At 28.0% G+C, this 230,686-nt stretch carries 214 protein-coding genes, 9 tRNA genes, 3 rRNA genes and 1 riboswitch (2 of these 227 running past the window's edge); of the genes, 27 read left to right on the plus strand and 199 right to left on the minus strand.

Features of this window, described 5'->3' with window-relative positions; all coding sequences use genetic code 4:
• On the plus strand, positions 1-1,195 hold the 3' portion of the coding sequence (locus SMONO_RS02695) for a MutH/Sau3AI family endonuclease (protein ID WP_101780821.1). It extends 137 nt beyond the left edge of the window; 1,195 of the gene's 1,332 nt are visible here — the last part of the coding sequence; the start codon falls outside the window, past its left edge; the stop codon is at positions 1,193-1,195.
• A gap of 46 nt (positions 1,196-1,241) precedes the next feature.
• Here the strand turns inward: SMONO_RS02695 and SMONO_RS02700 are convergent, their stop codons facing one another.
• The 3 genes from SMONO_RS02700 to SMONO_RS02710 all read right to left on the minus strand — a co-directional run bounded on the left by SMONO_RS02700 (position 1,242) and on the right by SMONO_RS02710 (position 3,383).
• On the minus strand, positions 1,242-2,126 hold the full coding sequence (locus SMONO_RS02700) for a lipoprotein (RefSeq protein ID WP_101780822.1): 885 nt from the start codon (positions 2,124-2,126) through the stop codon (positions 1,242-1,244).
• Positions 2,127-2,322: 196 nt separating this feature from the next.
• Positions 2,323-2,736, minus strand: a complete 414-nt coding sequence (locus tag SMONO_RS02705; protein WP_101780823.1) for a hypothetical protein — start codon at positions 2,734-2,736, stop codon at positions 2,323-2,325.
• Between the two features lie 155 nt (positions 2,737-2,891).
• The gene (locus SMONO_RS02710) at positions 2,892-3,383 is read right to left on the minus strand and encodes a SemiSWEET family sugar transporter (protein ID WP_101780824.1); all 492 of its coding nucleotides are present in this window, start codon (positions 3,381-3,383) and stop codon (positions 2,892-2,894) included.
• A gap of 113 nt (positions 3,384-3,496) precedes the next feature.
• Between SMONO_RS02710 and SMONO_RS02715 the strand changes: the two genes are divergently transcribed.
• Positions 3,497-4,114 (plus strand): hypothetical protein, encoded by a 618-nt coding sequence (locus SMONO_RS02715; protein ID WP_101780825.1) that lies wholly within the window; start codon positions 3,497-3,499, stop codon positions 4,112-4,114.
• 12 nt (positions 4,115-4,126) lie between these two features.
• On the opposite strand, the gene SMONO_RS02720 is transcribed toward SMONO_RS02715, so the two are convergent.
• The 17 genes from SMONO_RS02720 to SMONO_RS02800 form a co-directional block, all read right to left on the minus strand.
• Positions 4,127-5,257 (minus strand): MAG4270 family putative restriction endonuclease, encoded by a 1,131-nt coding sequence (locus tag SMONO_RS02720; protein ID WP_101780826.1) that lies wholly within the window; start codon positions 5,255-5,257, stop codon positions 4,127-4,129.
• Positions 5,258-5,260: 3 nt separating this feature from the next.
• Positions 5,261-6,421 (minus strand): DNA cytosine methyltransferase, encoded by a 1,161-nt coding sequence (locus tag SMONO_RS02725; protein ID WP_101780827.1) that lies wholly within the window; start codon positions 6,419-6,421, stop codon positions 5,261-5,263.
• Positions 6,422-6,480: 59 nt separating this feature from the next.
• Positions 6,481-7,335, minus strand: coding sequence for an ROK family protein (locus tag SMONO_RS02730; protein ID WP_101780828.1), 855 nt, complete (start codon positions 7,333-7,335; stop codon positions 6,481-6,483).
• An 18-nt stretch (positions 7,336-7,353) separates the two neighbouring features.
• Positions 7,354-8,088 (minus strand): class I SAM-dependent methyltransferase, encoded by a 735-nt coding sequence (locus SMONO_RS02735; protein ID WP_101780829.1) that lies wholly within the window; start codon positions 8,086-8,088, stop codon positions 7,354-7,356.
• Positions 8,089-8,174: 86 nt separating this feature from the next.
• On the minus strand, positions 8,175-9,335 hold the full coding sequence (gene dcm, locus SMONO_RS02740) for a DNA (cytosine-5-)-methyltransferase (protein ID WP_101780830.1): 1,161 nt from the start codon (positions 9,333-9,335) through the stop codon (positions 8,175-8,177).
• A 118-nt stretch (positions 9,336-9,453) separates the two neighbouring features.
• The gene (locus tag SMONO_RS02745; RefSeq protein WP_101780831.1) at positions 9,454-9,717 is read right to left on the minus strand and encodes a hypothetical protein; all 264 of its coding nucleotides are present in this window, start codon (positions 9,715-9,717) and stop codon (positions 9,454-9,456) included.
• Between the two features lie 55 nt (positions 9,718-9,772).
• Complete coding sequence (locus SMONO_RS02750) at positions 9,773-10,567, minus strand: HAD-IIB family hydrolase (RefSeq protein ID WP_158637904.1); 795 nt, start codon at positions 10,565-10,567, stop codon at positions 9,773-9,775.
• A gap of 283 nt (positions 10,568-10,850) precedes the next feature.
• Entirely contained in the window at positions 10,851-11,504 is a 654-nt protein-coding gene (locus tag SMONO_RS02755) for a 5'-methylthioadenosine/S-adenosylhomocysteine nucleosidase family protein (protein WP_101780833.1), read from the minus strand.
• A gap of 4 nt (positions 11,505-11,508) precedes the next feature.
• Complete coding sequence (locus SMONO_RS02760) at positions 11,509-12,609, minus strand: nicotinate-nucleotide adenylyltransferase (protein WP_101780834.1); 1,101 nt, start codon at positions 12,607-12,609, stop codon at positions 11,509-11,511.
• Between the two features lies 1 nt (position 12,610).
• Positions 12,611-13,471 carry an HAD family hydrolase gene (locus SMONO_RS02765; protein WP_158637905.1) on the minus strand — a complete coding sequence of 287 codons (861 nt, stop codon included), beginning with the start codon at positions 13,469-13,471 and terminating at the stop codon, positions 12,611-12,613.
• A gap of 69 nt (positions 13,472-13,540) precedes the next feature.
• Positions 13,541-15,277 (minus strand): hypothetical protein, encoded by a 1,737-nt coding sequence (locus tag SMONO_RS02770; protein WP_101780836.1) that lies wholly within the window; start codon positions 15,275-15,277, stop codon positions 13,541-13,543.
• 91 nt (positions 15,278-15,368) lie between these two features.
• Positions 15,369-15,614 (minus strand): hypothetical protein, encoded by a 246-nt coding sequence (locus tag SMONO_RS02775; protein ID WP_101780837.1) that lies wholly within the window; start codon positions 15,612-15,614, stop codon positions 15,369-15,371.
• Between the two features lie 378 nt (positions 15,615-15,992).
• The gene (locus SMONO_RS02780) at positions 15,993-16,607 is read right to left on the minus strand and encodes a hypothetical protein (RefSeq protein WP_101780838.1); all 615 of its coding nucleotides are present in this window, start codon (positions 16,605-16,607) and stop codon (positions 15,993-15,995) included.
• A 55-nt stretch (positions 16,608-16,662) separates the two neighbouring features.
• Entirely contained in the window at positions 16,663-19,368 is a 2,706-nt protein-coding gene (locus SMONO_RS02785) for an Ig-like domain-containing protein (RefSeq protein WP_101780839.1), read from the minus strand.
• Between the two features lie 144 nt (positions 19,369-19,512).
• Complete coding sequence (locus tag SMONO_RS02790; RefSeq protein WP_101780840.1) at positions 19,513-19,854, minus strand: hypothetical protein; 342 nt, start codon at positions 19,852-19,854, stop codon at positions 19,513-19,515.
• Positions 19,855-19,955: 101 nt separating this feature from the next.
• Positions 19,956-22,211 (minus strand): hypothetical protein, encoded by a 2,256-nt coding sequence (locus tag SMONO_RS02795; RefSeq protein ID WP_101780841.1) that lies wholly within the window; start codon positions 22,209-22,211, stop codon positions 19,956-19,958.
• A gap of 33 nt (positions 22,212-22,244) precedes the next feature.
• Positions 22,245-22,982 (minus strand): hypothetical protein, encoded by a 738-nt coding sequence (locus tag SMONO_RS02800; RefSeq protein ID WP_101780842.1) that lies wholly within the window; start codon positions 22,980-22,982, stop codon positions 22,245-22,247.
• 118 nt (positions 22,983-23,100) lie between these two features.
• Between SMONO_RS02800 and ispH the strand changes: the two genes are divergently transcribed.
• Complete coding sequence (gene ispH, locus SMONO_RS02805; protein ID WP_101780843.1) at positions 23,101-23,985, plus strand: 4-hydroxy-3-methylbut-2-enyl diphosphate reductase; 885 nt, start codon at positions 23,101-23,103, stop codon at positions 23,983-23,985.
• On the opposite strand, the gene SMONO_RS02810 is transcribed toward ispH, so the two are convergent.
• The 26 genes from SMONO_RS02810 to SMONO_RS02935 form a co-directional block, all read right to left on the minus strand.
• Positions 23,978-24,310: a hypothetical protein gene (locus SMONO_RS02810; protein ID WP_101780844.1), complete on the minus strand. Its 333-nt coding sequence runs from the start codon at positions 24,308-24,310 to the stop codon at positions 23,978-23,980. The two genes, ispH and SMONO_RS02810, sit on opposite strands and share 8 nt — an antisense overlap.
• 17 nt (positions 24,311-24,327) lie before the next feature.
• Positions 24,328-25,122: a Nif3-like dinuclear metal center hexameric protein gene (locus SMONO_RS02815; RefSeq protein WP_101780845.1), complete on the minus strand. Its 795-nt coding sequence runs from the start codon at positions 25,120-25,122 to the stop codon at positions 24,328-24,330.
• Entirely contained in the window at positions 25,115-25,810 is a 696-nt protein-coding gene (locus tag SMONO_RS02820; protein WP_101780846.1) for a tRNA (adenine(22)-N(1))-methyltransferase, read from the minus strand. The genes SMONO_RS02815 and SMONO_RS02820 overlap by 8 nt, the downstream gene beginning before the upstream one ends.
• Before the next feature lies 1 nt (position 25,811).
• Positions 25,812-27,206, minus strand: coding sequence for a sigma-70 family RNA polymerase sigma factor (locus SMONO_RS02825; protein ID WP_101780847.1), 1,395 nt, complete (start codon positions 27,204-27,206; stop codon positions 25,812-25,814).
• Positions 27,206-29,152, minus strand: coding sequence for a DNA primase (gene dnaG, locus SMONO_RS02830; protein ID WP_158637906.1), 1,947 nt, complete (start codon positions 29,150-29,152; stop codon positions 27,206-27,208). Before dnaG ends, SMONO_RS02825 begins: the two co-directional genes overlap by 1 nt.
• A gap of 16 nt (positions 29,153-29,168) precedes the next feature.
• Positions 29,169-30,536: a glycine--tRNA ligase gene (locus SMONO_RS02835; RefSeq protein WP_101780849.1), complete on the minus strand. Its 1,368-nt coding sequence runs from the start codon at positions 30,534-30,536 to the stop codon at positions 29,169-29,171.
• Positions 30,537-30,639: 103 nt separating this feature from the next.
• On the minus strand, positions 30,640-31,422 hold the full coding sequence (gene recO / locus SMONO_RS02840) for a DNA repair protein RecO (RefSeq protein ID WP_101780850.1): 783 nt from the start codon (positions 31,420-31,422) through the stop codon (positions 30,640-30,642).
• A 9-nt stretch (positions 31,423-31,431) separates the two neighbouring features.
• Positions 31,432-32,334: a GTPase Era gene (era, locus tag SMONO_RS02845; protein ID WP_101780851.1), complete on the minus strand. Its 903-nt coding sequence runs from the start codon at positions 32,332-32,334 to the stop codon at positions 31,432-31,434.
• A gap of 12 nt (positions 32,335-32,346) precedes the next feature.
• Entirely contained in the window at positions 32,347-33,495 is a 1,149-nt protein-coding gene (locus SMONO_RS02850) for a hypothetical protein (protein ID WP_101780852.1), read from the minus strand.
• Positions 33,496-33,523: 28 nt separating this feature from the next.
• Complete coding sequence (locus SMONO_RS02855; RefSeq protein ID WP_101780853.1) at positions 33,524-34,219, minus strand: hypothetical protein; 696 nt, start codon at positions 34,217-34,219, stop codon at positions 33,524-33,526.
• 60 nt (positions 34,220-34,279) lie between these two features.
• Complete coding sequence (locus tag SMONO_RS02860; protein WP_101780854.1) at positions 34,280-35,011, minus strand: hypothetical protein; 732 nt, start codon at positions 35,009-35,011, stop codon at positions 34,280-34,282.
• Between the two features lie 23 nt (positions 35,012-35,034).
• Positions 35,035-35,751 carry a hypothetical protein gene (locus SMONO_RS02865; protein WP_101780855.1) on the minus strand — a complete coding sequence of 239 codons (717 nt, stop codon included), beginning with the start codon at positions 35,749-35,751 and terminating at the stop codon, positions 35,035-35,037.
• A gap of 15 nt (positions 35,752-35,766) precedes the next feature.
• Complete coding sequence (gene cdd / locus SMONO_RS02870) at positions 35,767-36,177, minus strand: cytidine deaminase (protein WP_101780856.1); 411 nt, start codon at positions 36,175-36,177, stop codon at positions 35,767-35,769.
• A gap of 24 nt (positions 36,178-36,201) precedes the next feature.
• Entirely contained in the window at positions 36,202-36,612 is a 411-nt protein-coding gene (locus SMONO_RS02875; RefSeq protein ID WP_101780857.1) for a diacylglycerol kinase family protein, read from the minus strand.
• Positions 36,613-36,687: 75 nt separating this feature from the next.
• The gene (ybeY, locus tag SMONO_RS02880) at positions 36,688-37,158 is read right to left on the minus strand and encodes an rRNA maturation RNase YbeY (protein WP_101780858.1); all 471 of its coding nucleotides are present in this window, start codon (positions 37,156-37,158) and stop codon (positions 36,688-36,690) included.
• Between the two features lie 17 nt (positions 37,159-37,175).
• Entirely contained in the window at positions 37,176-37,553 is a 378-nt protein-coding gene (locus tag SMONO_RS02885; protein ID WP_101780859.1) for a hypothetical protein, read from the minus strand.
• Positions 37,553-39,577: an ATP-binding cassette domain-containing protein gene (locus tag SMONO_RS02890; RefSeq protein WP_101780860.1), complete on the minus strand. Its 2,025-nt coding sequence runs from the start codon at positions 39,575-39,577 to the stop codon at positions 37,553-37,555. The genes SMONO_RS02885 and SMONO_RS02890 overlap by 1 nt, the downstream gene beginning before the upstream one ends.
• A gap of 40 nt (positions 39,578-39,617) precedes the next feature.
• Positions 39,618-40,103 carry an LSm family protein gene (locus SMONO_RS02895; protein WP_101780861.1) on the minus strand — a complete coding sequence of 162 codons (486 nt, stop codon included), beginning with the start codon at positions 40,101-40,103 and terminating at the stop codon, positions 39,618-39,620.
• Between the two features lie 69 nt (positions 40,104-40,172).
• Positions 40,173-44,621 (minus strand): PolC-type DNA polymerase III, encoded by a 4,449-nt coding sequence (locus SMONO_RS02900; RefSeq protein WP_101780862.1) that lies wholly within the window; start codon positions 44,619-44,621, stop codon positions 40,173-40,175.
• A gap of 27 nt (positions 44,622-44,648) precedes the next feature.
• On the minus strand, positions 44,649-45,866 hold the full coding sequence (locus SMONO_RS02905; protein ID WP_101780863.1) for a M50 family metallopeptidase: 1,218 nt from the start codon (positions 45,864-45,866) through the stop codon (positions 44,649-44,651).
• A gap of 4 nt (positions 45,867-45,870) precedes the next feature.
• A complete protein-coding gene (gene dxr / locus SMONO_RS02910) occupies positions 45,871-46,995 on the minus strand; it encodes a 1-deoxy-D-xylulose-5-phosphate reductoisomerase (protein WP_101780864.1) in 1,125 nt (374 codons plus the stop codon).
• Between the two features lies 1 nt (position 46,996).
• Positions 46,997-48,088 carry a phosphatidate cytidylyltransferase gene (locus SMONO_RS02915; protein ID WP_101780865.1) on the minus strand — a complete coding sequence of 364 codons (1,092 nt, stop codon included), beginning with the start codon at positions 48,086-48,088 and terminating at the stop codon, positions 46,997-46,999.
• Positions 48,078-48,797, minus strand: a complete 720-nt coding sequence (uppS, locus tag SMONO_RS02920; protein ID WP_101780866.1) for a polyprenyl diphosphate synthase — start codon at positions 48,795-48,797, stop codon at positions 48,078-48,080. Before uppS ends, SMONO_RS02915 begins: the two co-directional genes overlap by 11 nt.
• Positions 48,798-48,806: 9 nt before the next feature.
• Complete coding sequence (locus tag SMONO_RS02925) at positions 48,807-49,871, minus strand: aminopeptidase P family protein (RefSeq protein WP_101780867.1); 1,065 nt, start codon at positions 49,869-49,871, stop codon at positions 48,807-48,809.
• Between the two features lie 72 nt (positions 49,872-49,943).
• The gene (gene rpmG / locus SMONO_RS02930; protein WP_041618302.1) at positions 49,944-50,087 is read right to left on the minus strand and encodes a 50S ribosomal protein L33; all 144 of its coding nucleotides are present in this window, start codon (positions 50,085-50,087) and stop codon (positions 49,944-49,946) included.
• Between the two features lie 296 nt (positions 50,088-50,383).
• A complete protein-coding gene (locus SMONO_RS02935; protein ID WP_101780868.1) occupies positions 50,384-50,701 on the minus strand; it encodes an ArsR/SmtB family transcription factor in 318 nt (105 codons plus the stop codon).
• Positions 50,702-50,843: 142 nt separating this feature from the next.
• On the opposite strand from SMONO_RS02935, the gene SMONO_RS02940 reads away from it, so the two are divergent.
• Entirely contained in the window at positions 50,844-51,665 is an 822-nt protein-coding gene (locus SMONO_RS02940) for a lipoprotein (protein WP_101780869.1), read from the plus strand.
• 85 nt (positions 51,666-51,750) lie between these two features.
• Here the strand turns inward: SMONO_RS02940 and SMONO_RS02945 are convergent.
• From SMONO_RS02945 to SMONO_RS03020, 16 genes are all read right to left on the minus strand, one after another.
• Positions 51,751-51,839, minus strand: a tRNA-Leu gene (locus SMONO_RS02945).
• A gap of 16 nt (positions 51,840-51,855) precedes the next feature.
• Positions 51,856-51,931 (minus strand) — tRNA-Lys (locus SMONO_RS02950).
• 9 nt (positions 51,932-51,940) lie between these two features.
• Positions 51,941-52,015 (minus strand) — tRNA-Gln (locus SMONO_RS02955).
• Between the two features lie 5 nt (positions 52,016-52,020).
• Positions 52,021-52,104 (minus strand) — tRNA-Tyr (locus tag SMONO_RS02960).
• A gap of 13 nt (positions 52,105-52,117) precedes the next feature.
• Positions 52,118-52,193: transfer RNA gene (locus SMONO_RS02965), tRNA-Thr, on the minus strand.
• 138 nt (positions 52,194-52,331) lie between these two features.
• Positions 52,332-53,519 carry a hypothetical protein gene (locus SMONO_RS02970; protein ID WP_101780870.1) on the minus strand — a complete coding sequence of 396 codons (1,188 nt, stop codon included), beginning with the start codon at positions 53,517-53,519 and terminating at the stop codon, positions 52,332-52,334.
• An 82-nt stretch (positions 53,520-53,601) separates the two neighbouring features.
• Entirely contained in the window at positions 53,602-54,741 is a 1,140-nt protein-coding gene (locus SMONO_RS02975) for a hypothetical protein (protein ID WP_101780871.1), read from the minus strand.
• Positions 54,742-55,064: 323 nt separating this feature from the next.
• Positions 55,065-56,375 carry a thymidine phosphorylase gene (locus tag SMONO_RS02980; protein WP_101780872.1) on the minus strand — a complete coding sequence of 437 codons (1,311 nt, stop codon included), beginning with the start codon at positions 56,373-56,375 and terminating at the stop codon, positions 55,065-55,067.
• Positions 56,376-56,399: 24 nt separating this feature from the next.
• Positions 56,400-57,266 carry a lysophospholipid acyltransferase family protein gene (locus SMONO_RS02985; protein WP_101780873.1) on the minus strand — a complete coding sequence of 289 codons (867 nt, stop codon included), beginning with the start codon at positions 57,264-57,266 and terminating at the stop codon, positions 56,400-56,402.
• 2 nt (positions 57,267-57,268) lie between these two features.
• The gene (locus tag SMONO_RS02990; protein WP_101780874.1) at positions 57,269-57,739 is read right to left on the minus strand and encodes a dihydrofolate reductase; all 471 of its coding nucleotides are present in this window, start codon (positions 57,737-57,739) and stop codon (positions 57,269-57,271) included.
• Positions 57,739-58,608 (minus strand): thymidylate synthase, encoded by an 870-nt coding sequence (locus SMONO_RS02995; protein ID WP_101780875.1) that lies wholly within the window; start codon positions 58,606-58,608, stop codon positions 57,739-57,741. The genes SMONO_RS02990 and SMONO_RS02995 overlap by 1 nt, the downstream gene beginning before the upstream one ends.
• A gap of 74 nt (positions 58,609-58,682) precedes the next feature.
• The gene (locus SMONO_RS03000) at positions 58,683-59,243 is read right to left on the minus strand and encodes a lipoprotein (RefSeq protein ID WP_101780876.1); all 561 of its coding nucleotides are present in this window, start codon (positions 59,241-59,243) and stop codon (positions 58,683-58,685) included.
• A 13-nt stretch (positions 59,244-59,256) separates the two neighbouring features.
• On the minus strand, positions 59,257-60,882 hold the full coding sequence (locus tag SMONO_RS03005; RefSeq protein WP_101780877.1) for a hypothetical protein: 1,626 nt from the start codon (positions 60,880-60,882) through the stop codon (positions 59,257-59,259).
• The gene (locus SMONO_RS03010; RefSeq protein WP_101780878.1) at positions 60,882-62,714 is read right to left on the minus strand and encodes a hypothetical protein; all 1,833 of its coding nucleotides are present in this window, start codon (positions 62,712-62,714) and stop codon (positions 60,882-60,884) included. The genes SMONO_RS03005 and SMONO_RS03010 overlap by 1 nt, the downstream gene beginning before the upstream one ends.
• Positions 62,715-62,807: 93 nt before the next feature.
• Positions 62,808-63,128, minus strand: coding sequence for a holo-ACP synthase (locus SMONO_RS03015; RefSeq protein WP_245857233.1), 321 nt, complete (start codon positions 63,126-63,128; stop codon positions 62,808-62,810).
• A gap of 2 nt (positions 63,129-63,130) precedes the next feature.
• Entirely contained in the window at positions 63,131-64,627 is a 1,497-nt protein-coding gene (locus SMONO_RS03020; RefSeq protein ID WP_101780880.1) for a hypothetical protein, read from the minus strand.
• Between the two features lie 102 nt (positions 64,628-64,729).
• On the opposite strand from SMONO_RS03020, the gene rnhC reads away from it, so the two are divergent.
• Positions 64,730-65,620, plus strand: a complete 891-nt coding sequence (gene rnhC, locus SMONO_RS03025; protein WP_101780881.1) for a ribonuclease HIII — start codon at positions 64,730-64,732, stop codon at positions 65,618-65,620.
• A gap of 180 nt (positions 65,621-65,800) precedes the next feature.
• Here the strand turns inward: rnhC and SMONO_RS03030 are convergent, their stop codons facing one another.
• From SMONO_RS03030 to oppB, 16 genes are all read right to left on the minus strand, one after another.
• A complete protein-coding gene (locus SMONO_RS03030; protein ID WP_101780882.1) occupies positions 65,801-66,271 on the minus strand; it encodes a deoxycytidylate deaminase in 471 nt (156 codons plus the stop codon).
• 3 nt (positions 66,272-66,274) lie between these two features.
• Positions 66,275-67,588, minus strand: a complete 1,314-nt coding sequence (locus SMONO_RS03035; protein ID WP_101780883.1) for a hypothetical protein — start codon at positions 67,586-67,588, stop codon at positions 66,275-66,277.
• An 11-nt stretch (positions 67,589-67,599) separates the two neighbouring features.
• Complete coding sequence (locus tag SMONO_RS03040; RefSeq protein ID WP_101780884.1) at positions 67,600-68,514, minus strand: RluA family pseudouridine synthase; 915 nt, start codon at positions 68,512-68,514, stop codon at positions 67,600-67,602.
• A 3-nt stretch (positions 68,515-68,517) separates the two neighbouring features.
• A complete protein-coding gene (locus SMONO_RS03045; protein WP_101780885.1) occupies positions 68,518-69,267 on the minus strand; it encodes a signal peptidase II in 750 nt (249 codons plus the stop codon).
• Between the two features lie 11 nt (positions 69,268-69,278).
• On the minus strand, positions 69,279-71,987 hold the full coding sequence (gene ileS / locus SMONO_RS03050) for an isoleucine--tRNA ligase (protein ID WP_101780886.1): 2,709 nt from the start codon (positions 71,985-71,987) through the stop codon (positions 69,279-69,281).
• Positions 71,988-72,221: 234 nt separating this feature from the next.
• Positions 72,222-73,886: a glycoside hydrolase family 18 protein gene (locus SMONO_RS03055; protein WP_101780887.1), complete on the minus strand. Its 1,665-nt coding sequence runs from the start codon at positions 73,884-73,886 to the stop codon at positions 72,222-72,224.
• Positions 73,887-73,948: 62 nt separating this feature from the next.
• Positions 73,949-74,287, minus strand: coding sequence for a hypothetical protein (locus tag SMONO_RS03060; RefSeq protein ID WP_101780888.1), 339 nt, complete (start codon positions 74,285-74,287; stop codon positions 73,949-73,951).
• 28 nt (positions 74,288-74,315) lie between these two features.
• Positions 74,316-75,338: a hypothetical protein gene (locus SMONO_RS03065; RefSeq protein ID WP_101780889.1), complete on the minus strand. Its 1,023-nt coding sequence runs from the start codon at positions 75,336-75,338 to the stop codon at positions 74,316-74,318.
• Entirely contained in the window at positions 75,338-76,306 is a 969-nt protein-coding gene (locus SMONO_RS03070) for an ABC transporter permease (protein ID WP_101780890.1), read from the minus strand. Before SMONO_RS03070 ends, SMONO_RS03065 begins: the two co-directional genes overlap by 1 nt.
• A 14-nt stretch (positions 76,307-76,320) precedes the next feature.
• Positions 76,321-77,601, minus strand: a complete 1,281-nt coding sequence (locus tag SMONO_RS03075) for an ATP-binding cassette domain-containing protein (RefSeq protein WP_101780891.1) — start codon at positions 77,599-77,601, stop codon at positions 76,321-76,323.
• 14 nt (positions 77,602-77,615) lie between these two features.
• The gene (locus SMONO_RS03080) at positions 77,616-78,551 is read right to left on the minus strand and encodes an alpha/beta hydrolase (protein WP_101780892.1); all 936 of its coding nucleotides are present in this window, start codon (positions 78,549-78,551) and stop codon (positions 77,616-77,618) included.
• Between the two features lie 75 nt (positions 78,552-78,626).
• Positions 78,627-80,894: an ABC transporter substrate-binding protein gene (locus SMONO_RS03085; protein ID WP_101780893.1), complete on the minus strand. Its 2,268-nt coding sequence runs from the start codon at positions 80,892-80,894 to the stop codon at positions 78,627-78,629.
• Positions 80,895-80,915: 21 nt separating this feature from the next.
• Positions 80,916-83,078, minus strand: a complete 2,163-nt coding sequence (gene oppF, locus SMONO_RS04375; RefSeq protein ID WP_101780894.1) for an oligopeptide ABC transporter ATP-binding protein OppF — start codon at positions 83,076-83,078, stop codon at positions 80,916-80,918.
• Positions 83,079-83,082: 4 nt separating this feature from the next.
• Complete coding sequence (gene oppD / locus SMONO_RS04380) at positions 83,083-84,972, minus strand: oligopeptide ABC transporter ATP-binding protein OppD (protein ID WP_211277579.1); 1,890 nt, start codon at positions 84,970-84,972, stop codon at positions 83,083-83,085.
• A gap of 13 nt (positions 84,973-84,985) precedes the next feature.
• Positions 84,986-85,948 (minus strand): oligopeptide ABC transporter permease OppC, encoded by a 963-nt coding sequence (gene oppC, locus SMONO_RS03105; protein ID WP_101780895.1) that lies wholly within the window; start codon positions 85,946-85,948, stop codon positions 84,986-84,988.
• A 13-nt stretch (positions 85,949-85,961) separates the two neighbouring features.
• On the minus strand, positions 85,962-87,188 hold the full coding sequence (oppB, locus tag SMONO_RS03110; protein WP_101780896.1) for an oligopeptide ABC transporter permease OppB: 1,227 nt from the start codon (positions 87,186-87,188) through the stop codon (positions 85,962-85,964).
• 71 nt (positions 87,189-87,259) lie between these two features.
• On the opposite strand from oppB, the gene SMONO_RS03115 reads away from it, so the two are divergent.
• The gene (locus SMONO_RS03115) at positions 87,260-87,736 is read left to right on the plus strand and encodes an SUR7/PalI family protein (protein ID WP_101780897.1); all 477 of its coding nucleotides are present in this window, start codon (positions 87,260-87,262) and stop codon (positions 87,734-87,736) included.
• A gap of 172 nt (positions 87,737-87,908) precedes the next feature.
• Here SMONO_RS03115 and SMONO_RS04280 read toward each other — a convergent pair whose 3' ends face one another.
• The 23 genes from SMONO_RS04280 to SMONO_RS03225 form a co-directional block, all read right to left on the minus strand.
• A complete protein-coding gene (locus SMONO_RS04280; RefSeq protein ID WP_158637907.1) occupies positions 87,909-88,064 on the minus strand; it encodes a hypothetical protein in 156 nt (51 codons plus the stop codon).
• Positions 88,065-88,155: 91 nt separating this feature from the next.
• Positions 88,156-88,485, minus strand: coding sequence for a cell division protein SepF (sepF, locus tag SMONO_RS03120; protein ID WP_101780898.1), 330 nt, complete (start codon positions 88,483-88,485; stop codon positions 88,156-88,158).
• 4 nt (positions 88,486-88,489) lie between these two features.
• On the minus strand, positions 88,490-89,764 hold the full coding sequence (gene ftsZ / locus SMONO_RS03125) for a cell division protein FtsZ (protein WP_101780899.1): 1,275 nt from the start codon (positions 89,762-89,764) through the stop codon (positions 88,490-88,492).
• A 20-nt stretch (positions 89,765-89,784) separates the two neighbouring features.
• Entirely contained in the window at positions 89,785-91,212 is a 1,428-nt protein-coding gene (locus SMONO_RS03130; protein WP_101780900.1) for a DUF1720 domain-containing protein, read from the minus strand.
• A 1-nt stretch (position 91,213) separates the two neighbouring features.
• The gene (rsmH, locus tag SMONO_RS03135; protein WP_101780901.1) at positions 91,214-92,158 is read right to left on the minus strand and encodes a 16S rRNA (cytosine(1402)-N(4))-methyltransferase RsmH; all 945 of its coding nucleotides are present in this window, start codon (positions 92,156-92,158) and stop codon (positions 91,214-91,216) included.
• Complete coding sequence (gene mraZ, locus SMONO_RS03140; protein WP_101780902.1) at positions 92,158-92,589, minus strand: division/cell wall cluster transcriptional repressor MraZ; 432 nt, start codon at positions 92,587-92,589, stop codon at positions 92,158-92,160. The genes rsmH and mraZ overlap by 1 nt, the downstream gene beginning before the upstream one ends.
• Positions 92,590-92,710: 121 nt before the next feature.
• The gene (locus tag SMONO_RS03145) at positions 92,711-93,037 is read right to left on the minus strand and encodes a hypothetical protein (RefSeq protein ID WP_101780903.1); all 327 of its coding nucleotides are present in this window, start codon (positions 93,035-93,037) and stop codon (positions 92,711-92,713) included.
• Between the two features lie 81 nt (positions 93,038-93,118).
• Positions 93,119-93,295, minus strand: a complete 177-nt coding sequence (gene rpmF / locus SMONO_RS03150; protein WP_020836573.1) for a 50S ribosomal protein L32 — start codon at positions 93,293-93,295, stop codon at positions 93,119-93,121.
• A gap of 17 nt (positions 93,296-93,312) precedes the next feature.
• Complete coding sequence (locus SMONO_RS03155; protein WP_101780904.1) at positions 93,313-93,813, minus strand: YceD family protein; 501 nt, start codon at positions 93,811-93,813, stop codon at positions 93,313-93,315.
• Positions 93,813-96,221, minus strand: a complete 2,409-nt coding sequence (gene pheT, locus SMONO_RS03160) for a phenylalanine--tRNA ligase subunit beta (protein WP_101780905.1) — start codon at positions 96,219-96,221, stop codon at positions 93,813-93,815. Before pheT ends, SMONO_RS03155 begins: the two co-directional genes overlap by 1 nt.
• Positions 96,222-96,235: 14 nt before the next feature.
• Complete coding sequence (gene pheS / locus SMONO_RS03165; RefSeq protein WP_101780906.1) at positions 96,236-97,282, minus strand: phenylalanine--tRNA ligase subunit alpha; 1,047 nt, start codon at positions 97,280-97,282, stop codon at positions 96,236-96,238.
• Positions 97,283-97,388: 106 nt separating this feature from the next.
• Positions 97,389-97,895 carry a hypothetical protein gene (locus SMONO_RS03170; protein WP_101780907.1) on the minus strand — a complete coding sequence of 169 codons (507 nt, stop codon included), beginning with the start codon at positions 97,893-97,895 and terminating at the stop codon, positions 97,389-97,391.
• Positions 97,896-97,961: 66 nt separating this feature from the next.
• Positions 97,962-98,067, minus strand: a 5S ribosomal RNA gene (rrf, locus tag SMONO_RS03175).
• A 114-nt stretch (positions 98,068-98,181) separates the two neighbouring features.
• Positions 98,182-101,095: ribosomal RNA gene (locus SMONO_RS03180) — 23S ribosomal RNA — on the minus strand.
• Between the two features lie 297 nt (positions 101,096-101,392).
• Positions 101,393-102,913: ribosomal RNA gene (locus SMONO_RS03185) — 16S ribosomal RNA — on the minus strand.
• Together the 16S, 23S and 5S rRNA genes form the textbook arrangement of a ribosomal RNA operon.
• 362 nt (positions 102,914-103,275) lie before the next feature.
• A complete protein-coding gene (locus SMONO_RS03190) occupies positions 103,276-104,529 on the minus strand; it encodes an APC family permease (protein WP_101780908.1) in 1,254 nt (417 codons plus the stop codon).
• Between the two features lie 104 nt (positions 104,530-104,633).
• Positions 104,634-105,773 carry a phosphatase PAP2 family protein gene (locus SMONO_RS04300; RefSeq protein WP_169918214.1) on the minus strand — a complete coding sequence of 380 codons (1,140 nt, stop codon included), beginning with the start codon at positions 105,771-105,773 and terminating at the stop codon, positions 104,634-104,636.
• A 60-nt stretch (positions 105,774-105,833) separates the two neighbouring features.
• Positions 105,834-107,249, minus strand: a complete 1,416-nt coding sequence (locus SMONO_RS03200) for an NADP-dependent glyceraldehyde-3-phosphate dehydrogenase (RefSeq protein WP_101780909.1) — start codon at positions 107,247-107,249, stop codon at positions 105,834-105,836.
• Between the two features lie 19 nt (positions 107,250-107,268).
• Entirely contained in the window at positions 107,269-108,039 is a 771-nt protein-coding gene (locus SMONO_RS03205; RefSeq protein ID WP_158637908.1) for a TrmH family RNA methyltransferase, read from the minus strand.
• Positions 108,011-109,129 carry a hypothetical protein gene (locus SMONO_RS03210; protein WP_101780911.1) on the minus strand — a complete coding sequence of 373 codons (1,119 nt, stop codon included), beginning with the start codon at positions 109,127-109,129 and terminating at the stop codon, positions 108,011-108,013. Before SMONO_RS03210 ends, SMONO_RS03205 begins: the two co-directional genes overlap by 29 nt.
• 31 nt (positions 109,130-109,160) lie before the next feature.
• Positions 109,161-109,664 (minus strand): dUTP diphosphatase, encoded by a 504-nt coding sequence (locus SMONO_RS03215; RefSeq protein ID WP_101780912.1) that lies wholly within the window; start codon positions 109,662-109,664, stop codon positions 109,161-109,163.
• Between the two features lie 67 nt (positions 109,665-109,731).
• A complete protein-coding gene (locus SMONO_RS03220) occupies positions 109,732-111,012 on the minus strand; it encodes a glucose-6-phosphate isomerase (protein ID WP_101780913.1) in 1,281 nt (426 codons plus the stop codon).
• Between the two features lie 21 nt (positions 111,013-111,033).
• Complete coding sequence (locus tag SMONO_RS03225; RefSeq protein ID WP_101780914.1) at positions 111,034-111,360, minus strand: S1 RNA-binding domain-containing protein; 327 nt, start codon at positions 111,358-111,360, stop codon at positions 111,034-111,036.
• Between the two features lie 89 nt (positions 111,361-111,449).
• Between SMONO_RS03225 and SMONO_RS03230 the strand changes: the two genes are divergently transcribed.
• Both SMONO_RS03230 and SMONO_RS03235 read left to right on the plus strand, forming a co-directional pair.
• On the plus strand, positions 111,450-111,689 hold the full coding sequence (locus SMONO_RS03230; RefSeq protein WP_245857234.1) for a NifU family protein: 240 nt from the start codon (positions 111,450-111,452) through the stop codon (positions 111,687-111,689).
• Positions 111,690-111,713: 24 nt separating this feature from the next.
• A complete protein-coding gene (locus tag SMONO_RS03235) occupies positions 111,714-112,163 on the plus strand; it encodes a hypothetical protein (protein ID WP_101780915.1) in 450 nt (149 codons plus the stop codon).
• 127 nt (positions 112,164-112,290) lie between these two features.
• On the opposite strand, the gene SMONO_RS03240 is transcribed toward SMONO_RS03235, so the two are convergent.
• The 6 genes from SMONO_RS03240 to sufC form a co-directional block, all read right to left on the minus strand.
• Positions 112,291-113,037, minus strand: coding sequence for a hypothetical protein (locus SMONO_RS03240; RefSeq protein WP_101780916.1), 747 nt, complete (start codon positions 113,035-113,037; stop codon positions 112,291-112,293).
• A 320-nt stretch (positions 113,038-113,357) separates the two neighbouring features.
• Complete coding sequence (gene sufB / locus SMONO_RS03245; protein ID WP_101780917.1) at positions 113,358-114,770, minus strand: Fe-S cluster assembly protein SufB; 1,413 nt, start codon at positions 114,768-114,770, stop codon at positions 113,358-113,360.
• Positions 114,771-114,773: 3 nt separating this feature from the next.
• Complete coding sequence (locus SMONO_RS03250) at positions 114,774-115,208, minus strand: iron-sulfur cluster assembly scaffold protein (RefSeq protein ID WP_211277580.1); 435 nt, start codon at positions 115,206-115,208, stop codon at positions 114,774-114,776.
• 13 nt (positions 115,209-115,221) lie between these two features.
• The gene (locus tag SMONO_RS03255; RefSeq protein WP_101780918.1) at positions 115,222-116,436 is read right to left on the minus strand and encodes an aminotransferase class V-fold PLP-dependent enzyme; all 1,215 of its coding nucleotides are present in this window, start codon (positions 116,434-116,436) and stop codon (positions 115,222-115,224) included.
• Complete coding sequence (locus SMONO_RS03260) at positions 116,437-117,207, minus strand: SufD family Fe-S cluster assembly protein (RefSeq protein WP_101780919.1); 771 nt, start codon at positions 117,205-117,207, stop codon at positions 116,437-116,439.
• Positions 117,207-117,950 (minus strand): Fe-S cluster assembly ATPase SufC, encoded by a 744-nt coding sequence (gene sufC, locus SMONO_RS03265; protein WP_101780920.1) that lies wholly within the window; start codon positions 117,948-117,950, stop codon positions 117,207-117,209. The genes SMONO_RS03260 and sufC overlap by 1 nt, the downstream gene beginning before the upstream one ends.
• Positions 117,951-118,131: 181 nt before the next feature.
• Here sufC and SMONO_RS03270 point away from each other — a divergent pair, with 181 nt between their 5' ends.
• The 3 genes from SMONO_RS03270 to SMONO_RS03280 all read left to right on the plus strand — a co-directional run bounded on the left by SMONO_RS03270 (position 118,132) and on the right by SMONO_RS03280 (position 122,590).
• Positions 118,132-120,366 (plus strand): lipoprotein, encoded by a 2,235-nt coding sequence (locus SMONO_RS03270; RefSeq protein WP_101780921.1) that lies wholly within the window; start codon positions 118,132-118,134, stop codon positions 120,364-120,366.
• On the plus strand, positions 120,366-122,129 hold the full coding sequence (locus SMONO_RS03275) for a hypothetical protein (protein ID WP_101780922.1): 1,764 nt from the start codon (positions 120,366-120,368) through the stop codon (positions 122,127-122,129). The genes SMONO_RS03270 and SMONO_RS03275 overlap by 1 nt, the downstream gene beginning before the upstream one ends.
• A 65-nt stretch (positions 122,130-122,194) precedes the next feature.
• Entirely contained in the window at positions 122,195-122,590 is a 396-nt protein-coding gene (locus tag SMONO_RS03280) for an HIT family protein (RefSeq protein WP_101780923.1), read from the plus strand.
• Positions 122,591-122,598: 8 nt separating this feature from the next.
• Here the strand turns inward: SMONO_RS03280 and SMONO_RS03285 are convergent, their stop codons facing one another.
• The 12 genes from SMONO_RS03285 to ftsY all read right to left on the minus strand — a co-directional run bounded on the left by SMONO_RS03285 (position 122,599) and on the right by ftsY (position 135,084).
• Entirely contained in the window at positions 122,599-123,567 is a 969-nt protein-coding gene (locus tag SMONO_RS03285; protein ID WP_101780924.1) for a 3'-5' exoribonuclease YhaM family protein, read from the minus strand.
• A gap of 67 nt (positions 123,568-123,634) precedes the next feature.
• Complete coding sequence (locus tag SMONO_RS03290) at positions 123,635-125,653, minus strand: biotin/lipoyl-containing protein (protein WP_101780925.1); 2,019 nt, start codon at positions 125,651-125,653, stop codon at positions 123,635-123,637.
• A gap of 81 nt (positions 125,654-125,734) precedes the next feature.
• A complete protein-coding gene (locus SMONO_RS03295) occupies positions 125,735-126,442 on the minus strand; it encodes a hypothetical protein (protein ID WP_101780926.1) in 708 nt (235 codons plus the stop codon).
• A 32-nt stretch (positions 126,443-126,474) separates the two neighbouring features.
• Complete coding sequence (gene trmFO, locus SMONO_RS03300) at positions 126,475-127,776, minus strand: methylenetetrahydrofolate--tRNA-(uracil(54)-C(5))-methyltransferase (FADH(2)-oxidizing) TrmFO (RefSeq protein ID WP_101780927.1); 1,302 nt, start codon at positions 127,774-127,776, stop codon at positions 126,475-126,477.
• Positions 127,772-128,431, minus strand: a complete 660-nt coding sequence (locus SMONO_RS03305; protein WP_101780928.1) for a copper homeostasis protein CutC — start codon at positions 128,429-128,431, stop codon at positions 127,772-127,774. The genes trmFO and SMONO_RS03305 overlap by 5 nt, the downstream gene beginning before the upstream one ends.
• A gap of 1 nt (position 128,432) precedes the next feature.
• Positions 128,433-129,566 (minus strand): methionine adenosyltransferase, encoded by a 1,134-nt coding sequence (metK, locus tag SMONO_RS03310; RefSeq protein WP_101780929.1) that lies wholly within the window; start codon positions 129,564-129,566, stop codon positions 128,433-128,435.
• 55 nt (positions 129,567-129,621) lie between these two features.
• Positions 129,622-129,716, minus strand: a riboswitch (SAM riboswitch).
• 34 nt (positions 129,717-129,750) lie between these two features.
• Positions 129,751-130,716, minus strand: coding sequence for a serine aminopeptidase domain-containing protein (locus SMONO_RS03315; RefSeq protein ID WP_101780930.1), 966 nt, complete (start codon positions 130,714-130,716; stop codon positions 129,751-129,753).
• Between the two features lie 69 nt (positions 130,717-130,785).
• Positions 130,786-131,151, minus strand: coding sequence for a hypothetical protein (locus SMONO_RS03320; RefSeq protein WP_101780931.1), 366 nt, complete (start codon positions 131,149-131,151; stop codon positions 130,786-130,788).
• A gap of 88 nt (positions 131,152-131,239) precedes the next feature.
• Positions 131,240-133,006, minus strand: a complete 1,767-nt coding sequence (locus tag SMONO_RS03325) for a Pr6Pr family membrane protein (protein WP_101780932.1) — start codon at positions 133,004-133,006, stop codon at positions 131,240-131,242.
• Positions 133,007-133,017: 11 nt separating this feature from the next.
• Complete coding sequence (locus SMONO_RS03330; protein WP_101780933.1) at positions 133,018-133,782, minus strand: TIGR00282 family metallophosphoesterase; 765 nt, start codon at positions 133,780-133,782, stop codon at positions 133,018-133,020.
• On the minus strand, positions 133,782-134,105 hold the full coding sequence (ylxM, locus tag SMONO_RS03335; RefSeq protein WP_158637909.1) for a YlxM family DNA-binding protein: 324 nt from the start codon (positions 134,103-134,105) through the stop codon (positions 133,782-133,784). The genes SMONO_RS03330 and ylxM overlap by 1 nt, the downstream gene beginning before the upstream one ends.
• On the minus strand, positions 134,098-135,084 hold the full coding sequence (ftsY, locus tag SMONO_RS03340; protein WP_101780935.1) for a signal recognition particle-docking protein FtsY: 987 nt from the start codon (positions 135,082-135,084) through the stop codon (positions 134,098-134,100). Before ftsY ends, ylxM begins: the two co-directional genes overlap by 8 nt.
• A 79-nt stretch (positions 135,085-135,163) precedes the next feature.
• On the opposite strand from ftsY, the gene SMONO_RS03345 reads away from it, so the two are divergent.
• Positions 135,164-136,048: a hypothetical protein gene (locus tag SMONO_RS03345; protein ID WP_101780936.1), complete on the plus strand. Its 885-nt coding sequence runs from the start codon at positions 135,164-135,166 to the stop codon at positions 136,046-136,048.
• Positions 136,049-136,069: 21 nt separating this feature from the next.
• On the opposite strand, the gene phoU is transcribed toward SMONO_RS03345, so the two are convergent.
• The 13 genes from phoU to SMONO_RS03410 all read right to left on the minus strand — a co-directional run bounded on the left by phoU (position 136,070) and on the right by SMONO_RS03410 (position 154,156).
• Positions 136,070-136,759, minus strand: a complete 690-nt coding sequence (gene phoU / locus SMONO_RS03350; RefSeq protein WP_101780937.1) for a phosphate signaling complex protein PhoU — start codon at positions 136,757-136,759, stop codon at positions 136,070-136,072.
• An 11-nt stretch (positions 136,760-136,770) separates the two neighbouring features.
• Positions 136,771-137,640: a phosphate ABC transporter ATP-binding protein PstB gene (pstB, locus tag SMONO_RS03355; protein ID WP_101780938.1), complete on the minus strand. Its 870-nt coding sequence runs from the start codon at positions 137,638-137,640 to the stop codon at positions 136,771-136,773.
• Between the two features lie 4 nt (positions 137,641-137,644).
• Positions 137,645-139,774, minus strand: a complete 2,130-nt coding sequence (gene pstA / locus SMONO_RS03360) for a phosphate ABC transporter permease PstA (RefSeq protein WP_158637910.1) — start codon at positions 139,772-139,774, stop codon at positions 137,645-137,647.
• Entirely contained in the window at positions 139,767-140,954 is a 1,188-nt protein-coding gene (ptsS, locus tag SMONO_RS03365) for a phosphate ABC transporter substrate-binding protein (RefSeq protein WP_158637911.1), read from the minus strand. Before ptsS ends, pstA begins: the two co-directional genes overlap by 8 nt.
• A 20-nt stretch (positions 140,955-140,974) precedes the next feature.
• On the minus strand, positions 140,975-143,926 hold the full coding sequence (locus SMONO_RS03370; RefSeq protein WP_101780941.1) for a chromosome segregation protein SMC: 2,952 nt from the start codon (positions 143,924-143,926) through the stop codon (positions 140,975-140,977).
• 135 nt (positions 143,927-144,061) lie between these two features.
• A complete protein-coding gene (gene rnc / locus SMONO_RS03375; RefSeq protein ID WP_101780942.1) occupies positions 144,062-144,754 on the minus strand; it encodes a ribonuclease III in 693 nt (230 codons plus the stop codon).
• The gene (gene plsX, locus SMONO_RS03380) at positions 144,754-145,758 is read right to left on the minus strand and encodes a phosphate acyltransferase PlsX (RefSeq protein ID WP_101780943.1); all 1,005 of its coding nucleotides are present in this window, start codon (positions 145,756-145,758) and stop codon (positions 144,754-144,756) included. The genes rnc and plsX overlap by 1 nt, the downstream gene beginning before the upstream one ends.
• Before the next feature lie 136 nt (positions 145,759-145,894).
• Positions 145,895-146,782 carry a hypothetical protein gene (locus tag SMONO_RS03385; RefSeq protein WP_101780944.1) on the minus strand — a complete coding sequence of 296 codons (888 nt, stop codon included), beginning with the start codon at positions 146,780-146,782 and terminating at the stop codon, positions 145,895-145,897.
• A gap of 462 nt (positions 146,783-147,244) precedes the next feature.
• Positions 147,245-147,463, minus strand: a complete 219-nt coding sequence (locus SMONO_RS03390) for a hypothetical protein (protein WP_101780945.1) — start codon at positions 147,461-147,463, stop codon at positions 147,245-147,247.
• Between the two features lie 40 nt (positions 147,464-147,503).
• Positions 147,504-151,232: an ABC transporter permease gene (locus tag SMONO_RS03395; RefSeq protein ID WP_101780946.1), complete on the minus strand. Its 3,729-nt coding sequence runs from the start codon at positions 151,230-151,232 to the stop codon at positions 147,504-147,506.
• A gap of 26 nt (positions 151,233-151,258) precedes the next feature.
• Positions 151,259-152,011, minus strand: a complete 753-nt coding sequence (locus tag SMONO_RS03400; protein WP_101780947.1) for a hypothetical protein — start codon at positions 152,009-152,011, stop codon at positions 151,259-151,261.
• 74 nt (positions 152,012-152,085) lie between these two features.
• Complete coding sequence (locus tag SMONO_RS03405; RefSeq protein WP_101780948.1) at positions 152,086-153,729, minus strand: DAK2 domain-containing protein; 1,644 nt, start codon at positions 153,727-153,729, stop codon at positions 152,086-152,088.
• Positions 153,730-153,844: 115 nt separating this feature from the next.
• Entirely contained in the window at positions 153,845-154,156 is a 312-nt protein-coding gene (locus SMONO_RS03410) for an Asp23/Gls24 family envelope stress response protein (RefSeq protein ID WP_101780949.1), read from the minus strand.
• Positions 154,157-154,377: 221 nt separating this feature from the next.
• On the opposite strand from SMONO_RS03410, the gene rpmB reads away from it, so the two are divergent.
• Together rpmB and SMONO_RS03420 are read left to right on the plus strand one after the other, a co-directional pair.
• Positions 154,378-154,578 (plus strand): 50S ribosomal protein L28, encoded by a 201-nt coding sequence (rpmB, locus tag SMONO_RS03415; protein WP_101780950.1) that lies wholly within the window; start codon positions 154,378-154,380, stop codon positions 154,576-154,578.
• Between the two features lie 63 nt (positions 154,579-154,641).
• Positions 154,642-154,724 (plus strand) — tRNA-Leu (locus SMONO_RS03420).
• Positions 154,725-154,764: 40 nt separating this feature from the next.
• Here SMONO_RS03420 and SMONO_RS03425 read toward each other — a convergent pair.
• From SMONO_RS03425 to rsmD, 10 genes are read right to left on the minus strand one after another with little or no spacing between them, the layout of a single operon-like run.
• Positions 154,765-155,382, minus strand: coding sequence for a thiamine diphosphokinase (locus SMONO_RS03425; protein WP_101780951.1), 618 nt, complete (start codon positions 155,380-155,382; stop codon positions 154,765-154,767).
• Complete coding sequence (rpe, locus tag SMONO_RS03430) at positions 155,372-156,046, minus strand: ribulose-phosphate 3-epimerase (RefSeq protein ID WP_101780952.1); 675 nt, start codon at positions 156,044-156,046, stop codon at positions 155,372-155,374. The genes SMONO_RS03425 and rpe overlap by 11 nt, the downstream gene beginning before the upstream one ends.
• Positions 156,046-156,936 (minus strand): ribosome small subunit-dependent GTPase A, encoded by an 891-nt coding sequence (gene rsgA / locus SMONO_RS03435; protein WP_101780953.1) that lies wholly within the window; start codon positions 156,934-156,936, stop codon positions 156,046-156,048. Before rsgA ends, rpe begins: the two co-directional genes overlap by 1 nt.
• A gap of 1 nt (position 156,937) precedes the next feature.
• Positions 156,938-157,948 carry a serine/threonine-protein kinase gene (locus SMONO_RS03440; protein WP_101780954.1) on the minus strand — a complete coding sequence of 337 codons (1,011 nt, stop codon included), beginning with the start codon at positions 157,946-157,948 and terminating at the stop codon, positions 156,938-156,940.
• A gap of 49 nt (positions 157,949-157,997) precedes the next feature.
• Positions 157,998-158,756: a PP2C family protein-serine/threonine phosphatase gene (locus tag SMONO_RS03445; protein ID WP_101780955.1), complete on the minus strand. Its 759-nt coding sequence runs from the start codon at positions 158,754-158,756 to the stop codon at positions 157,998-158,000.
• Positions 158,746-159,819 carry a dual-specificity RNA methyltransferase RlmN gene (gene rlmN, locus SMONO_RS03450; protein WP_101780956.1) on the minus strand — a complete coding sequence of 358 codons (1,074 nt, stop codon included), beginning with the start codon at positions 159,817-159,819 and terminating at the stop codon, positions 158,746-158,748. Before rlmN ends, SMONO_RS03445 begins: the two co-directional genes overlap by 11 nt.
• A 41-nt stretch (positions 159,820-159,860) precedes the next feature.
• Positions 159,861-162,311, minus strand: coding sequence for a hypothetical protein (locus SMONO_RS03455; RefSeq protein WP_101780957.1), 2,451 nt, complete (start codon positions 162,309-162,311; stop codon positions 159,861-159,863).
• A 50-nt stretch (positions 162,312-162,361) separates the two neighbouring features.
• Positions 162,362-163,615, minus strand: a complete 1,254-nt coding sequence (rsmB, locus tag SMONO_RS03460) for a 16S rRNA (cytosine(967)-C(5))-methyltransferase RsmB (protein ID WP_101780958.1) — start codon at positions 163,613-163,615, stop codon at positions 162,362-162,364.
• On the minus strand, positions 163,615-164,499 hold the full coding sequence (gene gmk / locus SMONO_RS03465) for a guanylate kinase (RefSeq protein ID WP_101780959.1): 885 nt from the start codon (positions 164,497-164,499) through the stop codon (positions 163,615-163,617). Before gmk ends, rsmB begins: the two co-directional genes overlap by 1 nt.
• A 3-nt stretch (positions 164,500-164,502) precedes the next feature.
• A complete protein-coding gene (gene rsmD, locus SMONO_RS03470) occupies positions 164,503-165,066 on the minus strand; it encodes a 16S rRNA (guanine(966)-N(2))-methyltransferase RsmD (RefSeq protein ID WP_101780960.1) in 564 nt (187 codons plus the stop codon).
• Between the two features lie 72 nt (positions 165,067-165,138).
• Here rsmD and def point away from each other — a divergent pair, with 72 nt between their 5' ends.
• The 6 genes from def to SMONO_RS03500 all read left to right on the plus strand — a co-directional run bounded on the left by def (position 165,139) and on the right by SMONO_RS03500 (position 171,361).
• On the plus strand, positions 165,139-165,747 hold the full coding sequence (gene def / locus SMONO_RS03475) for a peptide deformylase (RefSeq protein WP_101780961.1): 609 nt from the start codon (positions 165,139-165,141) through the stop codon (positions 165,745-165,747).
• 176 nt (positions 165,748-165,923) lie between these two features.
• Positions 165,924-167,723 (plus strand): ribonuclease J, encoded by a 1,800-nt coding sequence (locus SMONO_RS03480; protein ID WP_101780962.1) that lies wholly within the window; start codon positions 165,924-165,926, stop codon positions 167,721-167,723.
• Positions 167,724-167,727: 4 nt separating this feature from the next.
• Positions 167,728-169,344 carry an APC family permease gene (locus tag SMONO_RS03485; protein ID WP_101780963.1) on the plus strand — a complete coding sequence of 539 codons (1,617 nt, stop codon included), beginning with the start codon at positions 167,728-167,730 and terminating at the stop codon, positions 169,342-169,344.
• A 54-nt stretch (positions 169,345-169,398) separates the two neighbouring features.
• Positions 169,399-169,812: a hypothetical protein gene (locus tag SMONO_RS03490; RefSeq protein ID WP_101780964.1), complete on the plus strand. Its 414-nt coding sequence runs from the start codon at positions 169,399-169,401 to the stop codon at positions 169,810-169,812.
• Between the two features lie 162 nt (positions 169,813-169,974).
• Positions 169,975-170,370 (plus strand): hypothetical protein, encoded by a 396-nt coding sequence (locus tag SMONO_RS03495; protein WP_101780965.1) that lies wholly within the window; start codon positions 169,975-169,977, stop codon positions 170,368-170,370.
• Between the two features lie 55 nt (positions 170,371-170,425).
• Positions 170,426-171,361, plus strand: coding sequence for a hypothetical protein (locus SMONO_RS03500; protein ID WP_101780966.1), 936 nt, complete (start codon positions 170,426-170,428; stop codon positions 171,359-171,361).
• Positions 171,362-171,407: 46 nt separating this feature from the next.
• Here SMONO_RS03500 and SMONO_RS03505 read toward each other — a convergent pair whose 3' ends face one another.
• The 14 genes from SMONO_RS03505 to SMONO_RS03570 all read right to left on the minus strand — a co-directional run bounded on the left by SMONO_RS03505 (position 171,408) and on the right by SMONO_RS03570 (position 188,667).
• Complete coding sequence (locus tag SMONO_RS03505; RefSeq protein ID WP_101780967.1) at positions 171,408-172,205, minus strand: hypothetical protein; 798 nt, start codon at positions 172,203-172,205, stop codon at positions 171,408-171,410.
• Positions 172,206-172,243: 38 nt separating this feature from the next.
• Positions 172,244-173,038, minus strand: coding sequence for a hypothetical protein (locus tag SMONO_RS03510; protein WP_101780968.1), 795 nt, complete (start codon positions 173,036-173,038; stop codon positions 172,244-172,246).
• Positions 173,039-173,102: 64 nt separating this feature from the next.
• Entirely contained in the window at positions 173,103-174,299 is a 1,197-nt protein-coding gene (locus SMONO_RS03515; RefSeq protein ID WP_101780969.1) for a phosphoglycerate kinase, read from the minus strand.
• Positions 174,300-174,320: 21 nt separating this feature from the next.
• The gene (locus SMONO_RS03520; RefSeq protein WP_101780970.1) at positions 174,321-174,833 is read right to left on the minus strand and encodes a type II toxin-antitoxin system antitoxin SocA domain-containing protein; all 513 of its coding nucleotides are present in this window, start codon (positions 174,831-174,833) and stop codon (positions 174,321-174,323) included.
• A 59-nt stretch (positions 174,834-174,892) separates the two neighbouring features.
• Positions 174,893-175,909 carry a type I glyceraldehyde-3-phosphate dehydrogenase gene (gene gap, locus SMONO_RS03525; RefSeq protein ID WP_101780971.1) on the minus strand — a complete coding sequence of 339 codons (1,017 nt, stop codon included), beginning with the start codon at positions 175,907-175,909 and terminating at the stop codon, positions 174,893-174,895.
• A gap of 120 nt (positions 175,910-176,029) precedes the next feature.
• On the minus strand, positions 176,030-176,929 hold the full coding sequence (locus tag SMONO_RS03530) for an ATP-binding protein (protein ID WP_101780972.1): 900 nt from the start codon (positions 176,927-176,929) through the stop codon (positions 176,030-176,032).
• The gene (locus tag SMONO_RS03535; protein WP_101780973.1) at positions 176,930-178,204 is read right to left on the minus strand and encodes a DnaD domain protein; all 1,275 of its coding nucleotides are present in this window, start codon (positions 178,202-178,204) and stop codon (positions 176,930-176,932) included.
• 153 nt (positions 178,205-178,357) lie between these two features.
• Positions 178,358-179,185, minus strand: coding sequence for a DNA-formamidopyrimidine glycosylase (mutM, locus tag SMONO_RS03540; protein ID WP_101780974.1), 828 nt, complete (start codon positions 179,183-179,185; stop codon positions 178,358-178,360).
• 12 nt (positions 179,186-179,197) lie between these two features.
• Positions 179,198-181,894, minus strand: coding sequence for a DNA polymerase I (gene polA / locus SMONO_RS03545; RefSeq protein ID WP_101780975.1), 2,697 nt, complete (start codon positions 181,892-181,894; stop codon positions 179,198-179,200).
• A gap of 53 nt (positions 181,895-181,947) precedes the next feature.
• A complete protein-coding gene (dnaE, locus tag SMONO_RS03550) occupies positions 181,948-184,944 on the minus strand; it encodes a DNA polymerase III subunit alpha (protein WP_101780976.1) in 2,997 nt (998 codons plus the stop codon).
• Positions 184,945-185,009: 65 nt separating this feature from the next.
• Positions 185,010-185,417: a J domain-containing protein gene (locus SMONO_RS03555; RefSeq protein WP_101780977.1), complete on the minus strand. Its 408-nt coding sequence runs from the start codon at positions 185,415-185,417 to the stop codon at positions 185,010-185,012.
• Between the two features lie 15 nt (positions 185,418-185,432).
• Positions 185,433-185,729 carry a hypothetical protein gene (locus SMONO_RS03560; RefSeq protein WP_101780978.1) on the minus strand — a complete coding sequence of 99 codons (297 nt, stop codon included), beginning with the start codon at positions 185,727-185,729 and terminating at the stop codon, positions 185,433-185,435.
• Entirely contained in the window at positions 185,716-186,903 is a 1,188-nt protein-coding gene (thiI, locus tag SMONO_RS03565; protein ID WP_101780979.1) for a tRNA uracil 4-sulfurtransferase ThiI, read from the minus strand. The genes SMONO_RS03560 and thiI overlap by 14 nt, the downstream gene beginning before the upstream one ends.
• 9 nt (positions 186,904-186,912) lie before the next feature.
• Positions 186,913-188,667: a septation ring formation regulator EzrA gene (locus SMONO_RS03570; RefSeq protein ID WP_101780980.1), complete on the minus strand. Its 1,755-nt coding sequence runs from the start codon at positions 188,665-188,667 to the stop codon at positions 186,913-186,915.
• 261 nt (positions 188,668-188,928) lie between these two features.
• Between SMONO_RS03570 and rpsD the strand changes: the two genes are divergently transcribed.
• A complete protein-coding gene (rpsD, locus tag SMONO_RS03575) occupies positions 188,929-189,546 on the plus strand; it encodes a 30S ribosomal protein S4 (RefSeq protein WP_101781109.1) in 618 nt (205 codons plus the stop codon).
• A gap of 126 nt (positions 189,547-189,672) precedes the next feature.
• On the opposite strand, the gene SMONO_RS03580 is transcribed toward rpsD, so the two are convergent.
• From SMONO_RS03580 to pgsA, 3 genes are read right to left on the minus strand one after another with little or no spacing between them, the layout of a single operon-like run.
• Positions 189,673-190,179 carry a Sua5/YciO/YrdC/YwlC family protein gene (locus tag SMONO_RS03580; RefSeq protein WP_101780981.1) on the minus strand — a complete coding sequence of 169 codons (507 nt, stop codon included), beginning with the start codon at positions 190,177-190,179 and terminating at the stop codon, positions 189,673-189,675.
• Complete coding sequence (locus tag SMONO_RS03585; RefSeq protein ID WP_101780982.1) at positions 190,180-190,980, minus strand: SDR family NAD(P)-dependent oxidoreductase; 801 nt, start codon at positions 190,978-190,980, stop codon at positions 190,180-190,182.
• Positions 190,961-191,626, minus strand: a complete 666-nt coding sequence (gene pgsA / locus SMONO_RS03590) for a CDP-diacylglycerol--glycerol-3-phosphate 3-phosphatidyltransferase (RefSeq protein ID WP_101780983.1) — start codon at positions 191,624-191,626, stop codon at positions 190,961-190,963. The genes SMONO_RS03585 and pgsA overlap by 20 nt, the downstream gene beginning before the upstream one ends.
• Positions 191,627-191,728: 102 nt before the next feature.
• Here pgsA and SMONO_RS03595 point away from each other — a divergent pair, with 102 nt between their 5' ends.
• Entirely contained in the window at positions 191,729-192,469 is a 741-nt protein-coding gene (locus SMONO_RS03595; protein WP_101780984.1) for a DUF3800 domain-containing protein, read from the plus strand.
• A gap of 12 nt (positions 192,470-192,481) precedes the next feature.
• Here SMONO_RS03595 and SMONO_RS03600 read toward each other — a convergent pair whose 3' ends face one another.
• The 8 genes from SMONO_RS03600 to ytpR form a co-directional block, all read right to left on the minus strand.
• Complete coding sequence (locus SMONO_RS03600; protein ID WP_101780985.1) at positions 192,482-193,213, minus strand: hypothetical protein; 732 nt, start codon at positions 193,211-193,213, stop codon at positions 192,482-192,484.
• Positions 193,214-193,225: 12 nt separating this feature from the next.
• The gene (gene tyrS, locus SMONO_RS03605; protein ID WP_101780986.1) at positions 193,226-194,473 is read right to left on the minus strand and encodes a tyrosine--tRNA ligase; all 1,248 of its coding nucleotides are present in this window, start codon (positions 194,471-194,473) and stop codon (positions 193,226-193,228) included.
• Positions 194,473-194,973, minus strand: coding sequence for a hypothetical protein (locus SMONO_RS03610; protein ID WP_101780987.1), 501 nt, complete (start codon positions 194,971-194,973; stop codon positions 194,473-194,475). The genes tyrS and SMONO_RS03610 overlap by 1 nt, the downstream gene beginning before the upstream one ends.
• A 14-nt stretch (positions 194,974-194,987) precedes the next feature.
• A complete protein-coding gene (locus tag SMONO_RS03615) occupies positions 194,988-195,338 on the minus strand; it encodes a hypothetical protein (protein ID WP_101780988.1) in 351 nt (116 codons plus the stop codon).
• Positions 195,339-195,422: 84 nt separating this feature from the next.
• Positions 195,423-196,115, minus strand: a complete 693-nt coding sequence (locus SMONO_RS03620) for a hypothetical protein (RefSeq protein WP_101780989.1) — start codon at positions 196,113-196,115, stop codon at positions 195,423-195,425.
• An 11-nt stretch (positions 196,116-196,126) separates the two neighbouring features.
• Positions 196,127-197,053: a hypothetical protein gene (locus tag SMONO_RS03625; RefSeq protein ID WP_101780990.1), complete on the minus strand. Its 927-nt coding sequence runs from the start codon at positions 197,051-197,053 to the stop codon at positions 196,127-196,129.
• A 25-nt stretch (positions 197,054-197,078) separates the two neighbouring features.
• A complete protein-coding gene (locus SMONO_RS03630; RefSeq protein ID WP_101780991.1) occupies positions 197,079-198,122 on the minus strand; it encodes a nicotinate phosphoribosyltransferase in 1,044 nt (347 codons plus the stop codon).
• Positions 198,112-198,696, minus strand: a complete 585-nt coding sequence (gene ytpR, locus SMONO_RS03635) for a YtpR family tRNA-binding protein (protein ID WP_101780992.1) — start codon at positions 198,694-198,696, stop codon at positions 198,112-198,114. The genes SMONO_RS03630 and ytpR overlap by 11 nt, the downstream gene beginning before the upstream one ends.
• An 80-nt stretch (positions 198,697-198,776) precedes the next feature.
• On the opposite strand from ytpR, the gene SMONO_RS03640 reads away from it, so the two are divergent.
• From SMONO_RS03640 to SMONO_RS03655, 4 genes are read left to right on the plus strand one after another with little or no spacing between them, the layout of a single operon-like run.
• A complete protein-coding gene (locus SMONO_RS03640; RefSeq protein WP_101780993.1) occupies positions 198,777-199,628 on the plus strand; it encodes a DegV family protein in 852 nt (283 codons plus the stop codon).
• Complete coding sequence (locus SMONO_RS03645) at positions 199,619-200,470, plus strand: DegV family protein (RefSeq protein ID WP_101780994.1); 852 nt, start codon at positions 199,619-199,621, stop codon at positions 200,468-200,470. Before SMONO_RS03640 ends, SMONO_RS03645 begins: the two co-directional genes overlap by 10 nt.
• A complete protein-coding gene (locus tag SMONO_RS03650) occupies positions 200,461-201,288 on the plus strand; it encodes a DegV family protein (RefSeq protein WP_101780995.1) in 828 nt (275 codons plus the stop codon). The genes SMONO_RS03645 and SMONO_RS03650 overlap by 10 nt, the downstream gene beginning before the upstream one ends.
• 12 nt (positions 201,289-201,300) lie before the next feature.
• Entirely contained in the window at positions 201,301-202,161 is an 861-nt protein-coding gene (locus SMONO_RS03655) for a DegV family protein (protein WP_101780996.1), read from the plus strand.
• Between the two features lie 29 nt (positions 202,162-202,190).
• Here SMONO_RS03655 and SMONO_RS03660 read toward each other — a convergent pair.
• The 10 genes from SMONO_RS03660 to coaD form a co-directional block, all read right to left on the minus strand.
• A tRNA-Trp gene (locus SMONO_RS03660) sits at positions 202,191-202,266 on the minus strand.
• 36 nt (positions 202,267-202,302) lie between these two features.
• A tRNA-Trp gene (locus SMONO_RS03665) sits at positions 202,303-202,378 on the minus strand.
• Between the two features lie 56 nt (positions 202,379-202,434).
• Positions 202,435-202,863 (minus strand): Fur family transcriptional regulator, encoded by a 429-nt coding sequence (locus tag SMONO_RS03670; RefSeq protein ID WP_101780997.1) that lies wholly within the window; start codon positions 202,861-202,863, stop codon positions 202,435-202,437.
• A 3-nt stretch (positions 202,864-202,866) separates the two neighbouring features.
• Positions 202,867-203,091, minus strand: a complete 225-nt coding sequence (locus SMONO_RS03675) for an acyl carrier protein (protein WP_101780998.1) — start codon at positions 203,089-203,091, stop codon at positions 202,867-202,869.
• Positions 203,092-203,117: 26 nt separating this feature from the next.
• Positions 203,118-203,537, minus strand: a complete 420-nt coding sequence (locus SMONO_RS03680; RefSeq protein WP_101780999.1) for a hypothetical protein — start codon at positions 203,535-203,537, stop codon at positions 203,118-203,120.
• On the minus strand, positions 203,515-204,777 hold the full coding sequence (locus SMONO_RS03685) for a hypothetical protein (RefSeq protein WP_101781000.1): 1,263 nt from the start codon (positions 204,775-204,777) through the stop codon (positions 203,515-203,517). The genes SMONO_RS03680 and SMONO_RS03685 overlap by 23 nt, the downstream gene beginning before the upstream one ends.
• A 64-nt stretch (positions 204,778-204,841) precedes the next feature.
• A tRNA-His gene (locus tag SMONO_RS03690) sits at positions 204,842-204,917 on the minus strand.
• A gap of 85 nt (positions 204,918-205,002) precedes the next feature.
• Entirely contained in the window at positions 205,003-207,837 is a 2,835-nt protein-coding gene (locus SMONO_RS03695; protein ID WP_158637912.1) for a 2-oxo acid dehydrogenase subunit E2, read from the minus strand.
• Positions 207,838-207,910: 73 nt separating this feature from the next.
• A complete protein-coding gene (locus SMONO_RS03700; protein WP_101781002.1) occupies positions 207,911-209,203 on the minus strand; it encodes a Pr6Pr family membrane protein in 1,293 nt (430 codons plus the stop codon).
• Between the two features lie 103 nt (positions 209,204-209,306).
• Complete coding sequence (gene coaD / locus SMONO_RS03705; protein WP_101781003.1) at positions 209,307-209,735, minus strand: pantetheine-phosphate adenylyltransferase; 429 nt, start codon at positions 209,733-209,735, stop codon at positions 209,307-209,309.
• A gap of 103 nt (positions 209,736-209,838) precedes the next feature.
• Between coaD and SMONO_RS03710 the strand changes: the two genes are divergently transcribed.
• Positions 209,839-210,576 carry a type III pantothenate kinase gene (locus tag SMONO_RS03710; protein ID WP_101781004.1) on the plus strand — a complete coding sequence of 246 codons (738 nt, stop codon included), beginning with the start codon at positions 209,839-209,841 and terminating at the stop codon, positions 210,574-210,576.
• 21 nt (positions 210,577-210,597) lie between these two features.
• Here the strand turns inward: SMONO_RS03710 and SMONO_RS03715 are convergent, their stop codons facing one another.
• The 22 genes from SMONO_RS03715 to rpsE form a co-directional block, all read right to left on the minus strand.
• Positions 210,598-211,515 (minus strand): alpha/beta fold hydrolase, encoded by a 918-nt coding sequence (locus SMONO_RS03715; RefSeq protein WP_101781005.1) that lies wholly within the window; start codon positions 211,513-211,515, stop codon positions 210,598-210,600.
• Positions 211,516-211,591: 76 nt separating this feature from the next.
• A complete protein-coding gene (locus tag SMONO_RS03720) occupies positions 211,592-212,545 on the minus strand; it encodes an L-lactate dehydrogenase (protein ID WP_101781006.1) in 954 nt (317 codons plus the stop codon).
• Between the two features lie 134 nt (positions 212,546-212,679).
• Positions 212,680-213,084 carry a 30S ribosomal protein S9 gene (rpsI, locus tag SMONO_RS03725; protein WP_101781007.1) on the minus strand — a complete coding sequence of 135 codons (405 nt, stop codon included), beginning with the start codon at positions 213,082-213,084 and terminating at the stop codon, positions 212,680-212,682.
• Positions 213,084-213,539: a 50S ribosomal protein L13 gene (rplM, locus tag SMONO_RS03730; RefSeq protein WP_101781008.1), complete on the minus strand. Its 456-nt coding sequence runs from the start codon at positions 213,537-213,539 to the stop codon at positions 213,084-213,086. Before rplM ends, rpsI begins: the two co-directional genes overlap by 1 nt.
• A gap of 117 nt (positions 213,540-213,656) precedes the next feature.
• Entirely contained in the window at positions 213,657-218,069 is a 4,413-nt protein-coding gene (locus SMONO_RS03735) for an ABC transporter permease (protein ID WP_101781009.1), read from the minus strand.
• Positions 218,070-218,111: 42 nt separating this feature from the next.
• A complete protein-coding gene (locus SMONO_RS03740; RefSeq protein WP_101781010.1) occupies positions 218,112-218,822 on the minus strand; it encodes a hypothetical protein in 711 nt (236 codons plus the stop codon).
• 291 nt (positions 218,823-219,113) lie between these two features.
• Complete coding sequence (gene truA / locus SMONO_RS03745) at positions 219,114-219,851, minus strand: tRNA pseudouridine(38-40) synthase TruA (RefSeq protein WP_101781011.1); 738 nt, start codon at positions 219,849-219,851, stop codon at positions 219,114-219,116.
• Position 219,852: 1 nt separating this feature from the next.
• Positions 219,853-220,770, minus strand: a complete 918-nt coding sequence (locus tag SMONO_RS03750; protein ID WP_101781012.1) for an energy-coupling factor transporter transmembrane component T family protein — start codon at positions 220,768-220,770, stop codon at positions 219,853-219,855.
• Between the two features lie 18 nt (positions 220,771-220,788).
• Entirely contained in the window at positions 220,789-221,682 is an 894-nt protein-coding gene (locus tag SMONO_RS03755; RefSeq protein WP_101781110.1) for an energy-coupling factor transporter ATPase, read from the minus strand.
• Between the two features lie 311 nt (positions 221,683-221,993).
• Positions 221,994-223,193: an energy-coupling factor transporter ATPase gene (locus SMONO_RS03760; protein ID WP_245857237.1), complete on the minus strand. Its 1,200-nt coding sequence runs from the start codon at positions 223,191-223,193 to the stop codon at positions 221,994-221,996.
• A 113-nt stretch (positions 223,194-223,306) separates the two neighbouring features.
• Entirely contained in the window at positions 223,307-224,113 is an 807-nt protein-coding gene (locus SMONO_RS03765) for a pyrroline-5-carboxylate reductase family protein (protein WP_101781013.1), read from the minus strand.
• A 100-nt stretch (positions 224,114-224,213) separates the two neighbouring features.
• Positions 224,214-224,573 (minus strand): 50S ribosomal protein L17, encoded by a 360-nt coding sequence (gene rplQ, locus SMONO_RS03770; protein ID WP_101781014.1) that lies wholly within the window; start codon positions 224,571-224,573, stop codon positions 224,214-224,216.
• Positions 224,574-224,589: 16 nt separating this feature from the next.
• Positions 224,590-225,543, minus strand: coding sequence for a DNA-directed RNA polymerase subunit alpha (locus SMONO_RS03775; RefSeq protein WP_101781015.1), 954 nt, complete (start codon positions 225,541-225,543; stop codon positions 224,590-224,592).
• 8 nt (positions 225,544-225,551) lie between these two features.
• Positions 225,552-225,944: a 30S ribosomal protein S11 gene (gene rpsK / locus SMONO_RS03780; RefSeq protein WP_101781016.1), complete on the minus strand. Its 393-nt coding sequence runs from the start codon at positions 225,942-225,944 to the stop codon at positions 225,552-225,554.
• A gap of 17 nt (positions 225,945-225,961) precedes the next feature.
• Positions 225,962-226,327 (minus strand): 30S ribosomal protein S13, encoded by a 366-nt coding sequence (gene rpsM / locus SMONO_RS03785; RefSeq protein ID WP_100917025.1) that lies wholly within the window; start codon positions 226,325-226,327, stop codon positions 225,962-225,964.
• Positions 226,328-226,388: 61 nt separating this feature from the next.
• On the minus strand, positions 226,389-226,502 hold the full coding sequence (gene rpmJ / locus SMONO_RS03790) for a 50S ribosomal protein L36 (protein ID WP_020834730.1): 114 nt from the start codon (positions 226,500-226,502) through the stop codon (positions 226,389-226,391).
• 61 nt (positions 226,503-226,563) lie between these two features.
• Positions 226,564-226,791: a translation initiation factor IF-1 gene (gene infA / locus SMONO_RS03795; protein WP_053946570.1), complete on the minus strand. Its 228-nt coding sequence runs from the start codon at positions 226,789-226,791 to the stop codon at positions 226,564-226,566.
• A complete protein-coding gene (gene map / locus SMONO_RS03800; RefSeq protein WP_101781017.1) occupies positions 226,791-227,564 on the minus strand; it encodes a type I methionyl aminopeptidase in 774 nt (257 codons plus the stop codon). Before map ends, infA begins: the two co-directional genes overlap by 1 nt.
• Before the next feature lie 4 nt (positions 227,565-227,568).
• Complete coding sequence (locus SMONO_RS03805; RefSeq protein ID WP_101781018.1) at positions 227,569-228,204, minus strand: adenylate kinase; 636 nt, start codon at positions 228,202-228,204, stop codon at positions 227,569-227,571.
• An 18-nt stretch (positions 228,205-228,222) separates the two neighbouring features.
• Entirely contained in the window at positions 228,223-229,659 is a 1,437-nt protein-coding gene (secY, locus tag SMONO_RS03810) for a preprotein translocase subunit SecY (RefSeq protein WP_101781019.1), read from the minus strand.
• Positions 229,660-230,097, minus strand: coding sequence for a 50S ribosomal protein L15 (gene rplO / locus SMONO_RS03815; RefSeq protein WP_101781020.1), 438 nt, complete (start codon positions 230,095-230,097; stop codon positions 229,660-229,662).
• Positions 230,098-230,114: 17 nt separating this feature from the next.
• Positions 230,115-230,686: the 3' portion of a 30S ribosomal protein S5 gene (gene rpsE, locus SMONO_RS03820; RefSeq protein WP_101781021.1), read on the minus strand. The gene runs 85 nt beyond the window's last position; the window shows 572 of its 657 coding nt (coding positions 86-657); the start codon falls outside the window, past its right edge — the gene reads right to left on this strand; the stop codon is at positions 230,115-230,117.

A 230,686-nucleotide genomic window follows, 5' to 3' on the forward strand; every position in this document is an offset into this window, starting at 1 on the left:
GCATGTTCTTCAACAAGCGGTATTTGACATACCACTATTAAGTAAAGTTGAACATACTTTTGAAGATCTTCAATTAGAGTTAAAACCAGTTGCTTTAAAAAGAAATAAATATGATGAATTAATAGTAAAAGAGCGTTTAGTTTTAAATGATATTTACTATGATGAAATAGTAAATGAAACTTTTAAAGATTCAAAATTTATCAATAAAAACCAATTACTTTTAATCATGACCTATATTCATGATTATGAAAAAGACTTTTTAGATTATGAAATTCGCGATGCTTTTATAATAGATATTTCAAGACAAAAAGAATTCTTTTTAATAGTAAGTGATTGACTTGCAATACAAGAAAAAGTAAAACGTGGAAAAGCTGAAGAATTAAATGAAGGATTTACAAAAGTTCTTTCTGCATGCACTAAAAGCCAAAGTAGAATTGATGTAAAAAAACAACCCTACTCTAATGTTTTGGCAAGATTTAGAAGTTATTCGTTTAACACTAACTTCTTAAAAGAAATAATAACAAGACATAAAAACAAAGTAGAATACATTAATGAAATATTTGATGAAGTTGAAGTAAAAGACAATATAGACTTCAAAAACGAACAAATTGAAGAATATATGAAAAGTATCATAGGAACAGATATTACATCCTATACAGAGTCTAAAGCTAACCAAAAACACCAAATGGCATTTGAAAAATTCTTAAAAGAAAATAATTCAGATTTATATGATTTCTTAAAAGTTACAAACTTTAAATTAATGCATAAATTAACTGATAATTCTAACTTACAAGAACAAATAACTACAAACTACGAAATAGATCCATTTGAAATACTAAATGATGAATTTGAAGATAGTACCTTTTATCAAAACATCATTATCAAAAACTACTTGGTAATAATGATAGAAAAAGAAACTAATAAAATATTAAACTACAAGTTATTTAGTTTAAGTGATCAAGATATAAAAAATTCTCAATTAGTTTATTACAATACAAAAAAAGAAATTGAAAGATTAATTAAAGAAAACAAAGTAGGAAAAGAAGAACCTAACTTTACAAAAACAAAAGATAATCTTTCAATTAGTTTAAGAAAAAGTAAAAAAAATGAGTTTGCAACATATAAAGTTGAAGGAAAAGAATATACACTCCCAGCTTATGAATTTGTAATCAACAAAAATGTTATATTTAAATAATAAAAAAATCTCTTTAAGAGATTTTTTTATTATAAATTAGCAAATACTATTCTGTTAATTGTGCAATTGCTAAAACTATAGTACCTTCTACTAGAGTAGAACCACTTTTTGCTGTAATTGTAATACTTCCAGCTTCTGTTATTGTTGCATCTTTTTTAGTAATAGTTACATCATTTTCTTCTGTTAAAGTTAAGTCACTAGCTGTATTTAAAGCAGTAAGCACTTCTTCATTAGTTGAATTGTTTGTTGCAGTAAAACTTGACATATCAACAGTTGATAAATCTTTTTTAGCTTCTGCTTCTAACTTTGCAATAACTAAACTCATTTCACCTTTTACTAATTTAGAGTCTTTTGAAGCTGTGATTTTAATTGAACCTGCATTTTCACTAGTTGCATTAGTTTTAGTAATAACAACATCAGCTGCCACTAATTTTTCTAAACCTTCAACTTTAATTAATTCAGCAATAACTTGTTCATCTGTAGTATCGTTAGTTGCAGTAAATCCTTCTAAAGTAACTCCTGACAAGTCAACTAAAGTAATTTTTTTAGCTTCTACTTTAACACTTACTGAAGCAATTTGTGATGGTTCAACTTCTGCTTCAGCATCTTTTGCTTTGTACATAACTTGAACTGTTTCTGTTACATCTTTTTCTGTAATTTTTTCTTCAGTTGTAGAAATTTTAATTTTAACTTCTCCATCTTTTTGAGTTCCCTCAACAACTGTAGCAGTTAAAATTGAATTTTCTTCTAATTTTAAAGTTATAACACCATCTGATTTAATTGTTGCTGATGAAACAAGAAATTCTTGTTCAAGTGCTCCTGATTTTAAAGTAACATCTGAAACCTCTGTTTTTGGCCCACAAGCAACAACAGTTGCACTTGTAGTTGCAACTAATCCAGCTGCTCCTAATAATCCTAATAATTTCTTCATACTATCTCCTTCATATTTTTTATGAAGTACCCAACTCACATAATTCAAGCTTGTATATATTATAATTTTTAAAATTCTTTTTTATTAACTTTTATAAATACTAAAAACTTTTTCTAAACAGTAAAGAAGGTTGAATTTTAAAAAAAAAAAAAAAAATTATATTTTATATGTTAAAATATAATTTAGTTTTTTTAAATTATAAAAATATAATTTGACTGTTAAGCTTTTTACTACTCAATTTCATATTTTCTCCACAACCTTTTACACACAACTTAACTAAGTTTAATTTAACTCAATTCTTATTAGTTTGTGCGTTTATAGTAAAACAAACTATGTTATTAGAACCTATTCTAATATCTTTAGTTTCTTCAAATAAAACTTTTATTTTATCAAAATCTTGAATACCTAATTTATTAGTTACTAGCCATGATGGATCACTTTTAAGTATTTCTTGATCATTGCTTTTCTTTATGACTTTATTTTTTGAAATAAATCCCTTTTTTATTAGAGAATAAAAGTCTTTTACAGTTTTGGAATATACAAAAGTTAATCTTCCCCTTTTAAATCTTATCTTTTTAAAATCTAAAGGAGCAAACTTAGATACAGTCATGTATCATCACTTCCTTTAGTTAATCTAGAACAACAAAATTAGTTTTAAAAAAATTTACCTATATTTATTATAATTTCTTAAATAAAAATATTTTTAAATAAGAAAAATTGTAAAATGTCTTTTATAAACTAAAATAAGTTTAAAAAAATAGAAGATTAATCTTCTATTTTCTCTTCAAGAATTTCTACTTGTTCTTCTAGAACTTCAACATTCTCTTCTAATTTTTCAATTTCTTTTTGCATATTTATTATTTCTTCACTTAAAAGTTCATTTTCATTTTTAATTTCAACTACAGACATTTCATCTAAGCTTTCATTAAGTTTTTTATCTTTTTTAAGTCTATTTAAAGTAATTTTATCTTTTACTTTATTTACTATAATAAATATTAATATAAACAATGAAGCTACCATAGCAGCTAAGTTAGCACAACCAACTTGTCAATCCTTTTCACTTTTTGCAAGCAATGCATAACTTGTTCAAATACATGCATTTAAAAAAGTTAAGAAAAACATGATCGGAGAAAGTGCTTTTGTGTTTTTTGTGATACATACCTTAATAACTTGAGGTAGTAACATTGAGAAACTTGTTGCAAATCCAATTCACCCAAGAATTGTTTCTGCTAAGTTTACTTCTGATGCCATAAACATAATAAAACCCCCTAACTTTTTTATATTAACAAATAAGTTTTAGAGGGTCAAATGTATAACTAAATTCAAAAAAAATAATTTAGAGTTATAATATTAAAAATAAGGAAACCAACATGAATAATAAGAGCAATAAAATTGAAGAGAAATTAGAATTATTAAATTCAGAATTGGAAAATTTCAGAAATGATGTAAATATTTGAGCAATAAATATGGAAACCACATTAAAAAAAGTTGCATTCGCTGTGGACGACCAAGATAATAAAATTATAAAATTTGTAGAGGAAACAGATAAAAGGAATAGAAATGATACCAATATAGCTTTTCAAAAATTTTCAGAAAATCAAAATTTTAATATTAATAAATATTTATTCAATAATGAAAATAAGCAAAATTTTAAATTTTCAAAATTGGAAAATGATTTAAATTTGTTTAAAGAAAATCCTAATATAAGTCTAATATATCATGATGATCTTTATAAAGAAGTTGAGAATTTTATATTTAAAAAATTTAGTGATGAAAAATTAAATACCAAACATATAGATGATATTTTTTGTGAAGAATATCAAATACCTAAAAATAAAACAAGAATAATAAATGGCAAAAAAATAGATACTACTTTGCCTACTTACATAAGACATCATTTTCATCATATAAATGAATTTGATAACAAACCACCTTCTAAAATGGAAATTAAAGAATCTATTATTTTATTGTCTAAAATTAAAATATAAGTTCAAATGAACTTATATTTTAATTTGTTCTTTTCTTTTTTCTATATATCATGTCTTTCTTTTTGTGAGAAATTCTTTGTTAATATGATTAAATTTCAAATTTTCTTCTCTATTTAAGAAATATTTACCTTCCTCTCCCAAAGGAATAGCTACTCCATTTGTATCATAATAAAAAATATTGCTATCAAACTTTCTGTGAATTTCTTCTGGTAATGGTATGAAATTTTCCGGATCAGAAATCATATCTAAATAATCTTCTATATTAGCTTTATTATCAGAGAATAACAATTTAATAATATTATCTTTTATTATGTGATATTCAAGAATATGACATTTTTGATATTTAGAATTATCATTTATATCAAATCCGAAAGGTAGAGAGATTTTATTTTTTTTATAGTAAGTATCGACATTCATACTAAACCTTTTTCTTGCTCTTTTTGCTAATTCTTCTCCTTTTTTGGCAATACCATTATATTTATTGTAGTATTTTTTCATTTGTACTAAATAAACAAGAAAATCAGTATATTGTTTCTCTTTTTGCATAAATTCAAAGACACCTTTTAGTGCATCATTTAAGTTAACAAACTTTTCTAATGTTATTTCTTCAGCATTTATTTTATATAAATCAAAATAATCTAATTTATACAAACAAAGGTCATCAAATAGTATTATAAAGTTTCTAATACCAATATCTTCAAAGCCATCAATAATCATTTCTGCAGATGAAGGTTTGGCAGCTTCACCACCAGGATTGTTACCCTTAATAACTCCCACAATATTTTTTAATGTAGAACCATACTTTTCCTTACTATTTAAAAAATTATTAAATATTATTAATTCATTATCACTTAATTTATACAAATTAGAAGATCTTTTTGAAGGTCTGTGCTCCTGAATTAAATTTAATTCTTCAAAAAGCCTTTCCCTATATTTAAATAAGCTAGGCTTATCACTAAATCACCTTGGGGTTGTAAATATATCTATTCAAACTTCTTTGAATTCAATTTTTCAATCTTTTATTATTCCAAAATCATTTGAAATAATTTGCAAATTTCCCTTAAACTTAGCTGAATTAGTAGAAAAAAAATTTTTTCTTATTATAGGAACATTTACTAAATATGTTTTATCTTTTATTGACATGTATTAACCTCCAATTTTATCTATAATCGCTTCCAAAACTTCTACTGATATTGAATTTCCACAAACAAATATTTTTTGATTTTCAGTTAAAAATTCAATTTCATTTACTCTTTTTCCATCTTGTGAATCAAACCCCATATATAAGAAAGTTTCGTCTGAATTCATTTTTCTAATATTAGATCCATCTTTGATTTTTATTCTTGAATTTGCACCGCTTGCAGTTAAGGTTGGTCCTGTAAATTCAGGATCATAAACATAACCTTCTGAATTAAATTTACTGTAACCAATCAGTGAAGCTTTATTTATATTTGATTTTGTTTTTTTAAATTCAGTTAAATTATATTTCAATAAATTATTTAAAATATCTTTTTCAGAAACTATTTTATTTAAAACTTTTTTGATACTTTTAGGTTTTTTATCTCCCTTTGGTAGTTCAACAAATTCATTTAAAGTAGATATCATAAAAACTCTTCTTCTTGCTTGTGAGGAACCGAAGTCAGCGGCATTCAAAACTTCAATTGAGTTTTGATAGCCAAGACTTTCTAATTTTTGCTTTCATTGATTTAGTTCTTCTTCATTCTTCTTGTGAAGAAGAGCTCCTACATTTTCCATTAACAAGTATTTTGGTAAGTCATTTTTTTCAGTTGAATCCAAAGCTCTTTCAATTTCTCATAAGAGACCTGATCTAGTACCAGAACCTCTTTTCATACCCTTTTGAATACCCTGTTGAGATAAGTCTTGACAAGGAAATGAATATGTTAATAAATCTATATTTTTCAAAGTTCTTTTGTAAAGGTCTCTAATATCAAAAATATTACCCTCTTTTTCAGATAACTTAATTGCATTATATATAATTTTAAGTTCATCATCTTTTTTTCTCTTCCAATAACCATTAGATACTGGATTTTTTGAGTTTCAAGATAGTGTTTTATTTTCCAAATAGTCAATCATTTCTTCTCTAGAAACTGATTTATACTCCAACTTTGTATGAAAATTGTTGTGTATAGCTTGATACATAACAATTGCAGGAACATATCATTCAGCAAGCCCTACTATTTCATATTCATCTTTTCTGACTTTCTCCAAGGCTTTTCTTTGAGCACCAATTCCAGCAAAAGCTTCAAATACTCTAAGTTTTTTTGTTTTATTTTCTACTTTGCTCATTTTTAGCTCCTCTAAAAAAACAATCTAATAAGATTTTACAATAAAAAATGTAGATTTATCTACATTTCACAACATCCAAATAAAGTTGAATTATCAAGATCTCTTGCAAATTCAAACTTTGTTTTATAACCAATATCTTCGGTTGTTATTCAAACTCTTTCCATAATAGAATTTATAAAATCTTGATTATGCATTGCAACACTTCCACCAATTACAATTATTTCTGGATTTAAGAAACATATTGAAGTTGATATTAAACTAATCAATTTTTCTTCAATATCTTTAAAGAAGTTTTTTACAACCTCATTTTCTTTGGTTTTATATAATTCAAATGCTTGAGCAGTATCATTTACTTCAACTCCAAGTTTATTTAAATTTAAATAAATGTTCTTTCCGCTTGCTTGAAACTCTATTCCACTTCTTTTAACATTTTCACTATTTCATACTGGTAATGCATTTGCTATTTCAAATGCAGTTCCTGAAAATCCAGTAAATATTTTTCCCTCATTTATAAAACCCCCACCAATTCCTGTTGAAATTGTGAAATATAAAAGTGAGTGAACATTTTTTCTTATTGTGTATTGCCCTAAAGCAGCTACATTTCCATCATTGTTTATTTTTACATTATCCATATTAAACAGATCCTTAAAAGCTTGTAAGATACTTTTTTGGTTTCAATCAGGTAAATTATAAGTTATAAGTATTTTTCCTGTTTTTAAGTCTAAAGGACCAGGACAACAAATACCAATATAGTCAAAACTTTGATTTCAACTATCTACTTTTTCTTTTATTTCAAGTAAGTTTTTGTTCATATCATTTCCATTTGTATCAATAACATGCTTTTTAATTATTTTATTGTTTTCAATAAGAGCAAATCTTATTGAGGTTCCTCCGATATCAACTGCTAATTTCATAATCTTTTTATCCCTTCTTTATTTTTTAAAAATAAATGTAATTGTTTTAACATTTAAGTTAGTTTTATTTCCATAGTTTATTAGAAATAATCCATCTTTAAATCCCTTTGAAGATAATATATCACAAAACTCTTGTGTTCCATATCACGATAGCTTAAATTCTTGAGTTTCTTTTAATTCATAATTAATAAAGTAATCTATTTGATTAATAGTGTATTGTTCAACTCAATTAATTTCTTTAGATAAGTTTTTAACAACTATTTGTTGATCTTCAATAGTGTGAGTAAACTCATGAAAACTTCCTGCCTTAAATTCTATTGGAAGTATTAAATCAATTATAAGAGTTCCATTTTCTTTTAAAGATAAGTAAAAGTTATCTAATACTTTTAAAGCTTTTTCTCTTGATTCTAAAAGATTAAAACTTGCATTTGGCATTATTATGTATTCATAAGTATCTTTGCTTACATAATTTTCTAAATCATCACATATTAAGTTTGCAAGTAAGTTTTCTTTTTCTAGATTTTCTTTACAAATATCTATCATATCTTGAGATTTATCTATTCCAGTTATGTCAACTTTATATTTTAATAAAGGAATAAATAATCTTCCATTTCCAACCCCAGCTTCAAGAACTTTTCCTTCAATTTGAAGTAATTGAGATTTATAAAATTCTAAATCTTTATCAATACTGGTTCCTGGTGGTTTTGTAGAGTTGTATACTAAGCTACTTATCTTTTTATAATGATTTTCCATTTATTATTTCTCCATATTATTAATTATATTCTATACAAGATATAAAGTTTAAACTAATAATAAAACCACCTTAAAAGGTGGTTTTATTATTTATATTCAAATAATTTTTCTAATATTTTTTCAACAACTGTAACATTAACTGTTTGATTAAATTGTTTATAAGCTTGTTTAATATTTTTGTTAATTTCAAATTCTTCAGGAAGACTTAATAATCTTGCGCATTCTCTTAAAGTTAATCTTCTTTTTTCAGGACCATATATTGGAACTTCTGATATTGAAGAAATTGATTGAACAACTGTTGGCTCTTGTATTTTAATTCCAGATGCTTTAATTTGAATTAAACCACCATAAATATCTTTGATACCAGATTCATCTTTTCAATCTAATTTTCTATAAGATGATTTTGCTCTTAAAACATCATAGTTTTTTTGCAATCATGAATCAATAAACTTAACATTGTTAATATAAAGTTCTTTGTTTTTATTAACAACACTTTGCATTCATTCAGACATTTGATCTACAATTCTATTTGCAGTTTTAAAGTGATCAGTTCATATTGGAAAATCAAGATTTTCTACTTTAACATTTTTTCTAAACTCATTTCAAGCATCTAATATTCTTTTTTCTGTTGGTGTTATTTCATATATATTTGAATCAAATTTATCTTTTTTATTAAATATAGTTTCAATGTTATTTGATGATTTTTTAACTTTACCTCTAAAGTTTAATTCTAAATAATCTTCGTTAATAAATTCTTTTTTTATAGCAGTAACAAATGATCTTGTTTTAAAATGAGGAATACCAAATTGGTGTGGACTTAATAGAATTGGTTTTTTTGTTGTAACATAACCTAATCTTTTAAAAATCTCTTTTAGTTTTTTTCAAGTTTTACCCTTTTCATTTGTTCCAAGATTTTTAATGTTTTCAAATAAAACATATTTTGGATTTTTACTTTCAATAACTTTTGTCATTTCAAATACTAAATCAGTATCACTAAACTCATATCAACTTCTTTGTTCTGCTTTTGCAAAAGCTTTTTCTGGAAGAGAACATAAAAGAACTTCGTGATCTGGAATTTCTTTAACACTGATATTTCTAATATCTTTGCTAGCATTTAAATTAAAATTTACTTTGTATGTTTCTAAGCTGTAACTGTTTTTTTCACAACTTCATACACATTCACCATCAAATTTTTTCATAGCTTGGTTGTATGCACCAATACCTGAAAATAAATTTACATATTTCATAAAGTACCTCACTTGTATTTTTACATCTTTATTATTAAAACATTAAAATGCATTATTTTATTAAAAAAATAAAAAACCTAACACTTATTAGGTTCATATGTATTTCTCTTTTTAATCTCTATTTTTCAATGATTTTATTTTTTGACATTAAAATTAAAGTTTCGTTTTGTTCATCCAATTTTTTATAAAAAATTGGACCTGCAACTTTAATTTTCATCCCTAATCTGTCTGTTAACTCTTCAACATCCATTTCATCAAAGTTAGCAAAACTTTCATCAATATTTTCTACCAATAAGTAAGGATCTTGAAAAGCATCCAGCATTTTAATATCAACTATAACATCATTTTTAATTTTAATTTCAATTCTTTGGTATATATACATACTCATTCCTTCTTTCATAAATATTTTACTAAAAAATCCAACTTATGGTTGGATTTTATTTTATATATAAACTTATTTCACTTACATTGCTAATTAAATTTTTACCAGTATTTTTTGCTAGCTTTGTTCCAGATTTCATAGCAAATGAGTTTTCAACATTATTTAGCATTTCAAAGTCGTTGTCTCCATCACCACTTGCAATTATATCCCTAGGATCAATGTTGTATTTATCCATTAAATACTTAATACCACTATATTTAGAAACATCTTTGTGCATTATTTCTAAAACAAATGGAGCTGTATGCAATACCTTTATATCATTTAATTGTTCTAATAAACCCCTTATATAATCAAAGTCTTGAGGATGTGCATAAAGAGCTACATTGTTAAGTTTTTCATTTGTTAAAACAGAGTTTATATGTTCTTCAAATTTATCTTCTTTATTAAATCAATTATCCATAACTATTGTAGAGTCATATCTTGGAGTTTCTTCTTTTATTCCTGAAATTTCAATAGCATTGTAAGTATCAGATAATTTAATTCCACAAAAATTATGTAAAGTATTTAATATATCAAATATCTTTTCTCTTTCACCCATAGGAATTGAAAGTTCATATAAATTTTCTTTTCCCTTAAACATAGCAGCTCCATTGTTTGTTATTTTATAATCAACATCAAAACCATATGTTTCTATAATTTCATTTACATGATCGATATCCCTTCCAGTAGCTATAATGAACTTATTTTCTTTAGTTCATTCTTTTACAAAGTTAATATCTCTTTCTATCATTTGTCAGTTATTTTCTTTTAAAGTTAAAGTTCCATCAAAATCACTAATTCATCACTTCATTCTTTTTATCCTTTCTAGATAAATCATATTTAATAAATATGATATAAAGATTATATTTCATTAAAGTAACTTTAAGGCAACACTTTTCATACAAAAAAATAAAAAACCAACATAAGTTGGTTTATTATTAGCCATGATTTTTGTCGTTTGCACACATTTGACATTCACTACAATTATCGTCAAATGCACATCCACAGCCGCAATCTTTACAATCTTTATTACATTCCATGAAAAGTACTTCCTTTCATATTTATATTTTATATGAGTAATAGGTAAAATAATTTTATTTTAAGTGTTCCAATAAAATTTCACTTATTTTTAAACTTCCTTGTGAAAGTATTAAGTTAAATTGTTCTTCATTTGAACCATTATCAATATGATCACTTATAATCTTTAAAGATATTATAGGCTTTTTAAAGATATAAGCTGATTGAAAGAACCCAAAACATTCCATATCAAAAATTTTGATTGTTTCACTAATTGGGTTAATTATTTTATCAACTTTTTCATTTGAGTTAATAAACACATCACTAGAACAAATATCTACTTGTTCAAATTCTTTAAAACTTTCTAAAAGTTCTTTTTCACTACTATAAAATGAAGGCATTCCAGGAACTTGTCCTAAAGTATAACCAAATCCAGTAGCATCAGCATTACCCAAATAACTGTTTTTTACAACAACTGGTTGAAGTGGTTGTAATTCATTTGAAAAAGTTCCTACAAGTCCTGCATTTATAAATAAATCTATATTGAACTTTTGATTAACATATGCAAAACAACTTGATGCATTTATTATTCCTACTTTTGAAATGGCTATATAAATATTTTCTTTTTGATATATTTCAAAATAATCATTTTCAATTAATTGAGCATCTAACTCTTCAATTAAACTTTGAGCTTCTTGCTTCATAGCAAATAATATAGCGTATTTTTTCATTTTCTTATTTATCTCCTTTTATTCAAAAATTATAAGTTTCAATAAGAGACTTCCCTATTGAATCAATTGAGTGCTTTTGTATTGCAACTTCATATTGATTTTTTAATAGTTCTTTAAAACCAAGTTCTAAATCAGATTTTACTAGTGCTCTTAAGTTTTCTACACCTTCATAATTTCTTTCTGCTGAAATTTTATCAGCACAAAAAACTATCATATCAAGAGTTGTCATATCAGTTGAACCAACTGTGTGTTTGAATATTGAATCAATTATTTCTTTGTCAGAAAATAATCAATCATTTTTTAAATGATATGCTCCAACAAATGAATGTCACACAGGAGTTGGTTCATTTAATAAATCCTTATTATTTAGTTCTAAACATTTTCTCATATCTTGTTCGCTTCAATGCTTAGCAACATCATGAAGTGTTCCTGCAATTTGTGCTTTGTTTAAATCAACATTGTTTAATCTGGCAAGTTCCATTGCCATTTGTCCAACATTTAAAGAATGAAAATATCTTTTCTCATCCATTTTACTTTCAACTCTTTCAAGTAAATACATCAGATTATTATTTACATAATCATTAACTTCTTTTATTTGTAAATTTAAATTTTCTAAGTTTCTAATTTTTGTAGAACTTAAATGATTATTTTCAAATTCAAAAGTTTCTAAATTATATTTGTCAACAATAGTTTGATTGAAATCTTTTGTTCTTAAAAAAACTTTAAAATTAATTTCCTTAATTAACTGTTGAAAATTATCTCACTTTTCAAAATTATCTAACTGATCAGATCCCATAATAAATGAGAATTCAAATTCTGGATACTTTGATTTAAAGTACTTAACACTATCGTAAGTAAAACTTGATGTTTGTTTTGATATTTCATAAGTATCTATTTTTGCAAAGTCTAGATCTTTTAAAGCCAATTTGAGCATTTCTAATCTTTGAGTTACACTTGAAGTTGATAAGTTCTTAAAAGGATTAACGTAAGCTGGGACAACTCAAACTTCGTCGAAGTGAAGTTTGTCTTTACAACTTTTAATTATGTTTACATGATCTGTGTGAACAGGATCAAAACTTCCCCCAAACAAAGCTATTCTTTTCATTTTATTGTTCCTTACTAATTAGTTCTTTTAAATATTTTCCTACACCATTGTTATCAATGTGGTCAATTACTTTTCAAGCAATTTCTTTTAAATTTTCTACAGCATTACCAACAGCAATACCATATGGCAATTCACCTACCATTTCCATATCATTATTGTTATCCCCAATAACATGAATGTCATTTAAATCCACATTCATAATCTCAGCTCATTTTTTAATACCACTTGCTTTATTAACACCTTTTGGCATTGCATCAACTAAAATTCTTGATTGAATTATTGTTGAAGGATTATATAAACCTTTTTCTTCTAAATATAGTTTTAGTTTTTCCGCTTTTTCAACTTCTAATTCACTGTCAAGTGAATACATTAATTTAACTGTTCTGTGAATATCGTTTCTAACTTCTTCAATTAATTCATTATAGTCGTTATATAAAATAAATTGTGGTTGATCTTCATCTGCATAGTGTCCATAAAGTTCTTTATAAGCTTTAACTCTTTCTGCATTTTTCAAAGCACACAAAGTTGTTGCTGTATATAAAGAAACATCTAAGTCATTGTCAATTGAATATTGTAATAAATCTAATACAACTTCTTTATCCATTAATGCTTCATAATAGACTTCTCAAGTCACTGGGTCGGTAATAGCTCCCCCATTTGAACTAATAACAGGTAAAGTAACATTTAATTGTTTAACGTAGTACTTCATGTTTTGAAAAGCTCTTCCTGTAACAATAAAAAAATTATTGCTTGTTTGTTTTTGATAATCATTTATATCTTTAATTGTTTCATCTAATATTTTAAAGTCACTGTTTTTTACAACAGTACCATCTAAGTCACTTCCAATATAAGGTAATTTCATAGTCTTATATCCTCCAAAATTAATTTTACAAGATAATATAAAAAATAACCACCTCATAAGTGAAAATGGTTATTTTTTATATATATAACTTGTTGTAAAGTATTCCATTGTTGAAACACTTACAATATGAACTGGATATTTATCAACTTTCATTACAGGAATAGCATTTAAGATATCATTTATAAATAAAATACCTTCAATTTTTATTTCTGATTCATCACCATTTAATTCAATTCCAAGTTTTTTAATTTGTTTTTTTAGTTTCTTTAAATCTTTTGCAACTGTATTGAATGTTCTTGAAAACATCATTGATACAATTCTTGAGTTTAAACCATAAGTATCGATTGTTCTTTTAGCATTTATTCAATCAATATTTTCTGCTGAATAAAAGTTTGTAAGGACAAAAAATAATCTATTTAGTGCTTTATCATATAAAATACAATCTACCAAAGAACTATTTACTCCATTATTTTTTTCATCTATAAAGAACGGAAGCGTTTTAGGATCAATTGCTTTCATAACACCAAATCTTTTTTCAATTTTTTTAAGTTGTTCATTTATTGTAGGATTGTAATCTTTTCTCAACATTACATTAAATGTTTTTGAAAGTTTTTTGTCAAAGAAGTGATATTCTCTTTGCATATGATAGGCCATTCAAATAAATTCAGGAAAAGCTAATAAAATAGGATTTCCATTTGAATCTCTAAATTCTAAAATTGGTTTTTTATATATTAAATCATAGAAATTATCTAGCTTATAATTTCTATATTCTTCTGACTTTTTATCAAAAGTAACATATTTAATAATAAATTCTATTTCTTCCATTGTATATAATTTTTGACTTGCAGCAGAAGCTTCTGTGAAAAGAGTTTGTTCTAATTCAACTACACTATAGTATGGTTTGTTTAAATATATTTTTTTAATTTCATCAGCTACAACAAAGTAATCATTAAGATTAACATTTCCAACCAACATTAATTGTTTGTAATAATCTCTTACTTGATTTTCTATTGTTATATAGTAAGGTTCTAAACTTCAACCTCTAAAATCATTTACAATAGTTTTTCTCTTTTCGTTTTCTTCTTCAAATCCTTCTTCATCAAAAAAACGATCATAGTTCATTGGAACAAGTACATTACTATTTATTTTTGGATAACTTCTTTTTGAATCATTTATTTTAAAAGCATAGTCACTTAAATCACATGAGTATTTTATGTAAGTATACATTCACATAAATAAAAAAATATCTTTATAAGCTTTTAAAGAATATAAATCCTTTTCTATATACTCATCCATTCTTTGAAAAATATTAAATGTATCTATGTCAGTATCTAAATAACTCAATCCAAAAGTTGTTAAGGTCTCATAATATTCTTTTAAGCTTTTTTTGTAAATATTGTAATTAAATTTCTCGTTAAAAAATTTAAATACTCTCAAATCAACATTGTATATAAGTTTATTAATTGTTGATAGTAAAACATATTCTTGAGAAACTAGTCTTGCTCCTAAAAAAACTAAACTTGTAAAAAGAGATTTTACAATTTTTCTTTCCCCATCATTTTTTACTTTTACAAATTCCTTTTTTTCTTTTTTATAAGAATGTGTTATATAAAATTCATATCTTTCTTTTATTCTTTGTTCAATATTAACTTTTAATTCATGCATATTATTTTCATACTTTTTAAATAGTAAAAAAGCATTTTCCAAATCTTCACCTTTTATGTCAAAGTAGTCAAAATAATTTAATTTATCTTCAAAATCATAAAAGCCATTTTTACCAGCTATTTTATTAAAGTGTTTTTCCATAAGGCACCTCTTCAAAATGTTAAGTATATTATACCTTTTTTTCGCTTGCTTTAATAGAGGTCAAAAAGAAAAACACACTTGAGTGTGTTTTTTATATTTCCTTATAATCTTTTAATAAGCAATTTTCACATAAGTTCTTAATCCTATTTAATTGAGAAACTGTCATGTATTGAGAAGGCTTTCTGCAAGAATCACATTCAATATTATTATTTTCTGTGTGTTGTGCATTAAATTCTTTTATTGCACAATCTTTACAAAATACAATTATAGTATTTAATTGATTTATTTTTTTAAGTTCTGCTGGTTTAGAACAATTTGAACAAATATATTCTTTCATAATATCCTCTTTTTCTTATAATAATCTAATTATATTTAAAAATAAGGCGTTTATTTTTAAAAAAATAAATATTTTTTTAAAAAAATTGATTTTTTGATTAAATTTTGATATATTTAATTTGTCCTTTTGGACAACTATGACGATTAAACTATGTGGGCGCAGTTACATCACTTATCTGACGCATTCATTCTTTAATTCAATATAACATCCTTTCTTTCGATGAGGTCACTTGTATTGGTCATAGTTATAAGTGACCTTTCATTACTCATTCATATCTTTTTAATTATTAGCAAATCAATTACATATGCGAAAGCATGATTAATAATATAAAAAAAATACGCTGACCCTAAGGCGTATTTTTTTCGTTTATTTTGTTTTTTACTTGTTTCTTTTTCTGTAAAGCGGTGCTGTCATTCAAATATGAATGAACATAAACAATATTGGCATAATAATTTGCCCTATTATATAAATTCAAGCTTTTTGACCATCAGGATATAATAAAATATTTCCAGTTTTAGTTAAATACATCCCTTGTGCATAAACAGATCAACTTATTGCTAAAGAAACGAATGTAACTATTAATATTTTAGAAAGAATATCAATTGTTTTAGCCTTTTTAAAGCCTCTTCATATAAATAGGTTGATAAAACTTAAAAATATTAATAAGCATTGTATAGATAACATTGAAATTATAAATATATCTAAATTACCAGCTATGTAAGTGCTATTTGGAAAGTTTGTTGTTCCATTGCTTATTTCATTATTTAATAATTCAAAAAATCTAACCATTTGTCCGAAAGGAACAACTATATATGATCCAGTAATTGATAATTCATAATCACTTGAAAAGTTTAATCCTTTAAAAATAACTGTTAAACTGCCATCTTGTGTTTTATATTCAAAACCTAATAAACAAAAATATAAAAAGAAGTAAAGTATAACTAAAACATTTATTATGAGTAATGCATATTTTGCTGGTAACCTAAAATTCATATAATTTACCTCTTATTCTTAATATATTTTACTAAAAAAATAAACAAAAAACCAACTATTTAGTTGGTTTATAAGTATTAATAATATAGTTTATGAATATAGAGTCTTCCCCGCCTTCAGGAGCAGTTTCCTCTTCACCAACTTGAGTTTTTACACTAAATGATGAGTCATCACCTTCTTGTATTTTATAACCTTCTTTAGCTTTTACAGTAACTGTAAAAGTAACATCAGCAATTTCATATTCACTTGAAGTTGCTTCTTTAACAGAATCAATTTCTAATCCTTCAGTAAGTTCGGCTGCTTTTAGAGCATCAATTGCTTCATTATTTGTTTTAAAAGTTGTCTTTGCAATTTCATCAAGAACAGCTTGAACTCCAGAAGTTGAAACTTCTTTATCTTCAGGAGCAGTTTCCTCTTCAACAACTTGAGTTTTTACACTAAATGATGAGTCATCGCCTTCTTTAATTACATATCCTGTTTTAGCTTTTACAGTTACTGTAAAAGTAACATCAGCAATTTCATATTCACTTGAAGTTGCTTCTTTAACAGAATCAATTTCTAATCCTTCAGTAAGTTCGACCGCTTTTAGAGCATCAATTGCTTCATTATTTGTTTTAAAAGTTGTTTTTGCAATTTCATCAAGAACAGCTTGAACTCCAGAAGTTGAAACTTCTTTATCCTCGGGAGTTGTTTCTTCTTCACCCACTTTAGTTTTTACACTAAATGATGAGTCGTCACCTTCTTTAATTACATATCCTGTTTTAGCTTTTACAGTTACTGTAAAAGTAACATCAGCAAATTCATATTCACTTGAAGTTGCTTCTTCAACAGAATCAATTTCTAATCCTTCAGTAAGTTCGACCGCTTTTAGAGCATCAATTGCTTCATTATTTGTTTTAAAAGTTGTTTTTGCAATCTCATTAAGAGCAACTTGAACTCCAGAAGTTGAAACTTCTTTATCCTTAGGAGTTCCAGTACCCTTAACAATTAAAGTTATTTCAAAATCCATTGAATCTCCAGGAGCTAATTGGAATCCATTTTTTAATTTAAATTCTACTTTTACAGTTAATGGATAATTTTCACTTATATCTTCAGGAACTTGAGATACTATGGTTGCATTTTGACTTAAGATACCATATTTTTCTCCAGATACACCTAATAAATTATTTATAGCTTCTTTTTGATAGTATTGCCCAGCAAAAGCAGTTGCATGTTTTTCTAATTCATCTTTATACCCTTCAATATCTGCATAATTAACTGTTACCTTTATTTTGGCAATAACTCCAAATGATGTTTTATCATTTTCCTTAATTTTATAACCATTATCTGCTTTTACAGTAACTGTGAATTGTTTGTTTTCAGTTTCATCATCTCTAGTTGATTTTACTTCTACTTTATCTATAATCAAACCTTTATCTAACTCAATTTTTTTAATGAAATTAATTGCTGAAGAATTATCATCAAATGGATCTACATTTCCAGCCAAAGCTTCATCCAAAGTTTTTTGCACATTTTCTGTAGAAACAACTTCCAATCCTTTTGTGACAGTTACTTTAAATGTAACTTCTTTAGCATCTCCGTAAGTTAGTTTAATATTTGCAGTTCCCTCAGCAACAGCAACTACTGTTAATGTATCTTTACTTGTGTCTACAGTTACAGTTGCAACCGAGACTTTATCTGATTCCGCTTTTAAAACAGAATCATTTTTATTTTGAATAGTGACTTTTTGATCTTGTGTTTGACCTATTTCCAAACTCATATCTGAAACAGAACCGATAATTGGTGTGGGAACCGATACTTTTAATGCAACTTCATGAGGACCTTTTTGAGAATCTGTTAAACTATATCCACTTTTTGCCTTTAAATTAATTGAATAAGTAACATCGTAAGTATCTGCAGCTCTGAAAGAAACCTTAGTAACATTATTTACAGAGGCTTGATCATTAAAGTTCAATTTTTTAATTGCATCTTCTGCGGCTTTTTCATTAGCATAAGGTTCATTTTCTTTTAAACCATTTAAAACGGATTGAATATCAGAATCAGATAAAGTTGATGGTGTTTTTTCTCCAAAAAAATACTTGTAACCAAAGTAACCACCAACAGCAGCTCCACCAATCAATGTTATAGTTAACAATGCAATCATTAATTTCTTAAAACCTTTACCTTTTGGTTTTTCGCTAACTATCCTAACATTGTGATTTGAATTTTTATCTTCTCTTCTATTTCTTCTTTCATCTATATAGTCATCATCATATCTATCATCTCTTTTTGATCTTTTGTCTTCTCTGTGATTTTCATCTCTTCTATCATCATAGCTATCTTCGTATCTTGAATTTCTTCTTGATTCTTCTCTTCTTGAAGTTATGTTTCTACTATTTGTAAGGATTGACTTTAAAATGCCAATTTCTTCCATAACTTCTTTTTTATCCTCTAAAACTCAATCGATTTTTTTACTTAATTCTCTAATTTGTTTTTCTATAGATGAACTGTCAAAATTTGAAGAACCATTAAAATTATTACTATTTTGATTATTTGAGTAATCACGGTTGTGATTGTGATCATGACCACCACATGAACCACTGGCATTAGTTAATGGTAAACCAAAAAATTGCCCGTAGTTTTGAGGTGTTTGTGTAGGTATTCCTTGTGCTGTTTGAATATAATTTGTTGCATCAACTAAACGCGAGAATTTTGCAACAATAAGATTTGAAAATGTATTAACAACACAATACATTCCATCAACAATGTTTATAAAATACATTTGTTAGCCCTCCAGTAAATTAGCCTTTTTTACTTTAATTAGATAAATTATACCATAATATGATATTTTCTTAAAGACATATATTATAGACCAACAAAATAATAATTGCTAGTTTTTTTAAAAAAAATAAAGTTCAAAAACACTTTAAATAGTGACTTTTGAACCTTTTCTATTTTTTTTGCTATTTTTCATGATTAAAGATTTTTCTTGAGTTTCAATTTCTTCTATAAATTCTACAGGAGTATCATTTACATTTTCTATTTCAGGAACAATGTCTATAACTTCAATATTTAACCTTCTTTTTTCTTCGATTAAAAATTCTTCTTTATTAAACTTTGTTTTATCATTTTCATTAAGTATAACTATCCCATTTATTGAAGTTACATATGATCTTGCATCTTCAAAGCTATTAAATTTAGCTATTAAAAAACTATCTTCGAAATTATATACACAGTAAAGATCATCTAATAAATTTATATAGTACAAGTTATACCTCCAAAATTTCAAGAACGATTTATTTAAAATAATTATATCATAATTTGGCTATATTTTAATTCAAAGAAAAAACCCTTTAAATGAGGGTTTTTTTATCAAATATTAGCATTATAATCTGGATTATTTTTATTGTCTGAAACATGTTTTTTTCAATATTCTTCAATAAGTGGTTTTCATTCATCGCTTATTGCTAAACCATATGGGAAAGTACCCATAAATCTAGAACTGTCATTTCATCATTGACCAATATTGTTTAAATCCTCATCACTATCCAAACGTTTTCCGTATATGTTTACTTTTCCAACATACATTCTTTGACTTTGATCTTCTTTATCTCAAAGCTTTTTTAAACCTCTATCATATATATCGGTTCTAAGTTTATCCATATTTCTTGTAGTCATATTTATTTGACCTTCTTGAAGTAACTGAGCAAAAGCAATATCATCATCTGCTTTTGAATAATCTACATTTGAAGAAGTACTTTCTGAATAGTCTAAACTTACTTTCTTATTGTGTATTTCTAGATTATTTGAAGAGTCATAACCAAATATTTCAATTAGTTTTTCAGTTGCATACTTATTAAATAGTGCAATTACATGATAAATTCTTCATGAATCATGATCAACACCAGATATTTCTTGTTCACCATCAAGAGAAATAGCTTCATTTAATTTCTCTAGCATAATAGTTTCTAAATTACTTACACTTGCAGGCAATGAATGATTTTGTAAACCAAATATATCTAAATCAAGTCTTTTTTCTGGTAATTGATTAATATATTGAATAAGAGCATTATAACTTCCATTTTGAGGTGATAATCTTTGACCTAAAAACACATTTCTAAAGCCTTTATCAGAAATATATTCTTCTTGACTTCTATTTTCATCAGGTTTATATCATTGTTCTTCTTTTCCAGTGATTGGAGTAGAACCTGATCAATAATATATTTCAAATTTATATGATGAGTCATATCCAAAATCAAAGTATGAACTTTGATTTGTAAGTGTCATAGAGCTTCTACCATTATTTTTGTAAAGTATTGCATTTAATTGCCCTGAATAAAATGCAAATTGATTTGAATTTACATCAAATTTATTTCTCGAATCTTCAATAACTTCTTGAAATTTATTTGCAAATTGAGTTTTATTAATAGAACCAAACTCATTTCCATTATTTCTAATTGTGTTAATCATTGAACTAAATTCATCTAATAGAGTTTTGTTTGTTCATTCTTTACTTTTTAAATTATTCACAGCATTTGTTAAACTTCCCATCATTCCAGTAACAATTGCATCTGCATCAGCTTTTTCTGTTTCATCAAATAAAGGTCTTCCTTCTTTATCTTTTAAATTATGTCTATCGATTGCTTCACAAATCATTACAACATAGATTTGATTTTTAATTATGTTATCTATTTGTTTTGCATCCATGCCTTCAGAAATATAGAATGGATTTGCCAATATATATTCGTTTAAAGCTTGCTCTATTTTTTCTTTAGAGTTTTGTAATATCATATTTCCAAAATCTAAATTAATAATTTTATTATTTATAAAATCAGCAGCACTTGGAGAAAAGTTAAAAATACCTGATGGAACTTTTGCAGTTTTACCAGTTTGCATTCTGTTTAACTCAAATAATTTAGAAGATGTTGAATAACCTTGATATATAACACCTTTTGTATCCTGTTGGTCATTTATAACAGGATCTACAACATTTATTTCATCTGAACCTTGTTTGTGCACACCTTCTGGGTGTGATTCATCTAAAACAACAATTCCACTATTGTCTGCTACAAGTTTTCTATTTATATTAATTCTTGCATAAACAGGTTCTCTTACACCATTTCAACCAAGCAAATCTTCATCTAAAAAAGTAACTGAAAGAGATCAGTCATTTTTGTTTTTCATTCATCCACTAACATTATTAAATAATCCAGCTGATGTATTTCCACTAACTAAATCTTTAATTGTTCATTGTGATTGTCAAGTTAATTTATTTGCAATTCACCCATAACCAGGAACTTTTGAAGAAATTTCACTTAAAAATTGATTAGCCATTATATAAACACCTAAACTTTTTTTAATCATTCCTCCCATTGGATTATTTTGAATAGCTTCTGATAAACCAAGGCTTTCTAAAACTTTGTCGATATCTTCATTAGACATTAAAGAATTAACTTTAACTCCACTTTTCACTAATTGGTCTTCAGTCAAATTATAAATAGATAGTATCTTTTCTTGGTCAGTATAGTTCAAAGAAGTGTCAAGACCACCGTTACATGCAACAACTGTTGTCGAAGCAACAACAGTTAAAGTTAATGAACCTAAAATTGAACAAATTTTTTTCATATCTTAACATCCTTTCAATTCTAATTAATTATACTACTCATCTTCGTTTTTATTTTTTCTTTGAGCTTTTGCTTCAAGTTTTTGAAGTTTAGCTTCCCTTTTTGCTTCTTTCACTTGATCTCTTCAAGCTGTATACATATCAATAACTTTTTGAATTTGTCTTCCAACTCAAGCCAAAAACATACCGATTGTTCAAAAAATAATTATAGTTGCAAATACACATCCAACTCCATAGTATAAAAAGGCACTAACACCAGCAACTCTTTCGCCAAAATCATCAGAAAAAGCTCCTCCGATCGCATTAAATGCTTGATTTGGAAGAAGTCCACCTCCATCCATATAAGTTAATATTCCTGGAATAAAAATAAACACTACAGCAATACCTGAAAAATGTATAAATTTTGTTCAGTATAAATACTTTTCTTTTGGAACTTCTATATATTTATCACTTAGTTTTTCTTGAATAAATCAATTTGCAAAAGTAAAGTAAAGTACAGGTATTATTGGGATAATTGGGATATATCCAATAATTGTGGCTGCAAATATAAAACCTTGAGCAGAATTAGGTTCTTGTCTAGATTCTGCCAATAAAAATGATAAACCCTTAAATCAGTAGTAAAAACCACCTTGATTATGTGGAACTACATACGAAAAAGTTAGCATTACCATTTGAAATGCAAATAAACAAGTTATGATAAACACCATTCAAAACATTTTATAAAGTCTTCTGTATGGTTTTAATCTTATTAAAAACTTACTAAATCTTTTCATTTTATCGCTCCATAGTAATATTTTAAATGAAAATAAGCTTTATAAATTACTAAAAAGTAAAAAATAGATTCTTTATTTTATTAAATTAAATAGTATTATTAATAAAGCGAGGTGTTTTATGAATGTTTTGAAAGTAACTCCAAGGGGTTTTTGTCTTGGGGTTGTTAAATCTATTAAAATGGCAAAAGATGCAGTAAAAATGTATCCAGATAAAAAGATATTTATGATTGGTCTTTTAGTTCATAACAAAATAATTGTAAATGAACTTGAAGAGTTGGGAATAACTGCAATTGACGATTGAAAGAAATCTCGTTTAGATATCATTACAACAATTCCTAAAGGAAGTGTTGTAATATTTTCAGCTCACGGAACTGATCCAAAGGTCATTAAAAAAGCTGAAGAATTAGAATTAATTGTTGTTGATACTAAATGTGAATGAGTATTAGAAACAGAAGAAGTTATTGAAAAATATTTAAAATTAAGTTTTGATGTGATATTTATAGGTAAACACGATCACCCTGAAACTATTGCTCTAACTAGCTTGGATAAAAATAGAATTCACTTGGTAACAAATTTAGAAGAAGTAGATAATTTAAGTATAAATAATTCAGATGTATTTATAACAAACCAAACAACTCTTTCAATAATAGATACAGAAGAAATTTATAAAAAAGTTAAGGAAAAATATCCTAATGTAGTTTATAAAAATGATATTTGTGAAGCAACATTAGTAAGACAGCAAGCGGTTTTAGCACTAGACCCTAATGAAGTAGATTTACTTTATGTTGTTGGTGATGAGAGAAGCAATAACACATTGAAACTAGTGGAATTAGCACAAAACAAGGGAATTAAATCTATTAGAATAAATAGGAAAGAAGAAATTGACTTAAAAGATTTGGAAAATGTAAATACTGTTGCAGTTACAGCAGGAGCTTCAACATCAAGTATAATTCAAAATCAATTTATAAAATATTTAGAGGAATTAAAAAACGAAACTAAATAGTTTCGTTTTCTTTTTCTTTATTTTTTTTATAAATTGTTTTTGATATTAGAAATAAAACTCCAGAAGGAATATTCAATGTAACAAAAGACGCCACTATTGATAAATTAGAAACACATTTATTATTTAAAAATCTTGAAATAGAAATAATAAGTCCAATTATTTCTACCGATAATACATAAACAGTTGTATTACTTACAGATGTAAGGGTTATCACCTCTACATTATGCTCATTTATAAAAATAGTTACCAAACCAGATATAGCAAAAACTATATAAATTGCTTTGATGATTATTCCTGCTAAAAAATATTTCTTGTATTTTTGCATAAAATAAACTTAACCCATTAAAGAATTACAAAAGTATTTTTAATATCATATGCACTAACTTTTAATTCGTTTCCAAAAGTTTTTAATAATTTATTTTCTAAATCATCTATAAAATGGTTCTCCATGTAATGACCCAAAGTTAACATATCAACATTATTCTGATCAGCATATAATCATTCATTTCATTTAGCTTCTCCTGTTACAAAAAAAGTATTTTGTAACTGCAAATCCATCATTGTTGATGCTCCACTTCCGGGAGTTAAATAAAATCTATCTATTGCTTTTTCTAAATCAGAGTTTCTAGTCAATAGTGATTGTTGCTTTCCAAAAATAAATTTAAGTTTGTCAACAGCTTCTCTTAAAGTTACAGATCTCAACAATTTAATTTTATACCCTTCATTAAAGCTACCAACCTTATCAACACTTTTAACATTTAATTGCATTTCAATTAAATCAATAATATTTTGCTTTTCACTGTTGTCATAGTTTGTGTGTATGGAAAATATTTGTATTTCATTTTCAATACATAAATCATAAATTTCTTTTTTTGCCAAGTTTTTCATCTCTTCTTCTAAATCAGAAAAAAGAAATGGGTGTCTACTTATAATAAAGTTAGACTTATTTTCAATTGCATAGTGTACAACTTCTCTAGTTACATCAAGACAGACAACAACGTGTTCTACCTCATCTTGACTTTCTAAGTTGTAAACTTCTTCAATTTGTAAACCAACTTTATCTCATTCAGCTGCATTTTTTTGTGGAAATACATCATTTAGATAGTTGATTAAAGCGTTAGCTTTTATTTTATTCATTAATTAGATTTCTCCTTTTTAAAAGTTTACTAATTTCTTTTTTTCTTTTCAAAGTTTGCTTATAGTTTTTATCCTTTTTAGGAATTTGTTGTAGCAATTTGAAAAGTTTCTCTTCTTCTTCTAGTCACTTTTGTAAGAATAGTTTATTTTTTTCATCTTTAATTAGTAATGGCCCAAATAAAATATCATTTCTGTTTTTTATTTTGGTTCCTGCAAATTTATTTATTTTGATGATTTCATAAATAATTTTGTTGTCTTCTACGATAATTTCTTTTTCTACAAAGTATTTTTTGTCCTTTGTTCATTTTCTGATTGGTTCTAAACTTGTATTTGAAGCTATTATATAAGAATAAATATTTTCATTATCTTTCTTTAATATGTCTAAAATAGAAGTTGATCCCATTCCTGCAATGATACAAGAATCAAGTTTAATTTTATTCGGTATCGTTCATTCAATACCATCTGCCAATATTGTTTCAACTTTATCTGCAACACCAAATGATGCAAGATTATTTTTTGCAACATTAAGTGGTCCTAATGCCACATCAGTTGCATATATTTTTTTTGCTTTTCCGTCTTTAGCTAAATAAATTGGAAGGTAAGCATGATCTGTTCCAATATCTGCAACAACTTCACCTTCTGTTATTAAACTTGCTAAAGAAAATAAGCGCGGGGTTAAAAAACTCAAATTAACCTTTAAAGAAATCTCTTAAAGCTTTTGCTTTAGGATTTGATGCAGATGGCTTGAATTTTCTAATTGTCTTAGCCTCAATTTGTCTAATTCTTTCTCTTGTAACTTTTAATTCTTTACCAACTTCTTCTAAAGTTTTTGGTGAATCATATTTAGAAAGATGTAATTGAATCATAGGGTTTTTATATTTTTGAATTTTTTCAATTGATGTATCATAGTGAATATCTAAATCAGCAACTGCTTGTTTTAATTCTTCATAACTATCATCATCACACTCTTGTGCAAGTCTTACTAAAGTTCTTAGTTTAGTTGGTAAGATACCAAATCTCATTCTAACAACTTTTTCTTCTCTTGGAGCAAGTATGTCAGAGAAAACTTCATCGATAACTTCTCTTAAAGCCTCTTTTTCAGCATATTCATCTGGAGATGAAATATCTTTATCTTCAACAAAATCTCCGAAATGAGTATCATCTTCATCACCAAATGGTTTTTCTAAACTAACTGGTTCAATTGACAATTTTTTGATTTCAATAACTTTTTGTGGAGTAATTCCTTTTCCAAAAGTTTTTGCAATTTCTTTTGAAGTAGGTTCTCTACCCAACTCTTGAGTTAATTGTCTTTCAATTCTTGTAAGTTTGTTAATTGTTTCAACCATATGAACCGGAATACGAATTGTTCTTGCTTGGTCAGCAATAGCTCTTGTTATAGCTTGGCGAATTCATCATGTAGCATAAGTTGAAAATTTAAATCCTTTTTTGTAATCAAATTTATCAACAGCTTTCATTAAACCAATGTTTCCTTCTTCAATTAAATCTGCAAAATCCAATCCCCTGTTTAAATGCTTTCTAGCAACAGAAATAACAAGTTTTAAGTTAGAAGTAATTAATTTATCTCTACCTTCTTTTGCAATTTCTGGATCTGAATCTTCTAACATTTTTGCATATTCAACTTCTTCATCTTTAGTTAAGATTTTTGATGAACCAATTTGGTTAAAGTAAGATTTAATAATATCTTGAATTTTTGTTTCATTACTAATTCCACCAACTCTATATTTAACTGGTGTGTTGTTTTCGTTAGCTTTTTTTAAATCTTTTCTTTCTTTATCTCTTTTTCTGAATTCACCTTCAAGTTCATCAGCATCATCATCGTTTTCTTCATCTTCATCTTCGTCTTCATCTTCATCTTCGATAAAGTCATCAGTAAAGTTAACTTCTCTTTTTGCAAGTTCATCAAATAGTATGTTAATTTCTTCCTCATCAATATCTTGGAATTTCTTGAAAATAACTTCTTGAATTTCTTCTTGAGCTATTTCGTTATCGTTTTTATCTAAATAATTTCAAAGGTATTCTTTGAATTCTTCCATTGTTTCAAATTTTTTTAAATTTAATGCCATTATTGTTTTCTCCTTTTTTCGTAAATTTTGTTTCTATCTTTTAATAGTTCTTCGATTTGTTCAGCATAATGAATTTTTAATTCATTATCTTCAATAGAATTCATTTTCTCGTTATAAGTTCTAATTTCATCTTCTATTTTATAAAGTTCAATTATATTGAAGCAGTCTTCCATACCTTTTGAAGTTAATCTATTTTCTATAGAAGAAAAATGTCTATTGTTTATATCAAATATATATTCACAGTAAGCTTCATTTATTTCTCTAATATCATTTGCAATTTGTTCTCAATTGTTACCAACATATTTTTTTGTTTCATATTGTTCTATAACAAAATTAATTATTCTTTTTACTCCAACACTTTCAACTTGATTTATTCTTTTTTTCATTTCTTCTAATAAAGAATCATTTTCTAATATTGTTCATACAAGTGCTGCTTCTGCAAAATGTCTTGCACCTTCTATTTTATATTTTGGTTTTGGTGCTATAGTATTTTTATTAACTGTTTCAAAAATTTCTTCTGGAAAATCCATATCCTGATTTTCTGGTTCAACAAACGAATTCATCATTCTATTAATATAATCTTCGCTCATTTCATAATCTGGATTATTATTTTGAACTACACTTTTTTCTTGATGATTAACTTCAATAATTTTTACATTGCTTTTTGAGCTATTAAAATTATTTTTAATTGTTGCTCTTTCGAGTTTTGTAATTTCAGATAAGTTCATAATTATTGAATCAATTATGCTTTCGTTTCTTTCATATTTCAAAATTGAAATAACTTTTTCAACAAACTCACTTACCTTAATTGAATTTTTTGCATCTAGCTCTTTTGAAAAATATCTAACTGCAAAATCTGCTGGGTGAATTGAATTTTCAATCATTTGATTAATTAAATTCTTTTCACCCGCTTTTACTAATTCATCAGGATCTTTTCCAGATTGGTTCTCAATAATTGTTACATCAATATTCTTTCCTAATAGAAATTGAGAAATCTTTAATGCAGCATTAACTCCCGCTTTATCTCCATCAAGAAATAATTTATATCTTTTAGCAACTCTTGAGAAAAGTTTTGTATGATAATCACTCATACTTGTTCCCATGATAGCTACAGTATTCTTTATATCAATTGATTCTAAACTTATTACATCCATAAAGCCTTCTAGAATTATAATTTCATTTTTAATTCTAGCTTCTTTTTTTGCATGATCAAAGTTATATGCAAGTTGAGATTTTTTAAATATTAAATTCTCACTACTATTTTTATATTTAGGGGAATCTTTCTCATCAATAATTCTTCCTGAAAATCCAATTATATTTCCTTCTTCATCAGTTATTGGAAATATTAATCTATTTTCAAATGCACAATTGTAATCAACACCGCTTTTATAAACTATACCTGACTCAAAAATATTTTCTTTTGAAAAACCAAGTTTTGTTAGATAATCAAACACTTTTACTTTATTTGGACAAAAACCAATTTTAAATCTTTTGATTTCGTTTTCACTTATTTTTCTTGTTTTCAGATATTCTCTTGCCTTAACAGAAAGAGAAGATATTAATAGACCATTAAAAAATTCTGCACAAGCTTTATTTATTTCAAACAAAATACTTTCTTTAGAATTATATTTTGGTTTTTCTTCAAAGTTCTTTAAACCATCAATTTCAATTTTTAAATCTTTTGCAATTAGCGATAGCGCTTTAAAGAAAGTAATATTGTTAAACTCTTGTACAAATGTAATAACATTTCCACCTGTTCCACAAACAAAACATTTAAATATTTTTTTGTCTGGAGAAACATTCATCGAAGGGTCTGAATCATCATGGAAAGGACAAACAGAAACGTAGTTTCTACCTTTTTTTTGAAGATCAATATACTTGCCAATAACATCAACGATGTTGGCTTTACTTAAAACTAAATCAATTTGTTGTTGTGAGATTGCCAAGTTTATACCTCCTTACTTAAATTAGTTTTGTTAATAAATATTCTCTAAGTTTTGATATTTCAATTCTTTCTTGATCCATTGTATCTCTATTTCTTACAGTTACACATCTATCACTTTCAGTATCAAAATCAACAGTAACGCAGAAAGGTGTTCCAATTGCATCTTGTCTTCTGTAACGTTTACCAATATTTCCTGTTTCATCAAAAGTTGCATCAAAGTCTAACAACAATTCTTTGTAAAGTTCATTAGCCTTTTCTTTTTGTTGTTTTTGTAATGGCATAACAGCAACTGAATAAGGTGCAAGTTTGTAAGGTAACTTCATTACAACTCTTTCACCATTATCTAATTGTTCTTCTACATAACTTTGACAGAATATTGCCAACAACAATCTTTCAACTCCAACACTTGGTTCAATAACGTGAGCTAAGTATTTTTCATTTGTTTCAGGATCTAAATAAGTTAGGTCCTGACCTGAGTGATTTTGATGCTGAGTTAAATCAAAATCACTTCTATGAGCAATTCCTCACAATTCTCCTCTTCCAAATGGGAATTCAAATTCTATATCCACAGTTCTTTTCGCATAATGTGCAAGTTCATCTGCTTCATGCTCTCTTATTGAATAATTTTTTGTATCAATAAGTGCAATTTTTTCCAAAAAGAATTTAACTTTATCTAATCAGTATTCAAATCAATCATTTGAATCATTTGGAGAAAAGAAGAACTCTAATTCCATTTGTTCAAACTCTCTTGTTCTAAAAATGAAGTTACCTGGAGTAATTTCATTTCTAAATGATTTCCCAATTTGACCAATTCCGAAAGGTAGTTTTTTTCTTAAAGCTCTTTGTGAATTTTTATATTGAACAAAAATACCTTGAGCTGTTTCTGGTCTTAAATAAACAGTTGAAGCTTCATCTTCAACAACACCTTGATTTGTTTTGAACATTAAAGTAAATTGTCTAATGTTTGTAAAGTCATTTGCATCACATTTAGGACAATTGATGGCATTTTCCTTAATAAATTTTTCAATTTCTTCATTAGATCAACCACCAACATTCATGTCAGCAAATTTTTCTTCAACTAATTTATCAGCTCTAAAGCGTGATTTACACTTTTTACAGTCAATTAAAGGATCATTAAAGTTTCCTAAATGACCAGAAGCTTGTCACACTTTTGGATTTAATATAATTGATGAGTCCAATCCAATGTTATATTCATTTCTTCTAACAAAGAAGTCTCATCATAATTTTTTTAATTTGTTTTTAACTTCAGCACCTAATGGACCATAATCTCACGAATTAGCAAGTCCACCATATATTTCTGAACCTTGAAATACAAATCCTTGTGATTTCAAGTGAGAAATTAGTTTTTCTATTTCTACTTTCATAGTTTTCTCCTAGCAATAAAAAATGCAAACTTTTAGTTTGCATATATCGAGATACTTAGCGATTTTCCTACATTAGTTGGGTGTTGTCAATACACTATAAGTGTTATTTATATTTTTCAGATTCTTTTTCGTTTACACTTAGAGCTACTGTGTCTTTTAAGAGATTGATCGGGCCCATATAAAAACCTAATGTGTTTTCAAAGTGGTCCACAACAATGTTGTGTAGCACTATTAAATCAGTATAATGGTATTTTTGCTCAACACTAAAATAAATTGTCTTTCTATTAATGTTAGTAAAAACTTTAATAAAAGACTCTGGTTGAGGCTTTTCTCCTGGTCATAAACATCTTGCACATAATAATCCGTTTTCTGTATACTCAAATCTAACAATAGGAAATGTTGATTTTTTGCACCTTACACAACCCTTTATTCTAAAAGGTTGAATTGTTTCTTGAATTAAATAAACCAAGAAAAACAAATAATTAAGAAATGCATTTCTATTGTCATTTATATTTTCTAGACAGAATGTAAGCATTTTAAAAATTTTGTAATTATTACTACTAATTTGTTCTATTTGATCTAAAACCTTAAACATTATTGAGCCATAAACATAGTTGTTGTAGTTTTGAGCTATTTTAAAGTATTCTTTTTTAATAACTCCTGTTTTCAACTTGCTTAACTTATCTTCTCTTCTTGCTTTAAAAATTTCAAAGTCACTTAAAGTGAATGTTTGAATTGAATACTTATTTTTTGAATTTGATTTATTAACCCCAGGAGCTATAAAAGATGTTTTACCAAATTGTTTGCTAAATACTTTGACGATTTTTGCATAATCGTCAAAATCAGTTGATTCCATAACTACAGCATTTATTTTTGTTGCTCCCATTTATTTCACCTAATAACTATCTTTATCGTATCCTAATTGTTTAATTAATGAAGCAGATTGTCTTCATTTTTCTTTTGTTTTTACAAATAATTCTAAGTAGAATTTTTTGTCAAATAAAGCTTCTAATTTTTCTCTTGAATGAATTCCAATAGATTTAATTTTAGCTCCTTTATTTCCAATAATAATACCTTTTTGGCTTTGTCTTTCACAAATAATTGAAGCTATAACTTTAATAATATCTTTTTTCTCTTCAAATTTATCAATTAAGATTGCAACTGAGTGAGGTATTTCTTGTTCTGTTTGTAGAAGTATTTCTTCACGAATAACTTCTCTTATCAAGAAGCGTTCAGGTTGATCTGTAAAAGTGTCATCTGGATAAAACTTAATACCAGTTTCTGGCAATTTTCCTTTGATCTCATCTAAAAGTTCTTGAAGATTATTTCCCATCGTAGAAGAAATGGTTAAGACTTTTTCAAACTTAAAGTCTTGTTGTTTTCATTCTTTTATTTTTGTTTCAAGTCTATCTGTTTTTACCAAATCACTTTTAGTAATAACCAAAAATACAGGTACATCCCTTTCTTTTAAAGCATTTAAGATAAATTTATCGTTATCTCCAATGAACTCATCTGCTGGGGCTAAGAATAATATTATATCGACACCTTTTGTAGATGATAATGCAACTTTATTCATGAATCTTCCTAATTCATGTTGCGCTTTGTGAACTCCGGGAGTATCAACAAAAATATATTGAGCATCATCTTGAGTCAATATTCCATTTATTCTGTTTCTAGTTGTTTGTGCTTTATCAGTTACAATAGAAACTTTCTTTTTAAGTAAGGTATTTAATAATGTAGATTTACCTACATTAGGTCTTCCAATAATACTTACAAATCCTGATCTAATTTTTTCCAATTTTCTTTTCTCCTAAATAGTATCTTCTGATTCTTTTATTTTTTCTTCACTATCTCTATCTTCTAGATATTGTTCAAATTCGTCATTTGATTCAAACATATTTAATACAACAGCTTTTATTTCCTCTTTATCTTTTATTGTTCAAGTATAGCGAATTGCCGAATTTAAAGACAGTATTCAAGGTATTAGCATAATTACATATAAGTAAAAGTATCAAAGTTTTGGTTGTCATGCTACATTTTGTACCATATAAAGTCCATAAGCAATGAAACCAAATAAAAATGCTTGGTTTACTCAATAAAAGATTAAGCTTCAATTGTTATAAGGAACAACATATGCAGATAAAAATATTATATATCCCGCAACAAGTATTACATATTTTGCTGCATTAAAATCTGTTCTTGCAAATATATCCATAATATGAAACACACTTGCAGTTAATATTAAAAATCATCCCGTTGAAATCATTAATTTTCTTGCTTTAATTTCGCCAGTTGTAACTCAAGTTTTAAAAATAAATCCATTTTCTCTATCTTCTGTTTTTCTATAACGATCAACTCTCATCCATTCTCTATTTCACATATTAACATCATAAAAAATTGATTTTAATGGTAAGTAAGAAAATACTGCAACAACAATTGCAAATATTCATATTCATTGAGTTCTTAGAACCTCTAACATTTGACCAATATTTTCAAATTTATGTAATAATCCAACTCAATCTAAGACAAACAAGAAACTACCATAGAGTAACGCCTCTGATATATATAAAGTATTAAAGATTGCCGTGAATATTGTTGTGCCCTTGGACATTGTCATGTTTAACATAACAATTAAAACCGCAGACATTATAAATACGTGGTAGATTTGGATTGAAAGAAATGTATTCAAAACATTTATTTGATCTTGATACAATCAAATCCACTCTTCTCCAACCCAACCTGAACCACTGTTCATATGATTTTGAACCATAATTCTTGCATAAAGAAAAAATGCTATTCAAATAGCTTGGATTGGCATTGTGTAAACAACTTTACAACAAGCTCTTAATCTTGAAAGATAATCTCCTTCTGATACCATTTTTACATGTTGAGATTTTAAAAATCTTCTTGTAAAAATTTCTCCAAGTTTACCTTTTATAAGTAAATTTGTCTTCCTCATTGTTTTCACCACCTCTTTTTTAAATAAATTAAGCTCTAAAGAATATATTTATAAGTATTAAAAAAAATCCAGATACTTGCACAGCACAAGATATTCAATAGATTATTTTATAATCTTTTCAAACCTTCTCTTTTTTTGTTAAATTAATTTGCCTAACTTCATCATTAATAACAACTTTTACCTTTTTAAATTCCATTCATTTAGTTAGAACAGAAATTCCAGCTGCACAAATGAATAAAACTCAAATAGACACGAACCCGCTATCTGGTTTTGATGCAGAAGCTTGCATATCAAATAATCAAACCAAAAAGTCTGCATATGACCCACCAAATATTACAATTAAAGTTAAAATTCAAACTCACATTTGTAATCAAGCCTTTTTTAAAACAGCTGAATGAATGTGCTTTTTTGCAAATAATTCATTAAAATACCAAACAACTTCTCTAGAATTATATTCCATAGCACCTCTAAATATAGTTTTTGCATAATCTATATCTGAATAAAGTTTTCTTTTGTTAACACCAGTTAATTTTGATAATTTCAAATCGTATTTAAGTTTTTCAAACAACTTCTCTCCATCAACTCTAGTATGTAATCTTTGATTTAAAACTTTTCTTTGAATACTTGAAAATATCAAAGGAGAGAATATGATAATTGCTAAACCGATAGCTGCAAGAACATCAGTTACAATAGTTTTTACACTTATTATTTCACTGTAAAGCATCTTTATTCTCCTCTTAATCTATAAAATTATATAAAAAAACTAGGCAAAAACCTAGTTTTGTTACATATAATTTTCTTCTATAAATTCATAATAAGCTTTTGATTTGGTTATTCAAAAACTTGTTAAAATTTTAAAACTTTCTCCTTGGACTCACTCTTCATACTGTTTAATTTTAATTTCATCATGTAGTGAATCAGTTATTGGTTCCATTTCCAAAATTTCAAAATGTCTATTTGGGAAAGAAACTATTGGTGAGAAACCTTTATAAATAAGTGTAGTTTGTAAAAAGAATCAACAAAACAGTAGAGAATTTTCTCCAAAAGTAGATTCAACATGACTTTTGTGTAAGAAAATAGAAATTTCCGTTATTATTTCATCTACTGTATTTAATTCTTCCGATCTTTTTATCATTTTACCTAATTTTTCATAAACCAAATTATTTTCATCTTCATTTGTAAATTGATCGTATAAATTACCATCTTTATTTAGCAATAAGTAAATATCTTTAAAATCAGAAACTTTAAGTCCGGGATGGTTTCCATTATTTTCTTCAATAAATTTACCTTTTTCTAAAATAACCCTTCTCATTTCCATTCAAGTATCAGCTAACATTTCAGCATATTTATCAGGTAGTTTTGATACATGATCAAAATCAGAACCAACAATTCTTGTTTCAAGCGAATTAAAAATTTCTGCAAGAGAACATTTCCCATCTAACATCTTCATATAATTAAAAGTATGGTCAGCTCCAGCACAAATTCAAAACTCGTCATTTTTATAGTACTCTTTCATTTTAAACCCCTTATTTTTTATTTTTACTCATATTTTTTTCTATCATTAAAATTAAAATTTTCTACCTTATCCTTAAACATTGTAACTAAAGTTCTAAATTCTGGACATAAAGAGAAATTTTTAGCATTATTTTGTTTTGCAAATTTTAAAATCTCAAAATGTAATTTTCATATCTCTTCAAGTTCTATACCTTCTTGGAATATAGCTGGTCCAAAACCTCTTGATATTAGCGCTGTTTCGACTAATCAAAAGAAAAATCTAAAAGTTATATCCCCTAAACAATTATCCAAAGTTAAATCATAGGCCGCTGCTAATAGATACTCTAAAAGAGAATCAAAAGTTTCTACAATTGTCATTTTTGATATTATTCTTTCAATTTTTGACAAGAATTGCAAACTTTCTTGAGTTTCACCTTCAAACATATAAAGATATTTTTTACTTGGATCCATACAAGAATAAATACCTATAAACTCTTCTAATATTAATGTATCCATCCTACGTGCATATTTTTTTTCAAATGCTTTAATTTTTATTATTATTTCTCTTACAAAATTTCACGCTTTAATATAATTTATTACCACTTCTCCGAAATCATTTGCAATTTCTGGATCTAGATATTCCTTTTCTGCTATTAATTCAAAAATTTCATCCCTAGAAGCTTTGATTTTTAACATATTAAGATACGAACTTATAAAATCCGCACCCTTATCGTTTCAAAAGTCATCATTTCGATAAAACACTATGACACCCCTTAACTAGTTATCTATATTTTTCACTGTAAACGCATAGGGTAAAAAATCTTTTACCTCATATGAACCTACAAATTCATTTATATTGTAAACTCAAATATTTTGATTTTCTAAAAGTAATTCAAAAAGAGTTTGTCTACATGTACCACACGGAGAACCAAAACCACTTGAATCTGTATATAGAGCCACAGTTTCAACATCATTTTTGTTGAACCCCTGTGCTATCAATTGAGTTAACGCACTTCTTTCAGCGCAGATTGTTGGGCTATATGTTGCATTTTCAACATTTACACCCTTAATTTTTTGTCCATCTTTTAAATAAATTATGCAAGAAACTCTGAAATTTGAGTATGGAGCATAAGCTCTTTCTCTCAATTCTTTCAATTCCTCATAAACTTTGTTTTTATCTAAATTCATAATTTGCACCTTATCCAATTCTTATTATTGAGCAACTAACCCAAAATAGGCTAATATTGCTGGAATATATATCAAGAATCCAATCACAACAGACAGCAGCGCATTAATTATGCTTGCGGCTGCACAAATATCTTTGATTTTCTTGGCCTGAATGTTATATTCAAAACTTAATAAATCAACAAAGTTTTCAACTGAAGTATTAACAAATTCAAAACCAGTTAAAACCCCAATAGTCAGAATAACTATGGCTCATTCAGTTGTGGATAAACCTACCCATATACCCAAACCAATTGCTAATATAACAACAATTAAGTAGACAATTAAAGTTGATTCTTCTTTAAATGCTGTAAAAATACCTCTTGCTGCATTAGCAAATTTATTTTTTACACGAATACCAACCTTATTTTTCTTCTTAACGTCGCTTTTTTTCGCCATTTTCTTGCACCTTATTTCTGCTCTTTTATTATATTTAATAAAAGTTAAAATTGCAATACATAAAAAAATACCTTATTAAGGCATTGTGTAAAATATGTTTTGTTTTTCTAAAATCAAATCTGTTAAACCAAACATTTCATCAGCTTCTTTTTGATTATTTTCATGATCATAGCCAAGTATATGAAGCAATCCATGAATAAATAATCAAGCCATTTCTTCTTTGATTGAATGATTATATTTTTCAGCTTTATTTTTAGCTTCTTCAAAAGTTATAAAAATATCTCCGATTTCTTTAAACTCTAATTGACTATATATCCCAAAATCATCATCTATAGGAAAAGAAATAACATCTCCAACATAGTCTTTTTTTCTATATTCATTGTTTATTTCTCTTGATCTTTTTGAGTCAATAAAATTAACCGATAGACTTAATGATTGTTCTATTTTCATCACCTCTTTTGCAGAATTTAATAAAATAGAATAAAGCTCTTCATATTCTTTTAAGTTTTCATTTGTTTCATAATTAAATTCTAAAGAATCTTTCATAGAAATTCTCCTATTATCTAAAAAATATTTGATAGTAAATAAGATAATAAAGATATCTTTTCACCATATATTAGAACATTATTTGAAGGATACTTAACACTTCCAATATTATTAACTTTAATTTTTATTAAAGAGTTTGAATATTCAAGTTTTGAAGAATCAACAAACATATTTCCTTGATTTGTTTCTAAAATTATATAATCAATTAGACTTATATTCAAATTTTTATTGCTTAATAGATACAAATCTCTAATGATATCACCTTGACCATCAATATACTCTTGAATATAAATTGAACCAGAAAATATTTGTTGCTTTTGAATTAATAGAAGAATAATAAGAACAAAAACAATTATAAATAACATTAAATATAATGTTCTAATATCTTTTTTCATTAAAGTACCTCAACTTTCTTTTCAAAAAAGTTAGCATATGCTATATCATGATCACACATTATGATTAATGAGTTTTTTTTATAATTTATAAAAGCTTTAAACAAAAAATATGCAGTATGTTTATCAACATTACTTAATGGTTCATCTATTAAATATAATTCTTTATTTGTAAAAAACAAACTAATAAAGTTAACTATTTGTCTTTGCCCTTTACTTAGGTTTGAAGCATTATCAAATATTTCCTTGTCCAAACTTATATTGTTTCTATCTAAAATTTCTAATAAATGAAGTTTCTTTAAAATATCCAGATCAACTTTATTTTTGAACTGTTGAATATTTTTTCAAACACTTCCATTGAACAAATAATCGTATTGTCCTAAGTAAATTGATTTCTCTAAATAACTTTTATTTTCTACTTCTTTTAAATTATGCTTTTCATTTATAATTATTTCTCCCTCATATGATTTGAAGTTTCCTGAAAGTAATTTTAATAAAGTTGTTTTTCCACTACCACTTTTACCATGTACAAAGGTACTTTTATTAAAAGTAAAACTAAAATCTTTCAACAAGCAATTATCACTTTTATATTTATAAATGTTTTTAGCTTCTATTTTATCTATTGAACTTATTGATACAACACTATCATTTTTTCTATCTTCAAAAATAAATTTTAATGATCTATCTGCTATAAAAATCTCTTGTAGCTCTAATATAAAATTGGTTATGTTAGAAAAGAAATTGTTTATATAGTTGCTAAGTGATGTATAAAATAATAAATCTGCAACACTAAATTTATTATCATTTATATAGATAACAGATATATAAAAAATTAGGTAAAAAAATAATTTACTTACTAAATCGAAAGTCATTTCACTTTTGTTATTTAAATTAAATAAATTGTTATTGACTTCAATGTTTTCTTTATATGTTTTATGATTTGAATATTTAGTTTCCTCTTCTATACCCTTATATTTTATTTCTTCAAAGCCATCAATGATTTGTCTGTAATTTAATGAGAATTCTAAAATCTTTCTTTCTTTTCTCATCTTAAGCTCTTTCATCAAATAAAATAAACCAACAGATATAGTTATAGAAATAAGATTTTGAACCAAAACCAAAGAAAGAATAAATGGAGATATCAGTAATAAAAATATTGAAGACATTAAAAATAATATTGTACCCAAAGGAATGCTTATTGTAGTTTGCGTTATAAATTCACTCATGATATTTATATAAGTTAACTTTTTAATTCATTCTTCCTTTGAGAAAGAATTAAATTTTTCAATGTCTAATTTTAATAACTTATTTTTATAAAGATTATATATATTTTGACTAATTTTACTTTTTATTCTATAAATAATTTTATTCATAGAATAATTTATAGAAATTTGAATAGCAAATATTGATATAAAGGTTATGAAAATAATTTTCATTAATCTGCTATCTTTTATATTTATGTTATCCATATATATTTTTATAAAGTTATTACTTATTAGAAATAATATATTTAGTAAAAATGAAATTGAAAATATTAGTAAAACTTCTTTTTTAAATATTTTAATAAATGTAAACCAATTAAAAATACCTTTAGTTTTAAATTCTAGTTTTTGAATAGATTTAGTTGTTGAAAGATATCCTTGATATATCTTTTCCAAATTATTTAAAGAAATTCATTTTAAGTCATCGCAATTTGGATCTGCAATTAAAAACATATCCTTATTTCTTTTGTAAGCTACTATAAAGTGTTCTTGATTATTTTTATTTACCACATTTAAAACTATTGGGTTAGTAATTTCAATTTGGCACAATTCCTTAAAATTACAAGAATAAGAAACGAACTCAACTTTATATTTAAATAGCAATGACTCAATATCATATAAACTAAGCATTTCATCTCCCAAAGAGTTATCAAATTTTATTTCTTCAATACCAAAATTTTTATTTTGATAATAATTAATCAACATAGTTGAAACCGCTATGCCACAATCATTTTCTTCTCTTTGTTTTAAAAATTTATAACTCATTTGATCACCATTTAACTAATCGACACAAAAAAAAGTTAAATTAAAATTTAACTGCAAATCTTATAAAATCGATTTCGTCTCATTTCAATTTAACTTTTTTAGGTCTACCTTTGATAAAGAAATTGAATAAAAATTCTTCATCTTTAAATTCGCTTAAATTTCCTGAAAATTCATTAAATGTTTCAATTGGTTCTTTTACTTTTAAGAAGAAATAACTACCAACATTGTTTTTTAGAACTTCTTTAGTTTTAACAATCCTTTCGGCTCCAGCACTTGCAACTTCAAGAATGTATGGTTCTTTTAATTCTGAAATATCATCTAAGAATTCTGAAAGATTTTCATTTGCTTTAATTAATAAATCAAAGTCCATATTTTTTTTAGTTTCATCTTTATTTTCAACCAAAACTTGTAGGACAGTTGATTCGAAGTCATTTACTATATTTAATTCATATAGCAAAAAATCACACTTATTAAGAATATCTTTTATATTATCTAAATATTTACTTTTTACAATTTCTAATGACATAGTTACCTCTTTTATATAATTATTTTATATCATTTTAGCCTATAAATAAAAAAGATAATGATTTTCATTTTAGAAATTAAATGAAAGCTGTTCATCATCTTTTAAGTTATCTGTAATTTTCAATTTTGCAAAAATTTCAATTTGTGTTTGAGTAACTTGAGTTCTTTGCTTTAGATCATTTACACTATTGATTTGTCTCTCTTGACGAGCGTTAACAATAGAATTTGCCACCGCTTCTCCAAGTGAGTCAATAACGTTGAATGGAGGTATTAAAACTTTTTTATCTTCTTCTTTGAAGATAACAAATTTATTTCCTTCAGAGATATTAAAGTTAATATTTCTGATTTCAACTCCCCTTGCAAACATCTCCAATAAAACCTCATAAACAGTAATTAAACCATTTTCCTTTGCAGTAACTGGTAACTTATTATTTTGTCTATGTTTAATATCATCAATAGCTGCTTTAACTGCTTCTTTTCCTTTTAGAGCAGTTTCTAAATCAAAGAAGTCAGCTCTAGTTGAAAATCAAGTTGCATAATATTCTTCTGGATAATAAATTTTGTATCAAGCAACTCTATATGCCATTAAAACATACGCTGTTGCATGCGCTTTTGGAAACATATATTTTATTTTCAAACAACTGTTAATGTATCATTCAGGGACATTATTTTCCTTCATAAGAGCAATTCACTCTTTTGATAACCCTTTTCCTTTTCTTACACTTTCCATAATGTTGAAAGCATTTGAAGGATCCATTCCCATAGACATTAAGTAAACCATAATATCATCACGACAACCAATAACTGATGAAATATTTGCAATACCATCTTTAATTAAAGATTGTGCATTACCAACATATACGTCAGTACCATGACTTAATCCAGAAATTTGAACTAAGTCTGCAAATGTTTTTGGTTGTGTTTCTTTTAACATGTTTCGAACAAATTGAGTTCCAAATTCTGGAAGACCAATTGCTCCAGTTGTTTCTCCTAGAATTTCTTGTGAATCAATTTTTAATGCAGAAAGTTCTGAGAACAACGAATAAACTGCTTTATCATCTGTAGGAACTTTAATTGGATCAAATCCTGTCAAATCATAAAGCATTCTTAAAGCGGTTGGATCTACGTGGCCCAATATATCCATCTTTAATAAGTTATCGTGAATTGAATGGAAATCGAAGTGAGTTGTTTTTCAATCACTTGTTTCATCATCTGCAGGATAGTTAACTGGGGTAAAGTCTTCTATGTCGTATTCTTTTGGAAGAATGATAATTCCCCCTGGGTGTTGTCCAGTTGTTCTTTTAACTCCCGTAGAAAGAGATGATAATCTTTCAACTTCAGCTTTTCTTATTAAATCTAAATTCATATTTTGTTTTTCAAAATATCCCATTGTAAATCCATAAGCTGTTTTTTCAGCAACTGTTGAAATTGTTCCAGCTCTAAATACATTGTTCTCTCCAAATATTTCTTTTGTAAAGTTGTGAGCTATTGGTTGATATTCTCCTGAGAAATTTAAATCTATATCAGGAACTTTATCCCCATCAAAACCTAAAAATGTTTCAAAGGGAATATCATGTCCATCACCTATTAACTTTGTATTACAATTTGGACAATTTTTCTCTGGTAAGTCATAGCCACATTTATATTCTTCTGGCGTTTCAAAATCAGAATATTTACACTCAGCACATCTATAGTGAGCCTTAAGTGGATTAACTTCTGTAATTAAAGAAGTTGTTGCCACAAATGAACTTCCAACAGATCCACGACTTCCAACTAGATAACCATCATCATTTGATTTTTTAACTAACAAGTGACTAATTCAATAAACAACTGCAAAACCATGTTTTATAATTGAAGCTAATTCTTTTTCTAAACGAGCTTCAACTATTTGTGGAAGTTTTTCTCCATAAAGAAGTTTTGCATTTTTATAACATTCATCTGTTAAAAGTTTATCAACATTATCAATGTTGGGAGGATACGAACCTGACTTAATTGGTGTTACATCTAAATCAATCATGTCAGAAATTAATTTTGGATTTTCTATTACAATTTCATTTATTAATTCACTATCTTCCAACCACTTAAATTCTTCTAACATTTCATTTGTAGTTCTTAAATGTTGATCTGGATTATCTTTTACTCTTTGTTTGAAGTCGTAAAGTGGATGGTATGCTCCACCAAGTCCTTTTGTGTTTATATAAATATCTCTAATTTTTTTAATTTCTGGTTCAACATAGTGGGCATCACTTGTTGCTACAATTTTTTTACCAAATTTATTTGCAACTTCAATTATTTTTCTAATTAAATTTTTTAGTTCGTCCATTGTTAAATCTTCTGTTTGAATTAATTTCTTATATACACTTAGAGGTTGAATTTCTATGTAGTCAAATTTAAGAATAGCTTCTTCTAACATTTCAAAAGTTCCAGTTCTTGCATATTCAAAAACCATACCATTAACACAACCACTACCAATTAAAATATTATTCTTTTCTCTCATTTCTAAAAGTTTAGATTCAAATATTTTTGGAGATCCTAAAAAGTTTTCTGTGTGAGAATAAGAAATTAGTTTGTAAAGATCTTTTAGTCCTTGTTGATTTTTTGCAAGAACATTTACATGAAAACCTCTAGATCTTCTAAAGTTTTCATTTTCATATTTATCTTTATTAAATTTATTTCAATCAGAATCAACATCAATAGGAATAATTTTTTTAGCTTCACTTCACATATGTTCATACATGTTTGTAAGTACTTCAGCATCATAATCAGCACGGTGAGCAATTTTTTCATCATATAAAATTTGATATGCTTTAGCAACAGTTCCTAATCTGTGATTCTTTAATTTAGGTTGCAACACCCTTCCAAGAGATAAAGTATCAATTACAGTGTTTGTTAATTCACCATAACCAAGTTTCTTTGCATAAGACTGTAAAAAGTTAAAGTCGAAGTTTGCGTTGTGAGCAATTAAAATACCGTCTTGAATTATTTCCATTATTTGTTTAAATTCAATTTCAATTGAATTTTTATCTTCTAACATCTCATTTGTAATATGAGTAAGTTCTGTTGTAAATTTTTTTAGAGGTTTAGATGGTTTGATAAGAATATCATATTTCTTTGAAGTACCTTTTGCATAATCATATACATTCGCACCAAATTCAATTATTTCATCATGCTCTGGAGATAAACCAGTTGTTTCTAAGTCAAAAACTACAAATTTAGCTTCTCTAAGTTTTTGTTCTTTTGGATTTTTTACAAGTCAAACTTCATCTTGCAACATTACAAGTTCACTACCATAAATTAATTTAAGTTTATTTTCTGGTTCAACACCTTTGTTTACATTTGAAATCGCATAGTAAGCTTCAGGGAAAGCTTGTACATTTAAGTGATCTGTAATTGCAATTGAGTCTCAACCAAATCTTTTTGCAGCTTCAATATATTCTTTTGCAGTACTTACACCATCCATTACAGACATTTTTGTGTGAGTATGTAGTTCAATCCTCTTAACTTTTGCTTCATCTTTTCTATAAACTTTTTTAGATTCAATTTTCTTGTATTTATTTATATAAAAAATATAACTCTTATCAAATGCAGAAAAATTAAAGTTACCATTAAAAGAAACTCAATCACCTTTTCTTATTATTTGATTTTCAAAACCAACAAAACTTTCTTTTGTTTCTTCTGTTATTTCATCAAAGAAAGTGGGATCATTATTTCTTTGAAAGAAAATACAACTTACAGATGATGTTCCATCTGAAATTGCAATATTATAAATATTTCTTCCAGTTTTTGATTGACGAATGCTTTTTGAAATAACTTCACCATGTATTGTTACATTTTGTGCATCTTCTTCTAAGTCTAAGATTTTTTCATAAGTTGGATTATTTAATAGATCATCATTTGATCTATATTTAGGTTTCATTGTTGGAGACTTTACTTTATCTTCTACAAATTCTTTTTGAGCAGTTGGCACATATTGAGAAGCTTTTTGATATTGTTCTCTGATTGATTCTAAAACATCAGTTTCAAGATTTTCTTTTACTCTAATTTCTAAATCAACATTTCTAAAACCGTATTTTAATAACTTGTTTTTATAATAATCTTTATGATCTTCTAAAAGAATTTTTTCAGTTTCATTTGAAACATTAAAGAAAACCATTCTGTGGTCATTAAAGTAATCAACAGTTGAAGGTGAAAGTATTTTAATAGTTCCTGTTTTAACTTCAGCCTTTTGATCTTTCACATATTCAATATGTTCTCAAATTAATTCTTTTGAATAATTTTCATTTTCAACTTCCAAGTTTAACTTTGTAGGAACAAGTGTGTTTGTAGTTAAACTAGTTTCTACTTTATGTAATAAATGAATGGGTAAGAAGTCCTTAATTTTAATAAATACTCTTAATTTATTTGTGCTTTCACTAAATTCAGCTTCTTTATAAAAGTGAGCTTGATCAAAATAAACTTCTTCTGATTCTTCTAAAAAAACATTAAGTTTTTCAAACATTTCTTTAACTTCTCTGTTCATTTTGTCTACCCCTTTTTTTATTTCCTATTAGATTATAAAATCTTTTAATGTAATTATTACAAATAATAATAAAAATAAAATAGCACCAGCAGTATTTACAATTACTTTGTATTTTGTTGGTAATTCTTTTCTTATTATCATTTCTATAAAGTTTTCCAATAATCTATACCCATCTAATGGTGGTATAAATATTAGATTTAATATGAATAAGTTAGCACTAATTGTAGCAACATAAATAAAGAATTGATCTGCACTTTCTAGTAAGTTAGCAGTTTGTTTTGCAACACCAACTGGACCAACCAAGTTTGACAAATTACCAGTAAAAACATTGCCAATGGCTTCAAGAATTGATAATGATGCTTTGAAAGTTTCTCCTCAACCAGCACCATAAGCTTTTAATGTGGTTTCATATAATCTATTTGGTGAAGAAATACCAATTGATTGTCCATATTCTATATCGTGTTTTTCTGTAATTTTTGCATCTGTCAAAGCATATCCACTATACTTATCGACTTGTTTGTATGCAAATTGTATTTTTACATTTTCTTCATTTTTCGATAATCCCAAATTATCTATAAAACTATATACTGTTGTTTTGTAATCAACTGCTTTTTGATTATTTAAATCATTTATTTTTGGATCACATTTTGTTTCTTCTAATGAGTTTGTATTGCAAATATTATCAAATAAGATTTTTTCATTAGAAGTCATTTTTCAACCTCAAATAACATAATCTTGTCCAATATAATTAATGTCTAATTTATTTTCATTTTCCCTAATAGCTTTTGCTGCAATTCCGTCTTGACTATAATTCGCTCCAAAATAAGTCATATCATTTCTTTTTTCTCCAATTGCTGCAAAAATAGTTGTAAATAATAATAATGCTACAATCAAGTTCATTAATGGACCAGCTAAAATAAAGAACATTTTCTTTCATCTTGCAATATAGTCTAATTTTCTTTCATTTGGAACTTCTTCATCTTCTCTATCGCTTGGTGGATCTGATTTATCTGAAGCAATAGAACAATAACCTCCCAAAGGAAGCATTCTAATTGAAACTCAAGTTTCTTTTCCTTTAAATACAAATAATCTTGGACCAAATCCAATTGAAAATTCATATACATAAGCTTTGGCTATTTTTGCAACAACAAGATGTCCAACTTCATGAATAGTTATTAGCAATAGCATGACAATTATTCCAACAAAAAAAGCTAATACAATCATTCCGCTGCTAACTTCACTCATATTTTTATCCTCCAATTTTTAATATAGTAATATTTCTAATTTCTTTATCAAATTCTAGTATATCTCTATAGGTTTTTAATTCTTTATTTTCACAACTTTCAAAAATTTCTTCTACAATTTCTGTTATTTGTCAAAATTCTAATCTTGATTGCAAGAAATAATCTACACAAACTTCATTTGCAGCATTTAATGCTATTGATTTTGAATTATTGTAATCAATACATTGTAATGCTCATTTAATAGGTTTGAACCTTTCTTGATTTATTTCTTTTAACTCTAAAGTAATTAAATCATTAAAATTCATTTCTTTTTGTTTAGGATATGAAAATCTTTTTGGAAAATGTAAAAAATAATTTATCACTTGTTTCATGTCAGGCACTGATAATTGAGCTTTAATACTACCATCATCAAATCCGACCATTGAATGAATAATTGATTGAGGATGTAATAGAGTTTTAATATTCTTAATGTTAAATAAATGATAAGCTTCTAATATTTCAAATGCTTTATTAAACATTGTAGAACTATCAATAGTTATTTTTGACCCCATATCTCAATTAGGGTGTTTTAAAGCATCTTCTAATTTAACTTTTTTAGTCTCTTCTAAACTTATGTTTTTAAAACTTCCCCCAGAAGCAGTTATAAATAAAGTGTTTGCTTTATTTTCAACTTCTAAGCATTGAAAAATTGCACAATGTTCTGAATCTATTGGATAGATTTTAGATTCACTTGTTTTTAGCATACTATTTATTAACTTACCAGCTGTTACAAAAGATTCTTTATTAGCATTTAATATTATTAAGTTATTTTCAATTGCCTTTAAAGTTACTTGCAAACCATAAAAACCACTTAAAGCATTAATTACATGAGTTTCATTTTGACCAAATAAATCTAAAATATCGTCATTTATAAATTCAACATTTGGATACTTTATTTTTAATTGGCTCAATTCTTTTGTAGAATATATTTTTTTTAAATTTGGAAATGAAAGCAAAAAAGATTCAACTTGTGAATCATTTTTTCCTACACTAAGTGCTATTAAGTTATATTTATCTTTGTTTTCATTCAACAATTCAATACATTGTTGTCCGATATTACCTGAAGCACCAAATAGTATTATATTTTTCATATTAAATAAATGAAGTTACTCAAACAAAGATAAATAATATGAATAGAGAGAATAGAATTGAATCCATTCTATCTAATGCTCCACCGTGACCTGGTATTAAATTAGAATAATCTTTAACATTTACTCTTCTTTTTACTCAAGAGAATAATAAATCACCAAATAATCCTATTATTGGGAAAATTAATGCAAGTAGTATATAAATTATTACTTCTAAAGCAACGCTTTTACCTCTTAATGCAATCATCACTTCTTTTAACGGCATAAAGTTTTCTAATATTCCTACACTTCTAAAGATCATTACATACACAATACCAAATATAGCTGCAATACTTAAACCAATTAATGCACCTTCTCAAGTTTTTTTAGGACTGATGTTTGGACATAATTTAGTTTTTCCAAATCTCATACCACCAATATATTGGAATGAATCACTCAATATTATCATTACCCAAATTCAAAGAATTGTATTGAATGAGAATCTTGCTGTTTGATCAGAACTACTAGTCAATGTTAATGAAACTATTGAAAAACCTTTAAGAGCAAAAACTATAAGCATTGTCATTCCAAAGTTAATTAATGTATTTTTTCAATCAATTGATTTTTCAATAATTGAAATAACCATTAAAACTAAAAAGTAACAAGTAATTATAATAGGCATTTGTCATGACTCTAGTCATTTATCCATATTTATATGAATATAAAATGAGAAATTTGTTAAATCTTTGTTAACTGGGTATAGATAAACAAATACCGCTGCAACTATTATTATTAATTGGTAATATCATTTTTTAAACCCAAGTGTTTTGTTCATTTCAAAAACACAAAGTCCTGTTAATCCAGCAGTTAATGCTATTGAAAAGTATGAAGCCAATTCTGCATGTGGTACACCATTTTTTAAAAGAGAATTATAAGCAGCACCAGATCCAATGAATCCTAAAAGTAAAACTAATAAAACTAAAGTAGAAAAAACTCTTGTTCTGAAATTTCTTTTTGCAGAGTCAAGTTTAAAACGGTTTTGTCCTATATCGTCTCCAATTTCAGGAGCAACTTCAACAGTATCAGTTATTTCAAAGTCTTTGTCATTAGTTTTCATCTTTTATACCTCCAAATCTTCTATCTCTATTATTATAGTATTCTATTGCTAACTTTAAATTATTTTCTTTAAAGTCTGGTCAATATGTATCTATGAAATACAATTCAGCATAAGCTAATTGTAATAACATAAAATTACTTAATCTTTTTTCTCCACCAGTTCTTACAAGTAAGTCTACTTGTGGAGATTCTTTTGTGTAAAGGTTATCTAAAACATTTTCAATAGTAACTTCATTTAAATCAATTTTTTTACTATTAATATCATTAAACACTATTTTAAGAGAAGTTTCCACCTCTTCAAATGCGCCATAATCAAGAGCTATATTAACTATTACTTGATCACAATCTTTTGTATTTTTTTCAATTTCTTCAAGAGATTCTTTTGTTTTTAAAGGAACTCTAGTTCGTCTCCCTGCTCAAACAACTCTAATTCCTTCTTTAATGTACTTTTCTTGTTCTTTTTTTGAGAATATTTCTCCTGGAAAATCCATTAAGTACTTAACTTCATCTTTAGGTCTATTTCAATTTTCTGTTGAAAAACAAAACATTGTTAAATGCTTTATTCCTTCTTTTTTACAAAATAAAATAGTTGGTCAAATATTTTCCATACCTATTTTATGTCCATAAGTTCTTGGCTTATTTCTCTTTTTGGCTCATCTTCCATTACCATCAAGAATAAAAGCTATGTGTTCTAAACTTTTAATACAGATCCCTCTTTTTTATTTAACTGTTTGTAGTTCTCTAAATGGTGTTGTTAAATATTCATAGCCATCTTTTGTAACTAAAATGTCATCTTCAATTCTAACTCCACCAACTGTTGGTATGTAAATTCCTGGTTCAACTGTAACACACATTCCTTCTTGTAATGTTTTGTTTCCAGCTACAGAGTTGTATGGTTCTTCGTGAATTTCTATCCCTAAGCCATGACCAGTTCCATGAGTAAAGTATTTTCCATAACCTTTACTTTCAATGTAGTCATAACAAATTTTATGGACTTCATTTCCTTTAATTTCTGGCCTTACACTTTCAATACCTAATTGTTGTGATTGATATACAACTTCGTAAATTTCTTTTAATTTTTCATTATCAGTGTTTCCAATCGCAAATGTTCTTGTTTGATCTGAACAATAACCATTATAGTAACAACCCATATCTAAGGTTACAAAGTCACCTACTTCAATTTTTTTATCAGTTGGAACAGCATGAGGCATACTTCCATTTTCTCCGCTAGCAACAATTGTGTCAAAACTTAACTTTTCAGCTCCATTTTTTAAGAAAGAATCACTTACAAATCTTGCAAGTTCTTTTTCTGTCATTCCTGGTTTAACAAAATCTAATACTTCTAAGAAAACTTTGTGAGTAATATCACAAGCTTTTCTAATTTGTTCGATTTCTCATTGATCTTTTACCATTCTGATAGCTTCAAAGTTATAAGCTAATATTTCAGCATTTAATTTTTCTTCAAAAACTTGAGCATCTTTTACAAATACTCAATCACTTTCAAATACTACTTTTTTAATATTATTATTTGCAATTTCGTTATTTATTAATTCAAATAGTTTACCGAACTCTACAATTTCATCAATGTTTGTTAGTAACTTAGAGTTTCTAGCAGCAGTAATATATCTGCCATCAACAAATAGATAGGATTTATCTTTTGTATATAAAACATAACCTAAAGATGAGTGAAATCTTGAAAATCAGTATCTATTTTGTGGTGAATGAAGCAATATTGCATCTGCTTTTACTTCTTCTAAAACTTTATTTAATAAATTCTTTTTCATATTTTATTGACTCCTATATAGTTTATACATAAAAAAAGGAATAAAAAACCTCATAAAAGTATTTTATTTCCCTTATTTTTTTTGTTTGTGAACTTGATGTGAATTACATTTAAAACAGTGTTTTTTAACTTCGATTTTTTCTTTTCTTTTATCGTTTTTTGCTATGTAATTTTCTTCTTTACAAGTTGTGCAACGCAAGATAACTCCTTCACGCATACTTTTAAGCCTCCTTGATAATCATTTAAGATATTAAGCAAATTAATAATACCAAAAAATAATGTTAATTGTTTATTTTTTGACAGAAAATGTAAATATTTTTAAAAAACTATAAAATTATATTAATTATAGGTTATTATCTATATAGATAGTTATCAATATAGATAAATATCTCAAGGAGGAAGAATATGAAAAACATCTCAAATGCATGCAATAACAATGAATGTACTTGTGAAAACTGTACATGTGACAATTGTACTTGTAATAAATAAAAATAGAGCATAAAAGCTCTATTTTTATTTATTACAATTATTACACTTAAGTATTCCTTTTTCCATCTGTATTTCTGAAGTAAAATCTTTTAACTCAGCTATTGTTTCCAAATTTAAATTATATATTTTAGAGTTCTTATCTTTTGTAGAAGTTATAAGACCAACTTGTTCTAACATTTTCATGTGATAACTTAAAGTCGGTTGGCTTATATTTAAATTATCTAGTATATTTTGTGCACATTTATTGCACCCACAATCGCAAATTACATTTATTATCTTAAGACGAGTTGGATCACCAAGTGTCTTAAATATTTCTGCAAATCTTATGTATTTTTTTTCCATGTCCATCCTTTTTGGTTTTTAACCTTTAAAAATTATAACAATTTTATCTTAAATAATTTTTATTGTTATTTTTTTGAAATAAAAAAAGTAATAGTTAAATTAAATGTGTAAAATAATAATAGTTATATTAGGAGTGATTAGAGTGAGAAAATTACTTAGTGTAATTTCAGCCACAGCACTAGTTGGAACAGCAGCTATGAATGTTGTTTCATGTAGTTCAAATGCATATTATAAAGAATTTAAAGGATGAATAGACAATAAAGAGTCTTTCCTTTTATATATAGGAGCAGATGATTGTGATCATTGCAAAAATTTTGAAAGCACAATAGAATCAGAAAAAGATTATTTTAACGATAAAATAGATCAGTTAAATGCAAATTATGAAACAATTGCAGTTACAAAACATGGTAAATCAGATGAAAATTCATTAACAAATTATGGTCAATATCTAAATAATAAAGTCGATTATAGATACTTTAAAACTGCAGAAAAAGAAAATAATTTTAATGAAAAATGAAGCAAAAACATTTTAGATTGAATGATAGAAGAAGTTACAGAAATTATCAAACAAGAGATACTTCGTGTTACACCAGATTTTTCTGAAAAAATAGCTTACAATTTAGCAAAAAATTCTACAAAAACATATTTCAATAACAATAAAGGAACACCGATGTTCTTATTAGTAAGAAATGGTAAATTAGTTGGTTGACAAGCTGGTTTTGTTGAAGATACTCAAAAATGAGATAAAATAGCTATTGATAAATGATTTGAACCTTTAAATAAAATTTTTATGGAAGAAAACCAAGAAGCTGAAATAGTGAAATTAATTCGTAATGGACAAACAGAAAAAGAAGAAGAACCAGAAATTGTTGATCCAGAAATTGTTGATCCAGAAATTGAAGAAGTGTTAAATTACTCACTAAAAAATCAAGAAATTTTGTTAAGTTATCTTTTAAATAAATAAAAACTAGTTTTTAAACTAGTTTTTATTTTGTCTAAATTGAGTATAAAAAAAGCACCAATCAGTGCTGTTTAATAATTTTTCTAAATGGTCCCCAGGGCCGGAATTGAACCGGCACGACCGATAAAAGTCGCTGGATTTTAAGTCCAGTGCGTCTACCTATTCCGCCACCTGGGGTTAAAATATAAAAAAATGGTGTCCCGTATAAGACTTGAACTTATGACCCACTGGTTAAAAGCCAGTTGCTCTACCGACTGAGCTAACGAGACGAAAATAAATGGCTGGGCTAGCAGGATTCGAACCGGCGCATGAGGGAGTCAAAGTCCCTTGCCTTACCGCTTGGCTATAGCCCAATTACTGGTGGGGAGTGACGGATTCGAACCGCCGAACCGTAAGGAGATGGTTTACAGCCACCCGCGTTTAGCCACTTCGCTAACTCCCCTTATGTAAAAATGTGGTGCTGACTAAAGGACTCGAACCTTCGACCTATTGATTACTAGTCAATTGCTCTACCAACTGAGCTAAGTCAGCGTGTATCCTTTTCTTCTAAAAGTAAGAACCTTTTCAATTATACAAAAAAAGACTAGATAAAGTCAATATTTTTTTTAATATTTTTAAATTAATTAGTTAAATTGGGATAAAAAATAGCTTACAAAGCTATTTTTTGTTTTAACTAAATTTTATGTTTGAAACTCCCATTCTAGCTTCAGCTCTTGCTCATTGTGCGTTTCAAGCAGTTGATCAAGAATAAGTATTAACAGTTGCTCTAATTTCAAGTTTGAAATCATTTAATCAATTAACTGTAAGTGTTCCATAAGCTCTTTCTTGATTTACATTTTTATATAATAAATCAAAAGTACTAATAGAAGTATTTTCATTTAAATTGATTCTTTGATATCTAGGTTTATAATGACTTTTATCTTTATAAGTTTCTGCAGTTTTATCTACAGTTGGATGATCTTTATCGACAACATAATCAAATCTACCCATACCTTGTGCGTAATAATTTGTTGTTAATGTATAATCCATATAACTATAACTTTTTAAAAACTCTGTTTTTCCTAAATCAATATCAATAATAGTAGCCGCTGTTTTTTGAGATGTCTGTTCTGAATTGTAAGCATCAGTTCTTGCAGGATCTGTTTCTATATCTCCAATATTTGCAAAAACATCATTGAATGTAATCATAACAGAACCCTGATATTTTGAATTGGCAGAAGCTCTTAATACAGCTTTTTCATAACTAAGACTTTCAACATAGAAATCTTCTTTATCAATTTCATGACCATTAATTGATACGACAGCCTCAACAATTGCATCTTCATTTAATTTTTGAACTTTTCCAATATCACTGTTTTTAATTACTGTAGACAAGTGAGGCTTTTGAACTTTTGATTCATAGGTGAATTCCAAATCCTCAACAATTAAATATCCCTCAAAAGCGTTATCATCCCCCATGTACATCATTCATAAATCATCAACCACTTTTTCGCCTTCATTTTTAGGAAATTGTGGCAGCACAACAAATCAATCATCATAGTTCTTTTTAGTTGATTTAATAATTTGAGGTAATATTTTATTCTTTTTGTTAACAAGTGTTAATTCCTGTAGAATAAGCGATAACATGGCCTCTTCATCTTCTAATTTATCAGAGTGTTTTGAAACGTTTATTGAAGTAGTTTCTAATTCAACATCATTAAGATCCATAGTTGCATATTCAGAATTATTTTTCATATATATATCTGAATTAAACTCATCAATTATTACTTTAGAGTTGCTTTCTACAAAATTTATGATTGGAGATATTGAAGTCACACCAAAACTTAAAACACCAATCATAGATAATAATTTTTTCATATTTCTTCCTTTATGAATCAACTGATTCATATTTTTACTTTAATATATTTTTATATTAATTTATATTTTTTCAGAATTTTTTCTAATAAATATACTCATACTCATAAATTTCTTTATCTAGTCTATTAGTGATAGTTCCTAAATAAATGTTTAGATACTCATTTTCACCTTCTTTTAAAATAACTGTTTTATCTTTAATAAAATTAACTTTAACCACCACATCAATAGATTCATCTTCTTTTAAAAGACCTACCTTTTGATTTATTATTTCCAGTTGTCCGCAATAGTGGTTTGTGTCAATTTTTTCCTCTGGATCAATAACATTGCAATAACCATTGTTTTTTTCAGGTCTATTTCCACTTCAGTTTTTTCAATTATATCTTTTAGAAGTTGTTGATAAAACTGAGGTTGAGAGTTTTTTTGTCATATTTGTAAATAAATAACTATCTTGTTTTTCTTCTAATAAGTCTCAATAATTTTCACCATAGAAGTCACCAATAGACCCAATTATTTCTAACATATCATTTTCATCTCCAAAATTATTGTTAATACCACTTTGTTTAAAACTATTAAAAACATATAAATCAGGAGATCCATATATATTTGAAAAAGTTTTTTTATTAATATAATTATGATTATCAACAAGCTGACTTACACTTTTTTTATCATAATAAAAATTTAATATTGGTAGTTTAATATCTCTTAAGACTCTTTTGGAACTTTTATTACTAGATATAAAATAATTAAATCCCAAAAAAGAAGCTGTACCAACATTCTTAGTATTTATATTTTCAACAATAGCAGATTTGTTGGTCATTTTAATTCCATTTGAATCATAGAAATTTGTTTCAATTTCATCATTATAACTTTCTATTTTTAAGAAATCTTTAGTAATATTTTCTCTTTGTTTAATTATTTTTTCATTTTTTTGTATTAAACTAAAATATTCTGAATTAGCTCAATAAATAACACTATCTTTAATTCTTAAAAAACTAAAGTAATCCACTTGTGGATCTTCTATAGTTCCATATTTATCTATTAATTTTTGATTAAATTCATTATTTGATAATTCAATTATTTCATCAAGTAATTCTTGTTCTATATATTTATTTTCATTTCCAGTTATTGGTGGTTTTGGTGGTCCAAAACCACATGAAACAACTGAAGATCCCGATAGCACAAAAACTGACGCCAAAGAAAAAGCCTTTAGTGTTTTTTTCATATTATTTCCCCATTTTTTCTTTCTTTCGAATCATTGATTCTAATTTAATAATACTATATTTCAAAAAATATTTTTAATTTGTATTTAAAATTTGGAAATAAATTTAAATTGAGTATAAAAAAAGCACTCTGGGCGGAGCGCTGATTTAATAAATCTAGAACAGTCAATATTATATATATTATAAATCTAAATATTATGTTCATTTGATAGGGCTAAACAAACATTATGGGCTAATGATTTTTTAAAACTATTCCAGACAAAATTATTATATTTTAAAACCCTTTAAATTTCAACATCTATTGAATTATTTTTTAAAAATTCAATTAAACATCATCATTTGTTAGTAATTTCAAGATTAAATCTTCATCATGAGAATTTTCATTTAAAACTATTAGTTCATTTGCTTTTTGTTTAAATGATTCAATATCATCTCTATTTGTATATAAAGTCATAATAACTTCTCCAACTTTAACAAATTCATTTGTAGTTTTGTTTAAATAAATACCTGCCGAAAAGTCTATTTCTTCTTCTTTGGTAGCTCTTCCAGCTCCTAAGTGCATTGAAAGATAACCTAATTGATCTGCTGATGCAAAAGATACATAACCATCTTTTTGAGCAGTTATTTCAATTTTGTGTTTTGTAGTGAAGTTTTTATCATAGTCTAAAATAACTCCAAAATCACCATTTTGAGCTTCTATAAAGTCTTTTAATAGGTGTGCAGCACTTTTATCTTTCAATACATTTAAAAGTTCTTTTTTAGCTGTTTCAAGGTCGCTAAAGACTTTATTTTGTACTAATGTAAGTCCCGCTGCAGTTACACATAATTCAACTAAATCATCAGGACCATTTCCATTTAAAGTATCTCAAGCTTCTTTAACTTCTATTGCATTACCAATTGCTCTTCCCAATGGTTTGTCCATGTTTGTTATCATTACACTGACATTTCTTTTGTGTTCTTTTCCAATTGTTATCATTGCTTTAGAAAGTTTTATTGCACTATCTAAATCTTTCATAAAAGCACCACTACCCATTTTCACATCCAAAATGATGCTATCTGCAGGTATAACAAGTTTTTTTGACATAATACTTGAAGCTATTAAAGGAATTGAGTCCACAGTCCCTGTAACATCTCTTAGAGCATATATTTTTTTATCTGCAGGAACAACTTCACTTGATTGTCCCATAATTGATATACCAACTGTTTTTAGAATTTCTTTGAATCTATCTTCTGAGATTTCTCCAGTTCATCCCGGACAACTTTCAAGTTTGTCAATAGTTCCACCAGTTTGTCCTAAACCTCTTCCTGAAAGTTTGGCCACTTTCACTCCAAATTTAGCAACTAATGGTGAAAAGATTAGACTTGTCTTATCTCCCACACCACCAGTGGAGTGTTTATCTGCTTTTAAACCTTCAACGTCATCAAGATTATAGGTAATTCCCGAATCCATCATAGCTTGAGTAAAGGCTGCAATTTCTGTTGGTGTCATACCATTAAATCAAACAGCCATGTTAAAAGAAGACATTTGATAGTCTTTTAATGTATTGTTAACAAAAGAATTAACGACTCAATATATTTCTTGAGCAGTTAATTCTTGTTTGTTTTTCTTTTTTTCTATAATATTGGCAAAATTCATGTTTTGTCCTCCAATTTAAAAATACTAGTAATAGTTAACTCTATTTTTTTTATCAATTCTTTTTGGTTTTAATCCTAACTTTTTAGGATCTCAATCTTTATACTGATTAATATTTTTTTCAACTTCTTTTTGAACGTTTCTAGTTAACATTTCTGTTTTTAAAGAAATAAATTTTTCAGGCATCATTGGTTTTCCAAACACAACAGTAATATTGAATTTTCCACCTTTTCTTTTTTCAAACAATCTGTATGAATCAATAATTGAAACAGGAACAATTGGAACATATGCCATTTGAGCTATTTTCATGCTTGCCCCTTGGAATTCGTTAGGTTCTTGTTTAGCACTTCTAGTTCCTTCCGGGAAAATAACTAAACTTCTTTTGTATTCTGAAATTAATTCTTTTGCTTCTTTCATTGCACTTAGAGCACTTCTTGGATTTGTTCTATCCAAAGGAATATTATCTGTTAAGTTCATGAAGTGCTTAAATATTTTAGCTTTTCACAATTCTTGCTTTGCAATAAATGCAACTGGTTGTTGTAAAGAAAAGTCATTAATAGCAAACATCAAAATTGGATCTAAATTTGATTGGTGATTGGGAGCCAATACAAGTCCTCTATCTAATCAATTTTCAATACCAATAACATTAACTTGAATATTGGCTATTTTTAAAACTTTTCTAGTTTTCTTTTTAACTCAGTTATATCTTCATTCCTCTGAATATAAATTCGGGTCCTGTTTAATTTTTTTAGTTACCTTTTTAGCTTTTGCAGTAGCTCTTCAAACCCCTCATGCATTAGCTAAAAGTCTTGCTTTGCTAACATGAGCCATTTCTTTTTTGTCTTTTTTATTAGTTAATTTTTCAGCTTCTTGTGTTAATTCGTAACGTTCCATGTTTAGTACCTTTCGTAGTAATAAGTTGTGAATTCCTCAAAGTCTTCTTCTTTTGAAAGTTTAAAGACTGATGTATCAAATTTTGGAGCATAAGTGTCTCCATCATAATTTTGTTTAATAATACTAATAACTAATTTGTCAGCAAAATTTAATGCTGATTGATATATTTTAGAACCACCAATTACGATAAGTTCTTCATCAATATTTTTATATGCATCTAAAACTGTTTCAAGTTCCTTAGACAGTTCAAGATTATTATAACTCTTTTCTAATTCTCTTGAAGTAATTAATATATTTTTTCTATTAGGTAATGGTTTTAAGGAAAGAGATTCTCAAGTATTTCTCCCCATTAAAACAGTTTTACCTCTGGTGTAATTTATAAAATGTTGCATTTCTTCTTTTATGTTTCAAGGTAAACTATTGTTTTTACCAATGACCCCTTCTTTTGTTTGAGCTCAAATTAATGAAATCATTAAACTGCAACAACACCCTTAATTGCTGGGTGACTTTCATAGTTTTCTAAAGAAATGTCTTCAAATTTGATATCAAATATTGATTTATTTTCACTATTTACTTTTAAAGTAGGTAAAATTTTTGGTTCTCTTGATAATTGGAGATTTAATTGCTCAATATGATTTGAATAAATATGAGCATCTCCAATTGTGTGTACAAAATAACGAGCTTTTAAATTACATTCAATAGCAACTAGTTCTAAAAGCAATGAGTAACTTGCTATATTAAATGGAACCCCTAAAAATATATCTCCACTTCTTTGGTAAAGTTGCAGATCTATAAAACCATCTTTTGAAACATAAAATTGGAATAATGAGTGACATGGTGGTAAAGCCATTTGGTTTACTTCTGCTGGATTTCAAGCAGAAATTATGTGTCTTCTTGAATAAGGATTTACTTTAATACCATTGATTAAATTTTTAAATTGATCAACTCCATTGAAATCTCTTCATTGTTTTCCATAAACCGGACCTAATTCTCCATGTTTATTTGCAAAATCTTGATCCGTTTTAATTTTTTCAACAAATTCTTGTAAAGTTTCATTTTTAAAATCATTTGATTTTTTAAATATTTCATAAGGTCATTCATTTCAAATATTCACTTTGTTATCAACAAGATACTTGATGTTTGTATCTCCACTAATAAATCAAAGTATTTCATGAACTATACCTTTGAAAAATACTTTTTTAGTTGTAACAAGCGGAAAACCTTCTCTTAAATCATATCTTGATTGAGTTCCAAATTTAGAAACAGTTCCAGTATTGGTTCTGTCTTCTCTTTTTTCTCCATTTGCTAAAACTTCTTTTACCAAATCCAAATATTGTTTCATATTATCACCATTAAAGATTATATACTAGTTGATAAAAATAAAAAAACCCAAATATTAATTTGGATTTTGTTTTTTTATTTAATTATTTTTAGTTCTTTAATAGAAACAACTATTGTTCCTTCATCCATTTTTTCTGTAATTTGTTTTGAGGCAACCTCTCATTCTTTATCTTTATTTGCACTCATAATATCGGAATGATTAAAGATCATTTTAAATTTGAAATTTGAAATTAAATTTTCACCATCTTTAAGTCCTTCGCTTAATTCAGATAATTTTTCATAATTTTCATTATTTTTATTTTGTGAATAATAATTCGGTAAAGTATTTAAAGTATTTCTCATATCTTGTCTTTTTGCAACTTTACCAATCTTAGATTTGTTGTTATCGTAATTCATGTCTATAAGTCTATTATTCATTGAAACATATAGTGAGCGCATTCAAGAATCGTTGTGCGGGTTGTAATCAACACTAATTTCTTCAATTTCTCTCTCTATAAAAACTTCATCTACTTTATAGATATTTGTTGTTGGTGGTTCAATTGTTCCACCACCATCTCCGCCACCACAAGCAACTACGCTTGCAGATGCTGTTGCTGTTAATGACACAGCAGATAATAATGTTAATATTTTTTTCATAATTATTTCTCCTTTATATTTTTATTATCATACTATAATTATTGTTTGATAAATTGTTTTTAATTTCTAAATTTTTTAAAATACTATTGTTTTTTCCATTTTCATTTATTTTTTTAACTAATTGATTAAATTTTAAGTTTTTTTGCTTATTAATATCTTCAATACTTCTTGAGATTAACATTTTTGAATTTATGGGTTTAATATCTGAAATTATGTTCATTTGTCAATAATAATAATTATCAGAAAATATTCCCAAATTCATAGTGTCTATGAATTTTTGATTTAGACTATTGATATCAAATTTTAATTCATCTAGTTTTTTATTCTCTTCATTTACCTTAATTAAATTTTGCTCCATTTTTTTTCTTAATTTTTCCTGCTTATCATTATTTATTTTAAATTTTTTAGTAAGTTCCTTTTGTGTATTTAAAAGTTGAATGTAAGATTCTGCAATTGTTTTGTCATTAAGTTCTAATAAAGGTTTTATTTCTTCGTATTGAAAGCTTAACTTCTCATCAAATGTATCTGCTAGTTTTTTAGCTTGAAAACCAACACCAATAAAAACAAATATTGCCTCTAAAGCTTTTCCTACATACGGAATCTTACTAACACCTTCATCAACAAGTAACTGTATTCCCATGGTAAGTATTTCAGATTCTTTTTCACCTAAACCAGCATCTTCTAACAATTTTGTTATTCAATCATTACTTAAAGGATCGACATCCAGCATTTGTTTTCTTAAATTTTCCATGTTTTCTTTCATTTCTTGGAATTGTTCATATTCATCTGAACCCTCAGTTAAAAATACATCAACGTATGTTTGAATACCTCTTGCAGCATAATCCATATTGTTTTTAAAATTTATACTAAATGCAGTTCCATAAAATGGTATAAAAGCTAACCCTCAGTTTTTTGCATGTCATTCTGCAGAGTTGTAGTAAACATCGATATTAGTTCTACCATTACTATAAATTTCTTTAACATTTCCAGCTAATTGCAAAGTATAATCTAATAATTTAAATATACTATTTATTATTTCATTTTCTTTGGCTAAGCCTTTTAGTTTTTCATCAATTTCTGCATTTTCAACATTAATGTCATTAATGCTTTTTTGACTTGATTGTAATTCATAGTTTAAAGTTGTTATTTTTCTATCATAAATATCAAAGAATTTAATTGCTTCTTCTCTTTTTAGTTGTTCATATTCAATGAATAAGTTTTTAATTTCAGGATCTTCTGTTTTAGCTATAAAGTTAATACTTATTTCCTGACTTTTATTCATTAAATCTAAATAGAAATTAGATTGATTTGGTGTTTCCACTCGCTCTAATTGTTCTTTATAAATATTTAAAACTTGAGTTATTTTTGTACTAGTATTATAGAAAAATGTACTTGAATAGATTTCATCTAACATTATTGTAGATTGTAGTAATAAATTTTCTATAAATACTATGTCTTGATAACTTTGTGGATTTGATATTACTTTATCTAAAATTTTAGATGTTTCAATCATTTCATATGGAGTTTCAAATTTATCAATCGGATCAAATCTAGACGAATTATTTATAGAAACAATTGCACTAGATGTTGCTGTAATTCCTAAAGTTAAACTTCCTAACGATAATAATAATTTACGCATTATTTAAAATCCTCCTTGTGTTTTTCAATAAAACTATTTAGATTTTCTAACATTGCATTTTCATTTTTAATATTTTCAATTGATGTATTTTTTGTATTTCCATCAATTTTATTAATTATATTTTCGTATGTAAATCTTCTTTGTGTGACCATTTTTAAATAAACTTCAATTTGTGAATTGAAATATTTAATTGGATTTAAATTAATTGTTGCTTTTGTTTGACCCAAATTAATTATTTCTAGATATTCTGAATAATCTGAAAAGAAATTATTTCAAGTTTTTAAATTTTCGTCATAGTAATCATACTTACTACTTTCTAAAACTAATTCAGTTTCTCTAAAAATTTCCTCTTGTATTAAAAGTTCTTTTTGAGCTTCTTCTATTTCAGCAGCCACTCCACCTTCATCAACAATTAATTCATCTGGTATTTCAGAGTAGTTGTCTCTAATTTCTACAATTAGATCAATTGCTTTTTGAGAGTCCTTAGCAACAGATATAGTTTTATATCAATCTTTAACTTTATCTATAGTTGCAAAAGCAAGACCTCTAATTTGTCCGAAAATTGCATTTGATGGAGATAGAATATCAAGTATTTGGCTTGATAATGCGTCAGCCATTTCAATTGCTGTTTGAATTGCTTCATCAAATTTTGTTTCAACTTTTACACCATTTTTTTCAAATGATTCTTTAACTTCACTAGATAATCTTGGAATTTGGTTATTTACAAATTCAAAAAAGTTACTTGCACTTTTATGCAGCGAAGAAAAAAGAATATCATCTATTTTATAAATTTCCATTAATACATCAGAAACTATTCCGATAGTTTTTGCTAATTTCTCTTCTTCTGTATCTTCTGGAGTAACTTCCTCTTCCAATCTTTTAGCAACCTCTTCATCTGATAATACATAAAGATCATTTGGATCTATTTCTATAGGATTAAGCTCAGGATCTGAAGGATCTGAGTTTTGTCCTATTAAAATTCAATCTTCTACCATTTCATCTGGTTTTTGTTCTCTATTTTCTAATTTGCTTTGAATTAAATCAATGTAAAATTGTTCTCCAGGTAAGTATTTTTTAATAATTTGATCAAAGATAATTGTTTTTTTATTTAACATATTATTAAAGAATGCTTCAGGAGAAGCTAAAGTTGTATCAAAAAGATAAACAAATTGACTTTGTAATTCGGTTGCTCTATTTATCATATTGTCATAAATAGCAACTAATTCTTTTTGTCATTTTTGAGTATCTTCTCAAACACTTAATTTTGTCTTATATAAATCTATTTGGTTATTTAAAGATGCAATAGCAGCTGAAGCTCTTACATTTTTAATTTTATATTCTTGATACATTTCCAAGTCTTCAACCATCAGTTTAGAACTTGTTTGGTTATAGGCATAGAAAACTTTTGACAAAACTTCTTTTTCCTCAGAAACTTGTTTATCGTATAATTCTACAAGTTCATTTAAATCTTCACTATTCGACCATCCTTGAAAAGCCTTTTCAATAACATTTCTTTGCTCTTCTAGTTTATTTCTTTCATAGTCTCCCGAAGCAATTTTAGATAACTTGTTATAAAGCATATAAACTGTGTTCATATATTCATATAAATATTGTTCATCTATGATTTTGTAAATCATTTCGTCAACTTGACTATATAAATAATATCCATCAAAAAAACTTAAGTTTTCATTTTCTATTGCTTTTATCATTTCTTTTTGGTGATTTAATACACCAGAATTAATATCACTTTTTGAGTTAATATTATTAATAATCCCTAAAGTCGGTAATGTGCTTAACGAAACACCTGCCAACAATGCTAATAATATTTTCATTATTTAGTTTTACCTTTCTTCGACATTCTCATGTCTTAACAATATATTAACAAAAAAATCCAAAACTATAAAAATATTTTTATAGTTTTGGATTTAAATATTTAAAGCAACAGCTACAGAGTAGTTTTGTTCATGACTTATAGATAATTCTATATAACTAAAATCTTTATTTTCAACTACCGGTTTATCATTTTTATAACCAATATTGATTATGTTTGCAGCAAACTTTTCTTCTAAACACTTAATGATAGCTTCTTTTGCAGCTCATCTTCCAGCTGCAAATTGTATTTTTGCATCATCACTTTGTAAATTATTTAATAAAACCAGTTCTTTTTCATGTAAAAACTTTTTTAAAAAGCTTTCTTCTAAACTTATTCTTTTATTTTCTACAATATCAATTCCTATTTTAGCCATAATTAATTAAAGTATCCTTTCGCAAAATCAAAGTAATATTGAATTCAATAAGTATCATTATAATTGGCTTTTCATCACAATGGTTCATGATTTATTTGTGACTCATCCAATTCTCCAATTTTTAGTTCTCCAGAAGGCACTATTTCCATTCCGTTAACTAAATAAGTTGATGAATAAATAGAAGCTAGATAAGGCATTGTATCTAGATTACTTCTTGATGTTGCATTAACATAGTTAATGCTCTTAAAGAAGTTATAAGTAAGTTTAGGATCTCTTAAAACTTTTACAATATATCTTTGGGTTTTTTTACCTGCTTGAGTTCATTTGTTTTCAATTCTGTCAGCTATTTTTAAGAATGGATTTTTTTCTCTGTCATCTTCAGCTCATTTATAAAAGTTTATAAATTCTTTTTCATTTAATCATCCACCATGGATTTTTTCATCATTTTCATGTGTTGCAATATAATAATTGTCCAAAGCGTTTATTAATTCAGGACTTGTAACTGTAGTTTGCTCGCCAGGATTAACTCCATCAACAAATAACATTGTACCCATTAACATCATTTCAGAAAATAATCTGAAAATTGATTTAGAATCTTGAGGCATTATATCAATACATGCTGAAATAGGAAGTGAAAGTGGATTTGATGAAGAGTAACCTTCAGCAAGTAAATCTTCATAAATTACAAAAAAGTCTTTTAAATCAGAAATTTGTTTATTTGCTATTAATTGAGAAGCCATAACCATCATTGGATCTAATACATATTTTGAAAGACAAGCATTTGTATAAGTAAAACCAAAAACAGGAACAGATGGTAAAGGTGATGCTATTTTTCTTGATAAAGAGTATTTTTTATAAGCAGAACTGCCCAATCATTTTTCTCTTATCTCTTCTTCTGTCATATTCTCATCATCTTTTGAATAACTAATAAAACCTATTCTTTGATGTTCTGTTTGAAATAACGGGAAACTTGCCATAAAGCTAACTCCCATTGATAAGGTCATACCAATTGCAAGACCATTAAAAGCACCAATTAAAGTATCCACTTTTCCTATAACTCTCATTTTTTTCATTTTTCTTTTAAAAGATTTATATAAAAGCAAACCTATTAAGTTAACAATTATAAATACAAATCCACTAAAAAATAAATAAAGACCTAGAGCAGAAATGGTTTTTAAAACTTCATAACCAACTCCACCACCCTCTATTGGAAAACTTCCATTACCAGGCAATAATGAACTTATTGCTTGTGCTATTGAATCTCCCAAAAAAGAAAATACTTGGTCAACACCCAGAGAAACTCACAATTTCATAAAGAGTGGATTAATTGAATTTGTAAGTAAAGATGGTATGAACATTAAAAGAATAACTACAATTATTTGTAAAACCAATAAATAGAATGTTATAAAAAATCCCCTGGTCATACCTCAAACTGTACATCCAATAATAATAGCAAAAGCCATTATATCAAATAATCATCAAGGACCTATGTTTATCATCGGCTTTCACTCCATTCATTCTAAGAATAATTATACCAATATTATTATTTGAAACCAAAAGCATATTTTACTTTATAATTTATCTTGAAAGGTTCGATAGAAATGAATAGTTTAAGTTTTAAAAAAGTAGATGAAAATGAAATTAATAAAATTGTTGAAGATAATAAGAACTTTTTAACTACTTCAAAAAATCCATCAATTAAATACCTTTTTAGATTGCCAGAAGGCCTGGTTGTTAATATTTATAAGACAAATACAATACTACTTCAAGGAGAAAGTTGCTATGAATTTGCAAATAGATATGGATTAAAAGTAGTTCAAAAAGAAAGTATTTCAAAAAAAACAATAAAAAATATTGAATTGCCAAATATAGGATGTGATGAAGTTGGTGTTGGAGATTTTTTTGGTCCTCTAATAACATGTTGTGCTTTTGTTGATAAAGATTTTGAAATTAAATACCCTGAACTAATAAATAAAATAACAGATTCAAAAAAAATTAATGATTTAAAAATTATTACTTTATTTGAAGAATTGAAAGATAAAGTGATTTGAGAAGTGTATATATTAGAAAATTTTAAATATAATAAAGCATATGATATATATAAAAACACACACACTTTAAAGGCAATTTGTCATAACCAAGCTTTAAAAAGATTATTTAGAAATAATTCTGATTTAATAGGAAATAAAATAATAATGGATCAATTTGTAAATGAAAGAAGCTATTATAATTACTTAAAAGACCAAGAAACAGTTATTAATAAAATATACTTTGAAACAAAAGCTGAATCTAAATACATTTCTGTTGCTTGTGCAAGTATTATTGCTAGGTATCATTTCTTAAAAGAAATAGATCGTTTAGAGAAAGAGTATAGCGTTAATCTGCCTTTGGGTGCAAACAATAATGTTAAAGAAATTGTAAATAAATATAAATTAGAAAAATCTAATGAAATAGATAAGTTTACTAAGATGCATTTCAACAGTAAAATATAAAAAAATCCATTTTTCAATGGATTTTTTTTATTCTCAACGATGGACGCATTGAGAACTCAATGCATTAAAAAACTTTAATGCACGAAATACAGAGTGCTAGTAAACTAACACAATTTAATTATATTCTTAAAATATTTTTTTTGTAAAAAAAAAAAAAAAAAGTGAAAAAAAGTGGTAAAACTACTCAATTGTCACTTTAACTTCTCTTTTAAAAACTAATTCAACATTAGCTTCTTTAAGCATTTTTTTAGCAATTAAATTTTCAACACTTTGATCATACTTATCTGAAGAATAAGTTATTTTTTTTATTCCTGATTGAATAATACTTTTAGTGCATTCATTGCAAGGAAATAAATTAGTGTATATTTCACAACCCCTAACAGAATCTTTAGAAGAAAGAATGGCATTTAATTCAGCATGAACTATATAAGGATATTTGGTATTTTCAAATTCCCCTTCCCTATCTCAAGGATAGTTATCATCATCCAAACCTCTAGGCAAACCATTATAACCAGTTGAAACTACTTGCTTTAAATCGTTAATTATTACACAACCAACTTGAGTTGATGGATCTTTACTTCGCATAGCATTTAATTGAACCATTGCCAAAAAGTAAGTATCTCAATCAATATAATCATTTCTTTTTTTCATAAATTATCACCCTGTTATTATTGAACCATCTGGATTCATAAATCAGTCTAATCATCCGTTTCTAACAAATATTTTATTTACTTGATCGGCATTCATTCAACCCCTAATTTTATATTGATATAAAACATTTAAACTATACAAATCATGTGCAGGATAGTAATAATTTATTATAGAAGCAACTAAAGGGACAATAAATGCAAAAGATAATATAATTATTGGTAAAATAATCAACTTATCAATATTTTCTTTATTGTAAGTGGTTAATAAATATATACTTGAAGAAATTGCAGCAGATGCAATTATCATTATAAATAAATGACTTCCCCCCATAAATAATGGATAAACAACTAAACAAATTATAGGAAATACTAATCTATTTTTTGAAAACAATTGAATTGGTTCTCTTTTTTTGTCTCAAGTAGTTACACCCAAAACACCAACGACACTTGCCATAAATCCTAAAGGTCCTGCAAAAATTGCGCTTTGATCGGGAACCATTGCACTAACAAAAAAGCCAACCAAAGGATAAGTCAAGAAAATTGAGATGGCAAATTTAAATGAACCAACCAATCCCTCTGTATATCTTGACAGCTTAATTGTAGCTCCACTAATAAATAATATCTGAATTATAGCCATTAAAAAACCTTGTCCATTAACAGTAAATCCATAAGTGAATATTCTTCATCATTGACCACCATTAATAGTTAAATTTCTGTTTGTAGCTCCAAAAAATAAATCAATTATTGGACTTGCAGATCCACCAAATCACAAGAAACTTAAAACCAAAGTTATAATTGGCATTACAAAAAATATTGCCATTAACGTTATTGATATTGGACTGTTTCTATTCATTCTTTGAATAGCTTTTTTAAATTTCAAATTAGAAGATTTTGAAGGATCTTTTAAGATTTCAATCATTTCTTCATCTGAAATTGATTCTTCAAATTCTTCTTTTTCTTGTTCTTTTAAAGAATCTATTTTAGAAAAATAAGGTCTAATTTTTGTTTTAGCTTCTTCTAAAGTTGAAACACTTAAAGTTGTACCCTCAAAAGTTATATCGATTTCACTATCGCTTATTGCAATATTGAGCAATTCTACTTTTTCTCTTTTTTGTTCTTTTAAAGTTTGTTTTATTTCATCTAAGTTTTTATCGGTTGTAACAGGCGAACCCACCGTTAATCTAATAATTTTAAAATTAGCTTTTGGATTAACTAGGTAAGATACATAATCATTACTAAATTGCTCTAAAGCCTTATATTTTTCTACTTTCACAAAATAATGTACTAAACTTAATTTTAATTCATTAAAGTTTGCCATGTTTTACTCACCTATTCTTTAAACATATTGATTTTATCATTAAATTCTTTTGGTAATTCACTTATTAAGTCAATTTTTTCATTTGTAATTGGATGATTGAAAACTAATCTATAAGCATGTAGATATTGCCCAAATTCTTCTTCCATATCTTTTCTAAATGCATACAAAGGATCTCCAACAACTGGATGCTTTATGTATGCCATATGAACTCTAATTTGATGAGTTCTTCCAGTTTCAATAACACAACTTATTTTTGTATGATTTTCATAACGTTCTAAGACACTAAAGTTTGTAATAGCATGTTTTGAATTCACATCAGTTGTTGTCATTTTTTTACGATCACCTCTGTGGCGACCAATTGGCGCATTTATTTTACCAGCATTGGGTTCAACCACTCCATGAACAAGAGCTATATACTCTTTGTGTATTTCATTGTTTGCCAACATTTCTGTTAGTCTTTTATGTGCTTTGTCATTTTTAGCAACAATCATTAATCCTGTTGTCATTTTATCAAGTCTATGAACTATTCCTGGACGCAATACCCCTCCAATTGAAGATAAATCTTTTACCTTAAATAATAATCCATTTACAAGTGTTCCACTTGGGTTTCCAGCTGCAGGGTGAACTACAAGACCGTTTGGTTTATTAACAACTAATAAATCTTTATCTTGGTAAACTATTTCAAAATCAATATCTTCAGCAACTGCTTCTAATTCAGTTGGTTCTTTAATATTCATTTTAATAACATCTCCATTTAAAAGATTGTATTTAACTGTTACTGACTCTTCATTTACAAGTACATCATTAGATTCAATTAGTTTTTGAACATAACTTCTAGAAAAATCATATTCTTCTTTTAAGTAATCTGTTAAATATTTATCTAATCTTCCTGAGTCTTGTTCTAATTTAATTTCTAATTGTTCCATAATTTACCCCTTGTTTTTATATTCTTTTCACTCTTTTGAAAGTTCTTTGTTTTTCTTTAAATATTCAAAATATGTTATTTTATCTTCTTTTTTTAAACTTACAGAGTGATAGTAAGATTCAAAAAGAAGAGTCTTTCTGTTAACAATATCGCTATAAAATTCAAATTTTTCTTCATTCTTATTTTTCATAGTTGTTTCTATTATTATCAGAACAATATAGACTATGAAAATAATTAAAATTATTGCAACAGCAATTGAAACTCAAGCATCAGCTAAGTTGAAAATATAAGAATTTGAACCTAAAAAGTTAAATTCAAATTTGATAAAATCAACCACACCACCTTTGATTCCATCTTTAGTTTCAGGAGCTCAAGCTCTTGCAATTAGGTTTGCAACACTTCCCGATACCATTAAATTAATTGGTATCAATCAATATTTATTTTTCATAAAAATAAATATTGCAATAAGGAATAAAGTTACAATTGCAGCAATTGTAACAGCCAAACCCAAATTGTCTGCATTCATTCCATATGCTGCACCTGGATTTATTGTGTATTCAAAACCTATAAAACCAGGAATAAATGAAACTCCTGGACTCTCATCTAAAGTCATAGTAGATACAACTATTGCCTTGGTTATTCAATCAAATAACACTAAAATTAGTATAAGTGGTAAACATCATACTAATTTGTATTTTCAAATATAATTATATGTTTTTAAGTTTGACTTAATGTTAAATATAAAGTCTTTCATTTTTTCACACCTTAATTAATTACATCAAAACATCTTTGACAGATATCTTCTTTTAACTCATCAAAGATAGCTCAACATCTCTGACATTTTAACCCTTGTTTTAATTCTACACTAACATTTGCTACCTTAGATTTTATTTCTTCTTTTGGTTCTGAAAAGTTAATTGAGTTTACAATTAAGATCTGGTTTAAGTCTTCAAATTGTTTTATAAAATCAAATTCTTTTTTAACTTCTAAACTAACAACTGCTTCAAATCCTTTTTTAATGATTTTTTCATTTCTAGCTTTTTCTAAAGCTTCATTTACATCATCGCGTAAATCTAAAACTGCTTTTCATTTTGAGTTAAAATCTTCTGATTGTGCAAATTTTTGCTCTCTTAAATCTAATAAGTGAATTGATTCAACTTTTTCAATATTTTGAATATGTTGATATGCTTCTTCTACAGTATGAATTAAAACTGGTTTTAATACATCCAAAAGAACTCAAAGTTGTTCATACATAACTGTTTGAACTTGTCTTCTTCTAACTGAATTTTCAGCTTCAACATAAATAATATCTTTAATGAAGTCTAGGTAAAATGATGATAAATCATTTGCTACATAGTTATTTACTAATTTAAATCCACTATTAAATGAGTAATTTTCCATTGCATTAAAGTATTTTTCTTTAAATACAGTTAGATTATTTAAAGCAAATTTATCAACATCAGTTAATTGTTCTTGGTAATCTTTTTTAGGGTCAAAGTCAACTAGATTAGATAACATAAATCTAATTGTGTTTCTAATTTTTCTATATGATTCAGATACTTGTTTTAAAATTTCTTGACCAATTCTTTGATCATCGGTAAAGTCTGTCGAAAATACTCAAAGCCTTAAAATATCTGCTCCTAAATCATTTGCAATCTCCAAAGGATCGATTGTATTTCCAATTGATTTAGACATTTTTTTACCCTTTTCATCATTTGTCATTCCGTGAGTAATTAATTGTTTATAAGCAGGTTTCCCATCATATATAACAGAGTTAATCATTGATGAGTTAAATCAACCTCTATATTGATCATTTCCCTCTAGGTAAACATCAAATGGTCTTCGTAAGTTAAAGTTCTGTTCTATTGCTAAATTTGAACTTCCTGAGTCAAATCAAACATCAAGAATATCTGTTTCTTTAACTCAACCTAAACCTTTGAATTGTTCTGGTAAGAATTCATCTGCAGGTAATTCAAATCATGAATTAGTTCCTTTTTGAGCAATTACCTCAATAGCATAATCAACTATTTCTTTTGATATCTGAGGTTGTTTTTCCTTATCAAAGAAAGCAATAATCGGAACTCCTCAAAGTCTTTGACGAGATATGGTTCAATCGTTTCTATCTTTAATAATATTTCTTAATCTTTCTTTTGATCATTCAGGATTTGTTTTAACATTGTCAACAATTGCATTATCAATTTCTGTTTTTACATCAAAAAGTCCAACAAATCATTGGTGAGTTGCTCTATATATAACTGGCTTTTTAGTTCTTCAATCATGAGGATATGAGTGTTTTACAAATTTTAATTTTAATAATAAACCCTTTTCTTGTAAAGTCATACCAATTATTTTATTTGCATCTTCATAAAAGATGCCTTCTAATCTAGAATCTTTAACAGTTACATCAAATTTTCCTTGGTCATCAATTGGAGCAAAAGCTTTTAATCCATTATTTTTTACAATTTCAAAGTCATCTTCACCAAAACCACCAGCAATATGAACTAATCCAGTTCCAGCTTCACTAGTAACGTGATGTCCAATGACTGTAAATCCAGCTTTTTCTTCATATCAAGGGTGTTGATATTTAATATTTGTTAAGTCAGTGCCCTTAAATGTTTTAATAACATTTAAATTTTCTCATCCAATTTGTTCAGCAACACTTTCCATTAATTCTCTTGCAACAATGAATTGTCTTTCATCATTTTCTGGTTTAACAAGAACGTAATCCAACTCTTTTCCCAATGCAATTAGTTGGTTTGAAGGCATTGTTCATGGAGTTGTTGTTCAAATTACAAAACAAGTATTTTGTAATTCAGGGTTTTCCAAAACAGGACAAGCAACAAATATTGTTGGTGATTTAACTTCTGCATATTCAATTTCTGCTTCTGCAAGTGCAGATTCACTTGAAGGAGATCAATAAATTGGTTTTAAATCTCTGTATACTAAGTTTTTTTCAACCATTTTTGAAAATAATTTTAGTTCGCTCAATTCAAAATCATCTGTTAAAGTAATATATTTACAATCATAGTCAGTAAAAATTCCCAATCTTCTGAATTGTTCTGATTGATTTGCAACTTGTTGTAAAGCATATTCTTTACACAAGTTTCTAAAATCGACTGGACTCATTGCTTTTCTATCTACTCCAGTTTTTGTAATTGCTGTTTCAATTGGTAAACCGTGAGTATCTCACCCCATTATATATGGTGAATTAAACCCAGTTTGATTTTTTCATCTAACAATAAAATCCTTTAAGATTTTATTTAAAGCATGACCAACATGTATATTTCCATTTGCATACGGCGGACCATCATGAAGTACAAAAGTTGGTTTATTTTTGCTTAATTCAATTTTTTTCTTATAAATGTTTTTTTCTTTTCATTCCTTTTGAATATTTGGTTCCTTTGTTTTTAGATCAGCTTTCATATCAAAACTTGTCTGATTGATAAGCAATGTATCTTTATAATTCTTTTCCATAATTATTAATTCCTTTCAAAATAAAAACGCTCCTAAAAATAGGAGCGTTTTAACGCGGTACCATCCTAATTAAATAATCAAAAAATAAATGATTATTCATCTCTTTTAGAGTGTTAACGCTTTCTGTGCGAGGAGTTCTACTAAGTAGTAACTTTTCTTCTCCTATTTGAATAAGTGATAATTTAAATATACTTATGTTAATTCACACCAACCATTAACTCTCTGTGCAAAGCATTATTTAGATTTTGTCTTATTCATTAGTGGTGTTAGTAAATCACCGATTGTTTTTTGTATATTTTCTCCATAATTAAAATTAGTTGGATTTTTGGGATCACTTTGATTTGACATAATTTGGTCATGATTTATACCAAAATAGCTAAAACCAATTATGTTTTCCACAACACTGCCGCAATCTTGTAGCATTTTATTCAAAGCCACCTCTAAATTATTTGTTGTTTGGCCTGAAATTGTGCTTGATGGAGCAACACCAAACGCCCCTGAAGAAGAACCAAAAGTACTTGCAGCACCAATTCTAATTGGTTTATTTGCTAAACTTATAAATCTTGTATTTTTATTTCATTCTTCATCAAGAATTGCTCTTAAAGTTCCATAAAAATATGCAGGATGTTCAATAGTATCCCCAAAAGATTGTGTTGATCTTATTTTTTCGCCTTTTTCTATAGTTACTTTGCCTTGATCTCCTACACCTTCAATTGTGTATTTTTCAGGTGAATTTACAAAATTAACAGGTCTATTCATATTATATAAAAGTATAGTTATGTCATTATATCAACCATCCATAGACTCAATGAAAGGAATTACAGTTGGTTTATTAGAATTTAATGCGTCTTTAAATAGTCAAGGTATTTTTGAAGTAATTGATAAATGAAAATCTCTTCCATCTAATCAATATTCAACCATTATTTCCTTAATTGCTTGAGATAATGTTTCTTGACTTTCTCTATTATAGAGAGTTTTACCAGTAATGGCTAAATCCAATCCATCAAAACCAAATCCATCAATTATTTCATACAACTTATCTCTTAGTTCATCTTTTTGGTTTCACCTTCAAAGCATTCTATCTGCAGTTGCTCCTCCAAGTGATGTTATTATTTTTTCATTTGTTTCTCACTTATCAGTTGATGAATTTTCTCCTCACCTAGCTTCTCTTCTATTTGTCAAGAAAGTAGAATTTGGATAATCAAATTCCCAATCACCATGAGAACCTTGTGGCTCTGTTGTGAAATCCCCAATATTAAGTCCTTTAATATCGTATTCTCCACCATTTGTTTTTAGAGCTGAAATATTAATTATATCAAAAGGGTTTGATTTTGCATTTACAACTGAGCTTAGTTTGGGATCTTTATAACCCATACCAACTTTTTTATCATCACCATTTTCATCTTTTAAATTAATTTCAGTACCTCAATTTCATCAAGTTCCCATTAGATTTCTTTCTTTTTGTTGAATTGGATTCAATGCTTCTTTCACTTGTTCTTGTGTTGCTTCAAATCTAATTTCAACTTGACCTTTAAGGACTTTTGAACGTTGAGATGCCTTTAATGTAGCTTTATAAGATTCTATATTTTTTTCATTATTTTCTAAAGTATCCTCTTCAATTTTTGAAATTTTAACTATTGAGTTTTCATCAAACTTCATACTCGCAAGAGCTTCAATTTCTTTTCTTTTAGATGTTTTATTGTCTTTGTTTATATCATTAATTTCAGCTAATTTTTGAATTATTGTCTTTTGGTTTATAATACCTTCCATTTGACCTAAATCTCAATTAAAGTTTAAAGAATCTATATTTTTTGATTTTACAGTACAAGAAACAACGGTTGTGGTTGTTGAAGATATAACAAATGAAGCGGCAGCCAGTATTGTAAGTAACTTTTTCATATAAATTCTCCTTTTGTAGTAATTATACAACAAAAAAATAGTTAATTTTTATCAATAATTACCTATTTTTCTAAATTATTAATTACTTCATCTAAAAATAATTTCACTTGTTCGTCTTTATTGTTTAAAAAATGATCATTTTTATCAATAAACTCTTCTAAGTATTTAGTGAACTCTAAAGGATTTCTTTCAATATTTGTTAAAACATCTTCAATATCCTTTTTAAAATCATGTGCAAGAGCAACAGATTTAGAAATTATTATTTCAGCATTTTTTCTAGCAATTTCATAGACGCTTTTAGTTCTTTGCAAACCCGTTTTTGTATATTCTTCTTTTTTTCTAAAGTTTTCAAGCTCTTTTTCAAGTGATTCAATTTTTCTTTGCATTTCTAAGTTATCCATTTTAATAATCCTCTTTTTCTTATAAACACTATTTTCTTCTACGTTTGAAATCTAATTTATTAACTTTAATATCTAGAAATTCTGAATTCATCTCTGTTTCTTGTAAGTGTTTTCTTCTCAATTCTTTTAATTCTTCAATGCTTGAACAATTTTTTATATTATTTATGTAGTCTGTTGACATCTTAACAACAACACTCGTTCCATAGATATCAGTTTTTGCTTTTTTACCTTTAATTATTATAAATGTTATTAATAAAAATGATAGCAAGATAATAAGACTAAAAGTGACAATAAAAGGTATAGCCAAGTTTCCCCCAAGCCTGAAGTCAACTTGATAAACTTTATTTTCACCTATTCCTTCAAAAACAAGATTTGTTGCATTTACCCAACCAGCTTGCATTACATTTAACATATATCTTTGAGGTAAAAAATAAAGAACTATATTTAACCACTCAATTCTTGCAACAACTTCATAAGGAAATGCACATCCCAGTAAATTATATGAGAATATGTATATCAAATTTACATATATAGTTCCAACTTCTGTTTTTTTTACAAATAAAAATACAGTGTAACTTATCATTACACACAACATCCATAAGCAAATTGATCCAAATATAAACATCGCTCAATTAACATTTGAAAATAAAGCTCTTTGTTCCTCAAAAAAGATAACAGTTAAAAGCATTAAAATAATAGTAATAACAAAGTTAATTGTAAAATTAGCAGCAATAAGTGCTGAAGGCTTGATAAATGCATTTATACCTGTGTTATTAATCCTTCTTGTAAAACCAGTGTTTCTATTCATAGAAAGTGTTCTGTGAAATGTATGAATTCCATTTCTAACTATTAAAGTCCCTACCGCTGATGCAAATAAGAATGGATTATCGCCTTTAAAAAGCAATCATATAAATAAAGTGAATATAACTAGAAAAACACCCAAAAACATATTAAGGGGTGAATATATAAAAGCTTTTAAAGATAAAAGATAAAGATCTTTAAAAGTTTTTAAGTTATTATGCAATTTTATATTGTTATTGCTTTTTTTCATTATTTTTTCTTTCCTTTAAGTATTTTTTTCTTCCTTTTTATTTCTGTAGTTAGTTTTTTAATATCCATTACTTCATTTAACTCTTCAATTGAGTTCGCCTTTTTTATACTTGAAATAATAGCCATATGTTTCATACTGCTTGGATATTTTTGAAACTTTTTGTTTTCAAATTCAAATTTCTTTATAAATATATAAACTAAAATAATTATTAAAACCACAATTATTAAAATTGACATTAAATAAGGAATTCAAAAATGTCCTTTGTATCAAAAATCGTTTTCTGGCATTGTAACTCTACCAGATCAACCCGAAGCCATAATGTTTAGAAAATATCTTTGAGGTATAGCAAAACCAATAATCATTATAAATTTATTACCCTCTAAAAGAGTTCAAGGAATACCAAGACCCAAAAGAAACATTGGCAAGAAATAAAATAAGTTTGCTATAACAGATGCTCATTCAAATTTTTTAGTTGTAAAAACAATTATGAAAGCTATTAGATTTGAAGATATCGCAAGTAAAATGAAACCAATAATAAAAACTGGTCAATTTACATTTGATAAATAAGCTCTTTGTTGTGAAAATAGCATTCCGATAGAAAACATAAAAATAGCAACAATTATATTTACAATTTGATTAAATAAAATAATCGTTCCAAAAACAAATGTTTTAGAAATACTTGTAGAAAATAACTTTTCAAAAAATAATGTTTTTTTAAAATCAAAAGTAGTTTTCACAAGATTAAACAAACAATTTCTAATTACACTTATACCAATTGCACTAGCTAATATAAAATCATCTGGCACAATTTCTGCATTCCCTGTTCCTTCATTTTTAAATGCAAGTCATATAACTAAAGTAAGTGTTGTAATGATTCAACCAGAAAAAATTACATATGAATCTTTTTTATAATTTGATCATTGCATAGAAAAGATTAACTTAAAAGTACTTCAACTAGTTTTATTCATTACCTTAGCTCCTTCTATTTTTGTTTTCTTGCTTGTTTTTGCTGCTTTCTAATAATTTTATTTTCCAATTTCATTACTTTAATTTCTTCTTGTATATATTTCTTTTTCAAAGAAGATAATTGCTCTAATTCTTTTCTAGAAAGTTGTGCTGTAAGTTCTGTTGCATAAGCAATATATTTATTTGATTTAAAACTTTTATATAAATCTTCAATTAAATAATTTAAAAACTTTTCAGTTTTTGAAAAAAACATTAGAGCAGATTTCTTATATTTAACTTTTGGGTCTAATTTATTAATGTTCTTTTTAGTATTTTTAAATATTCTTATTAACATTTTTGTGTGTAATATTACTTGATCCAAATTTTTTCTGTTAATAGCAGTAGAATTCAATCTATCCAAGATATCATGAAGTTCATTTAAGTGAAAATCAATATTTCTTATTTCAACAACATAGGGTTCGTTTTCGTAGTCTGCATTTTTTTCTAAAAATATATTGTACTTTTCTCTAAAAATTTCAGTATTTGTATCAAATTTTTTAATAATAGGTTTGAATAATGGATCTGGTTTTACAGTTATTTCATTTTCCTTTATAGCATTCATTATACTTAAAGAATACTTTTCAAAAGTTAAGCTATTATCCCAATCTGTTATATAGTCATCTGAGATAATAAATCCCGTTTCTAAAACAATTACTCTTTCACATAATATTTCAAATGTGGCATCATCAGGAGATATTACAATAAAAGTAGCATTATTCTCCTCTTTATATTCTTTTAAGAAATTTAAGATTTTGATTTTAAAGTCCAAACCTATCGATGAAGAAACCTCGTCTAATATAACAAGTTCAGGTTTGTGAATTATACCCAAAGCAATTGAAAATAACTGTAATCAAGAACTATTGCATGAAGATAAATTTTTTTCTCATCTTGATTCAATACCAAAAACATTTATTATGTCATCAATTCATTTTTTGTCATTAACATTATGAATATTTTTATAAAGATTAAAAACTTCTTTTACTTTAAAACCATCAGGTCAAGTGGTTTGTCTAAACTGAAATCCAATATTTGCCATAACATTATCACCAGAAAAATTATATTGAATAATTCCCCCTGATTGCTTAATTTGACTTGCAATAAGTCTGCCTAATACACTTTTACCAGATTGGTTTGGTCCAATAACAGCAACACCTTCACCCTTATAGATTTTTAAGTTAATTTTTTTAATTGCCCATACTGTTTTATTAAAAATTTTAGAGACATTCTCTAATGATACACATATTTCCTTTTTTTGCATTTAAATGTCTCCCTCTATTTTTTATTTATAAAATCTTTTACAAGTTTTCAATACATTTGGGTGTGAGCAACTTGAGTTCTAATGTGCTCTCCTGTTTCAAAAATGTGTAAAGTATCTTTTACACCAAGTATTTTTCTTAAATTAAAAAACTTTTCACTGTCTTGGAAACTAGTAACTACATCTTTTTTAGAGTGAATGTATAACATAGGGAAAGTTTCATCACACAATGGAATTTTCAATGTTATATTGTCCTGATCTAAATTTATTTTATATTTATTATTATATACTTTATAAACTTCTTCTAAAACCTTATCTAAAATATTTCCAACTATTGGACCAGCTATTGAACTAACTATTTTTTTTAAAACTACTTTTGTATCAAAATAAGTGGAGTCCGAAACTCCAAATTTTATATTATACTTTTGAAAATTATTTGATAAAGCAAATCTATTTACTGTATGGGCACCCATTGAAAAACCTATTAAACCAAATTCCTTAGCACCAAATTCTTTTTTAATAAAATCAATTGCACATAACAGATCTTTTTGTTCATTTATACCCATTGTTATAAGGGCGTTGTCTGATTCGCCGTGATTTCTAAAATCAAAAGAAAAAATATTATATCCCATTTTATCAAAATAATAACTTGCAACCATAGATGATTCTTTAGAAGAAGAAAAACCATGACAAGCAATTATTCACTTATTTGTTTTTATTGAGTTTAGATGATAAATACCAACAAGATTTTTTGAATCAAATGATTTAAATTCTATTCTATTCATGTTTTTTATTTCTAAATCAAATACACTTTCATCTTTAGTTGAATCAAAAATTGCTTGTTGATATAAACTTAATAAATTTCTATAACCATTGTTTTTATAAATTTCAAAGTTATCTCTATTTACATTATTAATCATTTCAATTATTTTTTGTACAATTAATTCATTCATTTTTCTACCCTCTACTTATTTAATATTATAAAAAAAATCTACATTTATGTAGATTTTTTAAAACAAATATTAATTCTAATTTGTTTTTTTTCTTCAATGAGCAGCATCTCTATGTGTGTTTCAATCCGCTTTCACTTCTTCATCTCTTTTAATGAATTCTTCTAAAGCTTTTTGATATTCTTCTCTAGATCTTAATTGTCTGTCCATTAAAACATTATAAAGTTTAAATTGTGCTGTACCAAACGCCTCAACCGATTTTGTATAAGGTGTTAAGTAACTAACTTGTCAAACTTTTGGCATAGCTCTTGTATAAATTGGTAATGCCAAGAAATTTTCATAGAAGAAATTATATTCTTGTTCTGCAAAAGCTTTATATCTTTCTTCAGGAACTGTTTTTTCAGTATCAGCAGTTTTATAACCTTCTGAGTAACCAACAAAAGCCTCTGTTAGTTCTTTAGTCGCTGTTGTTCTTAAGCTTTCATTTGCCAATACATATTCTCCACTACTATCAGTTTTTAAAAGTCTAGAAGTACCATTGTAACCTCTGTAAGGACCAGTTAAAGTAATAGTTTCTAAGAATGATGAAGGGTCTTTGTAATCTGGAGATCAACCACTCATAAATAAGTCTGTTGATCCTTTTGAACCTTCTGTTCTATATTCATCTGTTGATGACATAGTTTGTGTTTGAATATAAATTGGGTTATTTGAAATTGAGTTAAATGATTTCATCATTAAATTGATATATGGATTCATACCAGTGTTATTTGAAGGACTTAAAATTAATTTTAAAACTACTCTTTCGCCATTATAACCTTTAACTTTTTGAGTTTTAATATTGTTATCTTGAATAAATTTAACAGTATCAAGTCTTAATTGTTCTTGAGATTTTTTTGTTAATTCTTGTCCCTTACCTTTGTATGGATCTTTACCATCAGCTAATGGATTTTCATCTACTGAACCAGTTTTCTCTTTATATATGTCACCAACATAATTTGTATAGTCAACACCACTTCCGTCCTGAGCTACACCAACACCTGTATAAGTATTTCTTAACATTTGTGAAGGATTACCTGGTTCATCAATGGTTTTTGAGAAATATCTAGCCATTTCTGTTCTATCTATTGTGGTAGAAATGTAAGCTCTTGCATCTTTAGATTGCAATAATCTAGATGCACTTAAAGCCCTTTCTTGTTCAGCTTTACCTACCGCACCATTAGTTATATTTGCATTAGAATAGTTATAAACCATCATAAATGATGCTGATTTATCTGGAGAATCAACTTGGTATTGAGAACCAAAATTTGGATTCTCATAACTTTCTTCTCCTTTACCAATATATCTATTTCATCCTTTTAAGTCATCTGATTTAAGTTCAAAAAATGAAGTTGAACCAGATTCAAATAAAGTTCTTTCTTTTGCAGCAGAACCACCATCTAGATAGTTGTATTCTAATGTTTCAATATTTGTACTATCTTTTAAAGCGTAGTTTTCATTCTTTTTAAGAATTATTTTTCCGTTTTGAGGAGCTTGTTGTACATAATAAGCTCCATTAAATAAAGCTTTAGTATAGTCATTTGCAACTCCTATATTATCTCCATAAATTGGAGAAAATACAGAATAAGTAAGTAAACTTTCAAAATAAGGAGCTGATTTAGTTAGATTAAACTTGATAGTGTCATATGTTTTTCCATCATTATCTCATTTTGTACCTTTTGTAATACCAAAATGTCTACCATCAATTGTTTCTTCACCTAAAATGAATCTTCTAGCTTTTGCAGCTGATTCTCCACCTTCTCTAAATAAGTTCTGAGCTTCTTCAGCACCTTCAATAAATGAAACTCATAATTCAGAAACGTCAGAGTTATTGTTTGGATTTAATGCATAAATAGCTGCATTTAAAACACCTTCTAAAACAATGTTTTCTCTATTTTGAATTACAATATTTCCACGAGTATCAACCCAATTCATTTCCCTTACTGCGTAAGTTCACTCTTTTGAATCAGGACTATGATTACCAACATATTGATATTTTTCATCATTAGCTATCTGTTGTCCATATTCACTAACTGCAAGTGATCCATATATTCTTCCATATTGATCTGTTGATAAGAAAGTATCATAAGTGTTTGATCAAATTCTTGAATCCTCTGCTTGCATTGAGTGAGCTGTATTTCAACTTGAAACGTTTAATGTATAGTTTGCTCTATACACACTTGTGTCTCAAACCCTATTTAAAATTGCATCAAAAGAAGCAGCGCCACAAGAAACAACAGAAGATGAAACCATTGTTGCTGCTAGTCCTAATCCAAGTATTCCTAGAGTCTTTTTATATCATACTGACATTTTAATCTTCCTTTCGTTGTTCTATTTTTTTACGATTTTTTTAATTTCTTTAATTTCTCTTTTGTTAGCTCAAACAAAGTGATCCTTTGTTATCTCTTTAAAGTATGGTAAATCAAAGATGTAATCTTTGTGTTCTTCTTCTGGGTTATAAACAACTAATTTAGTTTGTTTAGCAAGTTCAGGTTCGGGAATTGGAATTGCAGAAAGCAACGCTCTTGTATAAGGGTGAAGAGGATTTTTAAATAACTCCTCTGCTGGTGCAATTTCAACAATTTGTCCATGATAAATTACAGCGATTCTATCAGCGATGTGACGAACAACTGATAAGTCATGGGCAACAAAGACATAAGTAATTCCTAATTCTTCTTGGAATTTTTTAAATAAGTTTAAAACTTGAGCTCTAATAGAAACGTCTAGAGCAGATATTGGTTCATCTGCTACAATAACTTTTGGTTTCATAGCTAAACTTCTTGCAATACCAACACGTTGTCTTTGTCCTCCTGAAAATTCATGAGGATATCTTGATAAATGTTCTGGAAGTAATCCAACTGAGTTAACAAGTTTTAAAATAATATGTTTTTTAACCTTCGCAGGTGTTGCATCCTCTAAAGTTATTTTTTCATCTGGATTTGCTTCATTATACTCTTTTACATATAATTCTTTAGCTTCTTGACCCTTGTAAAGATTAGGGAAGTTTTCCATACCCTCTGCAATAATTTCTTCAATAGCCATTCTATCATTTAAAGATGAACCTGGATCTTGAAAAATCATTTGAATATCTTTTCTGTTTGTTCTTTTTTGTTCTTTTGATTGAACTTTAAATAAATAAGAGTCTTTAATAATTTCATCTATTGAAGGTAAATCTAAGAATTCTGTTAATTCAACAAATGAATCAATTTCTTCTTGTGTATATGTATTTTCAATACCCTTTCAATTATAGAAAGTTTCAATAGAGTCTCTATCTTTTACGATGTTTCTTTCAATAATTTTTGAAATATATTTAGCTTCTTTTTTAAGTTCATCCAATTTTGTTTCATTAATGTTTGATTCATTTGCAATCAAATCCTTAATTGAGTTTTCAAAATCAGTATTTTTTAATTTAGAAACAAGAGTTTTAACTTTTTCAGTTACAACTTTTTCTTCTGATAATATTTTTAAAATTTCTTTACATGCATTTATGTTTAAGTTTTTCTTTGATCAGAAATCTCTAATAAAGAATTCTAATTTTTTAAACTCTTTACTTGAAGAATCAGATTCACTTGATTTCATAATTTCAAATTGTTTTAAACACTCTTCAAAAAATTCATTTCTGTTTACATAAATTAATTTATTGTAATAGTCAATAAATTTTTGTCTTCTATTCATTGGAGAAGACAGAGCATGTAATTGAAATTGCAATGATTTAGCTCATTCCAGTTTTGATAAAAATTCTTTATGGTTGTCTGTTATAACTTTTCATAAACCAAGAATATTTTTAACAACTGATTCCATTTTATTGGCATCAACTGTTTCAATTGATTCTCTATATTTTGCAACTTCTTGAATTTGTAAATAAATTTCATCTGCATTTTCTTTCATAGAAATAAATGTTTCTTTTGTTTCTACCAGTTTTGAAAGAACTGATTTTTCAAGTTCCTTTGAAACTTTATCAACATAAGAATTCAAGTTGTCTACGAATTTAATCATTCTATCTTCACTCTTAATAATTGAGTTTAAATATTTTAAGTTTTCCAATAATATATCTGTTAAGTACTTTAATTTAGATTCTTTTGCAAACTTTTCTAAATCATCTTTATTTAATTCTCTAGGATCTGCTAAGAAATTTTCATATAAAGCTTTTAAACCATCAATCCTTGATTGAATTTCTTTTGTTGTAATATTCATTTTGTATGACATATTATCAAGTTTTCTTGAGATGTCTTTATTTAAAGTATACAAGCTAGTTGGACGACCAGCAACAATGTTGTTATCCATATAGATAGCACCATCTTTTAATGGTTGTACTCCAACAATAGCTCTTCCTATTGTGGTTTTACCACTTCCTGATTCTCCTACCAAACCAAATATTTCGCCTTTGTAGATGTCAAAACTAGTTTCTTTAACAGCTCTAAATTTTTTACCTTTAGCACGGAATTCAATTACTAAATCCCTAATGTTTAAAAGTACATCTTTATTTGTTGACATAGTTTTATCCTACTTTCTCTGCTTCTTCTATACGTTTACGTAAGTTATTTAAAATACTTGGTTTTTCCACTTTTGGAGAACGTGGATCTAATAATCATGTTTTTGCAAAATGAGTTTCTGAAACTTTAAACATTGGTGGTTGCTTAATGTAATCTAATTCCAATGCATATTTGTTTCTTGGAGCAAACGCATCACCAACTATTTCGTTAAATAGTGATGGAGGTGTTCCTTCTATTGAGAATAAGTCATCTCCTTTTTTACCTAATTGAGGTAAAGAAGATAATAGTGCTCAAGTATATGGATGTTTTGGATCATCAAATATTTCTCTTGCAGTTGCAACTTCAACTATTTGTCCAGCATACATAACAGCAACTCTATCTGCAATTTTTGCAACAACACCTAAGTCATGAGTAATAAATACTACTGAGAATTTATATTCTGTTTGTAGTTCTTTTATTAAATCTAAGATTTGAGCTTGAATTGTTACGTCAAGCGCAGTTGTTGGCTCATCACAAATTAATATTTTTGGTCTTGCAGCAAGAGCAATTGCAATAACAACTCTTTGACGCATACCTCCAGAGTATCTTCCTGGAATATCTTTAAAACGTTTTTCAGGGTTTGGTATGCCAACTTTTCTTAGCAATTCAATTGCTTCTTGTTTGGCTTCCTTTTTATTTAAACCTACTTGTTTTCTTAATACCTCTGTAATTTGGAATCCCACAGGTAATAATGGGTTTAAAGAAGTCATTGGGTCTTGGAAAATTGTTGAAATAGTTTTTCCTCTTAACTGTCTAATTTCTTTCAATGCATTTATTTTATTAACTACATCAGTATTCTTGATTCTCTTTCAGTCAACTAAAATGTTGTGGAAGTGATCTTCATCTAATGTATTTTTTTCAATGATTGATAAACAAATTACTTGTAATTCATTTTCAAATCTATTTAAGTATTCTTTTGATGAGAAATACTTAACAGCATATTCTTTTTCTTCTACATTTCATTCTACTTTTGTTTCAATAAATTTTTCTATCATTGAAGTAATTTTAGAAATTGACATTCTACTTTTAATGTTTAATGGTTTAACCTTATTGATATCCATTTCTAATTTTAAAATATTTTCTAATTTTAAAATTATTAATTCATCTCTGTGGTTATCATCATTTATAACTTTTAAAGTTTCTTCAATAGCTTTTATTTTAACTTCTATCTTTATAATTTTATTAGCTTGTCTGTTGTTTCCAGTGAAACTCATGTTTTCATTTAAAGAATTTAATTGTTGTTTTCTTTTTTCTAATAAAACATTAAATTTTTCATTATTGATTTTTTTAGTAGATGCAATTGTTTGTTCATCTAGTAAGCTTGATTTTAACTCTTCTGTTAAATCTTGTAATTGTTTGTTTAAACCAGACAAAATAGTTTCATTGTGTTCTGATTCAATTTGTTTCTCTAGTCTAATTTTCTTTAATTCTTTTTGTTCTAATAACCCATTGTATTTGGGGTTTAATTTGTATAATTCTTTTATTTCTTTTATTAATTCTTTTATTTTTTCACTATTTATTTTTACAACACTTTTAATAACATCTTTTGATATTAAAGGACTTTGTAAGTTAACAACATCTATAGGTTCTTTGAAGTATGCACCTTCATCTGCCAAAGTTTCTTTGTTTGGTCTATAAACTATAGAACCATTACTTACTCAACCATTTGCTTCTAACATTCCAGTAAAAGTTTTTGTAATAACTGATTTACCACTCCCAGATTCTCCTACAATCGCAAGAATTTCTTGGTCATATAAATCTAGATCAACATTTCTAATAGCAGTTAAAAAATTACCTCTAACTTGGAATTTAACTTCCATGTCACGAACAGATATAATTCTATTTTCTTTGTTCATAATTTTTTACTTCCTATCTATGTGTTTTAGGATCTAATGAATCGGCAAATACTTTACCTACCAAGAAGAATAATAATGATATTCCTCCAACAAAGGCTACAGGAATAATTAACAAGTGTGGGTACACTTCTCAATCAGAACCTGATAATAATTCATTTAGAATTGATCCCAATGACGCTTGATCTAATGTGTTTGTTACAAATCCAAAGTTATAGTATGCAAGTAATGCATCAATAGCGATAGCTGTTGGAATTGCAAATGTTGATGTTTGAATAACTATTGGTAAGATTTTTGGCATAATATTTTTTCTAATGATTTTTGAACTTGGTGTTCCTAAAACTCTTGATGCAATATTATATTCTGCATTTCTAACAAGCATAATTTGAACCCTAATAACAGCTGCTAATGTAATTCAACTTGTAATTGATATACCAAATATTAATACAGGGATTGAAGTTGTACCTCCAAATAAGAAGATAATAATTAATCATAATATTAATGAAGGTATCAGAGATAGGAATCTAGTAATTTCGATAAATACTAAGTCAAGTTTTGAGAAAAATCCTCAAATTGATCCTAATAATATTCCTAATAAGATTTGAATTGAAGCTACAAAGAAAGTAAATATCAATGTAGTACGAGTTCCAATTCACATTTTAGTTCATAAATCTTCTCCAAATTTACCCAGACCAAAGATATGACCTCAGCTTGGTGCTTCGATATCAATTCCTGGTCTATCAATTGGAACAGGATCTACTCCAATACCAATCGAAAACGCCATAACTATAATTGATACTAATAAAATTAGTGAAATAATAAATGTTTTTGATTTACCTACTCTGTTAAATACAGATTTTCAGTAACTATATGGTTTGTTAGTAATTCTTTCAGATTCGTCATGTTTTGCTCCAATTACTTTAAAAAGAGATGTGTCTATAGAATTCATTTCTTCTTTTGTATATTGTTTTTGTTCCATAAATAATCTCCTTCTATTTTGTTAGTTTTATTCTTGGATCTAGTGTTGCAAGCAACAAGTCACCAATTAAACTTGAAAAGACTCCAGCAGAAGCTGATACGAATATATATCCCAAAACAACAAATGTATCTTTGTTTGATACTCCGTTAAGAATAAATTTACTCATACCATCAATTGATCAATGTCTTTCAACTAAAATACTTGAACCAAATAATGTCAATACAAATATTTCAGGTAAAGTTTTAACTAATCTAATTCCAGCATTTCTAAAGATGTGAACGTAGAATACATATTTTTCACTCAATCCTTTTGATAAAGCAAATTTTGCATAATCTGCAGTCATTTCATCTAAAACGAATCTTCTAGTATTTACAATAATCATTGGCATAATTAATAACATTACCCCAATAACTGGTCATATTTGTGTACCAAATCCAGCACCTTCAAATGCTCCTTGAGCACCAAATATATAAATAGATGCTTTATATAATAAAGAAATAATAACTAGAGCTGGTATAGCACTAATAATTAAACTTGTTCCATTAATTGCATTATCAGCTGATTTTTCTTTATTCTTAGCTGCAAGTATTCCTAAAGGAACCCCTAACACATAAGACATAATAACTCCAATACTTCCAATTTTGAATGAAGTTGGAATTGATCTTGCAAACGCCTCTTGAACAAGACTTCCTGGGACACCCCCACTAGCTTTATTCATAAAGACACCTAGGTAGAATCACATTGTAACTGAGTCTCCCACTAGTTGTCCACTATCATCAATTTGTGCGTTAAGAATAACTGTTTTTGGAATAAATGGTGTTATGTTTCTTAAATAAATGAACATTTGTTCAATCATGGGTCCGAAAACTCCAAACATTTTCATTCTAGTTTCTAATAAAGCTCAGTATTCAGGTGTGTCATAAACAATTCCGTGTTTTGCTAAGTCTATATCAGATAAATATGCACCATCAGTTGTAACCATTCTAAGCATTACAAACACAACAGCAATTGCTATATAAAGTGTTATAAATGCATAGAGTATTCTTTTTAAAGAATATGAAAATAATGGATTTTTTTGCATAAACTCATCAAATGATGCGTTTGTTTTTCTAAAACCATTTTTCAAATTCTCAATATGGCTTGTTTTAGTTTGTTTGATTTCATCTTTAAGACTAATTTCATCAAATAACTCTAAGAGCGAATCTTCGCTCTTGTCTTGGCCATTAACTTTTGTTTCCATAAGTTTAAGTTGTCCTTTCTAATTTATTTTTATCCCTTAAAATCTATATAATATCTATAAAGGTGATTTATATGAAAGATAAAAATAACATAAGTAATTTTAAAAAATTAAAAGATTTACGTGAGCAAGAGAAACAAGCTCACAAACAAAAAGTACAAGATAAAGTGAGTGATATTACCAAAGATCCATTAAGTACTCAATCTAAATTTATTGAATCTAAGAAATTAAGATGATACGACTATCTAATTGTGCTTTCTATAAGTGCTTTTGTTACAGGTATAAGTTTTATTCTAGGTATCTTTGCATTCAAAGATATTGAGAAAACCGAATGAGTAACAACAGCAAGTGCTTTACTTTCGCTATTAACTTGATTAATCATTGGATACATCAAGAATAGACAAGTTGCAAAGTTTTATAATGACACAAGAAGAAGGTATCAAACCACCTTATCAGAAGAGGAAGGTTTTTTAAGAAGAATTTCTAAAATAGCCTTATTAATCTGCTTGGTATTGACAATAACTTCAATTATTATTTTTATTACACTTTAGGTGTAATTTTTTTGTCTAATAAAAAAGAATGATTTATTTTACAAAAAGTGTAGATTTTTTGGAATCCTAACTGTTTATAAAATAAATCATTCTTTTAAATATTAAATACTAATAATAAAAATCAAATTTTATTGAAAATATCATTTAAAACTTTTGTTTAATTTATAAACAATTACGATCATTGCGCCATGTGTTGTTTAGCACAGTACATAGCCATATTGTTTAATTTCGCATTGTCTTTAAAAAACTTATTTTTAAATGACAATGTAGCAAACGCAAAAAAGGCAGCCGGTTTATTGAATTTTGTATTGGTCAATAATGCTCTCATTTTTTGGTCTCCTTCATCGCCTATTAAGATACTAGCAAATGTAAGTTTTAATTGCAAGAAAAACTATGGTAAAACACAAAAAAATAAGCAACTAATTGCTTATTCAAAAGTAATATATGCCTTTGTCTATTTTTTTGTAATCACCTTCAAGAGCATACATAACTCCCGTAAGGAAGTCTATTAATCTTTTCTTTTCTTTTCTTTCAATATCAGTTAAATTAACTGTTACATTTTTAAATCTTAAAAGAGTGTCTGCTATTTGTTTAGTTTCATCATAACCATGAGGAAAGAAATGAGTTACATGATTTTCATCGAATTCCACTACCATTTCAGAAGCCATATTTAAGTTATTTTCTTTAACTTCTTTTTTTGGTTTATAATTTAGAACTTGATCTTCATTTTTTTTGCTAAACAATCCCATTAGATTATCATTTCTTTCTTAAGAAAGTTGGGAAATCTCCATCTTCATCTTCTGCAGTATCTTCGATTTTTTGTGCAACTTGAGGTTGTGCAGTTTGAACGTTAGCTTGTTTTCATTGCCCCATTCTGTCTTGAACTTTGTTGTTTTCTTCTTCTGTTTGTTTTACATACTCAGGTCTTTTATCCTGATTTGCCATAAATGATGTTCTTTGCTCATATGCAGTTTCAACTTGTCTCTCTTCTTCAAATGAAGGTTGAACTTGTTGTTGAGGTGCTGAGTATTGCTCAACTACTGGAGTTGATTGTTGATTGTTGATTGTTGGACTTACATAGTCATCGTCAAACCCTGTTGCAATAACAGTAACAATTAAATCATCATCCAAGTGTTCATTAATTGCTATACCAAAGATAATATTTACATCTTCTCCACTTGCTTGTTGAACAATGTCAACTGCATCATATGCATCATTAAGTGAAACAGTTTTTCCACCAGTAACGTTAATAATTGCGTCTTTTGCTCCACGAATTGAAGTTTCTAGTAATGATGAAGTTATTGCTTTGTTTGCAGCTTCAATTGCTTTGTCTTCTCCAGAACCAATTCCAATTCCAAATAAAGCATTACCTTTACCCTTCATAACTGTTCTTACATCAGCAAAGTCAAGGTTAATTACAGCAGGAACTGCAATTAAGTCAGTAATTGTTTGAACTCCTTGTTTTAAAATGTTATCAGCTTCTCTAAATGAATCTTGAACTGGAATTCCTCCAATTATTTCTAATAATCTATCATTTGAAATAACAATGATTGAGTCAACATATTTTCTTAATTCATTTAAACCTTGAACAGCATATGAATTTCTTAATCTTCCTTCAAATCTGAAAGGTTTTGTAACAATAGCAATAACCAATGCTCCAGTTTCCATAGCAATTCTTGCTATTTCAGGTGCAGCACCAGTACCAGTTCCTCCACCCATTCCAGCAGCAACAAATATTAAGTCAGAACCTTTTAAAGCTCCTTTGATTTCTTCTTCAGATTCAATAGCGGCTTGTTTTCCAATTTCTGGATTAGCTCCAGCTCCTAAGCCTTTTGAAATTTCTTCTCCTAAAACAATTTTAGTTGGTGCAGCACTTGCTGCCAATACTTGAGCATCTGTGTTTGCCACAATAAAGTCAACACCTTGAACGTTGTCATCAACCATTCTGTTAACGGCGTTACAACCTCCACCACCAACACCGATTACTTTGATCTTGGCATTTTGATTTAAATCTAATTTTGTAGACATATATTTTTTCCTCACCTTAATTATTTATTTCTTTGCGTATTTATAATACCATTTTTTAAATAGTTTTCATTATTTTGATAATTTTGTTGTCCAACCATTTGTGGTTGTACCCTTTGATTTTGCATCATAAATTGTTGTTGTATCATTGGTCTACTTTGTTGTGTAAAACCACTTTGTTGTTGCATCATTGGTCTGTTATGTTGTAAAGGAGAATTTTGCATTCTTGGTTGATGTTGAACTTGATTAACTCTAACCAATGCAGGATTTGGATATACTCCAGTACTTGTTTTAATTTCTTTGCTATTTTTATTAACTTCACGAGCATGTCTTATACTTCCACAAAGTGAATGTGTTCAGATTTCACTTGCACCAGTAACCAATGAATAGTATATCTCTGAAATATTTTTGTAATTACTTCTAAGAAGTATTTTTTCAAAACCAGCAATTTCAGTTATCTTACCAATATGGTAAACCTTGAAACTTCTTACATTTTCCATTTCTCTCGAAATTAAAATATCAGATTTATCTATTATTCCCTTTAACTCTTCGAATAGCATTTCTTTGATTTCAATAGCTTTTAGTTCAAGTGTTCTTTTCTCTTGTGTGTTATATTTTCTATAAATTACACTTTCATCTAAAGTACTAGATGAAAAGTTTAGTAATTTAAAGATGTATTTATCTGCTGTATCAAATTTAGCAGACATTTTTGCAGCTAAATTTTCAATTATATGTTTTATTCCAAACCCAATAGTTTGTTTTTTAACAAGAGTTTCTCTTGAAAAAAATCCCAAATCAATACATTCTCAATCTCAATTCACCATTACAAATGTTTCTCTAAAGTTTAAACCTTCACTACATTGTTTTGCAAGCGCAAACATTTGACTTGTCATTGTATTTATTTCGAGATTTAAGTTTTGTAATACTTTTTTAAATGAATCAACAACTTTTCTTTCTGCTGTATATACTTTAGCGTTAAGCGATACCATGTTTCCATGTGCATTGATTGGTGGTTTTGCAACACTGTGAATATTATTAATTCTATATTCATAAGGTTTTAAGTTAGTCACAATTTTTTTATCATCATAGTTAACTCTTTTTGCCATTTTATGCAGTTCATCAATGTGTGATTTTAATATTAATTTATCTGGATTATCAATAAATAAACTTGGAGAAGCATCTTTAATTTCTAAAGTTCCAGTAGGATAAACAACTGATACTCTTTGAATTTTTTCTCTAAAAATAGATTCATATTTGTTGATCATCTTGGTTAATCTATGCGAAACAACATTAGTATCAATTATTTCATTATTTTCATCTAATCAACTAGCTTTGTTCTTTTCTCTTTCTTTGAAAACAACTTTTAATCCAATTTTTTCTTTGTATTTTCCAACAGCAAATTTAATATATTTTTTACTGATTTCAATAACCGCATAAGTTTCTTGTTGCATTTTATTCACCAACCTTTCTAATTGCTCAAAGTTTTGCACTATGAGCTCTTCTATTTTCTTCTAATTCTTTTTCACCTGGCAATACAGGTCTTTTAACAACAAGTTCATAATCTTTTCTAACTTCCATAGGTACAGGAAGTTTACTTAAGAACTTATCTTCTTTTGATATAGTATTAGTTTTAAAAATATCTTTAATTATTTTCTCTTCAAGAGAATGGAAGGTTATCACAGCAATAACACCTCCTGGTTTTAATAATTCTAATGAATTACTTAAAGATCTTTTTAAAACTTCAAGTTCATTGTTGACATATATCCTTAAAGCTTGAAACACTTTTTTTGCAGGATGTTTCTTTTGTTTAAGAATTTTTTGAGGTAAACACTCTTTGATAATTTCAACTAGTTGAAATGTAGTTTTTATCTCATTTATTTGTCTTTTCTCAACTATTTTTCTAGCAATATTTCACGAGAACTTCTCATCACCATATTGAAAGAATATATCTGCTAATTGTTTTTCATCATAAGTATTAACAACTTCCTTAGCTGTTAGTTTCACATTTTCTTGATCCATTCTCATGTCCAATTCAGAATCAAAGCGATAACTAAATCCCCTATCTGCTTTGTCAAATTGTGGACTTGATACTCCCAAGTCATATAAAATACCATCTACTTTTTTAACTCCATTAAGAGAAAGTAGTACTTTGATGTCAGCAAAATTACCCTCTAAAATAGTAAAATTACTTGATATAGACTCAAGTTTTTTTCTACTTATAGCAATTGCATCTTTATCTTGATCAATTGCATACAAATGTCCCTGATCTATTTTTTTCAAAATTTCAGCACTATGACCTGCTCGCCCAAGAGTACAGTCAACATAAATCCCATTGTTTTTAATCTCTAATAAATCAATTGATTCATTTAGTAAAACAGAAGTATGTTCTTGTGCCATTAATTTGCTCCGCCCAATTTCTCAGCTGCATCAACAAGCTGAACTTTAGCATCTTTATCGTATGTTTGATGCTTATCTTTATCTCAAATTTCTATTCATTCACCAGCCCCGGTGATTTGAACAGTTTTTGATATCCCAACCTCTTCTAACAAGTTTGCAGGAATCTTAATTCTTCCAGCATTATCAATAGATAATTCATCGGTATTAGAAAAAATTGTTCTAACAACAGTACGTGTAGAGGTTGAAAGTGCACTTTGTGACTTAAGTTCGTTATATCATTCTTTGAAATTTTCTGGAGTTCTAATTTCCAAACAGTTCCCATCAATACTTCTAGTTACATAAACAAGTTCGCCCAACTTATTTCTTAATTTTGAAGGTATTGTTAGTCTAGATTTATCATCCAAATTATGTTCAAATTTACCGAATAACATGCAAAGTCACCCACTTTCTCCCACACATAAACAATTATATACCACTTTGTTACATATTCAAGTTTTTTTTAAACTTTTCGTCCCACTTTATAACAAAAAAAGTGCCATTTTAGGCACTTTTTTAATGAATTATTTTTCTTTCTAAAGAATTTATAATTCTATTAACTTTTGTTTTTAAACTTTTTTCATTTTCCAACACTTCCAAAATTGATGGACATTTCTTTAATAACAATGGTTTTATAAAGTATTTATTTAAATAAATTTTATAATACATATAAAAACTTCTTAATAAACTAACAGAAGTAAATGGGTCTGCTTTTTCAACAATTTCGTAAAAAGTTCTTTCATCTACTTCATGAGAAAAAACCTTAAAACCATTTTCATTTAAAGAATTAAAAGCTGATAGTGGAATAATTTTTTGAGAAATTTCTTTAATGTTGCTAGTCATATATTTCCTCCAAATAATTTAATCGACACTTTTTTAAAAAAATACAAAAAAAAGCACTTTTAAAGTGCTCTTGTTTATTAATTAATCTACCTTTTTTACTTCTTTGTTTTTGTAGTAACCACATTCACGACAAACTCTATGTGGTTTGATCATACTTCCACAGTTTGGACATGAAATAATTGCTGAGCTAACTAAAGCCAAGTGACTTCTTCTCTTATTTTTAGCAGCTTTACTGGTCTTTCTAAATGGTACAGCCATGTTGACACCTCCGTTATTTATTCTTCAAAACTAAAATCTTTAAGTTTATCTCATCTTGAATCTATTTTATTTTCTTGTTCTTGTTGGTATTCATCTTCAGACATAAGTATGTAATCTTTACCGACAAATGAAATTTTATCATAATTATTAGTCAAATTCATAGGAATATTTAAAACAATTTGTTCAATTGCATAGTCTAGGATGTTAAATTTATCTCCCAGCACTATATTGTGCTGATCATCATTTACATCTTCGAAGTAATATTCTTCATTTCAATCATAGTTTTGGTCAATTATTTTTATTTCTTTACCATCTCTTGCATCAATTCCTGAAACTGATGCAGTTATAGTTGCACTCACAATAACTGATTTCATAATATCTTGGTAATTTAAAATACCTTTTACATGAACTTTATCAATAGATTTAATCAAATCATGATTAATCTTTAAATCCTGATTTATTTCAAAATCATTATCTAAATTTATGATTTTCTTTAATTCAATTTCCTTTTTAAGCATTATCTCACCTCTATTTTTAGTTTAGATAAGTTATTTAACACTTTTTCTCATTCGGTTTGAACTTCTTGATCAGTTAATTGATTTTCAATACTGTTAAATTCAAATGAAACCGATACTGATTTTGAGTTAGTTTCTTTTAATTTATCATCTTGATAAATATCGATTAATTCTACTTTAGTTAAATATTTTACATCTTCAACTATAGTTTTAATAACTTGTGAGTATTTATCTGATGAGTTTAATATAAACGAAACATCTCTTGTTGTTTTTTGGAATTTTGATATTTCTTGAGCTCTAATTACTGAATTTTTAGTATTTTGAACTTCACTGATATTTAATTCTAAAACAAATGTTGAGTCTAACTTTTGAGATTGTTCATATTTAGGGTTTAATTTGTAAATAAATCCTAAAGTTTTACCTTCAAAAGTAATTTTTGCATTAATAAATGGATGAATTTCATTTGGTGCTTTTTCATTAACATCAAACGAAACTTCGTTTAAATTAATGTTATATGTTTGTAATATTGAATCACAAATACCTTTTAAGTAAGCATAACTTGATTTGATTGAAATGTCATAACCTTTTTGATTCATAACATCTCCTGAAATTAATACAGATAAATGTCTTTGTCTTAAGTTATCCATGTTATAGATATCTGCAAATTCATATAACTTAACATTTTTATTACCTTTTGAGTAGTTAAATGAAGCAATTTCAATTATTGATCTTGATAAACTTAATCTGAAAGTTTCTCTTAATTTACTTAATGGACTCATTAAGTTAATTGGGTTATTAATTTCAAATAAGTTTCAATTATTAACCAACTCACTTGAAAGCAATGAGTAAGTTTTAATATTTGAGAATCCTAAACCTAATAAGTAGTTTTCATTTTGTTTTTGCAAACGTAAATCTAATTTTTTAGATTTGTTGTCTGAAAGAATTTTTGGTGGAATTGATTTTACATTGTCATAACCATAAACTCTTGTAATTTCTTCTACAATATCAGCACTGTGTGCTATATCTGTTCTAAATTCATCAACTTTAAATAATAATTCATCTCCACTTTCAACTATTTCAAAGTCTAAAGTTTTAAACAATTTTATTATTTCTTTTGAAGTTAACTCAACTCCCATTAATTTATGAATGTAGTCTAATTTAACTTTAACTTCTGCTTGTTTTTCATTAGATTCTTTGGCTATTTCGATTTCACTGTTTGAATCATAGATATTATATTGATCCAATCAGTACATAACCCTATTTTGAGCAACTTTATAAAGTTTTGAACCCACCGGTTTCATGTATCTTTGTAAGTCAATTGTTGATGTATTAAATTCCTTTTGTTGTTTTCTCATAAAGATTGGATCTAACGATAAATAAACAACTAAGATTTCTTTTGATTCAACTGTTGGTAAAAATTCTTCGTTCACTTCTACTCCTAAAGTAGAAATAACTTTACCATCACTTGTTAGTTGTAAATTAACTTTGTGATCTGAATTCTTATTATCTTTAATTTCTAATTGAGATTTTAATTTAGTTGGATCTAAGAATAATACAGGTTGCCCTGTTTCAATAGCTATAGCATTTGCTAAATCTAATCAAAAGTTGTGAGTTGTTTTAGAATCATTAAATTTTAATCAAACATCTTGGTTTGAATAAATTTTGTATTCTTTTTCTGCAACACTTAAAACTTCTTTAACTTGAACCATTTGCATAGTTGCACTTCTAACAACTTTATCAACTTCTTTATCGATTTTGATTGATACAGGAGAAGTTAATGAGTTATTTTTAAAAGTATAGTTCTTAACTATATCATTTAAATCTTTATCAAAGTAATTAGCCAATTCTTTTGCCAATTGCATCGCACCTAGCGCATCACTTCTATTTAAAGTTAAATCAACTTCTCAAACAGCATCTAAGAAACCGATTTCTTCTAGAGCAGTTTCATTTCCTATCATTGCATAAGTATCTTCTTTTGTAACTATTGGATATATTCAATCTTTTTCTTTATCGGATAAAGCTTTTGGATTTAATCCAATTTCAGTTAATGCACACATCATACCTTCTGACATTTTACCTTTGATTTCTCTATTTTCTAACTTTAAACCATTGGCGATTTTTTTACCAGCTTCAGCTAATATTACATATTGACCTTCAACCACATTACTTGCTCCACAAACAATTGGAGAAACTAATTCTTCACCTTTATCAACAAAACAAAAATTTAAATGTGTTCCTTCAATTGGAGCAACATTTCCAACATGAGCTATTTTAAGGCTATCATTTAAAGATGAATAATCTTTAAATGAGTCCACTTCAAAACCAAGTGAGTTTAATGCAACAGTAATTTGCTCATTTTTAACACCAGTTAGATCTATTAAATTTTCTAATCATTTTCTTGTTAAATACATATTAATCTCACTTTCTAATCTCCAAAGAATGTAAATTGGTCTAGGAATCTAATATCATTTTCATATAGATCTCTAATGTTTTTTAAACCATATTTAAGCATTGCAAGTCTTTCAATACCAACACCAAATGCTAATCCAGTTACTTTTTCTGGATCTAACCCATTTGCTTCAATAACTTCTGGTGCTAACATACCTGAACCTAAAATTTCAATAAATCCAGTATATTTACATATAGGACACCCTTGTCCACTACAATTTATACATCTAACATCAACTTCTGCTGAAGGTTCAGTAAATGGAAAGAAACTTGGCCTCATTCTAATTACTGTATCTTCTGAAAATAAACGTTTACACATATATTCTAAAACTCATTTTAAGTTAGCAAAACTGACTTTTTCTCCAATAGCAAATACGTCCATTTGCATAAATTGGTGTGAGTGAGTTGCATCATCATCATCACGTCTATAAACATTACCGTAACTTACAGCTGCCATATTTATATTTCCTGTTTTTGCAGCTTCAGTTAACATTCTAGCAGTCATGTTTGTAGCATGAGTTCTTAAAACAGTATGTTCATCTATATAAAAAGTATCTTGCATATCTCTTGCAGGGTGTCCTATTGGCATATTAAGTTTTTGAAAACAATATTCATCTGTTTCAAACTCTGTACCATCAACCATTTCATAACCAAGTTCAGTAAAAATAGATGAAACTTCATCAATTACAAGGTTTAGAGGGTGTTTTGAACCCATTTTCAAATTAACTCCAGATAATGTTAAGTCTATTTTCTCTGATTCTAATACTTTTTTCAATTCTTCATTTTCAAATTTATCACTTAAACCATTCAATTTACCAAAGATAACTTCTTTGATTTCATTGGCTTTTTGACCAGCTTCTTTTCTTTCTTCAGGAGAAGCTGTTTTTAAATTTTTAAGAATTTCAGTTAGAGGAGAATCTTTTCCAGCAAACTCCTTTTTTAAAATTTCTAATTCTTCTTTTGTTTTGATAGTTTCAAATCTTTTATTAAAACCATCTAATATATCATTTATTTTTTTTAACATAAATATACCTCTCCTAAATTTAAAGCAATTTAATTATACTAAATAATTTGAATAAATAAGTATTTTGATAATTCTTTTATTCAAAAAGTCCCATTATTATTAGTTTTTAGAAAGAATAATCATTTTCATTATTTATATCATTTGATTTTAAAAATTGATCTAAATGTTTATCTAAATTCTTATTAAAGATCATTAGTTTTAATTTAAAAAAATCATCTGTGTCCAATAATTGACCTTCAAATTCTATTGAACAGTGAATTTTCTCATAAAATAAGTACATTATTAATCCATCATTTATAATATCTTTAATCTCCATGTAAATCATATGAATTAAATTATCTAACACACCCAACTTATTAGAGTTAATTTCAATATTTTTAGCTACTTGAACAGCATCTTCTATTGATCGTCTTATAATATTAATCTTTTCTCTAATATCTTGTTCCTGATTAAAGTTATATTCAACTCTTAGTTGGTATTGCATCATCGTAAAGAAATTATTTATGTTTAAAACATCAAATAAGTCTTCAAATTCTCATTTGAATTTAATACTTTCAATATCATAATTAATTATTTTCTTTTTAAATCTTTTAGTGATTTGTTCAATTAACATAAATTACCTCTTTGTCTTTAATATTGTATAAAAAAACCTACTCATAAGAGTAGGTTTTTAAACTTAAACTGGCAGCTTCCTATTTTTGCATTATACTATCGTCGGCGTTGCTGATCTTAACTTCTGTGTTCGACATGGGAACAGGTGTGACCTCAGCGCTATGACCACCAGATCTTAAGTTGTTTTTGTCTGAGAGACTAAGTTTTCATTAGAAAACTAAATCGTACTCTCAAAACTGAATACTAGATGATTTTATATATCTATACAAGCAATTTGTTTTGGTTTTTCTTTGAAAGACCTCGATCTATTAGTATTGGTTAGCTAAACACGTCGCCGTGCGTACACACCCAACCTATCAACCATGTGGTCTACATGGGATCTTACTTCCGAAGAATGGGAAAACTCATCTTGAAGGAGGCTTCTCGCTTAGATGCCTTCAGCGATTATCCTTTCCGCACATAGCTACCCTGCTGTGCCACTGGCGTGACAACAGGAGCACCAGGGGTGCGTCCATTCCGGTCCTCTCGTACTAGGAACAGCTCTTCTCAATTTTCCTACGCCCACAACAGATAGGGACCAAACTGTCTCACGACGTTCTGAACCCAGCTCGCGTACCGCTTTAATGGGCGAACAGCCCAACCCTTGGAACCGACTACAGCTCCAGGATGCGATGAGCCGACATCGAGGTGCCAAACCTCCCCGTCGATGTGAACTCTTGGGGGAGATCAGCCTGTTATCCCCGGGGTAACTTTTATCCGTTGAGCGACGGCCCTTCCACACGGGACCGCCGGATCACTAAGTCCTGCTTTCGCATCTGTTCGACTTGTAAGTCTCGCAGTTAAGCACCCTTATACCTTTGCGCTCTTCGTACGATTTCCAACCGTACTGAGGGTACCTTTGAGCGCCTCCGTTACATTTTAGGAGGCGACCGCCCCAGTCAAACTACCCACCAAACACTGTCCCTGGCCCGGATAACGGGTCTAGGTTAGAACCTCAATGTAACAAGGGTGGTATTCCAAGGATGACTCCACGACCACTAGCGTGATCGCTTCAAAGTCTCCCACCTATCCTCTACATGTTACACCAAGATTCAATATTAAGTTATAGTAAAGCTCCACGGGGTCTTTCCGTCTAGTTGCGGGTAACCAGCATCTTCACTGGTACTAAAATTTCACCGAGTCTATAGCCGAGACAGCGAAGGGATCATTACGCCTTTCGTGCGGGTCAGAACTTACCTGACAAGGAATTTCGCTACCTTAGGACCGTTATAGTTACGGCCGCCGTTCACCGGGGCTTCAATTCGATGCTTCACCGAAGCTAACATCTCCTCTTAACCTTCCGGCACTGGGCAGGCGTCACCCCCTATACTTCGTCTTACGACTTTGCAGAGAGCTGTGTTTTTGCTAAACAGTTGCCCCTTCCTCTTCACTGCGGCTCACATAAAGTGAGCACCCCTTCTCGCTAACTTACGGGGTGATTTTGCAGAGTTCCTTAGCTATAGTTATCTCGCTTGCCTTAGGATTCTCTCCTTGACCACGTGTGTTCGTTCTAGGTACAGGCACCTAATAAATTAACGCTAGAAGCTTTTCTTGGAAGCGTGGAGTCATGAACTTCGCTACTTGCCTAAGCTTTCACTCCCCATAACGCTTCAAGGTTACAGTACGCGGATTTGCCAACGTACACCTCTTTGCGCTTAGACCAGCATATCCAACAGCTGGCATTCACTATCCTTCTCCGTCACTCCATCACTTTATTAGGTGGTACAGGAATATCAACCTGTTGTCCATCGACTACGCCTTTCGGCCTCGCCTTAGGTCCTGACTAACCCTGGGTGGACGAACCTTGCCCAGGAAACCTTGGTCAAACGGCATGGAAGATTCTCACTTCCAAACGTTACTCATGCCGGCATAATCACTTCTAATCGCTCCACACGTCCTCACGGTCGAACTTCATCGCAATTAGAACGCTCCCCTACCACTTGGTATTGCTACCAAATCCAAAACTTCGGTACTACGCTTAAGCCCCGGTACATTTTCGGCGCAGAAGCACTCGACTAGTGAGCTGTTACGCACTCTTTAAATGATGGCTGCTTCTAAGCCAACATCCTAGCTGTCTGTGCACTTCCACATCCTTACACACTTAGCGTAAATTTAGGGACCTTAGTTGTTGATCTGGGCTGTTTCCCTCACGAGCATGGACCTTATCACCCATGTTCTGACTGCCGAGTATGAAATTATGGCATTCGCAGTTTAATTGTGATCAGTACCCCTAGGTGGGGCCATCACACATTCAGAGCTCTACCTCCATAATCCTTTACCTCGACGCTAGCCTTAAAGCTATATCGGGGAGAACTAGCTATCTCCAGGTTCGATTGGAATTTCACCCCTAGCCACAAGTCATCCACGGTCTTTTCAACGAACGTTGGTTCGGTCCTCCATTAGGTTTTACCCTAACTTCAACCTGCTCATGGCTAGATCACCTGGTTTCGTGTCTACGACATCGTACTAAACGCCCTATTAAGGCTCGCTTTCACTACGGCTCCGTGGATTCCACTTAACCTTGCACGATATCGTAACTCGCCGGCTCTTTCTACAAAAAGCACGCCATCACCCATTAACGGGCTCTGACTTCTTGTAAGCGTATGGTTTCAGGAACTATTTCACTCCCCTCTCGGGGTACTTTTCACCTTTCCCTCACGGTACTGGTTCACTATCGGTAAAATGGTAGTATTTAGGCTTACCCAGTGGTCTGGGTAGATTCCGACAGGGTTTCTCGTGCCCCGCCGTACTCAGGATACTCACTCGAGGTTAGTGCATTTCGCATACGGGGCTATCACCCTCTGCGGCGCTGCTTCCCAACAGCTTCTGCTATACACTAACTTTGTAACTCTAACATGAGTCCTACAACCCCGGCCCGTAGACCGGTTTGGCCTGTTCCGCTTTCGCTCGCCGCTACTGACAGAATCACATTCGTTTTCTTTTCCTCTTGGTACTAAGATGTTTCAGTTCCCAAGGTTCCCTTCACATAACCTATGTATTCAGTTATGGATAACACGAGATTAATCGTGCTGGGTTTCCCCATTCGGACATCGTCGGATCAAAGCTTACTTCCAGCTCCCCGGCGCTTTTCGCAGGTAGTCGCGTCCTTCATCGGCTCCATTTTCCAAGGCATTCACCATACGCCCTTACTATACTTTCTAAAGAAAAACCTATTGCATATATAGATAATCTATAAAATTAATGAAATTTTAGTTTTCTTAGTATTAATCTAAATTAAGTTACTAAATACGTTTTATATTGTTTATAAACGTAAGAAAAATAAAATGTCTATTTTCATCTAATATTCAGTTTTCAAAGAACGATTTTCTTTACAGAAATTGTTTTGGGCCTAATGGCCCGCAAAAACAATCTCTGAAAACTAGATAGAACGAGATATAATCATAAGCTGTTTTATCGTTTCACTCAGCTTTTTTCTCTTAATCTACGAATACTCCATAGAAAGGAGGTGATCCATCCGCACGTTCCCGTACGGATACCTTGTTACGACTTCACCCTAATCGCTAATCCTACCTTGGTACGCTCCCTCCTTACGGTTAAGATACGTGCTTCTGGTATTACCAACTCTCATGGTGTGACGGGCGGTGTGTACAAGACCCGAGAACGTATTCACCGCGACATTGCTGATTCGCGATTACTAGTGATTCCGGCTTCATGAAGTCGAGTTGCAGACTTCAATCCGAACTGAGACTGACTTTTTGAGATTAGCTCCCCCTCACAGGATTGCGACTCTTTGTATCAGCCATTGTAGCACGTGTGTAGCCCAGGACATAAGGGGCATGATGATTTGACGTCATCCCCACCTTCCTCTAGCTTACACTAGCAGTCTCATTAGAGTCCTCAACTTAATGTTAGTAACTAATAATAGGGGTTGCGCTCGTTGCGGGACTTAACCCAACACCTCACGGCACGAGCTGACGACAACCATGCACCACCTGTCTCAATGTTAGCCTCCACTACATCTCTGTAGCTTTGCACTGGATGTCAAGCCCTGGTAAGGTTCTTCGCGTTGCTTCGAATTAAACCACATGCTCCACCACTTGTGCGGGTCCCCGTCAATTCCTTTGAGTTTCACTCTTGCGAGCATACTACTCAGGCGGAGTACTTAATGCGTTAGCTGCAGCACCGACTTAATGCCGACACTTAGTACTCAACGTTTACGGCGTGGACTACTAGGGTATCTAATCCTATTTGCTCCCCACGCTTTCGTGCCTCAGAGTCAATAACAGGCCAGTAGACCGCCTACGCCACTGGTGTTCCTCCATATATCTACGCATTTCACCGCTACACATGGAATTCCATCTACCTCTCCTGCATTCTAGTTAGCCAGTTTTCAAGGCGAACCGGAGTTGAGCTCCGGGCTTTAACCTCAAACTTAACTAACCTCCTACGCACCCTATACGCCCAATAAATCCGGATAACGCTTGCCACCTATGTATTACCGCGGCTGCTGGCACATAGTTAGCCGTGGCTTTCTGGTAAGGTACCGTCAAACTAAAAGCATTTCCTCTTCTAGCTGTTCTTCCCTTACAACAGAGCTTTACAATCCGAAGACCGTCATCACTCACGCGGCATTGCTTCATCAGACTTTCGTCCATTGTGAAAAATTCCCTACTGCTGCCTCCCGTAGGAGTCTGGGCCGTATCTCAGTCCCAATGTGGCCGATCAACCTCTCAGTTCGGCTACGTATCATCGCCTAGGTGGGCCTTTACCCCACCTACTAGCTAATACGCCGCATCCTCATCTTCTAGCGACCCATACGGGCCTTTTAACATCTTCTCATGCGATAATGATGTCATATGCGGTATTAGCAGTCGTTTCCAACTGTTATCCCCCACTAAAAGGTAGATTAGATACGTGTTACTCACCCGTTCGCCACTGGGTGCAAGCACCCCGTTCGACTTGCATGTATTAGGCATGCCGCCAGCGTTCATCCTGAGCCAGGATCAAACTCTCATTAAATTTTTTTAATGTGAAAATTTTGATTCATGACTATATCTTGATTCTCAAATAATTGAACTTGTATAAATTGTACAAATTAATTGGTTGTTGTTGTTCTATCTAGTTTTCAAAGATCGTTTACGCTAGTTTTCGTAACTAACGACATATAAAAATATATATGATTTAAAACCAATAAGCAATACTTTTTTTAAATTTTTTTCAAATTATTTAACATTTTTTTAACCAGATTCTAATACTGAAAACTAACGCTCATAATTATGTAAAAACCCTTTAAATAAGGTGTTGTTCATTGACAAGAAAGATAATATCACATTAAAAACTAAATAGTATAAAAAAAACAAAAAAGTTTAAACTTTTTTGTTTTAATCGTCTCAATCGATAGTTGGTGTGAAATTTTCATCATTTTGGTCATTTACTGGGTCGAATATGCTATCAATATCTATTTCCATAGTCTTTGTTTTTTCGCTTTGTAAGCTATTTACAATATTTGATTTACTTACTAGATGATCTGTTTTAGGGGCTTTAGGAGCTAATCTTCTCTCTTGCTTTTTCATAGCTTCTCAAATTCTATCTGAGTCACCCAAAAAGACTTTTCCTTGATAGTTTTCATCCACTTTAGGAGTTTTTCTTTCAATTCGATCTACATATGTTGGTTTAACAACATTTCCTATTGGTTGATCAAATTCGCCCGCTCTTTGAGCAGATCTTCTTGGAACAATAGTTTGTTTATAAGGGTCTTTGGGCTCTCTGATAGGAGGTAATTCATCAAGCTTAGGAATATTGTTAATTGGAGCTACATTAGGCATTACAGGCTCTACAGGCTCATTAAATGAGTTATTTTGATTTTGCTCCTCATTAGCTGATAAAGGCTCAAATTCATCAAAATTAAAATTTTCAGAGGTTTGGGTTTGAGTCTCATCTCCTCAATCAATAACATGTGTTTTTGTTAATTCTTCTTGAGTTTTATCATAACTCAGAGTATCTTCATTCAATTCATCAGAATATGTAAAGTTATTATTATTGATATCATTTTTTAATTGAGCTAATTTATCAGATATATTAAATGTTTCTTCGTTTGGAGTTGAAGTGAATTCTGAGTTGAATTCTGGAATTTCACTTGGATTTTCTCTCAATACCATTGGTTTAAATGGTTCGCTTGGTGGAGAAACAGAAGTATTTTTTCTCTTAACAGCAGTTGATTGAGAAGTTTTTGATAACATAAACATTGGAATTGTTGTTAATACCGCAGTCAACATTCCTATGGAGATTAAAATTAGGTTTAATCTTAAGTTTGATAAATCAATATTTGTTTGAGTATTATCGATTTGCATTAAATTTATTACATATATTATGTTATTGGCAATTAAAAGCAATGTAACAACCGTATATAGAGAAGGTAAAACTTTACCATTTCTTGTTGAAAATGCTGAAACCCCTAAAATTGTTAATAATGGCAGACAAACAAGAGCAATTATTTGCATTATGTTCAAATGTTCAAAATCGTTTTGAAATGGAAGGATTGCAAATGTTGATCCACTAATTAAAAATATTCCCAATAAACTAAGTATTAGCGTTGACAATCAAAGTAAAACGCCAAAAAATATACTTTTTTTCATATATATGCCCCTATCTTGTATAGCCCTAAAAATACATAGATATTTTAGCACCAAAAAAATCCAAAGACAAGTACCTAAAATACAAAAAAATTTAAAAAACACTTTTAAATTGTTTTTTTGTTTTTTTGTTTTGCAATTTGCTTTTCTATAATTTTTTCTATAATTAAAGAATTAAACATAATAATTACCATACTTAAAGCTATTGTAAATGCAGTATCTGTTATTCAATGTGTTCTAGAAACTATTTGTGTGTATTGCATAATGTTCATGTGTAAGAATCAAATTCCAATTAGAGTTCATATTTTTCAATTTATTTTTCTTTTCTTTTTTTCTCCAATAAAAAAGTAGGCAGAATATAGCATTGTAAAGCAAGAAACCATATGTCCTGATGGAAAATCCATATTTCAACGACCTGGATTTCCAGTTCCTAAAGGTTTAAATCAATTTTTAAAATCTCCAAATAGATCATTTATTTGTCACCAACCTAAATATTCAACTCCACTAACAGTTTCTGTTTTAGGGTCCAAAATACCTCATGATTTTATTTTATGACCTTCTTGTATTCAATAAGTTCTTCAAGATTCTTCCATTCTATCAGAATAAAATAATTCATCAAAAATAACACTATAGAAATATGGTCTCCCAAATACAAATTTCATTAAGTAGACGATTAAACTAGAAACTATAAATGCACTAAAAGCTTTAATTGCATCGACTTTATATCCTGCACTCAAAACATCGGGTCTTTTAATAAATTTAAATCTAATGTATCAAAAGGCAATTGCAAATGCAGTTGTTTCAAAAATGAAAATTACTATAAGTATTATTTGTCTTATCGAATATGATTCTAAGAACCAACCACTTATCCCAATACCAAATCCATCATTAATTTTTGTCGTAGTTACTATTCAATATATATTTGCAACAAACCAAAATGTTGCAACAGCACCATAGAAAGTTCATAGTATATAATTTCATAAATCTTTTTCTTTATTTTCTATTTTTTTAACCTCTAAGTATACTGCGATAAATATAAAGATAAATAAATAAGATTGAGTCATGCCCATTTCTTCATAAACCCAAACAACTATCTTTAATCAATAAATATCCATTCCCTTTGCAAACAATACATTTATTTGGTAATCAAAAATACTTGCAACTATGAATGAAATTATTGTGAAAACAAAAAATGATAAAAACAAGATCTTTAATAATTTATAATTTTTATCACTTTTATAAAACATAATTTTTTACCTCTTTACTTTATTGTATAAAAAAAGTATCACTTAAAGTGATACTTTTTACTAATAGTTAATAATCATACCTTGGTATCTTGTCATACTTAATAGCGATTCTCTAATACCTTGTACACCTTCTCCAGAATCCTTGATCCCTAAGAATGGGAAACTATCTGGTCCACGTTGTGGTCTAGAGTTAATATTAACTGTTCCTGTTTTAATTTTTTTAGCTGTTAAGATTGCTTTTGAAATATCTTGGCAAAATACACTAGCTTGTAAACCGAATTGTGATTCGTTTGCGATTTTAATCATTTCATCATATGAATCAATTCTGATTACTGGCAATACTGGTCCAAAAGGTTCTTCTCAAGCAACTTTCATATCCACAGTTACATTATCGATCAATGTTGGTCACATTAAGTTTTTTTCTCTTTTATCTCCAGTAACAATTGTAGCTCCTTTTTCTTTAGCATCATCAATTAAACCTTGGATAAAGTCAGCTGATTTTTCATCTATAACTGGTGTTATAAATGTGTTTTCACTTGGCATACCAACACTTAAGGCTTCTACTTTTGATTTTAAAATTGGAACTAATTTATCTGCAATTTCATTATTAACTAAAACTCTTTTTACAGCAGTACATCTTTGTCCTGAGTAACCATATGCTCCGTTAATTATTTCATCTGCATATTTTTCTAAATTTAAATCATCTAAAACGATAGCCGGGTCTTTTCCACCTAATTCAAGGACTAAATCAGTTGTACTTCCCATTTTTCTAATTTGATTACCTATTCCAACACTTCCTGTAAAAGAAATCATATCAATTTCAGGATTTGAAGTAATAATATCTCCAATTTCTCTTCCTCTACCAGTAACTATATTAAAGATTCCTTTTGGTAATCCCGCTTCAATTACTAGTTTTGACATATATGTTCCAACCAAACTACCCGCAGTTGCTGGTTTAAATACTACAGTATTTCCCATTACTAATGCAGGAATAATTTTAGCTAGAGCTAAGTTAAATGGATAGTTAAATGGTGAAATTGCAAGAACAACCCCTTTTGCAACCCTTGAAAATACTCCAAGTTTATTTTTTGCACCCATTCCTTCTCCAGTTAAAGCTAGAGGTTCCATTCTTTTAGCTTCTTCAAATGTATAGTCGATAATTTCAATTGTTCTAACAACTTCTGCTAATGATTCTTTTAAATTTTTAGCGATTTCTTCAGACATAACTTGTGCTATTTCTTCTTTATTTTTATCAATTAAGTCTCTAAATTTTTTTATTACAGCTATTCTATCTAATAGAGAAACTTCTTCTCATTGTTGTTGACTGCTTCTAGCAACAGCAAAAGCTTTATTTATATCTTCAGCTGACAAAGCACTCACTTTCCCTGCAACTGCTAATGTTGCTGGATTCATAATTTCTAATCATTGACCATTGTCAATTAATTCATTGTTTATTAAGGCATTGTACTGTCTCATTAATTTTTCTTCCCCTTTTTTAATTTTGCGAATAAAAATTGTTCATTAAAATAGATCCTGCAATAGCCACATTTAAACTTTCTAAATCAGGATTTGTTTTAATTTTTATGTTTATATTAAGTTTTTGAGTCACTGCTTTAGAGATACCTTGTCCTTCGTTCCCCAAAATTAAAGCAACTTGCTCTCCTTTAACTTCATCCACAGATGAACTTTCAGATCTTAAAATAGTACCCACAATTATTATATTCCTTTGTTTTAACTTGTCTATAAAAAAAGTTAAATCTTCATTTTTCAAACATAAATCAAAATGATTAGATTGAGTTGCTCTTAGAACTTTTGGATTATAAAAACTTACACTATCTTTTGAACAAATAACATTTTTAAAACCAAATGCATAGGCACTTCTAATTAAAGTACCTAAATTACCTGGATCTTGTATTCCATCAAGAATTAAATAATTAGAATCTATATATTCTTTATTTTCAATTATTTTACAAACAGCAAAAATTCCTTGATTTGTTTTTAAATCACTAATTTTTTTTGAAACATTATCTGATATTTCAACAACATTAGGGAGGTGTTTATATTTATCAAACAGTCTTTCCTCTACCAAAATCATTTCTACAACTTCCTTTTGAATAGCTAATTCGACCATCTTCAAACCTTCAATAATGTATTTATTCTTTTCTTTTTGTACTTTAGTTTCTTTAAAAGAAAGAACTTCTTCAATTAAATTATTATTAACAGATGTAATTTTCATTTTATTCAGTAAAAGCAAATCCAATTTCATATAGTTTATTTTCAGGATTTGCATAGTCCTTTCCTTTGTAATTTGGGTCTTTTACCGGATAACCAAAAACCAATGAGGCTCTACGAGGTGGTTCAAGCAGTTTTGCTTGAATTGTAGACATAGCAGAAATTGGTTCCCCAGTTTTTCTCTTCATTTTATTTTCTTCCATTAAATCTTCGATATCTTTAACTTTAGCTTGTTTAACTAGAATTCAAATTTTATTTTCTCTGTATCACTTAACTATTTTTTTATATTCACTATAAGTGAATTGTGTTGGTGTATCACTTGCATAAAATCTATTTTTTTGTTTACTTCAACCAGTAACAAAATCTCTTCAAATAATACTTCCAGTTTTACCCTTAGTCATCATTGTTATCGTTTGATTAATTACTTGGTCAAAATCGTGATAACCATATCCAGTAAATGAATTTCCAGATCATAGGTTTACATAACTATTTTTTTTAGGATCTCAAATTTCTTCAAAGCAAGAAGCAGCAACTCAATATCTTTTATCAGATGAATTTCTGTAAATTTCAAATCCGTATTTATTATTTTTAATTACAACTTCTTTTTGTGTCACTTTAACAACTTTACTTCTAAATGTTTCGAGTATTTTTTTAACCTCTTTTTCAGTAAGTTTTAACCTTACTTCTCCTCGAGTATTTTTTATTATTTCCTTTGTTCTGCTCATTTCTTCTAAAGCTCTGTATTTTCTGTTTGCAAATGCATTAAAAATATTTAATTCAGAAGTAGGATCAGGCATTACGATTTCACTTGTAAATAATTCTTCATTGGTTTTTTCTTCAAGTGTTTTTGTAGTTTCGTTAATTCCTTTTATTTTTGCAATAACGTTTGATGCATTTTTTTTGCTATCTTCTAGCCCATCAATTAAAACGCTTGAATTGTCTTCTTTTTGAGAATTTTTTGAACTATCATTGACTCCAATGCTTGACTCAAAATAAAAATCAGAATCATCAAAAGAACTCCCATTATTGTAATCCGATGTTCTTTCTAATGAAGGCATTTTTGGATCTCTTGGGTTTGACGGTTTATATTCATATATACTTTTTAAATCTTTTTTTGTTGCCATACCCAAAACCCTTTCGCACTATTTTTTAAGATTAGTATCCAGAATCTTGTCTGCTGAAGTTAATCTCATTTTTCTTGTTGTATACTTCTAAAATTTCATCATTTGTTATATCTAAAATATAAGTAATTGATAAAAATTCTTCCAATAAATAATCATAAGATTGGGCATCTAGTTTTTCTTCAAAAATCAATGCTTTTCTATAAACATTAATACTTCATTGATCAATGTTATCTGCTGTTTTAATTTTATTATTAAATTGAGAAAAGTCAAAATCTATATTTGTACCCAAACTAATAATAAAGTGTAAACAATCTATTAATTCTTCAAGAATTACAGTTCTTTCGCTTGGACCCTTATTTGATCAATATTTGAAAGATCTATATTCATTTATAAATTCTGAAACCTCAACAAGAAATGCTATTATTTTTTTCTTTTGAATTTCTTCATTAACTACAATGTTTTTTGTTTCAATAATATAGTTATCTAATATTATTTGTTTATCTTTAAGATAAATTAAGTGTTCATTTGTCAACATTTTAATCACTCCTATAACCTAATTTTAGTTTAAAAAAATGATAGTTTCCTATCATTTTTTTATTTTTCTAGAATCCAGGTTTTTTCAATAACTTAAACATGTTTGTTTTATAAACTTCAACCCCAGGTTGATTAAATGGATTAATTTCTAATAAATATCCACTCATAGCACATGATTTCATAAATCAGTAAGCTGCATAGCCAAACATTTCACCATCCATTTTGTCAAATTCCAACACTATGTTGGGAACCTCTCCGGTATTTGCGTGCGCATCAACAACACCTTCAAGAGCAACTTTATTAATTTCATGGAAAGTTTTTGAAGTTAGGTAGTTTAAACCATCTAAATCTTCAGTGTTTTTTGGAACATTTAAATCCATTGTAGGATTTTTAACATCAATTATTGTTTCAAATAAAACATTTTTAGTTCCTTCTTGAATGAATTGCCCTAAAGAGTGTAAATCTGTTGAGAATACACAACTTGTTGGGAATAATCCCTTTCCATCTTTACCCTCCGATTCTCCAAACAATTGTTTTCATCATTCCGTAAATGTTTGCATTTGTAATTCATATCCTACCAATGTTTCTGCCTTGTACCCTCTTTCTGTATGTAATATATGTCTTGCAACAGCATATTTGTAAGCTTCATTATCAATGTTTTTTGTATCTTCCATTGCTTTTTTTGCTCCTGAAAAAATTGCATCGACATCAACTCCAGCTACTAATAACGGAAAAATACCTACAGGTGTGAATACAGAAAACCTTCCTCCAATATCATCTGGAATCGTAAATGTCTCATAACCTTCTGCTGTTGCTAATTGTTTTAGAGCACCCTTTTCTTTATCTGTTACTGCAACAATTCTTTCTCTAGCAATTTCTTTTCCTTTTAAATCAATTAAAAGTTTTTCAAAAACCCTAAATGCTATTCCAGGCTCTGTAGTTGTCCCTGATTTAGAAACATTAACTATTCCAAACTCCTTATCTTTAACATAATTTAAAACTTGTTTAGTATATGTTGAAGAAATTGTGTTTCCAATATAGATTAATTCTACTTTATCATTTGGATATAGCCCTCTAATCATTTCATCAGCAGCTCTTGCTCCTAAGTAACTCCCACCAATACCAACAACTAATAAAATATTAATTTTTGATCTTAATTCTTCAGCCACTTTTTTCATATCACTTAATTCATTTTTGTCGAAATCAACTGGTCAATTTACTCAACCCAGGAAATCACTACCTTCTCCTGTTTTGTTTTCAATCATGTCATGTACTTCTTTCACTCTTGCTAGGTTGAAATCTTTGATTTCTTTTTCAATATTTGAATTTTTAAAACTTGTTTTTATCATTTTTTTATACCTCTTTTGTTACTATTTTGATTCTACGCTAGTTTTTAAATTATCAAAACCGCTTTTTGTTTCTTTTATTTTAGTTTCTGGCGGTTTTAATTGTTCTGGTCTAATAGCTTTAAAACTAAGTTTAACTTGGTTTTTTTCTTTTAAAAGCTCTATAACTTCAACTTCATACTCATCATCTAATTTTAGAAAGTCATCTACACTTTTAACAAAGTAGTCTGATATTTCTGAAACATGAATTAACCCTTTGATTATTTCGCCTTGTTCTTGAACTTCACAAAAAGCACCATAGTTAACAATAGCAGTAATTTTTGCTTTAACTTTTTGTCCTTTTTCTAACATCCTATTGCTCTCCTTACAAATTAATTATAAACTTAATTTGTATTAGTAATAACTAATTTGAAAAAAATTTTTAAAAAGTAGGTGTAATTTTGGAAAAAAATATTTTAGAAGAAAAAGTAAGGGCAACTCTTGATCAATTGAGAATGTATATTACTCAAGATGGTGGAGATATGGAATTTGTCGCAATAAGGGATAGATTAGTTTACATAAGGCTCAAGGGAAATTGTGTTGGATGCGGACTTACTGAACTTACTTTTAAAGAAGGTGTTGAAGGTGTTCTTATTGAAGAATATCCTTACGACATTGATGGCGTAGAACTTGTTATGTAATTTAAGATACTAGGAGACTTATATATGTTTTTATCAGATACCACTGACATTATTAATACTGTTCTTAGTGCAGTTTCAACAATTACAGTATTTACAGCTTCACTTTTAATACCTTTTTTAGTAAAAAAGTATAACGATAAAAAGCAAAAAGGTGATGCTGCGGAAAATTCATTATTAGATGCATTTGATAAATATTTCTCAGATGACTATCCAAAGAATGATTTTGAATGATATTTAGCAGAAATTAGAGCCGTTATTAAGAAATACGAAATTAAAATTATAACTTGTACAAATTGTAAGAAAAAATGTTCTTCAAGCAATTATATGGAATGATTCACAACAGTTGATAAAGTGATTCCAGAAGTCAACAACTTTAGTTTTAAAGTTGGTAAGGTTGGTTTTTCACTAAGTTTAAACTGTCTATACTGTTATAAATGTTCAACTAAAAAAGTAACAAAAAAAGCAATTACTTAATTGCTTTTTTATTTGTTTTATCCATTATTTACTTATTTTTAGTTTAATCTAATAATTAGTTTTTAATATAAAAAACAGATCTTAAAGATCTGTTTTAAGTTTTTAATATAAATATAAAAGTACTATTTTATATGTTTGATAGTCCAATTTGTTTTAAAGCACTTGAAAGGATTGGAATGGCTTGTCCAGTATAGAAATTCATTCTGTCAGAAGTTCCTTGTCTAGCGGCAAGATCAATAAATTCAGCACCTTTTAATAGCAATTTTTTAGCATTTACAATTTCAGGTGTGTGTTCAACATAATTTAAAAAATCATAAGCTTGACTAACTGCTGGATAAGCAAGTTGTATAAACTTTAATTTTGATGAAACATTTGTTGTTGTTACAGAGTTTGATAAAGAACCAATTGCATAACTGGTAAAATCTTGTGCTTGCTTTTTATTTTGCTCGTTATAATTTACTCCAATATTTCATATTGCACTTGAAAGACTTCTAACGGCTTGTCCAGTATAGAAATTCATTCTGTCAGAAGTTCCTTGTCTAGCGGCAAGATCAATAAATTCAGCACCTTCTAATAGCAATTTTTTAGCATTTACAATTTCAGGTGTGTGTTCAACATAATTTAAAAAATTATAAGCTTGACTAACTGCTGGATAAGCAAGTTTTATAAAAGTTAATTTTGATGAAACATTTGTTGAAGTTATAGAATTTGATAAAGAATTAATTGCATACTCAATAAAATCTAGTGCTTGCTTTTTATTTTCATCTCTATAATTTTCACTTGATAAAACATTATTTTCATTTGTCTCTAAAATTGGCATCACTGCTGATGTTCCAAAAGTTAAAGACCCCATTAAACAAAGTAATTTTATCATTTAAGTTTTTCCTCTCTTTTAGCAACCCATACACTAATGTTGAATTAACATTATTGCTATACTAATAATTATATTTTATATTTATGGATTTAGCAATTTTATAAAACGTTTGAGACACTTTAAAAACCTCATTTTATGCCCCAATTAAAAAAAATTCAAAATAATATAAATGATTGATTTAATTGAATAAAAACACCAAAAAATGGTGTTTTTAAATATAGTTTAAAAGTTTAACATTAGCGATTATCGATAATAAAAAAGTACTTTTTGAAGCAATTATAATATCTTGTTCTCTTTTAAAACTTTGGAGCAATGCTTTTTTATCCAACAGATCCTTCCATATCCATTTTAATAAGTTGATTTAATTCAACTGCATATTCTAAAGGAAGTTCTTTTGTAAAGGGTTCTAGGAATCCCATAACTATAATTTCTAAAGCTTCTTGTTCATCTAAGCCCCTACTCATTAAGTAAAATAATTGTTCTTCACTAACTTTCGAAACTGTAGCTTCATGTTCTATTTGTGATTGATTGTTATGAACTTTATTTTGAGGAATTGTATCTGAATGTGATTGGTTATCCAAAATTAAAGTGTCACACTCAACTCTCGCTTTTGAATTTATTGCATTAGGTCCAATATATGCTAGCCCTCTATAGTTAGCAGTACCACCTTGGAACGTAATTGATTTAGAAACAATTTTTGATTTTGTTTCTTTTCCTAAGTGAATCATTTTACTTCCAGCATCTTGATAAACACCTTTTTTAGCAACAGCAATGGAAATAGTATCTCCTTGAGCTCTATCTCCTTTTAGGATACATGATGGATACTTCATATTTACTTTTGAACCAATGTTTCCATCAATTCATTCCATTCTTCCATCTTCTTCAACAATACTTCTTTTTGTAACTAAGTTTAAAACATTATCACTTCAGTTTTGAACGGTAGTATATCTAACACTCGCTCTCTTACCAACATAAATTTCAACAATAGCTGCATGTAAATTATTTTCAGAGTAAATTGGAGCTGTACAACCTTCAATATAATGTAGTTCGGCATCATCTTCAACGATAATTAGTGTTCTTTCAAATTGCCCTGAAGCTTGATAATTGATTCTGAAATATGCTTGTAAAGGTTTTTCTAATTTAACTCCGCTAGGAACATAAATAAAAGTACCTCCAGATCAAACAGCACCGTTTAATGACGCATATTTATTGTCATCATTTTTTACTAATTGACCAAAATGCTTTTTGAATAACTCTGGATATTTTCTTAAGGCGGTGTCACAATCTGTGAAAATTACCCCTTGCTTTGTTAACTCATCGTTCATTCTTTCATAAACAGGACGAGCATCTCATTGTGCATTAATACCTGCTAAAAAGTTTTTTTCAGCTTCAGGAATACCTAATCTATCAAAAGTTCTTTTAATTTCTTCTGGAATTTCATCTCATGTTTTAACAGTTTTACCAGCACCCTCAGTGTAGTAATAATAATCATTGAAATCTATTCAATTTAAGTCTGGACCAAATGATGGTTGAGGCTTTTGATCAAAAATTTTCAAACTTTCTAATCTATAATTCAACATTCATTCAGGCTCTTCTTTATATTTTGAAATCTCTCTAACAACTTCTTCATTCAAACCTTTTTGAACTTTATATGTAGAAACCTCTCCCTCATTAAAACCATATTTGTAGTCAGATATTTGTTTGATTTCTTCTTCTTGTTTTAATTTTTTCATCTTCTACACCTCCTTATTTAATATAGACTTAAATCCATCAGCGCCAAGTAGTGCGCAATTTATTCTATTTCCTTGTTTGTTTATTTCTCAAAAAGCAATTAGTTCATCGAGAATTGATTCATCATATTCATTTCCGGCAATCATATTGTAATAATTGACGAGTTGTTCTTTTGCTTCTTCTACATTTAACTGTTTTAATTTTGAACATAAAATATCTGTTGAGGCAGTTGATATTGCACAAGCATTTCCATCAAATCTCGCTTCAATAATTTTTTCATTTTCGATTAATAGTTGAACATTTATTTCATCACTACAAGTTGGAGAATCTTGAAATTTAATAATCGCTTTATCATTTTCAATTAAACCTTTGTAATCTGGTTCTGTATAATGTTCCATTATAATTTGTCTTAATTGTATTTTGTCATCTTTATCAAACACTATATAAACCTCCTTATATTATTTCGTTAATTCAACTGTCACAATCTTTTAAAGCTTCTATAAATTTATCAATGTCTTCTTTTGTGTTATATATTGAAAAACTTGCCCTTATTGTTGAACTGATTTTAAATAAATCCGTTGCAAGTCTTGCACAATGTTTTCCAACCCTAACTGAAATATTGTATTTTTTATTTAAAAATGCTCCAAAATCTTGTGAATTTACATTTTTTAAATTAAATAAAACTATGGGTTGATCATTTTCAATATTATAAAATTCAAATTTACTTTCTTCTATTTCATTTAATTTACTTCTAAAGTATTTTTTTAATTCCTTTTCATAAGTGATTAAATTTTGCATTTTAAATTCATTAATAATATCCAAACAAACATTAAAAGCATATATAGCAGATAAATTTAAGGTTCCTGCTTCAAACTTATCTGGTATTGGAGCTAACTTGTAGTTTTCTACATTAATACTTGTGTTATTTCCACCACCATAAAATATTGGTTTTAATCATTTTAGTATTTCTTTTTTTGCTCACATTACCCCAAGACCAAACGGCCCATATAATTTATGAGTTGAAAAGGCAATACAATCAACATCTAAATCAATCACATTTATTTCATTGTGTGCAATTGATTGCGCTAGATCTAGAATTACAATAATATCTTTATTAATTGTTTTTATATCCTTAACAATTTGTTTAACATCATTTAACCCTGCTGTTGTGTTTGAATTCATAGCAAATGAAACAACTTTAGTTTTTTCATTTACCTTATATTTTAATTTTGAAAGGTCAATCAAAAAGTTCTCATCCAAATCTAAATAATCAATTTTTAGTTCCTCTTCTTCGCTTAAAACCATTCACGGCAATAAATTTGATGAATGCTCCATTTTAGTCAATAAAATCTCATCACCTTTTTTTAAATAACTTCTCATACCAAAAGCTAATTGATTTAAAGAATGTGTTGTTCCACTTGTAAAAATTATTTCTTCTGGGTTGTTTGCACCAATAAAATCAGCTACTTTTTTTCTTGTTTCTAATAACATTTGATTTGCTTTATAAGCATTATCAAACAAATTATTATGTGTGTTTGCACCAATTTCTAAATCATACTTACTTTGAGCTTCAATAACTTTATCTAATTTAATTGATGTTGCTGCTGAGTCAAAATAAATTTCTTTGGTATTATTTTTAAAATATGAAAAGTTATCTTTAAAATTCATTTAAATCATTTCCTTTAATTTTTCTTTTAAGTGGTTTAATAATTCTTCATCACCAATTTCTTGAAATACTGGTTCAAAATAACCATTTATAATTAATTCTTGAGCTTGTGTTTTATTTAAACCCCTCGATAATAAGTAGAATACTTGATCTGGGTCAAGCATACCAATCGCATTAGCATGACTTGCTACAATATCATTTTCATCAATTAACAATACCGGATCAGAATCTGCTTTTGCTTCTTTATCTAAAACTAAAAGTCTAAGTTCTTGATGTGCTTCCGCTTGATTTGAACCCTTTTTAATATCACTTATACATCTTATAAAACCTTTTGAAGTATCTTTTAAAACTTCATAAGTTTTAATGTTTGAATAAGAATTTCTTGCATTATGAACAGATTTTATAACCGAGTTCTTTTTAATATCTTTATTAATAATTGTTGAATTATAAAATTCAACAGCTGTATTTTCCTCATTTAAATTTATTGTAAAATTATCATCACAATTATAATTTGCTATATTTGAAATTTTTAAATCTAACTTTGAGTTTTTCATTAAATTAAAAGTTATATTAAATTCTTTTTTTGAATTTTCTTTTGAAGGCAGAAACAAAATCACTACTTTCATTTCAACATCTTGTTCAATGTTTAAATCAACCGATCCAAACTTGTTTTCTAATAGGATTATTTTGTTTTCACTTTCGCTAAATGTGAAGTTTGAAGGCAAGTTATCTCTAAAATCTATATATGATTCGTTTAACTTAATGTTAATCATTATTTAGCCATTTCCTTTACTCATGCATAACCTTCTGTATTTATTCTTTCAACTATTTCATTTCCACCACTTGTTATGATTTTTCCATCAATAATAACATGAGCGTGAGTTGGTAGTACTTTTTTAAAGAATCTATCATAGTGAGAAACAATAACCATTGCATTTGTTGATAAGTCAACATCATTTAAGTTTTTTGAAACAACCTCTAATGCATCAACATCCAATCCTGAGTCGATTTCATCAATTAAACTAAAGATTGGATTTAGCATTTTTAATTGAAGAATTTCATTTTTTTTCTTTTCTCCACCACTAAAGCCATCATTCACAAATCTTTTTAGCATGTTTAAATCAAAGTCCAATTCATTTGCACCTTGTTTAATATCTTTAAAAATTTCTTGTAATTTCTTTTTTTCATCACTGTGAGCATTTACTATGTATTTTAAAAACTCTAAGTTTGAAACTCCCGGAATTGTTTGTGGATTTTGCATTGCTAAAAACAATCCCACCTTACTTCTTTCATCGACACTTAATTCAATTATTGATTCACCATCAACTAAAATATCTCCTGATGTTATTTCGTATTTTGGGTGACCCATAATAGCCATCAACAAAGTTGATTTACCATTACCATTTGGACCCATAAGAGCATGAATTTCTCCTGAATTAACAGTTAAATTTACTCCTTTTAAAATTTCTTTATCTTCTATACTTACATATAGATCTTTAATTTCTAATTTATGCATTTTTAAAAAGCTCCTTGCATTATTATTATAGATTTTTATCTTTCAAAATAAAACATATTTTTAATGTATCTTATATCTAATAAAATTATTATTTTATTTATAATTTAAATTTTAATTTAATGTCTTTTTGACTTATTTTTCATTATAATTATTTTGAAATATAAACCAAGGAGTGAATGGTGTGAAAAAATTATTAACACTATTAGGAAGTGTTAGTTTAATGACAACAACAGCACAAATGGCTGTTGCTTGTAGTCCGAACTACGATCAAAAAGATAAAGACGGAAACTCAATTCTTATTCAATTTTTACAATCAATAGATGGTAAAGCGCAAATCAGTTCAACTGATGTTTTATGAAAATTAATTAATACAAATGGTCCAAAAAATAGAGAAAAACTTACTTTAGACCTATTAAAAATGATAAATCTTTCTATACTGTCAAATGCAAAAGACTTAAATGATGATAGCATTTATGCTAATTATAATTTACAAAACACTTTAAATGAGAGATGAACTTCTTTAAATGCAGCTGTAGATAGACAGATTTCAACAGAAAAAGATAAATACAAAAAAGACTATGGTAAAAAATGAGAAAAAGAATGAAATAAAATGCTTGTTAACAGATACAGCGTTTATCAAGATGATGTTAAATCAATGGATCAAGAATTCTTAGAAAATAAATATAAATCAGATATTTTATTGTCAGATACAAATAATAATGCTTCAAAAGCATTATTAGATGTTTTACTTAACACTGATCAAATGGGTGTAACTTGAATAAGTTCAATCGATGTAATCAGAAAATATAACGCATTAGAAAGAATTGTTAATACAAACAAAGAAAATGATGCAAATATTGCAAATTATTTAAAAGCAGATTTAAATCAAATTGCACAAATTGAAAATTCAACAACCAATGAAGCTAACAAATGAAAACCAACAACTTTAACTTTACAAAATACAGATAAAGAGTTGGCAGATGCAGCAAGAAATGCTATAGCAAATGTCAAAGTATCAGATATAAAACACGATACACCAGTTAGTGTAAATGAATTTACTGTAAGTGATACAAATGGTTCGAGAGCTGGATTTTTAAGTAACTCTCAAAGATTTTTCTTAGATAAGTTTTATACAACTCAAGCCCCACTTGCAATAAGTGAAGTGGTAATACCCTTCTCTGCAAACGGTTCATTTGATAATGGAGTAATTGCTCAAGATTTCCATTCAGATGATGGTCTTGATCAAGTAAATAACCAAAAATTAATGCAACAAATATTGGGTGAAAATAGCGTAGCAGATTGAAATCGTTGGGTTGTTTCTAAATCAACAGATTATGAAAAAGCTACAATTAAAAATTATGATAAACTTATGACTTTAAGTAATTCTACAGATTTTACACAAGATATGCGTTCTGTAGTTTATGACTTTGTTTTAAATGATAAAGAAAATAATACTAACGGTTCAAAAATAGATACAGGAACTACTTTTGATGACTTAGTTAAAGATTTATCAAGAACATCTGGAAAAGATAATCACTTTTATAAATATGATGATTTAGGAAGAGTTTACTATATAGATTCAACAGGTATGCATATTGTTCAGATTGATGGTTATAAATTTTTAGTTGATTCAAAAACATCTGAAAAAAAAGGTACTAAACAAAACGGTTTATCAGAAGATGGTAAACAAATTAATTCCGATACTTTGGCTGAATTAAATGAATTTAAAAAATTTAATAGTTTAGATAATAATGAAAAAGTTATTACAATGAAAAACACTGAGAGTAATGCTTATAAAAAATTAAATTCAGCTGTAACAAATCCATATTTACATTATTTAGTTAATAATTCAATGTTAAAAGGTCTTGAAGGTACTTATTCAAGTTTTGATATAATGTCAGAGGTTAAAACATGATCTCAAGTAAGTTCATCTGATTCATCTACATTTTATTGAACAACATGTGTTTTTGATTATTTTAGAACAATTTCAAATGAAAAAAGTCAAGAAAAATTCATACAACAATATATTTCATTTGAAACAAGTGATGAAAACACTGAAAACAGCAATCAAGTTATTCAGAACACAGAAAAGTGATTTTTTGAAGCAGTTAGCACAAAACAAAGTTCAATTGCAAATAAACCTGGACAACTATTTAAAACAGAAGATAAAAAATGAACAGATGAAATTAACTCAAAAACATCAGCGAGTGGTTATCCAAAATTAACTTTGATAAACAAAAACATTGGTAAAATTACAAATGTTGCAGGTTCAACATTTTGAGCACCAACAGATAACGGTTCAAATAACAGTGCTTTTGTAATCGAGTCAGATACTTCTTACTCTTTAAACTATTCAATAATAATTGAAGCAATTGAGAACTCATATAGAGAATCAAAAAATGGAGGTGCTAAATAATGAAAAGATTATTAGGTGTGCTTAGTGCTCTTTCATTAACTGTTTCTGCTCCATCTCTTGTTGTAGCTTGTGGAACAAATACAAGAATAACTAATCCAAAGTTAAACCAAGAATTAGCTAAGCAACTTTTAGTTTCTATTTCAGGAAACAAAGAACTTGCAAATATAGACTTTGGTTCTATGTTTACTGATGCAGAAATTGAATCAGTAATTGTAAACATGGTAAATGAATTGCTTTCATTGCAATATAGTTTTGATTCTACAAATTCAATTTATGATCAATTGGGTTTTAAAGATAAATACACTAGCAATAATAACGATGGTATTGAAATTGCCTTTAAAAACAAATATAACCTGGAATCAAGAACAATAGCCGAAAATAAACTATTTGAAGATTACACAAAATCATTTGATAGCACACTTCTTGATTATTGAAGTGTAGATAACAATTACAACTTAAACATTCAAAGAGAAGTTGTTGTAAATGATTCTAATGGAGTTCCCATTACGGTTTCTTCTGCAAATAAATATATTTATTTAAACTCTGATGCAGAAGCCAATTCAGCTTGAAGATTTACAAATGAGATGGGTTCTCCTGAAGGTTCATCAAATGATGACAATTTACCAACAATTGAACAGTTAACTCAAGAATTTAAAAACAATACTAATTCACCTTTTTATGTAAAGGATGAAGAAGGAGTAGTAAAAAATATTTCTTCAAAAACAGCTCTTTATTTAAGATTCCAAGATTATTTTGAATCAAAACTTATGGAAGATATAAATGAAAATTTATTAACAAATGCTTATTTAAAATCAACAATGTTCAATGTTAAACAATTTACAAATGATCAAGGAGAATTAGAGAAAGCACCTTTCATAAATCCTTCTTCAGCAATGTTTTCAAGAACTCAAAACTTAAATGAAACTTCAATTAACGAGTATTGAAAAACAAATGTAAAAATGGTTTGAACAATGAGATTTGATGTTACAGATAAATCAAACATTACAAATATAAATAACGTAATTAATAATTCACCAATAATAAACAGTGCTTCTGGAGCATTAGATCAAAGTAAAAATCTTAGTGATATATATGATTTATTTAGCTCAGTTAGTGAAACAATTAGACCAATTGAAGATCAAAAAAGTGGATACGATTCATACTTTGGTTTAAGTGGCTACCAAGGTTTAACGCTATATAATGGTGAAAACTCAATCGGAGAAAGCCCGATATCAGGGAAGTCTTATGAGTCTGCTGTAAAAAATTGAAATAATACAGCAGGAGTTCTAAAACAAAACTCAGAAACTTTCTTATTTAATGATAGTGAAAACGGCAATTATGCTGACTTAGTATTGATTTTACCAATATATATGATTGAATTACTTGGTGGTTCAACTGAGTCGGACCATTATTCAATAAAAGGTAAAGAAGTTTCATCAAATTCATTTGCTGAAAAGCAAGAAGAAAGCAAAATAAAATTCAGTAGTACTTCAAATGATTTAAATCAATACAAAAATAGGTGAAATAACAATAATAATAAAAAATTACATTCAAAAGATGTTGCTGCTTTAGCAACAGATGATGTAAAACAAGAAGCTTTACTAAATCAAATAATGTATGCATTATCAAAAGATAGTTCATCTAGTGATTTAGCTAAAACAATAATCTACACAAAGTATTTAGATGCAGATCAAGTTTATTATGCTGGATTATGAGATACAATTGGTACTTACATAAAAAGTGAAGATGATAAAGACGATTAAAAATTAAAATAAACCCATAAAAGGGTTTATTTTTTTATAGAATATTAATGAAAAGAGGTTTTAATATGGATTGTATATTTTGTAAAATAATTAATAAAGAAATGGATGCAAAAGTAATTTATGAAAATGAATATACATTAGCGTTTTTAGATATATTCCCCAACAGTAATGGACACTCACTTGTGATACCTAAAAAGCATTTTGAAAATTTTGAAGAAACAGATGATTTTTATTTACAAGAAGTTGTTAAAACTAAGAAAATAGTTTCAAAAATATTAAAAGATAAATTAAATCCAAAGGGAATGAATTATGTTTCAAATCAAGGATCAGAGGCATTTCAAATGGTATTTCACTATCATGAACACATAATTCCAAAGTATATAAAAGATGAGGGATATGCTTTTAAAATTAATGCACAAAACTTATCATCTATTGATGAAGTATTTGAAAAACTAAAATAAAAAGGAGTCTAATTAGACTCTTTTTTATCATAGTGATTTAAATAACTTCTTCCCTCTTCAGAAAGAATTCTTCCGGTTCAAGCACCTTTTTCAACCTTTGCAAGTTCATCGTTAATTTTGTAAATTCTTGCATCCATTGCATCTAAAGAAGATATTATTACACCTTCTATTAAATTTGGTTCTACTGGTGATCCATATTCGTTTTTACCATGACTCGATAATATAACGTGTTGTAATTTCAATACTTCTCTACTGTCTTTATAACCTAGTTCAATGGCTTTGTTGGAAACGAAAGTATTCCCTATAGAAATATGACCCAGCAATCTTCCTTCATCAGTATATTCAGAAGCATTTTTACCATCCATTTCAATTACTTTTCCAATATCATGAAGTATTGCCCCACAATAAACTAATTCTCAGTCAATTTCGGCATATTTATATACATCTTTAATGGCTTTTGCCCCCATTAAAAGAGAGTAACTATGTCAGAAAAGCCCACCAATAACATTATGGTGAATACTTACAGCTGCAGGATAAGTTTTAAATTCAACTTCATATTGTTTTATTATTGATAAAGTTAATGTTCTGTAAATATCATTTTTTATACTTTCAATGAAATCTATTAATTTTTCATAGTTGTTATCAACATTTATAGGTGCACTAATGCTAAACATCTCTTCTTTAATATCGTGTTTTGCAAAGTCTTCTTCTTTAATTATTTCATAAGAGTTAACTTTTAATTGTAACTGTTGTCTGTAAACATTTGTTGCAGCTTCAATTTTAACAATTTCTCCATTTTTTAATTCTTCTGAATCTTTATCTGTTGAATTTCAAAGTCTAGCTTCTATTCTCCCAGACATATCAACTAAGTTTAAGATCAAATAGTTCGATCCATTATTTCCTGTTGATAATATAGTTTTTTCTATTCTAGCTATTAAAGTTACTAGTTTACTGTCAGCATTAATTTGATTAATCATATTTGCACTCCTCAAAGATAACTTAATTTTAACAAAAAAAACACTATTAATTAGTGCTTATTTCTTATTATATTAAAAATCCTGGATTTTTTAATATACTTATAAATTCTTTTCCAAAAACAATTGCATCTTCTGGTTCTAAAACATTTTGATTAAATGCAAAATTTACTTTTACAAAATTAGATAAATTACCATCTTCTTTAAATGAATTTGCAATTGATGAAATGTAAATTGAAATTAGTGACTCTTTTGATAATCCGAAACTTGCATTATCAATTCCAAAGTTTGAAAGATCATAAATTGCAACCTTAACTTCTTCATTATTTTTAGATTCATTTTTTTCAATTTCTTTAGAAATATTTAAGATACTTGAATCTTCTTGCACTTTAACAACGGTGTCTTTAAATTCAACACCATTAGTTTTAATCAATCTAACTAATGAATTATTTGAATCTAATTCATTAAATTTAGATAAAGTCTTTTTAAGAGCTTTTACATAAAAAGCATTTAGCTCCAAATCTGCTCCTTGTTCTTGCAAGGGTTCAATCATTAAAGTTTGTAAACTTATTAAAGCAGTAATGTCCAACTTAAATGAGAAGTGGCCAACATTTGTTTTATCTACAACAACTGTTTTTTCAGTTATACTTCCCCCATTTTTATTTTGGTTTAGAGGCATCGCTGACACTTCTTTTATTTTTTCATCTAGTTTTTTTATTTTTTCCTCCACTTTAGCCAATAATGAACTAATAGTTTTTGAGCTTTCTTCTTTAGTATTAGAAATGAAACTAGACACTTTCTCACTAACCTCTTTAAATTTATCTTCAAATTGGTTCATATCCACTTCTTGAGTAGATTTTTTTAATTTATCTCCGAATTGGTTAATTTTTGAATCAATATCTTTTATTTTAAACTCAAGTTCTTCTTCTTGTTCTTTTATTGTATGAATTTGATTCTCCAATTCCTCAATTTTTTCTTCATGAAATTCATACAAGTAATCAAATTTTGGTCCTTCATGGTTGAATCCTTCTTTATCGGCTTCAACTCTTTTCTCCAACTCTTCTTTTTCCTTATTAATTTCAGCTCTTAAGTTTTCAATAACTTCTTTATTTTCTTCTATTTTCAGATCTTCTTGTTCTTTATTTTCAGTTTCTAAAACTCCACTTTCAACAGCTCTTCCTTCTGATTCGGGTGTAAATTTAGATAAAAACTTGTGTTTTGATAATTTTTCTAAAACTTGAGTTTCAGAAACTTTTGGGTCATGATTTAAAAATATTTCTTTATCTTTTTCATCTTCAAAAACTAAAGCATGATTAATTGCCAACTCCTCTGTTATTGAGTCAGAGACGGTTATTGGTTTGATATCTAATTTAGCTAGTGTATTTTCACTTTTAGTAAATACGGGCGCTTCAAATTTATCAGAATCATTATTACTTTCATTTATGAAATCCTCAACAATTTCGTCAATCGCATTTTTTTCGCTAACTTCTTTTGCATCTTTGATGTTCAAAAAATCCAAACTTGAAATTTCTTCTGTTAATGATTCAGAAACCTCAATATATTTTCTATCATCTTTTTTTGCTTCAAATTTTTCTTCAATAGAATTTATTTTAAAGTCCTCGTTTATTTGATCAAAAGATTTTGTTACACCAACTTCTTCATAATCACCACTTTTTAGGTATTCTAAACTAGAAATTTCTTCTGTTAATGATTCATCTGTTTTAATTGTTTCATTATATTGTTGTTTTTTTTCTTCGCTAGGTTCATTTATTAACTTCTCTAGATAACCAAATTCATTTAATCCATCTTTTAAAGTATCATTAATATTCGATGGCTTTTTTAATAGGCTATTTATTTCTTTTTCTGAAAATATATCAAAAACAGTATCACCATGTGAAACTATTAACGATTCAATTACATAAATATTTCTAATAACACCTTCAATAGTAGATACTATTTCAAATTTTTCTAATTGTGTTGAAATTAAAGCAAGAACTTCATCTTTTTTAACTGGTTGTCCTTCTTTTACTAAAACCTTTTCAACAATACCCTTATATTTTTTGGCGTTTTTAAACTTGATTTTTTCCATAAATAGCCCTTTCAGTTAAAGTGTTGCCCAAACACTATACTTTTTTATTTTACACTACTTTATAGGAGTATTTAAAAAATTTTACATAGCATCTAACATTAGTTTAGTTGATTCGGATATGTCCAATAGTTTTTTAAATACTTTTTGAAACATATCTGCCCTATTAAAGTGTTCCATCCTTAAACCTTTACATTGAGAAATTAATACTAAAATCATTTTTGATAAATCCATCATTTCAGATTTAGTATTCAAAAATATAGGACCTAAATTTCTATATAAAAGCATTGCATTTGATATTAAATATATAAATAGATTTGTGTGTTGACCCAATGGTTTTTCAATAGCAAAATATATCATGGTTATAAGTAAATCTTCTAATAAAGCTTCAATTGTTGCTTCTTCAATAAGACTTTCTTCAAAAAATTCTATCATTTTTATAGTTTTGGCAGTTCCGTCTTTAAGATTATCAAAAGCATCAATGTATTCTTTTGTTTCATCCAACAATATATATATTTCCATGTAATCTTCGGGTTTAAAAGCTCATTTATGTAATTGCCCTTCTCTATAGTTCTCTTTTGATTCTATAATTTTCAATCTTATAAGATTTCAAACTATTAAAAAACTAATTAGTTTTTTCCCGTAAATTTCTTCAGAGTCATCAAGAAGATATTCATCATTTGCAATAAGTTCAAATACCTCATCTTCTGAAAATTCAACATCATTGTAATAAGAAAGGTTTGTAACAATTTTAGAACCTATAGTAGCTCACACTTTTTTCTTCTTGTACATAAAAGTACCTCCATTTATAGTGATTTTATAATCTAAATTGAGTAAAGTTTTTTTATAGTGTCTAAAGAATTTTTGTAAATATATTCATTTTTCTCTTTCTTTGATTCAAATTTTATATTTAAATCAATTTTTATTAATCCCATATTCGATTTCATAGGTTTTAGTTTTTTGTGTTTAGGATTTGTTATGTAGCCAATTAAGCTCCCGATAACAGTTTCTTGGGGTAATGGTTTATATTTTTGCTTATTAATTACACTTAAAATACCCATTGCAGCCACCAAACCAGATGCAAAAGATTCAATATACCCTTCAACTCCAGTAATTTGACCTGCAAAAAAAATATTTTTCTTTCTCATCATTTGCAATTTATTATTAAGTATTTTCGGAGAGTTTATAAAGTTATTTTTGTGCATAACTCCAAATCTTCTGAAAACTGCATTTTCAAGACCTGGTAATGTTGAAAATATTTCCTTTTGTTCTTTTCAAGTTAAATTTGTTTGAAAACCTACAATATTATAAAGATTATCAATTGCATCATCCCTTCTTAATTGAACAACTGAATATGGTTCTATTCCTTCTTCGTTTGTTAAACCATTTGGAGACATTGCCGATCTTAAAAGTATCTTTTTAGATGTCTTTGCAAGTTGTTCTATTGGTTGGCAACCTTTGAAAAAGATTTCTTGTTCAAAGTCCTTTAATTTAACTTGTTCTGCATTAATCAATCTATTATGAAAATCATTGAATTGTGTTTCGTTTAGAGGAATACAAATATAACTATTATCATTTTGATGTCTTGATTTATAATATACTTTTGAAAAATCAATTGAGCTCTTTTCTAAAATAGGTGCAGATGCATCTAAATAAAATAATTTTTGCTTACCTAGAATTTGTTCTAATTTGATTTTAAATTCTTCAGAACAAAGCGGTCCTGTTGCAATCAAAACTAATTCATCAGTTTCCAAATCTAGAAACTCTTCTTCAAAAATTTTAATATTTTTATGTTCTCTGATTCTCTTATCGACTAATTTTGAGAATTGTTCTCTGTCAACTGCAAGAGCATCATCAGAAGGTATTTGTGTCTTATAAGCACATTCTAAAATAAAAGAACCCAATAATTCAAGCTCTTTTTTTAATATACCAACTGCATTTTGTGTAGATACACTTCTGAAAGTGTTTGAGCAAACCAATTCAGCAAATGTTTCTAAAGTTTGAATTTCATTTTTATGAATTTTTTTCTTTTCATATAAATGAACTTCAACACCATTTTCTGCAAGCTGTCAAGCAGCTTCACAACCAGCAAGTCCAGCACCAATAATTGTAACTTTCATTTTAATTCTCCAAAAGTTTGTCTATTTTTTCACTATTAACCGGCTCATCTCAACTAGAATTATCCCTAACGCAAGTTCCAACATGAATATCCTTTGAAATTTGATTTAATTCTAAGAAGTTTTCTTGATTTACTCCTCCACCAATTAAAATTTTAGTATTTAAATTTAGTGAAACTAGATTTTTAATAACTTCTTTTCCTTTTAAAATATCTTTCCCACCGCTAGTTAAAACATTTGTTATACCTAATTCATTTAGAACTTTATAAGATAATTCAAAATCTTCAACCTCATCAAAAGCTTTGTGGAATGTTATTTCTAAATTCTTCTTAATTTTTATTACTTCTTTTAAAAATTCCACATCAATAGTTAGATCTTTATTTAAAGACCCTATGACAATTCCGTTTGCTTTTGTTTTTGAAATAAATTCAACTTGCTCTAGCATTTCATTCTTTTCTTTTTTGTTATAAAAGAAGTCTTTATATGTATTTCTAACCATTATGTTTAATGGCAATTTTGAGATTTCACAAGCCCTTATTATATCTTCCTTTTCAGGAGTCAGTCCCCCAACTGTTAATTCTTTGCAAAATTCTATTCTATTTGCCTTTGAATTATTAATTATTTCTATATCTCTTACATCTTTGGCGATGACTTCTAATAACATATTATAAATATTCCTCTAGTTCTCTAATTTTGTCTAATTTTTCTCAACTAAATTCCTTTTTACCAAAGTGTCCATACTTACTTGTTCTAAAATAAACAGGTTCTTTTAATTCTAATTTATTTATAATTGAACTTACTTTAAAATCAAAATTTTCTTTTAAAGCTTTATACATAACATCCATTGAAACTTTGTTTGTTCCAAATGTTTCAATAAAAACAGAAACTGGCTCTGATTTTCCAATTGCATAACTTACTTGAATTTCTACTTTATCAGCTAATTTTGCAGCAACCATATTTTTAGCTGCATATCTACACATGTAAGCAGCACTTCTGTCCACTTTACTTGGATCTTTTCCAGAAAAAGCTCCACCACCATGGCGTGAGTAACCTCCATATGTATCAACTATTATTTTTCTTCCTGTAAGTCCTGTATCACCTTTTGGTCCACCTATAACAAATCTTCCTGTGGGATTAATAAGAACATTAAAATCTGTATTCAAATTATATCTTTTTGCAATAACATCCATAATATTTGTTTTTACAAACTTTTCAAATTCTTCTTTATTATATTCTGCATCATGTTGAATAGACATTAGGATGGTTTCAATTCTTGGGTTATTTTCATTTGTATAATCCATAGTTACTTGAGATTTCATATCGGGTTGTGCTCATTTAAAAGCGTTTGCTTTTCTTAATTTAGAAGCTATATGCACTAAATCATGAGCGACTTGAATTGAATAAGGCATATAAGTTGTTGTTTCATTATTCGCATAACCAAACATGATACCTTGATCTCCAGCACCCATTTCTTCTTGGTCGACACCCATTGCAATATCAGGCGATTGAGTATTTATTTTTACTACAATTTCACAATTATTTGGATCAATTCCTGTTTTTGCATCGTTATATCCAACTTTTTCTAAAACTCATTTTGCAATACCTGCATAATCAACTTTTGCTTTTGTAGTTATTTCTCCACCAACCAATAAATAGTCTTCTGTAACAAATGTTTCACAGGCTACTTTTGAATTTGGATCTTGCTTTAAACACTCATCTAAAATAGCATCACTAATTTGATCACAAATTTTATCTGGGTGCCCCTCTGAAACTGATTCGCTAGTAAATAATCTTCTCATAATATTTTTCTCCTCTTTAATAAAAAAACCTCTCCAACAAAAGAGAAGTTTTAAAGTCTCATCGTTGGTTTCCCCTTTATTTGAGCACCTAATTAAATAGGTTGCTACCACTTCTTTGAGTTATTTTCTCTCTGTGGTTCTTAATAAGAATTATTCAGTTTTCTAAAGTAATAATAACAAATATTTATATGTTTTTGAGTATTAATTCAAATATTTGTTCTGAATCTTTTGTATTTAATAGGTAGTGCTTTTTACCTTTTATTGTTTCTAAATTATACTTTTCTTTATCTAGTTTTGATAAAAGCTTAACTATATTTTTGGAGTTACAATAAAAATCATTATTGGCTATAAGTAATGAAACTTTGCTATTAGATTTATTTATATTTTTCACATTTAATCTATTAGCCTTTTTTCATAGATAATAATCTCTTGTATTTAAAAAGTTATTTGTTGTATTCTCATCTTCCAGTTTCTTAGAAAAATCCTTATCATCGGTTAAATCAGCTCCATTAATTGCGCTTACAAGCTTTGTATCTGCATTAAAAAGAGTTCCTCATCACAATTTCACATAAAACCCAAAAGTCTTTTTGTAGGGACTGTTAAGCCTAAATGAACTTGCAATAATTTTATAAACTTTTTCTTCGTTTGAAAAAAATGAAGCAATAGTTGATCCAAAACCATCTCCTAATAGAACAATCTTTGCTTTTGGATTTATTTCACTTAATTCATCTATTATCTCTTTTAAATCAGAGATTGTTGTACCAAAATGAAACTGATTTTCATATAAATTTTCACCACAATTTCTTTGATCAAAAGATACTAAGGAATAATTAGATTTTTTATTCTTTTTTAATCAAAAATCCATTTTATCAAAATCTTTTCTATTTCTAAATATGTCATGGATACCTATTATTATGTATTCGGAATTTGAATCTATTTCTCCAAATCATCTAAGTTCATATCCGTCACTTGTTTTAAACATTTTCTTTTTAATTAATTCACTTTTAATGACTATTGCTTTTTTAAATTTTAATTTATTAAACTTAACAATTCTAGCCATTAAAGCCAAAGCGAATATAAATAAAAATGTTCCTATTATTGCATAAACTATAATGCTAAGTAAATCTCAAACTGCACTTCCAATTTCCATATAATCACCTTTTCTAATTATAAATAAAAAAAACACTTTTTTTAAAGTGTTTAATATTGTAAATGTATATTAGTCTCCGTGTGATAAATCTAATGCATAAACATCAAATTGTCCCATGAATCAAAATGCGAAGATAACGTTTTGTTTTCTAATAATGAACTCATCGTTACCCATAACGTTTATTGCTTCATATATAACGTTACCAGCATCTTGCTCAAGGTTAATTCTCATACGTTCAAAGTCATAAATTGTAGATCTACCATACATTTCGTTTTTACGTTCAAATTCAACTTCAGTTAAAATTCTTTCGTATGTATCTCTGTATTTTGCAGCTGTTTTAAGTCTTTGTTCTAGACCTCTACAAACATTTTTAACTTCTTTATCTAAAGCAAACAATGCTTCGTGTAAGTTTCTAAGCTTATCATGTCTTTTCATGTCGTCATCTCCTATAAGGTTATTTCTTTAATAACATTATTATACACAATTTTTGTTAAAAATACTATATAAACTACCTATAAGTGATTTATTTAGTTTTTACTGTTTTTGTGCTTTTTTTGCTATTTTTAACTTTTTTCTTGTCTTTATTATTTATTTTGTTTTCCAGAGAAACAATTGATGCGTTATAAGCAGAACTAAATCCAAAAATTATTCCAGCAATTATAAATACAGCAACTATCAATGAAACATAACCAGGCATATTATCTGTTATTCACCCTGTGTTTCTAATATTTAAGAATGGGTATGGTCATATTCATGCGGCTTTTGCAAAACCATAGTTATTATTTCAAGCTAAATAAAGTATTTCTCCCCTTACAACAATAACTAGTGCATAAACAACTGGATATGATAATATTCAAAGTATTTTTTTACTTGTAAATAATTCCTTTGTTGTACCGTAGTTTGATTTTTTATATCAAAATACAAAGTAGAAAATCATACATAGTGGCGCCACTGTGTGTAACATCATATTCATCGCCCATCAAGCAGCATTCATTTCACCACCATCAACAGCTCCATTTTTGTGAACTGTTGGTAACATTAGGAAGTTAAATATTATAAATGTAACAGTAATATAAACTGACACAGCCATTGATCAATAATATGTTGTGAAAGATCCTTTGTCTTCGTTTCCACCCTTTATGAAAACAAGAACAAATCAAATCATTACCAATAAGTTTGATTGGAATGTAAACATACCAAACATAAATCCTAGAGCAGTTGTTAAGTCTCCTCCAACTGCAGTTATTTCACCATTTTTATTAATATACCTTACATATCTTGCAGTTTCTGAACTACCTGATTTATAAACCGTTGAAATAGTGTACATCATTAAGATTACAGTCATCAATGCTATAGCCATTTTGAAGTAGTGTTTTGCTGTTTTTCAGTCAGCCAAACTCATAAAGTTAAATTCTTTTAAGATTACAAATTCAGTATCTTGTGATGGTGAATTTGTTCTGAATTTAATTGTTTCAAATCCTTTTGTTGATAACCAAATTAATGAAGGCATTAGAGCCAATATACCTGAAGATATCGCAATTATCATTAAAGTTTGTGATCAAATTTCTTTGTTTTCACCATTAAAATTTAAAAAACTATAAACTCAAACATTCATTTGGTTTGAGTACTCAGCATCTACTGTTCAAGTAGAATTATATATTTGAGCTCTAAAAATTATAATAACAAAATATATTAATGGGTAAATTGCTCAAAGCAATAAATTTTTAACTGTGTAAATTTTTCTTAAATCATCTGTGATTTTTACATTGTAACCAAAAATGAAGTATGCAATCATAATTGTTGGAATTACCAAGTAAAGAAATGAGTTAACAATTCATCATAAAGTTGATATTTCCATATTATCAAATGCAACTTTATTTATAATTGCATTTGGAATAAATACAATTAAGAATAATAAAATATTAATTGATGATCATGATACTAAAGCTAAAGAAAACTTGTTTCCTGTAAATCATGAATTTTTACCTTCTTCGTTACCCTTTAGAAAGTTTTTGAATAATCAAACAGCAGATAAACATGCTGTTTGTACTGCGAAATATCCAAAGAATAAAGTTAATACTCAAACTACATCATTTCCGGCATAAGTGAATACATCGCCCACTTTTCCTTCTTCATTTTTATTTGTTCACATTCCTCATTTACCAGTTTCTCCCATACCAGGAATTAGGTAATAGCAAAAAACACCTATTAAAATTGCAAAAATAGTAACTGAACCGATCAATTTATAGTATGTTTTTCAATTTTTTCAATCATTTTTATTTAAAAACATTTTAAATCCTCCTATTTTATTTGTAGCCTCTTTATTTCTGTGGCTTTGTTTTTTTCATTAACTTTAATAATTACACCACAAAGTAAACCTTCATTCTCAGAAGGTTTGAATTTTGTTGGTAATCCTGTTTTTTCTTTAAAAATAACTTCTTCTGGATTAGCTCCAATTATTGAGTTAATTGGCCCTGTCATTCCTAAATCAGTTATAAAAGCGGTTCCATTTGGAAGTATTCTTTCATCAGCTGTTTGAACATGCGTGTGAGTTCCTACTAACGCAGTTATTTTTCCATCATAATTTCAGGCAAAAGCAAGCTTTTCTGCACTTGCTTCTGCATGAAAATCAATTATATGAATATCACTTTTATCATCTTTAATTATTTGGTCCATAACTTCATAAGGATTGTTAACATGTTCCATAAAACTTTTTCCCATTAAATTAGATACCCTTATTTTTTTACCATTGAATTCATAAACGTTTGTCCCGATACCGATATTATAAGAATTCATATTTGCCGGTCTTAACAAATCGTCAACTGTTTCTATAAAATCTAATGTCTCTTTTACTTTAAAAATATGATTTCCAGTTGTAATGACATTAACCCCTAAATTCTTAAGAAAATCATAATGATTTTTGTTTATACCTTTACCGTGACTTATGTTTTCTCCATTAACAATTATGAAGTCTATATCTTTTTCTTCAACAATGTTTTTTAAGTGTTTCTCTAAAACATCTCTTCCGGATTTAGAATAAACATCTCCTATTATTAAAAAATTCATTATAGGTTTTTCTCCACTTCCATTACCAATTCTTCAATTGATATATTGTTAGTTTTAGCCTTATCTAAAATATCTTTAATTTTAGTATTTCTGGCTTTTAAATTTAATTTATCTTCTAGATCCATTAAAGAAATTGAAGTTTTATTTACACTATCATAAACAGCATTTCTTGATACCCCAAATTCTTCAGCAATTTCTTGTAATGTTAGATCTTCAAAAAAATAGAGTTCAAAGTATTGTGATTGCTTCTCTGTTAAAAGATTTTTATAGTAATCATATAATTCAGCTAAATCTGCTGTTTTTTGAATATCTTGATTAATCATTTTTACCATCTTCCATAAAGTCTGAAGTTAACTCTCAAATATAATTATCTACATCAAACTCTTCTATATCATTAACAGTTTCTCCTGTACCTATTAACTTAACAGGTATATTTAAAATGTCTTTAATTGCAAGAGCAATTCCACCCTTACTTGTTCCATCCATCTTTGTAAGAACTATACCACTAACATTTGTAGTTTCTGCAAATGCCTTAGCCTGGCTGATTCCATTTTGTCCCGTTTGAGCGTCAATAACCAATAATCTTTCATGTGGACCATCATTCACGCTCTTTTGAATTATTTTAGTCATTTTTTCCAACTCTTTCATTAAGTTGTCTTTATTTTGTAATCTACCCGCTGTATCTATTAATAATAGGTCATAATTTTCTTCATCAGCTTTTTTAATCCCATCAAAAACAACACTTGCAGGATCTTTGGAACCGTTTGTTGATTTTATTAAATCAACATTTGTAAGCCTTTTATCACACCACTCTTGCAATTGTTCTACTGCCCCGGCTCTAAAAGTATCGGCAGCTGCAATAAGTACTTTTTTGCCCATTGCAGAATAATAATTGGCTATTTTAGCAATACTAGTTGTTTTTCCTACACCATTTACCCCAACCATTATGAATACATTTAATCTATTATCTTTATAGTTTAATTCTGTTTTAAATTTACCACTATCTGTATATGTGTCATAAATTTCTTCAACCAATATTTCCTTTATTTCATTAAATGAGTGTTTTGGTTTTGCTTTTTTTTGAACTCCATTTGATATTTCCAATACCATTTTCATTCCCATATCTGTTTTTATTAAAATATTTTCCAACTCTTCAAAAAAGTCTGAATTGGGTTCTTTATAATTTTTACTTAATTTTTTAATATCATTTGAAAAAGTTAAAGTGTTTTTGTGGTCCTTTTTATGTTTTTTTTGCACTTTTTTAATTTCTCTTCTTTGTTTTAAATTATTTCAAAATCCCATAAAAGTTCCTCATTTCTCTTTATTAATTGTATAATAAATTTAATATATTATGAATATATTAATGTGTGAGGGGATAATTATGAAGAAGATGTTATCAGTATGACTTTCATTAGGTCTTACTGTATCAGGGGCCATGAGTACGGCTATTAAAAATGAAAATAAGGTATCAAGTAAATATTCTAGATACTTAACATCAATGGATGATTTTTTATACTATAAAACATTAAATAGAAGCAATGTTGCTAATTTAAGCGAAGAAGAAGTTAAAGAATTATTGAAAGAAACTTTTTATTCTGATTCATTAGGGAAAGAAATTTTTAATAATTTGGATAATGAGATTATTTCTTTAGAAAACGGTGAATTGACAGTATTATTTAAAGATAAAGAAAGATCAAGTTTACTTAAAGAAAAGATCATTCTTCAATTTAATTTAGTTTCTTATAACTATGATAATATTGATGAATTTACATTTGTTATAAACAAATTCTTAGAATATAATCCAGTAGTTTTAAGTAAAAATAACTATATACAAATTGAAATTGAAGATCTACTTAAAGAAAAGTTCAAAACAATATTTGATACATATGCAGCAAATCAATTATATTTAGATGATATTGATGAATTTTGAGAATTTATTGATTTTGAGCAATTAGAAAATAATAAACATAATGTTTTAAATTCAAATTTCTTAAACGACAAAAAAATAGTCTTTAATTTTTTAAGAGATTCGGAATCTTTTTCAAATAATAATTTTGATAAATATGTAAACTTTTCAGTAAATGAAAATATATTTAAAAAGGAAATATTTAATTGAATTAAAAAACATTCTTTCTTTAAAAGTGATGTAAAAAATTATGATGATATTTTTAAAATCGAAAATATCAGTGAAAATAAAATTACAATTTCGCTTTCAAATAAAACATTCACAAAAGCCAAATTAATAACTCTAAATAAAATAAAATAAAAAGAACTTTAAAAGTTCTTTTTATTTTTTGGGTTCTAAGTCATTAATTATTGTTTCTTGTAATTCTTCAAACTTACCTGTCCTAATGAACTGAAGTGTTTCTTCAATATTAATTAAACATTCCCCGGCTCTTTCAAGGTTTTTTAATTGTCTTACAATTGTAATTATTTTTTTTGATTCTTTTTCATTTTTAGCCTCAAAATTTCTTGTAGCCAAAATATTTGATAAGTTTGAAAACTCAACACTTAATTGTTCTTCGGTTTTTAAAACTTTTTGATGTTGATCATTATCATAGTTTTCAATCAACGCTGAAACAATATTCAACATAGTGTTTACAAGGTCAAACATTTTTGAAATATATTCTATTTCAATTGGTTCTGGATTATATTTTATAGTAAAAACACATATGTGTTTTGCAACGTCAGCAATTCTTTCAATTTCACGACTGACCAAAACTCCACCAACAGCTAATCTTAAATCACCTGCAACCATTTGTTGTTTTGCAATTTTTCATAGAGCCATCTTTGTAAAGCTATTTTGTAGGTCATTAATTTTTAAGTCAGCATCAACAACTTCTTGTGCCAAATCCAAATTTTGAGATTTTAAAGATTCAAATGTATTAGCGTACTGAGATTTTGTTGCTTCAACTAATCTAATAAGTTCGCGTTTAATAGATTTAATATCGTTATCTAGTATTTTATTGTATGACATCTCTATTCCCCCTATCCGAATCTTCCTGAAATATAATCTTCTGTCTTTTGATTTTTTGGATTTGTAAATATTTTTTTAGTTCTATCGTGTTCAATTAATTCTCCTTGTAAGAAGAATGCAGTATAATCACTTACCCTAGTTGCTTGAGCCATTGAGTGGGTAACTATTACTATTGTATATTCATTTTTCAATTTTAAAATAAGTTCTTCAACTTTCAATGTTGCAATTGGATCAAGCGCACTTGTTGGTTCATCCATTAATAAAATTTTTGGTCTCATGGCAATCGCTCTTGCTATACATAATCTTTGTTGTTGACCCCCACTCAATCCAAGAGCAGAATCTTTAAGATAATCTTTTACATCTTCTCAAAGCGCTGCTTTTTTTAATGAGTCCTCCACAATTTGATTTAAAGCATTTTTATCTGTGATACCTTGATTTCTTGGTCCGAATGCAACATTATCGTAAATCGACATTGGAAATGGATTAGCTTTTTGGAAAACCATCCCTACTTCTGTTCTTAATTTAACAACATCAGTTCCCTTTTCGTAAACATCTTTGCCATGAACTTTAATTTCTCCATCAATTGCAATGTTATCTACAAGATCATTCATTCTATTTATTGATCTTAATAAAGTTGATTTACCACAACCAGAAGGACCAATAAATGCAGTAACTGTATTTTCCTTAACTGACATATTTATATTAAATAAAGCTTGTTTATTCCCACCATGGTAATAGAAATTAAAGTTTTCAATTTCTATTACATTCGGCCTTTGTTTTAAAGGTAATTTTTTTGGTTTTTGAAATATTTTTTCTTCTGATAAAAGTTCTAACTCACCAGTAGAATTGTTTTCGTTTTCTAATGTTTTATCTACAGCCATTTTTTTAATCCTCCTTTTCCTTAACATTAATTTTAATGTCTTTTTTAGAATTATTTTTTGCCTCTTCTTTAATAGTTTTTATAACATTATTTCTTGTTTTAGCATTTTTAAAGTGAATTTTCATTTTTTTAAAATTAAATAATGAAGATCATTTTTTATAGATTGATATGGTGTCTTTCTTAGTTTTTTTATAAGCTTTTTCAATATTTGTTCAAGTAAAAATTGAAATAAACGCTTTTATTTTAACTTTGAATGGCACTTTTTTATGTATTGGATTTAATTTAACTCCAATATATTTACTTAAGAAGTTTAGTCCTAAAACTAAAAATATTGTTACTAATGCAATTTGATAAGCAACACCAAGTGTGTGTGGGTCATTACCCTCTGATGCCATCATGTATATTTGTGTTGTTAAGGTTGCACCAGAAGAGAAGAAACCTTCTGTTGGCATTCTTACAGATGTACCTAATGTTAGATAAACCGGAGCTGATTCACCAATGATTCTAGCAACAGCTAGAATAGTTCCTGTAACCAAACCTTTAGTTGCATTTGGGATGATAACTTTAAATAGCACACCAGTTCTAGTCATTCCCATCCCATAAGCAGCTTCTTTATAAAGTTGAGGAACAGATGTTATAGAGTCTTCAAACGCAGTGATCATTGAAGGTAATATAACCATTGTCATTGTCAAACTTGCAGCAAAAACAGACATAGGTATTCCCATTGCTACAACAAATAAACTCAGACCAAATACCCCAAAAACAATACTTGGAGTTGATGCAAGAACATTAATTGCAAATCTAATGATTTTTGCAAATTTGCTATCCTTATGAGCATATTCTGCTAAATAAATAGCAACAGTTAATGCTAGAGGTATTGCAAAGATTATTGTTGCCAATACAAGTAATACCGTTGTAAAGATTAGTGCAAAGATACCACTTCTTTGACCCTCAATTTCAACAAAGGCACCAGGATCAAATCCACCAATCCCCTTAATTGTAACTGTTAATAATATTCAACTTGTAAATGCAACAATTATTGCAGTGGAACTTATCATAAAGAAGTTTAATATAGCACTTTCGGCTTTTTTGCCAAATCTTTTTTCAGTATATGTTTGAACTAAAATGTTCAAGTTATAACTATCATATTCATATTCATTTTGTTTTATTTTAACTTTTTTGTGTTTTACTTTTTTGATTGATTTTGATTTTTTCTTATTTATATTACCAATAGCAATAATTAGTAAGTTTATAATAATAACAATAAAGAATAAAACCATACCAATTGCATACAATGCAGATTCATGAATGTTTCCATGGTTTTCTAACATTTCTAAACCAATTGTTCCTGCAAGAGTTCTAATTGAAGAGAATATAAATCCAAAAAAACCATCATCTGTGTTCAATCCTTTTGAAGAGTTACCTGCAATTAAAATAACTGCCATTGTTTCTCCAATAATTCTAGCCACACCAGTAATGATTGCAGTAATAATTTTAGGCATAGCAGATACAAGAACTACTCCAAAAGTTGTCTTTTCTTTTGTCATACCCAATCCCAATGAAGCATATCTGTGTCCCTCGGGAACGGCTTCAATAGCATTAATTGATAGAGTTATCATTGTTGGCAGAGCCATGAAAGCAAGAGTAAAACTTGCAGTCATCATGTTTCCACTTGATGGAGCACCCATAGCAACAAATATAGGACCTATTTGATCCAAGGCAAATAAACCAAACACAACTGATGGAATACCTGCTAATAATTGGATTACTGTTACTACAAATTTTTTAGTTTTATTTTTTAAATATTCAGTAATAAATAATGAACTAAATATTGTTAAAGGAATAGAAAATAATAAAGTTATAAATAGCATCACAAGAGTTGATAAAATAATTTTCCCCAACCCATAACTTGCGCCAGCTTCTCCATCTCTCCCCGGCTTTCATTCACCAGAAAACAAGAATTTAAAGAATGAGAATTCACTAAATACAGGAACTGCTTTGTAAAGAATAAATCCAACCAATATTGCCAAAATCATTAAAACAACAGTTGTAACAAATATAATGGAGAACTTAGTTGATAAGTCCACTTTTGAAGTCTTTGCCTTAGGAAGACTTTTTGCATTATTTTTAAGCATAAGTACCCCCATTTTTGTTTAGAGACTGGAATTTCATTTCTTTTACTAAACCTTCACTTTTAAATACATCATCAGAGTCTTTGCTAGCAATGTAATCAAACAACTCTACCAAAGCATCTAAATTTTTATTGTATAAATTGAATATTGAAATGAAAGGTCTTTTAAAAGTATATTTTTCTCTAATGAATTCATCACTCGATAATTCTGATGGTCATCAAAAGAAATCATTTACTTCTTTAGGCTTTCCATCTTGTCCTATGCCTAATTTCATACCATCAATTCCAGCCAATTTAATTGGACCTTCATCAGATAATTGTGTTAAAAATGCATTTGATACATATCCAAGACTTGGTGCTCTTTGCATATTTTCAATCATAGAACCATTTGAATTAACAACATTAGAAGAAGACATGTCTTTTATACCCGTTAAATCAGAGAAAGCAGACCTTGTTCCAGATCCATCTTCTCTAGTAAAAGTTACTAGTTTAGTTCCTGGTTGTCTATCTATCAACGCTTTGAATGCATTGTAGGTAGACTTGCTTTCTTCCTTATTTAAAGGTTCTATTAAAACATAAGCTATGTCTTTTCATTGTTTTTTACCACTATAGATATCTGCTAAAAGAGTTTTTCCAGTTCCGTTTGAATCAGATATTTTAAAATCAGCCAAATCGTTAAGAGTTAGTGATAATCCATTATAATCAATTTTTTCATTTCAATAGTCTGGGGCATTATAAATAATACCTATTGCATCAATTGCAAATTCTAACGCTACATATGATTCTCTTTTAGAAACACTACTATCTTTTTGTATTAACTCCGAATCATATCCACATCTTGTAATAGTTGGTGTAGACCCGCTATTTTCTTCTCCACACAAATCTAAAAAGTCATTACCTTTACTCAAAGTAGCACTATTTATATCTTTAGAAATAAATCCAGCTGCATACATTTCTTTTTCTACACCACCAACACCAGCTTGACTACCTGTTGAGTTGTAAATAAAATCATTTGCATGTTCATCTGATTCATAGTATTTTTTTGTAAGTTTTTGCATGAACGGATTCACACTAGTACTACCACCTAAAGTGATTGAATTCTTTGGTACTGCGGCACTTCATATTCATAGACCTAATACTACCGATATGAAAATCAATAATATTATGCTTATTTTCTTACTCATAATTTTCTCCTAGCTAAATGCTAATTTGTGTTTGATAATTTTTTTGCTTCAACTAATTTAATTTGAACAAGCTTGGTAATACCTTTTTGTTCCATTGTAGCTCCAAATAATGTATCACAGTTTTCCATTGTACCCATTCTGTGAGTGACAATCATGAATTGTGTATTTGTTGTAAATGTTTTGATATATTTTGCAAAACGTTCCACATTAGCAATATCCAGCGGTGCTTCAACCTCATCCAAAATTACTAATGGAATTGGTTTTACTTTTAATATTGAAAATAACACTGACAATGCAACCATTGATTTTTCCCCACCACTCAATAAATTTAAGTTGGCAATTTTTTTACCTGGAGGAGACATTTTTAAATCAATACCTGTATTTAAAATATCGTCTGGATTAGTATAAATTATAGATGCAGTTCCACCACCAAATAATGTGGCAAAAGTATCTGGTAATACGGCATTAACATCTTTGATAATTTTTTTAAATTGAATTATCATTTGTTGATCCATATCACCAATTGCATCTTTTAAGTTTTTAATTGATTCAAGTACATCCTGAGTTTGTTCAACATATGTTTGATATCTTGAATTTTCTTCTTCGTACTCTTCAATTGAATCTAAGTTAACATTACCTAATGAATTAATTTCTTTTCTCAAGTAATTAATTCTATCTCTAACTTCGCTTTCTGTTTCATTGACATTAGTATTTAATTCTAATGCAGCTTCATAAGTTAGGCTATAATTTTGAGCCAATCTCGCTGTTGCATTTGATTGTTTCTCAAACATTAAAGTTCCATCAGAATTCAGGTTTGAATATTTATCTTTCAATGAATTCAACATTCCTCTATCTTCATTAATAATTGAGTTCAAATTGTTTTGCCTCTCGTTTGATTTATCTTTAAGAGATCTAATAACATTAATTTGTTGTTGTACTTCATCTTTTTTTGTTTCTTGTTCAGAAATTTCAGAAATTATTTTAATAATTTGTTCATCAACAGATTGGAACTCTTGTTCTCCACCATTTAATTCTTTTCCTGTAATAACTCTAAATTCTTCTTTAATCTCATTTGATTCACGTTCAATTAATTCAGATGAGTGTCTTGAAGCTCCGATAGCTGTCTGAATTTCAGCCAGCTCTTCACGAAGAACCTCAATTTCGTCACTTAATGAACCAACTTCTTTTGACATTAAATTTTCTCTTTCATCAAGTTCTTTTTTAATGTTTTCTAAATCTTGAATTTGATTTGAGTCATTTAAAATAACACTTTTATTTTTTCTACTTCCCCCAACTATAGCTCCGTGAGGCAAGATTCTTTGACCATCCAATGTTACAATGTGATATCTCTTGTTTGTAACTTTTGAAAGTTCAATAGCATCATCATAATTTTCAACAACTAAATAGTTTGATAATAAGTAATCTAATACTACTTGATATTTTTTTTCTATTTTTACAATTTCATTTCCAAAACCAACAAATCCTTTTGATTTTTGAATAATAAATCTTGTTTCATTGTTTATAAAACTTGGTTTTAAGTTATCTAAAGGTAAGAAAGTAGCGTGACCAGCCTTATTATTTTTTAAGAATTCAATTGCAACTTTAACATCACTTGTCGATTTCATAATAATGTTTTGTAATCCGCTTTGAATAACAGTTGAAATAGCAATTTCATATTCCTTTTCAACAACTATTAAGTCTTGAACGGTTCCAACTATCCCTGAAAGTGAGTTTTTATTTTCAAGAACATTTTTAACCCCTTCAAACAAGTTATCCATAGAGTTTTTTCTTGCCAATAAAGTTTCTAAACTAGATTCTGTTTTTGCAAGTTGCTTTCTAATTCCATCTAATTCTTGGTTAAGTTTGAAACGTTTACCACTAGCAGCTTCAAGCTTCTCTCTTTTCTCAACTTTATCATTTAATAACTTTGCAAGCTTTTGTTCTTCAGCTTCCAATCTGATTTCTAATTCCTTAGATTTGTTTTTTAAATCAGAAGATTTAAATTCTTTATCATCTATATCAACTTTGCTTTTTTTAGATTCTAATGTAATTCTAGAAACTTTTAATTCACTTATTTTTTCAACAATTTTAGTAAATTCTTTATTTAATTTTGATAATTCTTTTTCACTATTATAGTTCGATTGAGAAATTCCATTAAATTCTTCACTCTTTTTGCTAATTTCTTTTTCAAGTGAACTTATTTGAATTTTTAATTCAGTTTTTTGTTCATTTAATTCAATTATTTTTTGCTTGTATAATTTAATATCATTCACCAAAACTGAAACTTCAATTTTTTTAAGCTCATCAAAAAGTTCTTTATATGAAATAGCCTTTTTAGACTGTCTTTTTAAAGTTGGTAATTTTCTTTCAATTTCATTTATTATGTCGTTTAATCTGTCTAGATTTTCTTGAGATCTTACAAGTTTTCTAATAGCTTCTTCTTTTCTTTTTTTATAGCGAGCAACTCCCGCTGCTTCATCAAAAAGCCTTCTTCTATCTTCTGGTTTTGATTCAACAAAGTTACTAATAGAACCTTGAGAAATAATTGCTAAACTTGATTTTGTTAATCCAGTTTCTAAAGCAACATCTTGAATATCTTTCAAACGAACTCTACTTCCGTTTATAAAGTATTCTGATTCTTTAGTTAATCTAAAAAATTTTCTTGTAATTGATACTTCATTATAATCTAGTGAGCTAAAAGCTCTAGTGCTGTTGTCGAATACAAGGGTAACTTCTGCCATATTTAATGGTTTCTTTTCACTACTTCCTGAAAATACAATGTCATCCATTGAATCACCACGTAATGATTTATATGATTGTTCTCCAAGACATCACATGATAGCGTCGTTTATGTTAGACTTACCACTACCATTAGGACCCACAATCCCTGTCATTGAAAAATCAAAATTTAAAGTAGTTGGTTCAGCAAATGATTTGAACCCATACGCTTCAATTTTTTTTAAGAATATCATTGTTTTTTTACCTCGTGTAATCGTATATAGCCGTCCTATATAACAAAATCATTATATAGATTTAATTGCATGAGTACAATTTTTTTCAATTATTAAAAAAACAAAAAACCCTTTATTAATAGGGTTCTAAAGCCTTTATTTATTTTTTTTAATTTTAGACAAAGCATTCTTTGCAGCCTCTTGTTCGGCTTGCTTTTTATTGCTTCCTTCGCCAGTTCCAAAAACCATCCCATCCAGAATAGCATTAACTGTAAATGAAGTAGTGTTATCTTTAAATTTTTTGCTATCTATTGTTACGTATTTTAACTCGCTTCTCATCTCCAACTGAATTAACTCTTGTAATTCAGATTTAAAATCATGTGATTTATCAAGGAATTGATCTATTACAAAACTACTAAAAATAGTTTTTTCCAATCATTCACTTAAAACTTCTTCGCTTTGATCTAAATAAATAGCTGCGGTAATTGATTCAAAAATATCTGATAAAATAGAATCCTTTTCATATCCTTTTGATTCAAGTTCTCCAACACCTAATCTAATGAATTTGCCTAACCCAATTTTTCTAGAAAGTTCAGCTAAAGTTGATTGTTTAACTATAGAACTTCTATATTTAGTTAATAGCCCCTCATTTGATTTAGGAAACATTTTATAAAGGCGATCACTGACTCTTAACTGCAAAATTGCATCTCCCAAAAATTCCAATCTTTGGTAGTTTTTAGCAAGTCTATTTTCATTTGAAAAAGAGTTATGAGTTAAAGCTTCATAATAGTAATTTTTTTCTTTAACCTCTATTGAAAATTCTTTCAATAGAAAACTTCTTATATCCATTATTCAACCAAAGCCTTTTTAACTTTATTAACAACGTCATTTTTAATTGCATTGTAAGTCATTTTTAAAGTTGCATAAAAAGCAGTCTTATCACTTGAACCATGAGATTTAAATGCAATGCTGTTTGCACCCAATAAAATAGCTCCGGCATGATTTTTATAATCAAATTTTGCAGCCACTTCTTTAAATGCTTTTTTTAGTCTTAATGCAGCTAATTTTCTAAATAAAGTTTTTGTTATTGCCGATTTAATTTCGTTTAATAAAGTTTTACCCATACCTTCAAGTGCTTTCAAAGCAATATTTCCTGAATATCCATCAGTTACTATAATATCCACTTGTCCATTTACTAAGTATCGTGATTCCAGGTTACCAACAAAATTAATTTCTTTGTTTGCTTCTAATAGTTTATATGCCTCTTTATGAAGTTCTAAACCTTTTGATTTTTCTTCTCCAATGTTTAATAATGCAACAGTTGGATTTTTAATACCTTTAACAGCTTTTGAGTAGGCTGTTGCCATTATTGCAAAGTTTACTAAATCTTCTGGATCACATTCTAAATTTGCCCCTACGTCTAGTAAAAGCGTTGTTTTATCTTTCACATTTGTTGGGATAACTGGCATAAAGCCAGGTCTTTCGATACCATCCATTTTTTTGATAATAAAATGGCATCCAGCTATAAACGGAGCAGTTGCACCACCCGTTGTTATGCCGTGCGCTTTTCCGTCTCTAACCAATTCAAGTGCTCTTACCATACTTGAATCTTTTTTTCTTCTGATATCCATAATGCCATCAGTCATTTCAATAACCTCAGTGGCATTTTTAATTTCTACTTGATCTGGATTGTGCTTTCTAGATGAAAGTTCTTTTTTTAAAGCTTCTTCATTACCTACAAAAATTATTTTTAAATCTTTTTGCTCACCTAAAAGTTTAATTGCAGCATCTACTGCTGGAATTAAACCATTATCCGAACCCATAACGTCAAACGCTATTACTTTATATTCCATTTTGATTTTCTCCTATTACTTAGAGATTATATCTACAATTGCAATTTAAAGCAAATAATAGTGAAACCGATAGTTTAAAAATAAAAAAATGATTTTTTAAAATCATTTTTTTATTTTTAAAAATTTATAAGCTTTATTATTTTTTAATAAGCATATTAAATGTTCCGCTGGCATCACTTGAGTTAAATGATACATAAAAATATTCATCTTTTACCATTTCATTATTTGAAATGATTTCTCCCATTTCATAAACTCCATTATTGTTTATAGCTTTATAAACATTTAAAGCATTTGCATTTGAAATTTTTACATTTAATACTAAATTAATATAGTCAATTGCGTTTTTATTTAAATTATTTGGTTGATAATTGAACATTTCAATTACTTGACTTGCTAAAAAGTCAATACCCAAGTTTGGAAGACTTATATTTGAATTAAATTCTATATCAGTATAGTCTATTGATTCAGAAATTGTATATTCTGTATCAAATACCATGTTATATCCTGGTTTTATTTGGAAATCAGCAAGTGATTGTAGTCTTTGGTAACCATAAAGATCTTCTTTAACCATTTCTCCATCAGCTATTGCTTCATACCCAATTGCATATGTATAGTTTCCTCAATTATCTAATTTTGCAACTGTAACATTCATGTTTAGTACCTCATATTCATTTGCATTAATAAGCTTTGCAAGTTGTCTTCCAACTTGTAAAGACCCATCAAATGAAATTCCAGGTAATCTAGTAATACTGTTTGTTATTTTAAAGTTAGTTACGTTGTTTTCTTTATTAAAAGCCCTTTGTTGGTCTATAGCTTTTATTAGGACTTCTTTGTAATCGTGAGTTGAAGGAACTATTTTTCCATCACTGTCAAAGTGTTTTGAATTATCAACATTAATTCTAATAATTCCTTGCTCAACACTTTTTGAACTAATTTCTCTTGTTTGCTCATTCATCACAATAACTGGTGTGATTGCAGAAGTAGAAACCCCTAAAGTTCCTATAAGACTTAAAAGTTTTAACATATACTTTTTTCCTTTCTTTCACTTACCCACCCTACCACCTTTAAAAATGTAAGTATATTATTATTTTAATGTTTTATAATAGTTGACATATCAAAAATAGTATTCAAAGGTCAATTAATTAGGTGATTTATAATTAAAAATTTATTTTAAGTTGATATAAAAATTTTTACAATTTCTAATAATTGTTAAAAATAAAAAATAATAATTATTAAATACAAAAATACATTACTTTAAAAATTAAATAACAGTATTTTAATTTTTAAAGTTATTTTTAAATAAATATTTTCAACTGACACCAATAATAAATTACTGTAAATTTCAACTAGTTGCTATTTAAAATTTTTTATATTCAAAAATTCGAATATAAAAAAAGTACTTGTAAAAGTACTTTTTTTATATTTTGTCTATTTTTTGAAAATTTTCACTTACATATTTTGTATATAAATCAAAAAAATTAATGTCCTATTTTTTATATTTAGCTTTGTTTTCTTGTTGTCTTGCACTTCCTTTGTCGCAACAAGGACATTGTTTTGACATACACACTTGACAACCTATACATTTTAAACAACTTTGACACCCATGGAATGAACCGCTACACACTCTACAAGTGTAGCAGTTATGTGCTCCACCAGGACAACAAACATCACTAGATGATTGATTACTTTGTTTTGGTAATGGCATACTTATACCCCCTTGTGTATAGAAATATTATACCCAATTGTTAGCTCACTAGCAATGTTAGAGGACGCTTTTTGATTTGAAGCATAGCCGCCATTCAACCAATATAAAGAATTGCACCTAATATTATTGCTGAAACAAATGGTATTCAAGGTAATGACGGTAAAGCAATTAATACAGAGAATCTCGCTCATACAAAGGATTGTATAAACTTTCAAACCCCAATTGATGCTATAAATGCAAAGATGTAGCTTATTGCAGCTCCGCTTACATATTTACCCATAACCATTCAATTTATTTGACCATTTGTATAACCAAGTGATCTCATAATTGTAATAACATTTATAGAGTCAGTAATAATAATGTTCATAATCACTATCAATAATATTATTAACAATACAACGTCAATTAATATATACATCAACATTGAATTAGTCATTTTCCCCAGGAATTGGTCAATAACCGATTTTAATATTGGTAATGTAATGACTGATGGGCTTGTTATTAATAAAGTGTTTTTTGGCCCTTCAGGAATTCCTCCAACTTTCGGAGCTAATACGTCTGCTAATCATGGAGAATTTTCTTCTGATGCAATTGCATATGTATCTCTTGAATATTTAAATGAATTCATAGAACTTGCAATATCAGTTAAATCAATTTTTCCATCACTTGCTACTTTTGAACTTATCATTGTATTGAATAAGGGAATTTCACTTTCATCTTGATCTGATCCGTTTATGAATTTCATAGTAGTTCAATAATCAGCATAAATATCTTGCATTAATGTGTCATTTGCGTTAATCGCAGCAACTTTAATGGGTAATACAATTGATTTACCAATATTAATTTTGAATGTGTCTCCAATTTCTTTATCTAAAACTTTTGAAAGCCTATAAGAAATAATTGCATTCACATATTCTTTATTTTCTTCTGTTAGCGATTGCATTTGAGACTCACTAACAGAGTCTAAATTGACAACACTTCTTACGTTTCCACCCATTTTTTCACTTGTATCAATTAATTTAATTGAAGCTTTTTCGATATCCACATCACTATTATTCTTTACATAATATGGCAATACAGTTTGGAATGCTTCTTTGTTACCATTAAATAATATTTCATTAACACTTATCAATGAATTTATTCCACTCTCCATTTTCATAAATGTACTTAATAAAGTTAAAAAGTGCTTGCTTGTAGGTAGTGAAATATTGTTTGCATAATTACTATTAAAACTTTCTTCTGCTTCATTTTGCATTAGTTTATTTAAATAAATTTTAAAACTTTCAACATCATTACAACTCCCTGTATAAGAACCTAACTTAGAATTACCCAGTGACAATGGAGAAACACAAGCCAATTTTCCAAAGTCATTTAAGAATAGTCCGCTCATATCTATTGGTTTCACCTTTAAAATTGAGCTATCAGGAATTTCTGAAGGTCATTTTATCTTTGTATAATCAACATTTTGATCAACACTTTTATCTAAAGGTGCTATCAAAGCAGCTGCATATAGCATCATTGATATTTCAGCTTTATTAGTTTCTCAATAACTTGTGTTTTTAGCCTCATCTCTTGCTTTTGCAATGACATTCATATATTTTGAAAAATTATTTGTGTATTCATAATCTTTGTTATTTTCTCTTACATATTTTTCAACTTCTTGATCATTTATATTTGTAAATTTAACATCATAGTTAGATTTTCTAAAATCTTTAACTATTTTTCCATTTTTTTGAGTTAATGGATTTATATTAGATAAATTATAAGTATGATTTACTTCTTTGGTGTATATGTTATAACCACCTTCAATCATATTTTTTATTACAGGCATAGCTCTTAATTGTAATGTAAATAAGAATGAACTAAAAATAAATAATCCCATAATTAATGCAAATTTACCTTTTCCTGCAGAAACAAATGCGTGCTGCATTCTAAAATTAAATCCTTTATTTCTACTTTTTAGAATTTTTAAAACCATTCAATTAATGAACGAATAAATAAGTGCTGGGAAGAATACAATTTTTAAAGCCAAAACAATGTAGTCGGCTTTTGATTTTTTAGGACCAACAGTCAATAGAGATAATGCCCCTTCATTTAAGAATTTAAATATAATCAAGTAACTTAATCCAGCAAATAAAATTGGAACAATTAAAATAAGAATAAATAAGAATAATGGATTTGAATATATTGTTTGATAATCAAAACTCACAAATGTGTTAAATTGTTTTGTTGCTGAATCTATTTGGAATGGAAAAGATAAAATATAACCTATCCCTATTCCAACAATCATTGTTAAAAATGTTTTTACAGAAAAGACTCATGTTAATTCTTGTGTTTTATAACCAAGAGACTTGAATACCCCTAGTTGTTTTCTTGTATTATTTATTTCTTTTTTAAGAACAAATAATACAAACATAAATCCTAAAATAAATAAAATTGATCCAATAACAACATATATTCAAGTAATTATATATAAACTTGTTAGTTTATCAATTGTGGAGTGACTCTTCAAATCTCTAAATAAGTTTGTACCTGGAACAAAAATATTTACATCATTTGAACTTCCATCCACTTTTATAGTTTGAGAGAATAATTCGTTAATATCATAAAATTCATTTTTTGATATATAAAATTCTGAAGAGAATTTTAATTTAAAATCCCCTATGCCATTGAAATTGAATTCACTGCCCATAAATAATTTATTAAATGTATATTCTCCATCTTCATCTGTAAAGAATGAGTCATTTAAGAATATTTGGCCATAATCTTTTATAGAATCTCCAAATGAATTAAAACCATTAGGAGTAAGTGTTGAATATTTTAATCCAATACCTACAATAGTAAATTCACCGACTTTTTCTTCTCCTCAGTTATTTCCAAGCAGAACTTTATCTCCAATTGTTTTATTTTGGTTTTTTGCATAAGAATCACTTATAACTATTTCGTTATTTTCAGAAGGTAATCTTCCTTCTTGTAAAACTAAGTTGTTAATATCACTATTTTTTTTATCTACACCCTTTGTCAATGCCTTTGCATTAGAAACACTATATGTGAAGTGTTGGGTATTTGATAACGAACTTTTTTTCATATTGAAGCTCATCTTAATAAAAGTTTCATATTCAAATTTATTAGAGCTTTGGTTTTCTAGTTGATTTAAAATACATGCTACAACAAATGATTTTAAATCTCTATTTTCAAAACTACTTTCACTAGAAATCATTTTTTTAGCATTTGGTGTGAAAATATCTCCAACTTTAAAAGTTTTTTCTTCATTACCCACTTGAAGTTCTGTTCTTTCAACTTCATCTCCATTTTTAGAATATATTCAAATAAGTGATTGTATAGCACTTATTTTCTCTTCCAAAATCATTTGTTTTTTTTCTTCTTCAGGTAATGTTTCGTTTGGATATGATTCTTCTACAATTGCCTTTGCATATTCATCTAATAATGCTTCAATACCTGAAGTTAATCATCGACCATCAACTTTTGGTAGAACAAATTCAATTCCTTCATAGTTAAATTTGATTTCCTTATTATTTAAAATATATTCTTCTACAAAAGTGTCATCTAAATAACCATTACCTTCTCATTGTTGCTGTCATAAATTGGTTTGCTTTTTAACTCCAGTTGATTTTAGAGACAACTGTAATGGAGTTGAAAGCATACCAAAAATAAGCATTGTAAAGATCATTAAAAAAACTATTGTTCCCAAAGTCTCTACTCAGGCCTTAATAAAGGCTTTCATATAAGATTTAAAAATATTTTTCATTTTTTATTCCTTTCTAATTAAAAATATTAAAAAAATGAAAAACTCGGAGGACAATTCCCCTTTAACTCCTCTATTAAAAAATCACTTTTAGCAATAGCTATTCTGTTCTTTTGAATTAAATCATAAGCATGAAATTGTTTCATTTTTAAATTATAAATATAAAGCGTAAATGCTTTAACTTTTGTTAAACTTGATTCTAAAAAATTTATTAATTTAATGAAAATAAATTGTAGCTTCATAATCATTTTTTTAACGTAAATTTTTTTCAGTTTTGTATCCTTAATTAATTTAAGTATTCCAAAAATTATTGTTACACTAATGAATTCCATTAAAACAAAAGTAATTAAAGATCAAACCAATTTTCTTATTATAAATACTTTACTCATTTCCAAAGGGTCTTTTGAACCCTCAGAAATCATATATACAAAAATAACAAAAACAGAGACACCAAGCACCAAATAAGTTGTTGGATTTAAATCTAATTTTATTGTTTTTATTAAATCATTGAACAATTTATTATTAACCTGATTTAATTTAATTTTTTTAATATAATTGAGTGTTGAAAAATAATTAATTAATTTATAAATATAGATAAACATTATAAAAAAACCTATATCAAATAATCCAAATGTTAATAAATAATTTGATATTTTAAGATTGTTGGTCAAACAAATTTTAATAAGTACCATAGAGGAAAAAATAGACAATAAAACTATTATTAGATTTATTACCATATAAAAAAAAGTTCTATTTTTGGTGTTTTTAACTGATAAATTCATTTTATTTTCCTCCAAACTTAAAATATTATATCTCATCAAGAATAAAAAAATGATTCTAAAAGAATCATTTTTAATTATTCTATACCAATAATGAATGAGTAAACTTCTTGACGTCCATCTATCACTTCGTACTCAACATCATGGTTTTCATCTAAGTATTTACGTAGATCGTTAATATCTTTAAATGATGCATCTTGACCTGTAAAGATTGTTAAAATTTCAGTTTTTGATGTAATGAATTTTGACAATGATTTAGTAAAGACATCATTTAAAGTTTTAGTTGAAATTGTAATTTTTTTGTCAGCGGTCATCATGTATTCACCAGTTTTGATGTTTACACCTTCGATTGTAGCGTCTCTTGCTGCTTTGTTAATTGAAACTGAAACAACATTTTTAAGTGCCTTAGAAATGTTTGCCTCATTTTTCTTAGGACTTTCATCAGTATCTAAGTTTAGATATGCAGTAATTCCTTGAGGAATAGTTTTTGTTTCTATAACAACCACTTTAGACATTTTTTCTAAGTCTTTAGCTTGTTTTGCAGCTAATAATACGTTTGAGTCATTTGGGAATATATAAACTGTTTTAGCATCAGCTGATTCAATGGCTTTTATAAAGTCCTTTGTTGATGGGTTCATTTTTGAACCACCATCAATAACGTAGTCTACACTCAATTCATTTTTGAAGTAGTCTTCCATACCTTTTGATCTAACAACAGCAATTGTTGCAACTTCATTTTTCAATGTACGTTGTTTTTGAGCTGTTGATCTTGCTCCAGAATCATCTGCAGTGTTAGCCACATGTTTGTCTGCTTGTAAAGTCATGTTTTCTACTTTAATTGTTTTGAATTCTCCAAATTGTTGTAAATATGATAATACTTGTCCAGGCATTAATGCGTGAGTGTGTATTTTTAAAATATCAGCATCCACTACAGCAACAATTGATGTATTTCCATATTGTTCAAATGTATTTCTTACCGTGTCAACTTCTAGTTTATCAATGTAATCGTCATTAAGCATAACAATGGCTTCTGTACAGTAACCAAATTCATCCTCAATGGCCATTTCAATATTAGCCCCTGTATTTTCTTCGAGTTTTTTTAATTTAGCAATTGGTTTTAGTTTTTGAATAAAATATTGCATTCCTTCAAGGAACTTAACCAAACCATATCCTCCACTATCAACAACGCCCACTTCTTTAAGAGCTGGTAGTAATTCTGGAGTTCTTTCTAGTGATGCATTCGCAGCCACAATTAATTTATCTCAGAAATCATCTGGAGATAAATCTTCTGTAATAGAGCAGACAAATTCACTTGTTTCACGAATAACAGTTAGAATAGTTCCTTCAACTGGCTTCATAACAGCTGCATAAGCAACCTCTTTAGCTTTTGAGAAAGAATCCTTTCAGGTATCTAAATCCAAATTTTCTTTGCCTTTCATTCCATTTGAAAAACCTTTGATAATTTGAGAGAAGATAACACCAGAGTTTCCTCTAGCTCCCATTATTAGACCTCTAGAAAATTTGGCCATTAATGTACCTACATCTTCAAAGTCTTCATTTTCAATTTCAGCAAATCCATTGGTACAAGTTAAATTCATGTTAGTTCCTGTATCACCATCTGGTACAGGGAAAACATTTAACTTATCTATGTGTGGATAATTATTATATAAATTATTAACCCCACTTGTTATCATACCTTTTAAAATTTGTGCATCTTTCATAGTATTGTCACCCTCTAAACTATATTGTTTCTTTATATTTTAAATAAAAAATAATAAAAAATTGCAAATATCTATTTGCCAGATCATAAGTCAATGCCTATAAATATATATTGTTCTAAAGAACAATAAGGTCATCTACAGCAACATCAACAATATAATTTCGCACGAATTGAGAAAGTTTCTCTAACTCATACTTTACGCGTATTTGAACTTCCTTGACAACGTCACGAATATTAACTCCATTGATTAAAATCACATGCACTTTTACTCTATCTGTAGTATCAGCTGAAGTTAATTCAACTGCCTTTGAAATATCTTGAGTTTTTAATTCAGAAGCTGATTTAGCTGCAAAATTAGCAAATGATGCAACCCCAGGAACAGTAACTATAGCTTCTGCTATTGAATCTAAAATATTTTGTTCTACCATAAAGAACCTCCATAAAAGTAATAAGTGTTTGCTATCTAATTCAGGGTAATACGTAATCATGATGTCACGTTTCAAACTAGTACAAAATTATTTTACACTATAAGTTTTAATTTTTAAACTAATAAGGTGTAAAAGTTTCATTATTTATAGGTAATATTTTAAATATCTTCTTGTATTTTAGAATTAATTATTATATTATTTATAAGTCCGAGGTGAAAAATATGGCAAGAAAAGACGGTTTAACAGGTAAAGGTCCTTTGTCAGGTAATTCAAGATCACATGCTATGAATGCCAGCAAAAGAAAATGAAACCTTAACTTACAGAAAGTTCAAGTTATGGATGAAAATGGAAAAGTTATGACTTTAAAAGTTTCAGCCAGAACACTTAGAACTTTGAAAAAGAACAACCAGTTAGCAAAATAAACTACAATAAATCAAGAAACTTCTCTAAGTTTCTTTTTTTTATATATAATTATTATTGGTAATGCCCTCTTGGCGGAATTGGTAGACGCAGCAGACTCAAAATCTGCCGAGAAATCGTATCGGTTCGACTCCGATAGAGGGCACCAGATTGAAAATAAAAAGCAGATTACATAAGTAATCTGCTTTTTATTTTGTCATTATAATCATAGCTTCTTCTTTTAAGTTTATTTTAGGATTTACATATGAAATAAATTGATTTGAATAAGCAAACGAGTTATAAGCTTTTAATTCAACTTCATTTACCTCATATTTCATATCTTCAATAGTAATTATATTGTCTTTTAAACTGAATAAAGAAACGTATGTGTAATCTTGAAAGTTATTGAATTCAATTTCGTTTTGACCCTTTTTTAACTTAAATATGACAGATTCATCATTTATTATTTTAATTTCGTGTTTAAAAATATATTCAATAATAGTTAAATTCATATCATATCTTTTTGATGGGTTAACAACCATTGTTATTTTTTTAAAACCTCTTGCTTTTAATTCTTCAATTACAGCAATTCCATCCAAAAAGTCCTTTTCTGGATTTAATTTATTAAATTCTTTACTATTATTTTTTATTAGTTTCAATTCTTCTTCTGTTACTTGGTCAAAGTCAGCCATTGATAAGTCTATGTTTATGTTCTTTTCAATAAGATCCAAACAACCTCGTTCAACACCTACAATTAAATAACTATTTTCAAATGCTTTTAAGTTAACATTGGTTTTTGAAATAACTATTAAGGCTTTATCCTTCAATTTTTGATACTCTTTCTTCTAAATCTTTTACATTTGAACCAACCAAATAACTTCCAGCAACTATCATGTCAACCCCGGCTTCTTGAACAAGTTTTAAAGTTTTTTCGTTTATACCCCCATCAACTTGAATAAGAAATGAATAATTATTCATTTCCCTAATCTCTTTTAATGAAGAAATTTTTGTCAATGAATTTTCTATAAATTTTTGTCCACCAAAACCAGGTTTAACACTCATAACAAGGATATTTTGAATATATTTAAGATATTTTTTAATACTTGAAACCTCTGTTTCTGGATTAATGGAAAGAGATGCCTTAATTTTTCTTGACTTGCAGAAATTAATAAATTCTTCAATTTGTGTTTCGCTTAAAGCTTCATAATGCATTGTTATTTGTTCAACATTTTTTAATAGAAAGGGTTCTAAATATTCTTCTATACTTAAATCAACAACTTTAACCATTAAATGAAGATCCATTTTAAAACTATATTCATTTACTATGTCAGAAAGTATTTTTGGACCAAAAGATAGATTTGGAACAAAGTTATAGTCCATAACATCATAGTGAATTCATTCTATCTTAGCTTTTTTAAGCTTATCTAAATCTTCTTTTAAATTAAGAAAGTTTGCAGTAAGAATACTTGGAGCTACTATAAATTTTTTCATTAATATTTTCTCCTTTTTGATTGTTCTTCGATTTCTAATTGAACCTTCACATAGTCGTTATAAATAAAATCTGGGAAGACATTTTTTTTATAAGCTTCTATAACACCACACCCAGGTGTGTTGTTTATGTGTAAACAATTATTAAATTTACAATTTATATCCTTAAAGAATTGCATACTCAAAGCTATTTCTTCTGCAGTTATTTCTTTATATTCAAAAGACGAAAAACCTGGCGTATCGCCAATAAGTGCACCTTTATACATAAATAATTCGTTTTTGGTTGTTGTATGTTTACCTCGATTTAAAGCTTTTGAAATTTCCTGAGTTTTTTCAAATAAGTCTGGAATTATATGATTTAAAGTGGTTGATTTTCCGGCACCGGTTTGACCAGTAAAAACAGATGTCTTTTGTTCCAAACTCTTTAAAAAAGACATTCATTCCTCATCTGTTTCAATCATATTGTTAATCAAATAACATTCATAACCTAAACTTTTATAAGCTTTTGCTTTAATTAATTCCTCATCTTTTTTTTCTGTTAAATCAACTTTTGTAAAAGCTAGAACCGGCTTTATTCCAAGGGATTCTACAAAAAAAAGATATTTATTTAGAGTATATGTATTTAATATTGGTTCTCTTAGAGAAGTTATTATAACTACTTGATCAATGTTTGCTATTCTTGGTCTATATAGTTCATTTTTTCTTTCCAATATATTTGTAAGAGAACCCTTAAGGTTATCTTTATCTATTATCTCAAATTCAACATAGTCTCCAGTTGTTGGTTTCTGATTGCTATGTCTTATTTTTCCAGTCGCCTTACATTCATATAAATTATCTTCAAATAGAACATAAGCATATTCACTAAGTATTTTTAAGATTATTCCTTTATTCATATTAAAGCACCATAACCAATACTAGAGCTATTATCAGAGATAAAAATATGATTGAGAACACTAAAAAGAACTTTGTTCTTGCTGTTCTTGGAAGTTTATCATATGCCGTTCCAACCCTCAATGTTCTTGGACCTTCATTCATCATTAAAGTTACTTTTTTATGATAAATATATGGTTTAACATTATCTGTTGATTTAACTTTTAAAAGTTCCTTTTTTACCTCATCAACAGATTCGTGTCTGTGTCCAGGTTCTTTTTCGATCATTTTTAGTATTAAATTCTCTAAACTTTGAGGTATGGCCGGATTTATTAATCTAGGACTAGTAGGGGTCTCTTTTAAATGTTTTGCAGCAATCTTGTTTGCTTCTTTTGCTATAAAAGGTGCAGTTCCTGTTGCAAATTCATACAACATTATCCCTAGTGAATATATATCACTTTGTGGCGAAGGAGATTGGGCTGCAATAATTTCTGGAGGCATGTATTTCGGTGTACCTATCGCTTTATTGGTTTCTGTAGAGAAACCCTCCATTACAGATATACCAAAATCTCCTAATTTAACTTCTCCAGATTGAGTAAGTAAAACATTATCTGGTTTTATATCTCTATGAATTATTTTAGATTTATGAGCCTCTGATAATGCGTCACATATTTTTGAGAAATAATATTTGAGTTCTTTTAGAGTCATTGAGCCAAATTCTTGAAACTTATCCTTTAAAGTACCACCTTCAACACACTCCAAAATAATAAATCATTCTTGTCCTTGTTGAATAATATCAAAAAGTTTTACCACATTAGGATTTGATCCCAACTTTGCAAAAGCCTCTTTTTCTATTTCAAACCTTTCTTGCCCAACTGGTTTAATTACAATTTCTGGAGCAACAACTTTTACAGCAACAATTGTTTTTGTAAATAAGTCATAAGCTTTAAAAACGGATGCCATTCCACCCTTACCAAGTTGATTAATAACTTCGTATCGATCATTTATAAGTGATCCAGATTCATAATTACTCATTTTTTTGCTCCTTTAACAATAATATAATAACAAAAAAAGCAGAGTTAAATTACTCTGCTTCAATAATTAAAATTGATAAATTATCTGTTGATATGTTATCTTTTGCATCCTCAACGATTAGGTGGGCTTTATCTTTAAGTTTAACTTTTGCATTACCCAAAGTTGAAGCTGTAATTTCTTCATCCATATAATCGTGAACTCCATCGGTTGTTAACATATAGATTCCTTCTTGATTTTCAATAAAGTAAGTATCTATTCTTAAAGTTTTTTGTGGCCCTAAAGCACTTGTTAAAACTTTTCAGAAAGTAAAGTCATTGGCTTTTTCGTATACACCAGACATTTGAATATCTTTTCTTTCAGCTTCTGGTGTTGAATTTCATAAGTTTTGATCTTGTGTTACTTGAAATAATTCATCATTTACTAATTTATAAGTTCTTGAGTCTCCAACATTGATCACAAAACCACCAACACTAGTAAACAATATTGCTGTTAAAGTAGTTCCCATATCTCTTGTTTCAAATCTCTCATTTGAATATTCAACCATTTCAGTTAAAATGTTGTTAACGCAGCTTCTTAATCATCTATTTACTTCTTTTTGATTAAATTTCGTCAAATCAGTTTCATTAAAATACTCAATAAATTTTTCTACAGCAATTTTTGATGCAACCTCTCCATAGGCGTGACCACCCATCCCATCACAAACTACCCCAAGAGCTTCTCCTGTTTTTTTTGTTGCAAAATCAAGATTATCTTGGTTTGATTTTCTATAATTACCTATATCAGTAAGCATTGCACTTTTAAATTTCATTTTTTAAGACACCTTCCCTTTTGGCTCTCAATTGACCACAAGCCGCATCAATATCTGCTCCGAATTCTTTTCTAACTATTGCATTAATACCTTGCTTTTTAAGAATTTTGAAAAATTCATCAATTCTTGTAGATTTTTTATAAGGATTCTCTTCTACTTCGTTATAAGGAATTAAGTTTACATATCCATTGATTCCTCTAATTATTTTTGCCAACTCATTTGCATGTTCTGGTTTGTCATTTAAATTATCAATTAAAATATATTCAAACGTCACTCTTCTATTTGTTTGATCAACATAATATCTAACAGCATCCAATAGTTTCTCTATTGGAAACGCCCTGTTAATTGGCATCATTTGATTTCTAACCTCATTATTTGAAGCGTGTAAAGATATAGCTAAATTAATTTGAGTTTTTAAATCTGCAAATTCCTTAATCTTTGGAACAATACCACAAGTAGATATTGTTATATGTCTTGCCCCTATTTCAAATCCTCTTTTATCATTTACAATTTTTACAAAATTAAGTACATTATCATAATTATCGAAAGGTTCTCCAATACCCATTACAACGATATGGCTAACCCTAGCCCTTTTGTTGTCTGGATCATTTTTATACTTTTCTTTCAAAAATAAATTCATTGTGTATATTTGTCTAACTATTTCATCAGTTGAAAGATTTCTTTCTGTTTTAATTAAGCCAGATGCACAGAATTTACAAGCCATTTTACAACCAACCTGTGTTGTAACACAAACTGATTGTCCGTATTTTTGTGGCATAAGAACGGTTTCTATGGTTTTTTTATCGTCAAGCATAAATAATATTTTGATAGTTCCATCTTTTGATTCTTCAGTAACCAAATCTTTAAGTAAGTTTGTTGTAAATCTTTGAGATAAAAACTCTCTCATCTCTTTACTTAGGTTAGTCATATTTTCAAAGTTGGTCTCCATCTTAATATAGACTCAATCATATATTTGTTTTGCTGCAAATTTTTTGAATCCATTTTCAGCAAGAATATATTCCAGTTCTTCAATTGTGTATCTAAATATACTTGTTTGTTCCATAAAAATTAACTCCAAAATATATTTTATCACACTATAATTGTTTAATTAATAGTCTTATTTTTATTTTCCCCTTTTTTATAAGTTTTCTTAAGAATAAAGAAAACAAACAAAGAAACCCCTAAGGTTATTGGTATCAATATTAAAGGCAAAACTTTTGAGAGATCGTACATATTTTTATTTTCAGTTTTTTCTTCATTATTTTCCACTTCTTTCTTAGAATTAATTTTTACAATAAGATATTCTCCTGTATTTCTAAGCACTTCTATGTAACCATCTTTTTGCGGATCTAATAAAATAAATCTATATCCATTTTGCATTTCTTCTAAAATTATATTGGAATCATAATTTTTAATTTCATGAGAAGATTTGTCAATTTCCATGAAATCTTCAAAAATCTCTAATTCAGTTTTAAATATTTCGTTAACTACAAAAATTTTTATCTTGGTTACAAAATTTCTATACTCTATGTTTAGTATATATTCTCCAGAATAAACAGAGCTAAATGATATTCTTTCTTTATTTCTAGAAAACATTAAGTTTTCAGAATTAGAACTTAATTTAATCTCATTACTTTCTAGACTTTCAAAATTTGTTAACTCAACAAACCCTATTTTTTCATTTTCTATAATTGAAACATCTTTGTTTAATAAGACTTCTGCAAAATTTTCTTCTACAATTATTTTTACTCTTACTTCTTGTTTTGTTAAATCTGACATAACAATTATTTCAAAAGTTCCAACTTCAGATGAGTTTACCCATAAATTATTTTTAATTATTTTAGCTTTAACATTTGGATTTCTATTTACAACAAAAATATCTGAATAATTTTCTGAAAATATTTTAACAAAAGCATCATTACCTCTTTTTGTTTTAATCAAAGTGTCTTCTAAATCAAAACTTCCCAAGTCTCTCAATACTTCAATATTAATACACTTTTTATAAACGGCATCTATCGAATCTAACTCCAGAAATCCTCCCCCCATGTCTAAAGCTTTAATTTTTAATACACCTGAACCCTCGTTTATAACTTGGATATTGTTACTACTTGTTATTTTTATGTTTCTAAATTTTTTGTAATTAAAAATAAATAAATCTTCAGAAGTTTCCTTTCTTAAAACAATATTATCTAAGGATGTTTTTATCTCTTTATAAATTAAATCATCTCCCAAAATAGAACCTTGGTTTAAAATTCTCAAGTTGTCTACTTGATAATTTTTATTTGTAGTTGAAAATGCAATTTCATTTCAATTAGACATAGTTACATACTCAGAACTTTTTTGATATGTATGAGAGATATATACTTTAAATATCAAAACGCCTCCAAGTGGTTTTTTGAAAATATATTTGAAAATGCAGTTCTTTTTTGAATTAAAATTTTTAATTGCATTTGAGTTCTCTAAATCATTTTTATCAAAATGCAATTTGCTTTTATCTATTTTATATCTTTCAGATATAAAATAGATAATTTTTTTATGATTCTCTTCAAGATTTTCCAACCTACTCTCATATTGTAAATTTATATAATCATCTTCACCATTGAATCCTTTACCCTCAAAAATTACTTTAATATTTCCCAAAACCAATTTTGTTCCATCGTAAATATCAACAGAACCGATATATTTATCATTTGTAAAATAATTATCGTTATAAAGATAGTTGACAGACACGTTATATGAAGAATTATTTTCAACACCCACATGCGAAAAGAAACTCTCATCATTTTTTAACTCTACAGCCAATCTTTCTTTTGTAATTGAATAATTGTTTTTAGTTTTCATCTTATGAATGTAGTCTTTTGGTTCTGAATCTTTAAAAGCATTTTTTCTAGAAGAAAAATTTGATTCTACATTTTTTATTATTAATCCCCCATATAAAATTTGACCCAATCTTCTGTTATTAGAGTTTTTGACTAATATATTTTTATCAATTAAAACTTCTTCAATAATTTCTCCACTTATTTTGATTCCCTTATTTTCATTAATATATTGCTTTTCAAATTTTAAATTTAACTTTGTAAAAATGAAAATGTCATTCCATTCATCATGATAACTATACTCTTTTTCTATTTCCTTGTAGGCTTGCCTTTTGTCTAACTTGATAGAAAATCCGAAAGTTTCTTTAGATAAATTAGGATTTGTTGAAACTGAAGTCTTTTTATTACCTCTAGAATCTCTTTCTACAATATTTGTAAAATCTAATTTAAGATCAGAATCAAATCAATAATCTTCCATATCTTCAAGTTGTAGTTCTTTTAATGAAATGAATTTTTCTATTGAAGATGTATAAACTTCAGAATCCACTCTTTGATCAACATTAATACTTGCATCTTTATAATTTAAACTTTTTATTAAATAAAATGGTGATTTTTGTAAATGATTTTCCTGAATAATGAAGTCTCCATTAAAAGCATTTATAACATCTTGATTGATAACAATATTTGCCCCCGAACTTAATCCAGAAATTAAAAATAATAGTTTAAGAATTTTTAACATATATTCCTCCTCTATTTGTTTATCGACAAAAAAAAGAAAAAATGAAAAAACTAAAGTTTTTTCATTTTACATATATAAAATCCATCATTGTCAAATTCTTTTCCAAAAAAAACTCTTTCATAAACTTTTTCTAAATCATCATGCTTGGTTAAAAATCTTTCTACTTGATCTTCATTTTCTTTCTTGTTAATTGTGCATGTTGAGTATAAAAGTTCAGATTCACTCTCTAAACATTTGTAGGCTTTTTCTAAAAGTTTTTCTTGTAAAATTAATAAATCATTTTCTTCTTTCTCAGAACGTTTTTTTAACTTAATTTCTGGTTTTTGTCTTATAACTCCATAACCAGAGCAAGGTGCATCTAATAAAATGTAATTATATTTCTTTTCTTCAATTTCTAAAGCATCTAAACATTTTAAATTTACATTTTTTATTCCAAGTCTTAAAATATTTTCTTCTATTAATCTTATTTTATTTTCTTGAATTTCATATGCATCAATTTTTCCTGTATTGTTCATTATTTGCGCAAGGTGCGTTAGTTTTCCTCCCGGAGCAGAACACATATCCAATACTTTAGTATCTTTTTTAGGGTTTAATATATACGATGCAAAACCGCTTGTTTGGTCTTGAATAGTTACAAATCCGTTTTTAAAAATTTCTTCACTTACTATATTTTTATCTGTTAAATAAAAATAATCTACCAAACCAGATTTAGTTAAATTATATTTATCAAGATACTTACTTTCAAACTCCTGTTGATCAATTTTGAGTGTGTTTAGTCTTAAACTGATTTTACTTTCTTGATTAGATTGTTTTACAAAATCAATTGCAGAATCTTTTGAATATTCCTTTTCAATTTTTTTAAATAACCAAAAAGGAAAACCATTTTCAAGAGGAAAAACGTTTTGACTATTTTTTATATCTACTTCTCACAAATTTTCATTGACCAATAATTTTGAAACTTTGTTCACTAATCCAGATAAATTTACATTGATTTCTTTTGCTATCTCAACAGCTTCATTTATTACGTAATAAGGTTTTGACCTTAAAAATTTGATTTGATATAAATTCATTCAAAGAAGTATTTGAATTTTAAAATCTGTTTTATCCTGATTTATAACTTTATTTACAACATATTCTAAATAAATTTTGTATTGAATTGTTCCGTATACTAATTTAAAAATAAAAGCTATGTCTTCTTTTGACATAGCTTCCTTTTTTATAAGATTGTTAAGTAATTTATTTGAGAACTTATTATTTATAAATACTTCAAATAATATATTTAACGCTTCTTTTCTTGGGTTCATTATTTTTTAAATTCTTTTTGTTCAATACTAAAGAAGTTAACATCTATCATGAAGTGTTCAACAATTGTTTCAATAAACTCTGAATTATCAAGAATATTTAAATCTTCACTTGCTAATACGTGTGCATAAGTTTTATCAGTTAACAATTCAACTAAATAGTTTTTGAAATCAAAACTTGGATCAATTGAATCTCCACCAACTTTTTTAACATTTTCTCTTCAGTTGTTTACAAAGAATTCGTATTGATCAGTTACAATTTCAGCTACTTTTGTTTTTAATTTAAAGTATTTACTTGTTGAAGGATCAACACTTAATGTGTTTTCTTTTGCTAAAACCTCTTTAACTTTTGCCACTGCATTTTCAACACTATCAATTTCAATAATGTATTGATATTTGTGTTTTAAAGGAATTTCTAATAAAGCTTTGTCTAATCTTTGTTTAATTATTTCTTCTTTTTCAGTACCACGTTTTCTTAATCTTTGTTCCAATGCCTTTAAGCTTGGTGGCATTAAGAATATTGAAACTAAATTCTCTGGTTTTTCTTTTTTAAGAACTTGAGTTGCCCCAATTACTTCAATTTCTAAAATAACATTTTCACCATTTGCAATTTTGTCATAAACAGTTTTTCTTGGTGTACCATAGTAGTTGTCAATAAATTCAGCATGCTCGATTAATTCATTGTGTTGAATAGCATCTTTGAATGCATCTTTGTCAACGAAAAAGTAATTTACACCATCCACTTCTCCTGGTCTTGGTGCACGAGTTGTCATAGAAATAGATTGTACTAAGTTCAATGATTTATCTTGTGCTAATTCTTTGTTAATTGTCCCTTTACCAACACCTGAAGGTCCTGATAAAATGATTATTTTACCTTGTTTGTTCATTTTCTAGCTCTCCTTTTCATTTCTAAGAATATATAAATGCTTATTTTTAAAATCTTTATATTTTAATACATTCAAAAACGCTATTTCTGACATATCAAGTTGCATTTCTGATTCCATTATTAATATACCATAATTATTTAATAATTCTTTTTCATAAATATATTTAAAGAATTCATAATAATATTCCACCTTTGCAAATGGTGGGTCAAAAAATATTAAATCCACTTTTTTATTTGAATTACTTAAGTAATCTAGCATTCTTTTATAATCGAGATTAAAAAGTTCATATTCGTCTTTTCCCAATCCCCTAAAGTTTTCTTTAATAACTTCTAATGCAGGTTTATGGTGGTCATTTACATAAGCAAAGCCAATACCTCTAGATAAGGCTTCTAAGGAAAGTGCCCCGCTTCCTCCAAATAAGTCTAAACAAACTTTATTTTCAAATACAAAGTAGTTGTTTAAAACATTGAACATGTCCTCTTTAACTCTTGTAATTGTAGGTCTGGTATTCATACCCTCCAATGTAACTAATTTTCTTCCTCTAAAACGACCACTTATAACTCTCATTTTAATATTTCCTTTGCATTTATATTATACAAAAAAATAATTAATATATAATCAATGTTGAGGTATAGATTTATGAAATTAGATTTAGCAAAAGACTTATTACAAAATGAGATTCCAACTAATAAATGACTTTGAAAAGATACTCAACCAGAGGTCATTAGAAACAAATCTGTTGATGTTGAATTACCATTGAACAAAGAAAATGAACTAGTAATGAATAAATTAATTGACTTTGTAAGATATAGTCAAGATCCAAGTTTGAATAAGAAAGAAAATGAAGACTATTTAAGACCCGCAGTTGGTCTTGCAGCTCCTCAAATTGGAAGCAATACAAATATGTTCTTTGCAAGATTTGAATGAGATATTGAAGGAAATGATGTTGAAGAGTTTGCCATGGTTAATGCAAAGATTGTAGCAAAAAGTGATCAAATAGGTTGTTTGAGTGATGGTGAGGGTTGTTTGAGTGTGGACAAAGACCATAAAGGTATAGTTCCTAGAAGTTATAAAATACAAGTTAAGGGTTATGACTGATTAACAAAAGAAGAAGTTGATTTAACTTTAAGAGGATACCACGCAATTGTCTTCCAGCACGAATTAGAGCACAACCAAGGACAACTTTACTATGACAGAATCAATGAACAAGAGCCAAACTTTAAAGATGAAAGTTGAATAGTTATATAAGAGCATTTTATAATGCTTTTTTATTTTTTTATTTCAAAATATGTTTATTTATTGTAGTTTTTTGCTAAAATACTAATAACTATGACTTTTAAATTATTTGGAAACGATAATAAAATTAAATACTATTAAGGTATCTTTTTACAAATTTTTACAATTGAATATAAGGAGTTGATACTATGGAAGACAAAAAACAAGAGTCTCTACAACAGGTAAAAAGCGTAGTTGCAGATTTAGAAAATAAAATTGAGATTAAAAAATTGGCTGATAACATTAATCCGCCAAAGAAAAAATTACCACAAGCACCCTTTCCTACTAAAGTTTTTGCTTTAGGTGGATTAGAAGAGGTTGGTAAAAATACTTATTGTATCGAATATAATGACGAAATCATAATGATAGATGCTGGAGTTAAGTTCCCTGATGCTACACAATTAGGTGTAAGTGCAGTTATTCCTGACTTTAGTTATTTAGTAGAAAATAATTCAAAATTAAAAGGATTGTTTATTACACATGGTCACGAAGACCACATTGGAGGTATTCCATATCTACTTCAACAAGTTGAAGTACCAGTAATTTTTGCACCAGCTTTAGCTGCAGCTTTAATTAGAGATAGATTAAAAGAATACAAATTACAAAATAAAACAGTAGTTAAAGAATATAAAGAAAATGATGTATATTCAACAAAAAACTTTACTATACAGTTTGCAGCAGTAAACCACTCAATACCAGATGCATTTGGAGTTCACGTTCAAACACCTAATGGTGCGATCTTTTCAACAGGAGATTATAAGTTTGACTGAACACCTTTAGGTCATGATGCTAACGTTCAAAGATTAGCATCATGAGGTAATGATGGTATTGAATTGTTAATGGCTGACTCAACTAATGCAGAAGTAGAAGGATATACAATTGGTGAAAGAAAAGTTATTCAAAATATTGATACACATTTCTTAAAATCAAAAGGAAGAATTATTATTGCTTCTTTTGCATCAAATGTTCACAGATTACAACACATTATTGAATTAGCCAACAAATACGGTAGAAGAATTGTTGTTATTGGTAGAAGTATTGAAAGAATTATTAAAATAATTAGACAAATGGGTCACTTAAATATTAATGACAGAATGTTTATTAAACCAAATGAAATTGATAACTTCCCAAAAAATCAAATAATGATTTTATGTACAGGAAGTCAAGGAGAACCAATGGCTGCCCTATCTAGAATTTCTAGAATGGAACACCAAACAATTAAAATAATTCCAGGAGATACTGTAATTATGTCTTCATCACCTATTCCAGGTAATAGAGCTGATGTAGAAAATGTAATTAATAAATTAACAAGAATTGGTGCTAATGTAATTGAAAATGGTGCTGATAACAAAATTCATACTTCTGGACACGCAAGCCAAGAAGAACAAAAATTATTATTCACTTTATTAAAACCAAGATGTTTTATGCCTATGCATGGTGAATATAGGATGTTAAAAATTCACGGTGAAACAGCAACAAAAGTTAATGTTAAACCACAAAATGTCTTTGTTGTTGCAAACGGAGATCAAATCGAATTACACAATGGAGTTGGACAAGTGGGAAAAAGAGTTCCTGCCGAAGCAGTCTTCATTGATGGAAAAGATATGACAGGAAAAGCAAGTAATGTTATTAGAGAGAGAAATATTTTAAGTAAGGACGGACTTATGGCTGTAATTATTTCAATAGATTCTCAAGCAAATAAACTTTCTGCACCTCCTAGAATTGTTTCTAGAGGTAGTTTCTATGTAAGAGACAGTGGAAATGTTATTGCTGAATCAATAAACATTGTAACAAAGGCAGTACAAGAAGTTCTTAACTCACAAAAGCCCACTTTTGGAGCAATAAAGAATGCAATTAAGGAATCGTTATCGCCTTTCATCTTTAGATACAAAAGAAGAAACCCTTTAATTATTCCAGTTATTTTAAATAAAAAAGCAGAGGTTAAATAAGAAAATGAAAACTAAAAAAGAACAGTTAGGCCTATTTTCAATAATTTGAATTGGGTTCACATTTATAGCTGGTATAACATTTACTGCCAGTTTTGGACAAATAGTTCTTGCAAAAGATGGAAGTGGTGTTGGAATTAACATCATCTGAATATTTGTACTTGAGGGATTTATAGCCTTCATGTGTGCTTGAGCATTTGCGAAATTAGTTAAATATCACCCACAAGCAAATGGTGGAGGGAGCCAATACGTTAGAACTGCATTTGGTAAGTTCTGAGGATTGCTAATGGGATTCTTTAACTATTCAGTTATTCCAGTAATTGGGATGGCTTTGATTGTAACAATGGTTAGAGCAAACTTTGATAGCGAAATGTGAGGTCGTTGAAGTAATTTATACCTAGATTTAATTGGATTTGCATTATATATATTTGCAGCAACAATTATATTCTTTGGTATAAAAAAATATAAATATGTTGGATTAATAATTGGTTACCTAACATGGGGTATCACATTGTTATTAATGATATTTGGTTTAACAGCAGGATTTATGAATTTAGAAGTAAATTCAGATCCATTTAGACCTTATTTAGATGCAACATTAGATTTACCTGGATTTACAAAAGCATTTACAACTTGTTTCTTTGCTTTTGGTGGTATCGAAACATTCATAACTACAGGTAAAAACATTAAAAATAGATCTAGAAACATGCCTATAGCAATTATTGTAATTATGATAGCAACAACAGCTTTCTACATTATATTTTCAACAATAACAATGTTTGCTGTTGCTGGTGGTTCATTTGAATCAAATCCAAATACACAATTATTTCCAGAAGGTAATTTCTTAAGAACATTTGGTCCAGTATTGATTATTATTTGTACAATCTTAATGAGATTTAATTCTTCATTACAAATTACAATGTTCGGTGGTTCAACTCTTGAACCACTATCAAGTCAAGGATATATTTCTCCAAAATTCAAAAAAGAAAATAAAGAAAACATCCCAGTTGCTGGTGTATTTGCAACTATAGGTTTATTTATAATTTGTGCAACTATATTCTTGTTTATTCCAGATATCATTCAAGGAATAACTGGAGAGGAATCTCCGTTAAATTATGCGACAATTGCTAGTTGTGCTTCATTATTGTTAATAGCAATATATGGGACAATTATTCCAACTGTTATTGTTCAAGGAGTTAGAAAAAATGTTAAAGTTCAAATATGAGAATACATAGGTTGAATCGTAACTGGCTTATTCCTGTTGTTTGTATTTGGGGCATACGTGTGAACTTCATTGTTAAACCCATTTGTAAAACCAAATCCAGATCAAGCCAAACAAATACAAGCAGTTGTAAGTAGTGTATTCCAAATATTATACGTTACAGGAGTTGTGGTATGAGCAGTAATACAATATCACTTATACTACAAACCGAAAATGGCTAAAATGGATTCAAATTCTGAAAGAGCAAAAGAAATTGCTGAATATGAAAATTTCTTTAGACTTCTAAGTACTGATGAAATGGAAAAAATTGCTTTACAACAAGCAAAAGAAGATGAAGAATATAAGCAGTATAAACTTCAAATCAAGGCTGAAAAAACTAAAAATAAAGCAGTTTCAAAATAGTCCAAAAGGACTATTTTTTTATATTATAATTAGATTAATATGGAGGATGAGTGTATGAAAAAGTTATTGGGTATTTTAAGCACAGCAACTTTAACAATTGGTTCTGTTGCCCCTATTATAAATTACGCAATTTATGCACCCTCTTTAACTGTTATTAGGAAGATAAGTTATACTTATAATCTTAAAGATTTGGAATGAGATTCAATAAAATTTTTTAATGTTAACGGAATTCAAACAGCTACATTAACATCTCAAGATTTTACAAATGAATTAATAGAATGTATTCAAAAAATGTATGATGAAATTCCCGAGAAGGATTCTAATGTTTATAAAATTAATAAAATTACAACCCAATTTATTCAATCAGGAAGTGTAAACAATGATGTTAAACTATTTAATGAAAAATTTATTGCTGCAAATAAAGACGTTAATAAATTAAATGTAAAAAATCATAAAGTAGTTATATAAAAATATAATGATCCAAAAATAGGAGATCAATATTATATAAATGTTTGAGCAAATATTTCAGGACAAGATATAAGACTTTATGGAGGAGATGCATCAAAACCCTACAATTCACTTGATGAACTTAAAAAGAATTTCACAAATGAATTTGAACTTGAAATAACAATGGAAGTTTGAATTGATGGAGAAGATAAGGAATACTGAGGAATTGAATTACAACAAAACATTGACTTCCAAATAAAAAGCCAAATAATAAACTGATTTATGATGGAACAACAAACCCAGATGAGATCAGAAGTAATAAAACACATTAATAAAGAGGTTAATACACAGATAACAAAAATTGATAGGCCAATAAAACTTTATGAAGCAAAATTAAGCACTAATGCAAAAACTTTTGAACCCGGAAATGAAATTGGAGATAATATACTCATTGGTAGTGAGCACCCTTATTTTTATATTGGAATCACCTCAAGCGAACAAGCTTTTGGAGAATATAAATTGCTTGTAAAAAATACATTAGGACCTTCTTCAGAAACACAAAAAAAATGATTAGAATAAACTAATCATTTTTTATTTGTTTATGGTGGTACAATTCTTTTAAGGAGGTGTAAAAATGAGAGGAAATAGATCAATTTCTTGAATCAGAACTTTGCTGATGATTGGAAATGTATTTGGTTTAATTTCTGGATTGTTCCTGTTTATTGTATTCGCATTCCTTATGTCAAGTTATGTAATTGCAGATACTGGAAATGAATTTGGAAATCTTGAACCTTATGTACCATTAATGTTTTCATTGGTATCTTTCTTTACGATTACTAATATATTCTTTTGTAGTTATATTATTAATTTTCTAAGAAAGGCAGATGATATTACATTATTGAACAACAGATATGTAATTGCATTATTTTCAATTTCAATTGGTGGATTGTTTACACCATTTGTCTTAGCACAAATGCCAAACATACAAGTACAATCAACAATTAGTCCGAAATTTACAATTTCAAAAGGATATGGAGGAAACTCATTAGTTTCTGGATTTGCAGCTTTAGTGGTTTATTTTGGTTTTTCATTATTTGGAACAACTAATGTAAACGAAAACTCATCTATATTTACTAGTGGAACTCCAGATATAATTGCAGTTTCAATATTATCTACAATATTGTTGTGAGGTGTTATTAACACACTAACTTTTGCAACACCAGGTGCACAAGTTTCTTGAGACAATAAAGGTACAGCTTATAAATTCATGAATTTCTTAGCTGTTATAAACCTGATTGTTGCAACTATGACACTAATCTTGCAATTGATTGCAGCTGTGCTTTCAATTATTTCAATCTTATCAGATATGTTCGACAGAAGACGTGGATTCTTAGGTGCATTATTTAATTCAATGCTTGCAGCCTATAGAATTGCAATTCAATTATTTATCATTTATACAATAAATAAAATAATCAAAGGACTATGACAAAAAGGAGATAAAATTTACTATCAAGATTACTCAAGACTTGCTGAAAAGCAAAGAGAATATGATATGAATTCAAATCGCTAATAACAAATAAGTATAAAAAAAATAACTCTTATGAGTTATTTTTTTATTAAGCTGTTACTTTTTCTTTTTTTGGAGTAGAAACTTTGTTAGCTTCATCCTCGTCAACTTTTCTTGGAATAATAATAGTTGTGTTAACTGTAAAAGGAACAGATGCTTGAAGTTTAAACATTTTTAATACTTCTTTTCTTTCTTCTTCAGGTAAATTACCAACTGTTATTTCGTCTAATTTTTTAATTAATTTAGTAAATATTTTAACTCATCAAGCTCATGCCGCTATTAATAAGATAGTTCCAGAAATAGCTAATGCTGTAAAGAATCATGATAAATTCATTGATGATAAAGCTCCATAATCACCAAATCTGAAACTTAAGTATGAGATTAGGTTTGATCCCACACCAAAAGCTGCTAGAATGTGACAATAAATTGATCTACTTCAAAAGTTTGTTGCTTGTTCACGAATATCTAAAATATTTGTAAAGTTATATAACATTAACATTGTTCCTTTAACAGAATTGTTTTCTTCATATCATTTTGGTAAATGTAATTCTTGGAAAGCAGCTCTATAGTTAAAGTGATTGTTTACTCTTTTTCTTTCTCCATACATTAATTTAATATCTGTATAGTTTGTTTTAATTGCTAACGCTTTAAATAAATCTTTTTGCAAAACATTACTTTTTTTTGCTTTTGTTTTTTGATAAACAGTAATGTTTATTACAGTTGCAAAAATAATAACTAAAATTGCAAATACAAACGCTGCAAATGAAATGTACATTTGTCAATCATAGAAGAATACACCGCCGTTAGTTGGGTCACTTCCATTATTTGGTCTTAGAATTGGATTCATTATAGGTACCTAACCTTTCAAACTAATATAATAATATACTAAATTATAATATTTAACAAATCTCTTTCGCCATTTTTTTCATTTTTTTTAATTAAAAGCGTATCTTTGTTTAGTAAAACAGCTCTTTTTATAAAAAACTCTTGAAATATTTTTTGAGTTTTAGAGACAAAATTATATATTAATGTTTGTTGATTGTTTTCAGAACTAATTAAAACATTATTTTTATTTAGATAGTAAATTTTTTTAAAGTCAGATTCCTGAGTTAATTTTAGTTGTTCATTGAAATTTTTATCAATTAAAATAACTTTTTCTTCTTTGTCTTGAATAATATAGTTATTTTCAAATTCAATTATATCTACCAAATCATAATTAATTTCACTTATTATTTTTAAATCAAAATCTGTGAAGTAAGATTTATTTTCCTTTTTGATCACAAGTTTATCGCTAAACTTCGTTATTATTTGTAGTTCCATCAAATGCTTAAGATCATTAACTTCTGATGTGAAAACTTTATTATTTATTATAAAACTAATATATTGTTTTTTTCCTGTATTAACAAAATTCTGTATATAGTTTTCATAAACTCCATAAATTTGTAAATCTGTATTAGATACCATTTCCAAGGATGATAAAGTTGGATTTGGGTGAGCTAAAAACATTCTATCAATATCTTGTTTATTTTTAAGGTTTTCTTCAAATAGATTTCTAGACAAATAACAAAGAGTATTTATATGACTATTAGGTTTACTATCTGAAAAATAGATATTTTCATAATCTTCAAAAATATTTGTTATTCAATCTGTATTATCAATTTTTCTGATTTTTATATTCATTTTAATCACCTTTTTAATTATAGATTAAAAAACACAGTTAATTAACTGTGTTATATTTTTGAAATTATTTATTTTGGATTGCTTCTACACCAGGTAAAGTTTTACCTTCCATGTATTCTAATGAAGCTCCACCACCAGTTGAAATGTGTGTGAATTTTTCCTTAAATCCTAATTGAATTGCAGCTGCAGCTGAATCTCCACCACCAATTAAAGTGAATGAGTCTTTTAAGTTTGCTATAGCTTCACAAACAGCTAAAGTACCTTTATTATAGTGTTCGAATTCAAACACTCCCATAGGTCCATTTCAAGCTACTGTTTTTGCATCTTTTAAGATATCTTCAAATAATTCTATTGATTTAGGACCAATATCTAATCCCATTACATCTTCTGGTAAATCTACACCAGAAATTGTTGGTTCTGTATCTTTAAAGTCAGTGTTGTTTGCTGAGTCAATTGGTAAGATGATTTTTCCATTAGCTTTTTCCAAGTATTCTTTTGCTAGTGAAACTTTATCTTCTTCACATAATGATTTACCAATACTGTGACCTTGTGCTTTAAAGAATGTATATGCCATTCCTCCACCAATAATAATTTTGTCAGCTTTTTCCAATAGGTTATCAATAACTCCAATTTTATCAGACACTTTTGCTCCACCAATGATGGCAACAAATGGGTGTTCTGGTTTGTCAATTCCTTTTGCTAACATTTCTAATTCTTTTTGAACTAGGAATCCCACACAACTTTCAGCTATGTTTGATGCGATTCCAACATTTGAAGCATGAGCTCTGTGTGCTGTACCAAATGCATCATTTACGAATACATCTCCTAATCCAGCTCAGTATTTTCCTAATTCAGCATCATTTTTAGATTCAAATTTAACAACTTCTCCGTTTTGAACATCTTCAAAACGTGTGTTTTCAAATAAAAGTATTTCTCCTTCATTTAATGAACCAATTGCTGATTCTAATTCTTCTCCTCTTGTTTGAGGAACAAATTTAACTGATTTTCCTGATAATTCTTCTAATTTTTTAGCAACTGGTGCTAAAGTTTTTTTAGCTTTGTCACTTTCTTCTTTAATTCTACTTAAGTGTGAGAATAATACAATTTTTGCACCATTTTCAATTAAGTGGTTAATAGTTGGTAGTGCCGCTCTAATACGGTTATCGTCTGTTATAACTCCATCTTTTAATGGAACGTTAAAGTCAACTCTAACAAGAACAGTTTTTCCAGATACTTGAATATCATTTAATGTTTTTTTCATTTTTCGTTCTCCTATACCTAATTATTTTAAAACATTTTTAACCATAAAATCTATATAATGAAAAAAATTATCCTCATTTTCATTATGAAACCTTATTATATCTTGATCTTTGATTAAATTATTTTTACTTGGTTTATATAATTTTTTTCAAGGAGTTTGTTCGTGACATATTTCAACAATATCTCAAGATTTCAATTTCAAAAGAAATAAAACAATACTATATGTTATTTTATTATCTTTTTTATTTTGACTTTCAATTTTTAAATGAAGTTCTTTAGAATAGGTTATAGGTATGTCCGACCTTGCATAATTGGTATGTTTTTTTCATAAATCATAAATTACAGGACCCCATCTTCAAGTTTCAAATTCAATGTTTGCAACTTTTTGTCTAAATAATAAGAAGTAACTATAAACTATATAAATTATTTTCTGTATTTGAATTTGTGTGACTCTTTTTATGTTATTTTCTTTTTTTACTTTAGCAATAACATTTAAAATGTAATTTACAAATTCATCTTTAGAATAAAAAAACATATTTTCACCTCAATATTACTATCGTTGTAAAAATATGCTTAATTGTTTTATTTAGAAAATTATAAACTTAACATGTGTTTGATTGTACGGATGAATTGAGAAGTAAATGAGTTTTCGTTATCGTATCATGCAAATACTTTAACCATTTGTTTTCCTTCAACTTCCATAACTCTTGTTAATGTTGCATCAAAGATTGAACCATATGTTGATCCAATTACGTCTTGAGAAACAATTTCTTTTGTACAGTACTCTAATGCTAATCCTAATTCAGCGTCACTTGAAACAGCTGATTTAATTGCATTGTTGATTTCATCAACTGTTGTGTTTTTTGCTAACTCAACAGTTAAATCAACGATTGAACCTGTAATTGTTGGAACACGTAATGCTAATCCATCTAATTTTCCGTTTAAGTTTGGTAATACTTTACCAACTGCTGCTGCTGCTCCAGTTTTTGATGGAACAATGTTTCATGCAGCTGCACGCCCACGACGTAAGTCTTCTGGGTGAGCTAAGTCTAATAATCTTTGGTCATTTGTTACGGCATGAATTGTGTTCATTAACCCTTTAACAACTCCAAATTTTTCATCTAAGATTTTTGCTACTGGTGATAAACAGTTTGTTGTACATGATGCAGCTGAAACAATTGTGTCTTCTGCTGATAATGTTTTGTGGTTAACACCAAATACTATTGTTTTTAAATCTCCTGAAGCTGGTGCTGAAATAATTACTTTTTTTGCCCCTGCTTCTAAGTGAGCTTTTGATTTTTCTTTGTCGGCGTAGAAACCTGTACATTCTACAACTAGATCAATTCCCAATTCACCTCATGGTAAATTTTTTGGGTCTCTTTCTGCTAAGATTTTGATTTCTTTTCCATCAACAATGATTGCTCCCTCTTTAGATTCAACTTTTCCGCTCATAAATTTTCCTTGAGCTGAATCGAATTCTAATAAGTAAGCTAATTTTTTTGAATCAGTTAAGTCGTTAATTGCTACAACTTCGATATCTTTTGATAAGAATAATTGTCTAAATGCTAGACGACCAATTCTACCAAATCCGTTAATTGCTATTTTTTTCATATTAGTCAATTCCTTTCACGATTTAATTTTATACCTTATTGCCTTATTTATTAAATAAAACATTTAAAATTTATTTCCATTTTTTCCACAACAATATTTACTAGTTGGAGAAATATTCTACTAATATCTCTTATTTTCTCCAATTAATTCAAATTCATTTGAAAGACCTTTTATTCTTTCTGTAAATCTTAAAGCTTTTTGCATTTCAAATTTTTTCTCTTCTGGATTAGTAACTCTTTTGTTTAAGTAATACTTTTGAAGATCTGAAATAGAGAAATTAGATGTAAAGTATGTTATTTTCTTATTTTCTAATCTATGGTTTAAAATACCAAACATGACCTCATCTCTACTTCAATCACTTACAACTTCCGCTCCAATATCATCTAGTATTAGAACATCCACTTTTAAACAGTCATCATAAAATCTTGATAAGTCAGTTTTTTCTTCGGTATTAAATGTATCTTTTATTATTTTAATAAGTTTATTTACAGTTACAAATATGACTTTCTTATCTTTTTTAGCATATTCATTTGCCAACCTTTTCATTAAAAAGGTTTTACCAGCTCCTGGATCACCATAGATATAGACTCCTTTTCATGAATTGTTTACTAAATTATCTCTAATTTCTTTTAATAATCTTTTCATTTCTTTTGATACTTGAGAAATGTCTAAAGCCTTGGTGTATTCACTTATGGTTTGGCTATTTTCTTGTAAGTCGTAATCTGCATGAACTATATTTTTTATTATTTTATAATCCTTGTTTTCATATATTCAATGCTTACAGTTTTTACTTGAAATATAGAATAAGTTATTCTTATAAACAAGAACCTCTTGAACACCTTTAATTAATTGAGTGCACTTTTCTAAAGGTTCTTCATTTGCACAGAAAGTATACTGACTTAGAAATCTATTGATAACCAACATATTATTTTCCAAAATTTGATCTGTTATTTTGTGTTTTTCAATAAGTTCTTTTAAGCTGATGTGATTTTTTATATCACTTAAATTAAGTTGTTTCATCTATAAGTCACCTCAATCATTTTGATCAAAAGTGAAGTCTTCTTCAACTTTAATTTTATATGTATCTTTGTTTAAAGCTTCATTTCATCTTCTACCCAAATCTATGTTCACTACTTTGTTTGATTTAATATTTGATTTAGACTTTTGGTGAGCAACTTTTAAATATTCAAATGTCTCAGATGCTGTTTTAAATCCGTTTTCAGACATTGTCGAAGCTATTTTATAAATATAGTTGGCAACTATATTTCCTTTGTTTTTTAAGAAAACAAAATCAAATAAGCAATTTATTACACCATTTCTTAACTTATATTTATTTTGGAGAATTTCAATAATTTCGTTTTGGGTTTTATTTAATTCTTTTGTTTTAGGGTCTTTTGAAGAAATTAAAGCCAATAGATATTCTTCAGGTTCAATTGTTTCCATTTCATTAAGTTTTTTAATCTTTTGGTTTTGAATGTTTTTGTTTACATCTATTTCAGGAACTGTTGGTTCAAATTCATCCTTTTTAAAGATAAGTTTGGCAACTTCTTTGTAGAACAATGAGTTGTCAAAAGAACATTCTTCTTTGTCATATATTCTTTTTATTATTTCCTTTATTTCAAATTGACTTATATTGTATGAACCAAAAACATCTTCAATAGCTTTTTTAACTACTGAGTTGTTTTTGCTTATAATTACATCTTCAGTTTCTAAAGATTCAATTAGTTGTATATAGTCCAAACCTTTTAATAAAGCGTTTGTTCTCTTCGGTTTTGCTTTAATCATTGTTGTTTCTTCTACTTTAATATTTTCAATTTCACCAAATACATCTGCAAATTTAGATGAAGTGTCTTTATAACCACTTTCAAGGCTTAATTCACCTTCATCTCTGAAAGTGAATCTTACCAGTTCATAGTCATCCTTTTTTAATTTATTTAATAAAGCATTATTAAATACTTTATTTTCAAAGAATTCAGCGGGTTCTAATGGTGAATATACATTGAATATTATTGTATTTTTTTCTTTGTTTTCCAAAGTTCTTAAAAGACCTAAAGCTTCTAACTTTTTAAAATATTTTGCTAGTGTTGTTTTACTAATTCCAGTAATTTTTGATAATCTAGCATCTGATAAAGTAATTTTCTTAAAATCATTTAAAATGTATGATTCGTTTATTAATGTATAGTATAGCGACACCGCCTTAGATCCCATAATAGGTTGGTAAAGGTAGGTGATTATTTTGTTGTTTGAACTGTCAACTATGTTTTTTAGAATAACTCTGTAATTGAAATCATTCATACCTACCTCCGTCTTGCTTATTAATAATAAAAAAAAAGAAAAAAATTGGAACACATTTAATATTTTTTATGTAATTTCCTATAACTTGTTAATAAAAAAACTTGATAAATACCTTTATTTAAAGGTTTAAATCAAGTTGTCCACATATTAATACTAATTTTGACATTCTCCACAGAAGTATGTCCCTCTTCCGTTAACCTTTATCTTTTGAATAATTCTTCCACATTCAAAACAAGGTTTATCTTTTCTTAAATGAACTTTTAGTTCATTTTGATATTTTCCATCAATACCTTGTTCTGGTTGATAACTATCTATTGTAGATCCACCAAGTTCTATAGATCTCTTTAGAATTCTTTTGGATGCGTTTAAAATATCTTCATAATTTCTCAATTTTAAACTGCTTGCTCTTTTTTCTGGGTGAATCTTGGCTTCAAATAGAATTTCATCCGCATAAATATTACCTATTCCAGATATTTTTGTCTGGTCTAGCAGGACAGTCTTAATGTGCTTGTTTGAACCAGACATTATATCCATAAGATATTGTCCGTTTAAACTGCTATCAAAGGGTTCTGGGCCAACATTTTGTATTGGTTTTTGTGTTCTAAATTTAGATTTTTCTTGAAGGTGTAAAGTACCAAATTTCCTTGTGTCTGTATAAACAAGTAATTTATTGTCACTTAATTCAAATACAGCTTCTACGTGTTTTTGTTCATATTGTGTTCCGGCTTCATAAACAAATCATTTTCCTTCCATTCTTAAGTGACTTATTAAAACAAGTTCTTGAAGTTCGAAAATTATATGTTTTGCTATTCTTGATATATTGTCAATTTTTCTACCTTCCAGTTCTTTTTCGAATTCAGGAATAGAAATATCGGTTTTTATTAAATTGGGGTAAGTTATTGTTGCTTTTCTTATTGTTAAGCCCTTAACTTTTTTATTTAGAATCCTAATAACGGTTTCAACTTCTGGTAATTCTGGCATAATAAATTCTCCTTATTTTAAATTAAATCAATCTTTTGCTTGAGAATAGTTTATTTCTAAATCAACAAGCGCTTCTCTATTTTTGTTTGATATTTTTAATAAATCATTATAAGCATTTTTCATTGTTTCAAGAACCATAGTTTTCACTTGTTCAAGCTCCTCTTTTTTAACTAACAATATAATTTCATCATGAATTTGAGCAATCATTTTTGAATTAAAATTACTTTTATTTAGATTTTCAAAAACATTAATCATTGCAACTTTTAGAATATCTGCAGCAGTACCTTGAATTGGTGCATTAACAGCAGCTCTTTCTCCAAATTGTTTAACCATATAATTTGAATTACTTAATTCGTAAATATATCTTCTTCTATTTCCCAGTGTTTCTACATAACCATTTTCATATCCAAATTTAATAACTTGTTCTTTAAATTTTAAAATTTGAGGGAAAGCTTGATAATAAGCTTTAATGTATTCTTTTGCTTGAGGAATAGAGATTTTTAAATCTTTTGCAAGACCAAAATCACTTAAACCATATAGAATACCAAAGTTAAAAACCTTGGCAACCCTTCTCTGTTCTGAATCCACTTCTTGATCTTCATTCAAGTTAAAAATACTTCTTGCAGCTTCTGAGTGAATATCTCTATTCATAGAAAATATTTGAATTAATTTTTCTTCATTCACTATATCTGCCAATACCCTAAGTTCTATTTGAGAGTAATCAAAACTTAAATATAGGTTTTCATCATTTGTTACAAATATTTTTCTAACATTTTTTTGTTCTTCATCTCTAACAGAAATGTTTTGAATGTTTGGATAACTAGAACTTAGTCTTCCTGTATTTGTTAGAGTTTGATTAAAAATTGTATGGACCTTACTGTCTGGGTGAATAAATTTTTCAAATCCTTTTAAATAAGTTGAGTGCAACTTACTATACTTTCTAAAAGAAATTATTTTTGAAATAACTGGATGTTTATCCTGAAGAGATTCTAAAGTTTCTCTGTCGGTGCTCCCTTTGTTATAATCTGGCAACTGTAATTTATCAAATAGAAGTTCTTTTAATTGTTTTGGTGAACCCACATTGAAATTATCTCCAATAAAATCTTTTAAATCATTTTTAATTTCAATTTCCAAATTCGTTAATAATTCTAAAATATTTTTTTCTTGTGTTGCTAATTCATCTTTGTCAACTTGAATTCCTTCCACTTCCATATCAATTAAAACTTTTGCAAAGGGTAGCTCAATTTTTTCATATAGGCTTGTCTGATTATTTTCCTGTAATTGTTTTAAAACATCTTGTTCATATTTTTTTATTATTAAAGATTTATTTACTAAATAATCCATTTTTATTTTTTCATCGATAAGTAAAGTTCTTTTTACCCCTTTACCAAAAATTTCTTCAAATGTCTTAATTTCATTTGAAGGATCCAACATAATGACATGCTGTTCAAAAGATGATTTTATATTTGAATTTAAAACATAACATCCAATCATCATGTCATAGATAAATAAGTCGGATTTTGTCTCGTAACCCATTTTTTTTAAAGCTATAATTGTCTTTTTAATATCATATGTTTTAAATTTTGAATTAAGTAAAAAATACTGAAAATTTTGATCAACTATAGATTCATTTCAATTAAATATACTTATTTCTTCACTTGAATTAAATGAGTAATAAAAATTTCCTTTTGAATTTACAATTGAAATTCCAATGACATCACTTGTGTGGTAATTATCATTTAATGTTTCCAAATAAATATAATTTTCTATATCATTATATTTTTGATTTCATTTATTTATAATTTCATATTCAGTTTTTAACTCAACAACATTTTCTTCATTCTTTGAATTATATTTTTTTAATAATGAATTCATTTCATATCTAATAAAAAAATCTCTAAGTCCAGCAAAATCAATTATTGTTTTTTCAAAACTAATTTTATCCAACTGCATATCTCTAAAAATTGTTGCAATTTCTTTTGAAAGAAATGCATCTTCTTTTCCTGCAACCAATTTCGCCTGCTTAGCACCTTTTATTAAATCTATGTTTTCATATAAATTTTCTAAATTATGAAATTCTTGTAGAAGTTCTTTTGCCGATTTTTCACCAATACCAGCAACACCTTTTATGTTATCTGAAGAGTCTCCCCTCAAACCTTTGTAATCAATTACTTGTTCCGGTGTTACTCCTCACTTTTCAAATAATCTTTCCTTATTATAAACCATAAGATCACTTGTTCCAATTTGCGGAGATAAAACAAAAGTCTTATCAGATATTAGTTGATACATATCTTGATCGCTTGTTAGTATATGAGTTTCTGCTTCTTGGTCTTCTTCTAATATTTTTGAAATAGTCCCTATTATATCGTCAGCTTCATAATTATCGACTTCAAATCATTCAATATTGACATTAGTTAGGAATTCTCTTACGATTGGAAATTGCATAACCAACTCTGAAGGAGTTTTTGCTCTACCAGCTTTATAATCTTTCAACTTATCATGTCTAAAAGTTTTTTTACCTTTATCAAAAGCAACTTTAACGCAAAAATAATCATTTTTTTCAATGATATTCATAAGCATATTAATAAATGAGTATACCGCATTTGTCGGTATACCACTCTTTGTAGTTAGTGTGGCTCTACCATAAGAACTGTAGAAAGCCCTAAAAATTAAGGCATTACCATCAACAAGTAAGAATTTATTTTTCATTTTTTTCACCATTAATTCTATAATAACAAAAAAAGTGCTTGTAGCACTTTTTATTATATCTCTTTGACAAAATCCATTAACACAGCATTTATTTTGTTATTAAATTTCTGTGTTTTGATTTTAATTATAAGGTTTTTACCTAAATTTAATTTAGATCTTAAATTTTCATATATAGATGAAAAAACAGTAACAACAATTGTGTCAGTTTCATCTGCAATATCTATGAATCCCATTTCATTACCGTTTTTATCTTTTTTAGTAATTATGTTCTCAATATTTATTAAAACATCACAAACAACACCTTCATCTCTTAAACTGCTTATTGTTCTTAATTTATGATTGTTTATAATTTTTTGTCTAATTATAGATAATGGGTGTGCTGAAACAAAGAATCCCAAATATTCTTTTTCAAAACCAACTATTTCTTCGGGTTTATCTTTTCTTTTTTCCAGATCTAAAGAAATATTAGGGTCATTTAATAAAGTTGCTGTAGCACTTAAATTAAAAATTTGTTCTCTTTGAGAAATCAAATCCCTTCTAGCAAATCCAAAACAATCAAATGCACCAGAATAAACCAAGGCTAAATATCTTTGTTCTGATAACCCTTTTTCTTTCATGTTACCTATAAACAATAATATGTTTTCAAAGGCTTTTTTATTTGTTTTAAAAAGTTCCTTTACGTTTTTTAAAAATTCAGGACCAATAAATTTAATTATATTCATTGGAATATTTATCATATTATTGTGAAAAATATATACACTGTTTGGATTTTTAATTGTTGGTGGGTTAACATTAAAGCCAGCATTTTTAACTTCATTTAGGTATTGTGAAGTTTTAGTTTCATTTCTTATAGAACCATTTAATAATGAGCAATAGAAAGAAGATTTATAATTTGCTTTTAAATAAGCCATTCAATAACTTATCACAGAATAAGCAATAGCATGTGATTTGTTAAATCCATAGAGTGCAAATCTTTCTATATAGACTCAAATTTCATTTGCCTTATTTTGCACATATCCATTTTTAATTGCAGCTTCAATAAATTCCTCTTTAAATTGTTTCATTAAATTTTTATCTTTTTTACCAATAGCTCTTCTAACTACATCAGCCTTACTCAAACTCATACAAGCTACTCTTTGTAACATATTCATAATTTGTTCTTGATAAACAATTATTCCAAATGTACTTTCTAAAATGTCTTCTACATTTTTATCTAATGCATATTTTATTTCGCTATTATTTTTTCTTTCAATGAACAATGGTATGTTATCTTGTGGTCCTGGTCTATACAAAGCAGATGTTGTTGCAATATCTTCTATTGAGTTGACCTTCATCTTTATTAAAACATCAGTCATACCTGGTGATTCTAATTGAAATATACCACTAGTGTCTCCACTTCTTAACAAATCAAAAGTTTTCTTATCATTTAAAGGTATATCATCTAAATTTATTTCAATACCCTCTATATTTTTTATATTTTTTATTACTTCTTGTATTATAGATAGATTTCTTAAACCTAAAATATCTGTTTTAATTAATCCAATCTCTTCCAAGTGGTTCATTGAAAATTGTGTTTGTGAAATTCCATTTATTCCGATTTTTGTTGGAACAACTTTGTAAAGTTCAACATCAGAAAAAATGACTCCGGCAGCGTGTGTTCCAGTTTGTCTTGGAAGTCCAATTATTTTTTCACTAATCTCAAACATTTGAGGATACTTATCCTTATATTTTCTAAGTATTTCACTATCGGTTAAAGCCAATTGTAAATCTTTAACATTTTTATCATTGATTTGTTTTGTCATATGATTAATATCATTAATAGGTACATCAAAAATTCTTCCACAATCTCTTAAAGCATTCTTAATTCCGATTGTTTGGAAAGTTGTGATTGTAGCGAAGTGATCTTTACCATATTTATTAAATAGGTATTCCAATATTTCTTCTCTTCTATCATCTTGAAAGTCCAAGTCAATATCAGGAAGGGTTACTCTATCAATATTTAGAAATCTTTCAAAAAGTAATTCTCATTTAATAGGATCTAATTTAGTAATTTTTAAAAGAAATGCAACTAAACTGCCTGCCGCAGAACCTCTTCCGGGTCCATATAAAATTTTTAATTTTATAGCTTCGCTAATTAAGTCATGAACAATTAAAAAGTAATCTTCAAATCCCATTTTATTTATTACATCAAGTTCATATATTAATCTTTCACTATAAATGTTTTTATTCAAATCTTTTTTAGCTTCCAAATAATTATCTAAAGCTTCTTCACAAACAATTCTTAGATATTCTTTTGAAGGCATTTTTTTGCTGTTTGGGTATTTTAAAAAATGCTTTTCATAAATAAATATATTTTCGAAATCAATCATATTAGTAATTTTTGAAATATTATCAATATGTTTTTCAACTTTCATATATTGTGAAACAGATTCTTTTGAATAATAAAAATTTTTATCTACATTTGAAAGTTCAGAAATTAATTTACCCTCATTTATAGCTATTAAAGTTTTATATACTGGGTATTCATTTTCATTTAAAAAATTAATCTGATTTGAAAAGACAATATTATCCTTCTTTGAAAAATAAGAGTGATTTTGTTTAGTTATACCAATATAAAAATTATCCTCTTTAATTTTTTTGCCAAATATTTCTAAATAGTTATCAACATTTTCTATAGAAAAAGAACAAACAACTATTATGTCGTTTGATATTTTTTCTCAAAAAACTTTTTCAATTTTTTCTAAGTCTGTTTTTTCATTTTGATTTATATAAGAACTAATAAAACTTATATTTTGAAATCCATTATTATTTTTTGCATAAATTAAAACATTACCAAAAGATAAATCAATACTTAAACCAATAATTGGTTTAATTTGATTTGCTTTGGCTTTTTCATAGAATTCAGCTGCTCCATACATTGTATTTTTATCTGCATAAAATCCAAATTCAAGTTTATTTAATTTTAAAAAGCTAAAGTAATCATCAATTTTAATTGTTGAATTGAGAAAATTATAACAACTTTGAACATTAAGCAAATTTAAATATTCCATACAAGACCTCACTTCTTTTATTTTACATTATTAGTAAAAAAACACCATTTTATTAAATAGTGTTTTTATTTTCTTCTATTAAAATAATCGACAATTGTGTCATAAGCATTATTAATTTTTGTCATTTCTGCTTGGGCTTCCAAGTTATTTGGATTTTTATCCGGATGATATTTTTTAGCCAATTCAATATATCTCTTTTTAACTTCTTTTAATGATGATTCTCTTGGCATACCTAAAGCTTCAAAAGCTTGATCAACTTGAGATTTGTCTTGATAAAAGTCTGAATATGAATTAGAACTATCGTAATCAGCTCCTCCAACAAAGTCTTCATCAGAGTAACGACTTTGAGTGTTATCTCTATTTCTATTTCTTCCACCTCTAAGTCTTCTGATTCCACCAAAAATTAAATCAAATATTAGGACGTAAAAGAAAATTTCTAATAACCTTAATATAAATTTAAATAGACTATCCATTATATTCACTCTTTCTTATGATGTATATACAATTCAAACTATTAAGGAAATTATTAGTAACAAAATTATTATATATGCAGTAATTTTATAAATTAGATGATTCGCCTTTTTATTTTTATTTTTGTTGTTTGAATCTGACTTTTTATCTTTTAAAACTGAATTTGGAATTTCTGAAATAGTTAGAGAATCATCTTTATAGTTTTCTATTGCAAACTCCTGGTCATATGCAAGCGTCTCGCTGTTAACTACATTCCCATTAAAAACTCCAAACTTATTTGTTTCAGTTTTCTTCTTTTTCTTATTGTTTTTCAATTAACTCACCATCTTTTCATATATAAGTTTTTATATAATTTTTAATTGTATAGTCTATCATTTCATCTAACAATAAATTTTCTTCTTGTTTTGTAGCTACAAATGATTTTGGTTTTGTAACTGGATTTTTAGGAACATACATTGAACATACGTCATCAAAAGGTAATATTGAGGTTTCATAAGTATCAATTTTTTTAGAAATTTCAATAATTTCTTCCTTATCGTGTGTTAACACAGGTCTTAATATTGGTAATTGTGAAACTTCATTTATAACATTAATTGATTCAATAGTTTGACTAGCCACTTGTCCCAATGATTCACCAGTTATTAGGGCTTGTACTCCAATAATTTTGGCTCATTCATTTGCAATTCTTATAAATATTCTTCTCATGATTGTTATTCTGTATGATTCTTCTTTTATATGCATAAGTTCTTTCAAAATCATAGAAAAATCACAAACATATAAGGAAAAACTTGAATGATTAAATTTTTCAATTTTACCTGCCAATTTAAAAACCTTATCCAAAGCTTCGGGTGTTGTGTGGGGCAGTGTCATAAAATGTAAAAAATCTACAACCATTCCTCTTTTTAAAGTTAGATAACTTGCAACAGGAGAGTCAATGCCGCCACTTAGCAACGATAATCCTCTACCACTAACTCCGACAGGTAGACCTTTTGAAGCATTTATTCTTGATGTAAAAATAAATGCTCCATTGTGTTTTATTATTATTGTTAATTTTAAATCGGGTTTATGAACATTAACTTTTATATTATTGTTGTTTTTCAAAATATTAACAGCAACTTTAGTTTTTAATTCTTGAGAACCCATTGAAAAACCCTTGTCTTTTCTTTCAACTTCAACCTTAAAAGTTCCAGAGTGATTCATAGCAATTTCTAAAGTTTTAGCAAGAATAACATCTTCATTTTTTTCAACAATTTCAACAATAGACAATGAGTAAATACCAAATATATTTTGCAAAATATTTGATATATTATCTAATTTACTTTCATCTTTTATTTCCAAAACTAAACTGTTGTGATCTTTTTTGTACTCAATAAATTCCTTGTATTCTTTTAGTTTGAATTTTATATTTTGAATCAGTTTACTAATAAAGGCATTTCTATTATTTCCTTTTAAAGTTAATTCTCCATATCTTATTAATATATTTTTCATTATGTACCTCTATCTTATTTTGTTTTCCTTTATCGATAATAAAGTTTGTAAAGAATATCCAATTAATTGATCAAGTTGTCTTTCTTTAAATAATTTTTCACAATTAAATATTGCTTCATTAATTCCACCAACTTTACCAACATATCTTTCAAGATAAATTATAATTTCTTGTGATATATAATCTAAAAAAATTGCATCATTTAAATCTCTAGCTAAAGCAAGAGCGTTCTGACTACATTTATCTATTTCTTGTGAAATACGTTCTCTTTCAGTTTCGGTTGTTATCTTTTTCAATCTTTCTCTTGAATACTTTTCTAAATCTAGGTGAAGTTCTTGAATTGTTGGTATAAATTTTTCAAGTTCTTTTATTGATTTGTATTGATTAATTTTTACATCCAGTTGACTTAAAATTGATTGAATAAATAAAACCTGGTTTGCAAGAGAATCAATATTTGTACTTTTACTCTCAACAGTTTTTGCAGATTTTTCTAAATTAGATAAATCTTTTAAAGCTTGATCCATTACACCAAGCATTTCTTCTTTGATTTGAATCAAGTTAATTTCATTACCGTTATTTGTTCCCAAAATAATTTGTGAAAATAATAAATCCGCTTTTGCTTTAGTTTTCATATATGAAGATTTTGCAATTTCAAAATCATTTCTTTCTTTTGAAAATTGTTTTGACATATCCTCCACTCTGGTGAAATCTCTTTCAATTAACCTTGTTGATTGCTCTATAAGATCAAATTTCTTTTTAATATCTGGAGTTCTTACTTCAAAGAATGACTTTAAATTGTCCTCATTTTCCACCAAACTCTTAAATGCATTTATTTGATTAAATACAGTTTTTAAAGTTCTATTTGCTTTTTTAAATTGTAGTTTTTCTAACTCATTGTTAATTTTTATTCTAGATGTATCGATTTGTTTTTCAAGTTCCCCAAACTTCAATGCATTTATCGGCAAGTTTCTTCTTACAGGACCAAAGGTAACGTGTTTGTTTTTTAATTCAATCATAAGTTGTGGAATTATAGTTGTTATGGTTGAAATAATGTAAGGAATTGAATCCAAAAGTTCTATCAAAAAAATCAAGGCTTGATCTATTTTTAATAGATAGTCTCAACTTTCTTTATATCTTCCCTCATCCAACTTCAAATAAAAGTCTTCAAAAAGACCCTCTATTTGATCAATGGTTGATTTTAATTTTACTTCATCTATCGATACTTCTTTAAAAGTAGTCATTATAATTTCATCTTTAAGTATTCTGAAAAGTTCTTTTTGGAATGTCAATGAATCTCTTTGGATAAATTCAATTTCTAAATTGTTCATTATTTCAACGAAAATATCATGAACATTTTTATTGATTGTCATCGCCCTTTCGTATAGTGTTTCAAATTTTTTCAAATTTTTTAAGTTTGGTCTAGTATTCTTTTTATCTTCAATTAATCCAACAAAATCAACAAAAACTTTTTGCAATTCAACTTCAAAAAGAATTTCATATTTAGTTCTTCAAATCATAAGTTCCTTTTCAAAACTTTTTGTTTCTTCAAAAATCATAGAAACTCGCATCAAACGGTATTTTAAAGGTGATTTTTTTAAATCATCCATTAAATCTATTGTTTTTGCTGCAGTTTGAAGTATTCTTTTATAAATATTCATTAAAACCAAAACCAAAACAGCTATTACAAGACATGCCAAAAAAGTACATAACGCCCCTATGTACACTGGATTTTTAAAAATTTGGTCAATATCCCATAATGGTTTCATAATTTTACTTCCTTAAAATCAAAATCATTATATCATATAGAGAATTATTGGGTATTTTTTTAAATTATCTTATTATTTATAGCTAATTTAATATATAATTATTTTTGGTTAATCTGCAATTAAACACTGCAAAACAATTAGTCTATAAGTTATTTAAAAGTAACCCCTGCAGATGGTGGGCGAATGTATAGACTTCCTTTGTTGGAGTTTAACTTTAGTTATGATTTTCCAAATAATATAATAGAAAAACAGGAGAAAAGTATGTCAAGATATACAGGATCTACATTTAAAAAAGCTAGAAGATATGGATTTTCTATCTTAGAAACAGGTAAAGAGTTCTCAAAAGGTAAAAAAAGAACAACTGCACCTGGACAACACGGAGCAAGAAGAACTAAACTTTCAGGTTATGGTCAACAAATGCAAGAAAAACAAAAAGTTAAATTTATGTATGGTTTAACTGAGAGACAATTTAGAAACACTTATGCAAGAGCTAAAAAAATTAAAGGAATTACAGGAACAATCTTTTTACAACAATTAGAGTCAAGATTAGACAATGTAATTTACAGAATGGGATTATCATTAACAAGACAAGGTGCAAGACAATTAGTTTCACACGGTCACATTTTAGTTAATGGTAAGAAATTAGATATTCCATCATACTCAGTAAGAATTGGAGATATAATTTCAGTTAAAGATAAAATGCAAAAAAACGATAAAATCGTTGAAGCATTGGCATCAAACGCAGCAACAGTTGAGTTTGTAAAATTTGACAAAACAAAAATGTCTGGAGAATTATTAAGATTGCCAGAAAGAAAAGAATTAAACCAAGAAATCAATGAAGCATTAATTGTTGAATGATACAACCGTTTAATTAAATAAATAAAAAATATTTATATAGCGATCAAAAAAGTAAGAAACTTTTTATATGATTCGCTTTTTTTATTTCAAAAGTAAAAAATGCTTTTATAAAGCAAATTTTTAAGATAAAAATAAAAAAGGATTACTTTAATCCCTTATTACCTTTTTTTCAACTAAATCTATTATTTTAGATGGTTTTGAATTTAAAGGGCCATCCCAGAAAAATTCACTAACTTGAATATTGAATAGTTCTAACTCTTCTTTTTTTCCTAAAAAGGGATTTCCAGAATAGTTAACACTAGTTGAAAATATCAAACCAACTTTATTTATTATATTTTTTAAATCTTTTCTTATAACTTTTCTAAAAGCCAATTTACCATTATTTGTATCCACTACTTGAGTTAACAACTTTTCCGACTTCAAATTTTTTTTAAATTCTTTTGAAGGTTTAAAAATACTCTTTAACTGAGATAACTTAGAAAAAAGTATAATTAATTTTTTATCTTCATCAGATTTTTTAATATTGTTTATTTTGATCTCATTTTCTTTATTACAAATAGCACTTAAACCATATATCGTATCTGTTGGAAGTATGATTACTTTGTTTAGTTTTAGTAGTTTTATTGCATTTGTAGTATCCTTTTTGTTTAACATTTATTTAGTTTTCCTTTGATATTTATAAACAGAGTTTAATATTGTTTCTTCAGGCATTATATCAGTTAACATTTTAGCAAATTTATTAAAAGCACCTACAACCAAATAATTTTTCCTTTTGACTTTAATTGCCTTTTTAAGACTTTTTTTTGCATAAATCAAAGGACTCATTGAACTTGATTTTTCCCTAAGTGTCGCTCTTTCTTTGGTACTACTTCTATTTCAAAAATCTGTCTTTAGCGCACCAGGACAAACGGTTATTACCCTTGCTTTTGATTTGGTTTTCTTTAGTTCAGTATTAACGGCTATACCAAGACTTAAAACATAAGCTTTTGACGCATAGTAACTTGAAAAAACAGGACCAGGAGTAAAAGAACCCATAGATGCTATATTAATTACTCTACCCTTATTTTCTTCTTTAAATTTTGTTGCAAATAATTTTGTTATTATGTGTAGAGATTTAATGTTCAAATCAATCATGTTCATTTCTTTTTCTAAGTCAGTTTCATCAAAATAACCTCAAACTCCATAACCAGCATTGTTGATTATAATTTCTACATTAATTTTTTTTGAATCTTCAAATAATTTATATGAGTTTTTTAAATCACTTAAATCTAAATCTCATCTTTCAACTTTAAGGTTCTTATACTTTTCTTGTAGTTCTTTTAGACTTTCGGTATTTCTCGCAACACCAATAACGTTATAACCTAATTTTAATAATTCCTCACAATAAGCAAAGCCAAGCCCCTTACTTGCTCCGGTCACTATTGCAAAAGTATTCTTATTTAGATTTTTTTTCATTATTTTTTTCTGTAGAACTATCGAATAAAACTTTTCTGTTTGCATGAATATAAATTCCAGCAGATAAAATTGAAAGTACTGTTGTTATATACATAGGAATCATAACAACTTGATTTATTCAACCATATTCAATAAAGTTATCTCAACATTGAGCTCCAAAGAAAAACAAAATTGAAAGTCCAAGCATTTCTGCAGTTGCTCTAATTCTTCCCATTTGATTTGCAGCCATAACAACTGATGATTTCGCAAGAATTTGTCTAACAACATCGATTATAAAGTCACGACATATTAAAATTACACACATTCATATTGGCAAAACACCAAAACAAGCGAAAATAATTAGTACGGCATTTGTAAGTAATTTATCTGCTATTGAATCAAAGAATTTACCAAAATTTGTAACCATGTTATATTTTCTAGCGATATATCCATCTAGCATGTCTGTTAAACTAGCTAATATAAATAATATTCCAGCCACCAAATAAGTTCATGGCAAATGATATGATCCAATAGCCATCACATTTTTATCTTGTAAAGTTTCAATTCCAGGATAAGAAACCATTGGTGCTGGTGTTATAAGCATCAATACCACAATAATTGGTATTAAAAGTATTCTAATCAAAGTTATTTTATTTGCCAAATTCATACAAATACCTCATTTCAATTAATATTATAATACATCAACTTAACTAACCAAACAAATAATACATATTGTGTTAAAATATTATTCAAGTGGGGATTGTTTTGTATGGGAAATTTTATTTCAGAGAAACTTTATATAGCTCTAGATGAGAGTGGTAAGTTGAATAAAAATGATATAGCCAATTATTTTGTTGTTGGTGGGTTTTTATACTCAGATAAAGAAACTGTAAAATCAACTATCAGACAAGTGGAAAACGAAATTAAAAATAAATACAACATTCCTAAAAATTTTGAATTAAAGGGTAATAAATCAGAAGAAAATGCAACTGTTGATTTCATTAATAGAATATTTGAAGAAATTGGCGATTTAATTTGTCCAATATTCTCTGTTGTCTCTAGAAAAGAATTAAATGAGCATTTTACAGTTAATGAAATGCTTGCATATGATTTTTTTGTTAATAACCTTATGGGATTTAATTCAAAATTATTTAAATTTGATGAAAAATGTTCAAATATATTCCTATTGATGGATGAAAGGAACTTGAAAAAGACTGAATACAACCAGTTAGAAAACCTTTTAAAAACTAATTATATTGAAAAACCATATACTATAAACACTTATTATTTATCAAGTAAAATAACTGATGTTATTAGACTTGCAGATATTTTAGATCATATTGTATATACTTATTACAACAATCCAAACTCTGAAAAAAATAAATTATTTCAAAATAAAATAAATAAGCAAATATTAGAAAGAATAAAAAATGGGACAATATATTACCCGTTTAAGAAATCATACTTTAAACAACTTAATGCAATGGATAATAATAAAAAGCACGATTAATCGTGCTTTTTATTATGCGATAACTTTTGTTTCTTTAAAGACTTGTTGTGAAATCACATTTGAAAAAATCTCAACATTAACTATTAAACCCATAAATTCAGCATTTGCAGAAGATAACTTAACAATATCATGAACTCAACCATACTCATCAACCAAAGCATCATACTTAACAAAGTGGTCAAGTCGCTTGATTTCATCCTGTTTTGTTATAACTTCTTTGGCCAAACCAACTATTTCCCCAATTGTTTCACTTTTTGTTATTCTAACTAAGCAATTAATGAAGTTTGTTACCTTTTCATTATCTATGAATCTAGGAGATAGATTTTCATATTTATTTAAGACCTTTTGAGAATTTGCTGTCAATTTTCTAACAACAAATTTTTCATTTAAATCTATTTGGTTACTTTCACTTCCATTATGTTTTAAGAAATTTAAATCCTTGAATGATTCTTTTATTTTTCTAAAACCTTCAGTTGCTGAAGATAATAATATTTCTGTACTTGCATAGAACATGTGGTTCACATCTTCTTTTGTAAGTAAATCTTGATTTTCTTGTCTCAATTCATTTAATTGTTCTATAATTTCATCTATTAAATCAAGATTATTTATACTGATTTTTTCTAAAAACCCTTCATAATCTATTTTGATTTTTTTGCCATTTAATTCGACACCCTCAAAGCAATCGTCATTAAAATAACAAGCAAGTTCTTCTACAACATTTTTTAAAATCAGGTTGAAATCCATATCTTCATTCTCCTATATAATTTCTACTACAAAATATTTTTTCTTTCCTTTTTTAATAAAAATAAAGTTATCTACTGTAAATAGTTTTTCATCTACAATAGTATTTTCTTCAAATGTGTTATTGTTGTTAATTGAAATAGCTCCTTCATTTAGTAATTCTCTAGCTTCTCTTTTTGAACTAGCAATTTTTGACTCAACTATAAGATCAATTATTTCTAAGTTTCCTTTTACTTGAATCTTTGGCATTGAATTGATTGTTGCTAGTAATTCACTTTTATCAAGTTGCATTAAATCCCCACTAAATAGTGCTTCTGTTACCTTTTCAGCTTTTGCCAGACCTTCAGTACCATGAACAAAAGTTGTAACTTCTTGTGCTAATCTCTTTTGCATTATTCTTTTGAAAGGTTCTTTTGCATGCTCTTCTTTAATTAAGTTAATTTCATCAACTGGAAGAGTTGTTAAAAATTTAAATAGTTTTTCACAATCTTCATCATCTTGATTAACAAAGAATTGATAAAATTCATACTCACTTGTTTTATCTTTATCTAATCAAATAGCACCAGATTCAGTTTTCCCAAATTTAACTCCATCTTTTTTAGTTAAAAGATTCATCGTTATTCCACAAGCTTTTGAATTTTCTCTACCAACCCTACTCGCTATATAGTCTGTTCCACTTGTTATATTTCCTCACTGATCAGATCCACCAATTTGCATTCAGCATTTTTGATCTTCATATAATCTAAAAAAGTCATACCCCTGAAGCATTGTATATGAGAATTCAGTAATACTTAAACCTTTCTCAATTCTTGATGCAATATTTTCTTTAGCTAATAAATAAGCCAAGTTAAAGTCTTTCCCGATTTCTCTTAAAAAATCAATTAAAGACATTTTTCCTAATCAATCATTGTTATTAATTACATTTATATCTGGTATTAAGAAATTTAATTGTCTTTTTATACCATCGACATTTTTACCAACTTGTTCCAAAGTTAACAAACTTCTTTCTTCACTTTTAAAACTAGGGTCTCCAATCATACCTGTTGCTCCACCCAATATTGCAATTGGTGCAAATCCAAAGTCTTTAAACCTTTTTAGGTTAATGATTTGAATTAAATGTCCAACGTGAAGTGAATCTGCTGTAGGATCAAATCCACAATAAACCCCAGCACCTTCATTTTGTGCATTTAATATTTTTTCTTCATTTGTAAATTGTTTTAGCAAATCTCTTTGCTTTAATTCTTCTAAAATGCTACGCATCACTATTTCTCCTTATTAATAATTGTTGATACTTTTTTTGAGTCTCCAGATTCATAAACATCTTCACTCATACTTATTGATACGTCTTTTACTTTTGAATAAACTTCATCAGCCTTATCAATGATATCAACTGTTATCATAGCTAAATCCTTTGCAATTATTTTTACATTGTCTGATTTGGCAACTTCTTGTCCTAATTTGACAGTAGTTTGTCCAATTTTTTGTAATGCTTTGAATGCTAATTCTTTGGTTTTAGCAGCATCCAATTCATCGCTTGCATTTCTAATATTTGAAAGTTTCATTTCAATATTCGCAACAACTTCATCACTTTCGTTATCTTGAGATTTTTCTCAAGTCTCTTCAATTGTGGATATTAACTTTTTTATTTGTGGTCTATATTTTTTTAAGTAGTCCACAAAATCAGATCTTATTTCCACACCTTTTTTAGGAGCTAACATCATCCCAAGAAAAACTCATGAGGCTAATTTTAATAATTTAAACATTGTATTCCTCCTGATTAATCTTCTGAATTTGCAAATTCTCTTAGTTTATCAACCAATTTATAGACAACATCTTTATTTTTAGTTGCAACTTTAACTCATGATTTAACGTTTCTTTTCGCAAACGCATCAAATATATCCATATAATTTGTTACCCTTGCTACAGTATCGACAGTTGCATTTAACATTTCTGATTTATAAGTTAGATCTTCAAAGAAATAATCTACTTTTTTAGCTGCAATACCAACTTTTCTTAAAGTAATTATTGTATATAAAGTCAAAATAATAGCTAATGCTAGTAAAACTATTATCATAACCGTTTGAGTTGTATTAACTGCATTTGATGCATAAATAAGCGCTAAATTCATAAAAAATCTCCTAATAATCACTAAAATTATACAACACTAAGAGGAATTTTTAGAGATAAATTAGATATTAAAAAAACTTGACAACTATTCTTCGTCGTCAAGTATTCCTAATCTCTCCATTCAATTATTACTTTTCCTTTTGGAAACATTCTTTTTGCTCTCTTTTATTTGATTTGTTCAAGATGCTCTATTTTCGTTTCTTAATTGAACTAATTTTCTTGCCCTCTCCGTCTCTGCATTATAGGCGTTGTTATAAATATGCTTTCTTCTATCTTCTAAAGATATTTTATTTTCACTTAAAACAAGAGTATTAATATCATCATGAATTTTATCAAAGGCATTTAAGTATTCTGATTGCATTTCAACTGTTTTCTCTAATTCTCCAGTATTTTCTTTATCAATAAGAGTTCCAATTTTTTTATTTGTTTTTGAAATAAGTCTAGACAATTTGATTTCTTCTTTAAGGAGTTTTTTTTCAACTGTTTTTTTCTCTTTTAAATTATCTCTGTATTCAGACCGAACATCCAACATAGTCTTTTCTATTTCTTTTTGTTGTTCATTACTAAAAGGAAGATTTTTCTTTTTTCTGGGTTTAATAAATGTAGTCTGTGCATCATTTGAAGTTGCAATTTTTCTTTTAGGAACATAAAAATTGTTGGCCGTTACTTGTGAATTGATTAAACTATTGCTTTGTTTGATTTCATCCAATCTCTTTTTAGCTTGATCGCTTTCCATTTGAGTTTGATCTATTGAAATGTCTTTATTTTTTTGGTCCATTTTGAAACCCCTTATTTCTTTTTGGTTTGTGTTCTTCTTGGTCTTATTAATTCAGGTTTTCTATCTTGTTTTTTACTATCTTTCAACAACTTATCAAACTCTTTTAGTTTTTGATCAAGAAATTCTTCTTTCATGACATCACTGAAGAATACTTTTGAATCTATTTCTTGAATAGTATTTTCAACTTCTTCTTCTAAATTCTTTAATTTAACTTCTTTTAATTCAAGAAGTTTACTTTTAACTTCCTCTTCTTTTGATTTCTTTTGTGCTTGAGTTTTAGAAACTGCCAAAAATATGTTTTCTTTTTTTTCTTCCTCTTCATCTAAAGTTTTTTGTTGTATTTCCAATTGTCTTTGTCTATTTCTTTCATCTCTTTGATTTTGTACCTCTTGAGATAGTCTTCTAACCCTTTCGATTTCAGTTTCGACTGGTTTGGTTGCATTTTTTTCATGAAAGTCTTTTGCTCTTTGTGCATAACTTACAGATTGTGATTTAACTTTATTAACATCTGTATATAGGTCAGCATCCACTCCACCAGATTTTCTTAATTCTTCAATTTTTTGTAATTTAGCAATAACAGGGTCATTTTCAAGAATTTCATTTTGAATATCATTAGTCTTTTTTCTTGCACCATCTATTATTGAACCAAGAATTCCTCCAGAAGGTTTTGAACTAGATGGTGTTCCTAGTTTTTTTCTAATTTGTGCCAGTTTATCAGAAACAGATTCGCTTTCAACACTTGAACCACCTGATGCATATTGTCTTGAAATATCTTCAATAGATATTTTATTAGCTTCTGGATCGTCTGTAAATACTGGTTCCATATTTAAAAGAGGATCATCATTGTAAGTTCAATGATTTGGGGCTCTATCTTCATATTTATCTTTAGAATTTTCAGCTTCACTATTTCTTTTGTTTTTTCTTGCAAATAAATTCATAGTCGGCCCCCTTTTTGATAATTAACTATTTATATTTTATACTTTTTATCTTACTTGAAAAAGTGTTTTCTCTTCCAAATTTTGATTGCTTTTTACCATCAATTAAAACAATATCTCCTGTAAATCCAATTTTATTCTTTGTAATTGCATCTCCAACACCATATATATCAACTGGTGCATTATTAATTTCAAAATCTCTAATTTTATCTTCGTTAAAGCCTGAAGAAACTATTATTTTTACATTATTATGCCCGCTTTTATCTAACTCTTTTCTAAGCAACTTCACAAGAGTTATGTTCACACCATGTAGTTCATTACTTTTTTCTTTCATATTTTGAAGAGATTTATCAACAAGCCCTTGAGATGTATCTAATCTAACTCCATAAATTTCTCCTCTAAAAGCATTGCACACTTTTAAAGCATCATTTAAACAATCATTATTGTAATCAATTAGAGCAACAAGGTTATTATTTGGAAATACCTCTTTGTAAGCTTGTGTTGCTTTTATCAAATCCCCATCAAATGATGCTATTAATGCATGGGGCATTGTTCCATTCAGATTTGATTCTTCTTCTAAAAACTCAAAAGAAGCTTCAGTCACAAGATTTCTTATGCCTCCAACATAAGACGCATATCCGTCAATTTGTTGATTTGTGAAGTAATCCATCCTGTCATTCATATTAATAACAATTTTATTATTAGCTGCTTTTGAAATTTTTCTTGCATTTGTGGCAATTGTTGATGCTCTAGATAAAATCCCATCAAATAAACCCTCGAAATGTGCAAAATCATTGTATAGGCCTGTTATTTTTAAAACAGGTTCTAATGCATTAACAATCTCTCCATCCTCAACTGCCTCAACTTCTAAATTATCTATATTTGAAAGTCTTAAAATTTCTTTAATGACTTCAATTCCACAAACAACTGTATTGTCTGATCTTTGAAATCATTGCATTGTCACAAGTTGTTTAGGTTTATACTTGTTTAGTATTTCTCTGGTTTTTTTAAAATAGTCTGCTGAATAATAGTTTTCAAATATTCTAAAATCAATATTAAACTTATTTTTCATTTAAAACCTCTCATATTGACTTCCCTGTATAAGAATCGTCAACTTCTCATTCCATAATTCCTGGTTTATTATATTTTTCATCATCAATTTCTAATTCTTTTGATGAGCAAAGCATTCCAAATGAATCAAATCCTTTTAATTTTCCTTGATTAATTTGGCTTCCATCGGGCATTCAACTTCCAATTGTTGCCAAAGTTGTATACAAACCTTCTCTGACATTAGAAGCACCACAAATTATTTGAAGGTCTTCTTTTCCTGTTGATACTTTACATTTTGATAAGTGAGTATTAGGAATTTTTTCAAACTCCACAACTTTCGCTATTATAAACTGATCTTCAAATTCAATATTTTTGAAGTATTTATTTAAAAGTGGTTTTATTGCTTCGTGTAATCTTTTGTCTTCTAAAAAGAAATTTTCTTCTGAATGGAATTCAAAAATATTTAACCCCACAACTTCATTATTATGAAATAGAATTTCACAATTATTATCTTTTTTAGTTTCTGTTATTTTTTTATTTTCTATTAAAACCCCTAAAGTATTGAAGTTTTTTATGTGTTTTGAAAATAATTTCATATGAATTACCTCTTATTTCTATTGGAATAATATCAAAACAATTATATAATAATAAAAGTCTTTTATATAGAGGAGGCATTATGAAAATAGCAATTTTAATTGACTCTTCTTGCGGTATAAAGGATGTAAAAAATTATAAAAATTTGCACCTAGTACCGCTAATGATTACTAAAGAGGATGGACAACAAGTAGCTGACGATGAGAATTTAAGTAGTGAAGAATTTTATGTATTAAATGATTCACAACTTTTAAAAACATCTCAATCAATCCCTGGTAATGTTATGGGTAAATGAGACGATTTATTAAAAGAATATGATGAGGTAATTTGTTTATTACTTTCAAAAGGTCTTTCAGGACAATATAATACTTTTAAGATGTTTTCCCAAGAAGATGAATATAAAAATAAAATACATGTAATTGATACAAACGGTGTCAGCATCGTTATAAAACGTCAATTAGAATTAGTTGAAAAACTAATTAAAGAAGGTAAAAACGGTCAAGAAATTAAAGATATTATGGAAGAACACTACAACAAAACAGTTGGTTATATAATTCCAAAATCTCTTGATCAATTAGTTCGTGGCGGAAGAATTAGTAAAGCCGCTGCCGGACTTGCAAAAATCTTAAAAATAACACCAATATTAAAATATGATGGTGAAATTGATAAACAAGATAAAACAAGAACATTTAAAAAGGCTGTTGAAGAAGTTCTTAATTTATTAAAAGAAAACTATCCAAAAAGCGATATCATAGATATTGCTTATTCTGAAACAGATAATGAAACTTTTAATTTAGTTCAAGAACTTATAGAAGATGCTGGCTTAAAAATAGGTTTATTAGAGCAAATGCCGAACACAATCACTTGTCACACAGGTAGAGGAACTTTTGCATTTATGCCGTATCAAATTTGAGGAGAGAAATTATGAAAATAGCTGTGATCACCGACTCATCAAGTGGTGTAAACAAAATTGAGGGATTTAAAGACCTTCACTTAGTACCACTTATGATTACAACAGAAGATGGTCAACAAATAGCTGATGATGAAAAGCTAATTGCTGATGATTTTTACAAACTGAATGATTCACAACTTTTAAAAACATCTCAATCCATTCCTGGAATTATGATGGAAAAATGAGATGAGTTATTAAAAGAATACGATGAAGTAATTTGTTTATTACTTTCAAAAGGTCTTTCAGGACAATACAATACTTTTAGAATGTTTTCACAAGAAGATGAATACAAAGGAAAAGTACATGTAATTGACACAAATAGTGTAAGTATTATACTTAAGCGTCAATTGGAATTAACAATTAATTTAATTAACGAAGGAAAAACGGGTCAAGAAATTAAAGATATTATGGAAGAACACTACAACAAAACAGTTGGTTATATAATTCCAAAATCTCTTGATCAATTAGTTCGCGGTGGAAGAATTAGTAAAGCTGCTGCTGGACTTGCAAAAATCCTAAAAATAACACCAATATTAAAATATGATGGTGAAATTGATAAACAAGATAAAACAAGAACATTTAAAAAGGCTGTTGAAGAAGCTCTCACTTTATTGAAAGAGAACTACCCAAACAGCAACATTGTTGATATCGCTTATTCAAGAGCTGACGAAGAAACTCTTGAATTGGTTAAAAAGACAGTTTCAGACTGCGGATATGAAATTGGTTTATGAGATGAAATGCCAAATACAATTACTTGTCACACAGGTAGAGAAACATTTGCATTCATGCCGTATCAAGTTTGAGGGGAAAAATTATGAAAATAGCAATTATCACAGACTCATCTAGTGGAATTCCAAATATAAGTGCTGTAAAAGATTTATTTCTAGTACCACTTATGATCTCTAAAGAAGATGGAAGCCAGGTTGCTGATGACGAATCTTTTAAGAGTGATGAATTTTATGAACTAAATGATTCACAAATTTTAAAAACTTCTCAATCAGTTCCTGGGATGATGATGAGTAAGTGAGATGAATTGTTGAAGGAATACGATCAAATAGTTTGTATTTTACTTTCAAAAGGTCTTTCAGGACAATATAATACTTGCAAAATGCTCTCAAAAGAAGATGAGTATAATGGAAAAGTATTTGTAGCTGATTCAAATGGTGTAAGTACAGTTTTAAGAATCCAAGTAGAATTGGCATTAAAACTTGCAAACGAAGGCAAAACTGGTGAGGAGATAGAAAAAGCGATTGAAGAATCAAATGATAAATTTAGTCTTTTAATCATTCCTAAATCTCTTGATCAATTAGTTCGTGGTGGAAGAATTAGTAAAGCTGCTGCTGGGTTAGCAAAGTTTTTAAAAATTACACCTATATTAAGTTATGATGGAAAAATTGATAAACACGGAAAAGAAAGAACTTTCAAAAAGGCGATTGAAGAATCAATCAATCACTTAAAAGAATTTGGAAAAAATACTTTTATAGATGTTTCTTATTCAAGAATTGATGCAGAGCATTTGGAAGTGGTTAAAAACCTTATAAAAGATGCTGGATTTGAAATTAGATTATTTGATGAATTGCCAAATACAGTTATTTGTCACACAGGTAGACAAACAGTTGCTTTGGCAACTTGAAAGAAATAGGAGAATATTTATATGAAAATAGGAATATTAGTAGATAGTTCAACTGGTTTTGTTGAAAAAGAACATAATACAAAAGTGTTAAAAGTAATGCCCTTACATTTAATTGTGAATGATAAAGATGATTACTATGACACACCAGAAATTGTTAAAGAGAAGAATTTAATAAAAATATTAGGTGAAGGAAATAAAACAACAACTAGTCAAGCCTCTCCTGGAGAATTGATGAATAAATACGATGAAATGTTAAAAGAATTTGATCACATTATTCACATGACTATTCCTTCAAATCTATCGGGAATGCACCAAACTGCACTGATGACAGCAAATGATGATGATTATAAAGGTAAAGTTACAGTTATAGAAAACTTCCTTGCAGCAAACTGTGCTCAATTATTAGCTTTAAAATTTGCAGAAATGGTTGAAGAAGGAATTGAAGATCCAAAAGCATTTCAAGAAGAATCAGATAAATGAACTAAAGGTTCATTTACATCTATAATACCAAGTGATTTACAAAAAATGTCCAAAGGTGGTCGCGCAAACTCATTATTAATAACAATGTTAAAAATGATGAAAACAAAAGTCGCCATCCAATGATTAGAAAAACCTAAAAAATTGGGTATGGGTAGAACATATGCGGCAGTTTTAGATAAAATGGTTAGTGCAATCAAAAAAGAAATTAAAGGGGCATTTAAATTATTATTTGTTTCATTACCAGAGGCAAATAAAACTCATATGGATTCAATAAGAAATTATCTAAGTACAAATGGGGTTAAATTTACAGAGGCAAAAATACCAAATGTTTATCCATGACATGCAGGAATTGATACAATTGGTTTAATTGCAATTCAAGAAGACTTATTACCAAAAAAATAACGCATAGCGTTATTTTTTTTATTTCTTAATGGCAAGGGTAGCAGGATTTGAACCCACGACACTCGGATTTGGAGTCCGATGTTCTACCAACTGAACTATACCCCCGTTAAAAAATACCCTTTCGGGTATTAACTTTCTTATTGGCAGGGGTAGCAGGACTTGAACCCACGACACTCGGATTTGAAGTCCGATGTTCTACCAACTGAACTATACCCCTATTAAATACTTTTTAATTATATCACTAAAAAGTATTAAGTATAGAATATGCTCTATTTATTTGCACTTTTTACATATACCGTGAAGTTCTAATTTAAAGTGTTCTAACTTCATTTCTTTATCTTCTAATATATTTGAAAATCTAACAAACAATTCATTTGCTAATGAAGGACTTTCCAAATCCTCTAGAGAGCCACAAATATCACATGAAATATGCATTAACTGTGAGGAAATTGCTTCATATATAATTTGTTTTCCATTTATTGTATTTGCAAATAATAAATGCATTTCCAAGAATAGGTCAATGTTGTTGTAAATAGACATTACATTAACACTACCCAAATCTTCTTCAACCATTGAAATTAATTCATTAATTGTAAAGTGCTTCTTGGTAGCGATAATTTTTAACATGGACAGTCTTACATCAGTAAGTTTTACTTTTTTGCTTTTGAATAATTCTAAATATTCATTCAATTTATTTTCCATAAATTATTTAGCCAATTTTTCAATCACTGCTAAAAGGTCACTTACTTTTTTAATTTCCAATAAATCATCATCTGATATTGAGATGTTTAATTTATCTTCCAAAGTAACTATCATATCCATTAAATCTAAAGAATCTAGTCCCATTGATTTAAAATCTGTCGAGTTACTTATGTTACCTTTTGCTCCCTTATTTATAAGAGCCTTTTTTATTTCTTCAAAATAATTCATTTTTAATCACCATATTTAATTATATATTAAATTAATTTAAAATTCCAAGTATATATTCTATTTTCACACTTATAAATTACATTTATTTCTGTTGGATTATCCTTATCATTTAGAGCATATTCAATTTTTATATCATTGTTTTTTGGTCCCAATTTATTGAATTCAAATATAAAGTAAAATTTGAATTCATTAATATTAAAATATTTACTTTTTGAAAAATTTATAATATAGATTTTCTGATCCAAACTAAAGTTTATATCTATATTAGATTTTGCAAAATCACTTTTGGTTACTGTGGGTTTTTCTGTTTCTTCAATATTTGATTCATTTTCAATTCCGACAGAATTAGATTTTGAGTAAAAAAATACTACCAGCACAAAGGAAACCAATATAGATAATGCAGAGATTGTAGCAAATAAAATTTTATATATTTTTTTCTTTTTCATTAATGTAGTTGATTATCCTTTCTTTATTTTTTCAACCTATATCGTTTAATTCAGATATCTTATAAACTATTAGGTGATCATATTTATCTTTTACTAAATTTTTACAAAACTCTATATTATAAATATCTGTATTAACATCTTCATTAATATAGTCAAGAGACAAATTCCTTGAATTAAAATCTATTGTCCTATTATAAGTAATAGGATTTTTATATAAGGGGTTTCAGATTATTCCATCATTTCCATACTCGCTATCTTCAACTAAATTTTTAGAAAAGGAATAACTTGTTTGATTTGAATTTATTATTAAGAATTTACCATTTTCTTGTTTAACTGTATCAGTTATTTTTTTTATATTATAATAGTCACCATAATTGGAGTTACTTTTAATTTTGGGTGTAGAGGTTAATGATTCTGTTCTATTAAGTCCATTTAAATATAATTTAAAGAAATCATTCATATTTTTGCCTAAAAAAGATATATCCATATCATTTCATAAACTATATTTATTTTGTATTATCATAACCGGGTCAATAGTATTTAAGTTTCTTGACTCAACCATAATTTCTATATCATTTCTTAATAAGTCAAAATAGTTTCTTTTATATTTATTATTAAAATCATAATTAATATAACCATAAGCAAGATTAGCTATTGTTAATAAACTCCTATTTTTTGAATGATTATGTTGTGTTAGATTTCTTCTATCTATTTCTATGCCTCCATAATTTGTGTGGGGTTTAAGATTGTAACCCTCCACATTATAACTTGCACTATAAGATATAAACAATTCTTGCTGATCATCTACATATGTTGCAGGAATATCAACTTCAATAAAATCAAAATTACTCAATAAGTACTGTCCATTTCTTTTTGCAATTATTGAATAAGGTGAAAATTCAAACAAATCATTTTTACCCGATTTTATAACCTCTACACCATTTTTGGTTCTTATATAGAACTGGATTGCACCAGATTTAAAGTTTAATTTAGTTTCATCATCTTTAGATGTTTGAAAAAAATTTTTAAAATAGTCATAATTTCCTTTATTAGACAAACTAGGTCTAACAAACAATCTATAGTATTCCTTTTTGTTGTATGAATACTTCTCGTTAATAAAAATAGAATCAAGATTCATTGTGTTTGAGTTTACTTGGCTTACTTTGATAAACTCCTTATCTTGTAGTTCTTCTGAAAATTTAATTTCATCTTTTAAACTAATATCTAAAATAATAATCACCTCTATTAGATAATCGCCACTTAAAAATAAAAAATCTCTTTAAAAAGAGATTTGTTTCTTTAAATGGGGCGTGTAAAGGGAATTGAACCCTCGAGTGCCGGAACCACAATCCGGTGCGTTAACCACTTCGCCATACACGCCATTAATGTTTTTACCTATTTATTATACTAAAAAAACATTTTAAGTGGAAAAAAACAACAAAAAAATACAACATATTGTTGTATTTTAAGATACCGTAAGGATTTCTGGTTTCTCAAGAATAGACTTAACTTTTGCAAGGAATTGTCCCGCTTCAGCAGCATCAATTATTCTTTGATCAACCGTTAAACTCATGTTCATAATTGCTTTGATTGCTAGCTTTTCATTATCAACCACAACTGGTTTTTTAACAACTTTACCAACACCGATTACAGCAGCATTTGGATAGAAAATAGTTGGAGTTGCTTGGATTGCCCCAATATTTCCATAGTTTGCTATAGTTATTGTGCTTCCATCAGCTTCATAGTTATATAACTCACCAGCTCTAAGTCTTGTTGTAACTTCTTTTATATCAATAGCAACTTCTTTTATAGATAATTTTTCTACAAATTTAAGCACAGGAATAATTAAACCTTCACTTGTCTCTGTTGCTAAACCAATATTGTGATATTTCTTAATTACTAGTTCATTTGTTTCAGCATCATAACTAGAATTTAATTTTGGATATTCTTCTAAAGCTATTGATATTGCTTTTGCAATGAATGAAATTGTTGTAAATTTAATATGATTTTGAGTTTGTTTTAACATATGTTTCAACTTCAAAATTGAGCTCATATCAATTTCAGTAGAAATTGTTAGAGGTGGTATAAAATTCTGACTCAGAATCATAGATTTGACAGCAGAATTTCTATTTTGATTAACTTTTTCCCTTTGCACTACTTTGTTTTCATCGTTTGATTCAAACTGTAAATACCCAACAGAGTTATCGGGTTTATCTTTTTCAAAGTTTACATCTTTAATGTTTTCTTGCTCTCTTTCAAGTTTTTCCAACTCTAATTTTTCTCTAATATCTTTTTCAACTCTTTCAATTATTTCTTGCTCTAATCTAATTCTTTCGTCCTCTTGGCGTTGTTTTTCTTTTAAACCTTCAGCAAAAGTATTGATTTCTTCCTTAATAATTGATTTTAGATCATTTGCACTCACCTGATTATTTGAATCCTTCTTAGTATTCATATTTTGCATCATATTTTGCATTAACATATACTGCATCATCTGACTAAATGTGTCTGTTCCAGCATTAAAATTAGATTGCTGATTAAGTCTTGAAGTTGCCGCGTTCAATTGATTTTGCTCTTTTAAACTCTTTTGTAGTTCTTTTATTTGTTCTTTCAAGAAATCAACTGTTTCGTCTGCTGTTTTTTTGTCAGAAGCTTTTTCAAGTTCGCTATCTTTTTTGTTAATTTCACTTTTTAGTTCTTTTTGAACTCCTTTTGGTGTTTTTGATAATAATGAACTATTTGCCATAGCTTGTATTTCTTCTTTGGTTCCACCCAATTCTTGGGTTCTTTCAATAAATTCCTCTTCATCTTTATAAGCGGTGTATAAATTAGTTGCCCTTAATCAATTTTCAAATTCTTGTTTTCCTTTTGGGGTTTGATTATATGGAACAAAAACCATAGCCCCTGTGTTTGGGTCTTGTTGAGGAACTTCTCTCAAGAATTCCTTTGGTATTCCAATTTCTTGAATCTTTTTGCTATATTCAAGACTCTCTTGTTTAAGACCCCTTTCAACAGCTTCTCTTCTCTGATTAATTACACTTCTTTCGTCCCGACTTTTCATGATATCCCATCTTCTTGAAGTATCATATAAATTTGAAAGTTTTGACTCTGCATAAGTTTTATTTTTTTTGCTTCCAATTTCATCCATTAGTTCTTTTGGTTTCTTTTTAGGCATAACGGTTCCGCCATAAGGATTTAGGTCATTTGCATCAATTGTTGTTGCTTCTTCATCTTCCACATACGCACCATACGAAACACCAAATTGACCATCTTCGCTGGCCCCTTGTCTTAAAAATGTTTCATCTGTTTTAACTTCAAGATTTTTTTGTTTCATTCTCTCATCCTCTTGCGCTTTTAAAGCGGGATCTACAATTTGTTTTGGTCTTTGGCTGTCCAATACTGCATTGTCTTTTGTTGCAACAATATCTCTTTCAAGAACACTTGGATCTCCTCCAGAATTATTTAATTTTTCAATTCTTGATTGAATAATATTTCTCATGATTAAAGGCCTACCCTTTTCATCGGTTTTTGACATAGCATTTATCTCTTCGTCTGCCTCTTGTACTTCTTTAAAGTCATTTTCTACTAAAAGTTTTTCTTTTCTTGCTTGAACTAACTGTCTGAACTTACTTACCCCAGACACATTATTTGTTGAAAATAAGTTCCCCCCGTCAGCTGCACTCGGTTTTTCATCCGCCATTTTTAACAACTCTTCTTTTGTAAGGTCACCCATTATTTTATTTTGAGGAGCGTTCTTTATTGAGTCTCTAATATTTGCTCTCATTTGAGCAAATCTATCTTTTGGTTGTTCATTTGCTTGGCTCATGTTTTTATCCCTTTCCTCAAGTACTTTTAGTTTTTCTGGAGAGTCTACAATATCATCTCTTCCAGTTGAAAAAGGTGTAACTGCTTGATTATACCTATCATAAACAACTGCTCCAGAAAAAGAGTCAGCATCTGTTTCTACCGGTTTAAGTTTTGGTTCATACTCTCCATCTGCTATGAAAACTTCTTCTTCAGGTATTTTTTCAATATCACCCTTTTTAAAGTGCCTAGATTTAAATTTCTGTATCTCTTTATCTCCAACAGCTACATTAGCTAAAATACTTCCATTTTTAACAGGACTATTTAATTGTATTGTTTTTGTAACTACTCCATTATAATTGGATTTTATATTTACTTTGCTTCCATCATCTAGCTCGATAAGAGCAAAATCTTCTCCGAAAGTAATTTCCTCTCCAGAGAATAGTCACTCTTTTAAAATTCCTTTAGATGGTAAATTTCTAGCCCTTAAATGTACCATAATATAATCTCGCCCCTTTTGGATATATACCATATATTATTATATAAAAAATAAAGGCAAATTCCTACCTTTATTAGTCAACATATTTAGGTTTAGATATTAAAACTCCTCTATTTACCAGTTTTTTATAACGCTCTGCTTCTCTTAAATTTTCTTTAACAAAAGGTCTATCTTTATAGTTCAATGAAAGTATAAATCTTTTGATTTGATCCTTGTGTGATTTATTAATTACTTTTTGTTGTTTTATTTGAGCTCTTTGAAGTTTTTCCTCTAATATTTTTGTTTTAATATATTCTTTTCTTTTTTCATTTCTAATTTTTTTATCTAGTGATTTAATGCTTTTCAAAAAAACTTTATAATTTGTCTTATCATGCAATAATTTCATTTTAGCTTTTTTGATGGCTGTATACCTTTCGAGTTTTGCCTTTTTCTTACGATAATCATGTTCTTCTTTTGAAATAATTTTTCCTTCGATATCATGCCATCTATAAAACTTACCATTATTTCAGTTTAAGTACATAAATTGAAGATTAACAACAAGAAATGTTATTGCAAGTATTGCTAATATAAAAATTGAAATTACCAATCACTCTGGACCAATACTTTTACTTACAGGAGGCATCATTGTTGAGCCCACACTAAATTTTAATTCAAATTGATGAATATTTAAAAATCAATATGGGTATCACATCTGTTGAGTGAAGTATTGAGATTGGTTTATTACACCAGCACCTTCAGTTCATTGGTTATCTCAAAATCACTTTGTTGATTCTAAAATCGCCCCATCCGCCTCTGTTGAATATATTTTGTAGAAAAATTCTGGAGAAAAATACTTAAATCTGATTTCACCCCTAATCATTACAAATATTAAATATCCAATCGGATAAGAACAAGTTAAAGGTAATGAGAATTTTGAATATTTTCTTATTGAATAATAATTATCCCCACAAGATAACATAAAATAACCAATCATAATACTTGGTATAAACATGTGTAGAACTATAGTAGAAACTCAGTTAGCAGGATAATATGCTCCCAATTCATCCGGAGAGGCCAACAGTCCAAATCAGAACACTAACATCGTTACTGTTATATAGACAGTCATAGCCATTTCAATACCAAAAGCAGGTTTAGTGTTATAAATTCTTCTCATCAATAAAGCAACAACCAAATAGAGAACAACGGCATAGTTGGATTGAGTTGTAAAAAACGCATAGTATATATTTATTCTTTCAATAGCAGGTATTCCCTCAAGATTTTTTTTGGGTGAATAAACTTGAAGAACAAAGTCAAACGCAAGAAAAGCTATTAATATGATTAATACCATGACTTTTAAAGAAAATTCAAAATCCTTATTTAATTTCATTCATTATCACCCTACTTTTCATTAATAAAATTATATCTAATCTAAACTAAAAAACCAAACCCTAGGTCTAGTTTTTTAAATAAACTACTAATAAGTGTTATTGCTATTTATTTTCATTGTATTTTTCTATTTCTTTTAATAAAGTAGAAGAAATTTTCCTATTTTCATTATCAGATAAAAAAAGTACTGTTTCAAGATCTTTGAAAATGCTTTTATTTGCATCATGTAATTCAACTTCATAATCCAAAGTTTTAGAATCTCTAATACCCCTTATTATATATTTGATGCCTCTTTCTTTTGCAAACTCTGCAGTAAGTTTATTTTCATTAATTTCAATTTTTACATTACTTAAATTATTTGTTAATTGCTCTATTTTTTTTATTCTTCCTAAAAGATTAGGATTTAAATCTTTTGTTATATTTTTTGTTACAACAATAATAATTTCATCAAATAAATTACTAGCTTTAGTTAAAATGTTTAAATGTCCTTCATGGAATGGATTAAAACTTCCAGGATAAATAGCTATTTTCATACAAAAAACCTTTCTTAATATCTATATAATTTTATAATTAATTTAGTTATTTTTATACCTTAATGTTATTTATGTAATAAAATAACATTAATGAGGTAAAAAAATGAATATACTATTGGTTGATATTGGAAATACAACAGCGGATTTTAGAATTTGAAACAAAGAAACAAATGAAATCAAAAAAATAATAAGACCAGAAACAAAGGATGCTAGCTGAAGAAGTAGTAGTGCTTTGTTTAAACACTTTCAAGAAAACAAAATTAGAGTTGATAAAATAATTTATGTTTCTGTTGTTCCTGAATGAAACGATATTATAAGAGCTTTTGCAAATAAACTGAAAATTGATAATTTTAACTTAAGAAGTGATTTTGATATTGATAAATCTTTTTTTGAAGTAGATGATTTAAGTAAACTTGGAGCTGATTTTATATCTAATTTTTATGGAGCGATTGATTCTTATGGAATTGAAAATGGAGCGATCGTATCAATGGGAACAGCGTCCACTATTGCAGTTATTGAAAATAAAAAATTTAAGGGTACTATAATATCTCCTGGTTTAAAAAATTCTTTGGACTGTTTAATTTCTAGTGCCGTTCTTTTGCAAAACAACACTTATGAAAAGTCAAACGTGCCATATGGTAAAAATACAGTTGACGCAATTAATATAGGATCTTTTAATGCACATTATACAATGCTTAGTTCAATGGTTAAAAAATTAGGATTTGATTTTGCAATATTTACAGGTGGTAATTCAATTGATTTCAAAGAGGAAATTATATCTGATGGTTTTATTTTTGATGAAGAATTAATTTTCAAAGGTTTAATTAAATTTAATAAATAAAAGCACATAATAGATGTGCTTTTATATTTGATTTAGAAATTTAAGTGTATCTGAAAAGATTGTTTCTTTTTTAATATCAAAAAGTATTTCATGCCTTAAACTTTCATAAAGTTTAATTCTAACTTTTAATTTTGCTTTTTTAAATTTTTTAAATGTTTTTTTGACAGTTTTGCCATAACCACCAACTGGATCATTTGATCCAGAAACTAATATTATAGGTAAATCATTTCCAATTTTTTTTATGTTTTTAGATTTTTGAATATATAGAAGACCTTCAAATAAATCTTTAAAAGCTGATGTTGTAAAAACTTGTCCACACAAAGGGTCTTTAACAAATTTTGTAACATTCTTTTTATCAACAGAAAGCCATTCAGAACCAGTTGAATCTGGTTTATCAAATTTCTTGTTGAATTTTTTGTAACTCAAATTCCAAATAAAGTCATCTACATTTTTAGCCCCATACCTTCTTTGTCTTGCTATTGCAATCCTTCTTCCAAACCTAAGAGACAAATTGCTTTCTCATGCAGTTCCACTTAAAACCAATCCATTAATGGTGTTTGAGTAATCAATTGCATAGTGTCTTGCAAGAAAACTTCCCATAGAGTGACCCATCATAACAATTTTCTTATTCTTGTATGTTTCTTTCACATAATCATTGATAACTTTTAAATCTTGAACTAATATAGATCATCCATTTTCATCTGCAAAATAACCTAACTCGTCCTTTTCTAAATTAGCAGTTTTACCGTGACCTCTATGGTCATTTGCAATAACAATTCATCCATTTGTGTTTAAAAATCTAGCAAATTCATCATATCTTTTTGAGTGTTCACAACTTCCATGAACCAATTGTAAAATACCCTTTAAATTTATAACCTCATCTCAAATATAAGTGTGTAGTTCTTTTCCATCATTTGCTTTTAATTTAATTTCTTTCATTCATGCTTCTCCTTTACAATATTCTATTCTATAAATCAAAAAATAAAAACCCCTTATAAGTTAAGGGGTTTTTGAATTATTTAATAGCTTCTTTAGCAGTATTAAATACTTCTTTTAATTGATCACATGATTTGTTAAATAATTCTTGTTCTTCTGATGAAATATCTCATTTAACAATTTCTTCAATACCGTTTTTTCCAATAATACATGGAACACTTGTATAGATATCTGAGTTTCCATATTCACCATTTAAGTGAGCACCAACCATTAACATTACTTTTTCATCTGTTAAGATTGCTTTAACAATTCTTGCTAAACAAGCACCAATTCCGTAGAATGTTGCTCTTTTTTTCTCAATAATTTTGTAAGCCATGTGAGTAGCTTCATCTTTAATTTCTTCTAAATCTTTTGATGAAATTACACCTTCATCCAAGAATGATTTTACTGATTTACCATTAACAGTTCCAAGACTTCATGCAGCAACTGATGAATCTCCGTGTTCTCCCAATAAGTAAGCTTCAACTTCATGAGGCATTGCCCCTACTTTATCAGCTAATAATCTTCTTAATCTTGATGAGTCTAAAGTTGTTCCTGAAGAAATAACTTTTGAACTTTCATAACCTGTTACAGTTTTGTATACGTAAGTTAATACGTCAACTGGGTTTGATGCAATAACAGTTATTCCGTTAAATCCAGAATTTTTAATTTGTGTTGCAATATCTTTCATGATTTTTGCATTATCTGCAACCATTTCCAATCTTGTTTCACCAGGCTTTTGTGGTCTACCTGCAGTGATTACGATCATATCAGCATCTTTACAATCTGAGTAATCCCCAGCTTTGATTGTGCTAAATGGGTTTGGTAAAATTGCTTGTGCATCAGCAATATCCATTTGATTTCCTTCAGCAGCATCTTTAAATACGTCTATTAAAACGTAATCTTTTGCAATTCCTTGGTTAACAGCTGAGTAAACAAAACTTGTTCCTACAGCTCCACAACCAACTAATACTATTTTTTTATCGTTTATCATTTATAAAATCTCCTACCATATTATCTTAATACTAAATTTTAATTTTATCTAGATAAAATTATAAATTTTTCATACTCAAAAATAAAAAAAATACCCATAAAATGGATATTCATATGTACATATGATATTGTAAATTAACGTTTTGAGAATTGTGGTGCTCTACGTGCTCCGTAAAGTCCGTATTTTTTACGTTCTTTAACACGAGCATCACGCGTTAATAAACCGTGTCCTCTTAATTCTGGTTTGTAATCTTTTGAAGCTTCTAATAATGCTCTTGCAATTCCTAAACGAGCTGCTCCAGCTTGTCCAGTGAACCCTCCACCTTTAACAGTAATTTTGATTGAAAAATCTGATTTTGTTCCAGTAGCTTCTAAAGGTTGTTCCATATCTTGCACTAAAGTAGCATATGGGAAAAACTCTAAAGCCGGTTTTCCATTAACAATAATTTCACCTTGTCCAGGAGTTAATATAACTTGAGCAACTGAAGATTTTCTTCTTCCTGTTCCTCTATACATAACAACGTCTTTTTTAGCTGCCATTATTTGTTATCTCCTTTTTTTGTTTGAATTACTAATACTTCTGGATTTTGTGCTTGGTGTGGATGTTCGTTACCTGCATATACATGTAATGCACGGTATTGATTTCCCCCTTGAACATTTTTTGGTAACATTAATCTTACTGCTCTTTCAATGATTCTTTCAGGGAATAATTTACGTTGTGTAGCAACGTTTCTTGATTTTAATCCCCCTGGGTGCATTGAGTGGTGGTAGTAGTTTTTATCATTTTCTTTTTTACCTGATAAAATTACTTTTTCTGCATTAATTACGATTACGTGATCTCCATTATTAATATGAGGTGTAAATGTTGGTTTATTTTTTCCTCTAAGTACCATAGCAATTTGAGTAGATAATCTACCTAAAGTTGCTCCAGTAGCGTCAACTACGTATCATTTTTTAGCAATATCTGCTGTTTTAATTAGTGTAGTTTGTTTCATGTGCTTGTTCTCCTTACCTTCCGGGGCTCATGAGTAAGCAAATATATTATACATTATTTCTTACTCGGGTCAAATAAAAAAATCACTTTACAAGTGATTTTTTATACATTTAACCTACTATTTATCTTTTAAAGCTTCTAGTGGATTAATTTTTTGGATATTTGATCATCCAATACCAAATGTTACGCCGTAAATTGCTGCAATAACACCAAACACTGTGAATGGTAATCATATTGTAAATTGCACAGGTAATACTCAAGCAGTATTTAATGCCATATATTCTGCAATAAATACAAATGTGAATCAACCTAATAAGAATCCAGCAACATACATTATTAGTATTGGCATTATGTACATTCCTAAAATTTGTTTTACAACATAAGGATTTGAATATCCTAAAGTTTTCATTGTTGCAATAAATTGTTTATTTTCATAAATAATTAAACTTGTTGTTAATAAAATAATTGTTGCCGAAACAATAACGGCGATTGTAATAAACATTATCATAACCATGTTAACAAGGTCTGTAACTTGACCTAGGATTTGTCTAGTTTGTTCTTTTGGTAACATTGTTGATAGTGAACCTATACCATAACCTTCGTTGAAGTTATTTGGATCTATTATCATACATGACTGACCTTCATCATCTTTAGTAGCGAAACTGTTTTCTTGGCAAGCTTCTCCAGTTGGGTCTTCTATCATTCTATAGTTACCATTTAATCCTACAGAACTAAAGTCAGCAAATCTTTGTGAAACAGACATACCACTTTCGATATCTTGCATTACAGGGTCGTTTGAATATTTATAGTTAAATACAGGGAATAAATTGTTATAAAGTTTATACATATTTCTTCAACTTGAATTTTCTTTGCTTCTTTCAACATTTGAAACAAAATCCTCATAAGTTCTTTGTCCCAATATAACTTGTTCAATGAATTGTTCCAAGTTAACACCTTGTATAACCTCGTCACTCTCACCTGCAAAACCTTCCATTTTGTATATTGGATTTCCCGCAGGATATTCTCTTGCAAATCAATTTTCAAAGTTGTATTTTTGAGTTTCATCATAACCTAAAATTTCGTTTGCGTTTTGATTTGATATTCAACCTTGTGATTGACCATAACCATTTTGAACACCAACTATTTTAAATTCAATATCTAAATTATTTGTGTCAATTGTTATGTCTCCATTTTTGTATTTTGAATATATATCTATTGGGTCAGTTGCTTTATTCGCGTGAGAAGCAGTAATATTAGCTCCCCCTATATTTGCAGAATCCATACCTCATGTTAATGGGAATTGTGGATTGTCAGAATAAAGATTACTTTGTGAATAATAACCATATGTTGATTGTGTTCTCATTTCTGTAAAGTCAACAGAATCGTTACCAGTACCGTGACCATATTCAATTAATTGTTCTTTATTTGCATCGGCATATTTAATTTCTTTTCCATCACTATACATCAAATCTTGTAAAACATCCAACGATATAGTATCCCCTGTTGTTTTACCTAATTTTTTTTGCATACTTTGGTTTATTATTAATGGAATTTTATTACCGTATTGTCTGTCAAGGAATAATTCTTCTTTAATGTTGTTACCATTATAATCTTCTAAATCAACTAAACTTGAGTTTCTATCAATACCATAGATTTTTGCACTTTCAGTTTTGCCATTTCTAGCTGTGAAATTTGTATTTAAAACAGTACCAAGTTCATCTATTTTATTATCATATGGTATTAAGTTGAATGTAATGTTGTAGTTTTCATTATTTTCTAATGCATTTTTCATTTTTTCTTGAACAAAATAAGATGCTCTAGTGTATGTTGTTTGTAATATCGCCATACCCATTCTTCCATCTAAAACAGCTCCAAATCACAAAGTTAAAGCAGTGTTCAAAGTTTTTAATTGTGGTGAAGAATAACCTTGGATGTCTTTGGCAGTGATTTCTCCAGGATTTATTGTTTTATCTCCGTCTTTTCATTCGAAACTTGTGTCATTAACATCAATGTCCATTATTGCAGTTCCGTTATTATCAGAAGAATTTCAATAGTTATTAACACCTTTTTTGTTTGGGGCATTTGTAAATACTTTATTTAAATTTCCTCTTGCTCCTTTGGCGTTTATTTGACCATTACTTATAGAATTATTATTAAATGTTAGTTTTATACCATTTATATATTTATTATAAATTCTTAACATTGTGTTTGTATAGGCTCTTAAATTATTATCGCCAGGATTGCTATTTATTAAAGCTGGAAGATCAGCACTTGTAAGTTGTGTATAATCAGGTCATTGTCCTTGTAGTTGTCCCAATGCTGTAGAACCACCTATCGTTGCTGAACTTGCTTGATCTAGGTTTGTTAATAATTTTGTTGACATATTTTTTCAATCCAAGTATGAGAATTCAGCTCAGAAGAAGTTGTCTTTGTCAGCGATATCATAAGAATAGTAGTAAGGACTTATATATCCGTTTAAAAGTTCTGATATAACTTGATCTCAATTTATAGCCTCAGACGCTTGCATGTTTTTTGTTGCCGTATCCTTAACTGGGTAAGCAGTTCTACCAGAAGTTCATCCCCCAGGAACTGTTACACCATTCCCACCACTTCTTGCAGCATTTCTAATTTGAATTGTTTGGTTTACATCATATTCTCCTCAACCTTCACCTTCAAAGTTGGGATTATATGTTTTATAGAAAGAGAATGGGTTATTAGCTATTGGTTGAGTATATTCAACCATATTTTCATATTTCATACCATTAAAAGTAGCTTTCATGTTATCTGACATAACTTTTGGAGCAACAACTGTTGTTGTTAATAAAGTTGCACTCAACAACATTGTCGCACTAACTCCAGCTAATTTTCCAAGTGAAGTTGTCAATAAAGCAACTCTTAATCTAGGGTTAAATCTTCTTTTTGATGATAAAGATTTAATTTTCATTGCAAATTTATTAATTACCTTGTCATCTCCACCTTTTAATAAAGTAAGAGCAGACAGTCTAATTGTTCAGTAACCAATTCCAAAAGCAAGTAAAGTAAGTGCTAATCAAAGACCTAATATACTTGATAAGAATGATACCACATTAAATTGGAATCCAAAAAACGCAATATTAAAGTAGTTTGAAAACACACTTACAACAAAAGTTTCTATAAATATAGCCAATACATATCCAACCAAAGCTCCTGCAACAGAAACAATTAAAGGTATTGCTATAAAGTTATTTACAACCTCACGTTTTTTATAACCTAAGGATTTTAAACAACCAATTTGTCTACTTTGTAATTCAACTTGTTTTTTTGTAGTTAAAATTGTTGTAAATCCAGCAATTGCTATAATAACAACTATTAAACCAGTTGCCATAGCATTGTAACCAGCCATTATCGAGTTAAAAGTTGTTGTTCTTGAAGAAAACTTATAATTAGGATCATTTGTGTCATAAACGTATTTAACATCAGTTTTAACATTTATATATTGTTTATATTGATCGTCTAATTTATTAATTTGTTCCACAGATTTTCCATCACTAGATTTTATTGAGAAATAAGCTTCTCTATCAGTTTCTGAAGCAACAACTATTTTGGCTTTTTGAACTGCATAAGTTGATAAAGATCTTGTTTGTACATCTGTATTATCTTCTTTATTTGTAAAATTATAAGAAGCGCTTGAATAACCCATTCAGCTTGGATCAACATAAACTAAAGCTTCTGTTTTTACGTTAGGCATTACGGTTGTTTGATCCATTAATGGTGTTGTAAAATCGGCTGATGTACCGATTCCAACAACTTCAAATCAAACCATGTTTGAGTATTCACCCATGGCCAAAACATCTTGTGCTGAATTGTTTCTTATATTTTCGTTTAATCTATTTATTTCTGTAGAATTTCCTTTTGTATTTTTAACAAGTAAATCAGTACCATATTTATCTTCGTTTATTCTTATGATATCTCCTACTTTAACATTATTTTCTTTTGCGTATGATTCACCAATAACAACTTCCTTGTGTTCACCAGATCTGTACATTCTTCCTGTAGAAACAGTAAGTTTATCAACTCCATTGTCTCTAGTGTTTGGGTGCATTTTAGAAATAGCCTTAACTTTTATTGCACCATTATTTCCGCTTAAACCAGATATTAATCTTGTTTCAGTAAATGATACATCAAAGTTATGTTCTAGTGACATTTGTGTCATTATATATTGTTGAAGTAATATTTTTTCTTCCCCAATGGTTTCTTTAACCATATATTTATCAAGAATATCTCAACTAATTTGTGAACTTTCGCTTTCTTCACCCTCAGTATTTTTACCTTTTTTAATTTCGTTGTTTAAATTAACATCTACAACATAATCTCTTAGATTAGATTGAACATTTAATTTTTCATATGCCCCGGCAACCCTTGTTGTTGTTGCAGATAAAACTGATATAACTAAAGATACAAGCATAACCAAAAGAGACAAACCTATTATTTGTGATTTGTTCTTTCCGGCCGACCTAAAAGCATTCTTTAGTAAAAGTCTAATTCCTTTCATATTTAATTTTTCCTCCTATTGATTGATATTTTTTTACACGTACTAAAAAATTAAATGAGGTGGAGTGACTCCTTTTTTAAAGTTTTTTAAATTTAAGCTTCTTTTTCAATTAACAATACATTGGATAAATGTGTTCTTCTCAAGAACCTCTTTAAATTCGATTTTTTCATCAACTAAAATTACAGATGCAAAAGTTAAAATTTGTGTTGATAAAGTTGGTTTGTTTATATTTTGATACATTTTGAAGAATATTTGTTCCCCATTGTTTATACGATTTAATTTTATTACTATTTTTAATTTACTAAATGCAATATTTAATGCAATTATTATAATTGAAAACACAACAGTTGATGTAATGGTAAATATGAAAAGTGCTTCTAAGTTGATCATTACTCTATTATCTTTTCAAATATAATCAAACGCTTGTAATTCAGTAGAAATGAATACAGGAGCTGTAATAAGTATTAGTGTGAAGAATTCCCCCAAGAAATTACCTCTTGTGAATCATTTTAAAGATTTAATTTCATTAAAACTTCTTTTTAATTTTGAAAGAATAACAGCAGATTCAATTGTTAATCACAAACATAAAGAAGTTACTAAAATTGTATTTATTATTGCAGTAATTTGTACGGCAACATATAGTTTTGCATTTCCTTGCTCAAATAGAATAGAACTGAAAAGAACACTTAAATGAATAAGCATAAATGAAATATATAAGTTTTTAGCTATTTTTTTATTCATGTAACTTTTCATATTCTCTCCTATTTTTTCACTTTTATAATAATAACATTATGACAATAAAATGACAAACCACTACACTTATAAAAGTCTTTTAAATGTGGGGTTAAAATTAATAATAAAAAAAATGTGCTCTGCACATTTTCTGTCGGTTTTGATTGTAAATGAAATTTATTATATACCTTTTCCTTCTTGCTCAAGTGAGATTATTCAAAAAAGATAAACTAATAAAAAACTATCTACTTCTTATATTGGTGTATTAAGTTCTATCTAACCGACATAAATATATAATACACCAAAAATAAGTTAATAGTTAATTTTTTTCAACATCAAACCTTCTGGATTTGCAATATAAGGCATTTTTTCCTCATTTAAAGCTAATACATTTTTTATTTTATATAAATCTATTTTATCTAAACTGTATGCGATACAAGCACCAACTATCATTCTTATCTGATATCTTATAAAACCCTTTCCTTTAAAAGTAATTGTAAAAATATCTTCTTCTATTTTTGTTTCAATAGAATTTATAGTTCTTTTTGTTTCAATTAGTTCAGTTTCTTCTTTTTTTAAACCAGAGAAATTATAAAAATCATGGGTACCTACAAATAAATTTAAAGCTTCTTCTAATTTGATTAGATTTAATTGTTTTTTTGGTAAGAAATAATATCTATTTTCAAAGACATTATTTTTACCAACATTTATTTTATATTCATAAGTTTTTTCTTTACAGTTTCTAACTCTAAAGTCTTTCCTAATTTCTTCAATGTTAGTTACTTCAATTCCTAAAGGCAAGCTACTATTCAATGCTTTTAAAAAACCTTCAACGTTAGGTTGAAAGTTTAACTCCACTCACGCTTTTTGATCAAAAGCATGAACTCCAGAATCTGTTTTTGAAGCTCCAACCAATCTAAAAATAGAGTTTCTAGCAACTCTTGAAATAGCACCTTCCAGTTCTCCTTGAATGGTTGATTGACCCTTTTGTTTGGCTCATCCACAAAAATCAGTTCCATCATATTGAATTGTAAATAAGTAATAATACATATTATTTAGAAAACAGAATTTGATCTATTCTAGGAATTTGTACTAAGTTTTGGAATGATTCCATATTTACATAGCATATTAGAGTTGCAAATATACCCATCCCAAGAACAAATATAATAATATCTAAAATTCTAAATTTAACTTGTCTATATCTTGTTCTTTTTGCATGAGGATCATAACCTCTTGAATCCATTGCATATGCTAAGTCTTCTGCTTTTTGAAATGCAGATACAAGAAGAGGAATAATCAATGAGGTCATTGATTTTGCTTTATCTACTAACTTACCATTTTTAAAGTCAATTCCCCTTGATGATTGAGCTTTCATAATTCTTCCGGCTTCATCAATTAAAGTCGGGATCATTCTTAAGGCAATTGAAATAATTGTTGAAAAAATATAAACAGGAATTCCAATTAATTTTAAAGGTCATAATAGATCTTCAATAGCTAAAGTTAACTCTAAGGGTTGGGTTGTACCTGTAAGAATTGTTGTTAATGTAATCATTAAAAAGATTCTTATTGTCATGTATAAAGCTGAATAAATTGCTTTTTCAGAAAAAGCTAAAGATTTTCATTTATATACTCAACCATATGTTTCCATTCATTCCCCATATAAACCATCATCTAGTTCTGCAAATTTTATACCATTTAATTCTGAGGGTTTTAACATGAATATGTTTATAAGTATAAGAACTATAAATATAAACATTATTGGGAAAAATAACTTAAGCAGCATTTTAAAACTTAGTTTACTTACTGAATACATAAGCAATATAAATGATCCTACCAACACAAATCCTGTATAACCAATAGGGAAAAAAACAACAACAATTAAAGCAATGATCATGAACAATTTTAATCTAGGGTCCATTTTATGAATCATTGAATTATAAGGCATATATCTACCAAATACCATTCTCATTATTAGATTTCTCCTCTTCTATTTTCTTTTAGATTTGATTGCTTTTGCAAGTTCTTCAACCGTTCTAAATTCTATATCTGTAACATCCAATCCTGCATCTTTTAATTTATGTGCAAGTTTATATAATTTTGGTGGTTCAATTTCAATTTTTTCTAGTAATTGACTATTTGAGAATACTTCGAAAGGACTTCCTTTTGAAATAACCTTTCCTTTGTGCATAACAATAACTTCATCAGCTATTTGTAATACGTGATCCATATTGTGAGTTACAATAATAATTCTTTTACCTTTTTCCTTATTCAATTTATAGAATAAATTCATAAAATCTTCTTCACCTTGAGGATCTAATCCCCCTGTTGGTTCATCAAGTACAAGTGTATTTCCGTCCATTGCAACAATTCCTGCAATAGCAACACGACGTTTTTGACCACCACTTAAGTCAAACGGACTTCTTTTTGCGTAATCTTCTGGTAAATCAACCATTCTTAAAAGTTCTGGAACTTTATCAAAACTTTCTTGCTTATTAGCGCCTAAATTAATTGGTCCAAAAGAAATATCCTTTTCAATTGTATCTTGAAATAATTGATACTCAGGGAATTGGAATACCAATCCAACTTCTCTTCTCAATTCCTTAACTTGTTTAATTTTTTTAGTGGAAGCAGGGATCTGATAATTACCAATAATAGTTCTTCCTGTTTCTGTTGTTAATAGACCATTTGTTAACTGTATTAAAGTTGATTTACCACTACCAGTCATACCAATTACAGCTGTAATTTTTCCTTCTTGAATTACTAAATCAGTTCCATTTAATGCTCTAAATTCAAATGGTGAATTTTTACTATATGTATATGACACTGAATCAAATTTTATTTCACCTTTGAAGTCTCATTTTGGTTGAGTAACCATATTCATTCTTCTTTTGAATTCTTTTTTTATTGTTTTATTTTTATTTGGTTGTTCTTGATATCACTTTTTAACTTCTTGAACTCTTTGAGGCATTAATTTTTTATCTTCAACAATGTCTTTCTTAATTTCTTTTTGATATTGTTTTTGATTTTTTTTATCTTCTTTTACAAGTTTGCTAATTTCTCTATGTCTTTTTTTTCTTTTTTTAGAGTCTGCCTTTTGTTTTAAAGCAAGCTCTTTAACGTGAGCTTTATATTCTGCTCTTGAAGCCTTTTTCTCAGCTATTAATTTAGCCTTTTGTTCTGGTGATATTTGATTTATTTTTGACATATATTTTTCACCAACTCTTCCAAGTTTGCACTTCCAGAAACTTTCATTCCTTCATTTTGAAGTGCTTCTTCAATTTGAGCAACAAAAGGAATATCTAAATGAATAGATCTTAAGAAGTCCTTTTCAGACAATATTTCTTTTGGTGTACCAAATTTAACTAATTGACCTTTATTCATAACCATAACTTTATCAGCATTTAATATCTCATCCATATCATGAGTAATTGAAAAAATAGTTTTTTCTCTTGTATTTTTTAGTTCAACCATAATTTGTTTAACTTCACTTTTTCCTTTTGGATCAAGCATACTTGTTGCTTCATCAAAAATTAAAATATTTGGAGATAAAGCCAAAGCAGAAGCTATGGCAACCCTTTGCTTTTGACCACCACTTAACATTAATGGTTCATGATCTAAAAACTCTTCCATTCTAACTTTTTTAGCAGATTCCAAAATAATATCTGCCATTTTAGAAGGCTCTACTCTTCTATTTTCTAAACCAAAAGCAATATCGTCCCTAACTGTTGAACCAATGAATTGATTGTCTGGGTTTTGAAAAACTATGCCTAAGAATTTACGAACCATATTTATATTATTTCTTGTTACTTTATTTCCATAAATCTCAATTGATCCTGTTGTTGGTAATAAAACCCCAATTATAATTTTAGATAATGTTGATTTACCACTACCATTATGACCAATAATAGCTACATAATCTCCGTGTTTTACTTCAACACTTACACCATTAACTGCAAATGGGTGACCTTCTCTATATCTAAATTTGATATTATCCAATTTTAATGCTGTATCTGATAATTTTGAAAGTTGTCCACCATGTCCTCTATCTTTAATTGCAACTTTAGATTCTTTAAATATAAAAACAGCTAATTTATATTCTTCAAAAGCTTTTCAATATTCTTTAGTGTTTTTTGTTGTAGATTTTAATTTTTCTTTTGCCTCTTTAGCATTTTGTGCAAAAAAACTGTTATCAGTTATTTCTTTAAATTCCCTTTTAACATCTTTGTATTCTTTTTCTACATTTTTAACAAATTCAATATCCACTTCACGTTTTGCAAATTTACTTCTTGCAATAATCATTTTTTGACTTGCACGCACCAATTTATCATTGTGTTCGTTTAATTTAAGTCTAAATTCATTTAATTTTTCAGTTGCTTTTAAATTATCTGACATAGTATTACCTCTCATACATTATTCATTATATCAAATATAGATATTGAAATATTACTAAATTATAAAAAATATAAATAAGTGTAGTTGTAAAAACCTTTACTAAGGTTTTTTAATTATTTACTTGGTGTGGCTTTATTTTCAGCTGATTGCAAGCATCTTTTAATAATATTTTCAAAACCTTCGTTGTCTAAAACATTTTGACCCTCAACAGTAGATCCATTAGGTACGCACACTTGTTCAACCATTTCTCTTAATTCCACTTGTGAATTTGCACCATTTTTAATACTTCCAATTATTGCTGTTTCAACTATTCTAAAGGCTTGGTCTTTTTCAAAACCTTTTTCTATTGCATAGTCTGTAATTGCTTTAAAAAATGTAAATACATAAGATGGTAAACATCCAGATATAGCTGTTAGTGTTCCAAATTTATCTTCATCAATTATTTCTACAATTCCACACGATTCAAACATATCTACTACAAATTTTAATTTATCTTTGTTTGCATTATTATGTGCTAAAGCTGTAACTGATTGATTTAATGAGGCATTCATATTTGGCATCATCCTTATTATTGTAAGGTCCTTTTGATTTTTAAAGTTAGATTCTAATCTTTTAATATCAACTGCATTTGCCATTGAAACAATTGTTTTTCCCTTAAGATCTAGTTTGTCTAAACTTTCACACAAACCATCAACCGCATCAGGTCTTGTTCCTATTACAATCACTTCAATTCCTTTTGTTTCAATCTCATCTAACGAATCTAAAGCATTCATTTTATCAAGGGAGTTAACAACTTTGTCTTGTAGTTCTTTAAATGCATCATGACCAAAAATATTGTCCTTAAAATTTTCATTAGACAAGATTCCTTTAACCAAAGAAGAGCCCATATGTCCTAATCCTATAAATAATATATTTTTCATAATTTGCCTCCACTAATATTATAAAACTTTTTAATTAGGATAAAGGTTAGAATGAAAAAAAACGCCTGAAAGGCGTTTTTATATATCGGTAAATTAGTTATTAAACTAATTCGATGATACACATTGGTGCATTATCACCACGACGGTTATCCAATTTAAGAATTCTTGTATAACCACCTTCTCTTGTTTTAAATCTTTTTGCGATTGTTGTAAACAATTTTTGTAATGCAGTTTCTTTTTCAGAAGCATCAATATGACGTAATCAAGCAGCAGCTTGTCTACGTGCATGTAGATCCCCTCTTTTACCAAGTGTAACCATTTTGTCAAAGTGTTGTCTTAATTCTTTAGCTCTTGTTTCAGTGATTTCTAATCTTTCTGAAATAATTAGCTCAGTAGTTAAGTTTCTCATTAACGCAACTCTTCAAGCAGTGTTTTTACCTCTTTTTTGAATGTATGACATATAACTACACCTCTTTCTAATCTTGTTTGAAAGTTAGTCCTAATTGAACAACTTTATCTTTAATTTCTTTTAATGATTTTCTACCCAAGTTTCTAATTTCTTGAATATCATCTTCTGTGCGTGATACTAAGTCGCGTAATGAATTGATGTTTGCTCTTTTTAGACAATTTAAACTTCTTTGTGTGAAATCTAAATCTTCGATTAAACGATCTAATTCTTTTTCGTCTTCTTCGTTTGTTGCACCAATAACATTTAAGTCATTAATTTCTTCGTTTAAGTTTACAAAGAATTGTAAGTGCTCAACTAAGATTTTTGCAGCTGTTGCTACTGCATCACTAGCTGTTACTGTTCCATCAGTTTCAACTTCTAAAATTAATTTTTCTAAGTCTACTGATTTTCCAATTTTAGTTGCATCTACATTGTAAGCAACTTTAACGATTGGAGAATAATTTGAATCAATTGTAATTGCATCTGCAACTAATTTTTCTTTTTTGTTATCTTTGAATGATCTATAACCTCTTGAGTTTTTTGCAAATAAAGTTAAATCTAAAACTCCACCATCTGATATTGTACAAATGTGTAATTCTGGATTCATAACTTCAACTCCTGTAGGTAAAACGATGTCTGCTGCAGTAATTGCTCCAGCTCTTGTTGAATTAATTTTTAATTCAACCACTTCGTCATCTTCGAAAATTTTTGAATCGATTCTTAGAGCTAAACTTTTTAAGTTTAAAATTATTCTACTTACATTTTCAACAATACCATTTATTGAAGTAAATTCATGTGCTGCTCCTACAATTTTAATTGCATAAACTGCTGCTCCTGGTGTTGATGATAGTAATGTTCTTCTGATAGCATTACCAAGTGTTGTACCAAATCCTCTTTCAAGTGGTTCAACTTTAAATTCCCCATAACTTCTGTTTTTTTCTTCTTTTAATAAATTAAATTCTGGTCTTGAAAATTGTTTCATTTAACTTATTAACCTCTTGGGCGTTTTCTAGGACGCACTCCGTTGTGGGGGATTGGTGTTGTATCTCTAATTGATGTTATTTCTAAACCGATACCTTGTAAACTTCTTACAGCGGCATCTCTTCCTGGACCTGGACCTTTTACCTCTACTGAGATAGTTTTAACTCCATTATCCATCGCTCCTTTTCCTGCAGCTTCTGCAATCATTTGAGCAGCGTAAGGTGTTGATTTCTTACTTCCTTTAAAACCCATTGCTCCAGCACTTGATCAAGATATTACGTTACCTTTTTCATCTGAAACAGTCACGATAGTGTTATTGAATGTTGAGTGAATGTGAGCTATACCTTTAGCAATATTCTTTTTAACTTTTTTCTTGTTATTGTTTTGTTTATTATTTGCCATAGTCTATACCTCTCTAACTATTTTTTCTTGTTAGCTACAGTTTTTCTAGGACCTTTTCTTGTACGTGCATTTGTCTTAGTTGACTGTCCACGAACAGTAAGTCCTTTTCTGTGTCTCATTCCTCTGTAACATCCAATTTCCATTAAACGTTTGATGTTTAATGCTGTTTCTCTTCTTAAATCCCCTTCAGTTTTTACTTTTGAGATTTCTTGAGAGATTGATTTGATATTATCTTCTGATAAATCTTTAACTCTTGTATCTTCGCTTACTTTTGTAGCCTCAAGGATTTTTTGTGAAGTTGATAAACCAATACCATAAATATAAGTTAGAGCAATAACTACTCTTTTTTCATTAGGTATTTCTACCCCATTTATACGAGCCATTATTAATTTCCTTTCTAAAAGATTAACTAATTTTTTGTTTAATAATATTTATTATTAATAATTAACCTTGACGTTGTTTATGTTTTGGTTGTTCACAAATAATCATTACACGGCCTTTACGTCTAATTACACGACACTTGTCGCAAATTTTTTTGACAGATGATCTTACTTTCATCTTTTCTAACCTCCTGATTTTGTGTACTTAATTTATATTTATTTTATTTTATTTTAATTACTTATTTACCATTTTTAAAACGGTATGTAATTCTTCCACGCGTTGGATCATATGGTGAAATTGCAACAGTGACTTTATCACCTGGTAAGATGCGAATGTAATTCATTCGGATTTTACCAGACACGTGGGCGTCTATTACTATTTCATTTTCTAATTTCACCTTAAAAGTAGCATTGGGTAGTACCTCTAAAACGGTACCATCCACTTCTAAATAATCTTCTTTTGCCATTATTCTGTTTCCTCCTTGGGTTTAAATAAAGTTAATACCTCTGGATCTCCATCAGTGACCAAAATAGTATGTTCAAAGTGGGCAGTCATGCTACCATCTTTTGATGACACTGTTCAATCATCATCAGCAACAACAGTTTTATTTGTTCCTATTTGAACCATTGGTTCAATACAAATAGCCATTCCTGGAACTAATCTCATTCCAGTATTTTCTATTCCTACATTAGGAACAAAAGGATCTTCATGCATTTCCAATCCAATACCGTGTCCTGAATAATCTGTTGGCAAGTGATAACCGTTTTCTTCTATAAATTTTTGAACAGTAGAAGAAATGGTTCCGATGCGCACACCGGCTCTAACCTGATCAATTGCCAAGTATAGTGACTTTTCAGTCAACTCTAATAGTGTATCATACTTTTTGTCCTTTGAGTTACCACAAATTACACTTATTGCTGAATCTGCATGGTATTTTTCAAATACACATCCAGCATCTATTGATACAATATCGCCATCTTGCAGAACTCTATCTCTAGGTATTCCATGAATCAATTGTTCATTGATTGATATACAAATGTGAGCAGGAAATCCACCATAACCTTTAAAGTTACTTGTACATCCTTTACTTGTTATAAAGTCAATGAAAAATTTATCTAATTCTAGACAATTTGTTCCTGGTTTTACAAGTTTTCTTAATTCATGTAAAGCTTCGCCAAGAACTTGTCCAGCATATCTCATTTTCTCAATTTGTTGAGCATTTTTAATTGTAATTGCCATTAAATTAGGCACCCATCACTTCTACAACTCTATTGTATAGTTCTTCAGGTGTACAATTCCCAGCTTCAACTTTAAGAATTTTGTCATTATAAAATTTAATTAAAGGTGCTGTTTGACTGTGATATGCTTCTAATCTAGTTTTTATTTTATCTTCTTGATCATCTGGTCTTGTGAATAATTCTCCACCATCAAAATCACAAACCCCTTCATTTAAAGGTTTTCTGTTAACTTTGTGATAACTTCTTTTGCAAACTTTACAAATAAGTCTTCCTGTTAATCTTCCTAATAAAACACTTTCATCTATATCAAGATAAATAACTTTATCTATTTGATCGTTTAGTTTTTCTAACATATTATCCAAAGCTAAAGCTTGATCATCGGTTCTTGGGAAACCATCAAAGATTAAGTCCTGAGCCTTTTCTTTTAAATAGTTTTCAACCATTGAGTTTGTAACTGAATCTGGAACTAGATTTCCTTCATTCATGTATTTTTGAGCTTCTAATCCTAATTGAGTTTTGTTTGATATGTTTTCCCTAAATAAGTCTCCAGTAGATAGTTGAGTAAATCCATTTTTCTCACAAAGAAACTCTGAAAGAGTTCCTTTTCCACTACCTGGTGCTCCAAGTAATATTAAATTCATAATTTATTTTTCTCCTTGTTATCAAATGTGTGAATTGTATGATGTTTCATCTTCTTTAAATTTATCTTGTTTTTTGTCTAAGAATGATTGTTGTATTAATCTTCCTTTTAATTGCTGAACTGTTTGAATTGAAACTGAAATAACAATAATCAGACCAGTACCCCCAATTGCCAAGTGAGATGGCAATGAAGTTATTTTAGTAATTACATAAGGTAATACAGCTATCCCTGCAAGGAATAGAGCTCCCAATACACTTAATCTATTAATTACACCAGATAAGAACTTCTCAGTTTCTTTTCCGGGTTTAATTCCAGGAATAAATGTACCTGATTTTTTAAAGTTCTCAGTTATTTTTTCTGGATTAATTTGAACTTGGGCGTATAGGAATGTAAATAGAATAGTTAAAACTCCGTAAATACCTATTCCTCATCAAGTACCAAATGATAAATAATTTTGTGTGAATAAGTAGAAACCATTTGTAGAATTTTGATCTCCACCAGCTACAATTTGTGCAACTGTCATTGGTGTTGAGATAATTGCTGATGCAAATATAACCGGTATAACTCCTGCGTTATTTAATTTTAGCGGCAAGTAAGGTGTGTGATCTTTTGTATCTACAAGTCCAGAACCTGTTTGTTGAATTGGGATTTTTCTTTCAGCTTCATTCATAAGAACAACCACAAATATTACTAATAAGAATGAAATAATATATATTAAGAATTTTAGTAATCCATCAAATAATATTGTTGATTCACCATTAGTTTCAACTCAAAATTTAAAAGTATTTATAAAGTTTGTTGGCATTTGTGAAACTATACCAGTAAAGATAATTATAGAAACACCATTTCCTATACCTTTAATTGTTATTTGGTCTGATATTCATAACATCAAGAATGTTCCGCCAAGCATTACCAATGGTACTAATACAAAGTAGAATCAAGCAGGTCCTGTTCCAGTTTCATTTGAACCTCACTTTGGAATAATTAAATTTTGACTAGTAAGTGTAAATATTGTAGCTACAGATTGCATTAATGCAAATGGTATAGCCAATACTTTTGTTAGTCTATCAAGTTTTCTTCTTCCTCTTTCCCCTGATTTACTTCATCTAGTTAAAACAGGAACAACATCTGTTGAAAGTAATTGAACAATAATTGATGCTGTAATATAAGGCGAAACTCCCAACGCAAGAATTGAAAATTGTCCAATAGAACCCCCTCCAAGAGTGGATAGGAGTTGGAAAAAGTCTTGTCCAGCAATACCTTCTCTGAAATTTTCATCTATTTCAATACCAGGGACAGTCAATAGTGTTCCTGCTCTAATTACAAGTAGTACTATTAAAGTAAAAACGATTCGTTTTACAAGGTCCTTGTTTCTTATAAAGAAACCACCTTTCGCGAATTCGTTTTTATATTTAGTTGATTTAGCTTTTTTAGTTTTTTTAACTTTAGCAGCCACCTAAATCACCTCTACAGTACCCCCAGCAGCTTTGATTAATTCTTCAGCGCTTTTTGATACTTTATTTAACTTCACATTTATTGCTTTAGTAATTTTACCATTACCTAACACTTTAACTAAAGTTTTTTCATTTTTAATAATCTTTTTATCCATTAAAGTTTTGTGATTTACATCTGTTAACCCTAATGTTTCTAATTTATCTAAGTTGATTAATACAAATTCTTTTCTATTTAAACTTGTAAATCCAATTTTAGGTAATCTTCTGAATAAAGGAGTTTGTCCCCCTTCAAATCCAGGTCTTACCCCTCCACCAGAACGTGAATTTTGACCTTTGTGTCCTCTAGTTGATGTTTTACCTTTACCAGAAGCCATACCACGACCAACACGTGTTGCGTCTTTTTTGCTTCCTGGTGTAGATTTTAATTCATGTAATTTCATAAAATAATTACTCCTTCTTAAGCTGTAGCAGCTTCTTTAGTTTCTTTTTTAACTTCAACTTGAGTTCCACGTAATCTTGCTATTTGTTCTGGAGTTTGCATTTGTTGTAAACCTTCTAATGTAGCTCTGATCATGTTGATAGGTGTATTTGATCCTAATGATTTTGTATAGATATCTGAAATTCCAGCTAATTCGACAACAGCACGAACTGGACCACCAGCAATAACCCCTGTACCCTTACGAGCAGGTTTAATCATAACTTTACCAGCACCATAGTGCCCCATCACATCATGAGGAACTGTAGTTCCAGCCAAAGGAACTCTAATTAAAGATTTTCTTGCTTCTTTAATAGCTTTCTTAATAGCGTCTGGTACTTCGTTTGCTTTACCTGTTCCTAATCCAACTCTACCTTTTTTATCACCAATTACTACAACTGCTGCAAATCTGAATCTACGTCCACCTTTTGTAACTTTTGTAACACGGTTAATAGTAACAACTCTTTCTTCATAAGGGTTGTCTTCTCTGTTTCTGTTGAATTTTGGATCTCTTCTTTGTCCATTAGGTCTATTGTTGTTGTTTGGTCTTGTAT

The sequence above is a fragment of the Spiroplasma monobiae MQ-1 genome, assembly GCF_002865545.1.
Lineage (GTDB): Bacteria > Bacillota_I > Bacilli_A > Mycoplasmatales > Mycoplasmataceae > Spiroplasma_A > Spiroplasma_A monobiae.